Annotated in this window: 179 protein-coding genes, 1 riboswitch and 2 other annotated features; of the genes, 147 read left to right on the top strand and 32 right to left on the bottom strand. The window is 36.0% G+C overall.

Annotation, left to right across the window (positions count from 1 at the left end; all coding sequences use genetic code 11):
• Positions 1 to 401 precede the first annotated feature (401 nt).
• The 7 genes from ACIQ4I_RS19375 to dnaA all read right to left on the bottom strand — a co-directional run bounded on the left by ACIQ4I_RS19375 (position 402) and on the right by dnaA (position 10,645).
• The gene (locus tag ACIQ4I_RS19375) at positions 402 to 1,502 is read right to left on the bottom strand and encodes an HD-GYP domain-containing protein (RefSeq protein WP_403099086.1); all 1,101 of its coding nucleotides are present in this window, start codon (positions 1,500 to 1,502) and stop codon (positions 402 to 404) included.
• 410 nt (positions 1,503 to 1,912) lie between these two features.
• The gene (gene gyrA, locus ACIQ4I_RS19370) at positions 1,913 to 4,435 is read right to left on the bottom strand and encodes a DNA gyrase subunit A (protein WP_403099083.1); all 2,523 of its coding nucleotides are present in this window, start codon (positions 4,433 to 4,435) and stop codon (positions 1,913 to 1,915) included.
• Positions 4,436 to 4,460: 25 nt separating this feature from the next.
• Complete coding sequence (gene gyrB, locus ACIQ4I_RS19365) at positions 4,461 to 6,386, bottom strand: DNA topoisomerase (ATP-hydrolyzing) subunit B (RefSeq protein WP_403099080.1); 1,926 nt, start codon at positions 6,384 to 6,386, stop codon at positions 4,461 to 4,463.
• A gap of 77 nt (positions 6,387 to 6,463) precedes the next feature.
• Positions 6,464 to 7,585, bottom strand: a complete 1,122-nt coding sequence (gene recF / locus ACIQ4I_RS19360; RefSeq protein WP_403099079.1) for a DNA replication/repair protein RecF — start codon at positions 7,583 to 7,585, stop codon at positions 6,464 to 6,466.
• Between the two features lies 1 nt (position 7,586).
• A complete protein-coding gene (gene yaaA, locus ACIQ4I_RS19355; RefSeq protein WP_403099077.1) occupies positions 7,587 to 7,814 on the bottom strand; it encodes a S4 domain-containing protein YaaA in 228 nt (75 codons plus the stop codon).
• A gap of 176 nt (positions 7,815 to 7,990) precedes the next feature.
• Positions 7,991 to 9,127, bottom strand: coding sequence for a DNA polymerase III subunit beta (dnaN, locus tag ACIQ4I_RS19350; RefSeq protein WP_403099075.1), 1,137 nt, complete (start codon positions 9,125 to 9,127; stop codon positions 7,991 to 7,993).
• A 174-nt stretch (positions 9,128 to 9,301) separates the two neighbouring features.
• On the bottom strand, positions 9,302 to 10,645 hold the full coding sequence (dnaA, locus tag ACIQ4I_RS19345; protein ID WP_403099073.1) for a chromosomal replication initiator protein DnaA: 1,344 nt from the start codon (positions 10,643 to 10,645) through the stop codon (positions 9,302 to 9,304).
• Positions 10,646 to 11,213: 568 nt separating this feature from the next.
• Between dnaA and rpmH the strand changes: the two genes are divergently transcribed.
• The 10 genes from rpmH to ACIQ4I_RS19295 all read left to right on the top strand — a co-directional run bounded on the left by rpmH (position 11,214) and on the right by ACIQ4I_RS19295 (position 20,679).
• Positions 11,214 to 11,348 carry a 50S ribosomal protein L34 gene (rpmH, locus tag ACIQ4I_RS19340; protein ID WP_066791201.1) on the top strand — a complete coding sequence of 45 codons (135 nt, stop codon included), beginning with the start codon at positions 11,214 to 11,216 and terminating at the stop codon, positions 11,346 to 11,348.
• Between the two features lie 79 nt (positions 11,349 to 11,427).
• Entirely contained in the window at positions 11,428 to 11,814 is a 387-nt protein-coding gene (gene rnpA, locus ACIQ4I_RS19335) for a ribonuclease P protein component (RefSeq protein ID WP_403099071.1), read from the top strand.
• Positions 11,815 to 11,922: 108 nt separating this feature from the next.
• Positions 11,923 to 12,750, top strand: a complete 828-nt coding sequence (gene jag / locus ACIQ4I_RS19330) for an RNA-binding cell elongation regulator Jag/EloR (RefSeq protein ID WP_403099069.1) — start codon at positions 11,923 to 11,925, stop codon at positions 12,748 to 12,750.
• A 142-nt stretch (positions 12,751 to 12,892) separates the two neighbouring features.
• Entirely contained in the window at positions 12,893 to 14,278 is a 1,386-nt protein-coding gene (mnmE, locus tag ACIQ4I_RS19325) for a tRNA uridine-5-carboxymethylaminomethyl(34) synthesis GTPase MnmE (RefSeq protein ID WP_403099067.1), read from the top strand.
• A gap of 40 nt (positions 14,279 to 14,318) precedes the next feature.
• Positions 14,319 to 16,205: a tRNA uridine-5-carboxymethylaminomethyl(34) synthesis enzyme MnmG gene (gene mnmG / locus ACIQ4I_RS19320; RefSeq protein WP_403099065.1), complete on the top strand. Its 1,887-nt coding sequence runs from the start codon at positions 14,319 to 14,321 to the stop codon at positions 16,203 to 16,205.
• A gap of 226 nt (positions 16,206 to 16,431) precedes the next feature.
• Positions 16,432 to 17,148: a 16S rRNA (guanine(527)-N(7))-methyltransferase RsmG gene (rsmG, locus tag ACIQ4I_RS19315; RefSeq protein WP_403099063.1), complete on the top strand. Its 717-nt coding sequence runs from the start codon at positions 16,432 to 16,434 to the stop codon at positions 17,146 to 17,148.
• A gap of 202 nt (positions 17,149 to 17,350) precedes the next feature.
• Entirely contained in the window at positions 17,351 to 18,211 is an 861-nt protein-coding gene (gene noc, locus ACIQ4I_RS19310; RefSeq protein ID WP_403099060.1) for a nucleoid occlusion protein, read from the top strand.
• Between the two features lie 158 nt (positions 18,212 to 18,369).
• Positions 18,370 to 19,131, top strand: coding sequence for a ParA family protein (locus tag ACIQ4I_RS19305; RefSeq protein ID WP_403099058.1), 762 nt, complete (start codon positions 18,370 to 18,372; stop codon positions 19,129 to 19,131).
• Positions 19,124 to 19,963, top strand: coding sequence for a ParB/RepB/Spo0J family partition protein (locus ACIQ4I_RS19300; protein ID WP_403099056.1), 840 nt, complete (start codon positions 19,124 to 19,126; stop codon positions 19,961 to 19,963). Before ACIQ4I_RS19305 ends, ACIQ4I_RS19300 begins: the two co-directional genes overlap by 8 nt.
• An 11-nt stretch (positions 19,964 to 19,974) precedes the next feature.
• Positions 19,975 to 20,679, top strand: coding sequence for a DUF554 domain-containing protein (locus tag ACIQ4I_RS19295; protein WP_403099054.1), 705 nt, complete (start codon positions 19,975 to 19,977; stop codon positions 20,677 to 20,679).
• Here the strand turns inward: ACIQ4I_RS19295 and yyaC are convergent.
• Positions 20,638 to 21,234, bottom strand: a complete 597-nt coding sequence (gene yyaC / locus ACIQ4I_RS19290; protein ID WP_403099052.1) for a spore protease YyaC — start codon at positions 21,232 to 21,234, stop codon at positions 20,638 to 20,640. The genes ACIQ4I_RS19295 and yyaC overlap by 42 nt on opposite strands.
• Positions 21,235 to 21,307: 73 nt before the next feature.
• Here yyaC and ACIQ4I_RS19285 point away from each other — a divergent pair, with 73 nt between their 5' ends.
• From ACIQ4I_RS19285 to ychF, 3 genes are all read left to right on the top strand, one after another.
• Positions 21,308 to 22,198: a mechanosensitive ion channel family protein gene (locus ACIQ4I_RS19285; RefSeq protein ID WP_483880689.1), complete on the top strand. Its 891-nt coding sequence runs from the start codon at positions 21,308 to 21,310 to the stop codon at positions 22,196 to 22,198.
• 2 nt (positions 22,199 to 22,200) lie between these two features.
• On the top strand, positions 22,201 to 22,407 hold the full coding sequence (locus tag ACIQ4I_RS19280; protein WP_403099050.1) for a DUF951 domain-containing protein: 207 nt from the start codon (positions 22,201 to 22,203) through the stop codon (positions 22,405 to 22,407).
• A gap of 282 nt (positions 22,408 to 22,689) precedes the next feature.
• Positions 22,690 to 23,790: a redox-regulated ATPase YchF gene (ychF, locus tag ACIQ4I_RS19275; protein ID WP_403099048.1), complete on the top strand. Its 1,101-nt coding sequence runs from the start codon at positions 22,690 to 22,692 to the stop codon at positions 23,788 to 23,790.
• A 47-nt stretch (positions 23,791 to 23,837) separates the two neighbouring features.
• On the opposite strand, the gene ACIQ4I_RS19270 is transcribed toward ychF, so the two are convergent.
• A complete protein-coding gene (locus ACIQ4I_RS19270) occupies positions 23,838 to 24,395 on the bottom strand; it encodes a DUF3267 domain-containing protein (protein WP_403099046.1) in 558 nt (185 codons plus the stop codon).
• 162 nt (positions 24,396 to 24,557) lie between these two features.
• Between ACIQ4I_RS19270 and rpsF the strand changes: the two genes are divergently transcribed.
• From rpsF to ACIQ4I_RS19220, 10 genes are all read left to right on the top strand, one after another.
• On the top strand, positions 24,558 to 24,848 hold the full coding sequence (rpsF, locus tag ACIQ4I_RS19265; protein WP_403099044.1) for a 30S ribosomal protein S6: 291 nt from the start codon (positions 24,558 to 24,560) through the stop codon (positions 24,846 to 24,848).
• A gap of 39 nt (positions 24,849 to 24,887) precedes the next feature.
• Positions 24,888 to 25,442, top strand: coding sequence for a single-stranded DNA-binding protein (gene ssb / locus ACIQ4I_RS19260; RefSeq protein WP_403099042.1), 555 nt, complete (start codon positions 24,888 to 24,890; stop codon positions 25,440 to 25,442).
• A 57-nt stretch (positions 25,443 to 25,499) separates the two neighbouring features.
• Entirely contained in the window at positions 25,500 to 25,736 is a 237-nt protein-coding gene (rpsR, locus tag ACIQ4I_RS19255; RefSeq protein ID WP_403099041.1) for a 30S ribosomal protein S18, read from the top strand.
• Between the two features lie 238 nt (positions 25,737 to 25,974).
• The gene (locus ACIQ4I_RS19250; RefSeq protein WP_403099039.1) at positions 25,975 to 26,916 is read left to right on the top strand and encodes a YybS family protein; all 942 of its coding nucleotides are present in this window, start codon (positions 25,975 to 25,977) and stop codon (positions 26,914 to 26,916) included.
• A gap of 13 nt (positions 26,917 to 26,929) precedes the next feature.
• Positions 26,930 to 28,906, top strand: a complete 1,977-nt coding sequence (locus tag ACIQ4I_RS19245) for a DHH family phosphoesterase (RefSeq protein ID WP_403099037.1) — start codon at positions 26,930 to 26,932, stop codon at positions 28,904 to 28,906.
• Complete coding sequence (gene rplI, locus ACIQ4I_RS19240) at positions 28,903 to 29,352, top strand: 50S ribosomal protein L9 (RefSeq protein ID WP_403099035.1); 450 nt, start codon at positions 28,903 to 28,905, stop codon at positions 29,350 to 29,352. The genes ACIQ4I_RS19245 and rplI overlap by 4 nt, the downstream gene beginning before the upstream one ends.
• A gap of 12 nt (positions 29,353 to 29,364) precedes the next feature.
• Positions 29,365 to 30,723: a replicative DNA helicase gene (gene dnaB / locus ACIQ4I_RS19235; RefSeq protein ID WP_403099032.1), complete on the top strand. Its 1,359-nt coding sequence runs from the start codon at positions 29,365 to 29,367 to the stop codon at positions 30,721 to 30,723.
• Between the two features lie 144 nt (positions 30,724 to 30,867).
• Positions 30,868 to 32,160 carry an adenylosuccinate synthase gene (locus tag ACIQ4I_RS19230; RefSeq protein ID WP_403099030.1) on the top strand — a complete coding sequence of 431 codons (1,293 nt, stop codon included), beginning with the start codon at positions 30,868 to 30,870 and terminating at the stop codon, positions 32,158 to 32,160.
• A gap of 99 nt (positions 32,161 to 32,259) precedes the next feature.
• On the top strand, positions 32,260 to 33,063 hold the full coding sequence (locus tag ACIQ4I_RS19225; protein ID WP_403099028.1) for a hypothetical protein: 804 nt from the start codon (positions 32,260 to 32,262) through the stop codon (positions 33,061 to 33,063).
• Entirely contained in the window at positions 33,060 to 33,605 is a 546-nt protein-coding gene (locus tag ACIQ4I_RS19220) for a hypothetical protein (RefSeq protein ID WP_403099025.1), read from the top strand. Before ACIQ4I_RS19225 ends, ACIQ4I_RS19220 begins: the two co-directional genes overlap by 4 nt.
• An 18-nt stretch (positions 33,606 to 33,623) precedes the next feature.
• Here the strand turns inward: ACIQ4I_RS19220 and ACIQ4I_RS19215 are convergent, their stop codons facing one another.
• A complete protein-coding gene (locus ACIQ4I_RS19215) occupies positions 33,624 to 34,469 on the bottom strand; it encodes a YitT family protein (RefSeq protein WP_403099088.1) in 846 nt (281 codons plus the stop codon).
• Positions 34,470 to 34,947: 478 nt separating this feature from the next.
• Between ACIQ4I_RS19215 and yycF the strand changes: the two genes are divergently transcribed.
• From yycF to rlmH, 8 genes are all read left to right on the top strand, one after another.
• Entirely contained in the window at positions 34,948 to 35,658 is a 711-nt protein-coding gene (gene yycF, locus ACIQ4I_RS19210; protein ID WP_397536673.1) for a response regulator YycF, read from the top strand.
• A 6-nt stretch (positions 35,659 to 35,664) separates the two neighbouring features.
• Positions 35,665 to 37,494 carry a cell wall metabolism sensor histidine kinase WalK gene (gene walK / locus ACIQ4I_RS19205; RefSeq protein ID WP_403099023.1) on the top strand — a complete coding sequence of 610 codons (1,830 nt, stop codon included), beginning with the start codon at positions 35,665 to 35,667 and terminating at the stop codon, positions 37,492 to 37,494.
• Positions 37,485 to 38,825 carry a YycH family regulatory protein gene (locus ACIQ4I_RS19200; RefSeq protein ID WP_403099020.1) on the top strand — a complete coding sequence of 447 codons (1,341 nt, stop codon included), beginning with the start codon at positions 37,485 to 37,487 and terminating at the stop codon, positions 38,823 to 38,825. Before walK ends, ACIQ4I_RS19200 begins: the two co-directional genes overlap by 10 nt.
• Positions 38,812 to 39,642 carry a two-component system regulatory protein YycI gene (locus tag ACIQ4I_RS19195; RefSeq protein WP_403099018.1) on the top strand — a complete coding sequence of 277 codons (831 nt, stop codon included), beginning with the start codon at positions 38,812 to 38,814 and terminating at the stop codon, positions 39,640 to 39,642. Before ACIQ4I_RS19200 ends, ACIQ4I_RS19195 begins: the two co-directional genes overlap by 14 nt.
• Positions 39,643 to 39,654: 12 nt before the next feature.
• Entirely contained in the window at positions 39,655 to 40,443 is a 789-nt protein-coding gene (locus tag ACIQ4I_RS19190; protein WP_403099015.1) for an MBL fold metallo-hydrolase, read from the top strand.
• Between the two features lie 177 nt (positions 40,444 to 40,620).
• Complete coding sequence (locus ACIQ4I_RS19185; RefSeq protein WP_403099012.1) at positions 40,621 to 41,865, top strand: S1C family serine protease; 1,245 nt, start codon at positions 40,621 to 40,623, stop codon at positions 41,863 to 41,865.
• Between the two features lie 165 nt (positions 41,866 to 42,030).
• Complete coding sequence (locus ACIQ4I_RS19180; RefSeq protein WP_397536667.1) at positions 42,031 to 42,195, top strand: CxxH/CxxC protein; 165 nt, start codon at positions 42,031 to 42,033, stop codon at positions 42,193 to 42,195.
• A 90-nt stretch (positions 42,196 to 42,285) separates the two neighbouring features.
• Positions 42,286 to 42,765: a 23S rRNA (pseudouridine(1915)-N(3))-methyltransferase RlmH gene (gene rlmH, locus ACIQ4I_RS19175; protein ID WP_403099009.1), complete on the top strand. Its 480-nt coding sequence runs from the start codon at positions 42,286 to 42,288 to the stop codon at positions 42,763 to 42,765.
• A gap of 113 nt (positions 42,766 to 42,878) precedes the next feature.
• Here rlmH and ACIQ4I_RS19170 read toward each other — a convergent pair whose 3' ends face one another.
• Both ACIQ4I_RS19170 and ACIQ4I_RS19165 read right to left on the bottom strand, forming a co-directional pair.
• Entirely contained in the window at positions 42,879 to 43,496 is a 618-nt protein-coding gene (locus tag ACIQ4I_RS19170) for a sterol desaturase family protein (protein WP_403099006.1), read from the bottom strand.
• A 21-nt stretch (positions 43,497 to 43,517) separates the two neighbouring features.
• Positions 43,518 to 44,201, bottom strand: coding sequence for a GntR family transcriptional regulator (locus ACIQ4I_RS19165; RefSeq protein WP_403099004.1), 684 nt, complete (start codon positions 44,199 to 44,201; stop codon positions 43,518 to 43,520).
• 643 nt (positions 44,202 to 44,844) lie between these two features.
• On the opposite strand from ACIQ4I_RS19165, the gene ACIQ4I_RS19160 reads away from it, so the two are divergent.
• Positions 44,845 to 45,723, top strand: a complete 879-nt coding sequence (locus ACIQ4I_RS19160) for a radical SAM/SPASM domain-containing protein (protein ID WP_403099001.1) — start codon at positions 44,845 to 44,847, stop codon at positions 45,721 to 45,723.
• A 351-nt stretch (positions 45,724 to 46,074) separates the two neighbouring features.
• Complete coding sequence (locus tag ACIQ4I_RS19155) at positions 46,075 to 46,353, top strand: hypothetical protein (RefSeq protein WP_403098998.1); 279 nt, start codon at positions 46,075 to 46,077, stop codon at positions 46,351 to 46,353.
• 185 nt (positions 46,354 to 46,538) lie between these two features.
• Here the strand turns inward: ACIQ4I_RS19155 and ACIQ4I_RS19150 are convergent, their stop codons facing one another.
• Positions 46,539 to 47,030 carry a hypothetical protein gene (locus ACIQ4I_RS19150; protein WP_403098995.1) on the bottom strand — a complete coding sequence of 164 codons (492 nt, stop codon included), beginning with the start codon at positions 47,028 to 47,030 and terminating at the stop codon, positions 46,539 to 46,541.
• A gap of 426 nt (positions 47,031 to 47,456) precedes the next feature.
• Here ACIQ4I_RS19150 and ACIQ4I_RS19145 point away from each other — a divergent pair, with 426 nt between their 5' ends.
• Positions 47,457 to 47,612, top strand: coding sequence for a hypothetical protein (locus ACIQ4I_RS19145; protein WP_403098992.1), 156 nt, complete (start codon positions 47,457 to 47,459; stop codon positions 47,610 to 47,612).
• Between the two features lie 112 nt (positions 47,613 to 47,724).
• On the opposite strand, the gene ACIQ4I_RS19140 is transcribed toward ACIQ4I_RS19145, so the two are convergent.
• A complete protein-coding gene (locus tag ACIQ4I_RS19140) occupies positions 47,725 to 48,888 on the bottom strand; it encodes an MFS transporter (RefSeq protein ID WP_403098990.1) in 1,164 nt (387 codons plus the stop codon).
• A gap of 82 nt (positions 48,889 to 48,970) precedes the next feature.
• Between ACIQ4I_RS19140 and yeiL the strand changes: the two genes are divergently transcribed.
• Positions 48,971 to 49,642, top strand: coding sequence for a transcriptional regulator YeiL (gene yeiL, locus ACIQ4I_RS19135; RefSeq protein WP_403098987.1), 672 nt, complete (start codon positions 48,971 to 48,973; stop codon positions 49,640 to 49,642).
• Positions 49,643 to 49,767: 125 nt separating this feature from the next.
• Here yeiL and ACIQ4I_RS19130 read toward each other — a convergent pair whose 3' ends face one another.
• Positions 49,768 to 50,427, bottom strand: a complete 660-nt coding sequence (locus tag ACIQ4I_RS19130) for a TetR/AcrR family transcriptional regulator (RefSeq protein WP_403098984.1) — start codon at positions 50,425 to 50,427, stop codon at positions 49,768 to 49,770.
• 205 nt (positions 50,428 to 50,632) lie between these two features.
• Between ACIQ4I_RS19130 and ACIQ4I_RS19125 the strand changes: the two genes are divergently transcribed.
• From ACIQ4I_RS19125 to ACIQ4I_RS19100, 6 genes are all read left to right on the top strand, one after another.
• The gene (locus tag ACIQ4I_RS19125; RefSeq protein ID WP_403098982.1) at positions 50,633 to 51,271 is read left to right on the top strand and encodes a nitroreductase family protein; all 639 of its coding nucleotides are present in this window, start codon (positions 50,633 to 50,635) and stop codon (positions 51,269 to 51,271) included.
• Between the two features lie 32 nt (positions 51,272 to 51,303).
• Complete coding sequence (locus ACIQ4I_RS19120; protein WP_403098980.1) at positions 51,304 to 51,600, top strand: putative quinol monooxygenase; 297 nt, start codon at positions 51,304 to 51,306, stop codon at positions 51,598 to 51,600.
• Between the two features lie 253 nt (positions 51,601 to 51,853).
• Complete coding sequence (locus ACIQ4I_RS19115; protein WP_403098977.1) at positions 51,854 to 52,189, top strand: aminotransferase yhxA; 336 nt, start codon at positions 51,854 to 51,856, stop codon at positions 52,187 to 52,189.
• 33 nt (positions 52,190 to 52,222) lie between these two features.
• Positions 52,223 to 52,621 (top strand): DUF350 domain-containing protein, encoded by a 399-nt coding sequence (locus tag ACIQ4I_RS19110; protein WP_403098974.1) that lies wholly within the window; start codon positions 52,223 to 52,225, stop codon positions 52,619 to 52,621.
• An 18-nt stretch (positions 52,622 to 52,639) separates the two neighbouring features.
• Positions 52,640 to 53,095 (top strand): RNA helicase, encoded by a 456-nt coding sequence (locus ACIQ4I_RS19105; protein ID WP_403098971.1) that lies wholly within the window; start codon positions 52,640 to 52,642, stop codon positions 53,093 to 53,095.
• An 8-nt stretch (positions 53,096 to 53,103) separates the two neighbouring features.
• Positions 53,104 to 54,327 carry a glutathionylspermidine synthase family protein gene (locus ACIQ4I_RS19100; RefSeq protein ID WP_403098968.1) on the top strand — a complete coding sequence of 408 codons (1,224 nt, stop codon included), beginning with the start codon at positions 53,104 to 53,106 and terminating at the stop codon, positions 54,325 to 54,327.
• Between the two features lie 306 nt (positions 54,328 to 54,633).
• Here ACIQ4I_RS19100 and ACIQ4I_RS19095 read toward each other — a convergent pair whose 3' ends face one another.
• The 5 genes from ACIQ4I_RS19095 to pgeF all read right to left on the bottom strand — a co-directional run bounded on the left by ACIQ4I_RS19095 (position 54,634) and on the right by pgeF (position 58,031).
• Positions 54,634 to 54,942 (bottom strand): DUF2628 domain-containing protein, encoded by a 309-nt coding sequence (locus tag ACIQ4I_RS19095; protein ID WP_403098965.1) that lies wholly within the window; start codon positions 54,940 to 54,942, stop codon positions 54,634 to 54,636.
• 385 nt (positions 54,943 to 55,327) lie between these two features.
• Entirely contained in the window at positions 55,328 to 56,134 is an 807-nt protein-coding gene (locus ACIQ4I_RS19090) for a DUF4097 family beta strand repeat-containing protein (RefSeq protein ID WP_403098963.1), read from the bottom strand.
• Positions 56,131 to 56,682 (bottom strand): HAAS signaling domain-containing protein, encoded by a 552-nt coding sequence (locus ACIQ4I_RS19085; RefSeq protein ID WP_403098960.1) that lies wholly within the window; start codon positions 56,680 to 56,682, stop codon positions 56,131 to 56,133. The genes ACIQ4I_RS19090 and ACIQ4I_RS19085 overlap by 4 nt, the downstream gene beginning before the upstream one ends.
• The gene (locus ACIQ4I_RS19080; RefSeq protein ID WP_403098957.1) at positions 56,675 to 56,998 is read right to left on the bottom strand and encodes a PadR family transcriptional regulator; all 324 of its coding nucleotides are present in this window, start codon (positions 56,996 to 56,998) and stop codon (positions 56,675 to 56,677) included. The genes ACIQ4I_RS19085 and ACIQ4I_RS19080 overlap by 8 nt, the downstream gene beginning before the upstream one ends.
• A gap of 268 nt (positions 56,999 to 57,266) precedes the next feature.
• Positions 57,267 to 58,031, bottom strand: coding sequence for a peptidoglycan editing factor PgeF (gene pgeF, locus ACIQ4I_RS19075; protein ID WP_403098956.1), 765 nt, complete (start codon positions 58,029 to 58,031; stop codon positions 57,267 to 57,269).
• Between the two features lie 281 nt (positions 58,032 to 58,312).
• On the opposite strand from pgeF, the gene ACIQ4I_RS19070 reads away from it, so the two are divergent.
• On the top strand, positions 58,313 to 59,275 hold the full coding sequence (locus ACIQ4I_RS19070) for a sensor domain-containing diguanylate cyclase (RefSeq protein WP_403098954.1): 963 nt from the start codon (positions 58,313 to 58,315) through the stop codon (positions 59,273 to 59,275).
• Positions 59,276 to 59,658: 383 nt separating this feature from the next.
• On the opposite strand, the gene ACIQ4I_RS19065 is transcribed toward ACIQ4I_RS19070, so the two are convergent.
• Positions 59,659 to 60,999: an arsenic transporter gene (locus ACIQ4I_RS19065; protein ID WP_403098952.1), complete on the bottom strand. Its 1,341-nt coding sequence runs from the start codon at positions 60,997 to 60,999 to the stop codon at positions 59,659 to 59,661.
• Between the two features lie 273 nt (positions 61,000 to 61,272).
• Here ACIQ4I_RS19065 and ACIQ4I_RS19060 point away from each other — a divergent pair, with 273 nt between their 5' ends.
• Together ACIQ4I_RS19060 and ACIQ4I_RS19055 are read left to right on the top strand one after the other, a co-directional pair.
• Positions 61,273 to 61,698: a hypothetical protein gene (locus tag ACIQ4I_RS19060; RefSeq protein WP_403098950.1), complete on the top strand. Its 426-nt coding sequence runs from the start codon at positions 61,273 to 61,275 to the stop codon at positions 61,696 to 61,698.
• 747 nt (positions 61,699 to 62,445) lie between these two features.
• Positions 62,446 to 62,817 (top strand): hypothetical protein, encoded by a 372-nt coding sequence (locus ACIQ4I_RS19055; protein ID WP_403098947.1) that lies wholly within the window; start codon positions 62,446 to 62,448, stop codon positions 62,815 to 62,817.
• A gap of 205 nt (positions 62,818 to 63,022) precedes the next feature.
• On the opposite strand, the gene ACIQ4I_RS19050 is transcribed toward ACIQ4I_RS19055, so the two are convergent.
• Positions 63,023 to 64,093: a hypothetical protein gene (locus ACIQ4I_RS19050; protein WP_403098944.1), complete on the bottom strand. Its 1,071-nt coding sequence runs from the start codon at positions 64,091 to 64,093 to the stop codon at positions 63,023 to 63,025.
• A gap of 110 nt (positions 64,094 to 64,203) precedes the next feature.
• Here ACIQ4I_RS19050 and ACIQ4I_RS19045 point away from each other — a divergent pair, with 110 nt between their 5' ends.
• Both ACIQ4I_RS19045 and ACIQ4I_RS19040 read left to right on the top strand, forming a co-directional pair.
• Positions 64,204 to 64,581 carry a VOC family protein gene (locus ACIQ4I_RS19045; RefSeq protein ID WP_403098942.1) on the top strand — a complete coding sequence of 126 codons (378 nt, stop codon included), beginning with the start codon at positions 64,204 to 64,206 and terminating at the stop codon, positions 64,579 to 64,581.
• Between the two features lie 45 nt (positions 64,582 to 64,626).
• The gene (locus tag ACIQ4I_RS19040; protein ID WP_403098941.1) at positions 64,627 to 65,061 is read left to right on the top strand and encodes a VOC family protein; all 435 of its coding nucleotides are present in this window, start codon (positions 64,627 to 64,629) and stop codon (positions 65,059 to 65,061) included.
• 145 nt (positions 65,062 to 65,206) lie between these two features.
• Here ACIQ4I_RS19040 and ACIQ4I_RS19035 read toward each other — a convergent pair whose 3' ends face one another.
• On the bottom strand, positions 65,207 to 67,168 hold the full coding sequence (locus tag ACIQ4I_RS19035) for a methyl-accepting chemotaxis protein (RefSeq protein WP_403098939.1): 1,962 nt from the start codon (positions 67,166 to 67,168) through the stop codon (positions 65,207 to 65,209).
• 313 nt (positions 67,169 to 67,481) lie between these two features.
• Positions 67,482 to 68,465, bottom strand: coding sequence for a GMP reductase (gene guaC, locus ACIQ4I_RS19030; RefSeq protein ID WP_403098936.1), 984 nt, complete (start codon positions 68,463 to 68,465; stop codon positions 67,482 to 67,484).
• A 363-nt stretch (positions 68,466 to 68,828) separates the two neighbouring features.
• Between guaC and ACIQ4I_RS19025 the strand changes: the two genes are divergently transcribed.
• From ACIQ4I_RS19025 to ACIQ4I_RS19010, 4 genes are all read left to right on the top strand, one after another.
• A complete protein-coding gene (locus tag ACIQ4I_RS19025; protein ID WP_403098934.1) occupies positions 68,829 to 70,286 on the top strand; it encodes a hypothetical protein in 1,458 nt (485 codons plus the stop codon).
• Between the two features lie 160 nt (positions 70,287 to 70,446).
• A riboswitch (Lysine riboswitch) is annotated at positions 70,447 to 70,630 on the top strand.
• Between the two features lie 129 nt (positions 70,631 to 70,759).
• A complete protein-coding gene (locus tag ACIQ4I_RS19020; protein ID WP_403098932.1) occupies positions 70,760 to 71,614 on the top strand; it encodes a transporter substrate-binding domain-containing protein in 855 nt (284 codons plus the stop codon).
• Between the two features lie 81 nt (positions 71,615 to 71,695).
• Positions 71,696 to 72,445: an amino acid ABC transporter permease gene (locus tag ACIQ4I_RS19015; protein WP_403098929.1), complete on the top strand. Its 750-nt coding sequence runs from the start codon at positions 71,696 to 71,698 to the stop codon at positions 72,443 to 72,445.
• Between the two features lie 21 nt (positions 72,446 to 72,466).
• Positions 72,467 to 73,195 (top strand): amino acid ABC transporter ATP-binding protein, encoded by a 729-nt coding sequence (locus ACIQ4I_RS19010; protein ID WP_403098927.1) that lies wholly within the window; start codon positions 72,467 to 72,469, stop codon positions 73,193 to 73,195.
• Between the two features lie 127 nt (positions 73,196 to 73,322).
• On the opposite strand, the gene ACIQ4I_RS19005 is transcribed toward ACIQ4I_RS19010, so the two are convergent.
• Positions 73,323 to 74,024: a pirin family protein gene (locus ACIQ4I_RS19005; RefSeq protein WP_403098925.1), complete on the bottom strand. Its 702-nt coding sequence runs from the start codon at positions 74,022 to 74,024 to the stop codon at positions 73,323 to 73,325.
• A gap of 506 nt (positions 74,025 to 74,530) precedes the next feature.
• Between ACIQ4I_RS19005 and ACIQ4I_RS19000 the strand changes: the two genes are divergently transcribed.
• From ACIQ4I_RS19000 to ACIQ4I_RS18890, 23 genes are all read left to right on the top strand, one after another.
• Positions 74,531 to 75,799: an ATP-binding protein gene (locus ACIQ4I_RS19000; protein WP_403098923.1), complete on the top strand. Its 1,269-nt coding sequence runs from the start codon at positions 74,531 to 74,533 to the stop codon at positions 75,797 to 75,799.
• A gap of 2 nt (positions 75,800 to 75,801) precedes the next feature.
• Entirely contained in the window at positions 75,802 to 76,698 is an 897-nt protein-coding gene (locus ACIQ4I_RS18995; protein ID WP_403098921.1) for a response regulator, read from the top strand.
• A gap of 204 nt (positions 76,699 to 76,902) precedes the next feature.
• Entirely contained in the window at positions 76,903 to 78,186 is a 1,284-nt protein-coding gene (locus ACIQ4I_RS18990; protein WP_403098919.1) for a cation:dicarboxylate symporter family transporter, read from the top strand.
• A 153-nt stretch (positions 78,187 to 78,339) separates the two neighbouring features.
• Complete coding sequence (locus ACIQ4I_RS18985; protein ID WP_403098917.1) at positions 78,340 to 79,020, top strand: response regulator transcription factor; 681 nt, start codon at positions 78,340 to 78,342, stop codon at positions 79,018 to 79,020.
• Positions 79,004 to 80,452 carry a sensor histidine kinase gene (locus tag ACIQ4I_RS18980; protein WP_403098915.1) on the top strand — a complete coding sequence of 483 codons (1,449 nt, stop codon included), beginning with the start codon at positions 79,004 to 79,006 and terminating at the stop codon, positions 80,450 to 80,452. Before ACIQ4I_RS18985 ends, ACIQ4I_RS18980 begins: the two co-directional genes overlap by 17 nt.
• Before the next feature lie 162 nt (positions 80,453 to 80,614).
• The gene (locus ACIQ4I_RS18975) at positions 80,615 to 81,565 is read left to right on the top strand and encodes a peptidylprolyl isomerase (RefSeq protein ID WP_403098913.1); all 951 of its coding nucleotides are present in this window, start codon (positions 80,615 to 80,617) and stop codon (positions 81,563 to 81,565) included.
• Positions 81,566 to 82,160: 595 nt separating this feature from the next.
• The gene (locus ACIQ4I_RS18970; RefSeq protein ID WP_403098910.1) at positions 82,161 to 82,796 is read left to right on the top strand and encodes a class I SAM-dependent methyltransferase; all 636 of its coding nucleotides are present in this window, start codon (positions 82,161 to 82,163) and stop codon (positions 82,794 to 82,796) included.
• Complete coding sequence (locus ACIQ4I_RS18965; RefSeq protein WP_403098908.1) at positions 82,777 to 83,376, top strand: class I SAM-dependent methyltransferase; 600 nt, start codon at positions 82,777 to 82,779, stop codon at positions 83,374 to 83,376. The genes ACIQ4I_RS18970 and ACIQ4I_RS18965 overlap by 20 nt, the downstream gene beginning before the upstream one ends.
• A gap of 255 nt (positions 83,377 to 83,631) precedes the next feature.
• A complete protein-coding gene (locus tag ACIQ4I_RS18960) occupies positions 83,632 to 84,054 on the top strand; it encodes a MarR family winged helix-turn-helix transcriptional regulator (RefSeq protein WP_403098905.1) in 423 nt (140 codons plus the stop codon).
• A gap of 11 nt (positions 84,055 to 84,065) precedes the next feature.
• Positions 84,066 to 85,265, top strand: coding sequence for an MFS transporter (locus ACIQ4I_RS18955; protein WP_403098903.1), 1,200 nt, complete (start codon positions 84,066 to 84,068; stop codon positions 85,263 to 85,265).
• Between the two features lie 100 nt (positions 85,266 to 85,365).
• On the top strand, positions 85,366 to 86,121 hold the full coding sequence (locus ACIQ4I_RS18950) for an SDR family NAD(P)-dependent oxidoreductase (protein ID WP_403098900.1): 756 nt from the start codon (positions 85,366 to 85,368) through the stop codon (positions 86,119 to 86,121).
• A gap of 25 nt (positions 86,122 to 86,146) precedes the next feature.
• Positions 86,147 to 86,569, top strand: coding sequence for a MarR family winged helix-turn-helix transcriptional regulator (locus ACIQ4I_RS18945; RefSeq protein ID WP_403098898.1), 423 nt, complete (start codon positions 86,147 to 86,149; stop codon positions 86,567 to 86,569).
• 555 nt (positions 86,570 to 87,124) lie between these two features.
• Complete coding sequence (locus ACIQ4I_RS18940) at positions 87,125 to 88,327, top strand: ABC transporter substrate-binding protein (RefSeq protein WP_403098895.1); 1,203 nt, start codon at positions 87,125 to 87,127, stop codon at positions 88,325 to 88,327.
• 81 nt (positions 88,328 to 88,408) lie between these two features.
• Positions 88,409 to 89,284, top strand: coding sequence for a branched-chain amino acid ABC transporter permease (locus ACIQ4I_RS18935; RefSeq protein ID WP_403098893.1), 876 nt, complete (start codon positions 88,409 to 88,411; stop codon positions 89,282 to 89,284).
• 13 nt (positions 89,285 to 89,297) lie between these two features.
• The gene (locus ACIQ4I_RS18930) at positions 89,298 to 90,245 is read left to right on the top strand and encodes a branched-chain amino acid ABC transporter permease (protein ID WP_403098891.1); all 948 of its coding nucleotides are present in this window, start codon (positions 89,298 to 89,300) and stop codon (positions 90,243 to 90,245) included.
• On the top strand, positions 90,238 to 91,014 hold the full coding sequence (locus ACIQ4I_RS18925; protein WP_403098888.1) for an ABC transporter ATP-binding protein: 777 nt from the start codon (positions 90,238 to 90,240) through the stop codon (positions 91,012 to 91,014). Before ACIQ4I_RS18930 ends, ACIQ4I_RS18925 begins: the two co-directional genes overlap by 8 nt.
• A gap of 1 nt (position 91,015) precedes the next feature.
• Positions 91,016 to 91,723 (top strand): ABC transporter ATP-binding protein, encoded by a 708-nt coding sequence (locus ACIQ4I_RS18920; protein ID WP_403098885.1) that lies wholly within the window; start codon positions 91,016 to 91,018, stop codon positions 91,721 to 91,723.
• 272 nt (positions 91,724 to 91,995) lie between these two features.
• The gene (locus ACIQ4I_RS18915) at positions 91,996 to 96,351 is read left to right on the top strand and encodes an InlB B-repeat-containing protein (RefSeq protein ID WP_403098883.1); all 4,356 of its coding nucleotides are present in this window, start codon (positions 91,996 to 91,998) and stop codon (positions 96,349 to 96,351) included.
• Positions 96,352 to 96,501: 150 nt separating this feature from the next.
• Entirely contained in the window at positions 96,502 to 97,287 is a 786-nt protein-coding gene (locus ACIQ4I_RS18910; RefSeq protein ID WP_403098881.1) for a tyrosine-protein phosphatase, read from the top strand.
• 285 nt (positions 97,288 to 97,572) lie between these two features.
• Complete coding sequence (locus tag ACIQ4I_RS18905) at positions 97,573 to 98,322, top strand: YveK family protein (protein WP_403098879.1); 750 nt, start codon at positions 97,573 to 97,575, stop codon at positions 98,320 to 98,322.
• 2 nt (positions 98,323 to 98,324) lie between these two features.
• Complete coding sequence (locus ACIQ4I_RS18900) at positions 98,325 to 99,026, top strand: CpsD/CapB family tyrosine-protein kinase (protein WP_403098876.1); 702 nt, start codon at positions 98,325 to 98,327, stop codon at positions 99,024 to 99,026.
• 375 nt (positions 99,027 to 99,401) lie between these two features.
• Positions 99,402 to 100,919, top strand: a complete 1,518-nt coding sequence (gene exaC, locus ACIQ4I_RS18895) for an acetaldehyde dehydrogenase ExaC (RefSeq protein ID WP_403098874.1) — start codon at positions 99,402 to 99,404, stop codon at positions 100,917 to 100,919.
• Between the two features lie 5 nt (positions 100,920 to 100,924).
• Positions 100,925 to 101,287, top strand: coding sequence for a DUF779 domain-containing protein (locus ACIQ4I_RS18890; protein ID WP_403098872.1), 363 nt, complete (start codon positions 100,925 to 100,927; stop codon positions 101,285 to 101,287).
• Between the two features lie 91 nt (positions 101,288 to 101,378).
• Here the strand turns inward: ACIQ4I_RS18890 and ACIQ4I_RS18885 are convergent, their stop codons facing one another.
• Entirely contained in the window at positions 101,379 to 102,203 is an 825-nt protein-coding gene (locus ACIQ4I_RS18885) for an AAC(3) family N-acetyltransferase (RefSeq protein WP_403098870.1), read from the bottom strand.
• Between the two features lie 130 nt (positions 102,204 to 102,333).
• Here ACIQ4I_RS18885 and ACIQ4I_RS18880 point away from each other — a divergent pair, with 130 nt between their 5' ends.
• The 3 genes from ACIQ4I_RS18880 to ACIQ4I_RS18870 all read left to right on the top strand — a co-directional run bounded on the left by ACIQ4I_RS18880 (position 102,334) and on the right by ACIQ4I_RS18870 (position 104,430).
• Positions 102,334 to 102,696 (top strand): aldehyde dehydrogenase family protein, encoded by a 363-nt coding sequence (locus ACIQ4I_RS18880; RefSeq protein WP_403098867.1) that lies wholly within the window; start codon positions 102,334 to 102,336, stop codon positions 102,694 to 102,696.
• 120 nt (positions 102,697 to 102,816) lie between these two features.
• Entirely contained in the window at positions 102,817 to 103,311 is a 495-nt protein-coding gene (locus tag ACIQ4I_RS18875) for an acyl-CoA thioesterase (RefSeq protein WP_403098865.1), read from the top strand.
• A 168-nt stretch (positions 103,312 to 103,479) separates the two neighbouring features.
• Positions 103,480 to 104,430 (top strand): hypothetical protein, encoded by a 951-nt coding sequence (locus ACIQ4I_RS18870; protein WP_403098863.1) that lies wholly within the window; start codon positions 103,480 to 103,482, stop codon positions 104,428 to 104,430.
• Positions 104,431 to 104,490: 60 nt separating this feature from the next.
• On the opposite strand, the gene ACIQ4I_RS18865 is transcribed toward ACIQ4I_RS18870, so the two are convergent.
• A complete protein-coding gene (locus tag ACIQ4I_RS18865) occupies positions 104,491 to 105,801 on the bottom strand; it encodes a protoglobin domain-containing protein (RefSeq protein ID WP_403098861.1) in 1,311 nt (436 codons plus the stop codon).
• A 314-nt stretch (positions 105,802 to 106,115) separates the two neighbouring features.
• Between ACIQ4I_RS18865 and ACIQ4I_RS18860 the strand changes: the two genes are divergently transcribed.
• Positions 106,116 to 106,307 (top strand): hypothetical protein, encoded by a 192-nt coding sequence (locus ACIQ4I_RS18860; protein ID WP_403098860.1) that lies wholly within the window; start codon positions 106,116 to 106,118, stop codon positions 106,305 to 106,307.
• A gap of 77 nt (positions 106,308 to 106,384) precedes the next feature.
• Here the strand turns inward: ACIQ4I_RS18860 and corA are convergent, their stop codons facing one another.
• The gene (gene corA / locus ACIQ4I_RS18855) at positions 106,385 to 107,347 is read right to left on the bottom strand and encodes a magnesium/cobalt transporter CorA (protein ID WP_403098858.1); all 963 of its coding nucleotides are present in this window, start codon (positions 107,345 to 107,347) and stop codon (positions 106,385 to 106,387) included.
• Positions 107,348 to 107,552: 205 nt separating this feature from the next.
• Positions 107,553 to 107,798, bottom strand: a complete 246-nt coding sequence (locus ACIQ4I_RS18850; RefSeq protein ID WP_403098857.1) for a hypothetical protein — start codon at positions 107,796 to 107,798, stop codon at positions 107,553 to 107,555.
• A gap of 146 nt (positions 107,799 to 107,944) precedes the next feature.
• Between ACIQ4I_RS18850 and ACIQ4I_RS18845 the strand changes: the two genes are divergently transcribed.
• The 67 genes from ACIQ4I_RS18845 to rpsI all read left to right on the top strand — a co-directional run bounded on the left by ACIQ4I_RS18845 (position 107,945) and on the right by rpsI (position 159,589).
• Positions 107,945 to 108,262, top strand: coding sequence for a magnetosome magnetite crystal formation protein family (locus ACIQ4I_RS18845; RefSeq protein ID WP_403098855.1), 318 nt, complete (start codon positions 107,945 to 107,947; stop codon positions 108,260 to 108,262).
• 164 nt (positions 108,263 to 108,426) lie between these two features.
• Positions 108,427 to 108,897 carry a CtsR family transcriptional regulator gene (locus ACIQ4I_RS18840; RefSeq protein WP_403098852.1) on the top strand — a complete coding sequence of 157 codons (471 nt, stop codon included), beginning with the start codon at positions 108,427 to 108,429 and terminating at the stop codon, positions 108,895 to 108,897.
• Positions 108,898 to 108,910: 13 nt separating this feature from the next.
• Positions 108,911 to 109,477: a UvrB/UvrC motif-containing protein gene (locus ACIQ4I_RS18835; protein ID WP_403098850.1), complete on the top strand. Its 567-nt coding sequence runs from the start codon at positions 108,911 to 108,913 to the stop codon at positions 109,475 to 109,477.
• Positions 109,467 to 110,546 (top strand): protein-arginine kinase McsB, encoded by a 1,080-nt coding sequence (mcsB, locus tag ACIQ4I_RS18830; protein WP_403098847.1) that lies wholly within the window; start codon positions 109,467 to 109,469, stop codon positions 110,544 to 110,546. Before ACIQ4I_RS18835 ends, mcsB begins: the two co-directional genes overlap by 11 nt.
• A gap of 28 nt (positions 110,547 to 110,574) precedes the next feature.
• Positions 110,575 to 113,013 carry an ATP-dependent Clp protease ATP-binding subunit gene (locus tag ACIQ4I_RS18825; protein ID WP_403098845.1) on the top strand — a complete coding sequence of 813 codons (2,439 nt, stop codon included), beginning with the start codon at positions 110,575 to 110,577 and terminating at the stop codon, positions 113,011 to 113,013.
• 118 nt (positions 113,014 to 113,131) lie between these two features.
• Positions 113,132 to 114,508 (top strand): DNA repair protein RadA, encoded by a 1,377-nt coding sequence (gene radA, locus ACIQ4I_RS18820; protein WP_397536599.1) that lies wholly within the window; start codon positions 113,132 to 113,134, stop codon positions 114,506 to 114,508.
• 136 nt (positions 114,509 to 114,644) lie between these two features.
• Positions 114,645 to 115,742, top strand: a complete 1,098-nt coding sequence (locus ACIQ4I_RS18815; protein WP_403098843.1) for a PIN/TRAM domain-containing protein — start codon at positions 114,645 to 114,647, stop codon at positions 115,740 to 115,742.
• Positions 115,743 to 115,814: 72 nt separating this feature from the next.
• Positions 115,815 to 116,501, top strand: a complete 687-nt coding sequence (gene ispD / locus ACIQ4I_RS18810; protein ID WP_403098840.1) for a 2-C-methyl-D-erythritol 4-phosphate cytidylyltransferase — start codon at positions 115,815 to 115,817, stop codon at positions 116,499 to 116,501.
• Positions 116,502 to 116,503: 2 nt separating this feature from the next.
• Positions 116,504 to 116,980, top strand: coding sequence for a 2-C-methyl-D-erythritol 2,4-cyclodiphosphate synthase (gene ispF / locus ACIQ4I_RS18805; RefSeq protein ID WP_403098838.1), 477 nt, complete (start codon positions 116,504 to 116,506; stop codon positions 116,978 to 116,980).
• Positions 116,981 to 117,058: 78 nt separating this feature from the next.
• Positions 117,059 to 118,519: a glutamate--tRNA ligase gene (gltX, locus tag ACIQ4I_RS18800; RefSeq protein ID WP_403098835.1), complete on the top strand. Its 1,461-nt coding sequence runs from the start codon at positions 117,059 to 117,061 to the stop codon at positions 118,517 to 118,519.
• 50 nt (positions 118,520 to 118,569) lie between these two features.
• Positions 118,570 to 118,797 (top strand) — a binding site (T-box leader).
• A gap of 86 nt (positions 118,798 to 118,883) precedes the next feature.
• Complete coding sequence (gene epsC / locus ACIQ4I_RS18795; protein ID WP_403098833.1) at positions 118,884 to 119,531, top strand: serine O-acetyltransferase EpsC; 648 nt, start codon at positions 118,884 to 118,886, stop codon at positions 119,529 to 119,531.
• 5 nt (positions 119,532 to 119,536) lie between these two features.
• Positions 119,537 to 120,937, top strand: coding sequence for a cysteine--tRNA ligase (cysS, locus tag ACIQ4I_RS18790; protein ID WP_403098831.1), 1,401 nt, complete (start codon positions 119,537 to 119,539; stop codon positions 120,935 to 120,937).
• 5 nt (positions 120,938 to 120,942) lie between these two features.
• Positions 120,943 to 121,362, top strand: a complete 420-nt coding sequence (locus ACIQ4I_RS18785; RefSeq protein WP_403098828.1) for a Mini-ribonuclease 3 — start codon at positions 120,943 to 120,945, stop codon at positions 121,360 to 121,362.
• A 2-nt stretch (positions 121,363 to 121,364) separates the two neighbouring features.
• Positions 121,365 to 122,111, top strand: coding sequence for a 23S rRNA (guanosine(2251)-2'-O)-methyltransferase RlmB (gene rlmB, locus ACIQ4I_RS18780; protein ID WP_403098826.1), 747 nt, complete (start codon positions 121,365 to 121,367; stop codon positions 122,109 to 122,111).
• Between the two features lie 11 nt (positions 122,112 to 122,122).
• Positions 122,123 to 122,641 carry an NYN domain-containing protein gene (locus ACIQ4I_RS18775; protein WP_403098823.1) on the top strand — a complete coding sequence of 173 codons (519 nt, stop codon included), beginning with the start codon at positions 122,123 to 122,125 and terminating at the stop codon, positions 122,639 to 122,641.
• A 61-nt stretch (positions 122,642 to 122,702) separates the two neighbouring features.
• Positions 122,703 to 123,344 carry an RNA polymerase sporulation sigma factor SigH gene (gene sigH / locus ACIQ4I_RS18770; RefSeq protein WP_403098821.1) on the top strand — a complete coding sequence of 214 codons (642 nt, stop codon included), beginning with the start codon at positions 122,703 to 122,705 and terminating at the stop codon, positions 123,342 to 123,344.
• Positions 123,345 to 123,411: 67 nt separating this feature from the next.
• On the top strand, positions 123,412 to 123,576 hold the full coding sequence (gene rpmG, locus ACIQ4I_RS18765; protein WP_397540263.1) for a 50S ribosomal protein L33: 165 nt from the start codon (positions 123,412 to 123,414) through the stop codon (positions 123,574 to 123,576).
• A 45-nt stretch (positions 123,577 to 123,621) separates the two neighbouring features.
• A complete protein-coding gene (gene secE / locus ACIQ4I_RS18760) occupies positions 123,622 to 123,807 on the top strand; it encodes a preprotein translocase subunit SecE (protein WP_403098819.1) in 186 nt (61 codons plus the stop codon).
• A gap of 100 nt (positions 123,808 to 123,907) precedes the next feature.
• Positions 123,908 to 124,441 (top strand): transcription termination/antitermination protein NusG, encoded by a 534-nt coding sequence (nusG, locus tag ACIQ4I_RS18755; RefSeq protein ID WP_403098816.1) that lies wholly within the window; start codon positions 123,908 to 123,910, stop codon positions 124,439 to 124,441.
• A gap of 178 nt (positions 124,442 to 124,619) precedes the next feature.
• Positions 124,620 to 125,045, top strand: a complete 426-nt coding sequence (gene rplK / locus ACIQ4I_RS18750) for a 50S ribosomal protein L11 (RefSeq protein WP_146013888.1) — start codon at positions 124,620 to 124,622, stop codon at positions 125,043 to 125,045.
• Between the two features lie 128 nt (positions 125,046 to 125,173).
• Complete coding sequence (rplA, locus tag ACIQ4I_RS18745) at positions 125,174 to 125,875, top strand: 50S ribosomal protein L1 (RefSeq protein WP_403098812.1); 702 nt, start codon at positions 125,174 to 125,176, stop codon at positions 125,873 to 125,875.
• 46 nt (positions 125,876 to 125,921) lie between these two features.
• Positions 125,922 to 126,066 (top strand) — a sequence feature (ribosomal protein L10 leader region).
• Between the two features lie 32 nt (positions 126,067 to 126,098).
• Positions 126,099 to 126,599 carry a 50S ribosomal protein L10 gene (gene rplJ, locus ACIQ4I_RS18740; RefSeq protein ID WP_403098809.1) on the top strand — a complete coding sequence of 167 codons (501 nt, stop codon included), beginning with the start codon at positions 126,099 to 126,101 and terminating at the stop codon, positions 126,597 to 126,599.
• Between the two features lie 76 nt (positions 126,600 to 126,675).
• Positions 126,676 to 127,035: a 50S ribosomal protein L7/L12 gene (rplL, locus tag ACIQ4I_RS18735; protein ID WP_102693535.1), complete on the top strand. Its 360-nt coding sequence runs from the start codon at positions 126,676 to 126,678 to the stop codon at positions 127,033 to 127,035.
• A 79-nt stretch (positions 127,036 to 127,114) separates the two neighbouring features.
• Positions 127,115 to 127,714 carry a class I SAM-dependent methyltransferase gene (locus ACIQ4I_RS18730; RefSeq protein WP_403098806.1) on the top strand — a complete coding sequence of 200 codons (600 nt, stop codon included), beginning with the start codon at positions 127,115 to 127,117 and terminating at the stop codon, positions 127,712 to 127,714.
• Between the two features lie 245 nt (positions 127,715 to 127,959).
• Positions 127,960 to 131,514: a DNA-directed RNA polymerase subunit beta gene (rpoB, locus tag ACIQ4I_RS18725; protein ID WP_403098804.1), complete on the top strand. Its 3,555-nt coding sequence runs from the start codon at positions 127,960 to 127,962 to the stop codon at positions 131,512 to 131,514.
• 133 nt (positions 131,515 to 131,647) lie between these two features.
• Positions 131,648 to 135,250, top strand: a complete 3,603-nt coding sequence (gene rpoC / locus ACIQ4I_RS18720; RefSeq protein ID WP_403098802.1) for a DNA-directed RNA polymerase subunit beta' — start codon at positions 131,648 to 131,650, stop codon at positions 135,248 to 135,250.
• Between the two features lie 172 nt (positions 135,251 to 135,422).
• Positions 135,423 to 135,638 (top strand): ribosomal L7Ae/L30e/S12e/Gadd45 family protein, encoded by a 216-nt coding sequence (locus tag ACIQ4I_RS18715; RefSeq protein ID WP_397540262.1) that lies wholly within the window; start codon positions 135,423 to 135,425, stop codon positions 135,636 to 135,638.
• A gap of 97 nt (positions 135,639 to 135,735) precedes the next feature.
• A complete protein-coding gene (rpsL, locus tag ACIQ4I_RS18710) occupies positions 135,736 to 136,155 on the top strand; it encodes a 30S ribosomal protein S12 (RefSeq protein ID WP_102693539.1) in 420 nt (139 codons plus the stop codon).
• A 35-nt stretch (positions 136,156 to 136,190) separates the two neighbouring features.
• The gene (rpsG, locus tag ACIQ4I_RS18705; RefSeq protein WP_403098800.1) at positions 136,191 to 136,661 is read left to right on the top strand and encodes a 30S ribosomal protein S7; all 471 of its coding nucleotides are present in this window, start codon (positions 136,191 to 136,193) and stop codon (positions 136,659 to 136,661) included.
• Positions 136,662 to 136,703: 42 nt separating this feature from the next.
• A complete protein-coding gene (gene fusA / locus ACIQ4I_RS18700; RefSeq protein WP_403098799.1) occupies positions 136,704 to 138,785 on the top strand; it encodes an elongation factor G in 2,082 nt (693 codons plus the stop codon).
• 145 nt (positions 138,786 to 138,930) lie between these two features.
• Positions 138,931 to 140,118: an elongation factor Tu gene (gene tuf / locus ACIQ4I_RS18695; protein WP_403098797.1), complete on the top strand. Its 1,188-nt coding sequence runs from the start codon at positions 138,931 to 138,933 to the stop codon at positions 140,116 to 140,118.
• Positions 140,119 to 140,386: 268 nt separating this feature from the next.
• Complete coding sequence (locus ACIQ4I_RS18690; protein WP_403098794.1) at positions 140,387 to 140,584, top strand: hypothetical protein; 198 nt, start codon at positions 140,387 to 140,389, stop codon at positions 140,582 to 140,584.
• Positions 140,585 to 140,610: 26 nt separating this feature from the next.
• Positions 140,611 to 140,919 carry a 30S ribosomal protein S10 gene (rpsJ, locus tag ACIQ4I_RS18685; protein WP_403098791.1) on the top strand — a complete coding sequence of 103 codons (309 nt, stop codon included), beginning with the start codon at positions 140,611 to 140,613 and terminating at the stop codon, positions 140,917 to 140,919.
• A gap of 45 nt (positions 140,920 to 140,964) precedes the next feature.
• Positions 140,965 to 141,594, top strand: a complete 630-nt coding sequence (rplC, locus tag ACIQ4I_RS18680; RefSeq protein WP_403098788.1) for a 50S ribosomal protein L3 — start codon at positions 140,965 to 140,967, stop codon at positions 141,592 to 141,594.
• 26 nt (positions 141,595 to 141,620) lie between these two features.
• On the top strand, positions 141,621 to 142,244 hold the full coding sequence (rplD, locus tag ACIQ4I_RS18675) for a 50S ribosomal protein L4 (RefSeq protein ID WP_403098786.1): 624 nt from the start codon (positions 141,621 to 141,623) through the stop codon (positions 142,242 to 142,244).
• Positions 142,244 to 142,522, top strand: a complete 279-nt coding sequence (gene rplW / locus ACIQ4I_RS18670) for a 50S ribosomal protein L23 (RefSeq protein ID WP_397536576.1) — start codon at positions 142,244 to 142,246, stop codon at positions 142,520 to 142,522. Before rplD ends, rplW begins: the two co-directional genes overlap by 1 nt.
• Before the next feature lie 40 nt (positions 142,523 to 142,562).
• Positions 142,563 to 143,393: a 50S ribosomal protein L2 gene (rplB, locus tag ACIQ4I_RS18665; RefSeq protein ID WP_403098783.1), complete on the top strand. Its 831-nt coding sequence runs from the start codon at positions 142,563 to 142,565 to the stop codon at positions 143,391 to 143,393.
• A gap of 60 nt (positions 143,394 to 143,453) precedes the next feature.
• A complete protein-coding gene (rpsS, locus tag ACIQ4I_RS18660; protein WP_403098780.1) occupies positions 143,454 to 143,735 on the top strand; it encodes a 30S ribosomal protein S19 in 282 nt (93 codons plus the stop codon).
• 21 nt (positions 143,736 to 143,756) lie between these two features.
• Positions 143,757 to 144,101, top strand: coding sequence for a 50S ribosomal protein L22 (gene rplV, locus ACIQ4I_RS18655; RefSeq protein WP_403098778.1), 345 nt, complete (start codon positions 143,757 to 143,759; stop codon positions 144,099 to 144,101).
• Positions 144,102 to 144,104: 3 nt separating this feature from the next.
• On the top strand, positions 144,105 to 144,761 hold the full coding sequence (gene rpsC, locus ACIQ4I_RS18650; RefSeq protein ID WP_403098776.1) for a 30S ribosomal protein S3: 657 nt from the start codon (positions 144,105 to 144,107) through the stop codon (positions 144,759 to 144,761).
• Position 144,762: 1 nt separating this feature from the next.
• On the top strand, positions 144,763 to 145,197 hold the full coding sequence (gene rplP, locus ACIQ4I_RS18645; RefSeq protein ID WP_403098773.1) for a 50S ribosomal protein L16: 435 nt from the start codon (positions 144,763 to 144,765) through the stop codon (positions 145,195 to 145,197).
• On the top strand, positions 145,187 to 145,387 hold the full coding sequence (gene rpmC, locus ACIQ4I_RS18640) for a 50S ribosomal protein L29 (RefSeq protein WP_403098771.1): 201 nt from the start codon (positions 145,187 to 145,189) through the stop codon (positions 145,385 to 145,387). Before rplP ends, rpmC begins: the two co-directional genes overlap by 11 nt.
• A 20-nt stretch (positions 145,388 to 145,407) precedes the next feature.
• The gene (gene rpsQ / locus ACIQ4I_RS18635) at positions 145,408 to 145,671 is read left to right on the top strand and encodes a 30S ribosomal protein S17 (RefSeq protein WP_403098769.1); all 264 of its coding nucleotides are present in this window, start codon (positions 145,408 to 145,410) and stop codon (positions 145,669 to 145,671) included.
• 40 nt (positions 145,672 to 145,711) lie between these two features.
• On the top strand, positions 145,712 to 146,080 hold the full coding sequence (gene rplN / locus ACIQ4I_RS18630; RefSeq protein ID WP_397536571.1) for a 50S ribosomal protein L14: 369 nt from the start codon (positions 145,712 to 145,714) through the stop codon (positions 146,078 to 146,080).
• Between the two features lie 35 nt (positions 146,081 to 146,115).
• The gene (gene rplX / locus ACIQ4I_RS18625; protein ID WP_397536570.1) at positions 146,116 to 146,427 is read left to right on the top strand and encodes a 50S ribosomal protein L24; all 312 of its coding nucleotides are present in this window, start codon (positions 146,116 to 146,118) and stop codon (positions 146,425 to 146,427) included.
• A gap of 26 nt (positions 146,428 to 146,453) precedes the next feature.
• Positions 146,454 to 146,993 (top strand): 50S ribosomal protein L5, encoded by a 540-nt coding sequence (gene rplE / locus ACIQ4I_RS18620; protein WP_403098767.1) that lies wholly within the window; start codon positions 146,454 to 146,456, stop codon positions 146,991 to 146,993.
• Between the two features lie 17 nt (positions 146,994 to 147,010).
• Positions 147,011 to 147,196: a type Z 30S ribosomal protein S14 gene (locus ACIQ4I_RS18615; RefSeq protein ID WP_068450148.1), complete on the top strand. Its 186-nt coding sequence runs from the start codon at positions 147,011 to 147,013 to the stop codon at positions 147,194 to 147,196.
• 30 nt (positions 147,197 to 147,226) lie between these two features.
• Entirely contained in the window at positions 147,227 to 147,625 is a 399-nt protein-coding gene (rpsH, locus tag ACIQ4I_RS18610) for a 30S ribosomal protein S8 (RefSeq protein ID WP_403098765.1), read from the top strand.
• A gap of 32 nt (positions 147,626 to 147,657) precedes the next feature.
• The gene (gene rplF, locus ACIQ4I_RS18605; protein ID WP_403098764.1) at positions 147,658 to 148,197 is read left to right on the top strand and encodes a 50S ribosomal protein L6; all 540 of its coding nucleotides are present in this window, start codon (positions 147,658 to 147,660) and stop codon (positions 148,195 to 148,197) included.
• Positions 148,198 to 148,230: 33 nt separating this feature from the next.
• A complete protein-coding gene (rplR, locus tag ACIQ4I_RS18600) occupies positions 148,231 to 148,590 on the top strand; it encodes a 50S ribosomal protein L18 (RefSeq protein ID WP_403098762.1) in 360 nt (119 codons plus the stop codon).
• 21 nt (positions 148,591 to 148,611) lie between these two features.
• Entirely contained in the window at positions 148,612 to 149,115 is a 504-nt protein-coding gene (gene rpsE, locus ACIQ4I_RS18595; RefSeq protein ID WP_403098760.1) for a 30S ribosomal protein S5, read from the top strand.
• 14 nt (positions 149,116 to 149,129) lie between these two features.
• The gene (gene rpmD / locus ACIQ4I_RS18590) at positions 149,130 to 149,312 is read left to right on the top strand and encodes a 50S ribosomal protein L30 (RefSeq protein WP_403098758.1); all 183 of its coding nucleotides are present in this window, start codon (positions 149,130 to 149,132) and stop codon (positions 149,310 to 149,312) included.
• A gap of 32 nt (positions 149,313 to 149,344) precedes the next feature.
• Complete coding sequence (rplO, locus tag ACIQ4I_RS18585) at positions 149,345 to 149,785, top strand: 50S ribosomal protein L15 (protein ID WP_403098756.1); 441 nt, start codon at positions 149,345 to 149,347, stop codon at positions 149,783 to 149,785.
• Positions 149,785 to 151,071 (top strand): preprotein translocase subunit SecY, encoded by a 1,287-nt coding sequence (gene secY, locus ACIQ4I_RS18580; RefSeq protein WP_403098754.1) that lies wholly within the window; start codon positions 149,785 to 149,787, stop codon positions 151,069 to 151,071. The genes rplO and secY overlap by 1 nt, the downstream gene beginning before the upstream one ends.
• A gap of 65 nt (positions 151,072 to 151,136) precedes the next feature.
• A complete protein-coding gene (locus ACIQ4I_RS18575; protein ID WP_403098751.1) occupies positions 151,137 to 151,790 on the top strand; it encodes an adenylate kinase in 654 nt (217 codons plus the stop codon).
• Positions 151,791 to 152,219: 429 nt separating this feature from the next.
• Positions 152,220 to 152,438: a translation initiation factor IF-1 gene (infA, locus tag ACIQ4I_RS18570; protein ID WP_038179110.1), complete on the top strand. Its 219-nt coding sequence runs from the start codon at positions 152,220 to 152,222 to the stop codon at positions 152,436 to 152,438.
• Between the two features lie 37 nt (positions 152,439 to 152,475).
• Entirely contained in the window at positions 152,476 to 152,589 is a 114-nt protein-coding gene (gene rpmJ, locus ACIQ4I_RS18565; protein ID WP_000868344.1) for a 50S ribosomal protein L36, read from the top strand.
• A gap of 24 nt (positions 152,590 to 152,613) precedes the next feature.
• A complete protein-coding gene (gene rpsM, locus ACIQ4I_RS18560; RefSeq protein WP_102693564.1) occupies positions 152,614 to 152,979 on the top strand; it encodes a 30S ribosomal protein S13 in 366 nt (121 codons plus the stop codon).
• A 25-nt stretch (positions 152,980 to 153,004) separates the two neighbouring features.
• The gene (gene rpsK / locus ACIQ4I_RS18555; protein WP_053997247.1) at positions 153,005 to 153,394 is read left to right on the top strand and encodes a 30S ribosomal protein S11; all 390 of its coding nucleotides are present in this window, start codon (positions 153,005 to 153,007) and stop codon (positions 153,392 to 153,394) included.
• 134 nt (positions 153,395 to 153,528) lie between these two features.
• Positions 153,529 to 154,473 (top strand): DNA-directed RNA polymerase subunit alpha, encoded by a 945-nt coding sequence (locus ACIQ4I_RS18550; protein ID WP_397536560.1) that lies wholly within the window; start codon positions 153,529 to 153,531, stop codon positions 154,471 to 154,473.
• Positions 154,474 to 154,524: 51 nt separating this feature from the next.
• Positions 154,525 to 154,905, top strand: a complete 381-nt coding sequence (rplQ, locus tag ACIQ4I_RS18545; RefSeq protein ID WP_403098743.1) for a 50S ribosomal protein L17 — start codon at positions 154,525 to 154,527, stop codon at positions 154,903 to 154,905.
• Between the two features lie 392 nt (positions 154,906 to 155,297).
• On the top strand, positions 155,298 to 156,143 hold the full coding sequence (locus tag ACIQ4I_RS18540) for an energy-coupling factor ABC transporter ATP-binding protein (protein ID WP_403098742.1): 846 nt from the start codon (positions 155,298 to 155,300) through the stop codon (positions 156,141 to 156,143).
• On the top strand, positions 156,119 to 156,991 hold the full coding sequence (locus tag ACIQ4I_RS18535) for an energy-coupling factor ABC transporter ATP-binding protein (protein WP_403098739.1): 873 nt from the start codon (positions 156,119 to 156,121) through the stop codon (positions 156,989 to 156,991). Before ACIQ4I_RS18540 ends, ACIQ4I_RS18535 begins: the two co-directional genes overlap by 25 nt.
• Positions 156,988 to 157,785 (top strand): energy-coupling factor transporter transmembrane component T family protein, encoded by a 798-nt coding sequence (locus ACIQ4I_RS18530; protein ID WP_403098736.1) that lies wholly within the window; start codon positions 156,988 to 156,990, stop codon positions 157,783 to 157,785. Before ACIQ4I_RS18535 ends, ACIQ4I_RS18530 begins: the two co-directional genes overlap by 4 nt.
• Positions 157,786 to 157,808: 23 nt before the next feature.
• Positions 157,809 to 158,558 carry a tRNA pseudouridine(38-40) synthase TruA gene (truA, locus tag ACIQ4I_RS18525; protein WP_403098733.1) on the top strand — a complete coding sequence of 250 codons (750 nt, stop codon included), beginning with the start codon at positions 157,809 to 157,811 and terminating at the stop codon, positions 158,556 to 158,558.
• A gap of 179 nt (positions 158,559 to 158,737) precedes the next feature.
• On the top strand, positions 158,738 to 159,175 hold the full coding sequence (gene rplM, locus ACIQ4I_RS18520; protein WP_403098730.1) for a 50S ribosomal protein L13: 438 nt from the start codon (positions 158,738 to 158,740) through the stop codon (positions 159,173 to 159,175).
• Positions 159,176 to 159,196: 21 nt separating this feature from the next.
• Entirely contained in the window at positions 159,197 to 159,589 is a 393-nt protein-coding gene (gene rpsI, locus ACIQ4I_RS18515) for a 30S ribosomal protein S9 (protein ID WP_403098728.1), read from the top strand.
• 187 nt (positions 159,590 to 159,776) lie between these two features.
• Here rpsI and ACIQ4I_RS18510 read toward each other — a convergent pair whose 3' ends face one another.
• On the bottom strand, positions 159,777 to 160,367 hold the full coding sequence (locus ACIQ4I_RS18510; RefSeq protein WP_403098725.1) for an undecaprenyl-diphosphatase: 591 nt from the start codon (positions 160,365 to 160,367) through the stop codon (positions 159,777 to 159,779).
• A gap of 415 nt (positions 160,368 to 160,782) precedes the next feature.
• Here ACIQ4I_RS18510 and cwlD point away from each other — a divergent pair, with 415 nt between their 5' ends.
• Together cwlD and ACIQ4I_RS18500 are read left to right on the top strand one after the other, a co-directional pair.
• Positions 160,783 to 161,496, top strand: a complete 714-nt coding sequence (gene cwlD, locus ACIQ4I_RS18505; RefSeq protein ID WP_403098722.1) for an N-acetylmuramoyl-L-alanine amidase CwlD — start codon at positions 160,783 to 160,785, stop codon at positions 161,494 to 161,496.
• Between the two features lie 72 nt (positions 161,497 to 161,568).
• Positions 161,569 to 162,630: an Mrp/NBP35 family ATP-binding protein gene (locus ACIQ4I_RS18500; RefSeq protein ID WP_403098719.1), complete on the top strand. Its 1,062-nt coding sequence runs from the start codon at positions 161,569 to 161,571 to the stop codon at positions 162,628 to 162,630.
• Positions 162,631 to 162,729: 99 nt separating this feature from the next.
• Here ACIQ4I_RS18500 and gerD read toward each other — a convergent pair whose 3' ends face one another.
• Entirely contained in the window at positions 162,730 to 163,332 is a 603-nt protein-coding gene (gene gerD / locus ACIQ4I_RS18495) for a spore germination lipoprotein GerD (protein ID WP_403098716.1), read from the bottom strand.
• Between the two features lie 146 nt (positions 163,333 to 163,478).
• Between gerD and ACIQ4I_RS18490 the strand changes: the two genes are divergently transcribed.
• On the top strand, positions 163,479 to 164,213 hold the full coding sequence (locus ACIQ4I_RS18490; RefSeq protein WP_403098714.1) for a KinB-signaling pathway activation protein: 735 nt from the start codon (positions 163,479 to 163,481) through the stop codon (positions 164,211 to 164,213).
• A 146-nt stretch (positions 164,214 to 164,359) separates the two neighbouring features.
• Here ACIQ4I_RS18490 and ACIQ4I_RS18485 read toward each other — a convergent pair whose 3' ends face one another.
• Positions 164,360 to 164,992: a hypothetical protein gene (locus ACIQ4I_RS18485; RefSeq protein ID WP_403098711.1), complete on the bottom strand. Its 633-nt coding sequence runs from the start codon at positions 164,990 to 164,992 to the stop codon at positions 164,360 to 164,362.
• Between the last annotated feature and the right edge of the window lie 433 nt (positions 164,993 to 165,425).

The raw sequence follows: 165,425 nt of genomic DNA, 5'->3' as shown, positions 1-165,425 counted from the left end.
ATCAAACTCTCCATAAAAGTAAAGTTTGAAAGCTCATTAGCTTTGCTAGCGTATCATCTATAAGATGATATCTATTTTTGTCCTTGTCACTAACAGAAGTTAGTGATCAAAGTTTATTGATTAACGTCTTGCTTGTTCAGTTTTCAAGGTTCATATCTTGTCGTCATCTTAACGACTTAATTATTATATCATTATAATCTTTCGTTGTCAACATCTTTTTAAAAGAGTTTTTTTCAAAAGATTAATATAATTTTTGATTGTCACTTGTTAGCGACTTATAAAGTATATCTATTAAATCAGATGATGTCAATATATATTTTTCATAAAGAGAATAAAAGATTCTTTTGCTATAAATAGAAGACTTAACACTATCTGTATTATAGTAAAGAATCCTTTATTTATCATAAAATTAAACGTTCAATATATATACTTCTATTTTTTACAAGATCGATAATATCATTTGAATCGTCTAATTTAACTACAGGTCTTGTTTCTGTTGTTTTGTTAGTAAATACAATAGATCCTTCTAAACCATTTGAAAGTTCTACTTTTGTTCCTAATGCTAAGTCCGCTACACAAGTGGATAACGCTTGCACAACTTTAATGTTAAATTTTCCAAATTCGGATTCCCGTATCATTTCTAATACCTTAAATGGGGACTCTTTTGTACGATATACTCTTTCACAAGTCATTGCATGGAATACATCTGCTACTGCAATAATATGGGCATATATTGAGATTGCATTTCCCTTGTCGCCTCTTGGATAACCACTACCATCTAATCTTTCATGATGTTGATATACCGCAATTTTCATATCTGATTTAAGAATTGAAATACTATTGACCATTTGCAAGCTATAATAAGGGTGCTCCTGAATCTCCTTAAATTCATATTCTGTTAAAGGACCATTTTTCTCCCTTATTTTCTTTCCAACTTTCGCCATCCCGCAATCTGCAACTGCGCCTGCTATAGCAATTTGGATAACGTCCCCTTTACCATAGCCCATTTTTTGTGCAATAACTGCACAGATTAAACTAATTGCTACAGAGTGATGATGAATATAGTTTTTGCTATCTGAGAACTCATTCAATATAAATATTTTTTCTCGATTTTCTAAAACATCATGAATTAACGGTAAAATGTTTGTTCTAACTTTTGTGATATCTACCTTACTACCAGACTCCCAATTTAAAAACTCCATTTTAAACTTTTCTACTACATCGATGTATTTTCTTTCAAATGATGTTATGTATGCTTCTTCTATTGTTTCTCTTTGTTCACTAGACGTAGTTGCAACTTCCTGTTTATTAGCTTTTTTTAATTCGATAGAAGAAGTTAATACTGGCACTTGGGAAATTTGAAAGGCTTTTAATACTGGCAAATGATCCCGTGTAACTTTAGTATTTTTATATATAATAGGAAATTGAGTGTTAGCTATAATATCTTTTGCAATAACGCTACCTAAACGTAAATCGGACACTTTCACTAATTTAGTATCCAAACAAATCCCCCCTTCGGAATTAATAATATTAGATTTATTGTAACTGAATTTTTTTTTAATTGTAATAGTTACTTTACTATTTACTAAACATCATTCGATTCAATCCATAAAAAATTATAAATGAATCCATTTCATAAATACTTTTCTAGTTAAAAATTTCGGCATTATACTCTTGATTTGAATAAATGATAAGCTTATCGTTTCCGTTACAGACGGACCCTTTCCGCAGGCAAGCAACAATCCTCCTCCTGTGAAGTCTGAATCGCTTTGCTAGCTTCAACTTAGCAACACTACGTTCGTGTGGGGCCTTGCTTAGCTTACTTTTCCCACAAAGAGAATTTAATACAAAGAAAAAAAGAACGCTAAATGCGTTCCTTTTTTCTAATCTAGAAAGTAATGATATCTATTAATTATTCTTCTGAAGTTTCGTTATCATTTGTAGTCTCTTCAGTTGATTCAACTTCTTCAGCTACTTCTAATTCATCTAACTCAATTTCTTCATCAGACTCTTTTTTAACTTTTGCTACAGTTGCAACTAATTCATCATCAGATAGGCGAATTAGGCGAACACCTTGAGTGCTCCGTCCAGTAACAGAAATATCATCAATATCCATACGAATTAACATACCGTTAATCGTCATTAGCATAATATCTTCTTGCCCATCAACTGTTTTTACGGCTACTAGAGGTCCGTTCTTATCAGTAATTTGGCAAGTTTTGATGCCTACGCCACCACGATTTTGTAGACGATACTCTGCTTCAGGAGTTCGTTTACCGTAACCCTTTTCAGTTACTACAAGTATTTCTTGATCTGGTTCGACGATTTCCATGCCAACAACATAGTCATCGTCTCTTAATCGAATACCACGGACACCAGCTGCAGTACGTCCCATTGAACGGATATCCTCTTCATTAAAGCGTACTAGCATACCATCGTGTGTACCAATAATAATTTCCTTTTGCCCATCCGTTAGGCGCACAGAGATTAATTCGTCATCTTCACGTAGTGAAATAGCAATTAAACCGTTAGTACGGATATTAGCAAAGTTTGATAATGGTGTACGTTTTGTAACCCCTGTTCGAGTTGTGAAGACGAAGTATGCATCTTCATCATAAGATGGTACACGAATTACAGCAGTTACCTTTTCTCCCTTATCTACATTCAATAAATTAACTAACGGTAAGCCTTTTGCTGTGCGGCCAAACTCAGGTATTTCATAACCTTTAGCTTTGAACACTTTCCCTTTAGAAGTAAAGTAAAGAATGGTGTCATGAGTAGATGTATAAAGTAGGTGTTCTACAAAGTCATCTTCATGTGTTCCCATACCCTGAACACCACGTCCACCACGACGTTGGCTACGGTAAGTATTAGCTGGAAGTCGTTTAATATAACCATTATGTGTTATTGTAATCACAGAATTTTCACGTGGAATTAAATCTTCATCCTCGATCATTTCTAAACCACCAGAAGTAATTTCTGTACGACGGGCATCATTAAAGCGTTCTTTTATTTCTAGTAATTCATCATGAATAATTTGACGAATTTTTGCTTCATCTGCAAGAATTTCTTTTAATTCTTTTATTAGCGCTAGTAATTCTTGATACTCGCCTTCAATCTTATCTCGTTCTAAACCAGTTAAGCGTTGTAGACGCATATCTAGAATCGCTTGAGCTTGACGTTCACTTAAATTAAATCTTTCCATCAAGCCATTTTTTGCTTCTTCAGTTGTTTGAGATGCACGGATTAGACTAATAATTTCATCAATATGGTCAAGTGCGATACGTAATCCTTCTAGAATGTGAGCGCGACTTTCAGCTTTACGTAATTCAAATTCTGTACGTCTACGAATAACAACCTTTTGGTGTTCTAAGTAATGGTAAAGAGCTTCTTTTAAGTTCAATACCTTTGGTTGTCCACCGACAAGAGCTAACATATTAACACCAAAGCTTGATTGCATAGCTGTTTGTTTATACAAGTTATTTAATACAACATTTGCATTGGCATCTTTACGAACATCAATTGTAACACGCATTCCTGTACGGTCAGATTCATCGCGTAAATTTGTAATACCATCGATTTTTTTATCTCGTACTAGTTCTGCAATTTTTTCAATTAGTCGTGCTTTATTGACTTGATAAGGAAGTTCATGAATAACGATGACTTCTTTACCACTTGATTTTTGTTCTATTTCTACACGAGCACGGATTACAATGGATCCACGACCAGTTTCATAAGCACGGCGGATACCGCTTCTGCCTAAAATAATACCACCAGTTGGGAAATCAGGACCCGGTATAATTTCCATTAATTCTTCTGTTGTAATAGCTGGATTATCTGAGACGGCCAAAACACCATCAATTATTTCTCCTAATTGATGTGGTGGGATATTTGTTGCCATTCCTACAGCGATCCCTGATGCACCATTGACAAGTAAGTTTGGATAACGAGCTGGTAATACGACTGGCTCTTTTTCGTTTCCATCATAGTTATCTTGATAGTCAATTGTATCTTTGTTAATATCGCGTAGCATTTCCATCGCGATTTTAGACATACGTGATTCTGTATAACGCATGGCAGCAGCGCCATCTCCATCAACGGAACCGAAGTTACCATGACCATCAACTAACATATAGCGATAGCTAAAATCTTGAGCCATACGTACCATTGCTTCATAGATTGAGGAGTCACCATGTGGATGGTATTTACCCATAACATCCCCAACGATACGAGCTGATTTCTTATATGGTTTATCTGAGGTACTACCTAGCTCTTGCATACCATATAAAATACGACGTTGTACTGGTTTAAGACCATCACGAACATCTGGTAGTGCACGAGAAACGATAACACTCATTGCATAATCTAAAAATGAAGTTTTGATTGTTTTAGTAATATTTACTCCTTTAACGCCGGAGTTGTTTGTTTCAGACAAAGTGCTGACCTCCCTTCGAAAATAACTAAATATCTAAGTTTTCTACATAAACAGCATTTTCGTGAATAAATTGACGTCTTGGTTCAACATCATCACCCATTAATTGTTCAAATGTTTGATCTGCTTCAATGGCATCATCTAATTCAACTTGTAATAGAACGCGGTGTTCTGGGTCCATTGTTGTATCCCATAACTGCTCCGCATCCATTTCACCAAGACCTTTATAGCGTTGAATGCCTGGTTTTGGTTGCTTTGGTAAGCGTTCTAGTATTTCTTGTAATTCTTTATCACTATAGCAATATTCTACATGTTTACCTTGCGCTACTTTAAATAAAGGTGGTTGAGCAATGTAAACATATCCAGCTTCAATAAGTGGTCGCATAAAGCGGAAGAAGAATGTTAATAATAAAGTTCTAATATGCGCTCCGTCGACATCGGCATCTGTCATTATGACAATTTTATGATAACGTGCCTTATCCAAAGCAAATTCTTCACCAATCCCTGTACCGATTGCAGTAATCATAGCTCGGATTTCAGCATTTGATAAAATGCGGTCTAAACGTGCCTTTTCAACATTTAAAATTTTACCCTTCAATGGCAAAATAGCTTGAAAGTGACGATCACGGCCGGATTTTGCTGAACCACCAGCAGAGTCACCTTCTACGATGTAAATTTCGCATTCTTCAGGAAGACGAGATGAACAGTCTGCTAGTTTTCCTGGCAAGCTTGATACTTCTAATGCTGATTTACGTCGTGTCATTTCTCGGGCTTTCTTTGCCGCCACACGTGCACGAGATGCAACTAAACCTTTATCAACGATTGTTCTTGCAACTGTCGGATTCTCTAATAAAAATCTTTCAAAGCGTTCAGAGAATAATGAATTTGTAATAGCACTTACTTCAGAGTTTCCTAATTTTGTTTTCGTTTGACCTTCGAATTGTGGATCAGGATGTTTAACAGAAACAATGGCAACTAAGCCTTCGCGAACGTCTTCACCTGATAAATTAGCATCTGAATCTTTTAATACATGATTTTTGCGTGCATAATCATTGATCACACGTGTTAGTGCAGTTTTAAACCCTGATTCGTGTGTACCACCTTCGTAGGTATTGATATTATTTGCAAAAGAGAAAATATTTGATGAAAAGCCTGAGTTGTATTGCATAGCTATTTCAACAGATATCCCATCTTTTTCACCTTTTAAATCGATTGCTTCATGAAGTGGTTCTTTCTTTTCGTTGATATGTTCAACGTATGATTTAATACCGCCTTCATAATGATAAGTATTTTTGCGAGTTTCTTCGCCGCGTTCATCTACGATGGAAATACTAATGCCGCGATTCAGATAAGCAAGTTCACGAATACGATGTGCTAGGATATCAAATTCATAAACTGTTGTTTCTTTGAAAATTTCTCCGTCTGCTTTGAATCGTGTTGTTGTACCATTACGATCTGTATCACCAATGACTTTTAGTGGTTGTACAGTTATACCACGTTCAAATTTAATTTCATGAATATGGCCATCTCTGTGTACTTGTACAATGGTTTCAACTGAAAGTGCATTTACAACTGAGGCACCTACACCATGTAGACCACCAGACACTTTATATCCGCCACCGCCGAATTTACCCCCAGCATGAAGTACAGTCATAATTACTTCGACAGCTGGTTTACCCACTTTTTCTTGTGTATCGACAGGAATACCACGACCATTATCTTCTACACGAATCCAGTTATCTTTTTCAATTGCTACTGTAATTTCGGAACAATAGCCAGCTAATGCTTCATCAATACTATTGTCTACAATTTCCCAAACGAGGTGATGCAACCCTTTGGAACTTGTTGAACCGATATACATACCGGGACGTTTACGAACGGCTTCTAAACCTTCTAATACTTGAATTTGTTCTGCATCATACGCAACAGGCTTTTTATTGTCTTCGATCGCCATTGTTGTTCCACCTACTCTTTCATGGCATTAGTATGCATTATTTGTAATTCTCTTAAACCTACAAAATCCGTGGAATACTAGTCTTTCTCTGCACCCACGGAACCTTGTTTCACATGAAACATTGCTGACTCACGAATTGTTTCATGATCTATACCCTCTACACTTGTAGTTGTCACAAAGGTCTGTACTTCACCTTTAATCGTGTTCAATAAATGTGACTGGCGGTAATCATCTAATTCTGAAAGAACATCATCCAATAGTAAGATTGGCGCTTCCCCAACTTCTTGCTTAATAAGTTCTATTTCAGCTAATTTGAGTGATAAGGCCGTTGTCCGTTGTTGCCCTTGTGATCCATAAGTTTGAACATCATAACCATTTACAATAAATTGCAAATCATCACGATGCGGACCGATTAGTGTAACGCCTCTTTCTAATTCCCGAGGCACGGCTTCTTTTAATTTTACAGCTAAATGAGCAGCCATTTGTTCTGGTGACCATTCCGCATCCATACCGCTAACCGGACGATAGCGAATTTTCATTTCTTCGAGATTTCTCGAAATTCCATAATGAATTGGACCTGCCCACTCCTGTAGCAACTCCATAAAATGAAATCTTTTATGAATAACCTTAACAGCCGCTTCAATATACTGCTCTGTATAAACATCAAACATCACATCTTGCAATGTTTGTTTCCCTTGATTTTGTTTAAGTAAATGATTGCGTTGCTTTAACAACTTTTGAAAAGTCAATAAATCATGTAAATATACTGGAGAAATTTGCCCGATTTCCATATCGAGAAAACGTCTTCTAATTTGAGGACTGCCTTTAACTACAGTTAAGTCTTCCGGGGCAAACATAACAACATTCATTTGTCCAATATAATCGCTTAAGCGACTCTGTTCTAAATGATTTACTTTTGCCTTCTTCCCTTTTTTAGAAATCGTCAACTCTAACGGTAAGTGACCATATTTCTTCTGAACGTCACCTTCTATTTTACCATAGTCTTGCTCCCACCGTATCAATTCTTTCTCACTCGATGTACGGTGCGATTTAGCCATAGCTAAAACATAAATAGATTCCATAACATTCGTTTTACCTTGTGCATTTTCACCAATGAAAACATTAATCTTTGGAGAAAAAGATAAGTCGAGAGATTCATAATTTCGATAGTTAGTCAGCTTTAGTCGCTCAATGTACATGCTATTCCTCGCTTTTTGAATCTACTAGGCAAAATCTTCCGCACCCTGGAATATTCACTAAATCTCCTACATGTAGTTTACGACCTCTTCTACGATCAATCTCGCCATTTACATAGACATCATTTTCTTGCAAAAACCATTTGGCCATCCCACCTGAGCTAATTGCATCCGTCATTTTAAGAAATTGTCCCAGTGTTACAAATTCACTTTCTAATACAATATCATTCACTATTTTTTCATCCTCTGCTTCTATTCATGTCTAATTCTATTTTACCGAACTTTTGTTCATAAGTAAAAAGGATAGTCACTGAAATGACTACCCTTTTTAAATAAACCCCATAATTAGCACCTGGTACTAATTAAACTTGGGAAATAATTCAGTTTAAAGTTATATCAACAAAACGTTTAGTACGTACGGACAGGCAAAATCAATTGAAGTATTGCATCATCATGAACAGAACGAATAATAAATGGACGCATTGCGCCTGTAAATTGAATAATTACTTCCTGTCCATCAATTGCCTTCAAAGCATCCATCATATACTTCGCACTGAATGAAATACGTAACTCTTCACCTTCTAGTGTTTCTACTTGAATTTCTTCTTCAACTTTACCGATTTCAGGTGAGTTCGAAGAAATTTCAATATTGTTATCTGCCAATGTAGAGAAACGAACTACGTTGTTACGATCTTCACGAGCCAATAATGATGCACGGTCAATTGCTTGTAAAAGTGATTTTCCATTAATCGTAACATTTGTGTTGTATTCTTCTGGAATCAAGCGCGTTGTATCAGGATAATTGCCTTCTAATAGGCGAGAGAAAAATAAGACATCAGAAGTTTTGAATAAAACTTGTTGGTTCGTCATAAATATATCAACAGGAGTTGTTGAGTCACTTAGAATTTTGCTTAATTCATTTAAGCTTTTACCTGGTATTACAACATTTGCTTCTTCAGTTGGTAAATGTTCTAACGTTACTTTCCTACGTGCTAATCGGTGGCTATCCGTTGCTATGCATACTAAACCGTCTTCTTTAATTTGCCACTTTACACCTGTCAACACTGGACGACTTTCACTTGTAGAAACAGCAAAGACTGTTTCACGGATAACAGATTTTAATAGATCTGCAGGTAAAGTAATTTGGCGATCTGGTGAGATTTCAGGAAGCATAGGGTATTCAGCTGCATCAAGACCAATTAAATGGAAATCTGACTTTCCAGAACGAATTCTTGTTTGGAATTGATCTGTTACTTCAATTTCTACATCATTTGTAGGCAATTTACGTACAATTTCATTGAACATTTTTGCCTGTAGTACGATTGAACCTGGTTCTGTTACATGAATAAGTTGTTCTCCATCTTCTTCTACAGGAATAGATGTTTGGATTGTAATATCTGCATCACTACCTGTTAAAGTCATACCATTTGTCGATACATCAATTTTAATACCAGTCAAAATAGGAATTGTTGTTTTGGAACTTACTGCTTTCATGACATCATTTAATCCATCAAGTAAACGATCTCTCATGATATCAAATTTCATTGTTACGACCTCACTTATATATTATTTATTTTTATTTAAAAGATTAATAGATATAGTAATAGGGGCTGTGGATTTCGTGGATAAGTCCCTTGAGCCAAATAAAATCAGTCTATCCACATGTAGATAGACTGTGTATAAGTTTGTTGTTAACTTTCTTGTTATCCACAGTGAAAATTATTTTCCTAACATACTTTTAATCTGCTTAATGTCTTGTTGAAGACCTTGATCATCCTTTAAAAGGGATGATATTTTTTCATGTGCATGAATGACAGTTGTGTGGTCACGGCCACCAAATTCGTCACCTATTTTAGGTAGAGAACAGTCCGTCATTTCACGAGATAAATACATAGCCACTTGTCTAGGAAATGCAATTGATTTTGTACGCTTTTTAGCTGTAAAATCTTCTAACTTAATGTGGTAATGCTCACCTACAGCTTTTTGAATATCTAAAATGGTTAATGTGCGTGGCGTAGCATTAGGAATAATACTTTTTAATGCTTGTGCAGCTAAATCAGCTGTTATGTCTTCATTGACAAGGGAAGAGTAAGCTACTACACGAATTAGAGCACCCTCTAATTCACGAATATTAGAGTCGATTTGGTTAGCAATGTAGAGCATTACTTCATTTGGAATGTCTAGGTTATCGGCTTTTGCCTTTTTGCGCAAGATAGCAATACGTGTTTCCAAATCTGGTGGCGCAATATCTGTAATAAGTCCCCACTCAAAGCGTGAACGCAATCTATCCTCTAATGTTGGAATTTCTTTGGGAGGACGATCGCTTGAAATTACAATTTGCTTTGATTCTTCGTGCAAAGTGTTAAAGGTATGGAAAAATTCTTCCTGAGTTGATTCTTTTCCAGCTAAAAATTGAATATCATCTATTAGTAGCACATCTACACTGCGATATTTATTACGAAATTCTTCTGCTCTGTTATCGCGGATTGAATTAATGAACTCATTCGTAAACTTTTCAGATGATAGATAAACCACCTTTGCGTTTGGATTATGTTCTAATACATAGTGACCAATAGCATGCATTAAGTGAGTTTTACCAAGCCCAACTCCTCCGTAGATAAATAGCGGATTATATGCTTTGGCTGGTGCTTCTGCTACTGCTAAAGAGGCTGCATGTGCAAAACGGTTGCCTGCTCCAATGACAAATGTATCAAAAGTGTTTTTCAAATTTAGCATTCCTGAAGAAGTTTCAGGTTGCTCATCATGTTTTTCTGGGATGCCAGGTGATGGAATATCAAAATTCTCTAAGTTCGGATCCTGTTGAACAACGAAACGAATGTGCAAATCTTTACCTGTTATTTCAGCTAGAATTGCTGCAATTAAATGCACATAATGGTTTTCAAGCCATTCGCGTCCAAAGGAATTGGGCGCTGCAATTGTTACAGTATCGCTTTTATAGGCTAACAATTTCGTTGATTTCAGCCAAGTTTCAAAGCTTGGCTTGGAGATCTTCTGCTTTGCTTCTGAGAGAACTTTGTCCCATAACTGTTCAATATGTTCCAAGCTCTTTCTCCTTTTCTAAAAAAACTATTCTATAAAATTTTTACAAGTGGTTGTGGTTGAATGAAAAATTATATCAAAGTCAGCTTGTGTTTCAACTGCTAATCACAGTAAACACATCCTGTGGATAAACCTTATCCAGTTATAGTGGATAATCTTATCCACAAGTTATTAACAATTGTGGATAAGATTTTGTATGAAAATATTTATTTACAGAATAAAACACAATAATTGTATCAGGAAAAGTATTGTATGACAAGAGTTTTAAGGGGTTATCCACAAAATGAATAAATATACACTACGTAGTTATCCACAGTGCATGAACTTGTGTAAAAGTTGTCGGTAAGTGTTGTGGATAATTTTTTGAGTGTGAAAAAATGTTCACAGAGGATTTTATGTATTTAAAATGGAACTGTGGATAACCTTAACATAGAAAAAAGAGAAAAACATTAAGCGATTTGAAAAAGCAATTTTTTGAAGATGGTTGACAAAACGGATTGAAAATAGCTATAATATGCAAGACTGTCTGTAGTATTTAGATAATAGACTTTCATCAGGAGGTGTCATATTAATGAAACGCACATACCAACCAAAAAAACGTAAGCATAGTAAAGTACATGGCTTCCGTGCACGTATGGCTACTAAAAACGGTCGTAAAGTGATCGCAGCTCGCCGTCGTAAAGGAAGAAAAGTATTATCAGCATAAGTCCACTGAATTTTCTCAGTGGTCTTTTTTTCTTTTATATATGAGGGAGAAGAGAAAAAAAGAATAAGCAGGTGCAAAAATGAAAAAACGCCGCAGAATTAAAAAGAATGAAGACTTCCAAAAAGTGTTTAAAAAAGGTAAGTCATTCGCAAATCGCCAATTCGTTGTTTACTATCTTGAAAAAGAGGGACAAGAGGAATTCAGAATTGGATTATCAATAAATAAAAAAATTGCAAAGGCAGTCACAAGAAATCAAATTAAACGTTATGTCCGCCAGAGCTTTTTCGAGTTAAACGATGAGCTTCCGCAAAATATGGACTACGTCATTATCGCCCGAAATCCGGCGGCCACCATGAATTTTCATGAAACAAAGAAGAGCCTTGAACATGTTTTAAAAATTGCGAAGGTTTTAAGAAGAAGTAGTATAGACAACAAGAAATCCCATGATAGAATAATGAAAAAATAATAAAGAATTTTGCAGGGGGTTTCGTTGAGTGTGATCTCAACGAATGGAATCTTGTTATGTGTGCTTTGAACAAAACAACAGAACCTGCGAAGACAGGAGGGGCCAAAAGTGAAACAGATTACGCAAATAGGCGCAACTGTAGAGGAAGCAGTCTTGCTAGCCTTGCATGAGCTTAACCTTACTCGAAAACAAGTAGATGTTGAAATTATTCAAGAAGCAAAAAAAGGTTTTTTAGGCTTTGGATCACGAAAAGCACAAGTTCGTGTGACAGAAAAGCAACTAGAGATGCCGAATACTAAACAAGAAGTCACTGAAAAATTAGAAAAGACGTTTCAAACTGCTATTAATCGACAAGAATCGAAGCAAAATGATACGAATACTAGAATAAGTTCTGTAGCTACATTAGAGGAATCGCCTCGAATTGTTAAAACAGAAGAGTTAGAGGTTGTTGAAGGTGTAGGAGAAAGTGAAACCGTAGATTATACGGAAGCAATTCAACAGTCAAAAACATATTTAGAAAAAATTTCAAAACAACTTGGAATCCAAGATCTTGAAATTAATGTTGAACAAAAGGGAAAAACGATCAATTTCCGATTATCTAGTGAAAAGGCAGCACTCCTTATTGGCAAACGCGGTCAAACTTTAAATGCACTTCAACAATTAACGCAATTAGTTGCACATCAGTATGTCAAACGCTTCATCATGATAAAACTAGATGTTGAAAATTATCGTGAAAGACGTCAACAATCGTTAGAAGTACTAGCAAGTCGTATGGCAGATAGGGCAGTTCATACTGGGCGTAAAGTTGAACTTGAACCAATGCCAGCAAATGAACGTAAAATTATTCATCATGTATTAGCAGATCGAGTGGATGTTGAAACCTATTCCGAAGGGGAAGACCTAAAACGTCACTTAGTTATTGAACCAATTCGATAATTCTTACAAGGATTGTGAAAGAGTCCTTCTCAAAAGTTGAGAAGGGCTCATTTTTTTGCTTTATGGTATTATTGTATGTTAGAGAGTTAGACGGTATTAATTATCCACATGTGGATAATTTTTAATATAGGAGGTAGTAATTATGGAGTTTGATACAATCGCAGCGATATCCACACCGATGGGCGAGGGAGCAATTGCTATTGTCCGATTAAGTGGTGACCAAGCAATTGAAATTGCAGATCGTATTTTTCATTCGCCAAGTGGGAAAAAGTTATCCACACAACCATCTCATACGATCCATTATGGTCATTTAAAAGAAGTTGAAACAGGTGAAGTAGTCGAAGAAGTCATGTTATCAATGATGAAAGGGCCCAAAACCTTTACACGTGAGGATGTAGTAGAAATAAACTGTCACGGTGGGCTTGTTTCAGTTAATCGTGTGCTTCAACTAGTGCTTCGTAACGGTGCGCGAATGGCTGAACCAGGGGAATTTACAAAACGAGCGTTTTTAAATGGACGTATTGACTTATCACAAGCTGAAGCTGTTATGGATTTGATTCGTGCTAAAACAGATAAAGCGATGAATTTAGCACTTGGGCAAATGGATGGCAAATTATCACGTTTGATTAATGAATTACGTCAAGCGTTAATTGAAGTGCTAGCGCAAGTCGAGGTAAATATCGATTACCCAGAATATGATGATGTAGAAGAAATGACCATTCCATTGATGTTAGAAAAATCGTCATGGGTAAAACAAGAAATTGAAAAGCTTTTACAAACATCTTCGCAAGGTAAGATTTTGCGTGAAGGTTTATCAACTGTTATTTTAGGTCGACCAAATGTAGGGAAATCTTCATTACTAAATAGCTTAGTTCAAGAAAATAAAGCAATTGTCACTGATGTTGCAGGTACAACGCGTGATATTATAGAGGAATACGTCAATGTACGTGGCGTACCGCTTCGATTAGTGGATACAGCGGGGATTCGTGAAACAGAGGATATTGTTGAACGAATCGGGGTAGAACGATCTCGCCAAGTCCTAAAAGAGGCAGATTTAATCCTACTTGTTGTAAACTATAATGATGAGCTAACCGAAGAAGACGAGCGATTATTTGAAACGATTCAAAACATGGATTACATCGTTGTTGTCAATAAAACAGACTTACCACAAAAAATCGATTTAAACCGTGTAAAAGAACTTGCGGGTAATCGTAAATTAGTAACCACTTCTCTATTGCAAGAAGAAGGTGTTACTGAGCTTGAAGAAGCAATTGCAGCATTATTCTTTGAAGGCTCTGTTGAAGCAGGTGATTTAACATATGTATCAAACGCTCGCCATATTGCGCTATTGCATCAAGCACTTAATCGAATTAATGATGCAATTGAAGCTGCCAATGCAGGTGTTCCTGTCGATATGATTCAAATTGATGTCACACGAACATGGGAAATTCTTGGTGAAATCGTTGGTGATACGGTACAAGATAGTTTAATCAATCAGCTTTTCTCACAATTCTGCTTAGGGAAATAATATAAATTCAAATTCTAAATATAGAAAGGAAGTAACGAGCATGCCAACAAAATATGAAGCAGGCACGTTCGATGTTGTAGTAATTGGAGCTGGTCATGCAGGGGTAGAAGCTGCATATGCATCAGCTCGAATGGGTGCAAAAACATTAGTATTAACAATAAACTTAGATATGATTGCCTTTATGCCATGTAATCCATCAGTTGGAGGACCTGCAAAAGGAATTGTAGTACGTGAAATTGATGCATTGGGTGGAGCGATGGGGAAAATTATCGATAAAACCCATATCCAAATGCGTATGTTAAACACTGGTAAAGGCCCAGCTGTACGTGCCTTACGTGCGCAAGCGGATAAAGTGTTGTATCAAAGTGAGATGAAAAAATTATTAGAAGATCAAGATAACCTTACAATCCATCAAGCAATGGTTGAAGAACTAATTGTAGAAGACGGACAAGTAAAAGGTGTTATTACTCAAGTAGGAGCTATTTATCGTGCGACTACAGTTATCATCACAACTGGTACATTCCTACGCGGTGAAATTATTATTGGAGATTTGAAATATTCAAGTGGTCCAAATAACCAACAACCATCTATTAAACTTGCTGACAATTTACGTGACCTAGGCTTTAACATGGTTCGTTTTAAAACAGGTACACCACCACGTATAAATAGCAAAACAATCGATTACAGCAAAACAGAAATTCAACCAGGGGATCCAGAGCCTCGTGCATTCGGCTATGAAACAACTGAATTTATCACAGATCAAATTCCATGTTGGTTAACATATACTAGCCCCGAGACACACCAAATTATTAACGATAATCTTGATAAATCGCCAATGTTCACAGGTGTGATTACTGGTACAGGTCCACGTTATTGCCCATCTATTGAGACCAAAATTGTGCGGTTTAATGATAAACCTCGTCACCAATTATTCTTAGAACCAGAAGGTCGCAATACGCAAGAAGTTTATGTTCAAGGCCTATCAACAAGTTTACCAGAACATATTCAACGTAAAATGCTTGAAACAATTCCAGGACTCGAAAAAGCCGAAATGATGCGTGCAGGTTATGCTATCGAATATGATGCTATTGTCCCGACGCAACTTTGGCCAACACTTGAAACGAAACGTATTCAAAACCTTTATACAGCGGGTCAAATTAACGGTACTTCTGGTTATGAAGAAGCAGCTGGTCAAGGGTTAATGGCGGGTATTAATGCTGCTGCAAAAGCTCTTAACAAAGATGAAATGATTCTTGGTCGTGCTGATGCTTATATTGGTGTATTAATCGATGACTTAGTCACAAAAGGTACAAATGAACCTTATCGTTTATTAACATCTCGTGCTGAATATCGTTTATTATTACGTCATGACAACGCAGATATGCGTTTAACAGAACGTGCTTACGAAGCAGGATTAATTTCAAAAGAACGTAATGATAAATTCCTTGTAAAAAAAGCGCAGGTAGAAGAGGAAATCGCTCGTTTACATGGTGTTATCTTAAAACCAAATGAAGAAACACAAGCAGCTATACAAGCGGTCGGAAGCAGTCCATTAAAAGATGGTATCCGTGGAACAGATTTATTAAAACGTCCTGAAGTAAACTATGAACTAGTAGCTTCATTAACACTATCACCTGTAGAGTTAAAAGATGAAGTGAAAGAACAAGTTGAAATTCAAGTAAAATATGAAGGATATATTGAAAAAGCCCTTCAACAAGTTGAAAAACTTAAAAAAATGGAAGATAAGAGAATTCCGGAAAATATCGATTACGATGCAATCTCTGGTATCGCAACAGAAGCAAAAGAAAAACTAAAAGAAGTACGACCATTATCAGTGGCTCAAGCCTCACGTATCTCAGGCGTTAACCCAGCTGACATTTCAATTTTACTAGTGTATATTGAACATGGTAAAATTGCGAAAGTATAATTAAATGCTAAACGCGCCTGTCAAGGCCCGATTAGCAAATATTCTTCTCGTGAAGAGGGACATTTTTCCTCACAATGGGGAGAATATTTGACATCGAGGTTCTGGCGCGTGAAGCTGTATATAATTGATAGCTAAGGGCGCCCGTTCAGATCTTGCGCCAAAAGTTGGAAATAACTAAAAACGAATTAAAAAAACTTACCAGTAGCACTAATGGAAGGGGAATATCATGAACGAAGAACAGTTTGTGCAAGCTTTAAAAGAACAAGGAATTGAGTTATCAGAGGAACAAATTCAACAATTCCATACTTATTTCGAGACACTAGTAGAATGGAATGAAAAGATGAATTTAACAGCAATTACTGATCAGCCATCTGTTTATTTAAAGCATTTCTATGATTCGATTAGTGCTGCTTTTTATATTGACTTTAATCATGTACAGTCATTATGCGATGTTGGAGCTGGAGCAGGATTTCCTAGTATCCCTATTAAAATCTGCTTCCCACATTTGAAAGTTACTATTGTAGATTCATTAAACAAACGAATTCAATTTTTGAATTATTTAAGTGATATATTACATCTAGAGAATATGAATTTTGTTCATTCTCGCGCAGAAGATTTTGGACAAAATACAACATATCGCGAGAAATTTGATATGGTAACAGCGCGTGCTGTTGCAAGATTATCAGTCTTATCGGAGCTTTGTATTCCTCTTGTAAAATCAGGCGGACAATTCGTAGCGATGAAAGCAGCAAGTGGCGAAGAAGAATTAAAAGATTCCCAAAAAGCCATCTCAATCCTTGGAACAAAGCTTGTAGAGAAATTTGAATTCTCATTACCAATAGAAAATAGTGAACGTACAATCTACGTCTTTGAAAAAATAAAAAATACACCTAAAAAATATCCGCGTAAGCCAGGTGTACCAAACAAATCACCAATTCACTAGTATATGTTTCACATGAAACAGAAAAAAGGAATCTACCGTTTTTTATCGAAAGTAATTATAATGATAAATGGACATACTTACTTTTTGTATAATGTTAGTAAATATATATAGATAGATAGTCATCTCCGCAAAATTAGAAAATATTACTTAATAATTTTAGATGGAGTGTGGAGAGAACTATCGTTAAAGGTGGTGCCAAGGGATGAAAAGTACTTTTTCACGTTTTTTTGGAAGTGGTGAGAAAGTAGAAAATGCCTCAAAAAACGAAGTGGATAATACGGAATCGGTTATGAAGCTTGCCATAGAGAAAATTAGCCCAAACCGCTACCAACCACGAACAATTTTTGATGATTCAAAGATTGAAGAATTAGCGCGTACTATACATACACATGGCGTAATTCAACCAATTGTCGTACGTAAATTAGAGAATGATCATTATGAAATCGTTGCAGGTGAGCGTCGATATCGTGCGATGAAATCATTAAACTGGACGGAAGTACCTGCAATCATTCGCGAAATGAATGACAAGGAAACTGCTTCAGTCGCTCTGATTGAAAACTTACAACGTGAAGAACTTACATCAATTGAAGAAGCACAAGCTTATCAAAGACTTTTAGAATTGCATGAGTTAACACAAGAGGCCCTTGCACAACGTTTAGGTAAGGGGCAATCGACTATCGCTAATAAATTGCGCCTATTAAAATTGCCTGAAACAATTCAGACAGCAATTTTAAAGCGGGAAATTTCTGAACGCCATGCACGTGCATTAGTGCCAATAAAAGACGAGGCATTACAATTGCAGTTGCTACAAGAGACAATTGACCATGATTATAACGTTAGACAATTGGAACAACGAATCAATGAAATATTAAATCCTGAGGAAAAGCCTAAAAAGGCAAAACCTCGTCGCAAAGCAATTAGTAAGGATATTCGAATTGCACTCAATACAATTCGCCAGTCTTTATCAATGGTGAACAAAACAGGGATTCATGTAGAAACTGAAGAAGAAGAACATGATGAGTTCTATCAAATCACAGTAAAGATTCCAAAAAAGAAAGCATAGCACCATTTTTATTAAACTCTTACTCTAGAAAACTAGAATAAGAGTTTTTTATTTATATTTAGACTAGTAAATGGAGCCGAAAAAACATTTTTTTGATAGAATGTATAAAAAGGTATGTTAGTTGTTTTGATTAAAATGTTTCTGAAAGCAGGTGCACCATGGGAAGAACAATTGCTATTGCAAACCAAAAGGGCGGCGTTGGTAAGACGACAACATCTGTTAATTTAAGCGCGTGCCTTGCTACATTAGGAAAGAAAGTATTACTGATTGATACGGATCCACAAGGAAACTCTACAAGTGGTGTGGGCATCAACAAAGGAGAAGTAGATAAATGCATTTACGATGTACTAATTGATGATGAACCAATTCAAACTGCCATTTGCAAAACACAAGTTGAAAACTTATATACTGTGCCAGCGACAATTGCACTTGCAGGAGCAGAAATCGAGCTAGTATCAACACTCTCTAGGGAAGTTCGTTTAAAACATGCCATCGATGATATAAAGAAAGACTATGACTATATAATTATCGACTGCCCTCCATCTTTAGGATTGTTAACGATTAATTCATTAACAGCTGCCGATGCAATCTTAATCCCTGTACAATGCGAATACTATGCATTAGAGGGCTTAAGCCAATTGTTATCTACTATACGTCTCGTTCAAAAGCATTTAAATAATCAGTTAATGATTGATGGCGTATTACTGACTATGTTAGATGCTCGTACAAATTTAGGGCTACAAGTAATTGATGAAGTTAAAAAATACTTCCAAGATAAAGTTTATAAAACAATTGTGCCAAGAAATGTTCGTTTAAGTGAAGCACCAAGTCATGGTGAACCAATTATTATTTATGATCGTAAATCTCGTGGTGCTGAAGTTTATTTAGAATTGGCTAGAGAGGTGATTAAAAATGGCTAAAGGATTAGGTAAAGGGCTCGGTGCACTTTTTCAAGACCAAGGGCTTATAGAAGCAGATAAAGTAACGCAAATTGCTATTAGAGATATTCGAGTAAATCCATATCAACCACGTAAAGTCTTTGATGAAGAAGCCTTACAAGAACTTGCACAATCTATTAAAGAATATGGAATTTTACAACCTATAATTTTACGCAGAAAAGAAACTAAATATGAAATCGTTGTAGGTGAAAGACGTTTCCGTGCAGCTAAGTTAGCTAATTTAACAGAGGTGCCAGCTGTGATCCGTGATTTGAACGACTCGCAAATGATGGAATTAGCCATTTTAGAAAATCTCCAACGTGAAGATTTAACACCTATTGAAGAAGCTGAAGCTTATCATAATTTGATGGAACATTTAAATTTGACACAAGAGGAATTGTCTAAACGAATTGGTAAAAGCCGCCCTCATATTGCAAATCATGTCCGCCTCTTAACATTACCAAAGGAAATACAAAAACTTGTTAATGAAGGCAAACTAACAATGGGTCATGGTCGAACATTATTGGGATTGAAAAATAAAAAACAAATTCCAATTGTAGCTGATAAAGTAATGAAACAACAGCTTAATGTCCGCCAATTAGAAGAATTAGTGCATTCTTTGAATGAGGACGTTCCACGTGAAACAAATAAAAAGGTGAATAGAGATATTTTCATTGAAGAAAAGGAATCTCAATTAAGAGATTATTTTGGAACGAATGTTTTAATTAAAAAGACAAAGAATAAAGGGAAGATTGAAATTGAATTTTTCTCTGAAGATGACTTAGAGCGTATATTAGAATTACTTGAGGATTGAGAGGGTGTTAGTTGGTCTTATTAGGAACAATCATTAATACACTGCTAATTGCAGTGGGAGCTGTAATTGGAAGGTTCTTACAAGGGATACCCGATAAAATGAAAGAAACAGTGATGCAAGTAATTGGGCTTGCTGTTACAGTACTCGGCATCCAGATGGGGATTACAAGTAACAATTTTATTGTAGTCATTGTTAGCCTTGTGATAGGGACCGTTATTGGGGAATGGATTGATTTAGATTTACAGTTAAATCGAATTGGGAAATGGTTAGAATATAAAATCGGAAATAAGGGCGAACATGGCGATATCGCCCAAGGTTTTATCACAAGTACATTAATTTTTGTTATTGGTTCGATGGCTATTATTGGTGCACTTGATAGTGGTTTACGGAATGACCATTCTGTATTAATTACTAAAGGAATCATTGATGGATTTACTGCCATATTTTTAGCATCAACCTTAGGCATTGGTGTTCTATTAAGTGCAGTTTCAGTGTTTTTATATCAGGGATTGATTGCGTTGTTTGCAGGACAAATTAGTAGTATTGTGCCAGTTGCATTACTAGATACATTTGTTCAACAATTGACTGCAACAGGTGGTGCCATGATTATTGCCATTGGTTTAAATATGATGGGCCTTACGAAAATCCGCGTAGCGAATATACTACCAGCTATTTTAGTAGTTGCGATTGTAGTTACGATCATGCATATTTTTTAAAGAATGGCGATGCCAAGCCAGGTATAGTGCACGGGCGATACGATTACTCATTTCATAAGTGACATTTAATCTTGTTGTTTGTAAAATAGTATGTTCCATAAAGCCACCAAAATTGACGATTCCCTTAATTGAGACGTCTCCAATTGGTGGTAATTCTTTTTTTACAGCTTTTCCTGGTAAAAGAGGACCTGTTTGAAAAAGAATTTCCCCTATACGTTGTTGTTCACCTAGACATGCATCAATAGCAACAACAAATGGAGGAATAGATTGTCCCAGAAGAGATTCTGTTGTTTCCTTTAAATTTAAGGCGTGTAGCGGTTGATCTAAGGAACCAATGATCTTATAAGGAAATGAAATATAGTTTGATAGTAAACTACCAGTTAAAGGCCCTAATGCATCACCTGTTGAACGATCCGAACCAATACAACAAAACACAAGATTTTCATGTTGAAATGGTATATGCTCTAATAAGAAAGAACTTAAACGCCAGATGGCACCTGAATCCTGATAATGTAATGCGTATGAGAATGCCGAATTAGAAATAGGAAGTGTCATAGAAAGTCTCACTTTCTTCTTTTTCTGCAGTATACGTATGATTGAAAATTTTTATGCAAGAGGAGCAATAAAAGTGACATTAGAGACCATGTATAATAAGTTGATAAATTATTTAAATGATGAAGAGCTGTGGACTAGTATAGGGATAGCGACAATGAAGATTATTGCTATCTGGCTATTATCAATGGTTGTTGTTCGTGTAGCGAAGATAGCGATTAAGAAGTTCTTTCAAATTCGAATGACTGGGCCAATTGCTTTGCAACCAGCTTCAGAACGCCGTCATCTAACGATTCTACGACTATTACAAAGTGTTATTTCCTACACAGTCTACTTTTCAGCAATCATTGCTATTTTATCTGTAATGGGTATTAAAGTGGCTGGTTTATTAGCAGGTGCTGGTATCGTCGGCTTAGCTGTCGGGTTTGGTGCACAAAGCTTAGTGAAAGATGTTATCACTGGTTTCTTCATTATTTTCGAAGATCAATTTGGTGTAGGTGATTTCATTAAAATTACTTCTACTGAAGGTACAGTTCTTGAAATTGGTCTACGTACAACGAAGATAAAAGGGGCATCTGGAGAGATTAATATCATCCCAAATGGCTTAATCACAGAAGTAGTCAACTATTCTATTAATAACTCAATAGCCATTGTGGATGTAAGTGTAGCTTATAGTTCCGATATTACTAAAGCTGAAAAGTTAATAGAGCAATATTTAAAAACTTTACCGTCTACTCGCGAAGAAATTGTTTCAGAACCAACATTACTTGGTGTGCAAAATGTGGTTGGAGCGGAAGTAACTCTACGAATTTCTGTTGAGACATTACCAATGCAACATTTTGCTGTTTCAAGAATGATTCGCCGCGATGTTAAAGATATTTTCGACCGTAATGGTATTGAAATTCCTTATCCAAAAATGATGGTTTATGAACGTAATAATAATCAAGCATTTGAAGAAGGAGAGTAGAGATGGAAGCAAAAAAATACGGACTAGGTGATATTGTCGAGATGAAAAAGCAACATCCATGCGGCACTAACGAGTGGAAGATTATCCGTTTGGGTGCAGATATTCGTATTAAATGTGAGGGATGTCAACATAGTGTAATGATTCCACGCAGAGAGTTTGATAAGAAAATGAAGAAGGTATTGGTCTTTGCAGATCCAACAGAACAATAGCGAAATTAGACTTTTTCCAAGCAAATCTCTATAATTAACAAGTTGAATAGTAAATAATTTAACTTCCTTCAGCAGAAGCCATCACCTCTATAGGTGGTGAGATGAATGCAGATATTTTCTGCTTTTAGTGAGTTTCTAGATAAACGTTGAAAGAAGTTAAAGCTTCTGGCGGATGTAACAGATTTTAAAAGGAGTGAATTGTGCAAGCACAATTCAAAATCTGGAGCAATTACGCCGAATGGTAATTGATTAGCATTTATATTTTGAAAGGTTGTGGAAAGAATGGCTTTAACAGCTGGTATCGTAGGTCTACCAAACGTTGGTAAATCAACATTATTTAACGCAATTACAAAAGCAGGTGCACTTGCAGCGAACTATCCATTCGCAACAATTGATCCCAATGTAGGGATTGTAGAAGTTCCTGACGCACGTTTAGATAAATTAACAGAATTAGTTGAACCAAAGAAAACAGTTCCTACTGCATTTGAGTTCACTGATATCGCGGGCATTGTAAAAGGTGCTAGTAAAGGTGAAGGTCTTGGTAACAAATTCTTAGCACATATTCGTGAAGTTGATGCCATTACTCAAGTAGTTCGCTGCTTTGAAGATGAAAATATTACGCACGTTGATGGCAAAGTGGATCCAATTAGTGATATTGAAGTAATTAACTTAGAACTAATTCTTGCAGACTTAGAATCAGTTGATAAACGTTACTCAAAAGTTGGAAAATTAGCTCGTCAAAAAGATAAAGAAGCAATGATTGAAGCACCAATCCTTGAAAAGATTAAGGAAGCATTTGCAGATGAAAAACCAGCTCGCGCTGTTGAATTGTCTGATGATGAGATGAAAGTCATTAAAGGATTAAATTTACTAACTATCAAGCCAATGCTATATGTAGCAAACGTTTCTGAAGAAGAAGTTGCAGATGCAGACAACAATAAATATGTACAAGCTGTTCGTGAATTTGCTGCTGCTGAAGGTGCAGAAGTAATTGTTGTTTGTGCAAAAATTGAAGAAGAAATAGCTGAATTAGATGATGAAGAAAAAGCAATGTTCTTAGAAGAACTTGGCATTGAAGAATCTGGTTTAGATCAATTAATCCGTGCTTCATACAGTTTACTTGGATTAGCTACTTATTTTACTGCAGGCGTGCAAGAAGTAAGAGCATGGACATTCCGTAAAGGTATGAAAGCTCCACAATGTGCAGGAGTTATCCACTCTGACTTCGAACGAGGTTTTATCCGTGCAGAAACTGTTTCTTATGAGGACTTAATGGAACACGGTTCTATGGCAGCAGCTAAAGAAGCAGGACGAGTACGACTTGAAGGTAAAGAGTATGTCGTAGAAGATGGCGACGTTATGTTATTCCGCTTTAATGTATAATGCTGAATAATTCAAAGGCAGCCCAATAAGATGTTGGGCTGCCTTTTTTAGTTTTTATAAACATATAATTTAGGAAGATTTGGGTCATCTCTAACCAAATATTGTTTTGGATATTTTCGAAGTTTGATATACATTATAAAATCACCAATTGCACCGGCAATTAACCATGCACCTAAAAAAATCCATAGTTTAGAATCCATCATAAAGCCAATTACAGCAGGAATTACACCTGTTAACCAAAAAGGAAGTAGCAATGCTTTTCTCATAGCTTTATTTGATAATAATTCTGTAGTTGTTGCATAAGCCACGCCGATTTTTAAATTGACGCCATATTTTAGACTGCTAAATGGCACTTTTCCAAAAAGAACAAAACCTAATAGATGACAACACTCATGTAATACTATTAGTACAATATACAGAATAATAAATAATAGGAAATTCAAAAGTACATGCGATATCGATATATGAAATGTAAAGTCATGATGGATAAAGATATTTATAAAAAAGAATGCAATCATTAAAAAGACGGTCAAAAGTAAATTTTGCCAAGCTACCTTTTGAATATCTATTTCAATAATAGCAATTGGTTCCGAGTTACTTTCCAAATAATCACCCCAATTTCAGTATAGAGAAAGAAATAAGTATTGCCTAGTGAGGTTAGTTGCTTATTATTCTATTTTATGATACAATTCGTTGATGTTAGTATTAAAAATTACTAACTCCTTGCCAATAATTTTGGCCAAAGTCCATAAGGAGGTGCTTATACAATGAAAGCATACGAATTAATGTATATTATTCGTCCAAACATCGAAGATGAAGCTAAAAAAGCTTTAGTTGAACGTTTCAACGAAATTTTAACTTCTAACGGTGCTGAAATCATCGAATCAAAAGAATGGGGCAAACGCCGCCTAGCTTACGAAATCGAAGACTTCCGCGAAGGTTTCTATGAAATCGTGAAAGTTAACGCTGATTCAAAAGCAATCGATGAATACACTCGTCTTGCAAATATCAACGAAGATATCATTCGTCATATTGCAGTTCGCGAAGAAGAAAAATAATTTTAACTAAAAAACGCAGATAAAGGAGGTTGCATTCTGATGATTAACCGTGTCGTACTAGTTGGAAGACTAACAAAAGATCCGGAACTTCGCTACACACCAAGTGGCGCAGCCGTTGCTCGTTTTACACTAGCTGTAAATAGAACGTTTTCTAACCAACAAGGTGAGAGACAAGCGGACTTCATCAATTGCGTTGTTTGGCGTAAACAGGCTGAAAATGCAGCGAACTTCTTGAAAAAAGGAAGCTTAGCAGGCGTTGAAGGCCGCATTCAAACAGGTAGTTATGAAGGACAAGATGGTAAACGTGTTTACACAACTGAAGTTGTTGCAGATAGCGTTCAGTTCTTAGAACCACGCGGAGCTGCTGGAGATCGTCCTCAACAAGGACAGCCATATGGCGGACAACCATCATTTAATGGTGGAGGTCAATCATACGGCCAAGATCCACAACAAGGCAACTATCAACAACCATCTTATCAACAGAATCAATCACCTAGTCAGCAGAATTATACACGTGTAGATGAAGATCCATTTGCACCAGTTAGTAATGGTGGGGGAAAAGTCGACGTTACAGAAGACGACCTACCATTCTAAGTAAATGACTCATTACACGTCATATATTTATTATTAAATGAGGAGGGAAACTACACAATGGCACCACGTAGAGGAGGCCGCAAACGCCGTAAAGTTTGCTATTTCACTTCTAATAACATCAAAAACATCGATTATAAAGATGTTGATTTATTAAAAAAATTCATCTCTGAACGCGGAAAAATTCTTCCACGCCGTGTGACTGGTACAAGCGCTAAATACCAACGTAAACTTACATCAGCTATCAAAGTAGCTCGTGTAATGGCTTTACTACCATTCACTGCAGATGATAAATAGTCATCAATCGAAGGGATCAGCATCATGCTGGTCTCTTTTTTTAGATATGAAAGGGATTTTGTAAGGATTGGCATATGATTTAGTGCCAGTCTTTTTTATTAACATTAGACTTTTTTTCGTACCAATGAACTTACAATCATTTGATTCAATAACGGTACACTTTTTGTTCGATAACATGAAACATGGTACAATAATAAGATGAAATAATAGATTTTCTTTATGAAAAGGAAGGTTTTAAATGCCGGAAAATCAGACAAGGAGAATTACGCACGGCGCCATGATGGTTGCATTGTTTACGATATTATTAGCTATCTCTACATATGTGCCTGTGGTAAGTATTGTGACAATCTGGTTTATCTCTTTACCAATAGCTTGGTATAGCGCAAAATACAGTCGTAGTTCATCGATATTCGTTGTAATCGTTAGTATCGTTATTTCACTTTTATTTGGTGGCTTATTATCTCTGCCTATAGCAATTCTGTTTGCGATTATCGGGTTTGTTATTGGAGATGTAATACGTACAAAGAAAAGCAAAATATTCTTATTTATGTCGACAGCATTTACCGTTTTGATTTCCATTACTGTGGGGTATATCATTTCGGTTAAGTTTTTCAATATGGATATTTTGAAGCAAGCGTTAACAAGTACTCGAGAAAGTTATCAAAAATCAAATGAAATAGTAAAATCAATTACTGGTCAAGCACCAATCTCAACTGAACAGTTAAATACTATGTTTAATACAATACAAATGGTGATGCCGTCTGTAGTGACGCTATTAGTTTTTATTATGACGTTTATTGTTATTTCAGTGAATTTGCCGTTATTACGCCGTTTTGGATTAGAAATTCCAAAGTTCGCGCCATTTAGAGATTTGCGAATACCACGTGCGACTTTGTGGTATTATCTTGCCGTGTTAGCAATGACTTTATTTGTAAAGCCAGAGGCAGGAACATTTATTTATATAGTGTTATTAAATTTATCTTTTATCTTAAGTATATTATTTATGCTACAAGGTATTTCACTTATTCATTTTTACGTGTATCAGCAGGGATGGCCAAAGTGGACTTTAATTGTTGGTACAATCTTAGCTTTGCCACTAAGCTCGTTTGTCACATTACTTGGTATTGCTGATCTAGGATTTAACATCCGTGGGCTTATTAGTGGCATGACAAGAAAATAAGGAGTTGAGATTTATGGGTACTCTTTTTAGAAAACGACCAGTACGTTATCCTCTTTTAATCCTGTCATTGCTAGGAATAGCGGGCGTTGTTATATGCGTTATGTGGAATTTACCGACTGGTATCGTTTATGGTATTGTCCTTGTACTAGTATTGATTCTTGCTTGGAAAGCTGAATCTGACACATATAAAGAGACTGAGAAGCATATTGAGATGCTTTCTTACCGTTTAAAAAAGGTTGGAGAAGAAGCATTGCTAGAAATGCCAATAGGCATCGTGTTAATTGACGAGCAGTTTTTAATTGAATGGACCAATCCTTATATGCTACGTATATTAGGAACAGATTCACTGATCGGTGAGGAAATTTTCTCTTTATCAGAAGATTTATATAACCTTATTAAGCATGAGGAGTCCAATGAGCTTAATATTACGCTAAAAGACCGTAAATATCGTGCGTTTTATAAGCCAGAGGATAAATTACTATACTTCTTTGATATTACAGAACAAGTAGAAATTGAAGCACTTTACTATGATGACCGTACAGTTATTGCGATTCTTTTCGTTGATAATTATGATGAGATCACACAAGGAATGGACGACCAAAATCGTAGTCAAACCAATTCACTTGTTACTTCACTTGTTAATAATTGGGGCACAACAAATCGTATTTACTTGAAACGTATCGATTCTGACCGTTTTATCGCTGTTATGAATGAATCGATCTTACAAGAACTGGAGAAGAAAAGATTCTCAATTCTTGATGATATTCGTGAGATTACAGCGCAGCAAAATCTATCATTAACATTAAGTATTGGTGTTGGAGCTGGATCACAATCTTTACTTGAATTAGGAGAGCTTGCACAATCGAGTTTAGATCTTGTCCTTGGACGTGGTGGTGACCAAGTAGCGATTAAACAACCTAATGGAAAAGTAAAATTCTACGGTGGTAAAACAAACCCTGTCGAGAAACGCACAAGAGTACGTGCACGTGTTATTTCACATGCATTGCGTGATTTAATACAGGATAGTGACCAAATCTTTGTAATGGGCCATAAAATGCCTGATATGGATGCTATAGGTGCTGCAATTGGTGTTCGCAAAATGGCAGATATGAATGGTATTGATGGTTATGTAGTTGTAGATTTCGATAACATTGATAATAGTATTAGCCGTTTAATGCAAGTGGTGAAAGAAAAATCTGATTTATTTAATCGCTTTATCACGCCAGAAGAGGCATTAGATAAGATTACAGATAAATCATTACTGGTTATAGTTGATACACATAAACCAAGTATGACAATAGAGGAAAAGTTACTTAATAAATCGGATAAAGTCGTAGTCATCGATCACCATCGTCGTGGAGAGGAATTCGTAAAAAATCCAATGCTTGTATATATGGAGCCATATGCCTCTTCAACAGCTGAATTAGTAACTGAACTATTAGAATATCAGCCAAAAAATGATAAAATAACAATGTTAGAAGCAACAGCCTTATTAGCTGGTATTATAGTTGATACGAAAAGCTTCACATTACGTACAGGTGCAAGAACATTTGAAGCAGCATCTTATTTGCGTACAAATGGAGCGGATACCGTACTTGTACAACGTCTTTTAAAAGAGGATATTAGTACGTATATAGAACGTTCTAAAATTGTGCAAACAGCGGAATTTGTTCATAAAGGAATTGCTATTGCACGTGGAGATAGTGATAAAATATACAACTCTGTTTTAATTGCTCAAACTGCAGATATTTTATTGACGATGAAAGATATTTCAGCATCCTTCGTTGTTGCTCATCGTAATGATGGCACAATTGGTATTAGTGCAAGATCATTAGGTGAGATTAACGTACAACTTGTAATGGAGGAATTAGGCGGAGGTGGCCATTTGACAAATGCCGCTTGCCAATTAGAAATTCAAACAATTGACGAAGCAATTGAAAAGTTAAAAGTAGCAATAGATGATGTATTAGAAGGGAGCACAGAATCATGAAAGTAATATTTTTAAAAGACGTTAAAGGCCAAGGTAAAAAAGGTGAAACAAAAGAGGTCTCAGATGGCTACGCGCGTAACGTATTGTTAAAACAAAAAAGTGCAGTAGAAGCAACAGCTACAGAAATTGCAAAATTAAAGGCACAAAACAAGCGTGCTGCTGAAGATGCTGCACAAGAATTAGAAGATGCGAAAGCATTAAAAGAAACATTAGAAGGTTTAACTATAGAGTTAAAAGCAAAACCAGGTAAAGATGGTCGCTTATTCGGTTCAATCACTTCAAAACAAATCGTGGAACAATTACAAAAAGACCATGGTATTAAAATTGATAAACGAAAAATGGAATTAAAAGATGCTATTCGTACATTAGGAGTAACGAAAGTACCTGTAAAACTTCATCATGAAGTAACTGCTACATTGAAAGTACATGTTGCAGAACAAGCGTAAGGAGAGACGTTTATGAACGATCCACAATTGGACCGCGTTCCGCCTCACAACCAAGAAGCTGAACAATCTGTCATAGGTGCTATATTTCTCGAACCCCAAGCATTGATTACGGCGTCAGAAATTTTAATTCCTGAAGACTTTTACCGCTCTGCACATCAAATAATTTTCCAGACGATGTTACGTTTAAGCGATCAAGGAAAAGCAATTGATGTAATCACTGTTACTGAAGAATTGTCATCACATAATGAATTAGATGATATTGGTGGTATTTCCTACATTACTGAAATTGCCAATGCTGTTCCGACAGCAGCTAATGTTGGCTACTATGCTCAAATTGTATCGGAAAAAGCTGTGTTACGCCGTTTAATCAGAGTAGCTACAAAAATAGCAGAAGACGGTTATACGCGTGAAGATGAAGTAGATGCGTTACTTTCTGAAGCTGAGCGTAAAGTAATGGAAGTGGCGAATCGCAAAAATGCCGGTGACTTTAAGCATGTAAAGGATGTTCTTGTTGAGACATACGCCAATGTTGAACAATTACAAAATCGCAAAGGTGATATTACTGGTATTCCAACGGGGTTCCGTGATTTGGATCGTTTAACTGCAGGTTTCCAACGTGGTGACTTAATTATCGTTGCAGCTAGACCATCCGTTGGGAAAACCGCCTTTGCATTGAATGTGGCACAGGCTGTTGGAACTCAAACTACAGAGAATGTAGCAATTTTCTCGCTCGAAATGGGCGCAGAACAACTTGTCATGCGTATGCTCTGTGCAGAAGGGAATATAGATGCACAAGTTTTACGTACAGGTGCTTTAAATTCGGAAGATTGGCGTAAACTAACGATGGCAACGGGGACTTTATCTCGTGCAGGGATTTATATTGACGATGCTGCTGGTGTTCGTGTTAGTGAAATTCGTGCAAAGTGTCGTCGATTAAAACAAGAACGTGGTCTTGGTATGATTCTAATCGATTACCTACAACTTATTCAAGGTAGCGGTGGTGCAGGTGCAAATAGACAACAAGAGGTATCCGAAATTTCACGGTCACTTAAGGCATTAGCTCGGGAGTTAGAAGTTCCTGTTATTGCACTATCTCAATTATCTCGTGGCGTTGAACAACGTCAAGATAAACGTCCGATGATGAGTGACCTTCGTGAATCTGGAAGTATTGAGCAAGATGCCGATATCGTAGCATTCTTATACCGTGAAGATTACTATGATAAACAAACGGAAGATGCAAATACAATTGAAATTATTGTTGCAAAGCAACGTAATGGCCCAACAGATACTGTAAAATTGGCGTTTAAAAAAGAATTCAATAAATTTGTTAGCGTTGACTGGAGTGCTGAGGCACCAGCAGGAGGCTATTAAACAATAAAACACGAACATTGATGTCTGACGTGTATGATATGTTCGTGTTTCTTATTGCTTTTTGTTGACTATACTCGTTTTCGTTGTTACAATAAGTCTGTTTGAATCAGGACACTATGAAAGTGTCTGACGGAGGTGCTGATCATGACATCAGTTGTAGTAGTAGGAACACAATGGGGAGACGAAGGTAAAGGTAAAATTACTGACTTCCTATCTAAAAAGGCAGAGGCAATCGCTCGTTTTTCTGGTGGCGATAACGCAGGACATACAATTCAATTTGAAGGCGAAACTTATAAACTACATTTAATCCCTTCAGGTATTTTTTATAAAGAAAAAACTTCAGTAATGGGTAACGGTATGGTTATTAACCCTGAATCTTTAGTAAAAGAGCTTAAAGGTTTACAAGATCGAGGAATTGATACTTCTAACTTACGTATTTCAAACCGTGCTCAAGTTATTCTTCCTTACCATGTTTATCAAGATAAGGTAGACGAAGAATCTCGCGGAGATGCAAAAATCGGTACTACTTGTAAAGGTATCGGACCTTGCTATACAGATAAAGTTCAACGTATTGGTATCCGTATCGCGGATCTTTTAGACAAAGAAGTATTTGAAGAAAAACTTCGTAATAACTTAGAAATCAAAAATCGTTTATTCACTAAATTCTACGAAGTAGAACCTTTAAAATTCGAAGATATCTTCGAACCATTCTATGCATACGGTCAAGAAATCGCTCAATACGTAACAGATACTTCTAAGGTATTAAATGACGTTTTAGACGAAGGTGGTAAAGTATTATTTGAAGGCGCACAAGGTATTTTACTTGATGTTGACCATGGTACTTACCCATATGTAACTTCATCTAACCCAGTTGCAGGCGGTGTAGCTACAGGTGCTGGAGTAGGCCCATCTGCAGTAACACGTGTAATTGGTGTATCAAAAGCTTATACTTCTCGTGTTGGTGATGGCCCATTCCCAACTGAATTATTTGATGAAGTAGGTCATCAAATTCGTGAAGTTGGTCGTGAATATGGTACAACTACTGGCCGTCCACGTCGTGTTGGTTGGTTTGACTCAGTTGTTGTACGTCATTCTCGCCGTGTATCAGGTATCACAGATTTAGCTCTTAACTCAATTGACGTATTAACAGGTCTAGATACAGTTAAAATCTGTACTGCATATGATTACAATGGTGAAATCATCACTGAATACCCTGCAAACCTTCACATTATTGAAGGCTGCAAACCAATTTATGAAGAACTTCCTGGTTGGACTGAAGATGTTACAGGATGCAAAACGCTAGAAGAGCTACCTGAAAATGCACGTAACTATGTAAAACGTGTTAGTGAATTAACAGGTATTCGTATTGCAACATTCTCAGTAGGCCCAGACCGTGAACAAACAAATGTACTAATTGATGTTTGGGAAGAAGCTTAATCAGACTATATTTTGAAGGGCAGTTAGCGAAAGCTAGCTGTTCTTCTTTTTTGTGCATCAATGTATAATAAAGGGTAAAATGGATAATGGAGGGGAAAATTGAGACGAACAGTATTTTATAGTGCACTTACTGTAATTATTGCGAGCTTTTTTCTTAATAATTGTTATGCAAATAACAAAAAGATTGGCATGCCAATTGTAATACCATCTTATATTTCAACTTTAGCCGATGATAATTTGCAGTTTACATTGTACTATGTAACGGATCATGATGATAAACGTACAGTTCAGGTGATAACATTTGGAGATACTTATATATGGGGAGAAGGGGATACCAGTGGCTTTTTTGAAGAAGATTCATCGAAATTACATACGATTGATACTTTCAAATATCAAAGATTAAATAGAGCGATCTTTGATATATCTGCAGAGGAAGTAGCGGATATTTATAAAAAGGGAATAATAGCAGAGGATATTCAAGTTGTATTATCAGATAATACTAGGATACCAGCTAATATAAAACATTTTGAAATTTTGAAGACAAAAAAGAAAGAAAAGCTATCATTTATATCAACTGGGGGTTCCTCTGATGGGACTGGATATACAAAGTTTAAGGCAAAACAGAATGTGAAGCTTACACAAATGAATATACCAGAAGAGCTAAAGACGTATTATGAGGTGCAAGTAGTGAAGTCCAATCAAAAGGTAGATTTACCAATTAAGCTAAGTAAAATGGAAACGTTAAGTATTAATACAAAGGTAAAAAGAAATATACCCTTTAGTTATGATGCCACCATTCCTCTAATATCAAATGAAGAAGTGATTGGATTTATCTCTTTACTAAATAATCCAACTATCTCGGAGAAGGATATAGAAAATTTAGTAAAGGAGTACGGTCGATGAATAAAGGATTTCACCATCTATTTATTGGTTTTTTGTTCATTCTCTTGGACATTCGTTTCTTTATTGATGTCTTGCCAGATTCACTTGGCTATTTTTTTATAAGCAAGGGAATTACAGAAATCGCACAATCACATAAGCATTATAGTAAATTATACTTTGCAACATGTTTCCTAATTATAGTAGCAATACCACTTGATTTAAATGTAGGAATTACGAGTGGTTTTTCAGATTACTTAGTGTTTACTTGGCGTGTGATTTGGGTTGTATATTTGTATTATTTATTATCGATCCTTTATTCACATTTAGTAAATGAAAATTATCTATGCTTAGCAAAATCATTAAAAAGTTTATCAAATAAAGTACCAATTATTTTACTTATATCATTATTTATTTCAACATTTCTTATGAATATTCCACATAATTGGGCAGGGAATTTGAGTATTCTCATTGTTATTGTGGAAGCGACTGTTAGCATATGGATGATTGTTGTATTTAATAAATTAAGTAAAACGAAAGAAAAGAAACAGGCAATTTTCGAGTAGCGGAAATCGCCTGTTTCTTTAGTGAATATCCTTCTTTTTAAATCGGCCACCTCTTACTTCAGCTATATTGCCGATTGCCAAGAATGCATTAGCATCTAATTCTCCGACTATCGTCGTTAATTTGGATTCTTCCAAACGTGTAATGACTGTGAAGATAACTTTTTTAGGATCACCAGTATAGGCACCTTCACCTGTTAAGTATGTTACCCCACGTCCTAAACGATCGATAATAGCTCTTCCGATTTCATCGTATTCATCGCTAATAATATAAACAGCTTTCGATTCATCTAAACCTTGAATGACGATATCAATCATTTTATAAGCAATGAAATAAGCTAAACCTGAATACATAGCTTGTTCCCAAGTAAAGACGAAGCCTGCAATAGTGAAAATAATAAGGTTAAAAAACATAATGATTTCTCCAACTGAAAACGGTAATCTCTTATTAAATAGAATAGCTAAGATTTCTGTGCCATCAAGTGAGCCACCATATCGAATGACAAGACCTACACCTATACCGAGAACAATTCCTCCAAATACTGTAGATAATAATAGGTCATTAGTAAATGGTTCTAAATGATGGAATACAATAGTGAAAGCTGATAAGGTTGTAATTCCAAGAGCAGTTGATAAGGCAAAGGTTTTACCAATTTGCTTATAACCGAGGAAAATAAATGGAATGTTTAAGAGGAAAATAAATATCCCAAGAGGTAAATCTGTTAGATGAGAAATGATAATGGAGATACCAACGATTCCGCCATCTAAAACTCTGTTAGGAACTAAAAATAGCTCAAGGCCAATTGCCATAATACAGGCACCAAGCATGACCATTACGATTCTTTGAAATAATTTTTTTTTGGACATCCTTTTGCGCGTTTTATTTACTTCTTTTGCCGATGAGAGTATAGTTTCCATACTCGCCCTGTTTGAATCTCTCATAAAATCCCCCAATCTTGTAATTATATTTATATTTTATCTGAAAATTCTAAAATAAAGAAGTAGAAACATGTAGTTTCCTCAAAACTAAATACTTGTTTCAAAAAATAGGAAAAAGTCTAAAATAATTTGGATGAATATGAAATTAATAATATGTTTATTAGTAAAAATATGAACCTTTTTTACCTCTACAATGGGAAATTCTACGCGTTTACTTTATGTTAAACTTAGATATGCATTCTTTTTCCTGTCGATTAATGGCGAATTATTGCCCAGGAAATGCGAACCTTTAGAAATAGCGAAAGATGCGAATAACATGAAAGCATGGTAGAGTTAGTATATAGAAATTTACCATCTAACAGTAAAGAACAACCTAAACTGATCGTAAGAAAGGGGAAATAAAACTGTGGATAAAACAATTTTAGTTGTAGATGACGAAAAACCAATTGCAGATATATTACAATTTAATTTAATAAAAGAGGGCTATAAAGTATTCTGTGCCTATGATGGCGATGAAGCCTTAGAAAAGGTAGAGGAAGTTAAACCTGATTTAATGCTTTTAGATATTATGTTGCCAAAACGTGATGGTGTGGAGGTTTGCCGTGAAGTACGCAAAAAATACGACTTACCAATCATTATGTTAACAGCAAAGGATTCAGAAATTGATAAAGTACTTGGCCTTGAACTTGGCGCAGATGACTATGTGACGAAACCATTTAGTACACGTGAATTAATCGCACGTGTAAAAGCAAATATGCGTAGACATCAGACCGTTGCAACAGCTGAAGAAGTAGTAGAAGAAAATAATGATATTGTCATTGGATCTTTAGTTATTCAACCAGATGCATATCTAGTATTAAAACGTGATGAAGGAATTGAATTAACACACCGCGAATTTGAATTACTTCATTATTTAGCAAAACATATTGGTCAAGTAATGACACGAGAACATTTACTTCAAACAGTATGGGGGTACGATTATTTCGGGGATGTACGAACAGTTGACGTGACGATTCGACGTTTAAGAGAAAAAATTGAAGATAATCCAAGCCATCCAACATGGATAGTAACTCGTCGAGGTGTTGGATATTATTTAAGAAATCCTGAACAGGAGTAAAGAATAATGCAAAAGGTTCGTTTTTTTAAATCGGTACAGGTCAAAGTTGTACTGATTTATGTGCTGCTCATATTAATTGCCATGCAAATTATTGGGCTATATTTTGCAAGAGGATTAGAAACAACATTAAAAGATAACTTTGAGACATCCATTAATGACCGTATAAAGCTTGTGAAATTTAGTGTGAAAGAGGAATTAATAAAAGAGCGTACAGATAAAGACCCTACGCTTGAACAAAGCTTGAAGAGCGTATTAAATGGATTATCTTCAGATGATATTAAAGAAATAAGAGTAATCGACCCACGTTACCGCATTTTAGCATCTTCCGATATGAGTAATCAGTCAATCGTCGGCCAACGTTCAATGGATAATCGACTTGTAAGCCAAGCAATAAGTACACAAGTTCCATGTAAGAAAATTGCACTTGACGATAAGACAAGAAAAAGAATATGGGTAGTCGCTACTCCTATTATGGATAACAACGGAAAAGTAATAGGGGTTGTTTATGTAAAATCTAATATTGAACGTATATTTGAACAGATGAACGAGATCAACCAGATATTAGCCGTTGGTACAGCGTTAGCATTAGCTATCACTATTATTCTTGGAATCTTCATCTCAAGAACAATTACGAAACCAATTTCAGATATGCGTAGGCAAGCACAGGCTATGGCAAAAGGTAACTTCTCTCGGAAAGTTAAAGTTTACGGTAATGACGAAATTGGACAATTAGCAATTGCTTTCAACCATCTAACAAATAGGCTGCAGGAAGCAACGTCTACTACGGAAGGTGAACGGAGAAAGCTGGCATCTGTCTTAACAAATATGACAGATGGTGTAATTGCAACAGACCGTAAAGGGAAAATTATTTTGATTAATACGCCAGCTCAAAAACTTTTAAATGGTGAGCAGAATGAGTTAATGGGAAGACCATTAGTATCTGTTTTAGGTTTAGAAGAGGAGCATACTTTTGAGGATTTAATTCATATGAAAGAATCTATTAATCTAGATTTCAGTTCTCCGGAGCGTCCTTATATTTGGCGTGCTAACTTTTCGGTTATTCAAAAGGAAACAGGCTTTGTTAATGGGTTAATTACGGTATTGCATGATATTACGGAACAAGAAAAGATTGAAATGGAACGTCGCGAATTCGTGTCAAATGTGTCACATGAATTACGTACACCACTTACGACGATGCGTAGTTATTTAGAAGCATTAGCAGATGGTGCATGGCAAAACAAAGAGCTTGCACCCCAATTTTTAAATGTTACGCAGACTGAAACAGAACGATTGATCCGTCTTGTAAGTGACTTATTACAATTATCACGTATGGATAGCAGAGAGTATGAAATTAATGCTGATATAGTAGATTTTAACAAATTCTTTAATCGTATTATTGACCGTTTTGAAATGTCAAAATCCAAAAATGTAGAATTCAAGCGTTTACTACCTACAGCCCCATGCTATGTTGAAATTGACACAGATAAGATTACGCAAGTTATTGATAACATTATCTCTAACGCTTTAAAATATTCACCAGATGGCGGTAATATTCGTTTTGGTATGACCGCAAATGATGGGATACTAACTGTAATGATTTCTGATGATGGTATGGGTATACCAAAGGAAAATGTAGAACGCATTTTTGATCGTTTCTATCGTGTAGATAGAGCGAGAGCACGTTCAATGGGCGGTACAGGCCTAGGGTTAGCTATTTCTCGGGAAATGATTTTAGCACATAACGGTAAAATATGGGCAGAAAGTGAAGAGGGAGTCGGTACAACAATCTTCTTTACATTACCATATGAAGATGATGAGGCAGGTGAGTGGGATTGAAATATATCGAACAGATAAAATCAGTCATACTCTTTGTCTTGGTGTTATTAAGTATTACATTAACATTTTCCATTTGGACCTATAAACCAAATTATGAGCTTGAGAAACCAACAAACCCTGTTGATATTTCCATAGAAAAAAAACGACAGCTTGTAAATGTTATTAACCCATATCGGATGGTATTCCATGAAGGTGGGATATGGCGTGGCACTGATCGCTATGGAGAAATGAAGAGTATTTTGCAACAGATGCAAAATTGGCAAGTAACTAATCTCGAACTAGTTAGAAAAAATGCCGATAGTACAACGATAAATGGATTAGTAGAGGGGGATAATCGCTTTACACTGTTTTTCCCTGACGAAATACCGTATAAATTATATCAAAGTGTATTACCCTCTAACGATGCCAAAGTAGCTAATATATCGTTTAATCAAATGATCGTTAGTTGGAATCAGCTTTCAAATACTGAGGAACTAACCGTATTTTTTGCAAATACAAAGAAAAAACAATTATATAAAGCCAAAATACATGTTAATAGTGTAGCGATTTTTACAAAACAAGTTATAGAACAATCGCATAACTTAGAAAGATATACTGCATTTACGCATGATATAGGAAGTACATTTTATTTACCTGCAGAAGAATCTAAAATGATGCAATATACGTATTTAATTTCTACTTCGTCTATTGATCGATTTAAAAATGCGTTATTTCCCAATCCGAAAATTGTAAAAAGCAGCGTAGATGATGCAAATGCCGAAGAAAACTATACCGATGGTGTATCTATGATGACGGTGAATAACTATCAAAAGGTATTGGATTTTGTTAATACAACAGCTTCAGATAATCCTGATTCATTAGAAGAATCAAAGTTGATATTAAATACATTTGACTTTATCAATGAACACGGCGGATGGACTGGCGATTTCCGTTATGATACGTTAGATTACCATAATAATAAGGTTATTTATCAGCTTTATAAGGAAGATTATCCTGTGTATGCAGATTCATTTGTGACATCTACTCAAATAGAAACTGTATGGGGTGACAATCGGATTGCACGTTATATACGCCCTTATTACAAATTAGTAACGGTTCCTGAAAACGCTGCATTGACAATCATGAATGGTCAAGAAGTTATAGATCAATTAAAGAAAACTAAAAATGTAGATTTTAAAGAAATTAAAGAAATTCGACCAGGTTATTACTTAAAGAAAAATGATGGTCTGAATGTTTTCATTCTTAAACCAACATGGTTCTATTTGATAAACGGTGAATGGACACCCTTATCACCTGCTACAGTAGGAGGTGGACAAGTTGGATTGGAATAAAACGAAAACCATTTTCATCATTGTATTCTCTATATTAAATGTTTTCCTTTATACGATGTATGTAAACAAATACAACGAAGATATGAAAATTGAATTTATTGGTGAGACCGATAATATTTCGAATCGTCTAAAGGAGGAAAATATTACATTTAAAGGTCAAACTGATGAAAGTGAAAATGTATCTTATATTTCAGGTAAGATCAAGCAGTTTTCACAGGATGAATTATCTCATTTACAAAATCAACATATTCAAATTCATAACGGAACAGACTTAGAATCGAAGATCATCAGTCCAACTCCCTTGACAGAAATTACAGATGAGAGTTTGACAGACTTTGTAGAGCACAATGTATATAAAGGCGGTTCCTACAAACTATGGAAAATAAACAAAGAAGAAAAAGAAGCGATTTTCTTCCAAAGTTCTGAAAACCGTATGATTTACTATAATCAAAATGCAGAGATTAAAATTCATTGGAATGATGATTTAGAAATTACTCGCTATGAACAAAAAATGTTCGATTCACTAAAAAGCTTTGGAGAAAAATATACACTAAATTCAACGGAAGCAGTTAAGGCAATTTTGGCTAACGGTTATCTGCCCGCCAATTCAACTGTCACAAAAACACAGCTTGGTTATTCTACGCTTGTACTATTAACAGAGACACAAGTATTATCACCTACATGGTATATCCACGTTGTTCTTCCTAAAGATAAAAAAGGAGAAAAGAAGGAAGTGGATTACTTCGTCAATGCAGTAGATGGTACAATTGTTGATATCGAACAAAATGCAAAAGAAACAGAATTAAAAAAGCAGTAAGGAGTCTTTACGATGCAGTTCAGTGTATTAGCCAGTGGTAGTACGGGCAACTCCATATATGTAGAGAGCGGAGAACATTCTTTTATCGTTGATGCAGGGCTGACAGGTAAAAAAATGGAGCAACTATTTGAAAAAGTTGACCGTGATATAAAAAAATTAAGTGGTATTTTAGTTACACATGAGCATTCCGATCATATTAAAGGGGTTGGTGTGCTTGCTAGGAAATATAACATCCCCGTTTTTGCGAATGAAAAGACATGGCAAGCTATGGATGGATTAGTAGGCAATATTCCTGTAGAACAACGATTTCAATTCGATATGGAAACAATTAAAACCTTTGGCTCTTTAGATATCGAATCATTTGCGGTGTCTCATGATGCTGTAGACCCGATGTTCTATAGTTTCCATGAAAATGGCCAAAAACTTGTTGTTATTACAGATACGGGTTACGTAAGTGACCGTATGAAGGGGATCATTAAAGGTGCAGATTCATTTGTCTTTGAAAGCAATCATGATGTTGGTATGTTGCAAATGGGGCGCTATCCTTGGTCTATAAAACGTCGTATTTTAAGTGATCTTGGCCATGTAAGTAACGAAGATGCAGCTGTTGCAATGAGTGAAGTGGTCGAACAAAAACCAACTCGTATATATCTTTCCCATTTGAGTAAAGATAATAATATGAAGGATTTAGCAAGAATGAGCGTTTCACAAACTTTACAGTCATGTGGTATTATGCCCGGTGAATTTGTTAACTTGTACGATACAGATGCAAATGAGCCAACGGAACTAGTCACAGTATAAAATAAATTCTCCCCCAATTTAGGGGGTTTTTTTATGCGTAAATTGGGGAAATTAAGATATGTTCACTACTCTTTTTTGTAATTTTGAACTGATTTTTAATTTATTTTCATCTAATTTTAATCTTTACAGGTTAAAGTATTAGTAACAAATCAGAGGATCTCAGAAAGGAAGAAAATAATGGGGTATTACGATAATGATGAAACAAAAAGTCGCAGAAAAGGTGGCAGCAAATCGGGTTATTTCTTTAGTGGAGTTGTTGGCGTAATCGTCGGTGCGTTACTTGTTTGGCTTTTGCTACCGTCTATGATAGGTTATTTGCCAAGTGGTTCAAATGTGAATACGGCAATAAACAAAACCGCAACGCCACAACTATCAACATCAATTAATACTGATGTAACAGATGCAGTAGAAAAAACAAAGGATGCTGTTGTAGGGATAACAAACATTCAAGAAACTCCAAATGATTTATGGAGTACGTTCCCATTCCAAGATGGTGGCAGTAGTAGTTCTTCTAATGAAAAAACTGGTAAACAAGAAGTTGGCAGTGGCTCAGGTGTCATCTATAAAAAAGTGGGAGACAAGGCATACATTGTGACAAACAATCACGTTGTTGAAGGAGCTAAACAACTTGAAGTAACATTCTCAGATGGTTCCAAAGAAGAGGCAAAACTTGTTGGGACAGATATCTGGACAGACTTAGCTGTCATTTCAATTTCAAACAAAAAGGTTAAAACCGTTGCAACATTTGGTGACTCAGATAAACTAAAACAAGGTGAATCAGTCATTGCAATTGGTAACCCACTAGGTATGGATTTCTATGGATCCGTAACAACTGGTGTTATCTCAGGAACAGACCGTACAGTTCCAGTGGATTTAAATGAGGATGGCACTGAAGATTGGCAATCAGAAGTTTTACAAACAGATGCAGCCATTAACCCAGGTAACAGTGGTGGTGCTTTAATAAACTTAGCCGGACAAGTAATCGGCATTAACTCAATGAAAATTTCTGAATCCACAGTAGAAGGGCTAGGATTTGCTATTCCAATCAATACAGCAATTCCAGTAATTGATGAATTACAACGAACTGGTAAAGTGGAAAGACCTTCAATGGGAGTTGCGCTCATTGACTTAACAGATGTTCCAGTTTATCACCAAAGAAATACGCTTAAACTACCAGGTGAAGTAACATCAGGTGTTGTTGTTAGCGAAGTTATAAAAAATTCAGCTGCTGCTAAAGCAGGATTAGAAAAATATGATGTCATTGTTGAAATGGATGGAGAAAAAATTGATAATTCAATTGACCTACGAAAAATCCTTTACAACAAAAAGCATGTAGGCGATCAAGTGAAAATCAAAGCTTATCGTGGTGGGGAAATAATTCAAAAAACAATTACATTAGCAGATAGTGCAAAAAATCATTAGTGTGGATAAATAAAATTTAAACGTAAACTATACACAAAGCGAGTAAGGAAAGAAAGCGTTGGTCTTTCCTGCTCGCTTTTCATTTGTTACAATGGGTTGTGGATAACAATTGAAGAATTGTGCATAAGTCTGTGGAAATCAAAGAGATCGAAAGGAAGAAATATTTTGAAAATATATAGCTGTGAAACACATATAGGACACGCTTTAGACATGTTTGTTGCAACTGAAAAAGAAGTCCCTATTATGGAAAAAATAAGTGAAGAAGAAAAGTTATCCACAAAATGTAGCTATTGCGACGAGCAAGCGACATATATTGTGGCGAACAAATGAGCGCACACAATATCTTGGAACAGCTTGTGGATATGTGTATAACTTATGTGGATAAGATGTTTGTAAATTTAAAATGAAGGTGGATAACCTGTGAGTATTACAATTATAAGCGTTGGGAAATTAAAAGAAAAGTACTTAAAAATGGGGATTGAAGAGTATGCTAAACGTCTTAGCGGTTATACAAAAATTGACCTCATTGAAGTTCCTGACGAAAAAGCACCCGAACAACTCAGCGAAGCAGAGATGGAAATCGTCAAAAAGAAAGAGGGTGAACGCATCCTAGCCAAAATTGCACCTGATCATTATGTCATTGCGTTAGCCATCAACGGTAAAATGCGTAGCTCCGAAGAATTATCAAAAGACCTCGAAAATCTCATGACATATGGTCACAGCAAAATTGCCTTCGTTATCGGTGGTTCACTAGGATTGCATGAGGATGTACTAAACCGTGCGGACGATAAACTATCATTTGGTAAGATGACACTACCACATCAATTGATGAAGCTTGTTTTGGTAGAGCAAATTTACCGTAGCTATCGGATTATGAAGGGTGAACCGTATCATAAGTAACTAAAAACATAAAAAGCCAAAACCTCTTTATGAATGGGTTATGGCTTTTCATGTTTATTTAAAGTCTACATTTCTCAGGAGTGGCAATGAATTATTTTTTATAATTCTATTTTCTAGCCGCTACGCTTCTCTAGATTTTTAGCAGTTTTACTTTGGTCAACATTCTTTTGGTCTTTAAAGGTACCCATGAGGAAATCATAGGCTGGGTTCGTAACACCATACCAGTAATTTTCATTTTTGAAATGATGCCATAAATGAACCTTTTTCATCCAACGCCCCCATGGAGATATTGGTCGAAGTGGGCGATGGGCGATATAATGCTTCCACTCGTAAAATAATAAAAAGAGCATGATCCCTGCAATAAATGCGTTTGTAATTACAAAACTAGATGAAAGAAAATAAAAAACAGCCCCTACTATTGCAATGTTTGGCACACTATACCATAAAGGTAGAAATAATAAATGTAATTCATTCGGATTTGTATGGTGGTCATAATGTAAGCGTTTAAGCATTTTTAACAAAAATGCATTCTTTGGTGGTTTCAGATGAAAAAGAAACCTGTGTGTAACATACTCAGCTAAGGAATATATAATCATACCCAGAATAAAAGCACCCCAAATTACGATAGAGGTTAAATGTAGAATCATAAATCCAAAGCTAATGAGGAATAGACAGCTCATGATTAATATATCAGGGTAGGAAAAATATTCTTTAAAATATTTCAATCTCATTTATCACGCCTCCAGCTTTCTTTATTTTTTTCTATCTTTCCAGAGAGCCAAGCTTTTCGCCATTGTTGTCTTAGATAACCTTTCCGCTTCCATTGCATCTCCCTTTAATGCAGCTTTTAATAAGTCCTGGTAATAGTTGAAGGACACCCCGCGATGATCTTTTACAGAAAAATATCTTTTCGCCATATCTACATAAAAGGAATCGAAGCTATTTAAAATGAGTAGAAAGATTGGATTGGCAGCAAGGCCAGCACACCTTTTTTGCAAATTCCAATCAAATGCTGCATAGCTTTCTGCACTATCTTCAAGCTGCTCTAGATTGGCAAGGAGAGCAACTACTTTAGGTTGATTAAACGTAACAGCATCACGAATATAAGTCGGAGTCAAAGAACTTCTTAATTCTAATAAGTACATGATAAATTCATCTGTAATGGTATGATGATTCTCAACAATATTAACAAGTGTCGTTAGATTCCCATTGCGCCAATAATCATTAACAATCGCAGGCATTCCTTTTCTCCCTGTTATCCATCCGCCCCTTCCTAAACGTTGAAGTGCTTCCCGAATAGTTGGACGACCAACACCAAATTCTTTTGCAAGCTCTCTTTCTGGCGGTAAAGTACTTCCTACAGAATAAGCACCAGTCAATATGGATCTAATTAATTCATTCTCAATTTTATCTGAGGAGCGTTCCTTTTCTTTCAAATCCTCGTCCCCTTTGTTTTTTGGTAATACAAATTAAAGACAGTGGTAATACCAAAAATTATATATTAAGTTTGAAATTTCTGTCAATAAGAAGGAGCGAATTTTTATAAATATAATTACCAAACAAGCCCAACATATAATACAGGAACTAGAACATGATGGAGGAGTAAAGGCCATAGGAAGAGGAGCGAGAAAAAATATATTTATTCACCTTAAAATGGGGCATAATTAGGGTTTAATTCGTTAACAATTATAGAATTAGCTGAAAAATGAGGACAAAAATAGTGAAGTTATTTTACTTTTCCAACGTTATGGTGAACCTTACCATAAGTAAATGGGATTTTTAAGTAAGGGTGCCCTCTTAAGACTGCATAAAATGGAATACACTAATGGTGGAACATTTTTGGTTAAAATTTCGACAATATGCTAGTTACCTAATTGTTCGCTAACAAGTGAAGGAATTCTTGTTTAGATAGTAGTAGGATAAATAATAGGCAAAATACAATTGCATTCTGTTAAACAGAAAAATGGTAACGGTAGTTTCCATGAATAAGCATGTTACCATTTAGGACAAATATGCTTTAATAGTGATAGAATAATAGTTCATCCTGTTCTAAGTAGTCAAAGAAGTGGGGAATTAATGGTGAAAAAATTTAAGAAGTTTTACTTAGAGATTACAAGTGTATGTAATCTTGCATGTAGCTTTTGTCCGCCAACAGAACGACAGAAGCAATTTATTTCTGTGGAGGATTTTTCTAAGAGATTAGACCAAATTAAACCGCACACAGACTACATTTATTTACATGTAAAAGGTGAGCCACTGCTCCATCCTAAAATAGGCCAATTGTTAGACTTAAGTCATGAAAAAGGGTTTAAAGTTAATATCACAACCAATGGAACGTTAATTAATAAAAAGAGGGAAAAATTATTAAATAAGCCTGCGCTAAGACAAATGAATTTCTCACTCCATAGTTTTGATGGCCATAGTGGTTCTAAAGATAAGGAAGGGTATGTGAGAAGTATCCTTTCTTTTATTAAAGAAGCAACGAGCCAATCAGAAATGATTGTTTCCCTGAGATTATGGAACCTTACACAAGACAATACAACGAATATTGAAAGAAAACGAAACAGAGAATTACTAGAAATTATTGAGAAAGAATTTGATTTAGACTACAAAATTGAAGAAAAGGTTGTACCAGGAAGCGGCGTGAAAATTGCGGATCGCATCTTCATCAATCAAGATTACGAGTTTCAGTGGCCTGCGTTACATGAAGAAGAAGATGATGGAAAGGGCTTCTGCTATGGCATGCGAAATCAAGCAGGTATTTTAGCAAACGGAACTGTTATTCCTTGTTGTCTAGATGGCGAGGGAGTTATCAACCTTGGAAATATTAATGATAATTCATTTTCTGATATTATCGAGATGGATAGAGCAAAAAACCTTGTAGATGGTTTTTCACAAAGAGTGGCAGTGGAAGAACTATGTAGAAAATGCGGATATCGCAAAAGGTTTGGAAAATAGATAGGCAAATGGCTAGGGTCTAGTAAGGTTAGATAGAGTCATTCCGAATCATTACCTCATTTAGATATAACGCGGTGAACCCTATCATAAGATTAGAGTCTTGTACCACATACTTGAATAAGTTTATAAACCTTGATTAGACATAAGAGTCAATCAGGGTTTTGTTATGAATTGGGGAATTTGTTTTTTTTTAATATCAACTACTCTTGCATAAATTACTCGTATTATGTCAAAAATTCATTTATTAGATTACATAGGTATTCGTCACTCTATGCGCGCATATTTTTCTGGACATTATACAATACTATATCTAGATTATTTATCTAATTGGCAGGAAGGGAAGAGGCATAATTGGCGAAGCATTCAGATGTAAGTTGGAAACAGGATCATCCTAGCACCTTGTTTGGCAACTCTGTCCAAAAGGCAGAGCGTCTTTTGAAGCAAGCAAAGTCACACCCGGAGGAAATAGCACTGGAACATGCTTTCAATCAAATAGAACATGCAGAAAATGCACTCTTGAACGCAGTAGAATATGGTGAGCATATGGATACAATTAAGCAAAATAAAGATCACTTAGAGCTGATCAAGCAGCAATTACACGAAGTGCAAGAGAAAGTAGAAGAGCAGTAATATAAGACAATAACCCCTGTCGATTTCACAAAACGCACGGGGGTTATTTTATTTTTTGAGTTGGACACTTGTAAGGCTTTTCTTCCAAACGTAGTTTGTAGTCACAAGGAGGACTGAGCATCAGACTAGGCATTAATATCTTTAGAATGGATTAGATGGTATAAAGTAAATTTCTATAAATAGTATTAACACCAAACGATTATTTTATAAGGTGTGGTTTGAGCAGGGATGCTTCTTGTAGTAGGACCATATATCACGATTAGGTTTCGATTTGCAGGATTTTTTGAAAAAGGCTGCCCATTTGTGAGTAAGACAGTGGTATAGGGAGAGATGTTTAATTTTAATTGGCCATCACTACTCAATAATTGGTTATTAAAAAAGTCTACTTTTACATTTTGATAGTTGTTTTCCTTTACAACGACAAGTGCCCGATATTGTGGTGGGTATATCAAAGGGACAGGTGCATCGCCATCATAATATCCAGTAATCCGATCTCCGAGAATCACAATTTCCTGGTTTACAAAGTAAGTAGTGGGCGAGATCACGAAATTGACAATGCCACCAATCCCATCTTCTACAGTCATTAGTGTATAACAACCTTCTCCTTCCCCATTTTGCCCAATCATAAAATCATTTATCTGGGTCACGATTCCGCGAAAAGATTTAAAATTTACCATAGCCATTCCTTTCTTTATCAAATCTCAATCGATCAATCTCGTTTAGGTTATTGTTTATTTGAATGATAAAAATAAATACATTTTGTACAGTATCATTTTAATTTATGTGACATTTCCAATAAGGGTGACAAAGAACGAATTGAACCTACATTAGTAGGCGCCGTTTTATAGCCGATTTTATGCATCATATTTGAGTGAAAGGTGGCGAATCCTACGGGGAAGGTTCAATTCTAGCGAAACTATTGAAATAGCAACAGTGTTGTTAAACGAAGCATTTTAGTAAAAATCTATTTAAATCTTTTAAGGAGAACCTTATCATTAGTAAGTGATATTAGTTTTGCAAGAAATAATATAAATATTGTATCCAGTAATATATACTTAATAATTTGCTAACGATAACGTTAATCTTCAAAGGAGGAGAACCTAATGAAATGCATTTCTAAAAAAAATAAGAAACCCCTTTTAATATTAATCATTTTTATTATTTTTATGGCTGGTTTACTCGATATCAAATATCAAGGACTATTCTTCCAATCATTACCTAAATCGATGCAATCTTATTTAACTAATATTTTTAAATAAGTGGATTTTAACTGAAAAGTTGCTGGATTATGTTGTTTTCTTTTGAATAGAAGTGTTACTACAATTTAGAAGTAGTAGAAATTGGATCGTGGATCGTCCTTTCTTTACAGTTTTAAAGCAGATCCTTTTTATTCTCCAATTTCCTATAAACAAGGGCAAGCAACATTGATGGAATGGTACAAACAATCATTCCTATAAAGGCGTATCTTGGCTCGATTTGATATAAATAGCCACCGAAAATGGTGAGTGCTGCGGTGCTCCAACTAAGTGCCAGTGCGGAATAAATGCCTTGTGCTTTTGGGATCTGTGCCTGTGGAACATTGTTGATTAGGTATTTCATAAATGCATAATGCCCCATTGCAAACGAGCATGCGTGCAGGGTTTGTGCGATAGAGAAACCAATAACATTTGGAAAGGCAAATATGAGTATCCAACGTATGGTTGAACCAAGTGCCGCTAGTACTAGTAAAGAGCCTATTGAAAATCTATGGAATTTTCGATCTGCGATTGAGAAGAACAAGATTTCTGAGATGACCGCAATGTTAAGTATTCCGCCAATTAAATAGTTGGGTGCATGAATTTCCTGTAAAAAAAGATAGCCATAATTGTAATAGGAAGCGTGTGCCGCTTGCAGTAAAATCACAATAATGAGTACCAAACCAAAGCTTTTGATGCGAAATAATGCAAACACGCTTCCTTTGTCTTTTTGTTCTACTTGCGGTTTTTGAGATAAAATAGCGGGTGCACGCATAAACCCTAGAGATATGAACAGCAATATGCTAAGTAGCAGTGCCCATAAGATCACATCATCTCCAAGTAGCCCTGTGAAAAAGGTTAGAATTATGCCGGCCAAGACAAATCCAATCGACCCCCACTGGCGGCTTCTCCCATAATGATTTAATTGTTTACTCTGCACGAGTATGCCTGCAGCAGTATCTAGAGTAGGCATCAACGTTGGGTAAAAAATATGTAAAAGTAGAGTTGCTATTAGTAAGCTGGTAAAAGAAGTTGCTGGAATATAACATAAAATTGCTATTAACGTTCCAATTCCCGCTACATTTAATAAGGTTTTACTACTAAACTTCATTGAAAAATAAGGAAATGCAACTAATGTAGAAAGGCCTCTCGCAATCAAGCCTAAGCTCATAATTAAACTAACCTGTTGAACCGTTATCCCTTTTGCATGAATCATCCATCCTGTCCAATAAGGTAGAAAAATGCCCCATGTCATAAAAAAACTAAAAAACTGTTTGCTCATCCAGTATTGTGTATTCATTCTGTCTTCCCTCCATGGTTTGCATGATATCATGGAGATAGTTACAATAATATGAGATATCTCATATTACCTGAGGTGGAAAATGGGAATTTATAAAGGTGAGGAAAAACGAGAATATTTGAAGAAAAGCTCCATTGCACATTTATTTTCTTTTTCGATAGAAGAGTTTGTAGAAGTGCGTGAATATCAACGAGATGAATGGATTATTCAAGAAGGCACGAGACCGGATTTCTTATTTTATGTTATAGAAGGAAAAGCAAAAATATATGTAACACATCAAAATGGGAAAGTCTCTTTAATTAATATGATCAAAGTAAATGATTATATTGGGGAAATGGAATTATTAAATGAGGAGTACTACACAAAAGGAATTCAAGCCTCTACTAAGACTATTTGTTTTGCTCTTCCTTTCCATTGCTATCGAGAAAAACTTCTAGAAGATGTGACATTTCTACGTGAACTAACAAAGTTTTTAAGTGTAAAAGCAACACATATGGCTGAGAAGTATTCACAAAGTCTCGCTTTCCCACTTGAAAACCGACTTGCGGATTTTATATTGCAAACTTCTGATGAGGAAATATATAAGGAAAAACATGTAACAGTTTGTGATTATTTAGGTGTTTCTTATCGGCACTTGTTGTATGTACTCGCACAATTTTGTGATGAAGGGTATTTGCAAAAGGAAGGTCGTCATTATCGTATTAAACAGTACAGTTCCCTAAATGAGCTTGCTGAGATGCTGAAAAATACTTAACCATTTAAGGTTTTTTTATGCTTTAACAGTCAATTGTGAGATATAAAAGTTGAAAATAACTGTTGAGAGACCAGCTTTCTCAACAGCCTAACAAAAAGCTGTCAGCTATATGACAGCTTTTTTAATTAGATAGCTAGTTTTTCTAGGATACAATCCACTATTACATGAATATCTTCATTCTCCATGTTTTTCAAGTATTCAGGCTTAATGATCTGGGTCTTTTTCGCTACATAATAATCGAATAGAGCCTGCTTTAATGATAATTCTTCATCTATTAAAAAAGAAGTATTAACTAATTTCCCTAGCACAGTTTCATCTTGAATAATTAGGATCGAAGTATTCAATTCATTAAAAACTCCATCTTTCATGCCATTTTGATAAAAGGTATGAATAGTAGATAATTGCTCTTTTCTTGATTGCATTTTTTTTTCATAAAGATGTGGGCAGTTTCTTTTTAATTCAGATAAATAAATATCAGAAGAATATACAGCTGAAAATACAGCTTGTTCAAACACTTTTTGAAAACGAAGTAAATAGGATAACTCTTTATTAGAAATAGTTTGGCCAGCTTCATTTATATAATCAATACAAATATTAGTCAGCTCCATGATAACGTCTTCCTTGGAAGAAAAATAGTTATACAAGGAAGCTCGGCTCAAATTCATAGTGTTTGCGATATCTTGAATGGTAAGTGAAAGAAATCCCTGTGTCCGAATGACATGGATTAGTTTTTTTACGTAAGCTTTTCTCATCTTCTGTCTTTCATCTGGTGCAATTTTTCTCAAAGTACCACTCCCTTATCCAAAAATTATATCATAATGCCATGTTGTTAATTCATACTTTGATATTCCAACTCTTTTCAGTTTACAACTGAAAGAAAGTGAAGTAAGGTATACATAGTTTTATTTTAGACACTTTATAAAGAAACAGTCTAAAGTGAATAAAATAAATTTATGTAAGAACCTAATATGAAAAGGGGATAAGACTACCATGACTACAGCACAAGTAACGAATGATTTTAATAAAATTGTAACAGGGCGCCGTTCCATCAAAAATTATGATAAATCCGTAAAAATTAGCCGTGAAGAGATGACAGATATTCTATCATTGGCAACGCTTGCTCCTTCATCTGTTAACATGCAACCATGGCGCTTTCTTGTCATTGAAAGCCCTGAAGCAAAAGCAAAACTTGCGCCATTGGCTCGTTTCAATCAGACACAGGTTGAAACATCATCAGCAGTAATTGCTGTTTTTGGTGATGTGAATAATTATGAGAAATTCGAAGACATCTATGGTGCTGCTGTAGAGAAAGGATTTATGCCTTTAGAAGTAAAAGAACAAATTCAGGCATCTTTTGCTGGCTATTTTGAAGCAATTTCACTTGAAGATATGGAAGATGTTGTTTTAGTGGATGGAGGCCTTGTATCTATGCAGTTAATGCTTGCTGCACGTGCTTATGGATACGATACGAATCCAATCGGTGGCTATGAAAAAGATAAAATTGCGGAAGCTTTTGAACTAGATAAAGACCGTTATGTCCCTGTTATGTTAATCTCTATTGGTAAAGCAATAGACAATGGTCATTCAACTATACGTCTACCAATTGAACAAGTCACACAATGGAAATAATAACAATATAAACAAGAAAGAATTGAAGTAAGATGATTATTATTCATGCTACATTCCATATTAACCAAAAAAAGCAGGACATGTTTTTGAAGGAAATTCAACCGCTTATTGCTACTTCAAGAGAAGAGAACGGAAATGTTTCATATCATCTTCAGAAAGATGTAGAAAATGAGAACGTATTTACGATGTTGGAAATTTGGCAAGATATGCAATCTGTTGCTAGCCATAATTCAAGTGAACACTTCACTAGCTTTGTAGCAAAAGCAAAAGACTTTTTGACTGCGCCATTAGATGTTAAAGCATTTGAGGGGAAACCATTAAAATTCTAGACTGCATATCTTAAATATAATGAAAAAAGAGAGGGTATCCCAAAATACTGCGTTAGGGATATCCTTTTTTGTGGACAAAATGGATCCTCCCCCTCATGTTATATCCAGATGAACAGTTTAGTTTGAACAACTGCAGATATGGCCGAAAGGACATGATCTATAGAGTTTACGAAACAGCCTCTTTTTATATTTTTGAATCTTTTTTTGAAATCCGTTCGTAAAGTATATTGTAAAAAGGAAGAGGGTGAAAATAGTGGGGAAAACTCAAAAAATTATGATAGGCATTACAACGACTGCACTTTCACTTGGTCTTGTTGGATGCGGTTCAAATAGCGCTAATCTCCCTCCAAAACCTACTGATAAAAATTGTGATGAATGGGAATGGGACGACAATAAAGGTGTCTGGGTATGTGATGACAGCAGTTCAAGTCACAATGGCCATTATTACTATGGCGGCCATTATTATAACAATAAAAATTCACTATTAAAAAGCAGTGGTTATAAAAGTTATAAGAAAAGCTCTTCATTTAAAGAAGGAATTAAGGCGAGTTCTGGATTTGGTAGTGGGTTTAAAAGCTTCGGTGGATAAAATAATTGTTTTAAGCAAAAAAGGAGGATGAATGTGAATTTATATATCAATTTTTTATCTTATTTAGGAGTAGCCTTGCTTCTGCTTCTTGTGGGAGTTGCACTATTTGCAATTAGCACGCCAAAGTTAAAAGAATTTCAGTTGATTGCTGAGAGAAATGTAACAGCGGCAATGTCACTCGGTGGGAAGATCTTTGGCCTAGCTATTGTTTTAGGAGCCGCTGCTGAATATTCGGTATCACTGGTGGATATGGCCATTTGGGGAGTAATTGGGATTATATCCCAAATTATTGTGTTTGTACTAGCAGAAGCCATCACGATTCGCTTTAGTATTCATCAAGCAATCGAAGAGGATAATCGAGCAGTAGGTACGATGTTATTATCGTTATCGTTAGCAGTTGGTTGGATTTTAGCAAAATGTCTATCTTACTAATTGAGGCGGGGAAGTATATTGAAACAATTAACGTATTATATTGATAAAGGCAATGATTACTATGAGCCGTTCTATGAATATGACATTCCAAATGTTGGAATAGATGAATTTTACGCAAGACAGCTATGTACATATTTCATAATAAGAGGAACCCAATACGAGCTCACTTCAAATGAGATGGATGGGGAAAATGACATTTTGGTGATTAAAGAAATAGGAAGGAATCTGCCAGGGGAAGATGAAAAAAGCTTTCGTGGCGAAGGTATACATATTGAATTTCGTAGCCCTCATGAGCGAGAAAATTTCCGACTGTTTTCTCGAATTTCAAGTATTTCCCACTTTGATGTTCTGCGTTTTCTATTAAAGGATGTTGTTGATATTCCAGGAATCGGGCAGAAGCTTGTAACCTCTACAGAGATTGATGAAGATCGGGGCGTATATGTGATTTACGTCAAGGATTTAGAACAGGACTGAGTGTACATATGTATCATACGAAACGAAAGCAGTTATACGGAAAAATGGAAGGATTTTGGGCAGATCTTTATGGTGAGGAATATGCACTTTATGATATAAAGCTTTTAAACCAAGAGGATGTTGCTCAAATCCGCCTTATTAGTGAACGTATTGGCTCTATATTTTTTAAAATAGGTTCCTTACTTCGAAAAGTGCCCGATGAAATTCTTCTTGAAATGGGGTTCCCAAAGGACACACTTTCATTTATAAGACTAAAAACACTTCCAGCCGAGAGTGTTATCTCACGACTTGACCTTATCCCATATGGAGATAGTTATAAATGTATTGAAATCAATGCCGATACGCCAACATTTATTAAAGAGTTATTTGATATAAATAGATTGGTATGCCAAGAATTTGGCGTGGAAAATCCAAATGAGCACATGGAACGATTTTTACGAAAAGCGGTCCGTGACAGCATATACCAAAGCACAGATAAGGAATCCCCTCATATTGTTTTTACTGCTCACGAGGACAACGTTGAGGATCGTGAGACCGTACAGTATCTTCAAAATGCTGTGCCGCCATCTAAATTTACTCCTCTCCATAAGCTTCAAATCCAAAAAGGTGTGGGGCTTTTTGATGAGGAGGGTATCAAAATTGATATCCTTTATCGGCAAACATTTCCGATTGAAAGTTTGATAATGGATGAAGATGAGGAAGGAAGCCCAATTGGTTTATGGTTGATAGAACTTGTGGAGGAGAAAAAACTGTCGATCATTAATCCCCCTTCATCCTTTTTACTACAAAATAAAGTAGTTCAGGCGGTAATTTGGGGATTGCATAAAGAACATCATACTTTCTTTACAGAAGAAGAACATATGTGGATTGAGGAGTATTTTCTTCCGACTTATCTTGAACCGGATTATTTTTTACAAAAGCGTCTTTCCTTTGTGAAAAAACCTGCATTTGGAAGAGAAGGAGACACGGTAGAAATATTTAATAAAGATGGCCAGTTAATCCACGCGGATGTTCAAAATTCTTATTCGGAATACATCCCTGTTTATCAACAATTCGTCGAGCATCCCACAATAACGTTTAATAGCGAAAAAGGGAAACAGGAAGGAAAGCTTCTACTAGGAAGCTTTCTGCTTAATGGAAAATCTGCAGCATTTGGTTATAGAGTTGGAGGTATGATTACCAATAATCTCTCTTATTACTTGCCTATAGGACTCTTAAAAGGAGAGGGATAGATATGTAGATTTTACATACAATCCTTTCAAAATAGAAAATTGGTTTTTTCAAATCGTATATAGGTTTTTGGATGTTTTAAAAAGACAGAGTCACTAAGTGAAGTGACTCTGTCTTTTTTGAGATAGAGCTTATTTCATTAATTTGGATTGATCCCTTTGGTGTTGTCACATCAGATAATATGGATAAGATTAAAATAGCAATTAATACATTTCCCCATGATCTATGATTAAATAGGAGGCTCCTAAATCTACAAAATTGCATAATTATTAAATAGATATGTATTTAGTAAAATACCCAAGCTATTACTATTTAGATAAAATCTGGTTTTGTTGTAGTATAGATTTATCTTCATCATCGATAGGACCGTAGCCTTTTTCAATCAAGTCTTTTATGTACAATTTATTGTATATAAAAGAAAAAACTAGACCTGGTATCCAAGCTCCAAATCCTGCTGTAATTACGCCGGCAACTGCTGCTAAAATGAACATGATTGCAGCCCACTTTAAATCGCCACGGAACAAAGCAGGGATGAATCCAAAGAAAAACGTTGTCCAACTAAAACCGATTTTTACTTCTTTAGTTAAACCAGAATCATTTTTTAATGTGACTTTCATAATAATATCCTCCTTCCCTTCGTACATTAATTTGGAAATATTATAGTGAATAATAAAAACGTGTAATGAGTACTATAAAATGTTTAAATTGATCTATTTACCAAATTTACTATGTCAAATATATCATAAAATGACGATATCGATATTTTAGTTATCATAAAATTATCAAAAAGTAACTTTATTCATTAATTTTTACAAATTAACGATTATTTTTAGGTGTTAATAATTGTGGGGGTGAGATTAGTTAGGGGGATGTGGGGAATTGAAAAAAGCACATCGTATAAAAACGGATGTGCTTTATGTTCTTAGCTGCTCCAATAGCATCCAATATTTTCTTCTGTTCAGATGGTGAATTTCAATTTGCAAACAAGGCTGGTCTAGCCATTTACTTCGTTATTGTAATCCGTCCATTATTCGTAGTTAGCTTGATTAAATTTTCTCCCTTACCAATAACAGCAGCATTCCTGTATTTATCAAGGATATTGATAGTACCGTTGTCTACATGAACATCAAATGTTACATTTGTCGGTTCTGTTTCGGTTTGAACGGTAATAATTCCATTGTCGGAATCTAATTGAATAGGGCGATCTAAACTTTTGGTTTTTAAAGTGATTTTCCCATTGTTTGTTTCCCCAGTAAGTTTTCCTTCTACATTTTTTAGAACAATCATGCCATTATCTGAGTTCACACTCGTCTTAGTCGATTTTATATTTTCTAAAGTAATAAGGCCGTTGTCTGTCTTTGTATAAACATCATTTACTTGTAGATCCGTTACTTTTATTTTTCCGTTATCACACTCTATTTTTATCGATTTGTATGACTTTTCTGGAACATATACTTTTAATGATAGAGGTATTTCCATAACGTTTAGAGTAAAGAATTTAAACTGACGATCCTTTAATGTAACCGAAAGTGTTTCGCCGTTAACTGTAGTCGATAGTTCTTGTTTAGAGGAAGATGCTTTCTTACCTTTTAGTTCTATCTTAATGGTATTACCCTTTGTAGGGATTACTTCTACACTTGCATTTTCAATTTGAACATCTAATGCCTTAATATCTGGATTAGTAATTTCCTTTGTTTTTGCAACTGAAACCACTTCATTGCTGGAGCGGAATGTTAGAATTCCACCGACTACTCCAATTAATAGAAGGACGAGTGCAATAATTGAGATTTTTAAAATCATCTTACTCATGCTTTTAAACCACCTTTCACAAGAGATACATTAAATTTCAAATACTTTACAAATCCCTTAGTAAGCCACTTTGTGACAAAAAACATGCCCAGTATAATAAATAATCCAAGTCCGCAAAGCCCAATGGATGCAAATAAGTCAAAAATTTCAAAGGTCCCATTGACAGTATTCACTAATACAAGTAATGGTGAGACGATAAAGGATACCCCTGCTACCCAACCAGCAAAAACTACGCCTAATAACCCTATAAATGGGCCAAGGACTATGACTAAATTAAAAAATCCCAATCCAATAGCAGCCCAAACAGCACGAAAAATATTCCCTGTTGTATTGGTTGTTTCAACTTTTTCAAGGTGATAATTTGCAAGTAGCTCCTTGGCAATATGGTGGGGTGTGCCTAGAGATGAAGCAATTTGTTCTTCTGTTTTTCCTTCTTCTAATCCAATTGCAAAATGTTCTTCATAATCCTCTAAAATATCTTGGCGTTCAACTGATGATAGTCCTTCTAAAGCTAAATTTAAATTTTTTAGAAATTGTTCTTTAGTCAAAATTCTCACCTTCTTTTATTAATTGATTGACACCTTTTGCGAATTTTTCCCAATCGTTGATAAGCTCATGAAGATATTCTCTTCCTTTGTCTGTTAATCTGTAGTACTTCCTAGAAGGTCCCTCTGATGATTCTTGTAAGTAGGTTGTAAAGTATTCTTCTTTCGTTAACCGTCTTAAAAGAGGATAAACGGACCCTTCTGAAATCTCAATTTGGTCAGAAATTTTTTGTACTAATTCATATCCATAACGATCTTGCTTATCTAAAAGCACGAGTACACAAAGCTCTAATACACCTTTTTTAAATTGAACATTCACAACTGAATCACCTCATTCAATTAATTCACTACTGTTTATTGTATAGTACAACACTTTAAATAATACCTGTTGGCTATAATATAACATCCAGTATTATACATTGCAAGGTACTAAAACCTAATTTTACTTATTTTCGCATTTTGAGACGCATTTTGAATTGTAGAACTAAGCGAAATTATTAGTAATTGAGTCTCCACAATTAAAAGACAGAAAATAAAAAAGCATATCAATGTATGAATGATATGCTTTCAATTTTATTTTCATGTAGTTAGTTGCCCATTTTCATAATAAAACTTAAATGTCTTCCGGCTCGTTTGTCTTGGCGATAAGAAAATCCTTTTGGGTTTAAAAATGTGCAAGTAGAGTCTATCGTAATCTGATCAGAAGGAATTCCTGCTAGTTCGCATTGTTTTTTAACAGTTTGTTGATTGTCGATATGATACTTATTTGTTTGATCATTGTAATACATAAAGTCATCTGCGTAACCAAGGTTTTTGAACTTTTCATATACATCTTCATCCACTTCAAATTTCTTCTGACTTAGAGCCGTGCCAATATGAATATGGAAATCACTCGGATTACAATGCTCAACTTGTTTTAGATGTTCAAATGTTTTCAAAGAAATTTCTTTGACTGTTCCTTGCCATCCAGAATGAATAACACCAATGAGTCCATTCTCTTCATGGTAAAAAGTGACGGGTACACAGTCGGCTGTAAAAGAGCATAATAATAGATTTGGCTCAAAAGTGTACAGGGCATCTGTATTCGGAATAGCAGTATCTTTACTTTCAGCACCCCTGCCTTTATCAGCACACGTTACCTTATAGACATTTGCGCTATGAGTTTGATTGGCGCAAACAAAATGATCTAGATCACAACCGAGGGAAATGGCTAATCTTTTACGGTTTTCCAATACATCATCGGGGTTGACACAAGTATGTAGTGCCATATTTCCTTTTTCACGTTCGATTTCATCCCTTAGAGTAATACCCGCAATGTACTTTTTATTATCTAAGTAAATGTTTGTTTTCATATCATCACCTAATTTTAATATATCTTAATGGACGGAAGATGTATAGGCATTCTGAATTTCAGCAAAAAGCCCATATAGCATAACTGGAATTACTGTAATCATACCAGAGAATTTTGTCGAATTAAGGAGACTGTTCGCAATATAATAGTACTTTTTTGCATTGAAGCATTGAATTACTGAGAGAGCTATATTTTTTATGTAAAATAGTAATCTAATGTATAATTATATAAATTAATAAAAGGATAATGTGTAAATTTATAGAAGGAAAAGAAAGGGTTTTGATGATGTGGATATTAGCTGTAGTACTTCTAGTAGGGATCTTCATAGTATGCCTTAAGTTAAACTCGATGCGATTAAAATTACAGCAACAAATGAAACATTTAACTCCCATGATACAAGTTGTAGAGAATGCAAAAGATATTCTGTATTATTGTGACACTAAGCCGAAATTAAAATATCGTTATTTGAGTCCTGTCATTGATAATATACTTGGACCTAATTCTTTAAAGGAACATTTGCATTGTTCAGATAAAATCTATGAGATTGTCCATCCAGATGATTATGAGACCTTATTAAAGAAAACAACAGGGAATCTTGATTATAGTAAGCCGATTATTCTTAGATTGAAAAGGTATGACGGCAAATACATTTGGTTTGAGGAATATGCAACACCGATTTATGAAAATAGTGAAGTTGTTGCTGTTCAAGGGATTTATAGAAATATAAATGAAAAAGTTGAACTGCAGAAAAAGTTGGAATATAAAGTTTCCCATGATGCATTAACCAATATCTATAACCGTGAATACTTTGAAACAAAATTTTATTATTACGATAATGAAAGTAATGTTCCAGTTGCTATTGTTATATGTGATTTGGATGAGCTTAAATTTATAAATGATCAATTTGGGCATAAAATGGGAGATGTATTAATACAAGAAGCCGCTAAGTTACTATACAAAATCTCTAGTGAGAAGGAAATTGTTGCACGAATAGGTGGGGATGAATTTGCAATTATTTTAATTGATACGAATCCATCGCAGATTGAAGTGTTTTTGGCCAATTTACAAAATGAAATTGATCTTTTCAATAGCAGTAATCATACATTTTATATAAAAATGTCGAAGGGGTATGCTTATAGTAGCTCATCCATTTCAAAAATGAAGCAGCTATTTATTGAAGCGGATAACAAAATGTATGTGGAGAAGAGGAAGAAAAAGAAAGATCTAACCCTAGAACTAGTTTAATTATGTCATACATTAAAAGTCTTTTGGTTAATTGATATTTAGAATATTTATTTGAGTTGTTCTTGAAGGTTTCTACTTAAACTTACCACGCAACTTCGTTTAAGTAGAAAATGAGGATAGGAGAATTAATGAGTATCATTGAATACATTACTAACGGGGCATTATGTTTATCCAAAGGGATAAGCAAGGTTAACGGTAGGATTTTAATCAATGGTCTAAATATTTCCGAATTATGCTAACAGGTCTAAGTTAAAAGAATAGAATTCCCCTGCGTGGTCTAAAAATTCTTAGAAGAGATTAGTGAGGTACCAAAAATTTATCGGTCTTCATGCTTTACATAATATCGGTTTCCAAGTGCTTTATTAATTTAGATAAGTAATTTATTAGAAAATCCAAGTAACCCAGTAATACAAAATCACCAGTGTAAATAACACTGTAGGCGGGATAACAACCAGAGTAATTTTAATATATTTCCACCAAGTGATTTTTATATTTCCCTTCTTCACAATGTGCATCCACATTAGTGTAGCTAGTGTACCCATTGGAAGTAAAAGTGAGCCGACGTCACTTCCAATAACATTAGCCAAATAGGCAACCTTTAAGGATAGTGGATCTAGGTTCATATTCGTTAAGGTCAATGTCCCAACCATAAGAGCTGGGTGATTATTGAATATGTTAGAGAGGATAGTGAGTAGTACCCCCATTAACACGCTTGTATGAAGTAAACTTCCAGTAACCATTGGGCGCATAAATCCAATCAACCACTCAGTTAATCCGATGTTGTTGAGTCCGTATATGATGATATACATACTAAACGCAAAAATGATGATATACCATGGGGTTTTTTTCAACATGTCACTTGGCGGTATTTTTAGGTAAGCCCATCTCCAACCTAAAAGAACGAGCGAACCTACAACAGCCATAACGGAAACAGGAATAGCAAAAAAAGAAGCGGCAAATAGGCTAAGACGTACTGCAAAGACGAATAGTAGGATGTTACGCATAAATTTTGTACGGTCATTCCCTGAAGCATACATAGAACTTTGCTTGAGAGGATGGTAATTAGGAAGTGATAATCCAGTAACTTTAGTAGGGACACTTTTTGGTAAATCCTTTTTAAGTCTTAAGAAGAGAAGAACAACCAATAAGATTAAACCCAGTGTTGCAGGAACGAACATCATTGCTGTGTGTGAAATTAAACTCATATGCACAATTTTTAGAGCAATCAAATTTACAATATTACTTACACCGATTGGAGCACTTGAGGCAGTTGCGATTAAACCTCCAGATAGTAGATATGGAATTTTTTCATGATTCTTTAAGCCCATATTGTTTAATAACATAACTAAAATAGGTGTTGTGATTAAAATACTACCGTCGTTATTGAAAAAGAGCGTCATAAGAAAACATAAAAGATTTACATACCAGAATAGGCGGATACTTGATCCTTGAGCTTTTTCTGCTAATTTTTCTGCAACCCAGTTAAAGAAGCCAAAACTTTCTAAAACTATTGCCATAACGATTGTTGCCATAATGGTAATTGCTGCACCACTTATGGTTTCTGAAATGATCCCGAGTTCAGAAAGTGACACGCTTCCGCTGAGTAATACAATAATTGCGCCAACAGAAGCAGGAATAGCTTCATTAATACCTTTAGGTCTCCAAAGAATAAGTACGAGTGTAACCAGAAAAGTAATAATGGTTATCCAAGCCGTTGGTCCCATATAATTCTGACCTCCTTTCCGGCTTGATTTTTTGTATTAGTAATGTGTTGCTATTGATGACTATTTACGTTTCACCTCTTCCAAGATGCTCTAATTTTCCTTACGGTATTTATATGTAAATTCAATAAATCTCGGCTTGGCATTATACCCAGATTTCAAAAATTTCGTTTGACTAGTCAATATGAATAAGAGGATATGGTTAAAGGTTAGTATTTATAAAATATGGTAAGATTACTATCGAATCTAAATGTTAAATTGGAGGGAACATGATATATGCTTTCTATGAATACTTATCCTAAAGAATATATTGATGAATGCCGATCAAAAATTGATCAACAGCTTTCAGCATACAAGAGCTTGGTTGAAGCTAGGGCAAATAATGAACAACTAAACACAGCATTTGAAGTATTCGAACCGCATTTTTTCAATCACATGGTTTTAGCTCTAGACCATTACTTCTGCCATAGAAGTAGAACAATAGAAAAGAAAGATGGAAATCCATTAAACGAAGTAAGGATGCTTTGTAATTCAATTATGGAACATGAAAATAAGCTAACAGCGGAGAAATCAATTAAATATAAACCGGAGAAATCGGTTTTAAAAATTGAAATCGGTGATGAAATTAAATTAACTGTTGAGGATTTTGAATTGTTGTCCAAAGCATTCCTTGATGAAATGGAAAGTAAATTTTTGGGGTAAATGTATCGGAGAATAGGATTTCATCGTATTCCCGCAGGAGTCTTCGCTAATTCCACTCCAACAAAGATGGCCATATTAAACTTGATTAAAAAAATGCATCTATTTATATAGAAAAAAACCGTACTCATTTTAAAAAGTACGGTTTTTTTAGCGATTAAAATTGGTGATTTGATAGTATCATGCATCTTCTTATCATACACCATTTATATTAATTTTTTGCACTTTTTTACTGTGAAATGCATATTTAATGTTGTTATTGGTTTGCTAATCATGATGCCTACATTGGAATGCTATTCAAATATTGATCTGAAATATTGGCTAGTTGGTTATAAGAGATTCCTGCTCTACAACCTTTTTTTGCCTTTTCTTAAACGGCTTTCTTAGATGAGGCCTTTTTTGCCTCAGCATTTGCTTTTGCCTTTTTCTCAGTATCAAACTTAATGGCTTGTTCCTTGGCAGCATCTTCTGCAATTTTTCTCTCCTGTTCTATTTTATTTAGTTTAAATAATTGCTTGTACTCAAAAATTTCTCTCTACTTTATTTAGGGTAAAATTAAATGTTAACTGTAGATACCCTGTACCAAATTTTTATGCTAAAGAACATTAAAATATGAAAGGGTATTATAGGAGAAATTTTCGCCATTCAGCTTTTCAATACAATTTTTAAGATATTAGTTTACATCCGCTAAACCATTTAATATAATACCTATAAGAAAACTAGGTAATGAAATGCAAAGGAGAGATTGAGATGAATACAAATGCTTTTTTTAGATCCACGATGGCGAATAATTTTGCAACAAGAAAGTTTTTTAAACGTGTGGCAAAGGATATTGAAAGTCAGTTACAAGAATGGCATGTAGATTATAAAGTAACAGTTGAAACTTGGAGAACATATGCACTATGTGTGCAAAATAGCGAGAAAACGTATCAAGTTGCTATATCTAAAAACCTTGTAGAAATTCTCCAACATGAAACTCCTTATGCATTAGATGCAATGTTGTGGAAAGGTCTTATCAATCAAGGATTAGAATTACCAGGTACACAAGATAATTACCTAGAGATTGCTCTAAACTTTCATCAATACGAACATCAACACTTTGCATTAAAAAACGTAAAGTAATCTTCACTTTCGACAAATAAATTATTTTTAATAGAATAAAAACCACTAACTCGGCTGAGCTAGATGGTTTTTTATTATTAGGCGCTGTTCAATTGGCTTGTTGCTGTTTAAAAGGAATAGCTATTGTGTCTTAGTTTACTGACCTTTGGATAAAAATTCGATAGTCTATTATTGAAAGCGGAACACGTATATAACTAGATATCTCTTATAAGTCCTTTCCTTCAATTGAAATGTTTTGTCGTTCAGTTACAAATTGTTTACCATTCCATTGCAATACATTCTGTACATAACCTAAGCCGTCTGCATGATATCTTCCGGATATTTTTTGAAACGCTAGAAGTTCATACGTGCCATCACGATCAAAATCGATTGGATAAAGGCCTCCTAATGGATCAACCCACCCTTCAAGAGGAGCTTTTAATGTACCATCTAGATTATAAATTTCGGATAAGTATTCCTTTCCCTTATAGCGTATATCCAAGAGATATCGCTTTTTAGGTGCTAAGCTAGTTACGCGTACCTTATAAAAATTCTCATAATCCACGGAGTATTTTGACTGTTGCTGGTAGGCATCACCATTGAAAATCAGGGTCATTCTCCTATTTAAGTAAGAATAAATATCGGTATATATGATGCCGCCACTTCCACCTGTATCAATAGTAATGAATATGTCTTTAATGTGATTACCTGTGAAATCTCCAAGAAAAATGGTGGGGTTATATCCGCTGTTATCTTTAAGAGGTATTTTTTCATAGGTGTTTTTTGAATGGTAGAATATAACAAGAGTGATATTCTGCCAATAGGGACTATCCATTTGTTTGGTACCCGTAAGATAAATAGTATCGATGGTACCATCTCCAGTAACGTCACCATAACTTTTTGTAATGACAATTTGAGGGGAGTCTACAGGGAGTCGTTCAAAGCCATTAGGAGTCCACTGCAAATAATCTAAGTATGATGGTAATTGTTTTGTTTTCCATTCAATTACTAATGCTTTTTTTGTGCGATGATCAAGTTTTATCGCATGTAGCCCAGCAATTGTATGCTCGTCTATTTTCAGATGAACGAGAGGCTGCCATTGAAAATTTACTTGTTTGAGCAAAAGAAGAAAGGTATCGCCTTGATAGATGTATGCACTGACTAATTCCTCTACAAAATCGCCATCTACATCAACATGTTGAATAAGAGCTCCTTTTTGTGGTAATTCTAAGATGGAAGCGGTTGGAGGCAAAAAATACCGAATAAATTGCAAATCATTATTAATAAAGAATCCCACCTTTTTTATATAAATCTATGCTAGGAAGGAATTTATATGAAAGAGATCGAAATTATTCATATGCATTATCTTTAATAGAAATTAAGTACACATTCAGGAGGAAAATGCAAATGATACAGCAATTAGGACAAGTCATGATTTATGTAGACAATCAGGATGCAGCAAAAAGTTTTTGGACAGAGAAAGTAGGATTTACGGTTCGTTCTGAAGAGAATAATGGGCAATTTCGAATGATTGAGATTGCACCAACAAGCGATGCTGAGACATCTTTTGTTTTGCAAAATAAGCAACTGGTTGCTCAAATGGAGCCAAACCTAAACTTAGGAACACCTTCTTTAATGTTTTTTACAGATGACGTAGAAAGTTTATATGAAGAATTTAAAGCAAAAGAAATTACAGTAGGGGATTTAGTAGAGATACCTAGTGGAAAAGTGTTCAACTTTGCGGATGATGAAAATAATTATTTTGCAGTGATGGAGAAAAAATAAAAGTGGATATAAATATTTACTTTATTAATAGAAGGAGTGTAATCAATGACAGTAAATGCATATTTAATTTTTAACGGGAATGCTCGTGAAGCGGTGGAGTTTTATGGTAAAGCTTTTCAAACAGAAAAGCCTCAAATTATGACATTTGGTGATGCTGACAATGATCCAAATTCTCAATTACCAGAGGAAGCAAAAGATTTAGTTATGCATGCCAATATTAAAGTTAGTGGCAGTGATATTATGTTCTCTGATACATTTCCAGGAAATCCATATACAGTTGGAAATAACATCACATTAGCAGTGGTAAGCGATGATGAAGCTTATATTCGATCATCATTCAATGTATTGCAGGATGGAGGAGAAGTAATGATGGAGTTACAAAAGACATTTTGGAGTCCATGCTATGGAAGTGTAAGAGATCGTTTTGGAGTGGAATGGCAGTTTAATTTAGACGATGGAACAGTTTTTCAACCAGAATAAATAAAATAATTGAAGGATGTAACTGTTTTTCTATAAACTAATAAGCATTTATTATAATAGAGGCGATTTTAGTTACTCCAAATATACGTTAAAGAAAAAAAGCTCTGGTATAGTTTGTAAAACTATACTTAGAGCTGTTTTTTTATTATTTCGTTTTAAATTGTTGAACAACATCTTGCAATTCTTCAGACATGTTCAGTAATTGTGCGGCAGATGCTTCCATAGCCTCCATTGAGGATAGTGTTTCTTCTGTAGAAGCAGATACTTCTTCGGAAGCTGCGGCATTATCTCTGGCATGGTCATTTAACGTATGTGCAGTAGATGCCATTTCTTGGATGGATGCGGATATCTGTTGAGATGTCGCAGAAACATTCTCGATTTTTGGTGTAATGTCACGCATGCTCGAAATAATCGCTTTAAATTTTGCAGCTGTATTTTGCGAAATGGTAATACCTTCCTCTACATTTTCTAATGTTTGAATCATCGTTTGTACAGCTTCTCCAGAATCCTGTTGAACTGCAGTAATTAGTGAGGCAATCTTCGCAGCTGATTCTTGGGAACTTTCGGCAAGTTTCCGTACTTCATCTGCTACAACAGAAAATCCTTTCCCGTGTTCGCCAGCACGAGCAGCCTCAATCGATGCATTAAGAGCCAGTAAATTTGTTTGACCTGCAATATCGCCAATGATATCTAAAATTGCCCCAATTTCTTTTGTGCGATCATACAAAGACTTGATTTTGGCATCAGATGTTGTCACAAATTGATGGATTGAATCCATTTGAGATACTGTATGTTTAATGAATTGTTCGCCGTCTTCAGCTTGTTTGGTTGCATGAACAGATAGAGAAGATACTTCAGAAGCTTCATCTGCTATAACTGTGATACCTTTTGCAATTTCCTCTACGGAAGTTGCATTTTGTTCGATATTATTAGTTTGTTGTTCGGTATTTATTGTCACTTGTTGCATTGCAGCTGCAATTTGCTGTGCTGCAGCAATGTTTTGGCTAGAGCTTGCAGATAATTCTTCAGATGAAGAACGAACGAGTGACGTACTGCTATTTACTTTTTGAATTAAAGAAGAAAGATTGTTTTTCATCGTGTTAAATGATTTAGCAAGTTCCCCAATCTCATCATTTGAATGAATAGCAATTTCCTCTGTTAAGTCACCAGCTCCCAATCGATGTGCACTTGCTTTTAATTTGTCGATTGGCTTTATAATGGAACGAACAATGAATAGGATTAAAATGCTACCAATAACGATGAAAATGATTTCTACAATTAGTTCAATATTTAATGTCGCTGCAGCATCTTTTGTTGCTTCAGATTTAAATGTTGTACCAACTATTTTCCAACCAGTTGTATTATTAGTCTGATAGAGTATTTTTTGACCTTTGTAATCTGTTTGACCAGATGAATTAGATAAAACTTGTTTGATGTATGATTCGTTTGCAACCTTTCCACTCTTAATATGAGGATGTGAAATATAGTTTCCATTATTATCAACTAATGAAACATAGCCTAATTCACCAATTTTAACTTTATTGGCAACTTCCTTTAATTTATCAATAGCAATATCAATACCAGCTACTCCAGACCCGTCTGCAAGTTTCTTTGAAATGGTAATTACTAAATTACCATTTGTAGAGGAAATATAAGGCTCGGTAATTGCAACATCACCATTACTTTGAAGCGCTTCTTTATACCATGGGCGCTCGCGTGGATCATAATCCTTTGGATACTCGAAATATGGCATACGAATCATTTTCCCTTTAGCTGTACCTACATAAGCCATTGAAGCTTCAGGATGTTCATTGACATATTGATCTAATACTTTTCGGAGGTCTGAATTCTTTGACGCATCTAATAATGATGATGTGACCTTCTTAGATAAATACCCTACATCATGAGTTTTGGGCTGGATTGTATCTGTAATATTTGAATTTAATAGACCAACCATTGATTTTGCGCTATTAACCTGTTCGAATTCAATTTGTTTTTTTGTACTATTATATGAAATTACCCCAAGAATAATAGAAGGAATCACTAAAATTAGTAAGAATGCACTGAATAATTTTGTACGGAGATTCAATTTTAGAAATTTTTTCAATTAAAGATACCTCGCTACGCCGTTGATTAGTTTTAGTATTTCTCTGCCTTTTTTTTAATCATGTCTATACACTAATTATCGGTTTTAACATATATAATTTATAGTAATATTTAATGATTCAAATGATTGAGATGCATGATTCAATTTTACCACATATTAGATAAATTTAATTATAAATAATCAAAATGGTGGAAAAAAAGATAAAATTATATCAAGATTAGTATGATAGTTTGTAATATTCAGATAACAAAAAGCTACACCTCCAATTGTAATAATTGACGATGTAGCTCTAATAGGTATGAAATGGTGTTTCCTAGTACACTTTATCTCCATTGAAAATAGAGTTTTTCACGACTACATAATCTACGTTACGAATCGCATCAAGTTTTGTACCACCAGCATATGAAATAGAAGATTGAAGATCTTGTTCCATCTCAATTAGAGTATCTCTTAAATGCCCTTTATGTTCGACGTGCATTTTTTTACCTTCAACGTTTTTCTTTTCGCCTTTTTGGAATTCTGATGCAGAACCAAAATATTCCTTATATAATTTACCATCGATTTCAATTGTTTTACCTGGGGATTCTTCATGCCCTGCAAATAGTGAACCAACCATGACCATTGTTGCACCGAAGCGAACTGATTTTGCGATATCACCATTTGTACGAATACCACCATCTGCAATAATTGGCTTTGTTGCAGCTTTTGAACACCAGCGAAGTGCAGCTAATTGCCAGCCACCAGTACCAAAGCCGGTTTTAATTTTAGTGATACATACTTTACCAGGTCCGATTCCAACTTTTGTAGCGTCTGCGCCTGCATTTTCAAGTTCACGTACAGCCTCAGGTGTACCAACATTCCCTGCAATGACAAAAGTGGTTGGGATTAATCTCTTAATATGTTGAATCATATTAATTACGGCGTTCGAATGGCCGTGAGCAATATCAATTGTAATATAATCTGGTGTTAAATTTGATTTAGCTAAATCTTCGATAAAAGTGTACTCTTCAGATTTTACACCGACACTAATCGAAGCAATTAAGCCACGATTTTGCATATCTTTTACAAAATCTGCACGTTTTTCTGGATTGAATCGGTGCATAATATAGAAGTAACCATTTTCAGCTAATTTAATTGCAATACTTTCATCTATAATTGTTTGCATATTTGCAGGAACAACAGGGAGTCTAAATTTGTGATCACCAAGCATTACGCTTGTATCACATTCAGAGCGACTATTAACAATACATTTTGCGGGAATTAATTGAATATCTTCGTAATCAAATACATTATCCATCAAACACACTCCTAAAAACGAATATTATTTTTTTATAACTCGGAAATGTTCGTCCTTTGGTAATTTACATTATTTTCGCCACAATGTCAAAAACTTTTCTTGGATTTATAAATTTAAGTAAAATTAAATACAAAAATGCTAATAAAATAGAATGTGGATCCGTATTAAAAAGAAGTAATCTCTGAAGGAGGAGCTATTTTAATATCAAAACAACTTAAGACGAACTGACATATTTATGTTAAAATCAGGTTTTAAGGGCTATTAGGGAAAACGAGACATCCAAGCTATTTCCTACTTTTACATAAACATAAAAATAATAAATTTCGATATATATTTAAAGAGATTAATGAGAGGAAGCAACTGATGAAAAATTGGGAATTTGTATTGAGAGACTATATCATTGGACGACCAGTTATTACGATTGAATATGATGAGGATGATTCTACAGTAGGCGAAATTATAGACGCTCATAGAGGTCTACTATATGGTCATATGGAGTTATCGGATGAAGGAAAACTAACTTCATTTATGGTTAATCTAGATGAGATTATGGAAAATAATGATGTTTCACTAGATGAATATGAAGAATTGACACCTGATGAAATAATTGGTTGTGCAGAAGATTTCGCACAAGAATTTTGCCGTGATAAACTACATTTTAATATGATGACAGAATGGAATGGGGAATCTTATTTAATCGTTTTTGAGGCAAAAGATGTTGCGCTTAATCTATTTTTGCCTAATTCAGGTGCAACAATCGAGATTAATAAACAAGGATTTATTATTTCAGCAACACTATTCCAATCATACTATCAATTATCATATCCAGATATTGAGATTTCTGCTGATGATGCAAAAAATATTTTATGCCAATATCCTTTGGTAGAGCTTGGGATTCATGGGGACAATGGTGAAATGAAGCTTGTCTATTATCCAAAGCGTAAGTATATGACAGTTCATGTAGATGGGCATATTGTAACTGCAGGAGACTTTGAAGAGCAATATGTAGAGGCACAAACATTTGGAAAAGTAACAGTTACTGAGACAATCGAAGGTTTATTGGGTGTTACAAATGATATGCATTTGGTAGAAAATGAATCTGGACGTTATTGGTATAAAGCAGAAGATGATATTGAACTGGCTGAACCGATTATTAGAATTGAACATTCGGATGACATTCAAATGGATTATGAATCATCTGTAGATTGGAAAGAATTAGAAGAAGAATTACCGGAAAAAGTTTTAGAAGAAAAAGCAACAATGTTCTTAGAATCGGCTGTTGGTAATATTCATGAGAAATATTTACTTGAAGATCAGCTAGAAGATGAAGAAGATTTAGATATTATAAGCGAAGAGGATTTATCAGAAGAGGAACGACAATTCTTTGAAGAACTTGAAATGATGGAAGATGAAGAAGACTTTGATGAAGAAGATAATATTGACTTCGAACCTTTCACAACATTTACATTTATACGCCATCATAAAGGAATTCGTATTGAGGAATATTCTATACATGTAAACGTTGGCGTATATACTGGTATTGTCCGTGATTGTACAATTATATTACCAAATGAGGACGAATTAACTTCTATGGATATGAACCCTGTATTGTCATTAGAACAAGCTGATTCACTATTCAAAGACCAATTACACATGAAGCTTGCCCGAACTTCTAGCTATGATGATGAAGACGAGGAAGTGACAGTATACGGATTAGATTATGTAATGTATTTCCCAAATAGTAGAGATATTGAAAATATTGATGCAACAACAGGTGAAATTCAATATATTGATGCAGATATTTTGAAAGAGGGAGACTAATTATAGTCTGTATTTCTAGCTTCTTATTTTATAATAGGTATAGTAAGGGAAAGAAACTAGGAAAATATTTATTTTATAAATATTTCGATAATTGGCAGTTGACATGAAAATACTAGTATTGTAGACTGTTCACAACAAGTAAATAAGACCTCACTTATATTTGTGAGGTAGAGGCGCGATATTTATTAGTTCTTAGCGGAGTTAGAGAAAGCGATGAAACTAGGAAGAAGGAAATGTTGCCGAAGTGTGTAATTGATCTCGACATTACATGCTGGGTCTGCAGTGAATAATTGCAGGACTGTCTCGATAAGCTATCCGGCTTATTGAGTTGAGCTATCTCATAATGGGATAAAGTAGAGGATTTAGGACTAGATATATTCTGGGACCTGAGTTCAACTCGGGTCCCTTTTTTTATAGTCTTTTTTTCTTAATACAGATATTTGAGGGATAACGTTTTCAAAGGAGAGGAAAACATGAAAAAAACATGGGCATTATTATTGAGCGTTTTATTGATGGCCATCCTAGTATTAGCTGGATGCGGATCAGACGATTCTAAAAATTCAGAATCATCAGGAAACAAAGAAAGCAAAGATACGTTTACAGTGGGCATGGAAGCAGGATACCCACCATTTAACTGGACACAATCAGACGATTCTAAGGGTGCGGTTGCTATCCAAGGCAATGCAGAATACGCTGGTGGCTATGATGTACAAATCGCTAAGAAAATTGCTGACGGCTTAGGTAAAAAATTAGTTATTGTTAAAACAGAATGGGATGGTCTAGTACCAGGGTTAACTTCAGGTAAAATTGATGCCATTATCGCTGGTATGTCACCAACCGCAGAACGTAAACAAACAATTGATTTCTCGGATATTTATTACAAATCAAACTTAGTATTAGTCGTTAAAAAAGGTAGCAAATACGAAGGTGCAACTTCAATTGCGGACTTCAAAGGTGCTAAAGTAACTGCTCAATTAAACACTTTCCACTACTCTGTCATCGATCAAATCGAAGGTGTTAAAAAAGAAACAGCAATGGATAATTTCCCAGCTATGCGTGTAGCTCTTGAATCAGGCAAGATTGATGCTTATGTATCAGAAAAACCAGAAGCTGTATCTGCGTCAGCAGCTAACAACAAATTTGCAATGGTTGAATTCGCAGATGGTAAAGGCTTCAAAACTTCAGAAGAAGATACTGCTATCGCTGTAGGTGTACAAAAAAATAGTGACTTAACAGCTAAAATCAATGAAATTCTAAAAGGTATTTCTGAAGCAGATCGCGAAAAAATCATGGATGATGCAATTAAAAATCAACCAGCAGCTAAATAGTTTTAAACGAACTTAAGCAGAGCTACCGATTGTGAATGATTGCGATTGGTAGTTCTTATTGTGCTTTAAGGAGGAGTAATAATGAGCTTAGAATGGTTTATCAATATCATTACAAATAACTGGCCGATGTTCTTACGAGGCGCTTGGATGACACTTGCTATTTCAACGATCGGGACTATTTTTGGCGCATTAATCGGCTTGATTATTGGCGTCATTCATACGATTCCAAAAGATAAGAGCGGCGCAAAAAAATGGATTTTAAAAATGATCAATATTATTTTAACAATCTATGTTGAGTTTTTCCGTGGTACACCAATGATTGTGCAAGCGATGGTTGTCTACTTCGGTTCTGATTTATTGTTTGGTATCGATTTGGATCGCACATTTGCTGCAATTTTTATTGTATCCATTAATACAGGGGCATATATGGCCGAAATCGTACGTGGTGGAATTATCGGTGTTGACCAAGGTCAATTCGAAGCCGCTCGTGCAATTGGTATGAATCACTGGCAAACAATGATTCATGTAGTCCTACCACAAGTAATGCGTAATATATTACCAGCGACAGGTAATCAATATGTGATGAATATTAAAGATACATCGGTATTAAATGTAATTGGTGTAACCGAGCTATACTTCCAAACGAAGTCCATTGCGGGGAATAACTTCCGATATTTTGAATCATTCTTTGTCGCATGTATCATTTACTTAGTTATGACGATAACCGTAACGCAAATTTTACGCTTCTTTGAACGTAAACTTGCAGGAAATGCAAATTATCAAATGCTAGATGAAACTGTGGTCATTCGTCGACCAGAGTCACCACAATAGGGGTACAAAGGAGAGAAAACAATGGAAACAATAATTGATATTCGGCATCTCAGTAAATCCTTTGGTACACATGAAGTGTTAAAAGACGTAAACTTTTCTGTAAAAAAAGGTGAAGTAGTGTGTGTAATTGGATCATCTGGTTCAGGGAAGTCAACGCTTTTACGTTGTATAAACCTACTAGAAACACCAAGTGGCGGCGAAATTATTTATAAAGGCGAAAATATTCTAGATAATAAGCATAATATTAATATTTACCGTACGCATTTAGGTATGGTGTTCCAACAATTTAATCTATTTAATAACTGTGACGTGTTAAATAATTGCATTGTTGGCCAGACAAAAGTATTGAAACGCTCGAAAGAAGAAGCAACAGAAGTGGCGATAAAATATTTAAAAATAGTTGGTATGGATCGATATTTGAATGCCAGACCAAGTCAATTGTCAGGTGGTCAAAAACAACGTGTTGCAATTGCTAGAGCATTATCCATGCAACCAGATGCACTATTATTTGATGAACCAACATCAGCTCTCGATCCTGAAATGGTAGGGGAAGTATTAAAGGTTATGAAAGAATTAGCAAAGTCAGGGCTTACGATGATTATCGTTACGCATGAGATGGAGTTTGCAAGAGAAGTTTCAGATCGTATCGTATTTATGGATAAAGGAGTTATTGTTGAGGATGGTGCACCAGATGAAGTATTCAACAATCCAAAGCACGAGCGAACAAAAGCTTTCTTACAGCGTGCATAAAATATATACTTAGCTGTCATCTCACATTGAGAAGTCAGCCTTTTTTTGCAGAGTTTCAGATTAAAAAAATCAGAAACGTTGTCTTAACAACGTTTCTGAAATTACAATGGGTATTGTTTTGTGGTGATTAGTCGATTTTAGCCATTTCAATCACTAAAATATGTAATGTTTCTTCAGCTTTAATATGAATATTCTCTTCCACAATTTCTAAGCCATCACGTGTTTCAAGGGCTACATCATTAATTATGGCATGACCTTCTATTTCTACAAGATAAGCTTGGCGGCCAGCAGCCACTTCAAATTCGATTTCCTTACCAGCCTCTAGTTCAATAGCAAACAAATTAGCATCTTGGTTTATTTGAATAGGTGCATTACCATTTTTGTCTGAAACCATATGAAGCCATTTGTTTTTGCGTTCATCCATTTCAAATAAGAATTCTCCATAATGAGGTGTGTGGTCGTATTGATCAGGTAAAATCCAAATTTGCAACATACGAAGTTCTTCGTCGCCCATATTATGTTCACTATGGAAAACGCCAGTCCCTGCACTCATGTATTGCACTTGGCCACGAGTGATCGTATGCTTGTTGCCCATGCTATCCTGGTGAGTAAGTGCACCATTTATAACATAAGAAATAATCTCCATATCGCGGTGAGGATGCAGGTCAAAACCTGTATGTGGTGCGATTAAATCATCGTTAATAACACGTAAAGCACCAAATTGAATATTTTCTGGATTATAATATTCAGCAAATGAAAAATGGAATGTACTGTTTAACCAACCTAGATGGCTAGTACCCATTTGTTTATGATCAACTTTTCTAAGCATAGTAATCTTCCTTTCAAAATAATCATGAAGATATCTTTAATTCGAGATAATTGTAAAACGAACCTACAATTAAGTCAATTTATAAGTCCGCAATAGTTGTAGATTGAAGGTGCAGGCCCCTGGGATTAGCTAATTTAACTATACGATTAAATCTTTGCAACGTTCTAAAAATTGAGTTGTCCTCATTTCAGGTGAAGGGAATTCAGCTGTAGATTAGGTAAGTGAATTACAACAGGTAGTTAAAAAGGTGTTTGTAAGTTACCATTAAGAAAATAAAGGCATAATTAATTAATCGATTAATCGTGATATTTCACATTTGCCTTAGGAATATGTCTTTGTGTATAAGTTATCAATAAATAACCTCTGCATTCAAAAATGGATGTAGAGGTTATTTATCTTTGTAAGGGCTATCTTGCTCGTTTAATAAAAATTTTTCTTTATGATGATGAAAATGTTAAAATAGTCTATATGTGAATTTTTAAGTCTTTTTTATAAGGTGATTTTCCATGAATACAATGTCATTAAAATGGTTAAAATCTGAAACAATATGGGTATCGTTGATCGCAATATTCACAGCGATTAGTAGCGAGATCAAACTCATACCGTTTAATGGAGAGCACTTCCGCTTTGGCTTAGGTAGTATTACCTTTCTATTATTAATCTTGATTCGTTTACCTAAATCAGTCATTCGAACGGGTGTTATAACAGGATTAACGGTCGTTATCTTTCGGATATTTTCAAATGTAACTTTATATAATGGTACATTTTCGGATAGCATTATAGAACACTATCCGGCGTTTTTATATTATTTTGTATATGTTTTATTATTTAGGATTTTAAAGGTAGAACGATTAATTGAACAACCATTTAAGTTAGGTATAATGGCTACATTTATAGAGATTATTGCGAACAGTACGGAACATATTATGCGTTTCTTAACCTTACCTAATTCCTATCTTGGTTTTTATGATTGGTTTTTAATCGTAATGGTTGCTTTTTTAAGAAGTTTCTTTGTAGTAGGCGTATATAGCTCCATTATTATGTCTGAACAACGAAAACGATTGGATGAACAACTTACTCTAGGATCAGACTTATATGTCGAAACACTCTATTTGCAAAAAATGATGAATCATATCGAACAAATAATGGCTGACAGTTACGATTTGTATCGGAATCTAAAGAACCAGCAATTACAAAATCAAAGTATTAGGGCATTGCACATTTCCCAGGAAATTCATGAAGTGAAAAAAGATGCGCAACGAATCTTCTCTGGATTGTCGAATATCACGATGCCTAAGACAGAAGATGTTTACTATTTATCGAATATTGTAGAGTTCGTCGTAACTGCAAATGTTAAATATAGCGAGATGTTAAATAAGAAAATTGAATTTAAAGTAGAAAACACTGTAGATTTTGCATTAACTCAGCAAATCCCTTTACTTGCAATCCTCAATAATGTTACCGCAAATGCAATCGAAGCTGTAGAAGATGAGGGAAGTATTATGCTTCAAGTATCTGATGATCAAGAAATGATTCACTTCAGGATACAGGATACAGGAAAAGGTATAGCTGAAGAAGATTTAGATATTATTTTCGAACCGGGTTTTACAACAAAATATAACCAACATGGCGTGGCAGCAACCGGAATCGGCTTATCTCATGTACAAGAAATTGTCCAAATGTTGGACGGTAAAATCCACGTTGAAAGACCAGCTGTAGGGACTATTTTCTGTATTGGGATTCCTCGTAAGAACATACAAAAAGGAGTTGAGTAACCTTGCGATACTTTATTGTAGATGATGATGCAGCAAGCCGGCGAATGCTAAAACAAATTATTGTTGAAGGGGATATGGGCGTAATAATTGGGGAAGCTGATAGTGGGATGAATGCATTGGAGCCTATTTTATCAAGTGACCCAGATTTTATACTTATTGACCTTTTAATGCCAACATTAGATGGAATCGAAACAATGGATCAACTTCGCAAACAAGGATTTAGAGGGCATTTTATTATGATTTCGCAAGTAGAAAACAAAGAGATGGTTGGCGAGGCTTACGAAAAGGATATCGAATTCTTTATACACAAACCAATCAATCGGATTGAGGTACAAAGCATATTAAAAAAAACGTCCGAACGTTTTCTTTTGAAAAGATCCTTATTAACCATTAGAAAATCAATTTTAAACTTTGAAGAAGAGACAAATGAGGAATCCTATCGTACGATGAAAGACATTGTTTCCTCTATATTAAATGATATGGGGATTGTCGGAGAAGTGGGGAGTGATGATATTGTTTCAATCATTGACTTTTTATCTTCAAGAGAAGAAAAGACAATGCAAATTCCACCATTGAAAGATATTTATGAAGAGCTTGCGAGTCAATCGAAATTTAGTAGTGCAGAGATTATAAAAGAAAGTAAAGCAATTGAACAACGAATTCGCCGTACCATTTCCGTAGCGATGAATAATTTAGCTACGCTTGGAGTAGTCGATTATACGAATCCAGAATTTGAATACTATTCGCCTCGTTATTTTGAATTTGCAGAAATCCGAGCATTGATGAAAACTATTGAAGATACTGCATCTGTTCCTAAAAAGATGAAAATCAATGTGAAGAAGTTTTTGCAAGTGCTGTATGTGGATGCAACTGAAAAATTCAAACATCCACCAAAATAAGGAATAAAATGTAAAAATCGATCTCATTTGGGCATAACACCTATCTATTTTATAGAAAAGTTATATAAAAAATCGTTTTTTTTGAATTTTTATATCTTTAATAATGTCGGATGATGTCGGATTTCATAAGTCGCTCTTATAATAAAATTATGATTTATTGATTATTATCTAAAAAGCAACACATTTTGAAGGGGTGACTTGTTAATGAAAAAGGGTAAAATCGGATTAGCTTGGCAAATCTTAATCGGGTTAATTCTTGGTGTTATAGTTGGAGCTATTTTCTACGGAAATGAAAACGTAACCAAATATCTTCAACCAGTCGGAACAATCTTTATGAACATGATCAAAATGATCGTTGTACCGATTATTATATCAACATTAATCTTGGGTGTAGCTGGTCAAGGGGACTTAAAAAAACTTGGTAAACTTGGTGTTAAAACTATCGTTTACTTTGAATTGATAACGACATTTGCCATTATTATTGGTATTGCAGCAGCGGATTTCTTCAAACCTGGTGTAGGCGTAAATATGGAACATCTTACTAAAGGTGATATTTCTTCTTACGTTGAAACAAGTAAAACAGTAGCAGAAGGTGGTCACGGTTTTGCCGATACGCTTATTCATATCGTGCCAACAAACATTGTTCAAGCAATGGCAGAAGGCAACATGCTTGCGATTATCTTCTTCTCTGTATTATTTGGGCTAGGTGTTGCAGCAATTGGTGAAAAAGGTAAACCAGTTCTAGCATTCTTCTCAGGTGTAGCAGATGCAATGTTCTGGGTAACAAACACAATTATGAAATTCGCTCCATACGGGGTATTTGCATTAATTGCAGTTACAGTTTCAACGTTCGGGATTCAATCGTTAATTCCGCTAGGTAAGCTAGCCATCCTCGTTTATGTAGCAATGATTTTATTCGTTGTTGTAATACTTGGTGGGGTTGCTAAATTCTGTGGTTTAAGTGTATTCCGCTTAATCCGTATCCTAAAAGACGAATTATTACTAGCATACTCAACGTCAAGTTCTGAAACTGTATTACCACGTATTATGCAAAAGATGGAAAAAGCCGGTGCGCCGAAAGATATCGTATCATTCGTTATTCCAACAGGCTATTCATTTAATCTAGATGGTTCAACTTTATACCAATCAATTGCAGCGTTATTCATCGCTCAAATGTACGGTATAGACTTATCATTAGTTGACCAAATTACATTAGTGCTTACATTAATGGTAACTTCTAAAGGTATTGCTGGTGTTCCGGGAGTATCCTTCGTCGTATTACTATCGACTTTAACTGCTGTAAATATTCCAGTTGAAGGTCTTGCATTCATCTTAGGTATCGATCGTATCCTTGATATGGCTCGTACAGTTGTTAATGTTATAGGTAACTCATTAGCATCACTTGTTATGGCTAAATGGGAAAACCGTCTTGATAAAGACAAATACGACAATTATTTTGAAAACGAAGAACAAAATAAATTAGCTTAATTATATTAAATAGAGGCTCTACTAACTGTCATTCATGTTAGTAGAGCTTTTTTGTTATATACCTAATGATACAAGTATAATTAGACATTTTACTGACTTATTGACATGATAATGTATAAGTAAAAAACTAAAGAAGCTGCTGGAGGTCTAGTGATGGATAAAGTTTTGATTGTGGAAGATGAGTTTGCCATTAGCCAAGTATTAAAGGCGTATTTGCAAAAGGTGCATTTTCAAACAGAACAGGCTTATACGGGCATTGAAGCAATCGAAAAATTTCATGCTTACACCCCTGATATTGTTTTGTTAGATGTGATGTTACCTGAAAAAAATGGTTGGCAGATATTAAAAGAAATTCGTCAAGAAAGTAGTTGTCCTGTCATTATGCTAACGGCATTGGGTGATGTGAATTATAGATTGGAAGGCTTGAATGAAGGTGCAGATGACTACATTTCGAAACCGTTCGTAGCAGAAGAGGTCGTTGCACGAGTGAAAGCTGTTTTAAGAAGAACACAAGGGGACACTGGGCCAAAACGGCAATTCGGAAGTTTAGAGATTAACCTACAATCTCATCAAGTAATGGTAGGTGGACATGAAGTGGAATTAACTCCTAGGGATTTATCTGTTCTAATGTTTCTTGCCGAACACCCTAATCATACCTTTACACGCGATCAACTAATTGAACAAGTTTGGGGTTGGGAATATGATGGTAGCGATCGGGCGGTAGATTTGGCAATTAAACGATTGCGTAAAGTATTACAGAATTGGCCTGAAAAAGAAGGAGAAATCAAAACATTACGGGGATTGGGGTATCAACTAAGTGTCAAACAATCATAAAGAAAAGCGAATTTCTTTAACTAGGTACTGGACTACGCGCTATTTACTAACACTATGTATTGGACTTACGATTGTGGCATTCCTTTCCGCAATATGGATTCGCCATTCAACATTGCAAAATCGATTAAACATGCTTGAATTTATGGGAGAAGAACTTACAAACCGTTTAGAAGATAATGCAACAAATATTCCCTCGGTAGGACCACCAAAAGGGCCAAATGGAAATAAGGTAGACCCAGGTATGTTTAGAGAAAGACAACGTTTTATGGACATGGGTATAGACCCAACCATATATATTGTTGATACAGAAGGTAATATTCTTTCAATGAATCACCCTAAAGGGCCAGTAGTTCAACAAGCTATACCAGATTCAGTGATGTCATCTGAAAGTGATGTTATAAAATTCAAATATGAGGATTCTTCACAGTTATATTACGCAGTAAAAAAGGAAATTGTAATTGATAACAAAACAGTTGGTTATATCATAATTACTGAAACAAAAGAACATTTGACACATCTAAACCAAGAATATAGTCAGCTAGCAATTATGATTGGTTGTTTAGCTTTACTTGGTTTAGGGGCTATTTACTTTTTATCTCGTCGTTTGGCTAAACCGATTAAGGATGTAGCATATGCGGCCAAACAAGTTCAAAATGGCAACTATAATATTCAATTGCCAGATAATATTAAAGAAGAGGAAGTTTACGAACTTGTTCATTCCTTTAAAGAAATGGCTTCAAGGTTGCAACAGTTAGAGGCTATGAGAACGGAATTGCTAGCGGGTGTTACACATGAATTGAAAACGCCAGTTACATCTATTAGTGGCCTTTTACAAGCCATTCAAGATGGAGTTGTTGAAGGTGATGACCAAAAAGAATTTATCCGGATGGCCGTTAATGAAACGACAAAACTAAAAACAATGGTAGGAGATTTGCTTGCATTTAATTCATTCTCAGTTAATTCCATACCTGTGAAATTTGAAAATCTTGAAATCAATCAAGTCATACAAGAAACCGTTACGCAATGGGAGCTAACTCAGGATACTGAAGAGATTGAATTGACTTTAGTTACATTGTCAGAACCTAGACAAGTAGAAATAGACCTTGTTCGATTCCAACAAGTTTTTACAAATCTCTTTACGAATTCAAAACAAGCGATGAAAGGACACGGTAAAATCGCCGTTAAACTTAGTGAAACGGCGAATGACGTAATAATTCGTGTAATAGATACTGGAATGGGAATCCCGACCGAGGAACAAACTTTAATTTTTGAACGTTTCTATCGAGGAGAAAATAAAAAATACGAAGTACGAGGTCTGGGACTTGGATTACCATTAAGTAAAATGATGGCACAATCGATTCGAGGGGATCTCCGTCTTATTGATAGCTCTGAAAATGGTACAACTTTTGAAGTTAATATTCCAAAATTATAATTTACTAAAGGAATGTCTAATAAGTGTAATAATCCACTTATTAGACATTTTCTTATTTTTTTAAAGTTTTTGCCCAGACATTTAACTGACACATTAGACCTATATATTATGTATTGTAAAGGATATGAAACGACCTACCACCTAAAAGGAAGGAAGATATACATGAATTATTTAAAGAAAGACAAGCAGAAGGGAATTGGAAAAAAATTAACCTTAGCTATTGGGATTCCTCTCATATGTGTAATGGCGGTAGTTGCTTTCTATGTAGTAGACAAAAGTAATAGCTATGTAGCAAAAGTCGGTGATGTGAAAATCTCACAAGAAGATTTGAATAAGGCTTTAAACAAGCAATATGGGGCAACGGTACTTGATACATTGATATCCGATAAAGTAATTGAAATAGAAGCTAAAAAGCAAGATGTCACCATTTCAAAAAAGGCAATCCAATCTCAATTAGATACGTTAGCAACGCAATATGGTAGTGAAGAAGCATTAAAATCAGCACTTTCCTCAAATAACATGACAATAAGCGATGCGAAGAAAAGTATTAAAACGTATTTGCTAACAAAAAAGTTAATCGAACCAACTCTGAATATTACAGATAAAGAATTAAAATCCTACTTTAATGAAAATAAAGTCACCTACAATCAAGCCGCAGAAGTTAAGGCAAGCCACATTCTAGTGAACGATAAGAAAACAGCGAAAACGGTTTTAGCCAAATTAAATGATGGTGGCGATTGGGACGAATTAGCGAGAAAGTACTCGCAAGATGCAAGTAATGCATCAGAGGGAGGAAACTTAGGCTACTTTTCTAAAAATGATATGGATGAAAACTTCGCAGATGCAGCTTTCTCATTAAAAGTTGGTGAAATAAGTGGAGTTGTGAAATCTTCTTATGGTTATCACATTATTAAAGTAACAGGAAAAAAAGCAGCAAAAGAGGCTACATATGCAGATGCCAAAGATCAAGTAAAAGAGGCAGTAGTAGAACAAAAAGTCAACGAAAATTATAGTTCTTGGTTATCCTCACTATACAAAAAATATGAAATTAAAAACAAATTAGATGATAACAGTAGTTTTACATCTACTATATCTAGCTTAAATAATAGTTAAGCAAGGGGCGACCATTGATGTACTACCATGTACTACCTACCAAGAGGGAGGTTATAGAGGTCAAGTTGGAGGAAACGTGGGACAAGGGGACCGGAAAGCTTAGGACAAAATCAAGCAACCGCCGACATGTCTAAATCGTCCATAATCATGAATTGAAATTGCAATCAGCACACTATTATTAGCCATTATTGTTGTTATCCTATTTAATCGTCGAGGGTTTAAACGGAATAGCATATAACGAGTAATGCACTGCCCGTATCTGTTCGACGATGCGGGCAGTGGAATCCCACCCAATTTTACACTTACACATGCAAAAGGCTATCTCTAATCGTCTAGCACAACGATTGCGATAGCTTTTTGTCTTTTTAGATATGGTCTTTTACATAGATTCGAGCGATTTCTTTACAAATCCCATCCCCTGCTACCAGTAATAATTGCCACTTTGTTTTCAAGATGAGCCATTTTAACCACCTTTTCCTTCTAAATATTTTATGATTAAAGTACGCCTTTTAATAAGTGGAAGTCATCGTGAAAATAAGATATTTTAATATTTAAATATTTATCTATTTATCTATAAAATAGATGGAGGACTTCTATGAATGATCAACAGTATGACCAGTTATTACACATACACACAATAGGTAATCAAAGAGATTTTCCAATGTTATCACATTATTATCCTTATGAACCAACACCTTATGATGTATTAGATGTATGTTTTGATAAGATTGCATTGGGAAAAAACGATTGTTTTATTGACTTTGGGAGTGGTAAAGGACGAGTGCCTTTTTATGTGAATCATCGCTTCCATATTGAGACACTAGGGATTGAAATGAATGAAGGTTATGTGCAAGACTCATTCCAAAATAAGGTTCACTATTCGAAAGAACATCATCTCGAAACTGCACCGGTGAATTTTCTCTGTTCTAAGGCTGAGCAATACAAAATACAACCCGATGATAATATTTTCTTTTTCTTTAATCCTTTTTCAATTCAAATTTTCCGTAAAGTCATTCATAATATATTGAAATCACAACAAGAGAATTCCCGCAAAATGAATGTGATATTATATTATCCATCTTTTGAATACATTCAGTTTTTACGAGATGAAACTCATTTTAAGATTATAAAGGATGTTCTAGTACCAAATACTTCTACTTATAATAGGCATGAACGTATTATGATTTTTGAAACTATGGAGGAGCTTTCACATGACAAATACATGGGATGAACGATTTAATACAACCGAATATATGTATGGTGAGGAGCCAAACGTTTTTATTGAAAAATTTGCATCACAGCTAGATGGGCTAAAAAATGTTGCAGCATTTGCAGAAGGTGAAGGACGTAATGCAGTATTTTTAGCAAAATTAGGACATAAAGTTACTGCTTTTGATTATGCAGAAAGTGGTTTACGTAAAACAAAGCAATTAGCGAAAAAAAATCATGTTGAAGTGAACACTGTACAGGTAGATTTACTGCAGGGTGTTATCCCTATAGAACAATTTGATGCTGCCATTATGGTGTTTGGGCATTTTCCTAGAGAAAACCAACGAGTTGTATTTGAAAAAATTATAAAATCGGTAAAACCTGGTGGCAAGATCATGATGGAACTGTATTCAGATAAGCAACTTGATTATCAAACTGGAGGGCCTAAGAAATTAGAAATGCTTTATAAGCCTCAGGATCTTTTAGATTGGTGTGAAGGTAGTAAAATACTTCATTTTTTTGTAGGAGAACAAACGAGACGAGAGGGAAAACTTCATACGGGACTCGCTCATGTCATACAACTTATAATTGAAAAAAACTAATTCGGAGACAGCTCTAATATTATTAGAGTTGTCTATTTTTAATTCGGCGCTGTTTATTGTTGATATTTGAAAGGAATAGTTATTGTGCTTGGCCGTTGGCACTGTGTATAAAAAATTTTAGAATCCCTTAACATAGAATGTAATGATTATGGGATTGCAATTCCTATAAACTTACTTGAAATTAAAGTTACATTTTGATATGATAAGAAAGTTCATTTAAATTAGTTATCATTGTTAACTATATTAGGAGGGAATATGATTACATTTCGAACCTTATTTCATCAATTGATTTTGACTTACAGACCATTTGAAACGCAATTAAATGAGAAACTTGCAACCCATCATTTGCACAGAACAGAGTGGTCTATCTTGTATTATTTAGTTACCTCTGAATCGATGACATTAGTAGAAATAGCAAAACTTTTAAGTGTAGAAAAGCCAAATGTCACAAGAACGGTGAAGAGTTTAGCAGAACGTGGTTATGTAGAAGCAAAAACAGGCCAAGACAAACGTGAAAAACATATGGTTGTTACGACAAAAGGTATGGAAATTTATAATGAGATACGAATCACTGTTGATGCATTTGAACAACAAATGTTAGCTGGTATACCAGAAGATGAACAACTAGCATTTATTCAAACAATGCAAAAAATCAGAGGGAATTTATTAAATAGATAAGGGGTTTTAAAATGAGTAATGCAAAAGAGAAATTATGGTCAAAAGATTTTGTCATAATGTCTATTATTAACTTCATTATTTTGGTTATTTTTTACTTATTGATGGTTACGATTGCTTCCTTTGCCGTGAAGGATTATCATGCTACGACGAGCCAAGCAGGTCTAGTTACAGGTATTTATATTATTGGAACATTAATCGGGCGCTTAGCAACAGGAAGGATTATTGATCAAGTTGGACGTAAACGTATCCTTATTATTGGATTAATATTGTTTGTTGTTACAATGTCGCTATATTTCATTCATGCTGGAATTACAGTATTGCTTTTATGTCGCTTCGTAAATGGTATTTCTGTTGGGATTGCATCGACAGCAACAGGTACAATTGTAGCTCAAATTTTGCCAAGATCCCGAAAAGGTGAGGGGATTGGCTATTATAGTATGAGTGCCACTCTTGGTACAGCAATTGGTCCTTTTATTGGTATTTTGATGAGTCAGCATACATCATATAATATTATTTTCTCATTATGTATGATTCTGGGTGTATTGTGCTTGGTAATTAGTTTTATGGCGAAAGAGCTACCTGTACCAGATAAGCCAGAATCCGAGACTGCACAAAAAGGCTTTAGTATTTCTCAATACTTAGAACCAAAGGCGATACCAATTGCAATTATTACAGTCTGCATGGCTCTTGGTTATGCAGGAATTCTATCGTTTATTAACTTCTTTGCAAAAGAGCGAGATTTAATAGCAGCATCAAGCTTTTTCTTCGTTGTCTATGCTATAGCAATTTTATTAACCCGTCCATTTAGTGGACGTTTAATGGATACAAAAGGTGCTAACTACGTTATGTATCCATGCTTTGTCCTTTTTGCATTAGGCTTATTATTATTAAGTACGGCTCATAGTAGTATGGTCCTTTTAGTGTCAGGTGCAATGATTGGTATAGGTTATGGTAATCTTTCTTCTGCAGCTCAAGCAATTGCAGTAAAGCTTACACCTCCACATCGCATGGGATTAGCTACATCAACTTACTTTATTGCATTAGATGGGGGATTAGGTATAGGACCTTATTTACTAGGGTTTTTAATTCCACTAATTGGATATGGTAAGTTATATGTATCATTAGGAATTTTTATCTTTATCACAATTGCTATTTACTTTGTATTACACGGTCGTAAAGATCATTTGATTTTAGAAAAAAAGGCGGTGTAAATCTTTAACTTTATATATATTCTTTTATGGAATCAATATATTTTAACGTTAAACATTTTAGTGTTAAAATATATTTATTCTTAAAAAGGAGTTGTAAGCAATGGGGAAATTAGATGGGAAAGTTGCAATTATAACTGGTGGTGCAGGCGGTATCGGAAGTGGTATCGCAAAAGCAATGGTTAAGGAGGGCGCAATTGTTACAATCGTTGATTTAAATGAAGAAACAGGGAAAGTAATGGAAAAGGAATTACAACAATATTCTCCACAGTCCATGTTCCTTCAAGCAAACTTAATGGATCGTGATAACCTACCAAATATCATTAAAACCGTTGTCGACAAGTATGGTAAACTTAATACCTTAGTAAATAATGCGCATGCTTCAAAACAAAAAACAATTGAAGAAACAACTCAAGCTGATTTAGACTTATCATTCGGTACAGGTTTCTATCCAACATTCTATTTGATGCAAGCAGCACTACCTTATTTAAAAGAAACAAAGGGTAATATTATTAACTTTGCTTCAGGTGCTGGTCTTAACGGACATGAAACACAAGGTGCTTATGCTGCCGCAAAAGAAGCAATTCGTGGTATCTCTCGTGTAGCTGCAAACGAATGGGGACGCTTCGGTATCAATGTAAACTTAATCAGCCCAATTGCAAACTCTCCAGGTGTACAAGCATGGGCTAAAGCGCAACCTGAATACTATGAAGATGTAAAAAATAAAATTCCAATGGGACGTTTTGGTGATGTTGAAGAAGATATCGGCCGTGTTGCAGTATTTTTAGCTTCTGAAGACTCACAATATATCACTGGTCAAACAATCATGACTGACGGTGGTTCAATCATGCTTCGGTAGTATTTTTCGGGGTTAGGAGGACATTTTGAAAAAAACGAATATTTTTCAACTCATACATGCAAACGAATTAGTGAATAATGCGAATATCATTCAATTTTCGCAACGTATCCAAAACTATATAGGAATTTCCCCTATTTTAGTGCTCAGTGAGCTTAAGCAAAGAGGTGCTCAAAAGCAGACCGTATTAGCAGAGAACCTAGGTTATACACCAGGTGCAATGACCAATATTGCCTCAAAGTTGGTAAAAGAGGGCTATGCAGAACGCCAATATAATGCAGATGATCGTAGAAATGTATTATTGGCTATAACTAATTTAGGCTTACAAGCATTGGAGGAAGCCCAAAGGGTAGGGAGTCAGATACAAGTAGAACTATTCAGTGTGTTGAGTGAAGAAGAAATTGAACAATATCTGTCCATCCAACAAAAGCTATTGAACAAGACATTTTAAGAGAAAGCTTAGTTCTTATTATGAGAACTAAGCTTTTTCTTGTATCTATTGCATACCTGAGTCATATCATTAATTGAAGAGAGAATAGCTTAACCAGTAGAATCCTTAAATAAGGATTCTACTTTAACAACTGTTTCTGGTAAGTATGTTTTTGATCAGGCAGGTTATTTAGGAAGAAAAGTGAATAATAATGAAAAAGCTGAGAAAAAAATATAACTTACTCAGCTTTTTTGTTAATAGGGTATATCGGCAACTTGCTGAACGGTAATAACTAAATATGTTCTCCTTTTCAATCAATATACATCTTAATGAAAAGACATAAAAATACTATTTTAAATTAATAATAATAAAAAAATACTATTTTTAATATAAATTTTAAATATTTTAAATTTACTAAAAATTAATATAGACTAAATGATATGAATCATTTACAATATGAGTTGTAAAAAAGTCTAACAAATTTATAAAAGAATAAAATTATATCTACTAATATTTCAGACTATTTATAATTATCTGAAATATCAAAAAGAATAGACTGTAAGAGGGGGATATTACATGAAATCAAAAAACAAATTAAAACGTTATGCTTCGGTATTTTTGGCATCATCTTTAGTTGTTGGTGTACTTGCGGGCTGTGGTAGTAAAGATAACTCATCTTCAAGTAGCTCAGGAAGTAGTAGTAAAGAAATCAAAGTAGGTTTGAATCTAGAGTTATCTGGTGCAGTAGCTTCCTACGGATCAGGTATTTCTAAAGGTGCAAAACTTGCTATTAATGAAATCAACGAGGCTGGTGGTATTGATGGCAAAAAAATTGTTCCAGTCGAAATTGATAATAAGTCGGAAAATTCTGAAGCGACAGCTGCTGCAATTAAGTTAGCAACACAAGAAAAAGTTGTAGCACAAATTGGTTCTGCAACATCTGGCAATACAGTAGCTGCTGTACAAATTGCAAACAAGTATAAAATGCCTATTATTGGACCTTCTGCAACATCTGAAACAGTGACTGTAACCGAAAAGGGCCAATTAAATGATTATGCTTTCCGTACTTGCTTCATCGATCCATTCCAAGGACAAATCGCAGCAAATTTTGCTTTAAATAATTTAAAAGCAAAAAATGTGGCAATTTACGCAGATAGTGCAAGCGATTATGCAAAAGGGCTAGCAAAATCATTTAAGGAAACAGTTGAGCAAAACGGCGGTAAAGTTGTAGCAGAAGAATCTTATGTAGCAAAAGATACAGATTTCAAATCAACACTAACACGTTTAAAATCTAAAAAACCTGATTTCATCTATATTCCAGGTTATTACGAAGAAGTGGGCTTAATTATTAAACAAGCCCGCGCAGCAGGTATTGATGTACCTCTTATGGGTGGAGATGGTTGGGATTCTCCGAAAATGGTTGAGTTAGCTGGTAAAGATTCACTCAATAATACGTACTTTACAAACCACTACTCTGCAGAAGACCCAGATGAAAAAATTCAAAAATTTGTAAAATCATTTAAAGAAGAAAATGGTGATCAAGCACCAGATGCATTTAATGCCCTAGGTTATGACACAGTTTATTGGTTAAAAGATGCAATTGAACGTGCAGGTTCAACAAATGGAGAAAAAATTAAAGATGCATTAGAAAGTACAAAAGACTTGTCACTAGTTACAGGTAACTTCTCAGTAGATGACAAACACAACCCGGTGAAAACAGCAACAGTTCTTGAATTTAAAGACGGTAAACAAGTGTTCAACTCTAAAGTTAATCCTTAATGTACTTTAGTTAGAAAAGGGGGGCACTGACCTCCCTTTTGTCATTACTTTATAAAGCTTTTGAGAAGGAGTGAGATTTATATGGAGTGGTTGCAACAATTAGTTAATGGTATTTCACTCGGTAGTATTTATGCGTTAATTGCACTTGGATACACGATGGTATACGGCATTATTAAACTGATCAACTTTGCACATGGAGATGTGTTCATGATCGGTGCTTTTATAGGATTCTTTGCTATTTCAAGATGGGGTTTTGGATTCTTCCCAGCACTACTTTTAGCAATGGTTGTATGTGCAATTTTAGGGGTATTCATTGAACGTATTGCTTATAAACGTTTACGTAATGCAACACGTATTGCAGCTTTAATTACTGCCATCGGGGTATCATTATTAATCGAATATACTACTATTTTCTTCCGTGGTGCTCAACCAGAGGCATATCCAGATGTTATTTCAAATAAAACCTTTTATTTTTTAGGTGCACAAATTAGCATGCAATCTATTATGATCTTGTCTGTATCGATTGCTCTAATGATTATTCTACAATTCGTAGTACATAAAACGAAAATTGGTAAAGCAATGCGTGCAGTTTCGTATGATGTAGAGGCAGCTCGCTTAATGGGTATTAACGTTGATAATACCATTTCTGTAACATTTGCAATTGGTTCTGCTTTAGCGGGTGCTGCGGGTGTTATTTTTGGTGTTTACTATACTAAAATTGATCCTTTAATGGGTATTATCCCTGGGGTTAAGGCATTCGTAGCTGCAGTTCTTGGTGGTATAGGCAGTATTCCTGGTGCGATGACGGGTGGTATGGTACTTGGTGTAGTTGAAACCGTTGTAAGTGCATTAGGCTTCTCGTTGTGGCGCGATGCTGCAGCGTTCGTTATTTTAATCTTGATTTTAATCTTTAGACCGTCGGGTATCTTTGGTAAAAACACCCGTGAGAAAGTGTAGGTGAGTGGTACTTATGAAAAAGTCTAAAGTATTTTGGATTTATGTTGCCATAGCTCTTGTTCTCTATGCTGTTGTGCAGTTCTTGATTTCAAGTGGACAGCTGGATATGTATTATTCAAATCTATTTATCACAATTGCGATCAATATTATATTGGCGGTTAGTTTACATTTAGTTATCGGCATTACAGGTCAGTTCTCTATTGGTCATGCTGGTTTTTTAGCAGTAGGTGCTTATGTTTCAGCTATTTTTACAACCAATTTAGGATGGCCATTCCCAGTAGGCTTATTAATCGGTGCAATTGTAGCAGCAATTGCAGGTTTAATTGTAGGTATTCCTACACTGCGTTTAAAAGGAGATTATTTAGCAATTGCTACTCTTGGATTTGCGGAAATCATCCGTATTATCTTCTTAAATATTGACTATGTGGGTGGAGCAGCAGGTATGCAGGTAGATTACCTGACAACTTGGACTTACGCATTCTTTTGTGTATTAATCACCGTTATTGTGATTTCAAATTTCACAAATTCTCGCCACGGTCGTGCATGTATCGCTGTTCGGGAAGATGAAATTGCTGCGGATGCGATGGGAATTAACACTACCTATTATAAAGTATTAGCTTTTGCAATTGGCTCGTTCTTTGCTGGGCTTGCTGGAGGATTATTCTCTCATAATTTCTTTATAATTCAGCCTTCACAATTTGGCTTCTTAAAGTCATTTGATATTTTAATCTATGTTGTGTTAGGTGGTTTAGGAAGTTTATCTGGATCTATTATTGCAGCAATATTGCTTACGGTTATCTCATTGTATTTACAAGAATTCCCTGAAACTCGTATGATTATCTATAGTTTAGTACTAATTGTTGTTATGCTTTATCGTCCATCTGGTTTGATGGGGACAAAAGAAATTACGGATATCTTCAAATTCGGTAAAAAGTCAAAAGGAGGAAATGTACATGAGTGACCTTCTTTTAAAAGTTGAAAATGTAGGGATTCAGTTTGGTGGTTTGAAAGCTGTATCCGGCTTGAATATGGAAATGTATCAAGGTGAACTGATTGGTTTAATCGGCCCGAATGGTGCTGGGAAAACGACAAGTTTCAATATGTTAACGGGTGTTTATAAACCAACAGAGGGTATTATTACTTTCGATGGTAAAAAGACAAACAATATGTCCCCACACCAGGTGACGAAAAGTGGTGTCAGCCGTACATTCCAAAATATTCGATTGTTTAAAGAACTATCTGTTTTGGATAATGTAAAGGTAGCAAACCACTCACTTGCACATCATTCTGTTTTCAGTTCTATTTTACGTTTGCCAAATCACTTCTTAGGGGAAGCTAAAATGGAACAAGAATCAATCGAGTTTTTGAAGATCTTTGGTCTAGATAAGTATATGTACGAATTAGCAAAGAACCTTCCATATGGGATGCAGCGCCGTCTTGAAATAGCTCGTGCCTTAGCAGCTAAGCCGAAGCTATTATTGCTAGATGAACCTGCGGCGGGTATGAACCCTCAAGAAACACAAGAACTAATGGAACTAATTGCACTTATTCGTGAAAAATTCGATTTGACGATTCTATTAATAGAACACGATATGGGGTTAGTAATGGGGATTTGTGAACGTATTTATGTTCTTGACCATGGTCAACTAATTGCTCATGGTAATCCAGAGGAAATTCGTAATAATCCGAAGGTAATTGAAGCTTATTTAGGTGAGGAGGTAACGGATTAAGATGCTGAAAGTAAATGACATCAATGTATTTTACGGTAATATTCAAGCATTAAAGGGTGTCTCCTTAGAGGTAAATGCAGGTGAGATTGTAACATTAATTGGAGCGAACGGAGCAGGTAAGAGTACACTGTTAAAAACGTTATCTGGATTATTAAAACCAAAACAAGGATCAATTGAATATCTTGGTAGTTCAATTGCAGGAAAGCCGGCACAGTCTATAGTTAAAGTAGGTATTTCGCATGTTCCAGAAGGGCGCCGTGTATTTGCTAATATGACGGTGGAAGAAAATCTGGAATTAGGTGCGTATTTACGGAACGATCGAGCGGAGATTGCAAAGGATAAAGAGCGTATTTTTAAGATATTTCCTATTTTATTAGAACGTCGTAAACAACTATCAGGTACGTTATCTGGTGGTGAACAACAAATGCTAGCGATGGGGCGTGCAATTATGGCAAAGCCTAAACTGTTATTGTTAGATGAACCATCAATGGGGTTAGCACCAATCATGGTAAAGACGATTTTTAATACAATAGAAGAAATTCGAAAAGAAGGAACAACTATTCTATTGGTTGAGCAAAATGCCCATATGGCACTTTCAATAGCTGATCGTGCATATGTAATTGAAACAGGTCGTGTTGTGCTATCCGGTACAGCCAATGAATTACAAGAAACTGAAAAAGTTAGGGCCGCCTATTTAGGGGGACTCTAGAAAGATGAGGTCGTACAATTTTCTAAATTGTACGGCTTTTTTGCATACAATCGAATTTCTGAATATTATCTAATTGAATAATAGGATATAAAATATTTTGTAAACATAGTAACAATTCCCAATGTTTTATGGAAGCATATAAATAAATTGGTATAATGAAGAATGTGGATTTAGTAAAATGGATCCAAAGAAAGATGTCATAAAGTTGGGATAAAGGGGAATTCTAGCTTTAATATGTATTTTTAAATAATTAATTGGAGGAGTTATTTGTTGTGAGTAGAAAAATAATTGTATCAATTCTAACTGTATGCTTGCTTCTATTAGCCACTAGCTTTCAAAATCTTGAAATTCAGAATGTGGAAGCTGAAGAATTATCTAATCAAATGTCGGGAAAAACAGTAGGAAATGATTTTGATTCACAGAAAGTTCCATATTTATTAATTACGGAGATAGTGCCAGATTCAGTTAATATTGGTTCAGCTGATGGCTACGAATTCATCGAGATTTATAACAACTCAATCAAAGCAATTAATTTAAAAGATTATAAAATTCACTATCGTTATCCAAAGAAAGCATCAAAAGAAGATATAGTAATGCCAGCTGTAAAGGAGGATATCGAATTAGCTTCTGGAGATACTTTTGTGTACTGGATAACTAATTCACACAATCAAGATAAAACCGTAGAAGATTTCAATCAACATTATGGAGTTCAATTAGTAGAAAACGAAGACATTGTGAAGGTTAATTCAAGCGGTTTAGCAAATGATAGTGAACGCGGAATAGCAATTGCGACAAATGTAGGAGAAGATGTTGCTGTAGCGTTTTATAATGATGATTTACAAAACTTAGATACTGCAGAGGACAAAGGAATACTCTATACATATCCTAGAACACCGAATGATAATATGATGAAAAAGTATAGAAGTAAAACAGATTTCGCTACACCAGGATCGCTATTGCCGTTACAAGTACCAGATCAAAAGGTACAACTTTCTGAAGATGATTACAAGCCGAATATCCAAGATTTAACAAATACAGAAGAGTTTAATGTGGAGCAAGATGATCTGACACTTTCATTTAATGTTTTTGATGATCAATTGATTAAAACAACTCGACTTTACTATAAAACTGATAAAGACTCAACCTATCATACTGTCGACCTAAGTAAAAAAAGTGGGAGTAGTATTTATAAATATATATTCCCCTCTGTCGATTTAATTGGAAAAAGCTATTTAGAATATTATGTATTGGCTTCAGATGGTACAAATACTGTTGAATCACCCAAACAGAAAGTTAACGTCATGCAAGATAAAATTCCAGAGGGAATTTCGCTAAATGTAGATGATAATACTGTGTTATCTCAAAATGCGTTAATAAAAGCTTTTCATTCAAAAGATAATTCACAAACAACCTTAACATTGGATAACAAAGATGTTACAGGTAAAACAAGTTATACATTGGACAATAAAGCTTATTACGTAGTCGATGTAAATAAAGTGGATAGATATTTTGAAAACGGCATAACGATCGGCAATGAGCCATTATTTATTTTTCATAATAAGATTACAGAATATACAACATTAAAAGTACCCGTTGATCCTAGGTATTTTACGAAAGGTGAAAAGACAACAATTGCTATTCGAGCTGGTACAAAGAAAACACCTTTTGATGAAGGTTCTGTAGAAAATCGTGATGATTTTGTTGTGAAAAACATACGACTTATTTTAAGCGATGGTACAGTTATTCAAGATCCAGCTTATACAGATTCTACAAAGGAAATTAAAATGGGAGATAGCAAAGGGGCAAATCCTGTAATAAAATCTAGTTTTATCATTCCGGAAGAAAAGTTTACAGCAAAAGCTTATAAGTGGGATACAAAAAGTGCGAAGGATGGTAAGCATATAGTTGTCGCGAAGAATAATAAGGAAACAGTTAAAGCAAATATACTTGTGGATAATACAGCACCACTGATTAATCCATCTATTAAAGCAGGACAACTTTATAAAGGGAAATTTACGATTAATGCCGAAATCAAGGATAACTATTCTGGTGTACAGAATGTTACCACAACATTAGATGGTGAACAGATTACGTTACCTATGAATACATCTTCAGCAACACTAGCACCCGGCGAACATACACTTATTATTAAAGCAATAGATCATGCTGGAAATGAATCTAAAAAGACAACAAAATTTAAAGTAGTGGAAGAACAACCGTATGTACCAAAACTAGTTACCCCAATAGATTATGCAAAAGAAGTCTCCTTGGCGCCAAAGATAAAAGTAGCTGTTTCTGATCCAACAGGTGATGAATTGGATATTTCCTTTAATCGAGCTTATCAATATCAAGCGGATCAGGTAAAACATATGCAAATATTTGAAAACAGTACAGACAATGAGCCCCCAAAATCTATTATTTCTGAAGGGGAAAAAGTCATTACAAATGTAGACAAGCTTACAAAAGTAGATAATCAATATATAACTACTACAGGTACAGATCGATATCCATATCAACGATTTGAAGTAACTTTAGATAATGAAGTAGACAACGATGACGAAATTGAAGTGAATTGGGAAGGTAAGTCGGTAATTGGTCGTAGAGTATCCATGTATATTTGGAACTTTGACAAAAATAAATGGGAAGTACAGGAATGGAAGATTGCTGATAATAGTAAGAATTTCAAGCTGAATGCAAAAGTAAAAGGTGCGAATTATATCAGAAATCATAAAGTTCAAGTACTAATACAAGATGAAATTGCATCCACAAATCAATTTAATTATTCATTTGTCTGGATGTCGGACACTCAATATTATTCAAAGAGTTACCCACTAATTTATCAACAAATGACGCAATGGATTGCTTCACAAAAGGATTCAATGAACATTAAATACGTCTTCCATACGGGTGATATCGTAGATAATTCAACAAAAAGTGGGCAATGGGTGAATGCAGATTTAGCTATGAAAACACTTGATACGGCTAATGTCCCATATGGTGTTTTAGCTGGAAATCACGATGTCAATCATATTGAATATGACTATAAGAAATTTGATAAATATTTTGGAGAAAAACGTTTTGCGGATAGAGATTATTATGGTGGTTCTTACCAAAATAATCGTGGACACTATGATTTGATTAGTGAAAAAGGTAACGACTTTATCATGCTATATTTGGGTTGGGGCATTGATGATGACAGCTTAGCATGGGTTAATCAAATTCTAAAAAAATACCCAGATCGAAAAGCTATTTTAAATTTCCATGAATACTTACTGGCGTCTGGGGAAAGAAGTTCAGTTGGTGATATTATCTTCAATAAAGTTGTAAAGCCGAACAATAACGTAATTGCTGTACTGTCAGGCCATTATTTTGGAAGTGCAACATTAGTCGATAATATGGACGATAACAATGACGGTATAACAGATCGAAAAGTATACCAAATGCTTTCGGATTACTCGGGCGCTCCGGATGGCGGACAAGGATTTATGCGTATTTTACAAGTGAATCCTATTGAAAATAAGATTTATGTAAAAACCTATTCACCATATTTAAATCAATATAATTACTACAATTCAACAGATTACCCAGGAAAAGATGAATTTGTCATTGAAACGGATTTAACGCCTAAAGAAAAGGTAGTAGCAACTGACAAATTACTTGTTAATGTTTACACCAACGATGAAATTGGAAAAGTTACAGGAGTACAAAATAATAAGGCAGCAGGTGTTGTATGGGGTAATTTAGAAAATGATAAAACTTATCATTGGTATGCTGAAGTAACTGATGCTTATCAAGGAAAAGTACACTCACCAATTTGGTCCCTACAAACTGTCAAAAAGGGCGATGGCTTCAAAGACTATAATGTAACTGTTAAAGAGCCAAATGGCCATGTTTATGAACAAAAAACGATTCAAGATAATGAAATAATGCCTGAACCAAAGAAATCAGGGTATACGTTTACAGGTTGGTATGCAGATTCAAATTTAAAAAAGGAATTTGATTTTGATACTATGTTAAAAAAAGAGACAACAGTCTATGCAAGTTTTACCAAAAATCCATCACCTGTGAAAGGATTGGCAGCATCTTCTTCTGCGTATGATAGCATCATATTGAAATGGCAACAAGTAGCTGATGCAGATGGGTATATTTTATATCGTTCGGAAAGTCGAAATGGAAAGTACACTCAAATAGCAACAAATCAAAAGAAAAGCAACGTACAATTTATAGACCAAAAATTAACAACTGGAAAACAATACTTCTATAAAGTGAAGGCTTATAAGAAAAAAGATAGCATAATAATCTATAGTACGGACTCAAGTTCAATAAGTGCTAAGCCAAAATTATCGAAACCTGCAAAATTTGCAATTGATAATTTTAGTGGGAAATCAATCAAATTATCTTGGGAAATGACAAATGGTGCAACAGGGTATGAAATTTATCGTGGCGATCATAAGTCAATGCACAATTCGAATATAGTTACAATCAAGTCAGGAAAAACAAATTATTACATTGAGAAACGTGTAAAAGCCGGAAAGAGCTATGATTATAAAGTACGTGCTTACCGTACTGTAAATGGTAAAAAAGTGTACAGTGATTTTTCCATTATAAAAACATTTAAGTTTAAATAACACAAAAGAGCTAGATATATATATCTAGCTCTTTTGTGTTAAAGCTTTTTTTAATTAGTCGTCTTTAGCATATATAAATAAAGGAAGTCATTTAGTGTAAGTAGAAGTAAGATAGCTAACAATAATTATTCTGAAGAGGGCGTGTCAATTATGATTGATATACATAGCCATATCATTTTCGATGTTGATGATGGGCCAAAAAGCTTAGAAGATTCAATAAAACTGCTTATTAATGCAACAACTGAAGGAATTACAGAAATCATTTTCACTTCACATGCCTTTCATCCACATTACCATGCTGACGTAGGAACTGTTAAGGAAAGGATAGGTGTATTACAACATGGATTAGAAGTACACAACATCGCCTTAAAGCTACATGAAGGACATGAAGTACGAATAAATGAACATATTTGTAGACAAATAGATGATGGAAGCGCACTAACTTTGGCTAATTCTAAATATTTACTTCTAGAGCTACCATCTCACGGGGTTCCTAAATATACGTTTGAAATGGTTAATCGAATAATGGCAAAGAATATTGTACCAATCATTGCTCATCCCGAGCGAAATAAGGGAATTGCAGAAAAACCTGAACTACTTGAGCAACTTATTCGACAGGGAGCCCTCTCCCAAATAACTGGGGGTAGTATTATGGGGCATTTTGGTAGATTTGTTCAGCACACAGCTTTAAAATTAATTGATGCAAATTTAGTACATACCTATGGATCGGATGTACACAATTTGAAATCACGGCCATTTTTATTTGACCAGGGGTTAAATTATTTAGAAAAACACAAACGCTCTGAATACGTAGATATCTTTTTAGGAAATAATGAACGAATTATTGCAAATAGAGAAATACTCGCGTTTGAACCAATGATTGCAGAAAAGAAAAAATGGTGGAATATTTTTGTAGGTAAAAACATTAATAGGTAATATAAATGAATAAATCTGAACAAGTAAGGTCACTTTAAAGGGGTTGGGTAGTATGAATATTTCCTTTATAGTGGCCTTTGATATTAGAAAATAAATTAAAGAAAGCACATATTAGATGGAATAAATAGAAATATTACTATCATCCTTCCACAATCTCTTTTCAGGCATTTTTCTTTGATTGTTTAGTGAAGGAATATGAATGAAAAAGTATGAATAACTTGAGAGAGTAATCACTATACTACTAAGAGAAGAGAGTAGTAGGTAGCTGATAAGGGAGGGAAATAATTGGAAGCAACTATTAAATTAAGTGATTTATTTAAAATCATAAAAGGACACGCATTTCTAATCATTGCGATAACTGTAGTTTCGATTAGTATAGCCGCAATTATTAGCTATTTTGTGTTAACACCAATTTATACAGCGGATACACAAATACTAGTCAATCAAAAAAATGAAAAGAGAAATCAGTATGTAGCGTCGTCTCAGATTGATGCTGATTTGCAGTTGATTAATACGTATAATGTCGTTATTAAAAGCCCATTAATTTTATCAAAGGTTATTGAAAAGCTAGATTTAGATATTACTCCTGAAAAGTTAACTGAGCAAATAACAATTTTAAACACAAGTAATTCACAGGTTTTTACAGTCCATGTAGAAGATACGAAAGCGTCACGAGCTGTAGAAATTTCAAACACTATTGCTGACATATTTAAAGATGAAATTCCAGCATTAATGAAAGTCGATAATATTAACATTTTATCCTATGCAAAATTAAGTGAAAATCCAAATGCTGCAAAACCTAACAAACTGCTTAATATGGGAATCGCAGCTATTATTGGTTTGATGTTGGGGATTGGTATAGCGATTTTAATAGAAACCCTTGATACAAGAATTAAAACTGAACAGGATATAGTGGAAATCTTAGATTTACCGATTATTGGATTAGTTAGCCCGATTATAGATAAGAAAACTATCAATTTTGCAAAAGAAACAAACAAGTTATCGATTCAATCACGTAGAGTAAGGAGGATATAGCAGTGTTCCATTCTAAGAAATCCAAAAAGAAGAAACCTTTGAAATTAGAGAGGAATCTCGTTACCATATCAGACTCTAAATCCATCATATCCGAACAATTTCGGACAATACGTACAAATATTACATTTTCCGTAACGGATGAAGAGTTAAAAACCTTATTAGTAACATCATCCATCCCTGGTGAAGGAAAGTCAACAAATGCTGCGAATATTGGCGTCGTTTTTGCGCAAGAAGGCAAAAAGGTTTTAATAGTAGATGCAGATATGCGTAGACCAACATTACACCATACTTTTCGTTTATCAAATACAGATGGTTTATCCAATGTACTGATAAGAAAGCAAACAGTTCAGAAGGCAATACAAGAAACTGCAATAGTGGGATTATATATAATGACTAGTGGACCTCTTCCACCTAATCCATCAGAGTTACTTGCTTCAAAAACAATGGAAGCTTTCATAAAAGTAGTAGAGCAGGAATATGACCTTATTATCTTTGACTCACCACCTTTATTACCAGTGACAGATGCACAAATTTTATCCCACAAATGTAATGGAACGCTGTTAATAGTGGATATGAATATTGCAAAGAAAGCAGATGTTATAAAAGCAAAGGTGTCTCTTACTAATTCACAAGCTAAAATCATGGGTGTGGTATTAAATAACTCTGCACTACCTCGTGATCATTATCACTACCAATATCAATGAGAGAAAAAGAGAATAGACTTTAAAAAAACTGTCAAACAAGTCATGGAAATGACCGTATGACAGTTATTTCTTTGTGGTCTGGATTACTTTATTCTGGGGATCATGTATAAAAATCGATATATTTTATCAGTTAACAGAATTTATCACGACTTAATTATTCTCTTAAAAAAGAATGATTAAGTCGTAAAGAAGAGAGAATATGACAAATCTATAAAACTTTCGAAAATAAGCTCAAAATATTTGAATATTTAATAGATATAGAACATTATAATAGGTGAAGGCGCCCTCGAATATTCATTCCAAGTTTAATATAGATAAATGTAAGCGAGTTCGAGTGAGTGAGTTTTCAATAAAATTTAAGGGAGAGATTCTACTATGATTTATGCAAATCCTAATACTGAAGGTGCAGTCGTAAACTTCAAAGAAAAATACGATAATTTTATCGGTGGCGAATGGGTAGCACCAGTAAAAGGGCAATATTTTGAAAACAAATCACCAGTGAATGGTGAAGTTTTCACAAAAGCAGCTCGTTCAACTGCTGAAGATATTGAATTAGCTTTAGATGCAGCACATGCAGCAAAAGATGCTTGGGGCAAAACTTCTGCAGCAGAACGTGCCAAAATCTTAAATAAAATTGCAGATCGTATAGAAGAAAATCTAGAAAAGATTGCTGTTGCTGAAACTTGGGATAATGGTAAAGCTGTACGTGAAACATTAAATGCCGATATTCCTTTAGCAATTGATCACTTCCGTTATTTCGCTGGTGCGATTCGTGCTCAAGAAGGTCGTACCTCTCAAATAGACAATGACACAGTTGCCTATCACTTCCAAGAGCCACTAGGTGTTGTTGGTCAAATTATTCCTTGGAACTTCCCGATCCTAATGGCAGTTTGGAAAATTGCACCTGCATTAGCTGCTGGTAACTGCGTTGTTTTGAAACCAGCAGAACAAACGCCTGCTTCATTAATGGTTGTTATTGAGTTAATCCAAGACTTATTACCACCTGGTGTTGTGAATGTTGTAAATGGTTTTGGTGTTGAAGTAGGGAAACCACTTGCTACGAATCCACGTATTTCTAAAATTGCGTTCACTGGTTCAACTGCAGTAGGTCGCCAAATTATGCAATACGCAACTGAAAACATCATTCCTGTAACGCTTGAACTAGGCGGTAAATCCCCAAATATATTCTTTGAAGATGTTATGGACCAAGATGATGAATTTTTGGATAAAGCAATTGAAGGATTAGTAATGTTTGCTTTAAATTCTGGTGAAGTTTGTACATGTCCTTCACGTGCATTGGTCCAAGAATCTATTTATGAAAAATTCATAGAACGTGCATTACAACGTGTTGAATCTATTAATATCGGTAACCCACTTGATACTGAAGTAATGATGGGTGCTCAAGCATCAAATGAACAACAACAAAAGATTCTGTCTTATCTAAAATTAGGTAAAGAAGAAGGCGCTGAATGTTTAATCGGTGGTGAAGCAAACGAAATTGAAGGTCTTGAAGATGGTTACTACATCAAACCTACTGTGTTCAAAGGTCATAACAAAATGCGTATCTTCCAAGAAGAGATATTTGGACCGGTTATTGGCGTAACAACTTTCAAAGACTTCGATGAAGCAATTGAAATCGCAAATGATACTTTATACGGCTTAGGTGCTGGTGTATGGTCTCGTTCAGGTGATCTTGCATATCGTGCAGGCCGTGCAATCCAAGCTGGTCGTATTTGGACTAACACGTATCACCAATATCCAGCAGGCGCTGCATTCGGTGGTTTCAAACAATCAGGTATTGGCCGTGAAAATCACGCAATGATGCTTGATCACTATCAACAAACTAAATGTTTACTAGTGAACTACAACCGTAAACCACAAGGCTTCTTCTAGGCCTCATGGTAGAACGTGTAGTTGCAACAGAGGAAGCACTCGATTTAATCGATCATATTAAAAGCATTCATGGGCCTATCATGTTTTATCAATCTGGTGGATGTTGTGATGGCTCCGCACCTATGTGCTATAGTGAAGGCGACTTTAAACTTGGATCTGCAGATGTATATATCGGATCAATAGGTGATGTCCCATTTTATATGCATAAAAGCCAATATGATTATTGGAAGCATACGCAACTAATAATTGATGCGCTTGATGGAAGAGGAGCAACTTTCTCGTTGGATAGTGTAGAGGAAAAACACTTCATTACTAATTCGCGAGTATTTACAGATGAAGAGTATGAAGAAGTTAAAAAGCTTATATAGCCATGAAATCTCCAGTCGTTAATGACTGGAGATTTTTTTACGTTTCTCCACTAAAGGAAAAGTGAAATTTCTGGCTGATAGAAGAGTGTTTTTATTGTTCATGCTGAACAGAGTGAGTGTTCAACCACTCTATGCCAAAGTCAACTAAAGGTCTCATAGGAATGATACATGTCCGTGCTTGTCCTAATTTACCATAGTGAATTGAACTACTAAATTGTGCTTCAAATTCTTTTCCAATAGCAGGAAAGCGCTCGGAATCTACATCTAACATATTGTATGTAACCCACTGTCTTTTGCCGTTTACTAGAATTGCTGCGCCCTGCTCGAAATAATATTTTTGATCGGCTAAATATTCTGCAAGATGTAAAGCTGTACAGGAATCGTAATTAACGCCTATTAAAACTATTTTTACTGCTGATTGATACATTTTACCAAGTGGTGATTCTACTCCAAAGGAATTCTCGAGAGGATGGCTACTCATCCAGTCTTTAGCATCTTTACCCCATGCCATAAAAGAATGAGCAGGATGGTCACTTCGAATTGTATCGGGATGTCTTAAAAAACACTCTGCGATTTTCCCCATACCGCGTAATGATGTTAAATGCGGATTATATGCCGGTGTTGCATCTCGAATTGGTTGATGCCATGCTTCAGGTACTGGTGGTAAAGACCAATAAGAAGGTTCTGAGTTTGCAGTAGACTGTGCAGGCATGACAATCGTTCCTTTTGGGGTAATAACTTGCATTAATGCTTCAACTACAGCTTGTTCTGCACCAGCGATCCAGCCCATTTGACTAAGTGAAGAGTGGACGATAATCGAATCGCCTTCTTGAAGACCAAGTGAATGAAGTTGCTTCATTAGTGTTGCTGTAGATTGAAGTTCATTTGTTTTTTGAATACTATCAAATTCTGTCATGAATATCACCTCGCTATACTATTTATTATAACAAAAGGAATAATACCCAAATAGTTCTAATTGATAGATTGAAGAAGTAAAAGAACAATGCGCTATAGTAGCCATAGGAGGAACATTGTCATAGCGTACTTTGACACCAACGGTCATGACGAATGTAAAATTGGATACGAAAATCGTATGTCAGGAAACATTTGCACCAATTGTGTCGAATGTTTCATATGAAACATTCGACGAAACTATTGCTTTATTGAACAATTCCGACTTAGGTTTAATTGCTGGTATATTTACAAATAATTTAGAGGATGCTATGAGAGCAGAGGATGACATGAGTTGGAGGCAGGGGCTGTTATTATTAACAATGTTCCAACTTTCAGAGCTGATAATATGCCTTTATGGTGGTGTTAAAAATAGTAGTCATGGTCGTGTGGGTATAAAATATGCTGTGAATGAAATAACGGAAATGAAATTTATTACAATTAGAACAGAGCTGTAATATAATTACCTTACAATAATGTATAACAACTTAATGTTTCTTTAAATAGTTAATAATTATTGCATTGATACAGAATTAAAGTTAGCATGGATACAGATATAATTATAAGGAGTGTTGTTTATGCTTGAACCTATCCCAATGAGCCAATCTAGAACAATTCAAACGAGATTAGTATTACCACCAGATACAAATCATATGAATACAATTTTTGGCGGTAAAGTTTTGGCATATATTGATGAAATTGCTGCTATTACGTCGATGAAGCATGCAAAAATGCAAACTGTTACAGCTTCATTTGATTCCGTTGATTTTTATTCTCCTGTTCGCTCAGGGGAAGTTTTAGAACTTGAAGCAATCGTAAGTTCCACTGGCCACTCATCTATGGAACTTTATATCGTGGTACAATCACGAGATATTCATACGGGAGAAAAGAAATTAACAACTGAATCATTTGTAACGATGGTAGCTGTAGATGGAAATGGGAAACCTCAGGAAGTAGCACCTATTTTTCCTGAAACAGAAGAAGAAAAGAGATTATTTGAATCTGGTCCACAACGTCGACAACATCGTAAAGAAAAACGAGATATGCCGCATAAATTCTTTTCATTGAAATAATTACACTTCATAGCATTTCTCAACTAACTGGATTGCAGAGATGTATTCTAAGTGAAATCAAACGCCAACTCTTTATACAAGGAGTTGGCGTTTTTAATGATTGCAGAGTGAAACTATTTCCAGATTAAACTCGTAGATAAATTAGAGATTTTTTCTGGGGGATGAGTAATGATGATTGAGGAATTTAATAAGGAAATATCTTATTTGAAAATTCAAAAGCACAAAAGAGATCGAGTACTAAGAAGACATAGAGCAATCGAAGAACAAATAATTGATGAAGAGCTTAGAAAGGATCGTTTTGAACAACAACTTCGTAAAGAAACAAAGGATGTTGAAGATTTAGATCGTTTTTCTTTTTTGAAGATGTTTCGCAAGTTAACAGGGAAGCAAGGTGAAATCCGCCAAAAAGAAATAGCTGAAATGGCTGCTGCAGAGGCAAAGTGGCGAGAGTCTGAAAAAATGATTACTACATTAGAACAGGACTTAGAGGAAACAAGGGTAGAGGCAGCAAATTCAGAATGGGAAAATTTAGATGAACGTTTAGATCTTATAATTGCTCAAAAAAAGTTGTGGATTTTTGATAATAATTTACCTGAGAGTGAGCAAATAAAGTCTTTATATCAAAGTAAAGATGAGATACATATATTGAAAAGGGAAATTGCCGAGGCATTAACAGCAGGTGATGAAGCAAAAAGAACCTTGAAGTTTACGCTAAAAAGATTAGATAGTGCTGAAAATTATTCATCGTGGGATACGATATTTGGTGGAGGATTTATCGCAACAGCGATGAAGCATAGTGAATTAGATGAAGCTGAAGATGCTATTCATAAAGCCCAAAGAGCTTTACAACGATTCCATACAGAGCTAGTGGATGTGCGTGATATCGATCTAGAACCGCTAATAGTTGAAAGAGAAGGCTTTACTAAGTTTGCGGATTATTTTTTTGATGATGTTTTTTCTGCATGGACAATCCACTCTAGAATTCAATCTTCACAAGAGCATATTGAGGAAGTGCTTAATAAGGTTGAAGAAATATGTAATTTATTGGACAAGAAACAAGGCGAAGTCGAAAACAAGGAAGAGGGAATAGCTAAACAATTATCGGAAATATTAGGGTAAAAAGAAGTGGCTATTTGGGACGGTATACAACGTCTTTAATAGCCACTCTGTATTGTTATATTACTCTAAATCACAAGCAATATCCGTTAATTGATCAGCAGATGCGGAGACTTGAGTTGCTCCTTCGCTTAGATCATTTAATAATTGAGAAATTGTTGTGATATCTTCCATGGTATCTCCATTGATTTCTTTAATGCCAGCGACTGCTTCTGCAATTTTATGGAACGATTGCGATAGCTCGTTTTGCATGCTGACGCCTTTTGTAATTTGTGTATCAACACCCTTAACGGAGCTAGACATATTTTCGATATTGTTTTCTGTATCTTGAATAAGTTGCGATACATTTTGAACAGCACTTTTTGTCTCTTCTGCAAGCTTACGCACTTCTTCAGCAACAACGGCAAAGCCTTTACCGTGTTCACCAGCACGAGCCGCTTCGATGGAAGCATTTAATGCCAACAAATTAGTTTGATCAGCAATATCTGTTACAAGATGAACGATTTCGTTTATCTTATGTGAAGATACACGTAATTGGCTCATCGTTTCATCAAGTAATGTAACGCTTTTTGACATTTGATTCATCAAATCAGTTTGTGTATCAAGAAGTTGTTTTCCGCCTTCCGACTTTTCTTGTGTAGCAGTGACAAATGTAAGGCCTTGTTGTGTTGATTGAGCGATTTCATCAGCCTGGTTTGCTAAAGATTGAATAGATGCTGTTGTTTCTTGGCTAATTGCACTTAACTCCTCTGCTGTACTTTGAACAGATAAAACGACTTTATGTTTTAATTGATCGTTTTGCGTACGTTGGTCTTCTTGTTTGTTCTCATAGGCTTCAATTACAACTTGTTGTTCTAAGTTAATTAGTTTAGAAAAGGCATTAGTCGCTATAGTAGTCTCTTTTCCTGATAAGTCAAGTTGTTGTATAAAGTTAGCGAATGTCGTTGTTAATGATTGAAATGAATTAATATACCATTTAGATTGAAGTCCAATGTGCACATGAACGTGAGCGATTCTTATTCTTTGTTGAACATATTCATCGTTGATTTGACAATTAAACATTTCGCTTATATGACGTGTTAATGTTACTTTTAATCGTTCAATTGCGGAAAACTCATTGATAATTTGAATTAAGTCTGGCGATTGACTAATTGTTTCATAAAATTTATCAACCATTTCTATTGTTAAATCCTTTGAAATTGGTTGCAATTGTTTAATAATTGCTAAGTCTTCTTTTGTTAATTGCATTAATTGGATTTGTTTTCGTAATTCGGGGTGCTTTGAAAGATCTAATGTTACTTGACCGATATATTGGTCAATTTTAAAATAATTCTCACTTTTTTTTGCATTATGCTTACTAGACCAAAGTGCCACGTTAATTTCTCCATTCTATCATTAGAAAATTAATCTTTAATATTTCTATTCTATCATTTTTTATGAGAGATTAAAGAATAATGTGTAAATTTGACCTAAGTAATTTGAAGCTTTTGGAGTTCATCTATCAGGTAAAATTGGAAATTTAACTATGATTAAAGATCTAGACGAAATGATTTCTATTAATGAAAACATTGTTACAAACTATTATATATTTTCAGTTAAAACAAGAAATTTATGCTGTTTTCAAGTTACGGTAAATATGTTAGCGTGCTACAATAAAGAAAACATTAGGAAAAAGGAATGTACTCGAAATGGATAAACAGCGAGGTATGAAATTTGCATTACCATTAGCGGCCGTTGTTGCGGTGTCTTCAATGATGTTGCTAAATTCAAATTACACGGCAGTACCAATGAATCATCGTATTATGATTACGGTGGGTGCAACAGTTGTAACATATATTTTATCGTTTATTATGTTTGGCTTAAAAGATAAAGAAGAGTAAACTCATTAAAACCAGATTTTACTATAAAAAACACATCACTAATTGTTAGTATTCTAGAACAATTAATGATGTGTTTTTTAGGGCTTAAATAAGTTAAACCAGCCTTTATATTTGAACCAGCCAAGCATTGAAATAGCAATGCCTAACATGATTAATAAGACGATAAAATAGCCATAATGCCACTCTAGTTCGGGCATATTTTTAAAATTCATGCCATATACGCCAGCAATGAATGTTAAAGGAATAAATATAGATGAAATGATCGTCAAAATCATCATAATACCATTCATGCGGCTAGCATTTACAGACATGTGACTATCTCGCATATCTGCCGTTAGTTCACGATTAGATTCCACCATTTCGGTTAACTTGACTAAATGGTCATGAATATCGCCGAAATAGGCACGTTCCTGTTCATCTAGATGGAAACGGTAAGAATTTAATATTCGATAAAGTAAATCACGCATCGGTAAGATAGTACGTCTTATATGAAGTAAATCACTTCTTAAGTCAAATACATAGCGCATAGACTTAGTGCTGTTTTGATAATTTAATTGATCTTCAATTTCATTTAAATGATCCTCAATATTGTAGACCATTGGGAAATAACTATCGACAATTTTATCAATCGCTTGATACATCACAAATAAGGTTCCTCGTTCCCATGTCTGAGGTCGATTCATCAAGCGTTTGCGAACAACATCAAATTCTGGGACGGATGATTTGTGATAAGTAACGACGAAATTAGGAGATACGAACAAGTTTACTTCTTCGGCTTCAAAAGTTTCCTCATTAATCTTATGTGCAACAAGGAAATGATAATCATCATAATAGTCTAATTTTGGACGCTGTAATCGCATTAAGCAATCCTCAATGGCAAGTGGGTGAAAATGAAAGAATTGATCTAATAGGACATCTTCCGAAGCACTAGGCTTTTCAAAATCTACCCAATACCAATCAAATTTTCCCTCTTTAATTTCTTCTAATGGAAAATCCATTTTAAGTTGTTGGTCAGTTGTCACTCCAAGCGTTCGAATCATAGCTACTCCTCATTTCAACTGTTGTTATTCCTATCCTCTCACAAAAAGGTCAAGGTTGCCATGAATTTTATTCATCTGTTGCTATAGTAATTGTTTTATGCTATGAGTAACCGCAGGAGAAAAAGCACAAAAGACAACCGTCAGTCTAACGAAGCCCTAAAATTAAAAAAAGCCACTCATAAGAGGAGCTTTTGTAAAAGTTTAATTAATGGTTAACTAGCCATTGTTTAAAAGGTGTACTAGTTGAAACTTTTTCTAATATATAGGAATCTCGTGAATTAGAGTGGTCTGAAGTAGTACGAGATAGTTTATGTTGAATTGTTTTGGTACATGTTGTTGTTTGTTCATTGCAATCATGCATAAGGGAGCTTTTTAATAAGCAGTATGGCATGCCAATGAAAATGAGTAAGCTAATCAGAATTATTCCTACTAACAAAAAAGCCTTCTTCATAGGAGAAAATCCCCCTTACTATGTGATATTAGAAAAGACGCAAAGTAACCTGAAATGTTCCAACAAAAAAATTCTAAAGAATGAAACTATTCGAAATGTACAACGTAAATTAGTTATAACGGTGAATTGAAAGTGAGTGATTGAAAGTGGAAGAAAAAGGACTGAAAGTAATATTACATGCAAGTGCATTTTTTGCGCCATGTTTAGTACCGATTCTCTTCTTTATTTTTATAAAAGACGAGGAAGTTAAACGTTTATCCGTTCAAGCGTTATTATTCCAATTTGTTATGTGGTTATTGGTGATTATTGGGGGAATTTTGACAATTACAATCATATTGGCCATTATTGGTATCCCAATGATGATCATATTTGGACTTATGGTGGTTATTGTGCCGATCATCGGTATTGTTAAGGCATTGAAAGGTGAAACATGGGAATATCCGATTGTTGGAAAATGGATTTAATACGTTAATTAATGAGCATACTGCATGTAGCGGTATGCTTTTTGTGTATAGTATGATGTAAAAATCAAAAGAAGAATGCAGAATATTTGCGTCATTTTTTATGACCTTATATAATATAGTCAAAGATAGTCAAAGTCAGTGATGTAAGTGAGGTGGAAGCTAAAATGCGAAATATCTCTGACATTATAGAAGGGTATTTGAAGGAAGTTATTGAATTAGGTGGTAAAGGTCATATTGAAATCAAGCGAAGCGAAATTGCAGATAAATTTCAATGTGTACCATCTCAAATAAATTATGTTATTAATACAAGATTTACTGCAGAACGTGGGTATTTAGTTGAAAGCAAACGTGGTGGTGGCGGTTATATTCGAATATTACGCATAAAGGCTGATTCAGAAGCAGAATTGATTAACGAAATTTTGCATCAGGTTGGTGATTCTATTTCTCAAACGATGGCACAAGACTATATTTTCCGTTTGATTGATGAAGATGTAATTACTCGTAGAGAAGCGAAAATGATGATTGCGGCCCTTGATCGTTCAGTGCTGTGCATTAATTTGCCTGCGCGAGATGAGTTACGCGCACGAATTTTGCATGCAATGTTACTAGCGTTAAAGTATGATAAGCAAACGTAAAGAGGTGCAAGAGATGATTTGTGAAAATTGTAAACAGCGACCCGCTACTATCACAGTTACACAGATGAAAAACGGCAAAAAAGTTACGAGACACTTCTGTGATGTATGCAACAAGCAATTAGATCACTTTCACTTGAACCTTGATTCAGATGAAAGTCCGAATGCAATGCAAAAATTATTTTCAAATTGGTTTGGAACACCTAGCTGGTCTGTGCAATCAGTACCAATTAGTAATACACAGGCTAAAGTACAAAATGAAAGCTGTCCTCAGTGTGGAATGACATATAGAAAGTTTTTAGAAGAAGGCAAATTTAATTGTCCAACTTGTTACGATACATTTAAAGAACAGCTACCGCAAGTGCTAAAGCGTCTGCATAATGGTGCAACAGAACACATAGGAAAAGTTCCAGGCTCTATAAATGAAAGTTATCAAATGAAACGGCAGATTGAAGCTTTACGTCAAGATATGAAAGTGGCTGTTGAAGAAGAGCGTTTTGAAGATGCGGCAAACATTCGAGACCAAGTTCGTGCATTAGAAAAAAAGCTACAAGTAGGAGGTGAGGGAAGGGATGAACATTGACCACTTTCTTAAAAGTAAACCACCTATTTGGATGCGCGGCGATATTGATTATGGAGATATCATAATGAGTACACGTATTCGATTAGCAAGAAATTTAACAGGTTTCCGTTTTCCAAGGGCTTTTTCAGAGGAAGAATCCTTACAAATCGATAAAATGGTATCGAATGCTCTTATTGATGGGGATGAAAAATTTAATATACCGTTCTCTTATTTCTCACTCTATGATATGCCGGCACTACAACGACAAGTGTTAGTGGAGAAACATTTAATTAGCCCACAACTAGCAAATAAAACAAAATCTGGATCAATCTTAGTATCAGAAGACGAAACAATTAGTATTATGGTAAATGAAGAGGATCATATCCGAATTCAATGCTTACAACCAGGTTTGCAACTAGATAAAGCATATCACTTGGCAGATGAAGTAGATCGCTTATTAGAAAACAAATTACCTTATGCCTTTGATGATTCATTTGGTTACTTAACAAGTTGTCCGACTAATACGGGCACGGGTTTAAGAGCGTCTGTGATGATGCATTTACCAGCTTTAACAGTAACGAACCAAATGGGTTCACTTATCAATACAATGGCACGATTAGGTATGGTTGTACGAGGGATTTATGGAGAAGGAACAGAAGCTGTCGGTAACTATTATCAAATTTCGAATCAAATTACACTTGGAAAGCCTGAAGAGGATATTATTTTAGATTTACAAAGTGTAGCTGAACAAATCATCCAGAAGGAAATTGATGCAAGACGAGCGTTATTAGAGCATGCATCCGTCGCTGTGTCTGACCGTTTGAATCGTTCATTAGGTGTTTTAAAATATGCCAGAATTTTATCGAGCGAAGAAGCAGCGAATTGTTTGTCAAATGTCCGATTGGGCATAGATTTAGGGCTTATCCCAACGATTCCAGATCGTATCTTAAATGAATGCATGTTAATAATGCAACCAGGCTTTTTACAACAACATGCGGGTACAACACTCCAAACAAATGAAAGAGATGTATACCGCGCATCTATAATTAGAGAACAATTGCAATTTAATAATACAGATTCTAAACAATAGTATAACGGTGAAGAAGGGGAGGATATTCATGATGTACAATCGTTTTACACAGCGTGCACAAAAAGTTTTACAACTTGCGCAAGAAGAGGCAATTCGTATGAAACACGAAGCTATTGGTACCGAGCATATACTGTTAGGATTAATTCGTGAAGGTGGCGGAATCGCTGCAAAAGCGCTAGAAGCAATAGATGTAAGTTCTGAAATGATTGAAGAAGGTATTGAAGAATTAGTTGGTATGGGTACAAAAAATGTTGGTCCTATTGTACATTACACACCCCGTGCTAAAAAAGTAATCGAGTTATCAGTTGATGAATCTCGTAAGTTAGGCCATTCCTACATTGGTACAGAACATTTATTGCTAGCACTAATTCGCGAGGGTGAAGGTGTAGCAGCGCGAGTATTAAATAATGCAGGAGTAAGCCTAAATAAAGCACGCCAACAAGTATTACAACTTTTAGGTAGCAGTGATCATCCACAAGCAAATAATAATACTGCTCCAGCAGCGAATACACCAACTTTAGATAGCTTAGCGCGTGACCTTACTCAAATTGCTAGAGAAGGAAGCTTAGATCCTGTTATTGGTCGTAGCAAAGAAATAACACGTGTAATTGAAGTACTATCTAGACGTACAAAAAATAACCCAGTTTTAATTGGTGAACCTGGTGTTGGTAAAACGGCAATTGCTGAAGGCCTTGCTCAACAAATCATTAACAATGAAGTACCAGAGACATTGCGAGACAAACGCGTCATGACTTTAGATATGGGTACCGTTGTGGCGGGTACTAAATATCGTGGCGAATTTGAAGATCGCTTGAAAAAGGTAATGGATGAAATCCGCCAAGCAGGTAATGTTATCTTATTTATTGATGAATTACACACATTAATTGGTGCAGGTGGTGCAGAAGGTGCCATTGATGCATCCAATATTTTAAAACCATCTCTTGCTCGTGGTGAATTACAATGTATCGGTGCTACAACACTTGATGAGTACCGTAAATACATCGAAAAAGATGCAGCACTTGAACGTCGTTTCCAACCAATTCAAGTGGATGAACCTTCTGTGGAAGAAGCAATCCAAATTATTAAAGGTTTACGTGATCGTTATGAAGCACATCACCGTGTGAAAATTACAGACGCAGCAATTGAAGCCGCTGCAAAAATGTCAGATCGTTATATTTCAGACCGCTTTTTACCAGATAAAGCAATTGACTTGATTGATGAAGCAGGTTCAAAAGTACGTTTACGTTCATTCACAACACCACCAGACTTGAAGGAATTAGAACAACAATTAGATTCCCTACATTCTGAGAAAATGGCTGCAGTACAATCACAAGAATTTGAAAAAGCTGCATCATTGCGTGATACAGAACAAAAACTAAAAGACAAATTAAATACAACAAAAAAAGAATGGAAAGAAGCGCAAGGCAAAGCAGAATCAAAAGTAACAGTAAATGATATTGCGGAAGTCGTATCAATGTGGACAGGAGTGCCTGTTTCAAAACTAGCACAAGCAGAATCCGAAAAATTACTACATCTTGAAGAAGAACTACACAAGCGCGTCGTTGGCCAAGGTGAAGCAGTTGAAGCAATTTCTAGAGCTATTCGTCGAGCGCGAGCTGGATTAAAAGATCCAAAACGTCCAATTGGTTCATTTATATTCTTAGGTCCAACCGGTGTCGGTAAAACAGAGCTTGGTCGTGCGTTAGCAGAAGTAATGTTTGGTGATGAGGATGCGATGATTCGGGTTGATATGTCCGAATACATGGAAAAACATTCGACTTCACGTCTTGTAGGTTCACCTCCAGGTTATGTAGGTTTCGATGAAGGTGGTCAACTAACAGAAAAAGTTCGTCGCAAGCCATATTCTGTTATCTTACTTGATGAAATTGAAAAAGCACATCCGGATGTTTTCAATATTTTATTACAAGTACTTGATGATGGGCGTTTAACAGATTCTAAAGGACGCGTTGTTGATTTCCGTAATACAGTAGTTATTATGACTTCTAATATTGGGGCAGAGGAATTAAAATACCGTAAATCTCTAGGTTTTGGTTCACAAAGCGCAACACAAAGTCAAGAAAATGTTAAAAACGTTATGATGGAAGAATTGAAAAAGGCATTTCGACCTGAGTTTTTAAATCGTATCGACGAAATGATTGTTTTCCACTCTTTAGAAAAAGAAGAACTAAATCAAATTGTTGTTCTAATGGCGAAAACATTAACAAAACGTCTAGAAGAACAAAATATAACACTTGAGTTAACACCAGCTGCAATCGAAAAAATTGCGAAAGAAGGATATGATCCACAATACGGAGCTCGTCCATTGCGTCGTGCTATCCAAAAACATGTGGAAGATCGCCTTTCTGAGGAAATTTTAAAAGGAACTATATTAACAGGACAACGCGTTGTTTTTGATGTTAAGGATGATCAATTCGTTGTAGATGTAAAAGAATTAGTAACAAAATAATGTATGCGTTATGGCGATTCTGTTAATTAACGCCTTGCAAGGCATTCCAAATAAGAAATTTGGAATGCCTTGTTTTATAATATAAGAAAAAGAGAAATACTTTCTAATGGGAGGAAATATGGTTAAAAAGAAAACGAAATTCTTTTGTAATTCATGTGGTTACGAATCACCAAAATGGTTAGGTAGATGTCCTGGGTGTGGGGAATGGAATACGATGGTCGAAGAAGTGGAGGTTGTTTCTAAAGGGCCAAGAGGAGCGTTCCAACATTCTACAAATGTCTCGCAAAAGGCAACACCTATTATTTCTGTAGAATCAGAAGAAGCCCCAAGAATAGAGACGGAACTTAAAGAATTAAATCGCGTCCTAGGAGGTGGAGTGGTTCCAGGTTCACTTATCTTAATCGGTGGGGATCCGGGTATCGGTAAATCCACGTTATTACTACAGGTATCAGCATTACTATCCAATAAAGGTCACCGAGTTCTTTATATTTCAGGGGAGGAATCTGTTCGTCAAACAAAGTTACGAGCAGAACGACTTGGAGTCAAATCTCCGGAACTTTATATTTACTCGGAAACAAATTTAGAATTTTTGAATCAAACAATTGAAGAAGTTCAACCAAAGTTTGTTATTGTGGATTCAATTCAAACTGTATACCATCCAAATGTGACAAGTGCACCAGGGAGCGTATCTCAAGTTCGTGAATGTACAGCGGAATTTATGAGAATTGCAAAGACAAAGAATATTGCCATTTTCCTTGTTGGACATGTAACGAAAGAGGGGCAAATTGCTGGCCCTCGTATTTTAGAACACATGGTAGATACCGTGTTGTATTTTGAAGGTGAACGTCATCATACGTATCGAATTTTACGTAGTCAAAAAAATCGTTTTGGTTCTACGAATGAGATTGCCATTTTTGAAATGTTACAGAACGGTTTAAAAGAAGTGTTAAACCCCTCAGAGTTGTTTCTGCAAGAACGATCGCAAGGCACACCAGGTTCAACCGTTGTTGCATCTATGGAAGGGACACGCCCGATCTTAGTAGAAATTCAAGCGCTTGTAACACCATCAAGCTTTAACTACCCAAAAAGAATGGCAACAGGTGTTGATCAGAACCGAATTTCGTTGTTAATGGCTGTGTTAGAAAAAAGAATGGGTATGTTACTACAAGCTCAGGATGCTTATATTAAAGTGGCTGGTGGAGTAAAGTTAGACGAACCTGCAATTGATTTAGCTGTATTAGTAAGTATTGTTTCTAGTTTTAAAGATATTGCTGCAAAACCAATGGATTGCTATATTGGCGAGGTAGGTTTAACAGGTGAGGTACGTCGTGTTTCCCGTATTGAACAGCGTGTGCAAGAAGCTGCTAAATTAGGTTTTAAACGCGCTATTATACCAGCATCTAATTTAGGTGGTTGGGATTATCCAAGTGACATTGAGGTGCTTGGTGTAGATACTGTGAACCAAGCATTAAAGTTGAGCTTTAAGGAATTATAAGATAAGATATTGAACGGCTTTTTTGTCGTTTAATGTCTATGTAAATGCCTTTATGACATAGATTGTATTAAAGGGGTTTTCAAAGCGTTTTTAAGGAAATCTATGTATAATTAATTATTAAAGGGAGGTGCATTTAATGCTAAAGAGAATTATCCAAATTGCGTTTCTATTTATCGGGGGAACGATGGGTTTATTTATATTACCGCCATTATACGAATTGATTCATTTATCCTCAAACCCATGGTTAAATAATCCGTATACTTCTGTTGCGATTGGCGCTTTAATATTATTTGGTTTTTCGTTTATGTTCTCGGATTATTTTGTGAAATTTATTCGATGGATGGAAGAAAAATTGTTAAAGGCACCTGTGGGAGATTTATTGTTTGGTACGTTAGGATTGATCGTTGGATTAATTGTTGCGTATTTAGTAGGATTTGCAATCGATAGTATTAAAATTCCTTTTATCACAACAATATTACCGGTTTTGTTATCTATTGTATTGGGGTATCTTGGGTTCCAAGTAGGTTTCAAAAAACGTGATGAATTAATTAATGTCTTCACATCTGGTAAGTCTTCACAAAGTGGACTAAAGAAAAAGTCAGCAGAGGAATCGGAATTTCTAGGTTCAATGTATAAGCTTTTAGACACAAGTGTGATTATAGATGGACGTATCGCCGATATTTCTGAAACAGGTTTTGTTGAAGGGGTTTTGGTTGTTCCTCAATTCGTTTTAACAGAGTTACAACATATAGCAGACTCTTCAGATACATTAAAGCGTACAAGAGGTCGTCGTGGTTTAGATATTTTGAGAAAGCTTCAAGACGAAAGAGCTTCACAAGTGTTAATTACAGAAGTCGATTTTGAAGATATACAAGAAGTTGATTTAAAATTAGTACGCCTAGCAAAGAAAATGGGTGGACAGATTTTAACAAATGACTTTAATTTAAATAAAGTATGCGATTTGCACAATGTAAAGGTGCTAAATATTAACGATTTAGCAAATGCTGTGAAACCGGTTGTTATTCCAGGTGAAGAAATGAATGTAATTGTTATTAAAGATGGTAAGGAGCACAACCAAGGTGTAGCATATTTAGATGATGGGACAATGATTGTTGTAGAAGAAGGAAAATCTTTTATTGGTCAAGCAATCGTTGTGACAGTAACGAGTGTGTTACAAACATCTGCAGGTCGAATGATTTTTGCAAAACCAAAACAAAATGGAAGAACAGCATAGTGTAAAATATGAAAGAGACAGGGTGTACTTATACCTTGTCCTTTTCATTGATGAGGAAGTGAAAATGGTACAATGCAATATGATGTGATTCTACCAGCTGCTGGTAGTGGGAAACGGATGGCTGCAGGAAAAAACAAATTATTTTTGGAGTTGCGTCAAAAGCCCATTTTAATACATACATTAGAGGTTTTTCAACAAGATGAAGCATGTAAGGGCATTTGGTTGGCTGTAAAACCTGAAGAGCGTTCATATATAGAAACACTTTTAGAGAAATTTCATATTACAAAAGTAAAAGGACTACCTGATGGTGGCTCAGAACGTCAACATAGTGTAAACGCCTGTGTGAAAAAAGTAAAAGACGGTAACATTGTTTTAGTACATGATGCAGCACGCCCTTTTATTACAATACCGATTATTCATAAATTGGTAGAAGCTGCTCATACCAAAGGTGCGGCAATTGCAGGCGTACGGGCTAAGGATACGATGAAAAGAGTAAAAGATGGTGTTATTGAAGAAACAGTAGACCGTTCAAGTCTGTGGATGATTCAAACACCTCAAGCATTTGATTTTCAAGTGTTAAAACGTGCAGAACAGCAAGCAGAAGAAGATCATTTCTTAGGCACTGATGAAGCGATGCTCGTTGAACGTTTAGGACAATCTGTATATATTGTTGAAAGTAGTTACGAAAACGTTAAAATAACTACTAAAGAGGACTTAGTTTTTGGTGAAGCCATTCTAAGTCAACGTATAGGAGGATAACTATGTTTCGAGTAGGACAAGGTTTTGATGTACATGCGTTTGCTGAAGGACGTCCATTAATAATTGGAGGGATTACGATTCCTCATGAAAAAGGATTGCTAGGCCATTCAGATGCCGATGTTTTGTTACATACAGTAACAGATGCAGCACTTGGTGCGATTGGAGAAGGAGATATTGGTCATCATTTTCCTGATACTGATCCAGCTTTTAAGGATGCAGATTCTTCAAAATTACTAGCGTATATTTGGGAAATCGTAGAAGATAAAGGCTATTCTTTAGGAAATGTGGATTGTACAATTATGGCACAACGTCCAAAAATGGCACCGTATATTGAACAAATGCGTAATCACATTGCAGAACTTTTGCATGCAGATCCATCTCAAGTTAATGTCAAAGCGACAACTACTGAAAAGCTTGGTTTTACTGGACGTGAAGAAGGAATTGCTGCAATGGCAACAATTTTACTTATAAAAAATTGACTTCCTTTAATTTTTATACTTGCAGTGGTAAAATGAAAAAAGTTGAATTTTTGAACGACAAATAGGAGGATTTTAATCATGACTAACAAAGTTCGTGTTCGTTATGCACCAAGCCCAACTGGACATTTACACATTGGTGGCGCACGTACAGCACTATTCAATTATTTATATGCAAAACATTATGACGGAGATTTCATTCTGCGTATTGAAGATACAGACGTAGCTCGTAATATTGAGGGTGGCGAAGCGTCACAAATCGAAAACCTAGCTTGGTTAGGTATCCACCCAGTAGAATCACCAGTAATCGGCGGTCCTTATGCTCCTTATCGTCAAATGGAACGCTTAGATATCTATAAAGAATATGCTCAAAAATTAATCGATATGGGCATGGCATACAAATGCTTCTGTACTTCAGAAGAATTAGAAGCTGAACGTGAAGCTCAACGTGCAAATGGTGTTGCAGCACCAATGTACAACGGTACTTGTCGTCATTTATCTGCTGAACAAGTAGCGGAAAAAGAAGTAGCTGGCACGCCTTACACAATCCGCTTCAAAGTACCAGAAAACGAAACATACAGATTCGATGACTTAATTCGTGGTGAAGTATCATTTGAATCAAAAGACGTTGGTGACTGGGTTATCATGAAAGCAAACGGTATCCCAACTTATAACTTCGCCGTAGTATTAGATGACCAAATGATGGAAATGACACATGTATTCCGTGGTGAAGAGCACTTATCTAACACACCAAAACAAATAATGGTTTACCGCGCATTTGGCTGGGAAGCACCGCGCTTTGGTCACATGACATTAATCGTTAATGAAAATCATAAAAAGCTTTCAAAACGTGATGAATCTATTATCCAATTCATTTCTCAATACAAAGACCTTGGTTATTTACCTGAAGCGATGTTAAACTTCTTAGCATTACTTGGCTGGTCTCCGGAAGGCGAAGAAGAAATCTTTACGGAAGAACAATTAATCAAACAATTCGATGAAAAACGTCTTACTAAATCACCATCTATGTATGATACAAATAAATTAAAATGGATGAACAACCAATACATGAAAAAATTATCTCCTGAACATGTGGTTGAACTATGCTTGCCATTCTTACAAAAAGCAGGTTTAGTAGCAGAAAATCCAACAACTGAAGAAGCTGAATGGGCTGGTAAATTAATCGGCCTTTATCACGAACAAATGAGCTTCGGTGCTGAAATCGTAGAGTTATCTCAAATGTTCTTTACAGAAGAACTTGAATATAATGATGAAGAAAAAGAAGTTTTAGCTGGGGAACAAGTATCAGAAGTAATGGCTGCATTTAAAGTACAACTTGAAGCTTTAGAAGAATTTGAACCTGCAGAAATCAAAAAAGCTATCAAAGCTGTTCAAAAAGAAACTGGTCACAAAGGTAAAAACCTTTTCATGCCAATCCGTGTTGCTACAACAGGTGAAATGCATGGCCCAGAATTAAATGATGCACTTGTATTACTAGGTAAAGAAACAGTTCTTAACCGCATTGAAAAATATGTAAAATAATTTTGTTTGCTTTTTTTCTACTTCATTGTACAATAAAGCTTACAAATGAGAAAAAAACGTTGAAGAGGAGAAGTATGCGGCACATGCTCTCAAAGAGAGGACCATCAGCGGCTGAAAGTGGTCTGGGCCAATGTAAAGCAGAAATGCACCTCTGAGTGCTAGGTTGAAAGTTATTTTAGTAGGCTTAGTCGGTTCGTCACCGTTAAAAACGTTCAAGCGGGAAGTGTTTTGTAATGCTTCCAACCAGAGTGGAACCGCGCACACACGGCGTCTCTGTCTTTTTAATAAGACAGGGGCGTCTTTTTTTATTTAACAACTAGCGTCTGTAGCTAGATAGATTTTATAAAATGGGAGGGGCATTAAAATGTTTAAAAGAATTAGAGAAGATATTGCAACGATCTTTGAAAATGATCCAGCAGCTCGTAGTACACTAGAAGTTGTATTAACTTATTCAGGGTTACATGCTATATGGTCACACAGAATTGCACATGCTTTGTATAAACGTAAATTTTATTTTATTGCGAGATCTGTTTCGCAAATCAGTAGATTCTTTACAGGCATTGAAATTCACCCTGGGGCTAAAATTGGTCGCCGCTTTTTTATTGACCATGGTATGGGTGTCGTTATTGGAGAAACATGTGAAATCGGAAATAATGTTACTCTGTATCAAGGCGTGACCTTGGGAGGAACAGGGAAAGAAAAAGGCAAACGCCATCCGACATTAGAAGACAATGTTTTAGTTGCAACTGGTGCAAAAGTGCTTGGTTCTATTACAATCGGAGAGAATAGCAAAATTGGTGCAGGGTCAGTTGTTTTGAAACCTGTACCGCCAAATGCAACGGTTGTTGGTATCCCAGGTAAAGTCGTAATTCAAGATGGTGTACGTGTAAATCATGAACAAAAATTAGATCATCAAAATATTCCTGATCCAGTAGAAGACCGTTGTCAACAAATGGAACAAAAAATAAATGATTTATATAAAGATCTTGTGAATAGCAAAAAGGAGAGATAATCCCCATGGGTATTCAAATTTTTAACTCATTATCACGTGAAAAGGAACCGTTTGTACCTCTTGAAGAAGGTAAGGTCAAAATGTATGTATGTGGGCCGACTGTCTATAACTACATTCATATAGGTAATTCACGTCCTGTCATCGTTTATGATACAGTACGTCGTTATTTAACATACCGTGGCTATGAAGTTACTTATGTTTCCAACTTTACAGATGTGGATGATAAAATTATTAAAGCTGCAAATGAGTTAGGAGAAGAAGTTTCAGAACTAACAGAACGCTTTATTAAAGCGTATTTTGAAGATATTACGGCACTTGGATGCCAAAAAGCTGATGCACATCCACGTGTAACCAATCATATGGACGAAATTATTGAATTTATTGGTGTGTTAATCGAAAAAGGCTATGCTTATGAATCTCAAGGAGATGTTTATTACCGTACTCGTAAATTTAAAAGTTACGGTAAATTGTCACATCAATCTGTAGATGATTTGAAAATCGGTGCTCGTATTGAAGCTGGGGAAAAGAAAGAAGATGCTTTAGATTTTGCACTTTGGAAAGCTGCAAAACCAGGGGAGATCTTCTGGCATAGTCCATGGGGAGATGGTCGCCCGGGTTGGCATATTGAATGTTCTGTAATGGTGCATAATCATTTTGGTGATACTATTGATATTCATGCAGGTGGTCAAGATCTGACATTCCCTCACCATGAAAATGAAATCGCTCAATCAGAAGCATATACAGGTAAAACTTTTGCACGCTATTGGATGCATAATGGTTATATTAATATTGACAATGAAAAAATGTCTAAATCACTAGGGAATTTCATTTTGGTACATGATATTATTCAACAAATTGATCCACAAGTTTTGCGTTTCTTCATGCTGTCAGTCCATTATCGTCATCCAATTAATTTTGCGCAAGATTTAGTTGAATCAGCAGCTGCCGGTTTAGAACGTATCCGTACTTCTTTCAACAACTTACAACACCGCCTAAATGCTACTGCTAATCTAGGAGAAAAAGAACAATCTTGGCTAGATGCAATAGGGCAAGAACATCAAAACTTTGAAATTGCGATGGATGATGATTTTAATACAGCAAATGCAATTGCTGCACTGTTTAGCTTATCTACAGAGGCTAATAAATATTTGAATGAAACAAACACAAATGAAGAAATTCTAAAAGTATTTATCGATACACTAAAAGAGCTTTCAATGGTCCTTGGTATCGAACTTGAAGTAAAAGAAGAACTGTTAGACGAAGAAATCGATGCATTAATCGAAGAACGTCAACAAGCAAGAAAAAATCGTGATTTTAAACGCTCTGATGAAATTCGTGATCAACTAAAAGACATGAACATTATTTTAGAAGATACACGTCAAGGCGTTCGATGGAAACGAGGGTAATTGAAGTGGGAGAACTTCGTAATGCAGATGTAAAACAATTAAATGCACTCGCTTTAGCTTATATGGGAGATGCTGTATTAGAAATCGCAATTCGCGAGCATTTACTAAGAGCAGGACGTGTGAAACCAAATATTCTTCACCGCGAGGCGACGCATTATGTTTCTGCAAAAGCTCAATCAATGGTTATTCACCAAATGATTGATGAAGATTACTTTACTGAAGAAGAAATGGCCGTATTGAAGCGTGGTCGTAACGCAAAGTCAGGGTCTGTACCAAAAAACACCGATGTCCAAACATATAATTACAGTTCGGCATTTGAAGCAGTTATTGGCTTTTTATATTTAACTGGGCAGGCAGAGCGCGTCGATGCGATTATCCAATATGCAATAAATGTGATTGAAAATAAGAAAGAGGTGTCAAAATAATAATGACAGAACAAACAAAAGAAATAATCGCTGGAAAAAACCCAATTTTAGAGGCGCTTCGATCTACAAGAGATATCAACAAAATTTGGATAGCTGAAGGCGTTAAAAAAAGTGGAATCAACGAGTTACTTGACTTAGCAAAAGAACGTGGCATAATCGTGCAATTTGTACCTAAGAAAAAAGTAGATCAGTTATCTTCAGAGAATCATCAAGGCGTTGTTGCTTCAGTTGCTGCTTACAACTATGCAGAACTAGAAGACCTTTTTAAAGTAGCTGAAGAGCGTGGTGAAGATCCATTCTTTCTCATCTTAGATGAATTAGAGGATCCACACAATTTGGGCTCTATTATGCGAACTGCAGATGCAGTTGGTGCACATGGTATAATCATTCCAAAGAGACGTTCCGTTAGTTTGACGGCTGTTGTCGCAAAAGCTTCTACAGGTGCCATTGAATACATTCCAACAGTGCGAGTAAACAACTTATCCCAAACTGTTGAAGAGTTAAAACAACGTGGTGTTTGGATAGCGGGAACAGATGCTAAAGGATCGGTCGACTATCGTAAAATGGACGCAACTTTACCGTTAGCTGTTATTATCGGTAGTGAGGGTCGAGGAATGAGTCGCATCCTAAAAGAAAAATGTGATTTCCTTTATAATTTGCCTATGGTTGGCCATGTAACATCATTAAATGCATCAGTAGCGGCATCATTATTGATGTATGAAGTGTTCCGAAAACGCCACGAAGTTTAGGGTGACTGCTGATGAACATACTCTTAGTTGATGGTTATAACATTATTGGTGCATGGAAGGAATTACAAGCTTTAAAAGAACATAAGCTAATAGATGCGAGAGATCGACTGATAGAGTTAATGGCAGACTATCAAGCCTATTCGGGAATGCGCGTCATCGTTGTCTTTGATGCGTATCTCGTTCCAGGCATTGCAACAAAGGTGAAGCAACATAATGTTGAAATCATCTATACTAGGGCAAAAGAAACTGCAGATGATCGTATTGAAAAGCTAACAGCGGAATTGGCAACTAAACGCAATAAAATCTATGTAGCCACTTCAGATATGGCAGAGCAAAATGTCATATTTGGAAACGGCGCATTGCGAAAATCAGCACGTGAATTTGAAATTGAAATGCAAGATGTACGTACTCAGATTTCTCAAAAAGTGAAAAGTATACAGTTTGAAAAGCCAAGTTCTAAAATTCAATTATCGTCTGAAGTTATGGAAAAATTTGAACAAATGCGAAGAGGAAATAAATTGAGTGATTGACTGATATTTTCCAATTCCGTTATACTGTTTCTAAATAGGCTAGCGCAATCGGGGTGATACTTTGTTAACAAGTGATCATTTACACGTGAAGCATCAACAATTTGAAGATTTGACTGATGAGCAATTAGTCGAAGTGGCGCGTAATGGTGATACAGAAGCGTTGGATTTTCTGATCAACAAATATAAGCCATTTGTACGCTTAAAAGTGAAGTCCTATTTTTTAATTGGTGCTGATAAAGAAGATATTGTGCAAGAGGGTATGATCGGGTTGTATAAAGCAATCCGTGATTTTAAAGGTGATAAATTAGCTTCTTTCAAAGCTTTTGCAGAACTTTGCATTAAACGCCAAATTATTACCGCTATCAAAACAGCTACAAGACAAAAGCATATTCCACTAAATTCTTATGTTTCATTGGACAAGCCAGTGTTTGAAGAGGAATCAACAAAAACTTTGATGGATATGCTTACAGGAGCGACAATCGATGATCCGGAAAAACTGATGATTCACAGAGAAGAGTTTAACCACTTAGAAGAAAAAATCGGTGAGGTACTAAGTGATTTAGAACGTCAAGTATTGGCCCTCTATCTAGAAGGCTGCTCTTATCAAGAAATTTCTGCAAGATTAGATCGGCATGTAAAATCAATTGACAATGCATTACAACGTATTAAACGAAAATTAGAAAGACATTTAGAAGTAGAATAGTAGTTTGATAGCATTAAGAGGCTAGTTGACAGCTTGTATAATAGGTGATAGGCTTTTAAAAGGACGAATGCCGAAAGGTGATATTATGGCACAAAAGGTCGCACTAAGCTGTGAAAAATGCGGGGCTAGAAATTATCATTTACCCGCAACTAAGGACAATTCAAAAAGAATAGAACTTAAGAAATATTGTTCTCATTGTAATGAACATACATTACATAAACAAACTAAATAATACAATTCGTTATGTATATATGATTATATTCGGAGGTTTGGTTGGATGGGTAAGATAGGTGAATTTTTCCGCGGCGTTCTATCAGAAATGAGAAAAACAAGTTGGCCGAAACGTAAAGAATTGGCTAAATATACAATGATTGTTGTTTCAACATTATTGATAATGGCAGCGTTTTTCATGGTAATCGATTTAGGCATTTCGAAATTATTGCGCTGGTACTTAGAATTATGATTTAATTAAGTTAATATGTTTGAAATGGCCCGTGTGTTGTAACGGGTTTTTTCATTTTGCCTTTTAGAAAAGGAGGGAAGGACGAACAGTCCTATCTATTATGGAAAAAAATTGGTATGTTGTCCATACTTATTCAGGTTATGAAAATAAAGTAAAAGCAAACCTTGAAAAACGTGTTGAAACAATGGGGATGCAAGATAAAATCTTCCGTGTGATTATTCCAGAAGAACAAGAAACTGAAGTAAAAGACGGTCGTAAAAAAACATATATGCGTAAGACTTTCCCTGGTTATGTTCTAGTTGAACTAGTTATGACAGATGATGCTTGGTATGTTGTTCGTAATACACCAGGTGTTACTGGATTCATTGGTTCTTCAGGTGGTGGAGTAAAACCAACACCATTACTACCTGAAGAAGTAGAAGTGATTCTACAACAAATGGGGGCAAATGAAGCTAGTGTTGAGCTAGACTTTAGCGAAGGTGACTTAGTTGAAGTTCTAGAAGGACCTTTTGCTCATTTCCAAGGGATTGTCAACGAAATCATAGCTGATAAAGGCAAAATTAGTGTAACAGTTGATATGTTCGGTCGCGAAACAAAAATGGAACTAGATTTTGATGAAGTTGTAAAAGTTTAATTGTAAGGTACTTGCCTTGTATTTTAAAAAGTGTTATCATTTCAGAGGTCATACTGTGGAAATATATCACATGTTATGACATAGTAATTTTTAATGTTATCGGATTAAGCCGACAGACAGATATTGAGTGGGAGGGGAAACCCAATTACCACATCACGGACTTAAGGAGGTGTGTCTCGTGGCTAAAAAAGTTGTTAAAGTTGTAAAACTTCAAATCCCAGCTGGTAAAGCAAATCCAGCGCCACCAGTAGGTCCTGCATTGGGTCAAGCAGGTGTTAATATCATGGGATTCTGTAAAGAATTCAACGCTCGTACTGCGGACCAAGCAGGATTAATCATTCCAGTTGAGATTTCTGTATTTGAAGATCGTTCATTCACTTTCATTACAAAAACTCCACCGGCAGCAGTGTTACTTAAAGTAGCAGCTGGTATTAAATCAGGTTCAGGTGAACCAAACCGTAAAAAAGTAGCTACAGTGAAACGCGATAAAGTACGCGAAATCGCTGAAACTAAAATGCCAGACTTAAACGCAGCATCAGTAGAAGCTGCAATGTCAATGGTAGAAGGTACTGCACGTAGCATGGGTATTGTGATCGAAGACTAATCCCATTACTTGATAAAGTATTGTTTTTTGGAGGTTGCGATTGTTTCTTATAGTGATATTTGAAACTCGCAGCCTTTATTCGTGGGAGGTTTAATCCGTTACAACCACAATCAAGGAGGAAATATATAATGGCTAAAACAGGTAAAAAATTGCAAGATGCAGCTAAATTAGTTGATCGTAACCAACAATACACAGTAGCTGAAGCAGCTGAACTTGCTAAAAAAACAAGCACTGTTAACTTTGACGCAACAGTTGAAGTAGCATTTAACTTAAATATCGACACTCGTAAAAATGACCAACAAATCCGCGGAGCAGTTGTGCTTCCAAACGGTACTGGTAAAACTCAACGCGTTTTAGTTTTCGCTAAAGGCGACAAAATTAAAGAAGCTGAAGCAGCTGGCGCTGATTACGTAGGCGATGCAGAATATATCCAAAAAATCCAACAAGGCTGGTTTGACTTCGATGTAATCGTTGCTACTCCAGACATGATGGGTGAAGTTGGTAAACTAGGTCGTGTATTAGGACCTAAAGGCTTAATGCCAAACCCTAAAACTGGCACAGTTACTTTCGATGTAACGAAAGCAGTTAACGAAATCAAAGCTGGTAAAGTTGAATACCGTGCTGACAAAGCTGGTATCGTTCATGCTCCAATTGGTAAAGTTTCATTCGAAGCTGACAAATTAGCTGAAAACTTTTCAACTCTTGTTGACGTAATCCTTAAAGCAAAACCTGCTGCTGCAAAAGGTACTTACATCAAATCTTTACATGTAACTACTACAATGGGACCATCTATCAAAGTTGATCCACTTTCTGCTACAGTAGCAAAATAATTTTTGATTGACAACGCAATTATCATTTGTTATGATTTATAGCGTTGTGAATCATCCATTTGTACCGTAGACCGTAGGGGCGAGCAATCGCTTAATTATCCTACCGAGGACAAAGGAACTCAGACTCTTACTTAAGATGATGAAATTCCGCCTCTTGTCTACTAATGGCAAGAGGCTTTTCTTTTGTTGGTATAAATGACCCATTCTTATAGGAGGTGTCAAGATGAACAAAGCAGTTGAAGCAAAACAAACTGTTGTTCAAGAAATCGCTGACAAGTTTAAAAGTGCAGCATCAGTAGTAGTAGTTGACTACCGTGGTCTTTCAGTATCTCAAGTTACTGAACTACGTAAACAATTACGTGAAGCTGGTGTAGAATTCAAAGTATACAAAAATACTTTAGTTCGCCGCGCTACTGCAGAAGTTGGCCACGAAGAACTTAACGAAGTTCTTACAGGTCCAAACGCAATCGCATTCTCAAATGAAGATGTAGTTGCTCCTGCACGTATCATCAATGACTTTGCGAAAGCTAACGAACAACTAGAAATTAAAGCTGGTCTTATTGAAGGCACGTATGCTAGCGTTGAAGAAGTTAAAGCATTGGCAGAACTTCCATCACGCGAAGGTTTACTATCTATGCTATTATCAGTACTTCAAGCTCCAATCCGCAACTTAGCTCTTGTAACAAAAGCTGTTGCAGAACAAAAAGAAGAACAAGGCGCTTAATTTTAAGTGTAGCTTAATCTTCAAGGCATAATATGCCAAACTAAAAAACTTACATTCCGTATAGGAGGAAAATATAATGAACAATGAGCAAATCTTAGAAGCTGTCAAAGCTATGACAGTTCTTGAATTAAACGATTTAGTAAAAGCAATCGAAGAAGAATTCGGTGTTACTGCTGCTGCTCCTGTAGCTGTTGCTGGTGGCGCTGCTGCTGCTGCAGAAGAAAAAACAGAATTTGATGTTGTTTTAGCTTCTGCTGGCGATCAAAAAATTAAAGTAATTAAAGTGGTTCGTGAAATCACTGGTTTAGGTCTTAAAGAAGCTAAAGAAGTTGTAGATAACGCTCCTAAAGCTCTTAAAGAAGGCGCTTCTAAAGAAGAAGCTGAAGAAATCAAAGCTAAACTTGAAGAAGTTGGCGCATCTGTAGAAGTTAAATAATTTCTGCTGATTGAATGTGAAAAGCTCGTCAATTTTGACGAGCTTTTTCTTTATCTATAGATGATGGAGGGCATTATTCTTGTCAGAACATTATTATTCAAAAGAACCTCAAGTAGAAAGTAAACCGCGCAGATGGAATTTTACACTTCGGGGATTTTCATTTGTATTTGAAACTGATGCAGGGGTTTTTAGTAAAAGCGAAGTAGATTTTGGCTCCCGTGTATTAATTGATAGTTTTGAGATGCCGGCAATTGAAGGGTGTATTCTAGATGTTGGTTGTGGATATGGACCAATTGGATTGTCAATTGCAAAAAGTTATCCAAATCGTATGGTTCAAATGATGGATGTCAATGAGCGAGCGGTCAATCTAGCAAAGAAAAACGCTGAATTGAACGGGGTTCAAAATGTGCAGATTTATGAGAGTAACGCACTTTCATCTGTTCAAGAAGAACAAATCGCTGTTGTTTTGACAAATCCTCCGATTCGTACAGGCAAAAACACTATTTTTAGATTCTATGACGAAGCATTTGAGAAATTAGTGGATTCAGGTGAATTGTGGATTGTAATTCAGAAGAAACAAGGCGCGCCATCTACTGTGGAACATTTGGGATTAAAATTCTCTAAAGTGGAAATAGTAGAAAAGAAAAAAGGATATTGGATTATCAAAGCTACGAAATAAATTTGTCAAAACTTATAGATTGACTTGACAAAAACGCTGTGATAACATAATACAATGCAAAAATATTAATTTGAAGGCGTTTGCCTATTGGCTGAAAATGTAAATAGCAGGAGCTTTCGGATTTAACTTTGGTTAATCGAAAATGAGCTCATCAACGAACTCGTTTTCTTTTTGTCTTTCGTAATCATACAACATTTATATGGTTTCTGAAAGACCTATTATCGCTTTATTGAGGGGTGAATGAGTTGACAGGTCAACTAGTTCAGTACGGACAACACCGCCAGCGTAGAAGCTTTGCGCGTATTAAAGAGGTGCTGGAACTTCCGAATCTTATTGAGATTCAATCCGCATCTAACGAGTGGTTTCTTGAAGAAGGTTTACGTGAAATGTTCCGTGACATTTCACCAATTGAAGACTTTACAGGAAATCTATCACTAGAATTCGTCGACTACAGTCTCGGAGAACCGAAATATGATGTCGATGAATGTAAACAACGTGACGTAACTTATGCTGCACCATTGCGTGTAAAAGTACGTCTGCTTAACAAAGAAACAGAAGAAGTGAAAGAACAAGAAGTATTCATGGGTGATTTCCCGCTTATGACAGAAACTGGTACTTTCATTATTAACGGTGCGGAACGCGTTATTGTTTCACAATTAGTTAGATCACCAAGTGTATACTATCACGATAAAACAGATAAAAACGGTAAAAAAGGTTTTGGCGCTACAGTCATCCCTAACCGTGGTGCTTGGCTTGAATACGAAACAGATGCAAAAGATGTTGTCTACGTTCGTATCGACCGTACACGTAAACTACCAATCACAGTACTTTTACGTGCACTAGGCTTCGCATCAGACCAAGAAATCATCGAATTAATTGGTGATAATGAGTTCTTGCGTAACACATTAGAAAAAGACAACACTGAAAGCACAGAAAAAGCACTATTAGAAATTTATGAACGTCTACGTCCTGGTGAACCACCAACAGTAGAAAGTGCAAAAAATCTGTTGTATTCACGTTTCTTTGACCCAAAACGTTATGATTTAGCAAACGTTGGTCGTTACAAAATGAACAAAAAACTTCATATTAAAAATCGTCTATTCAATCAAACAATTGCTGAAACATTAGCAGATCCTGAAACAGGCGAAATTTTAGTTGAAGCTGGTACATTAATTGACCGTCGAGTATTAGATCGTTTAATTCCATATTTAGAAAACGGCGTTGGTTTCAAAGCTGTTTCTAAAGTTGGTGGAGTTCTAGAAGGCGATATTCAAATTCAAGAGATTAAAATCTATGCTCCTAATGATGAATCACAAAAAGAAATTAAAGTAATCAGTAATGCTTATGTTGAAGAAGAAGTGAAACACATTACTCCTTCTGACGTAGTAGCATCTGTTTCTTATTTCTTTAACTTATTATATGGTGTGGGTGACACAGACGATATCGACCACTTAGGTAACCGTCGTCTACGTTCTGTAGGTGAACTTCTACAAAACCAATTCCGTATCGGTCTATCTCGTATGGAACGTGTCGTACGTGAACGTATGTCTATTAACGACACAGCGTCTATTGTGCCACAACAATTAATTAATATTCGTCCAGTAATTGCAGCTATTAAAGAATTCTTCGGTAGCTCTCAATTATCACAATTCATGGACCAAACAAACCCATTAGCTGAATTAACACACAAACGTCGTCTATCAGCCCTAGGACCTGGTGGTTTAACGCGTGAACGTGCTGGTTTCGAAGTACGTGACGTTCACTATTCTCACTATGGTCGTATGTGTCCAATTGAAACGCCAGAAGGTCCAAACATTGGTTTGATCAACTCACTTTCAAGTTATGCTAAAGTGAATAAATTTGGCTTCATCGAAACACCTTATCGTCGTGTAGACCCAGAAACAGGTCGCTTAACTAATCATATTGATTATTTAACTGCAGACGAAGAAGATAACTATGTTGTAGCTCAAGCAAACTCACTATTAAATCCTGATGGTTCGTTTACTGAAGAAGAAGTTGTTGGTCGTTTCCGTGGAGATAACTCTGTATTCAAACGTGATACAGTTGACTACATGGACGTATCACCAAAACAAGTAGTATCTGCAGCAACAGCATGTATTCCATTCTTAGAAAACGATGACTCTAACCGTGCTCTAATGGGTGCCAACATGCAACGTCAAGCTGTTCCTTTGTTAAACCCAGAAGCTCCTTTCGTTGGTACTGGTATGGAACACGTAGATGCTCGTGACTCAGGTGCCGCAGTAGTTGCAAAATATGCAGGTATTGTTGAACATGTAGAAGCACGTTCAATTCACGTACGCCGTATCGAAGAAATTGACGGAAAAGAAGTAAAAGGCGATTTAACAAAATATAAATTACAAAAATTTGTACGTTCTAACCAAGGTACAAGCTACAACCAACGTCCATTAGTGAAAGTTGGCGAACGTATTCAACCACGTGACATTCTTGCGGATGGTCCTTCAATGGAATGCGGAGAATTAGCACTTGGTCGTAACGTAGTAGTAGCATTCATGACTTGGAATGGATATAACTATGAAGATGCTGTAATCATGAACGAACGCCTTGTTAAAAACGACGTTTATACTTCTGTTCATATCGAAGAATACGAATCAGAAGCTCGTGATACTAAACTCGGACCTGAAGAAATCACTCGTGATATTCCAAATGTCGGAGAAGAAGCATTACGTAACCTTGATGAACGTGGTATTATCCGTATCGGTGCTGAAGTAAACGATGGCGATATCTTAGTTGGTAAAGTAACTCCTAAAGGTGTAACTGAACTTACTGCAGAAGAACGTTTATTACATGCAATCTTCGGTGAAAAAGCTCGTGAAGTTCGAGATACTTCATTACGTGTTCCTCATGGTGCAGGCGGTATCGTACTTGATGTCAAAGTCTTCAACCGTGAAGATGGCGATGAATTATCTCCAGGTGTTAACCAAATGGTTCGTGTCTACATTGTTCAAAAACGTAAAATCCGCGTTGGTGACAAAATGGCCGGTCGTCATGGTAACAAAGGTGTAATTTCACGTATCTTACCTGAAGAAGATATGCCATTCCTTCCAGATGGTACTCCAGTTGACATCATGTTGAATCCATTAGGTGTACCATCTCGTATGAACATCGGACAAGTATTAGAGTTGCACTTAGGTATGGCTGCTCGCTACTTAGGTGTTCACATGGCAACACCTGTATTTGATGGTGCTAGCGATGAAGATGTATGGAAAACAATGGAAGAAGCCGGCATGAATCGTGACGGTAAAACAGTCCTTTATGATGGCCGTACAGGTGAACCATTAGATAACCGTGTATCAGTTGGGGTTATGTATATGATCAAACTTGCTCACATGGTTGATGATAAACTTCACGCTCGTTCTACAGGTCCTTACTCACTGGTTACGCAACAACCTCTTGGTGGTAAAGCGCAATTCGGTGGACAACGTTTTGGTGAAATGGAAGTTTGGGCTCTTGAAGCGTATGGTGCTGCATATACACTTCAAGAAATCTTAACTGTTAAATCCGATGATGTTGTAGGTCGTGTTAAAACATACGAGGCTATCGTTAAAGGTGAAAGCGTTCCTGAACCAGGCGTTCCTGAATCTTTCAAAGTATTAATTAAAGAACTTCAATCTTTGGGATTAGATGTGAAAATGCTAACAATCGATGATGAAGAAATTGAATTACGTGATAGTGAAGACGATGATGATCTTCAACCTAACGATTCATTCAATATCACTTCAAATGAAGATAAAGAAGCATCAGTAGGATCTCCTGAATAATTTATTTTAACAGTATTTGGGATGTTGGACAGGACCGGTTTTGGGCTTGTCCTCCTTCCCGTTTTATCAATAAATCAATCGTCGAGCTAATGAAAAGTCATTCAAGACTTCAGAATAAAGGGAGGTAGGCTCCTTGATAGACGTTAATAATTTTGAATACATGAAAATCGGTTTAGCTTCACCGGATAAAATTCGTTCATGGTCTTATGGAGAAGTCAAAAAACCAGAAACTATTAACTATCGTACACTTAAACCAGAAAAAGATGGTTTGTTCTGTGAACGCATTTTCGGACCTACAAAGGACTGGGAATGTCATTGTGGTAAATACAAACGCGTACGTTATAAAGGTGTAGTTTGTGACCGTTGTGGTGTAGAAGTAACACGTGCAAAAGTACGTCGTGAACGTATGGGCCACATCGAATTAGCTGCTCCAGTTTCACATATTTGGTATTTTAAAGGTATTCCAAGCCGTATGGGTCTAATTTTGGATATGTCACCTCGTGCGCTTGAAGAAGTAATTTACTTTGCTTCTTATGTTGTAATCGAGTCAGCGGACACACCACTTGAGAAAAAACAATTGCTTTCAGAAAAAGAATACCGTGCATACCGCGAAAAATACGGTAAAACTTTTGTAGCTGCAATGGGTGCAGAAGCTATCCAACAATTACTACAAGAAATTGACCTTGATAAAGAAACAGAAGCACTTAAAGAAGAACTTAAAACAGCACAAGGCCAACGCCGTACACGTGCTATTAAACGTTTAGAAGTTGTTGAATCATTCCGTCATTCAGGGAACCGCCCTGAATGGATGATTTTAGATGTACTTCCTGTAATTCCTCCAGAGTTGCGCCCGATGGTACAACTTGATGGCGGCCGTTTTGCGACTTCTGATTTAAACGATTTATATCGTCGAGTTATTAACCGCAATAATCGTTTAAAACGTCTCCTTGATCTTGGGGCTCCTGGAATTATCGTTCAAAATGAAAAACGTATGCTTCAAGAAGCAGTAGATGCTTTAATAGATAATGGTCGTCGTGGTCGTCCGGTAACTGGTCCTGGTAACCGTCCATTAAAATCTCTTTCTCATATGTTAAAAGGTAAACAAGGTCGTTTCCGTCAAAACTTACTTGGTAAACGTGTTGACTACTCTGGTCGTTCTGTAATCGTAGTGGGTCCATCACTTAAAATGTACCAATGTGGTCTTCCGAAAGGTATGGCAATCGAATTGTTCAAACCTTTCGTGATGAAAGAACTTGTTGAACGTGGTCTTGCACACAACATTAAATCAGCAAAACGTAAAATCGAACGTATGCATGAAGAAGTATGGGATGTTCTTGAAGACATCATGAAAGAACACCCAGTATTACTTAACCGTGCACCGACTCTTCACCGACTTGGTATCCAAGCATTCGAACCAACTCTAATTGAAGGTAAAGCGATTCGTCTTCACCCATTAGTATGTACAGCATATAACGCTGACTTCGATGGTGACCAAATGGCGGTTCACGTTCCATTATCAGCTGAAGCACAAGCTGAAGCGCGTTTATTAATGCTTGCTGCACAAAATATTTTGAATCCTAAAGATGGTAAACCAGTCGTAACACCTTCACAAGATATGGTATTAGGTAACTACTACTTAACTCTTGAACGTCAAGGTGCTGTCGGTGAAGGTACAATCTTCTACGGACCAGAAGAGCTTAATGTTGCTTATCAAAACCAAGAAGTTCACTTGCATTCTCGTATTGCAATCAAAGCTTCATCTTTAAATAACAAAACATTTACTGAAGAACAAAATAAAATGTTGTTGATTACTACAGTAGGTAAAGTATTCTTCAATGAAATTCTTGATGATTCATTCCCATACATCAATGAACCAACAACAACTAATTTACAAGATGCAACACCAGATAAATACTTTGTTTCAACAACAACAAATGTGAAAGAACACATCGCAGCTCAGGAAAGAATTAAACCATTTACGAAAAAATATCTAGGTAATGTTATTGCCGAAGTATTTTCTCGTTATCACATTACTGAAACTTCTAAAATGCTTGACCGTCTAAAAGACCTTGGTTTCCAATATTCTACAAAAGCTGGTATTTCAATTGGTATCTCAGATATCATCGTATTACCAGGTAAACAAGAAATTTTACACAAGGCTCAAGAACAAGTGGATAAAGTAATGAAACAATTCCGTCGTGGTTTAATTACTGAAGAAGAACGATATGATCGCGTTATTTCATTCTGGAGTGCTGCAAAAGATGAAATCCAATCTAAACTGATGAACTCACTTCCTTCAGAAAACCCAATCTTCATGATGAGTGACTCTGGTGCCCGTGGTAACGCATCTAACTTTACGCAACTTGCTGGTATGCGTGGTCTGATGGCCAACCCAGCTGGTCGTATTATCGAACTTCCAATCAAATCTTCATTCCGTGAAGGTTTAACAGTATTGGAATACTTCATCTCTACTCACGGTGCTCGTAAAGGTCTTGCCGATACAGCACTTAAAACAGCCGATTCAGGTTACCTTACTCGTCGTCTAGTAGACGTTGCGCAAGATGTAATCGTTCGAGAAGATGACTGTGGTACTGACCGTGGCTTAGCTATTACTTCTTTAAAAGAAGGAACAGAAATCATCGAAGCACTAGAAGAACGTGTTATTGGTCGTTATGCTAAGAAAACAATTCGTCATCCAGAAACAAACGAAGTGGTTGTTGCAAAAGATCAATTGATTACACCTGAACTTGCTCGTCAAATTGATGAAGCTGGAATCGAAGAAGTAACAATTCGCTCAGCATTTACATGCAACACTAAACATGGTGTGTGTAAAAAATGTTACGGCATGAACTTAGCAACTGGTGACAAAGTTGAAGTAGGTGAAGCAGTAGGTATTATCGCTGCTCAATCTATCGGTGAACCAGGTACACAATTAACAATGCGTACATTCCACCAAGGTGGTGTGGCAGGTGCCGATATCACTCAAGGTCTTCCGCGTATCCAAGAAATTTTCGAATCACGTAACCCTAAAGGTCAAGCAGTAATCACTGAAATCGCAGGGGTTGTTTCTGATATCGAAGAAATTCGTGAAGGACAAAAAGAAATTACAATTCAAGGTGCAGTAGAAACTCGTAAATACTTGGCTCCTTACAATGCTCGTTTGAAAGTACAACTAAACGAGCAAGTAGAACACGGTCAAATTCTTACAGAAGGTTCTATCGATCCTAAAGAATTATTAAAAGTAACAGATGTATCTTCTGTAGAAGAATATCTATTAAAAGAAGTTCAAAAAGTATATCGTATGCAAGGGGTAGAAATTGGAGATAAACACATCGAAGTAATGGTTCGCCAAATGCTTCGTAAAGTACGTGTTATTGAAGCTGGTGAAACAGAATTACTTCCAGGTTCATTACTAGATATTCACCAATTCTCTGAAGCAAATGCTGAAGCTATACGTGCAGGTAAAATCCCTGCAACATGTCGCCCAGTAATCCTTGGTATTACAAAAGCTTCTCTTGAAACAGAATCATTCTTATCTGCTGCATCATTCCAAGAAACAACTCGTGTCTTAACTGATGCTGCGATCAAAGGTAAACGTGATGAATTACTTGGTCTTAAAGAAAATGTTATCTTAGGTAAACTTGTGCCGGCTGGAACAGGTATGCAACGCTATCGTCAAATTAAAATTGCTGAAAGCGAAGCAGAAAAAACAGAAGAAACACTTGCTGCTGAGTAATTTTTAAAGATAATACAAGGAGGAGATTTAATCTCTTCCTTGTAATTTTTATCAATATTCGTTGACATCATAGCTAATGGGTGTTAATATATTTTAGGTTGATAGTTGATTGTCTATCATTTCGAAGGATATGCAAATGTCTTATGAAAAAGTCAAATAGGCTAACAAAACAATCAATGGTATTAAACAAACAGTCAAAGTATTACAAACTGGTCACGTTACCGAAGTTTTCGTTGCTCTAGATGCAGACGTTCGAATGACCACGCATGCGGTGCAAGTAGCACAAGAAAATGGTATTCCCGTTGTATTTGTAGACTCGAAGAGAGAACTCGGTAGAGCCTGCGAAATTGAGTTAGGTGCTGCAGTTAGTGTATTTACTGAATGGTAGTTTTTGCGGTGATCACGCAAAGACTTTGTTTTTTACCCTAAAATGAACCACCTGGATGTGTGGATTTAAAGAAACGAAATGAAGGGAGGAAAAATCGATGCCTACAATTAACCAATTAGTACGTAAGCCTCGTCAATCCAAAAGTAAAAAATCAAAATCACCAGCGTTAAACAAAAGTTACAACAGCTTTGCAAAATCATTGACTGATGTTAACTCTCCACAAAAACGCGGTGTTTGTACACGTGTTGGTACAATGACTCCGAAAAAACCAAACTCAGCGTTACGTAAATACGCTCGTGTACGTTTAACAAACCAAATCGAGGTTAATGCTTACATTCCTGGTGAAGGCCATAACTTACAAGAACACAGTGTTGTTCTTATTCGTGGCGGTCGTGTAAAAGACTTACCAGGGGTACGTTATCACGTTGTACGTGGTGCATTAGATACAGCTGCAGTAAACGGCCGTATGCAATCTCGTTCTCTATATGGTGCTAAAAAACCAAAAGAAAAAAAATAATGTAAATTAGCTTTTAGCTGAAAGGAGGAAAACAAATGCCTCGTAAAGGTCCTGTTTCCAAACGTGACGTGTTACCAGATCCAATTTATAATTCAAAACTAGTAACTCGTTTAATCAATAAAATGATGGTAGATGGTAAAAGAGGTACTTCTCAAAAAATCTTATACGGAGCTTTCGAATTAGTTAAAGAACGCTCAGGTAAAGATCCTCTAGAAGTATTCGATGCAGCATTAAACAACGTAATGCCAGTTCTAGAAGTTCGTGCTCGCCGTGTAGGTGGTGCTAACTATCAAGTACCAGTAGAAGTACGTCCAGAACGCCGTACAACTCTTGGTCTTCGTTACCTAGTAAACTACTCTCGTCTTCGTGGCGAAAAAACAATGGAAGAACGTCTAGCTAACGAAATTCTAGATGCTTCTAACAACACTGGTTCATCAGTTAAAAAACGTGAAGATATGCACAAAATGGCAGAAGCGAACAAAGCATTCGCTCACTACCGTTGGTAATCACAATTTAATCTTAATCCATTATGGAAGGAGAAAGGCCGCATGACTAGAGAGTTCTCCCTTGAAAATACTCGTAATATTGGAATCATGGCTCACATTGATGCTGGTAAAACAACAACAACTGAGCGTATCCTTTATTACACTGGTAAGATTCATAAAATCGGTGAAACTCACGAAGGTGCTTCTCAAATGGACTGGATGGAGCAAGAACAAGAACGTGGTATCACTATCACTTCTGCTGCTACAACAGCTCAATGGAAAGGCAACCGAGTTAACATTATCGACACACCAGGACACGTAGACTTCACTGTAGAAGTTGAACGTTCTCTTCGTGTACTTGATGGTGCTGTGACTGTACTTGATGCACAATCAGGTGTAGAACCACAAACTGAAACTGTATGGCGCCAAGCAACTACTTACGGCGTACCACGTATCGTATTCATCAACAAAATGGATAAAATCGGTGCTGACTTCTTATATTCTGTAAATACTTTACACGAACGTTTAGAAGCTAACGCTCATCCAATCCAATTACCAATTGGTGCTGAAGATGAATTCAATGCAATCATTGACCTTGTAGAAATGAAAGCTACATTCTACAAAGAAGGCGATGATGGTTCAAACGCTGAAGTTAAAGAAATTCCAGAAGAATACAAAGCTCAAGCTGAAGAATATCATGAAAAATTGATCGAAGCTGTAGCTGAGCTTGATGAAGATTTAATGGAAAAATACTTTGCAGGTGAAGAAATCTCTAAAGAAGAACTTAAAGCAGCTATCCGTAAAGCTACTTTAAGCGTTGAATTCTACCCTGTAACTTGTGGTACTGCATTCAAAAACAAAGGTGTTCAATTAATGCTTGATGCAGTAATTGATTACCTTCCAGCTCCAACAGACGTTGCTTCTATTAAAGGTACTGCTGTTGATGGCGAAGAAGAAATCGTACGTCACTCATCTGATGAAGAACCATTCTCAGCATTAGCATTCAAAGTTATGACTGACCCTTATGTTGGTAAATTAACTTTCTTCCGTGTGTACTCTGGTGTTCTTGAATCAGGTTCTTACGTACAAAACTCTACAAAAGGTAAACGTGAACGTGTAGGTCGTATCTTACAAATGCACGCTAACTCTCGTGCAGAGATCGATACAGTATACGCTGGAGATATCGCAGCTGCTGTAGGTCTTAAAGCTACTACTACAGGTGATACTCTATGTGACGAAAGTAACTTAGTTATTCTTGAGTCAATGGAATTCCCTGAACCAGTTATCTCTCTTTCTGTAGAACCAAAATCTAAAGCTGACCAAGACAAAATGGGACAAGCTTTACAAAAATTACAAGAAGAAGATCCTACTTTCCGTGCTCACACTGACACTGAAACTGGCCAAACAATCATCTCTGGTATGGGTGAACTTCACCTTGATATCATAGTTGACCGTATGAAACGTGAATTCCACGTTGAAGCTAACGTAGGTGCTCCTCAAGTATCTTACCGTGAAACTTTCCGTACTGGAGCTCAAGTTGAAGGTAAATTTGTACGTCAATCAGGTGGTCGTGGTCAATTCGGTCACGTTTGGATCGAATTTGAACCAAACGAAGAAGGTAAAGGATTTGAATTCGAAAACGCTATCGTTGGTGGTGTAGTTCCTCGTGAATACATTCCAGCTGTAGAAGCAGGTATTCGCGATTCTTTACAAAATGGTGTCCTTGCTGGATTCCCATTAATCGACGTTAAAGCGAAATTATTCGATGGTTCTTACCATGATGTCGATTCAAACGAAATGGCATTTAAAGTAGCTGCTTCAATGGCTCTTAAAAACGCAGTTTCTAAATGTAACCCAGTTCTATTAGAACCAGTTATGAAAGTAGAAGTTGTAATGCCAGAAGAATATCTTGGTGATATCATGGGTAACATTACTTCTCGCCGTGGTCGCGTAGAAGGTATGGAAGCTCGCGGTAACGCTCAAGTTGTTCGTGCAATGGTTCCACTTGCTGAAATGTTTGGTTATGCAACAACTTTACGTTCAGCTACACAAGGTCGCGGTACATTCTCAATGGTATTTGACCATTATGAAGAAGTTCCAAAATCTATTAGTGAAGAAATCATTAAACAAAACAAAGGTGAATAATTAAATCAATTTTTTAATTGAATTTTACCTTGTTATCAAGTATAAATAACATGTAAGCTATGTTATCTTCAAGGAGTAGGGCCCTATTGCTTGAAGGTACATAACTATAAACTAAAACTTATAACCCTGAGGAGGCAATTTTAAAATGGCTAAAGAAAAATTCGACCGTTCTAAAACACATGCTAACATTGGTACAATCGGACACGTTGACCATGGTAAAACTACATTAACTGCTGCAATCGCTACAGTTCTTTCTAAAAAAATGGGTGGAGAAGCTAAATCATACGATCAAATCGATAACGCTCCTGAAGAAAAAGAACGCGGTATCACAATCAACACTTCTCACATCGAATATGAAACTGAAACTCGTCACTATGCTCACGTTGACTGCCCAGGACACGCTGACTATGTTAAAAACATGATCACTGGTGCAGCTCAAATGGACGGCGGTATCTTAGTAGTATCTGCTGCTGATGGTCCAATGCCACAAACTCGTGAACACATCCTATTATCTCGTCAAGTAGGCGTTCCTTACCTAGTAGTATTCTTAAACAAATGCGATATGGTGGACGACGAAGAATTACTTGAATTAGTAGAAATGGAAGTTCGTGACTTACTATCTGAATACGATTTCCCAGGCGATGATGTTCCTGTAATCAAAGGTTCTGCTCTTAAAGCTCTTGAAGGCGAAGCAGAATGGGAAGAAAAAATCGTTGAATTAATGGACGCTGTAGATTCTTATATCCCAACTCCAGAACGTCAAACTGAAAAACCATTCATGATGCCAGTCGAAGACGTATTCTCTATCACTGGTCGTGGTACTGTTGCAACTGGTCGTGTAGAACGCGGTGTATGTAAAGTTGGTGACGTTATTGATATCGTAGGTATCTCAGAAGAAACTAAACAAACAACTGTAACAGGCGTTGAAATGTTCCGTAAATTATTAGACTACGCTGAAGCAGGCGATAACATCGGTGCTCTACTTCGTGGTGTAGCTCGTGAAGATATCCAACGTGGTCAAGTACTTGCTAAACCAGGTACAATCACTCCACATACTACATTCAAAGCTGAAGTTTACGTTTTATCAAAAGAAGAAGGTGGCCGTCATACTCCATTCTTCTCTAACTATCGTCCACAATTCTACTTCCGTACAACTGATGTTACTGGTGTAATCACTCTACCAGAAGGCGTAGAAATGATCATGCCTGGAGATAACACTGAAATGAACGTAGAATTAATTCACCCAATCGCTATTGAAGAAGGTACTAAATTCTCAATCCGTGAAGGTGGCCGTACTGTAGGCGCTGGCGTAGTATCAACTATTACTAAATAATAAAAGTTTTAACTAGCTCTTTAAAACCATTCCGTGTGCACACGGAATGGTTTTTTTATACTTAAGTTCTATAAAAACAATCTGTAGATCATGATGATCCAGATATATATTTTTTCTATTACATTGAATTTTAATATTGTTTATTATGTTTATAGGTTCAGTAAGTAATGGAAATCAATTATTATGGAAGATTGCTATTATTTATGTAACTGTAAAAGAACAAACAAAATAATTGTCAAACTCTATTGTTTTTTATATAATAGAGAGCGTGAAAAAAGCAGTAATAAGAAGAGTAAAGAAAATCGTCAACATTGAAAAGAATTTAGCGAAATCACTTGCTTATTCATCAAATTCTATGTATAATATTAAATGTTGGTCTTTGACTGCGATGAAGCGGGAGGTTGCCGGCACACCCGGCCGCATTGCCATGGCGCGTGTGTGGGAAATTTCCGTGGAGAATGTCTAGGAAATAGGCGAAAAGGAGGGGAAATAATGGCAAAGCAAAAGATTCGTATTCGTTTAAAAGCATATGATCACAGAATTCTTGATCAATCCGCTGAAAAAATTGTGGAAACTGCTAAACGTTCAGGTGCAAGTGTATCAGGTCCGATTCCACTTCCAACTGAAAAATCAATTTACACTATTCTACGTGCGGTTCATAAGTACAAAGATTCTCGTGAACAATTTGAAATGCGTACACATAAACGTCTAATCGATATCGTTAGCCCAACACCTCAAACTGTTGATGCGTTAATGAAATTAGATTTACCATCAGGCGTTGATATTGAAATCAAACTATAATGGTAAAAGTATAATATATCCCAAAATTTATAGGAGGTGTGACGAATGACCAAAGGAATCTTAGGTAGAAAAATCGGTATGACGCAAGTTTTTGCTGAGAATGGTGATCTGATCCCTGTAACTGTTGTTGAAGCTGCTCCAAACGTAGTACTTCAAAAGAAAACAGCTGAAACAGATGGCTACGAAGCAATCCAAATCGGTTTCGACGATAAACGTGAAAAACTTTCAAACAAACCTGAAAAAGGACACGTAGCTAAAGCAAACACTACTCCTAAGCGCTTCATCCGCGAATTCCGCGATGTAAACTTAGCTGAGTACGAAGTTGGTCAAGAAGTCAAAGTTGAAATTTTCGCAGAAGGCGATGTAGTAGATGTAACAGGTGTTACTAAGGGTAAAGGTTTCCAAGGTGTTATCAAACGCCACGGACAATCTCGTGGACCAATGGCTCACGGATCTCGTTACCACCGTCGTCCTGGTTCAATGGGTCCAGTTGCTCCGAACCGCGTATTTAAACAAAAAAAATTACCTGGTCAAATGGGTGGCAACACAGTAACAATTCAAAACTTAATAATCGTTAAAGTTGATGCTGAACGTAACTTGCTACTTATTAAAGGTAATGTTCCTGGTTCTCGTAAAGCATTAGTAACAGTTAAATCTGCTATTAAAGCTAACTAATTTTCCGAAGAAAGGAGGAAACAGGAATGACAAAAGTTAACGTACTTAGTCAAACAGGTTCTTCTGTAGGCGAAATCGAATTAAACGATGCGATCTTCGGAATTGAACCAAACCAATCAGTGTTATTTGACGCTATCATCGCTCAACGCGCATCATTACGTCAAGGTACACATAAAGTTAAAAACCGTTCTGAAGTTGCTGGTGGTGGTCGTAAACCATGGCGTCAAAAAGGTACAGGTCGCGCTCGTCAAGGTTCTATCCGTTCTCCACAATGGCGTGGCGGTGGTATTGTATTCGGCCCAACACCTCGTAGCTACAGCTACAAACTTCCTAAAAAAGTTCGTCGTTTAGCTCTTAAATCAGCATTATCTTCAAAAGTTGCTGAAACAAGCTTCTTAGTTTTAGATGCTCTTAAATTAGATGCACCAAAAACAAAAGATTTCGCGAAAGTTCTATCTGATCTTTCAATTGAATCTAAAGTATTATTTGTAACTGCAGACTTAGATGAAAACGTAGTATTATCTGCTCGTAACATCCAAGGCGTAACAGTTTTAACTGCTGCTGGAATCAATGTTCTTGATCTTGTAGGTCATGATAAAGTTGTATTCACTCAAGCTGCAGTACAAAAAGTTGAGGAGGTGCTTGGTTAATGGAAGCACGTAATGTATTAAAACGTCCTGTCATTACTGAGCGTTCTTCAGAACAAATGGCAGAAAACAAATATACTTTTGAAGTTGACACTCGTGCCAACAAAACAGAAGTAAAAGATGCTGTTGAAGAAATCTTTGGCGTGAAAGTTGAAAAAGTCAACATCATGAACTACAAAGGTAAATTCAAACGTGTCGGTAAATTCGGTGGTTACACAAACAAACGTCGTAAAGCTATTGTAAAATTAGCTGAAGGCGAAATCGAATTATTCGAAATGTAATGATCGTTCAATATGAACAATAAAGAAGGAGGGAACACAAATGGCGATTAAAAAGTATAAGCCTACCTCAAATGGCCGTCGTAACATGACGTCATCTGACTTTGCTGAGATTACTACTAACAAACCTGAAAAATCTTTGTTAGAATCTACAAAACGCAAAGCTGGTCGTAACAACCAAGGTAAAATCACTGTTCGTCATCATGGTGGTGGCCACAAACGTCAATACCGTGTCATCGATTTCAAACGTTTGAAAGATGGCATTCCAGGACGCGTTGCTACTATCGAATATGATCCAAACCGATCTGCAAACATCGCATTAATTAACTATGCTGATGGTGAAAAACGTTATATCCTAGCACCGAAAGGTCTAGAAGTTGGAATGACAATTGTATCTGGTCCAGAAGTTGATATTAAAGTGGGTAACGCCCTACCATTATCAAACATCCCAATGGGTACAACAATCCATAATATCGAAATGAAACCTGGTAAAGGTGGACAACTAGTGCGTTCTGCTGGTACTTCTGCTCAAATTCTAGGTAAAGAAGATAAATACGTAATCGTTCGTCTACAATCTGGCGAAGTTCGTATGATTCTAGGTACATGCCGCGCTACTATCGGTGAAGTTGGTAACGGACAACACGAACTAATTCACCTTGGTAAAGCTGGTCGTACTCGCTGGTTAGGCAAACGCCCAACTGTTCGTGGTTCTGTTATGAACCCTAACGATCACCCACATGGTGGTGGTGAAGGTAAAGCTCCTATTGGACGCAAATCACCAATGACGCCTTGGGGTAAACCAGCACTTGGTTACAAAACTCGTAACAAGAAAAACAAATCCGACAAACTTATCATTCGTCGTCGTAAAAAATAATGTGATTAGACTACGGTTCAATGAGAGAACCGTGGTGAAATCACGGAGGGAGGTTCCAAAATGGGTCGTAGCTTGAAAAAAGGACCTTTTGTTGACGAACACTTAATGAAAAAAGTGGACGCTCAACAAGATTCAGAAAAAAAACAAGTGATCAAAACTTGGTCTCGCCGCTCTACAATCTTCCCGAATTTTATCGGTTTAACAATCGCTGTATATGATGGACGTAAACACGTGCCTGTATACGTGACTGAAGATATGGTAGGTCATAAACTAGGCGAATTTGCACCAACTCGTACTTTCAAAGGTCATGGTGCAGATGATAAGAAAACTTCAGTACGCTAATTTGAGGGGAGGTAAATCCTGATGCAACAAGCTAAAGCTATTGCTCGCACAGTTCGAATTGCTCCTCGTAAAGTCCGCTTAGTAGTTGATTTAATCCGAGGCAAGCAAGTAGGCGAAGCAGTTGCAATTTTACGCAATACTCCAAGAGCAGCGTCTCCTGTAGTAGAAAAAGTGTTAAAATCTGCAGTCGCTAACGCTGAACACAATTATGATTTAGACGTTAACAACTTAGTAATTTCAGAAGTATTCGTTGACGAAGGTGCAACGTTGAAACGTTTCCGTCCACGTGCTCAAGGACGTGCAAGCGCAATTAACAAACGTACAAGCCACATTACAATCGTGGTATCTGAGAAGAAGGAGGGATAATACGTGGGACAAAAAGTACATCCAATAGGATTACGTGTCGGTGTCATTCGTGACTGGGAATCTAGATGGTACGCAGAAAAAGACTATGCTACATTACTTCACGAAGACATTAAAGTTCGTAAATTCATTGAAACTAGATTAAAAGAAGCATCGGTTTCTAAAGTTGAAATCGAACGTGCTGCAAATAAAGTCAACATCACAATTAGCACTGCGAAACCAGGTATGGTTATCGGTAAAGGCGGTACTGAAGTTGAATCACTTCGTAAAAACCTTAACGAAATGACTGGTAAACGCGTACACATCAACATCGTTGAAATCAAACGTGCTGATCTTGATGCTAAATTGGTAGCTGAAAATATTGCTCGCCAATTAGAAAACCGTGTATCATTCCGTCGTGCACAAAAACAAGCAATTCAACGTACAATTCGTTCAGGTGCTAAAGGTATTAAAACTCAAGTATCTGGTCGTCTAGGTGGCGCTGATATCGCTCGTGCTGAACACTACAGTGAAGGAACTGTTCCGCTTCATACTCTTCGCGCTGACATTGATTATGCTCATGCAGAAGCTGACACTACTTATGGTAAATTAGGTGTTAAAGTATGGATCTACCGCGGTGAAGTCCTTCCAGTTAAGAAGAACTCTGAGGAAGGAGGCAAATAATATGTTATTGCCAAAACGCGTTAAATATCGTCGTGTACACCGTGGCAAAATGCGTGGTGAAGCGAAAGGCGGCACACAAGTAACATTTGGTGAATTTGGTTTACAATCAATAGAAGCTAGCTGGATCACTAACCGTCAAATCGAAGCTGCACGTATTGCTATGACTCGTTATACAAAACGTGGCGGTAAAGTTTGGATTAAAATCTTCCCACACAAACCATACACTAAAAAGCCTCTTGAAGTGCGTATGGGTTCAGGGAAAGGTGCTCCTGAAGGTTGGGTAGCCGTAGTAAAACCAGGAAGAATTATGTTTGAAATCGGTGGCGTTTCTGAAGAAATCGCTCGTGAAGCACTTCGTTTAGCAGCTCATAAATTGCCTGTTAAATGTAAGATTGTTAAACGTGAAGAAATTGGTGGTGAATCTAATGAAAGCTAATGATATCCGTGAACTTACAACTGTAGAAATCGAAGTAAAAGTAAAATCACTGAAAGAAGAGCTTTTCAACCTTCGCTTCCAATTGGCGACTGGTCAATTAGAAAACACAGCTCGCATTCGTGAAGTACGCAAAGCGATTGCGCGAATGAAAACTGTGATTCGCGAAAGAGAAATCAGTGCAAATAACTGATAAAGAGGAGGTTTGCAAGCATGACTGAGCGTAACCAACGCAAAGTTTACACAGGCCGCGTAGTTTCAGACAAAATGGACAAAACAGTCACTGTTTTGGTTGAAACTTATAAAAAGCATTCGCTTTATGGTAAACGTGTAAAGTACTCTAAAAAGTTCAAAGCGCATGATGAAAACAACGTAGCTAAAGTTGGAGATATCGTACGCATTATGGAAACTCGTCCGCTATCAGCTACTAAACGCTTCCGTTTAGTTGAAGTTGTAGAAAAAGCGGTTATTATCTAATAAAATTCGGAACAACATAGTCCGAAGGGAGGTAACCTAAGTGATTCAACAAGAAAGTCGTTTGAAAGTTGCCGACAACTCAGGTGCGAAAGAAGTTCTAACTATTAAAGTACTTGGTGGTTCTGGACGTAAAACTGCTAACATCGGTGATGTTATTGTTTGTACAGTCAAGAAAGCAACACCAGGTGGCGTTGTTAAGAAGGGCGAAGTAGTTAAAGCTGTTATCGTTCGTACTAAAAGCGGTGTTCGTCGTAAAGACGGTACTTACATCAAATTTGATGAAAACGCATGTGTAATCATTAAAGATGATAAATCACCACGCGGAACACGTATTTTCGGACCAGTTGCACGTGAATTACGTGACAACAGCTTTATGAAAATCGTTTCATTAGCTCCGGAAGTTCTTTAATTACATGAAAGTGCCAATCAAGGAGGTGCGACAGAATGCATGTTAAAAAAGGCGACAAAGTAATGGTTATTACAGGTAAAGACAAAGGCAAAACAGGAGTGATCCTAGCTGCTTTTCCTAAAAAAGATCGCGTGTTAGTTGAAGGTGTAAACATCGTTAAAAAACACGTAAAACCTAACCAACTTAATCCACAAGGTGGAATTGTCAGCCAAGAGGCAGCAATTCACGTTTCGAACGTAATGCTTATCGATCCTAAATCTGGCGAGCCGACTCGCGTAGGTTATAAAGAAGAAGATGGCAAAAAAGTTCGTGTAGCAAAAAAATCAGGTGCAGTAATCGATAAATAAGTTTAAAAGAGAAGGGAGGTACTAACATGAACCGCCTAAAAGAAAAATATGTAAATGAAGTTTCTTCAGCTCTTATGAGCAAATTCGAATACACTTCAACTATGCAAGTACCAAAAGTTGAAAAAATCGTTATCAACATGGGTGTTGGTGATGCAGTTCAAAACTCTAAAGTTCTTGACACAGCTGTAGAAGAATTAACATTAATCACTGGTCAAAAACCAGTTATTACTAAAGCTAAAAAATCTATTGCTGGCTTCCGTCTTCGTGAAGGTATGCCAATCGGCACAAAAGTTACATTACGTGGTGAACGTATGTATGACTTCTTGGACAAATTGATTTCTATTTCTCTTCCACGTGTACGTGACTTCCGTGGTGTTTCTAAAAAAGCATTCGATGGTCGCGGTAACTATACTCTTGGTGTAAAAGAACAATTAATTTTCCCTGAAATCGACTATGATAAAGTTTCTAAAGTACGCGGTATGGATATCGTTATCGTTACTACTGCGAACTCTGATGAAGAAGCTCGCGAGTTGTTAACACAATTCGGTATGCCATTCCAAAAATAATATAGGGAGGCGAGAACGTGGCTAAAAAATCAATGATCATTAAACAACAACGTGGTTCAAAGTTCAAAGTTCAAGAATATACTCGCTGTGAACGCTGTGGCCGTCCACATTCTGTATACCGTAAATTTAAACTTTGCCGTATTTGTTTCCGTGAACTTGCTTATAAGGGACAAATTCCTGGCGTCAAAAAAGCCAGCTGGTAATCCCCTAAATTGGGAAGGAGGTAAATTGTAATGACTATGACAGATCCAATTGCAGATATGCTTACACGCATTCGTAATGCTAACATGGTCCGTCACGAAAAATTAGAGCTTCCAGGTTCTAATATTAAAAAAGAAATCGCTGAAATTCTTAAGCGTGAAGGTTTCATTCGTGACGTTGAATATGTTGAAGATGACAAACAAGGTATTATCCGTATCTTCTTAAAATACGGTCAAAATAACGAACGCGTTATCACAGGTTTAAAACGTATTTCTAAACCAGGTTTACGTGTTTACGCTAAAACTGATGAAGTACCTAAAGTGTTGAACGGACTAGGTATCGCTTTAGTATCAACTTCACAAGGTTTATTAACAGACAAAGAAGCTCGCGCTAAAAAAGTTGGCGGCGAAGTTCTAGCATACGTTTGGTAATTAGCAACAAAAGAATGGAGGTGCAACATTAAATGTCTCGTATAGGTAAAAAGCCAATCGAGGTACCTGCAGGCGTTACTGTTTCAGTAAGTGCTGATAACGTAGCAACTGTAAAAGGACCAAAAGGCGAATTAGTTCGTGCTTTTAACAAAGATATTAAAATCGAACAAGAAGGTAATGTGATCACTTTAACACGTCCTTCTGAATCTAAAGAACACCGTACAAACCACGGTACTACTCGTGCTTTGCTTGCTAACATGGTAACAGGTGTATCTGAAGGATTCGCTAAAACTCTAGAATTAGTTGGGGTTGGTTATCGTGCTCAAATGCAAGGTAAAAAACTTGTATTGAACGTTGGTTACTCTCACCCAGTTGAATTCACACCAGAAGATGGTTTAGAAGTCGAAGTACCTTCTAACACTAAAGTTATTGTTAAAGGTATTTCAAAAGAAAAAGTTGGAGCTCTTGCTTCAAACATCCGTGACGTACGCCCACCAGAACCTTATAAAGGTAAAGGGATCCGTTATGAAGGCGAATTCGTTCGTCGTAAAGAAGGTAAAACAGGTAAATAATGCTGCCTAAGCATTAGAAAGGAGTGACCCTTTGTGATTACGAAACAAGATAAAAATCAAGTTCGTAAAAAACGTCATGCTCGCGTACGTGCTAAAATTTCAGGTACTACACAACGTCCACGTTTAAATGTATACCGTTCAAATAAACACATCTACGCTCAACTTATTGACGATACTCAAGGCGTAACACTTGCTTCAGCTTCAACTATGGATAAAGATTTTGAAGGCACTGCAAGCAATGTGGAAGCTGCTACAAAAATTGGTGAAACAATCGCTAAACTTGCTGCGGAAAAAAATATCAAAGCTGTTGTATTTGACCGCGGTGGTTACTTATATCATGGACGCGTAAAAGCTTTAGCTGAAGCTGCTCGCGAAAACGGTTTAGAATTTTAATAAGAAGGAGGTACACTTATCATGGGTCTTAATTTTGACGCAAACAATCTAGAACTTGAAGAACGCGTTGTTACTATCAACCGCGTTGCTAAAGTTGTAAAAGGTGGACGTCGTTTCCGCTTCACTGCATTAGTTGTAGTCGGAGATCGTAATGGCCATGTAGGTTTTGGTACAGGTAAAGCTCAAGAAGTACCTGATGCTATTCGTAAAGCTGTAGAAGATGCGAAGAAAAACCTTATCGAAGTTCCACGTGTTGGTGGTACTACACCTCACTTAGTAGTTGGAAACTTTGGTGCAGGAAATATCTTGATCAAACCTGCTGCTCCTGGTACAGGTGTTATCGCTGGTGGTCCAGTACGTGCCGTACTTGAACTTGCTGGTATTTCTGATATTCTTTCAAAATCTTTAGGTTCAAACACACCAATTAACATGGTGCGTGCAACTATTAAAGGTTTATCTGAATTAAAACAAGCTGAAGAAGTTGCAAAACTTCGTGGTAAATCAGTAGAAGAATTATTAGGTTAAGGGAGGGAAATAACATGTCAAATAAACTAGAAATTACCCTCACTAAAAGTATTATTGGTGCTAAACCAGCACAACGTAAAACTATTGAAGCATTAGGTTTACGTAAAATGCAACAAACTGTTGAACATGCTGACAACGTAGCTATTCGCGGTGCGATCGCTAAAGTTGCTCATTTAGTAACAGTTACTGAAAAATAATTTTAAATTTAATAACAAGGAGGTGCCATCTAATGAAACTTCATGAGTTAGAACCAGCTACTGGTTCACGTAAAGAACGTAACCGTGTTGGTCGTGGTATTGCGACTGGTAACGGTAAAACTTCTGGTAGAGGTCATAAAGGTCAAAATTCACGTTCAGGCGGCGGCGTTCGCCCTGGATTTGAAGGTGGTCAAAACCCACTTTTCCGTCGTTTACCAAAACGTGGCTTCACTAACATTAACCGCAAAGAATACGCTATCGTAAATCTTGATGCGTTAAATCGTTTTGAAGAAGGCACAGAAGTTACACCAGCTTTACTTGTTGAAACTGGCGTTGTGGGTAAAGAAAAAGCAGGTATCAAAGTTCTAGGTAACGGTTCTCTTGATAAAAAGCTTTCTGTAAAAGCTCATAAATTCTCTGCGTCTGCTAAAGCAGCAATTGAAAATGCCGGCGGAAACATTGAGGTGATTTAATGTTTCGAACAATCTCTAACTTTATGCGCGTGAGAGATATTAGAAATAAAATCATTTTCACCCTTTTGATGTTGGTGGTTTTCCGATTAGGATCATTCGTTCCAGTACCAAATGTAGATGCTGAAGTATTACAACAGACTGATCAATATAGCTTGGTTGGTTTCTTGAATACTTTTGGCGGTGGAGCTCTTAAGAACTTCTCTATTTTTGCGATGGGAATTATGCCTTACATTACTGCATCAATTATTGTTCAACTGTTACAAATGGATGTTGTGAAAAAGTTCACTGAGTGGTCAAAACAAGGTGAAGTTGGGCGACGTAAAATTTCCCAATTTACACGTTACTTTGCAATTGTCCTTGCTTTTATTCAATCAATCGCTATGTCTTACGGTTTTAACCGTATGTACGGCGGTTCATTGATTAAAGAAGAAGGAGTATTGACTTACTTAACAATTGCAATCGTGTTAACTGCTGGTACAGCATTTTTATTATGGCTAGGCGAACAGATTACAGAAAAAGGTGTTGGAAATGGTATTTCCATTATTATCTTCGCTGGGATCGTTGCTGCATTACCAAATACAGTGAACCAAATTTATGCTCAACAGTTTGAAAATGCTGGTGACCAATTATTCATCAACATTATCATGCTTGTCGTAATTGCATTAGCGGCTTTAGCAATTGTAGTTGGTGTTATTTACGTTCAACAAGCGAATCGTAAAATTCCAATTCAATATGCAAAAGGCTCTGGAGCACAACGTGGAGCACAACAATCTCATCTTCCATTGAAAGTTAACTCTGCCGGGGTTATTCCAGTAATCTTTGCTGTTGCATTTCTTGTAACTCCAAGAACGATTGCTACTTTCTTTGAAGATAATAAAGTAACACGATTTATTGAAAAAACGTTTGATTATGGTCAACCAATTGGGATGATCTTATACGTAGCGTTAATTATAGCGTTTGCGTATTTCTATGCGTTTGTTCAAGTAAATCCAGAAAAAGTTGCAGATAATCTGAAAAAACAAGGTGCATATATTCCGGGGATTCGTCCTGGTAAAAACACTCAAGATTATTTAACTACTGTTTTATATCGCTTAACATTTGTAGGGTCTATTTTCTTGTCAGTAGTGGCAGTTCTTCCAATTTTGTTTATCAATATTGCAAATCTACCATCATCTGCACAAATTGGCGGTACTAGTTTACTAATCGTAGTTAGCGTTGCGCTAGAAACGATGAAACAATTAGAATCACAACTTGTAAAACGACACTATAAAGGTTTCATGAAGTAAAAGTTGGTTTTTTGGAACGGTATTCGTTCCTAAAAACCTTCATACTAATATTGGGGGCACTCCGTATGAATATCGTTTTAATGGGTTTGCCTGGTGCTGGTAAAGGTACTCAAGCAGACAAAATTGTTGAGAAGTACGATATCCCTCATATTTCTACAGGCGATATGTTCCGTGCAGCTATGAAAAACGGTACGGAATTAGGGCTTAAAGCTAAATCGTATATCGATAAAGGTGCTTTGGTACCTGATGAAGTAACGATTGGCATCGTTCGTGAACGTTTAAGCCAACCTGATTGTGATCAAGGATTCTTACTAGATGGCTTCCCACGTACTACTACTCAAGCTGAAGAATTGGATGGTATTCTATCTGGTCTTGGCAAAAAAGTAGAACACGTTGTGAATATCGAAGTAGAACAAGAAGAATTGATTAAACGTTTAACAGGTCGTCGTATCTGTAAAGTATGTGGCTCTTCTTATCATTTAGTTTTCAATCCTCCAAAAGAGGAAGCGAAATGTGATAAAGATGGAGGAGAACTTTATCAAAGAGCAGACGATAATCCGGAAACGGTCACTAACCGTCTGGAAGTAAATATCAAGCAATCTCAACCATTACTTGACTTTTACAATAAGAAAAATGTTTTAACTAACATTAATGGTCAGCAAGATATCAATGATGTATTTGCTGATGTTGATGCTCTATTAAAAGGCAACCGCAACTAATACCCGATCAAGGGCGCAGATATCTGCAACCGCGGGAGTATGTGGTGGCGCATAGCGGAAAGTTATTTTCGAGAGCTGCAAAAGCATATTGTACCCGGTCTATACACTGATGAATAATTTGTATCTTTTGTAGGATACCATTTATCTTTGATGCAATCTTTATTCTGAAAGGGTATAATGGGTTTCGTGGAAAAGTATCTGTGTAAACGGGTATGCAGGATCTCATCTAGGATAGCCGGGGAGCGTGTGAGATACAGGTATAACCTGGCACATAAATCTTGGTTCGAGAAGCGAAGCCTGATGAGCGTCTTTCGAACATCTCTCATACAATCCAAACATATGTTGAGGCATGTAACTTACTCTTGCAGCAAATTCCGAAAGAATTTGACGAAAAGAACCTGAATTGCATATAGAAGGGAGACAGGGTCGATGGCGAAAGACGATGTAATTGAAATCGAAGGCACGGTTGTTGAAACTTTGCCAAACGCGATGTTTAAGGTAGAATTAGAAAATGGTCATACAGTTCTTGCTCACGTATCGGGCAAAATTCGTATGCACTTTATTCGCATCTTACCTGGAGATAAAGTAACAATTGAGTTATCTCCATATGACTTAACTCGCGGTCGTATCACATACCGTTTTAAATAATCTTTTGCACTCCGGACCACTAAGGAGGTTAGGTTAGATGAAAGTGAGACCATCTGTGAAACCGATCTGCGAAAAATGTAAAGTTATTCGCCGACGCGGTAAAGTAATGGTAATCTGTGAAAATCCTAAACACAAACAAAAACAAGGATAATTCCCAAGGAGGTGCACATCGTACATGGCACGTATTGCTGGTGTTGACATTCCACGCGAAAAACGCGTTGTAATTTCATTAACATACATTTTCGGTATCGGTAACACTACAGCTAAGAAAGTTCTTGCTGACGCTGGTGTTTCAGAAGATACTCGAGTTCGTGACTTAACTGAAGACGAACTAAACAAAATCCGTGAACAATTAGATAAATACAAAGTTGAAGGTGACTTACGTCGCGAAACTTCACTTAACATCAAACGTCTAATGGAAATCGGTTCATTCCGCGGTATTCGTCACCGTCGTGGCTTACCAGTTCGTGGACAAAATTCTAAAAACAATGCGCGTACGCGTAAAGGTCCTCGTAAAACTGTAGCTAACAAGAAAAAATAATAGGTAAAGGAGGTTTCTTCTTAACATGGCACGTAAACAACAAACTCGTAAACGTCGTGTGAAAAAAAATATCGAAGCTGGTATTGCACACATTCGTTCTACATTTAATAATACAATTGTAACCATCACTGACATGCAAGGTAATGCTGTTTCATGGTCTTCAGCTGGTGCGCTAGGTTTCAGAGGTTCACGTAAATCTACACCATTCGCTGCACAAATGGCTGCTGAAACTGCTGCTAAAGCATCTCTAGAACATGGTTTAAAAACTTTAGAAGTAACTGTTAAAGGTCCTGGTGCAGGTCGTGAAGCTGCTATCCGTGCACTTCAAGCTGCAGGTTTAGAAGTTACAGCTATCAAAGATGTAACTCCAGTTCCTCATAATGGTTGCCGCCCACCAAAACGTCGTCGTGTATAATAGTTGCAACTCTCTTATGTATTGAGTACACTTTTTATACACAAACAGAATAACAATCTTTATGATTGATTGACATTCGATTTTATGATGGAATTAATACCATATATTCGATGTTTTGAAGGAGGGTAAATTGAATGATCGAAATTGAAAAACCAAAGATTGAAACCGTTGAGATCAGTGATGATTTAAAATACGGCAAGTTTGTTGTAGAACCACTTGAACGTGGGTATGGGACTACTTTGGGTAATTCACTACGTCGTATCCTTCTGTCTTCTTTACCAGGAGCTGCTGTAACCTCAATCCAAATTGACGGCGTACTACACGAATTCTCTACTATTGAAGGCGTTGTAGAAGATGTTGCATCAATTATTTTGAACATTAAAAAGCTAGCTTTAAAAATCTATTCTGATGAAGAAAAAGTCATTGAAATTGATTTTAAAGGTGACGGGGTTGTAACTGCTGCGGATATTACGCATGACAGTGACGTAGAAGTATTAAACCCAGATCTATACATTGCAACTGTTGCTAAAAATGGTCATCTTCGTATGCGTATGTATGCGCAACGTGGACGTGGATACACTCCAGCTGATCAAAACAAACGTGAGGATCTTCCTATCGGCGTGATCCCGATCGACTCTATTTACACTCCAGTTTCACGCGTCAACTACACAGTTGAAGGTACTCGTGTTGGACAATCTTCTGATTACGATAAGCTTTCACTAGATGTGTGGACAGATGGCAGCATCGGTCCTAAAGAGGCGATTTCGCTCGGAGCTAAGATTTTAACCGAGCACTTAAATATCTTCGTTGGTTTAACTGATGAAGCAAAAACTGCTGAAATCATGGTTGAAAAAGAAGAAGATCAAAAAGAAAAAGTTCTAGAGATGACTATTGAAGAACTAGATCTTTCTGTTCGTTCTTACAACTGCCTAAAACGTGCAGGCATCAATACTGTTCTTGAACTTGCTAACAAGTCTGAAGACGATATGATGAAAGTACGTAACTTAGGACGTAAATCATTAGAAGAAGTAAAAGCGAAGTTAGAAGAGCTTGGTTTAGGGTTACGAGAAGAAGACTAAGCGATTTTAAAATAAGTATGATCAGTAATTGAACGAAGGAGGGAAACATCCATGGGTTACAGAAAACTTGGACGTACAAGTTCTCAACGTAAAGCGATGTTACGTGATTTAGCAACAGACTTAATCATTAACGAACGCATTGAAACAACAGAAACTCGTGCGAAAGAATTACGCTCAGTAGTTGAAAAAATGATTACTCTAGGTAAACGCGGTGACTTACACGCTCGTCGTAAAGCTGCAGCATTTATCCGTCGTGAAGTAGCAACTTCAACTGATGCTGAAGGTAATGAATCAACAGTTTTTGCACTTCAAAAATTGTTTGATGATGTAGCACCACGCTACGCTGACCGTCAAGGCGGTTATACTCGCATTATGAAAATTGGACCTCGCCGTGGTGACGGTGCGCCTGTAGTTGTAATTGAATTAGTTTAATTATAACGATGCGGGGGAGGGTGTACTTGTTCACAACAATTTGAACTTACACCCTCTTTTTTTCAAAAAATGAAGATTTATACGACAAATTTAAAAGCTGAGCGTTATGATGAGCGGACATTGTGCTGTCTCGTTTAGCTCTACGCACCCCATTCACGTTTAAGGTCTGAGCAGCCTTAGAACGGGAGATATCCAATTATGCGCATTTCTCTGAATGGGGTGCGCGCTTTTTTATTTCATTTTGATAGTAATTCTTAGATTCGACTTTTGCCATAATGGGAAAAGTCGTATTTTTTTAATAAAAACTAATTCCAACTAGTAATCATACATAAAACAGTGTAAGTTATAGAAGAGCAGAGCTTAGTATAGTCTAGTGAGAGGAGTTTAAACACATGCATGAAATCTTATCACTGAATAATGTGACATTCACATATGCACCTGATGAGCCCGCAGTAAAAAATGCAGTGGAAGATGTTTCTTTTAAGGTTGAAGAGGGCGAATGGATTGCAATTGTAGGTCATAATGGTTCAGGTAAATCAACCATTGCCCGCCTAATTAACGGTTTGCTTTTTCCTCAAAAAGGGAATGTGCAAGTTATGGGGCAAACATTAAACGAAGAAAATTTATGGGAAGCTCGTTCTCAAATCGGAATGGTTTTCCAAAATCCAGATAACCAATTTGTAGGTGCTACAGTACAAGATGATGTAGCATTTGCTTTAGAAAATAACGGTGTTCCTCACGAGGAAATGGTCAAGCGTGTTCATGATGCCTTGCAACAAGTAAAAATGGACGGCTTTTTAAATCATGAGCCTCAGCATTTATCAGGTGGACAAAAACAACGTGTTGCTATAGCAGGAGCACTTGCATTACAACCACGTTTACTTATTTTAGATGAAGCAACATCCATGCTTGATCCTCAAGGGCGTCAAGAGGTACTTTCGATTGTAAGAGCCCTACGTGAGGAAACCGGGTTAACCGTTTTATCGATTACACATGATTTAGAAGAAGCAATTATGGCTGATCGTTTATTGTTTATGAATGGTGGGAAAAAGTTTGCTGAAGGAACTCCATCTGAAATTTTTGCATTAGGCGATCAATTAGTTGAACTTGGATTGGATTTGCCATTTGCGATGAAGCTTACAAAGCTTTTACAAGCAGAAGGTGTACAACTTCTAGGTGAATACATGACAGAAGAACAGTTGGTGAATGATCTATGGACATCGAACTTCAAAAAGTAAGTTTTGCATATGCACCTGGAACACCTTTTGAAAAAAGAGCGTTATTTGATGTAGATTTAGCTATTCCTTCAGGTAGTTATCAAGCCATCATCGGACACACTGGTTCAGGTAAATCAACAATCTTGCAACATTTAAATGCATTATTAAAGCCTACAGAAGGAGCCATACGTATTGGCAATAAAACCATAACTGCAGGTAAGAAAGTAAAGGATTTACGTTTAGTACGTCAAAAAGTGGGTATTGTTTTTCAATTTCCTGAACATCAATTGTTTGAAGAAACGGTAATAAAAGATATCATCTTTGGGCCCATGAATTTTGGTGTATCGGAGGAAGAGTCCATTGAACGTGCACATACATTAACGAAGTTAGTAGGACTTCCTGAAACAGTACTTGAGAAATCCCCTTTTGACTTATCAGGTGGGCAAATGCGTCGCGTAGCTATTGCTGGTGTATTAGCAATGGAACCTGAAGTGATAGTTTTAGATGAACCAACAGCAGGGCTGGATCCTAGAGGCCGTAAAGAAATTATGGATTTATTTTATCAATTACACAAAGAACGTAATTTAACGACAATTCTGGTAACACATAGCATGGAGGATGCTGCACGGTATGCTGATCACATAGCAATTATGCATGAAGGACGTTGTGTACTAACCGGCACACCACAAGAAATTTTTAGTGATGCTGATAAATTAGCTAGCTTTCGTTTGGAAGTACCTCATATTGTTCATTTTCAAAACCAACTTGAACAGAAAATTGGTCGTAAGCTTCCAAAGCTTTGTTTAACAGAAGAAGAGTTGGTAAAGGTGATTGCGCAAGTGTTGCGAGAGGAGCGTGATCACCAATGATGGATAAAATGATTTTCGGTCGTTTCATTCCAGGGGATTCATTTGTTCATAGATTGGATCCACGTTCTAAGCTGGTATTTGTATTTGCGTTTATCATTGTTGTGTTTTTGGCTAATAATACGCCTTCATACATTGCTCTCTTAGTATTCACATTACTAATAATATTGATGTCACGCATTAAAATGTACTTTTTGATTAATGGTTTAAAGCCAGTTTTAATATTGATGGTATTTACTTTTTTATTGCATATATTCTTTACAAAAGAAGGACCCATACTATATGAGTGGAAGTTTATCCATATTCACGAAGAAGGGCTAAGACAAGGAATTTATATTTCCGTTCGTTTTTTAGTATTGGTGTTTGTGACATCCATCTTAACATTAACTACTTCTCCTATTTCTATTACGGATGGGATGGAAGTGTTGTTAAATCCGCTGAAAAAGTTAAAACTACCTGTACATGAATTAGCGTTAATGATGTCCATTTCATTACGCTTTATCCCAACATTAATGGATGAAACAGACAAGATTATGAAGGCACAAATGGCAAGAGGTTCTGATATTACAACAGGCACAATTAAAGAGCGAATAAAAGCAGTTGTTCCATTATTAGTTCCGTTATTTGTAAGTGCTTTTAAACGAGCAGAAGATTTAGCAATAGCTATGGAAGTTCGTGGGTATCGCGGTGGAGAAGGAAGAACTCGTTATCGTCAATTAAAATGGAGTATAGGAGACACGATAGCTCTTCTTTCCATTGTAGCGATGACAATTGTATTAGTATATTTGCGTAGTTAATAGAAATAGGAGATTGCATAACGATGAAAAGAAGAATGAAAGCCACCATCGCATATGATGGTACCAATTTTTCGGGATACCAAGTACAGCCCAAACAAAGAACTGTACAACAGGAAATTGAAAAGGTACTTACAAAAATGCATAAAGGTGAGATTGTCCATGTGACAGCAAGTGGTCGAACAGATGCCAGGGTCCATGCAACAGGACAGGTTATCCACTTTGACACAACATTGTCTATTCCTCTTGATCGTTATGCACGAGCATTAAACGTTCAATTGCCACGAGATATTCGTGTTGTGAATATAGAGGAAGTATCTGATGATTTCCATGCTCGCTATAGTGTCCATGGCAAGAGGTATCGCTATATTTGGTCATGTGAAGATGTACAGAACCCTTTTAGACGTTTTTATGCAACACCCACCAATGGGGTGAAGCCAGATGTTAAAGCAATGGAGGAAGCAGCACAGTACATTCTGGGAACTCATGATTTTTCATGTTTTTGCGCAGCAAATACAAGTGTGCAAGATAAAGTTCGTACAGTCTCTTTTTTAGCATTCGAGTGGCACGGAGAAGAACTGAATATGGTGATTGAAGGAAATGGCTTTTTATACAATATGGTGCGTATCATTGCAGGAACACTTTGGGAAGTAGGGATTGCTAAACGTCAGCCATGCGAGTTGGCTGAAATTATTGCATCTTTAGACAGAGGAAATGCAGGTAAAACTGCGTCACCACAAGGTTTATACCTTGAAAATGTGCATTATGAAGATTGAAGCAACTTTTCCAGGTGTTTTTCTCGAAATGCTTGACTTACATTGCTATATGTTGTAAGATGACATATGGTATTTTCATTACCCCACAAGATAAGCCCCGAATCTTAGCTTTTGAGGATAAAGAAAACAATTGGAACAGAGTAATAGAAACAATTTGATAATTGTAGGAGGATACTAAAATGCGTACAACATTCATGGCTAAAGGTCACGAAGTAGAACGTAAATGGTTAGTTGTAGACGCTGAAGGCCAAACTCTTGGTCGCTTAGCTTCTGAAGTAGCTGCTATTTTACGTGGTAAACATAAAGCAATCTATACACCAAACGTTGATACAGGTGATCACGTAATCATCGTCAACGCAGAAAAAATTGAGTTAACAGGTAACAAATTAAAAGGCAAAATTTACTACCGCCACACTCAATTTGCTGGCGGTTTAAAAACTCGCACAGCTGGCGAAATGAAAGAAAAATATCCAACTCAAATGTTGGAATTAGCAATTAAAGGCATGCTTCCTAAGAACTCTTTAGGTCGTCAAATGTTCAACAAACTACATGTTTACACTGGTTCTGAACACCCACATGCTGCACAAAAACCTGAAGCTTACGAGCTTCGCGGATAATAATTAGAGGAGGATACAACCTTGGCACAAGTTCAATATATCGGCACTGGTCGTCGTAAAAGCTCAACTGCCCGCGTACGTTTAGTACCAGGCGAAGGCAAAATCGTTATCAACAACCGCGACGTTGAAAACTACGTCCCATTCGCATCTTTACGCGAAGTTATTAAACAACCATTAGTAGCAACTGAAACTCTAGGTAGCTACGATATTTACGTAAACGTAAACGGTGGTGGTTTCACAGGTCAAGCAGGCGCAATCCGTCATGGTATCGCTCGTGCGTTACTAACAGTTGACCCTGATTTCCGTCCAGCACTTAAATCAGCAGGTCTACTTACTCGTGACCCTCGTATGAAAGAACGTAAAAAACCAGGTCTACGCGGCGCTCGTCGTGCACCTCAGTTCTCAAAACGTTAATTATTGGCGTTTCCAAGGCTCTCAACCGATATGGTTGGGGGTCTTTTTTGTAACCTTGAAATGTTATGATAGAAAGTTAAAACATAACCTATGTAAACGTATTTCCTAGATATATTTTTTAATTAAACTAAAAAAGTGACCGTATTTTTTTACGGTCACTTTTAATTTGCTTATAAGTATTATTTTTCTATCTATATATCTCTTTATTGTTCTTTTCAAACTTGTTGATACGATGGTAAACGCGGAATAGTAATTGTACTAGAGGTTCCAATTTGTTTGAAAAATAAATGACTAGACTACTTGTTGCAAATGAAAGTACTATACTTCCTATCACGTCAAATGGGTAATGAACGCCAACATAAACACGTGAAAGTCCAACCATTGTAGCCCACAGTAAAACAATATATTTCCCACGGGTATTTCGTAAAAGCAATGTCCATGCAATAGCAAATACTAATATTGCATGATCACTTACGAAAGAAGAATCTGCAGCATGCGGTACTAATTTGTGTACATGGTGTGCTACAAATGGACGCGGGTGATAATAGACCATATGAATAATTACATTAATGAATAATGCAATTGCTGAAGAAAAAACAGCATATAATGCTGTATATCTTATTTCGATACCTTTTTGTTTATTTCCTATAAACCAAAGGTAAAGTAATAAAAGGACTACCACATAAGGGACACTACTCGAAAGGAATATCATTAAATCATCCAAAATTTTTGAGTGTCCGGCTAGTCCATTGATTTGTTGAAATAGCTCGTAATTCATTATTTTTAATTCCTCCACAAAATAAATTCTATATTATTGACGAATTAAAGTAATTTAAGTTGTCACTATTTCAGGATACTACAGGAAAAAAGTTTATGAATAAAAATATAATAAAAATATTATTAAAAATCCATTAAAAAGGGAGTGGAATAATATATGAATGCTACATACTGAATTCTACGGTGGAGTTTTAACTATAAATTGTTTGATCAAAATTATTAGATCGTGATTTAAAAAATAATAGAATTTTTTTACCCTCTTTTCTATTGTTGGATAGGGGGTATTTTGTTCAAAAGGCAAAATCTAAAAGTGTTTTAATGCTAAATAATGTTTTTGTTGACCAACTTTGAATATAGGAAAGGACATATACTCCCTTACACAGGCATATGTTAGTGTAAAAAGGTGGTGTCTGTGCTTGAAGCGTTGGCTTATATGGAGTGTAGTATTAGTAGCTTGTATATTCTTAGTTGTATATGAAACAAAAGCATCTAATCGTGGCTTCTTTGTTTCAGAAACTTTAGGTGGCGTTAAAATTGTCTTAGATGCTGGGCATGGTGGAATTGATGGTGGTGCGTCAACATCAGAACTTGTTGAAAAAAATATTACGCTAGCAATTTCAAAAAATGTGGAAAAGCTCTTAAAGGAAAAGGGAGCAAAAGTAGTGATGACGCGTACTAAAGACGATGATGTGATTGCTGAGCATCAACCAAATGCTGAATTTCAAACATTGAGAGAAAGAAAAAAAGAAGATATTTTTCTGAGAGAGAAATTGGTTAATGAAGCAAAACCAGATCTTTTCATCAGTATTCATGCAAATGCCATTCCAGAATCAAAGTGGCATGGCGCTCAAGTGTTTTATCATAAAGATGGCCATCCGGCCGGTGAGCTTTTAGCTAAAGCGATTCAAGAGTCTATTAAAGAACAGCTCAAGAATACCGATCGTGAAGCATTAGCAATTAAGCAAGTCTATTTACTCAAGAAGGTCAAAATGCCGTCAGTACTTGTAGAAACAGGTTTTCTAAGTAATCCACAAGAAGCGGAGTTACTTTCATCACCTGATTATCAACAAAAAATGGCTGAAGCAATCGTAGATGGGATCGAGCGTTACTCAGATTCTATTGTAGAATGAGTAGCGCACAATACTTATTTGTAAGCGTTATGATATACTAAAGTCGAAATTATAATTAGAGGAGTGTCTACAGTGATTAATGAACAACAAGTTCGAGAATTAGTTGGAGAATTAAAAGATCCTTTTCTACATAAAGCATTGACTGAAACAGGCGGCATTATTGAAGTTTCAATTAAAGAGGAAAAGGAACATGTCAGTGTAAAAATCGCTATTGCGAAAACAAATACACCGGAACAACTTTCTCTTCAAATGGAAATTGTTAATGTATTAAAGGGTGCTGGATGTAAAACTGTTGGTATTCGATTCTCAGAACTTTCATCCGAAGATATTGAAAAATTCCGTGGTACGGCAACTCGTGCAGAAGCACAAGATTTATTGTCCCCATTAAATAAAGTGAAATTTATTTCTATTGCATCTGGTAAGGGTGGCGTAGGTAAATCTACCGTTTCTGTTAACTTAGCGGTTGCATTATCTCGCCTTGGTAAAAAAGTTGGTTTAATTGATGCAGACATCTATGGTTTTAGTGTTCCGGATATGATGGGTGTACAAACAATGCCTGTTATTGAAGAAAATCGTATTATTCCAGTCGAACGTTTTGGTGTGAAAATGATTTCTATGGGATTCTTTGTAGAAAATAATGCACCAGTTGTATGGCGTGGACCAATGCTTGGGAAAGTGTTAGATCAATTCTTCCGCGATGTGGATTGGGGAGATCTTGATTACTTACTATTAGATTTACCTCCAGGTACAGGGGATGTAGCGCTTGATATTCATCAAATGCTACCTGAGTCTAACGAGATCGTTGTGACAACTCCACATCCAACTGCAGCATTCGTAGCAGCGCGTGCAGGCGCAATGGCGATCAAAACAGAACATACTATCTTAGGTGTTATTGAAAACATGTCATGGTTCCAATCTGATGTATCAGGAGAGCGCGAATATGTATTTGGTCAAGGCGGCGGTCCTAAATTAGCTGACGAATTACGCACAGACTTACTTGGACAGATTCCTTTAGGACAACCAGATTGGAATGAAGTTGACTTTGCTCCATCTGTATATGCCAAAAACCACTCCAACGGTCAAATTTATCTTGAAATTGCACAACGTGTGATTGATAAATTAAATAAAGAATAACAAAGAGGGATGTATCATAAGTGTAGACAGTCACTAATGATACATCCCTTTATAATTAGTTAAAGGTCGTGCTGTAATAGTTTTGGAAAAGATCCGTTCCTATTTTCCTTGGCTTTTTCCTTTGTTTTCACCGCCGCCACCACCGCCGCCTTTAGATGTTTCCCCTCCTGAAGTTTTTTCACCTGCAGATTGAATAAGCTTCGTCCATTTTTCTTGTAGTAGTGGGCTATTAATTACTTCTGTAATGACTTTTTCTAATTCCTTTTTAGAATTTGCGGACTTCATAACTTTTTCTAATTGCTTTTGCATATCGGGTTGTGAGAAGAACTGTTCTAAATCTTTTTGGAAAGAAGCATCTTTCATCAAATCTTTAGCCAAGTCTTTTTGTTCTTTTTTCATGCCTTTTGCAAAGGTTTCGCGGAATTTAGGATCTTCAAATTCTTTTTTCCAAAATTCTTCTGCTTTTTTTGACATTAAAGTTTCCTGTACCGCTTTTTTGACATCATCATGCTCCAATACGAGTAAATCACGCATATCTGGATCCTCTAACAGCTTTCGGAATACTTTTTTCCCTTCTTCCGTTTGCAATGCATCAAGAGTGGATTTTTTTATATCATCATAGGACTGATTTTGTTGTACGGGAGAGGAGCAACCAGATAGAATAACGAATAGAAGAGTAAAAATTACCGCCTTTTTGTACATATACTTCCCTCACTTTTGCATAAGTTGTTTCAATTATTGTTCACATTTGTTCGTGGAATATGTATGGAATGAGGGAAGAAATAGATTTTTTCGATATTGGTTGTTAGAATGAAACAAGAATCTGTAAAAAACGGAGGCCTTTAGTCGTGACGATACGAAATTGGTTTAAATTTGCTTTTAGAGCACTCATAATTGGTGGAGTTGTTACCGGATTAATGAGTATAATCGTTCGTTGGGGAGATTTTTATGCTCAACATTTTTCAAATGGTGAATGGGGAGAAGCATTTGGCGGACTCCTATGGTTTGTCTTCCTTGGTTTTACAATGAGTATGATTTGCCAAATGGGATACTTTGCCTACTTAACAGTGCATCAAATAGGTGTTAATATTTGCAGGTCATTAACTTTATGGAATTGGGTACAAATATTATTAATAATTGTTGCTTTAATAGATGTTATTTTATTCCGCTTCAAACCATATGCGCACAGCGCTAATGATTGGCTTCTTTACATAGGGTTATTAGTCATTTTAATCGTAGCAGCAAGTTTAACAGCAATTAAAAAAGTGAAAATGACTGGCAAAAAGCATATTCTGATTTCTTCCTTATTCTTTATGATTTTTGTTAGTGTTATTGAATGGCTAATCGCACTTTGGGTACGATCAGCTGGTGGTAATGAATACATCACGATATTATTATTCCCAATTCTTGCGGTAAATGCATTCCAATTACTGGAGCTACCAAAATATAATGCAAAATCTGCTGAGGATATAAAAAAACGAGAAGAACGTCGTAAAGCACGTAGTGAACAAGAGGACCAAAATACTAAAGTGAAAAAAACACAAGAAGAAAACCAAAGTAATAAAAAGACAAAACGTAAATAATCAAAGGGGCAGCTTCATTGGTGTGGAAATCAAAACACTTATGAAACTGCTCCTTTTTCACTAGCCGAAATTTAATATATATCTTTTACTTCTCCGTTTACCCTTGAATGGAGGAGTCCAAAGGTAGACTTTGAATACCTCCGTTATTATGGGGTTTTTTTCGTTTTAATAGAGTATCCAAAAATCGTTTCCTCTATTGGTTGAAAGGAGTTCCTTTCTATAAGTTGGTCAATTTGTTTTAGTTGTAACCGTTCTTCCTGGTGGTAAGGAATAGCCACAATATCACCTTTTGAGAGCTTCAATTCACTTTTACTCGTTTGAATTTTAGATGCCGCTAGCATGTTAATCTGTTCCTTCCATAAAACTCTTGTAACTTCTGGGAGAAAGACATAGTCCTTCGTTCTAAACCAAAGAGGTGGTCGCTTCATAATAGAACTAAAAGTGCTAATATCTCTTTCGAGCTGTGAAGGGTTGGTCTCATAGAAATCACTGTTTTTCCCCAATAATCCTATTGGAATGTTTTTAGATTGAATAACTTTAACAAGGGTTGGGGATCTCTTTAATAAATCAGTATCCACCATTAATAATGGATATGGAACTTTAGCTTCGTTTAACCATTCGATAAATTTTGCATCTGCATATGATAAATCTATCGTTAAAGAAATACCGTAGTTTCCTTTTGTAATCACATTTGGTTCATCTGTTAAACGAAAAACTTCTACTATTGAATTTTTAGAAGGTATTAAAAATAACAATAAAGCCATCATAATAACCGTCATTATAAGTATTCTTTTAATCAGTATGCTCACCTCCTGGCTATATATATGATTACAAACAACCTTTTAAAACTTTTTTAATATAAAGTGTTGACAATTATTTAGAAGAAGCGTATAGTTATCAACGTTGACTCGTTAAGAGAAAACAAACAACATATTAAGACTTAAAACTTCTGATAAAAAAGTTATTGACTTTAGAAATCGGATGTGATAAGATTTATAAGTCGTTAAGATAACGACAAGATATGAACCTTGAAAACTGAACAAGCAAGACGTTAATCAATAAACTTTGTTTACTAACTTCTGTTAGTGACAAGGACAAACAATAGATATCATCTTTCTATAGATGATACGCTAGCAAAGCTAATGAGCTTTCAAACTTTACTTTTATGGAGAGTTTGATCCTGGCTCAGGACGAACGCTGGCGGCGTGCCTA

Origin of the sequence: Rummeliibacillus sp. NPDC094406 (assembly GCF_044763875.1) — a bacterium.
Taxonomy (GTDB): Bacteria; Bacillota; Bacilli; order Bacillales_A; family Planococcaceae; genus Rummeliibacillus.
This window is presented reverse-complemented; position numbering and strand designations above follow the sequence as displayed.

What these genes read in the sequence shown, in the direction of transcription:
- guaC (WP_403098936.1), bottom strand. Translation starts at nt 68,465, where the DNA reads ATGGATAATGTATTTGATTACGAAGATATTCAATTAATTCCCGCAAAA.
- ACIQ4I_RS18550 (WP_397536560.1), top strand. Translation starts at nt 153,529, where the DNA reads ATGATCGAAATTGAAAAACCAAAGATTGAAACCGTTGAGATCAGTGAT.
- ACIQ4I_RS19040 (WP_403098941.1), top strand. Translation starts at nt 64,627, where the DNA reads ATGACAGTAAATGCATATTTAATTTTTAACGGGAATGCTCGTGAAGCG.
- noc (WP_403099060.1), top strand. Translation starts at nt 17,351, where the DNA reads ATGAAAAGTACTTTTTCACGTTTTTTTGGAAGTGGTGAGAAAGTAGAA.
- ACIQ4I_RS19055 (WP_403098947.1), top strand. Translation starts at nt 62,446, where the DNA reads ATGAATACAAATGCTTTTTTTAGATCCACGATGGCGAATAATTTTGCA.
- rpmG (WP_397540263.1), top strand. Translation starts at nt 123,412, where the DNA reads ATGCCGAAAGGTGATATTATGGCACAAAAGGTCGCACTAAGCTGTGAA.
- ACIQ4I_RS19010 (WP_403098927.1), top strand. Translation starts at nt 72,467, where the DNA reads ATGGAAACAATAATTGATATTCGGCATCTCAGTAAATCCTTTGGTACA.
- ACIQ4I_RS19185 (WP_403099012.1), top strand. Translation starts at nt 40,621, where the DNA reads ATGGGGTATTACGATAATGATGAAACAAAAAGTCGCAGAAAAGGTGGC.
- rlmB (WP_403098826.1), top strand. Translation starts at nt 121,365, where the DNA reads ATGACAGAACAAACAAAAGAAATAATCGCTGGAAAAAACCCAATTTTA.
- ACIQ4I_RS19090 (WP_403098963.1), bottom strand. Translation starts at nt 56,134, where the DNA reads ATGAGTAAGATGATTTTAAAAATCTCAATTATTGCACTCGTCCTTCTA.
- ACIQ4I_RS18510 (WP_403098725.1), bottom strand. Translation starts at nt 160,367, where the DNA reads ATGAATTACGAGCTATTTCAACAAATCAATGGACTAGCCGGACACTCA.
- ACIQ4I_RS19070 (WP_403098954.1), top strand. Translation starts at nt 58,313, where the DNA reads ATGATGTGGATATTAGCTGTAGTACTTCTAGTAGGGATCTTCATAGTA.
- ACIQ4I_RS18940 (WP_403098895.1), top strand. Translation starts at nt 87,125, where the DNA reads ATGAAATCAAAAAACAAATTAAAACGTTATGCTTCGGTATTTTTGGCA.
- ssb (WP_403099042.1), top strand. Translation starts at nt 24,888, where the DNA reads ATGATTAACCGTGTCGTACTAGTTGGAAGACTAACAAAAGATCCGGAA.
- rplE (WP_403098767.1), top strand. Translation starts at nt 146,454, where the DNA reads ATGAACCGCCTAAAAGAAAAATATGTAAATGAAGTTTCTTCAGCTCTT.
- ACIQ4I_RS18530 (WP_403098736.1), top strand. Translation starts at nt 156,988, where the DNA reads ATGATGGATAAAATGATTTTCGGTCGTTTCATTCCAGGGGATTCATTT.
- rpsF (WP_403099044.1), top strand. Translation starts at nt 24,558, where the DNA reads ATGAAAGCATACGAATTAATGTATATTATTCGTCCAAACATCGAAGAT.
- rpmD (WP_403098758.1), top strand. Translation starts at nt 149,130, where the DNA reads ATGTCAAATAAACTAGAAATTACCCTCACTAAAAGTATTATTGGTGCT.
- ACIQ4I_RS18965 (WP_403098908.1), top strand. Translation starts at nt 82,777, where the DNA reads ATGACAAATACATGGGATGAACGATTTAATACAACCGAATATATGTAT.
- ACIQ4I_RS19065 (WP_403098952.1), bottom strand. Translation starts at nt 60,999, where the DNA reads ATGGGACCAACGGCTTGGATAACCATTATTACTTTTCTGGTTACACTC.
- ispF (WP_403098838.1), top strand. Translation starts at nt 116,504, where the DNA reads ATGTTTCGAGTAGGACAAGGTTTTGATGTACATGCGTTTGCTGAAGGA.
- exaC (WP_403098874.1), top strand. Translation starts at nt 99,402, where the DNA reads ATGATTTATGCAAATCCTAATACTGAAGGTGCAGTCGTAAACTTCAAA.
- ACIQ4I_RS18535 (WP_403098739.1), top strand. Translation starts at nt 156,119, where the DNA reads ATGGACATCGAACTTCAAAAAGTAAGTTTTGCATATGCACCTGGAACA.
- rplF (WP_403098764.1), top strand. Translation starts at nt 147,658, where the DNA reads ATGTCTCGTATAGGTAAAAAGCCAATCGAGGTACCTGCAGGCGTTACT.
- epsC (WP_403098833.1), top strand. Translation starts at nt 118,884, where the DNA reads ATGTTTAAAAGAATTAGAGAAGATATTGCAACGATCTTTGAAAATGAT.
- ACIQ4I_RS18930 (WP_403098891.1), top strand. Translation starts at nt 89,298, where the DNA reads ATGAAAAAGTCTAAAGTATTTTGGATTTATGTTGCCATAGCTCTTGTT.
- rpmH (WP_066791201.1), top strand. Translation starts at nt 11,214, where the DNA reads ATGAAACGCACATACCAACCAAAAAAACGTAAGCATAGTAAAGTACAT.
- ACIQ4I_RS18955 (WP_403098903.1), top strand. Translation starts at nt 84,066, where the DNA reads ATGAGTAATGCAAAAGAGAAATTATGGTCAAAAGATTTTGTCATAATG.
- pgeF (WP_403098956.1), bottom strand. Translation starts at nt 58,031, where the DNA reads ATGAAAACAAACATTTACTTAGATAATAAAAAGTACATTGCGGGTATT.
- truA (WP_403098733.1), top strand. Translation starts at nt 157,809, where the DNA reads ATGAAAAGAAGAATGAAAGCCACCATCGCATATGATGGTACCAATTTT.
- yeiL (WP_403098987.1), top strand. Translation starts at nt 48,971, where the DNA reads ATGGGAATTTATAAAGGTGAGGAAAAACGAGAATATTTGAAGAAAAGC.
- ACIQ4I_RS19020 (WP_403098932.1), top strand. Translation starts at nt 70,760, where the DNA reads ATGAAAAAAACATGGGCATTATTATTGAGCGTTTTATTGATGGCCATC.
- mnmE (WP_403099067.1), top strand. Translation starts at nt 12,893, where the DNA reads ATGGAGTTTGATACAATCGCAGCGATATCCACACCGATGGGCGAGGGA.
- ispD (WP_403098840.1), top strand. Translation starts at nt 115,815, where the DNA reads ATGCAATATGATGTGATTCTACCAGCTGCTGGTAGTGGGAAACGGATG.
- ACIQ4I_RS19025 (WP_403098934.1), top strand. Translation starts at nt 68,829, where the DNA reads ATGAAAAATTGGGAATTTGTATTGAGAGACTATATCATTGGACGACCA.
- ACIQ4I_RS18485 (WP_403098711.1), bottom strand. Translation starts at nt 164,992, where the DNA reads ATGACGGTTATTATGATGGCTTTATTGTTATTTTTAATACCTTCTAAA.
- ACIQ4I_RS18840 (WP_403098852.1), top strand. Translation starts at nt 108,427, where the DNA reads ATGCGAAATATCTCTGACATTATAGAAGGGTATTTGAAGGAAGTTATT.
- ACIQ4I_RS19125 (WP_403098982.1), top strand. Translation starts at nt 50,633, where the DNA reads ATGACTACAGCACAAGTAACGAATGATTTTAATAAAATTGTAACAGGG.
- ACIQ4I_RS19145 (WP_403098992.1), top strand. Translation starts at nt 47,457, where the DNA reads ATGAAATGCATTTCTAAAAAAAATAAGAAACCCCTTTTAATATTAATC.
- ACIQ4I_RS18975 (WP_403098913.1), top strand. Translation starts at nt 80,615, where the DNA reads ATGAATTATTTAAAGAAAGACAAGCAGAAGGGAATTGGAAAAAAATTA.
- rplB (WP_403098783.1), top strand. Translation starts at nt 142,563, where the DNA reads ATGGCGATTAAAAAGTATAAGCCTACCTCAAATGGCCGTCGTAACATG.
- rpsQ (WP_403098769.1), top strand. Translation starts at nt 145,408, where the DNA reads ATGACTGAGCGTAACCAACGCAAAGTTTACACAGGCCGCGTAGTTTCA.
- fusA (WP_403098799.1), top strand. Translation starts at nt 136,704, where the DNA reads ATGACTAGAGAGTTCTCCCTTGAAAATACTCGTAATATTGGAATCATG.
- ACIQ4I_RS18850 (WP_403098857.1), bottom strand. Translation starts at nt 107,798, where the DNA reads ATGAAGAAGGCTTTTTTGTTAGTAGGAATAATTCTGATTAGCTTACTC.
- ACIQ4I_RS19140 (WP_403098990.1), bottom strand. Translation starts at nt 48,888, where the DNA reads ATGAATACACAATACTGGATGAGCAAACAGTTTTTTAGTTTTTTTATG.
- secY (WP_403098754.1), top strand. Translation starts at nt 149,785, where the DNA reads ATGTTTCGAACAATCTCTAACTTTATGCGCGTGAGAGATATTAGAAAT.
- rpmJ (WP_000868344.1), top strand. Translation starts at nt 152,476, where the DNA reads ATGAAAGTGAGACCATCTGTGAAACCGATCTGCGAAAAATGTAAAGTT.
- rpsE (WP_403098760.1), top strand. Translation starts at nt 148,612, where the DNA reads ATGGGTCTTAATTTTGACGCAAACAATCTAGAACTTGAAGAACGCGTT.
- ACIQ4I_RS18575 (WP_403098751.1), top strand. Translation starts at nt 151,137, where the DNA reads ATGAATATCGTTTTAATGGGTTTGCCTGGTGCTGGTAAAGGTACTCAA.
- rplX (WP_397536570.1), top strand. Translation starts at nt 146,116, where the DNA reads ATGCATGTTAAAAAAGGCGACAAAGTAATGGTTATTACAGGTAAAGAC.
- ACIQ4I_RS18875 (WP_403098865.1), top strand. Translation starts at nt 102,817, where the DNA reads ATGCTTGAACCTATCCCAATGAGCCAATCTAGAACAATTCAAACGAGA.
- tuf (WP_403098797.1), top strand. Translation starts at nt 138,931, where the DNA reads ATGGCTAAAGAAAAATTCGACCGTTCTAAAACACATGCTAACATTGGT.
- rpsM (WP_102693564.1), top strand. Translation starts at nt 152,614, where the DNA reads ATGGCACGTATTGCTGGTGTTGACATTCCACGCGAAAAACGCGTTGTA.
- ACIQ4I_RS18885 (WP_403098870.1), bottom strand. Translation starts at nt 102,203, where the DNA reads ATGACAGAATTTGATAGTATTCAAAAAACAAATGAACTTCAATCTACA.
- ACIQ4I_RS18890 (WP_403098872.1), top strand. Translation starts at nt 100,925, where the DNA reads ATGGTAGAACGTGTAGTTGCAACAGAGGAAGCACTCGATTTAATCGAT.
- rpmC (WP_403098771.1), top strand. Translation starts at nt 145,187, where the DNA reads ATGAAAGCTAATGATATCCGTGAACTTACAACTGTAGAAATCGAAGTA.
- gerD (WP_403098716.1), bottom strand. Translation starts at nt 163,332, where the DNA reads ATGTACAAAAAGGCGGTAATTTTTACTCTTCTATTCGTTATTCTATCT.
- rplL (WP_102693535.1), top strand. Translation starts at nt 126,676, where the DNA reads ATGAACAATGAGCAAATCTTAGAAGCTGTCAAAGCTATGACAGTTCTT.
- rplW (WP_397536576.1), top strand. Translation starts at nt 142,244, where the DNA reads ATGGAAGCACGTAATGTATTAAAACGTCCTGTCATTACTGAGCGTTCT.
- ACIQ4I_RS19250 (WP_403099039.1), top strand. Translation starts at nt 25,975, where the DNA reads ATGCCGGAAAATCAGACAAGGAGAATTACGCACGGCGCCATGATGGTT.
- rpsS (WP_403098780.1), top strand. Translation starts at nt 143,454, where the DNA reads ATGGGTCGTAGCTTGAAAAAAGGACCTTTTGTTGACGAACACTTAATG.
- gyrB (WP_403099080.1), bottom strand. Translation starts at nt 6,386, where the DNA reads ATGGCGATCGAAGACAATAAAAAGCCTGTTGCGTATGATGCAGAACAA.
- ACIQ4I_RS18775 (WP_403098823.1), top strand. Translation starts at nt 122,123, where the DNA reads ATGAACATACTCTTAGTTGATGGTTATAACATTATTGGTGCATGGAAG.
- rplJ (WP_403098809.1), top strand. Translation starts at nt 126,099, where the DNA reads ATGAACAAAGCAGTTGAAGCAAAACAAACTGTTGTTCAAGAAATCGCT.
- ACIQ4I_RS19005 (WP_403098925.1), bottom strand. Translation starts at nt 74,024, where the DNA reads ATGCTTAGAAAAGTTGATCATAAACAAATGGGTACTAGCCATCTAGGT.
- cysS (WP_403098831.1), top strand. Translation starts at nt 119,537, where the DNA reads ATGGGTATTCAAATTTTTAACTCATTATCACGTGAAAAGGAACCGTTT.
- ACIQ4I_RS19190 (WP_403099015.1), top strand. Translation starts at nt 39,655, where the DNA reads ATGCAGTTCAGTGTATTAGCCAGTGGTAGTACGGGCAACTCCATATAT.
- radA (WP_397536599.1), top strand. Translation starts at nt 113,132, where the DNA reads ATGGTTAAAAAGAAAACGAAATTCTTTTGTAATTCATGTGGTTACGAA.
- dnaB (WP_403099032.1), top strand. Translation starts at nt 29,365, where the DNA reads ATGAACGATCCACAATTGGACCGCGTTCCGCCTCACAACCAAGAAGCT.
- ACIQ4I_RS19060 (WP_403098950.1), top strand. Translation starts at nt 61,273, where the DNA reads ATGCTTTCTATGAATACTTATCCTAAAGAATATATTGATGAATGCCGA.
- rplD (WP_403098786.1), top strand. Translation starts at nt 141,621, where the DNA reads ATGACAAAAGTTAACGTACTTAGTCAAACAGGTTCTTCTGTAGGCGAA.
- ACIQ4I_RS18860 (WP_403098860.1), top strand. Translation starts at nt 106,116, where the DNA reads ATGGATAAACAGCGAGGTATGAAATTTGCATTACCATTAGCGGCCGTT.
- ACIQ4I_RS19305 (WP_403099058.1), top strand. Translation starts at nt 18,370, where the DNA reads ATGGGAAGAACAATTGCTATTGCAAACCAAAAGGGCGGCGTTGGTAAG.
- mcsB (WP_403098847.1), top strand. Translation starts at nt 109,467, where the DNA reads ATGAACATTGACCACTTTCTTAAAAGTAAACCACCTATTTGGATGCGC.
- rplO (WP_403098756.1), top strand. Translation starts at nt 149,345, where the DNA reads ATGAAACTTCATGAGTTAGAACCAGCTACTGGTTCACGTAAAGAACGT.
- rpsJ (WP_403098791.1), top strand. Translation starts at nt 140,611, where the DNA reads ATGGCAAAGCAAAAGATTCGTATTCGTTTAAAAGCATATGATCACAGA.
- ACIQ4I_RS18985 (WP_403098917.1), top strand. Translation starts at nt 78,340, where the DNA reads ATGGATAAAGTTTTGATTGTGGAAGATGAGTTTGCCATTAGCCAAGTA.
- ACIQ4I_RS18970 (WP_403098910.1), top strand. Translation starts at nt 82,161, where the DNA reads ATGAATGATCAACAGTATGACCAGTTATTACACATACACACAATAGGT.
- rpsH (WP_403098765.1), top strand. Translation starts at nt 147,227, where the DNA reads ATGACTATGACAGATCCAATTGCAGATATGCTTACACGCATTCGTAAT.
- ACIQ4I_RS18540 (WP_403098742.1), top strand. Translation starts at nt 155,298, where the DNA reads ATGCATGAAATCTTATCACTGAATAATGTGACATTCACATATGCACCT.
- walK (WP_403099023.1), top strand. Translation starts at nt 35,665, where the DNA reads ATGCAAAAGGTTCGTTTTTTTAAATCGGTACAGGTCAAAGTTGTACTG.
- rpsG (WP_403098800.1), top strand. Translation starts at nt 136,191, where the DNA reads ATGCCTCGTAAAGGTCCTGTTTCCAAACGTGACGTGTTACCAGATCCA.
- ACIQ4I_RS19170 (WP_403099006.1), bottom strand. Translation starts at nt 43,496, where the DNA reads ATGAGATTGAAATATTTTAAAGAATATTTTTCCTACCCTGATATATTA.
- secE (WP_403098819.1), top strand. Translation starts at nt 123,622, where the DNA reads ATGGGTAAGATAGGTGAATTTTTCCGCGGCGTTCTATCAGAAATGAGA.
- ACIQ4I_RS19015 (WP_403098929.1), top strand. Translation starts at nt 71,696, where the DNA reads ATGAGCTTAGAATGGTTTATCAATATCATTACAAATAACTGGCCGATG.
- mnmG (WP_403099065.1), top strand. Translation starts at nt 14,319, where the DNA reads ATGCCAACAAAATATGAAGCAGGCACGTTCGATGTTGTAGTAATTGGA.
- ACIQ4I_RS19045 (WP_403098942.1), top strand. Translation starts at nt 64,204, where the DNA reads ATGATACAGCAATTAGGACAAGTCATGATTTATGTAGACAATCAGGAT.
- ACIQ4I_RS19300 (WP_403099056.1), top strand. Translation starts at nt 19,124, where the DNA reads ATGGCTAAAGGATTAGGTAAAGGGCTCGGTGCACTTTTTCAAGACCAA.
- ACIQ4I_RS18960 (WP_403098905.1), top strand. Translation starts at nt 83,632, where the DNA reads ATGATTACATTTCGAACCTTATTTCATCAATTGATTTTGACTTACAGA.
- ACIQ4I_RS19120 (WP_403098980.1), top strand. Translation starts at nt 51,304, where the DNA reads ATGATTATTATTCATGCTACATTCCATATTAACCAAAAAAAGCAGGAC.
- rplQ (WP_403098743.1), top strand. Translation starts at nt 154,525, where the DNA reads ATGGGTTACAGAAAACTTGGACGTACAAGTTCTCAACGTAAAGCGATG.
- ACIQ4I_RS18825 (WP_403098845.1), top strand. Translation starts at nt 110,575, where the DNA reads ATGATGTACAATCGTTTTACACAGCGTGCACAAAAAGTTTTACAACTT.
- rplM (WP_403098730.1), top strand. Translation starts at nt 158,738, where the DNA reads ATGCGTACAACATTCATGGCTAAAGGTCACGAAGTAGAACGTAAATGG.
- rpsK (WP_053997247.1), top strand. Translation starts at nt 153,005, where the DNA reads ATGGCACGTAAACAACAAACTCGTAAACGTCGTGTGAAAAAAAATATC.
- rpsL (WP_102693539.1), top strand. Translation starts at nt 135,736, where the DNA reads ATGCCTACAATTAACCAATTAGTACGTAAGCCTCGTCAATCCAAAAGT.
- rnpA (WP_403099071.1), top strand. Translation starts at nt 11,428, where the DNA reads ATGAAAAAACGCCGCAGAATTAAAAAGAATGAAGACTTCCAAAAAGTG.
- ACIQ4I_RS19150 (WP_403098995.1), bottom strand. Translation starts at nt 47,030, where the DNA reads ATGGTAAATTTTAAATCTTTTCGCGGAATCGTGACCCAGATAAATGAT.
- gltX (WP_403098835.1), top strand. Translation starts at nt 117,059, where the DNA reads ATGACTAACAAAGTTCGTGTTCGTTATGCACCAAGCCCAACTGGACAT.
- ACIQ4I_RS18835 (WP_403098850.1), top strand. Translation starts at nt 108,911, where the DNA reads ATGATTTGTGAAAATTGTAAACAGCGACCCGCTACTATCACAGTTACA.
- ACIQ4I_RS18910 (WP_403098881.1), top strand. Translation starts at nt 96,502, where the DNA reads ATGATTGATATACATAGCCATATCATTTTCGATGTTGATGATGGGCCA.
- ACIQ4I_RS19230 (WP_403099030.1), top strand. Translation starts at nt 30,868, where the DNA reads ATGACATCAGTTGTAGTAGTAGGAACACAATGGGGAGACGAAGGTAAA.
- ACIQ4I_RS18990 (WP_403098919.1), top strand. Translation starts at nt 76,903, where the DNA reads ATGAAAAAGGGTAAAATCGGATTAGCTTGGCAAATCTTAATCGGGTTA.
- ACIQ4I_RS19280 (WP_403099050.1), top strand. Translation starts at nt 22,201, where the DNA reads ATGGAAGCAAAAAAATACGGACTAGGTGATATTGTCGAGATGAAAAAG.
- rsmG (WP_403099063.1), top strand. Translation starts at nt 16,432, where the DNA reads ATGAACGAAGAACAGTTTGTGCAAGCTTTAAAAGAACAAGGAATTGAG.
- rplP (WP_403098773.1), top strand. Translation starts at nt 144,763, where the DNA reads ATGTTATTGCCAAAACGCGTTAAATATCGTCGTGTACACCGTGGCAAA.
- recF (WP_403099079.1), bottom strand. Translation starts at nt 7,585, where the DNA reads ATGTACATTGAGCGACTAAAGCTGACTAACTATCGAAATTATGAATCT.
- ACIQ4I_RS18925 (WP_403098888.1), top strand. Translation starts at nt 90,238, where the DNA reads ATGAGTGACCTTCTTTTAAAAGTTGAAAATGTAGGGATTCAGTTTGGT.
- rpsR (WP_403099041.1), top strand. Translation starts at nt 25,500, where the DNA reads ATGGCACCACGTAGAGGAGGCCGCAAACGCCGTAAAGTTTGCTATTTC.
- ACIQ4I_RS19215 (WP_403099088.1), bottom strand. Translation starts at nt 34,469, where the DNA reads ATGTCCAAAAAAAAATTATTTCAAAGAATCGTAATGGTCATGCTTGGT.
- ACIQ4I_RS18935 (WP_403098893.1), top strand. Translation starts at nt 88,409, where the DNA reads ATGGAGTGGTTGCAACAATTAGTTAATGGTATTTCACTCGGTAGTATT.
- rplC (WP_403098788.1), top strand. Translation starts at nt 140,965, where the DNA reads ATGACCAAAGGAATCTTAGGTAGAAAAATCGGTATGACGCAAGTTTTT.
- ACIQ4I_RS19100 (WP_403098968.1), top strand. Translation starts at nt 53,104, where the DNA reads ATGTATCATACGAAACGAAAGCAGTTATACGGAAAAATGGAAGGATTT.
- ACIQ4I_RS19245 (WP_403099037.1), top strand. Translation starts at nt 26,930, where the DNA reads ATGGGTACTCTTTTTAGAAAACGACCAGTACGTTATCCTCTTTTAATC.
- ACIQ4I_RS18950 (WP_403098900.1), top strand. Translation starts at nt 85,366, where the DNA reads ATGGGGAAATTAGATGGGAAAGTTGCAATTATAACTGGTGGTGCAGGC.
- yyaC (WP_403099052.1), bottom strand. Translation starts at nt 21,234, where the DNA reads ATGACACTTCCTATTTCTAATTCGGCATTCTCATACGCATTACATTAT.
- corA (WP_403098858.1), bottom strand. Translation starts at nt 107,347, where the DNA reads ATGATTCGAACGCTTGGAGTGACAACTGACCAACAACTTAAAATGGAT.
- rplV (WP_403098778.1), top strand. Translation starts at nt 143,757, where the DNA reads ATGCAACAAGCTAAAGCTATTGCTCGCACAGTTCGAATTGCTCCTCGT.
- ACIQ4I_RS18920 (WP_403098885.1), top strand. Translation starts at nt 91,016, where the DNA reads ATGCTGAAAGTAAATGACATCAATGTATTTTACGGTAATATTCAAGCA.
- rplA (WP_403098812.1), top strand. Translation starts at nt 125,174, where the DNA reads ATGGCTAAAACAGGTAAAAAATTGCAAGATGCAGCTAAATTAGTTGAT.
- rplI (WP_403099035.1), top strand. Translation starts at nt 28,903, where the DNA reads ATGAAAGTAATATTTTTAAAAGACGTTAAAGGCCAAGGTAAAAAAGGT.
- dnaN (WP_403099075.1), bottom strand. Translation starts at nt 9,127, where the DNA reads ATGAAATTTGATATCATGAGAGATCGTTTACTTGATGGATTAAATGAT.
- ACIQ4I_RS18870 (WP_403098863.1), top strand. Translation starts at nt 103,480, where the DNA reads ATGATGATTGAGGAATTTAATAAGGAAATATCTTATTTGAAAATTCAA.
- ACIQ4I_RS19220 (WP_403099025.1), top strand. Translation starts at nt 33,060, where the DNA reads ATGAATAAAGGATTTCACCATCTATTTATTGGTTTTTTGTTCATTCTC.
- ychF (WP_403099048.1), top strand. Translation starts at nt 22,690, where the DNA reads ATGGCTTTAACAGCTGGTATCGTAGGTCTACCAAACGTTGGTAAATCA.
- ACIQ4I_RS18815 (WP_403098843.1), top strand. Translation starts at nt 114,645, where the DNA reads ATGCTAAAGAGAATTATCCAAATTGCGTTTCTATTTATCGGGGGAACG.
- ACIQ4I_RS19000 (WP_403098923.1), top strand. Translation starts at nt 74,531, where the DNA reads ATGAATACAATGTCATTAAAATGGTTAAAATCTGAAACAATATGGGTA.
- nusG (WP_403098816.1), top strand. Translation starts at nt 123,908, where the DNA reads ATGGAAAAAAATTGGTATGTTGTCCATACTTATTCAGGTTATGAAAAT.
- infA (WP_038179110.1), top strand. Translation starts at nt 152,220, where the DNA reads ATGGCGAAAGACGATGTAATTGAAATCGAAGGCACGGTTGTTGAAACT.
- ACIQ4I_RS19095 (WP_403098965.1), bottom strand. Translation starts at nt 54,942, where the DNA reads ATGAAAGTCACATTAAAAAATGATTCTGGTTTAACTAAAGAAGTAAAA.